Source organism: Companilactobacillus nodensis DSM 19682 = JCM 14932 = NBRC 107160, from assembly GCF_000615905.1.
Lineage (GTDB): Bacteria > Bacillota > Bacilli > Lactobacillales > Lactobacillaceae > Companilactobacillus > Companilactobacillus nodensis.
In genome coordinates, this window is record NZ_BAMN01000003.1 from 57,672 (window position 1) to 221,155 (window position 163,484).

142 protein-coding genes, 1 tRNA gene and 13 pseudogenes (1 of these 156 only partly in view) are annotated in these 163,484 nt (G+C 37.4%); 88 read left to right on the plus strand and 68 right to left on the minus strand.

Annotated features, from left to right (window positions below):
- The 3 genes and pseudogenes from JCM14932_RS14345 to JCM14932_RS02875 form a co-directional block, all read left to right on the plus strand.
- Window positions 1-395 (plus strand): annotated as a pseudogene (locus JCM14932_RS14345) (LacI family DNA-binding transcriptional regulator); it begins 581 nt to the left of the window's first position.
- A gap of 158 nt (window positions 396-553) precedes the next feature.
- On the plus strand, window positions 554-1,777 hold the full coding sequence (locus JCM14932_RS02870) for an MFS transporter (protein ID WP_025023538.1): 1,224 nt from the start codon (window positions 554-556) through the stop codon (window positions 1,775-1,777).
- A gap of 13 nt (window positions 1,778-1,790) precedes the next feature.
- Window positions 1,791-3,221, plus strand: coding sequence for a glycoside hydrolase family 32 protein (locus tag JCM14932_RS02875; protein WP_034542472.1), 1,431 nt, complete (start codon window positions 1,791-1,793; stop codon window positions 3,219-3,221).
- 30 nt (window positions 3,222-3,251) lie between these two features.
- Here the strand turns inward: JCM14932_RS02875 and JCM14932_RS15840 are convergent, their stop codons facing one another.
- The 3 genes from JCM14932_RS15840 to JCM14932_RS02890 all read right to left on the minus strand — a co-directional run bounded on the left by JCM14932_RS15840 (window position 3,252) and on the right by JCM14932_RS02890 (window position 6,304).
- Window positions 3,252-3,770 carry a helix-turn-helix domain-containing protein gene (locus JCM14932_RS15840; RefSeq protein WP_025023540.1) on the minus strand — a complete coding sequence of 173 codons (519 nt, stop codon included), beginning with the start codon at window positions 3,768-3,770 and terminating at the stop codon, window positions 3,252-3,254.
- A gap of 533 nt (window positions 3,771-4,303) precedes the next feature.
- Window positions 4,304-5,911 carry a putative polysaccharide biosynthesis protein gene (locus tag JCM14932_RS02885; RefSeq protein WP_025023541.1) on the minus strand — a complete coding sequence of 536 codons (1,608 nt, stop codon included), beginning with the start codon at window positions 5,909-5,911 and terminating at the stop codon, window positions 4,304-4,306.
- 21 nt (window positions 5,912-5,932) lie between these two features.
- Window positions 5,933-6,304 (minus strand): DUF1304 domain-containing protein, encoded by a 372-nt coding sequence (locus JCM14932_RS02890; RefSeq protein WP_025023542.1) that lies wholly within the window; start codon window positions 6,302-6,304, stop codon window positions 5,933-5,935.
- A gap of 145 nt (window positions 6,305-6,449) precedes the next feature.
- On the opposite strand from JCM14932_RS02890, the pseudogene JCM14932_RS17720 reads away from it, so the two are divergent.
- The 3 genes and pseudogenes from JCM14932_RS17720 to JCM14932_RS02900 form a co-directional block, all read left to right on the plus strand.
- Window positions 6,450-6,596: pseudogene (locus JCM14932_RS17720) on the plus strand (TetR family transcriptional regulator); the annotation flags it as partial.
- A 123-nt stretch (window positions 6,597-6,719) separates the two neighbouring features.
- Window positions 6,720-7,004 (plus strand): annotated as a pseudogene (locus JCM14932_RS17725) (TetR-like C-terminal domain-containing protein); the annotation flags it as partial.
- A gap of 123 nt (window positions 7,005-7,127) precedes the next feature.
- Complete coding sequence (locus JCM14932_RS02900; RefSeq protein WP_025023544.1) at window positions 7,128-8,927, plus strand: oleate hydratase; 1,800 nt, start codon at window positions 7,128-7,130, stop codon at window positions 8,925-8,927.
- 87 nt (window positions 8,928-9,014) lie between these two features.
- Here JCM14932_RS02900 and JCM14932_RS02905 read toward each other — a convergent pair whose 3' ends face one another.
- The 8 genes from JCM14932_RS02905 to JCM14932_RS02940 all read right to left on the minus strand — a co-directional run bounded on the left by JCM14932_RS02905 (window position 9,015) and on the right by JCM14932_RS02940 (window position 11,769).
- The gene (locus tag JCM14932_RS02905; protein WP_025023545.1) at window positions 9,015-9,329 is read right to left on the minus strand and encodes a nucleoside triphosphate pyrophosphohydrolase; all 315 of its coding nucleotides are present in this window, start codon (window positions 9,327-9,329) and stop codon (window positions 9,015-9,017) included.
- 64 nt (window positions 9,330-9,393) lie between these two features.
- A complete protein-coding gene (locus JCM14932_RS02910; protein WP_034542475.1) occupies window positions 9,394-9,600 on the minus strand; it encodes a helix-turn-helix domain-containing protein in 207 nt (68 codons plus the stop codon).
- Window positions 9,597-10,073, minus strand: a complete 477-nt coding sequence (locus JCM14932_RS02915) for a DUF2975 domain-containing protein (RefSeq protein ID WP_025023547.1) — start codon at window positions 10,071-10,073, stop codon at window positions 9,597-9,599. Before JCM14932_RS02915 ends, JCM14932_RS02910 begins: the two co-directional genes overlap by 4 nt.
- Entirely contained in the window at window positions 10,070-10,309 is a 240-nt protein-coding gene (locus JCM14932_RS02920; protein WP_025023548.1) for a hypothetical protein, read from the minus strand. The genes JCM14932_RS02915 and JCM14932_RS02920 overlap by 4 nt, the downstream gene beginning before the upstream one ends.
- 54 nt (window positions 10,310-10,363) lie before the next feature.
- Window positions 10,364-10,519 (minus strand): hypothetical protein, encoded by a 156-nt coding sequence (locus tag JCM14932_RS16470; RefSeq protein ID WP_155832061.1) that lies wholly within the window; start codon window positions 10,517-10,519, stop codon window positions 10,364-10,366.
- Window positions 10,520-10,531: 12 nt separating this feature from the next.
- Complete coding sequence (locus JCM14932_RS02930) at window positions 10,532-11,011, minus strand: DUF2975 domain-containing protein (protein WP_025023549.1); 480 nt, start codon at window positions 11,009-11,011, stop codon at window positions 10,532-10,534.
- A gap of 108 nt (window positions 11,012-11,119) precedes the next feature.
- Entirely contained in the window at window positions 11,120-11,434 is a 315-nt protein-coding gene (locus JCM14932_RS02935; RefSeq protein WP_025023550.1) for a DMT family transporter, read from the minus strand.
- Entirely contained in the window at window positions 11,434-11,769 is a 336-nt protein-coding gene (locus JCM14932_RS02940) for a DMT family transporter (RefSeq protein WP_025023551.1), read from the minus strand. Before JCM14932_RS02940 ends, JCM14932_RS02935 begins: the two co-directional genes overlap by 1 nt.
- A 149-nt stretch (window positions 11,770-11,918) precedes the next feature.
- Between JCM14932_RS02940 and JCM14932_RS02945 the strand changes: the two genes are divergently transcribed.
- Both JCM14932_RS02945 and guaB read left to right on the plus strand, forming a co-directional pair.
- Window positions 11,919-12,272, plus strand: a complete 354-nt coding sequence (locus JCM14932_RS02945) for a hypothetical protein (protein WP_025023552.1) — start codon at window positions 11,919-11,921, stop codon at window positions 12,270-12,272.
- Window positions 12,273-12,424: 152 nt separating this feature from the next.
- Window positions 12,425-13,902: pseudogene (guaB, locus tag JCM14932_RS14355) on the plus strand (IMP dehydrogenase).
- A 175-nt stretch (window positions 13,903-14,077) separates the two neighbouring features.
- Here the strand turns inward: guaB and JCM14932_RS14360 are convergent.
- The 3 genes from JCM14932_RS14360 to JCM14932_RS02965 all read right to left on the minus strand — a co-directional run bounded on the left by JCM14932_RS14360 (window position 14,078) and on the right by JCM14932_RS02965 (window position 15,248).
- Entirely contained in the window at window positions 14,078-14,470 is a 393-nt protein-coding gene (locus tag JCM14932_RS14360) for a GtrA family protein (RefSeq protein WP_235700509.1), read from the minus strand.
- Window positions 14,471-14,592: 122 nt separating this feature from the next.
- Window positions 14,593-14,790, minus strand: a complete 198-nt coding sequence (locus tag JCM14932_RS02960; protein WP_025023553.1) for a hypothetical protein — start codon at window positions 14,788-14,790, stop codon at window positions 14,593-14,595.
- A 65-nt stretch (window positions 14,791-14,855) separates the two neighbouring features.
- Window positions 14,856-15,248 (minus strand): MarR family winged helix-turn-helix transcriptional regulator, encoded by a 393-nt coding sequence (locus JCM14932_RS02965; protein WP_162149784.1) that lies wholly within the window; start codon window positions 15,246-15,248, stop codon window positions 14,856-14,858.
- A 246-nt stretch (window positions 15,249-15,494) separates the two neighbouring features.
- On the opposite strand from JCM14932_RS02965, the gene JCM14932_RS02970 reads away from it, so the two are divergent.
- Window positions 15,495-16,043, plus strand: coding sequence for a GNAT family N-acetyltransferase (locus JCM14932_RS02970; protein WP_025023555.1), 549 nt, complete (start codon window positions 15,495-15,497; stop codon window positions 16,041-16,043).
- Window positions 16,044-16,079: 36 nt separating this feature from the next.
- Here the strand turns inward: JCM14932_RS02970 and JCM14932_RS02975 are convergent, their stop codons facing one another.
- Window positions 16,080-17,477, minus strand: coding sequence for an amino acid permease (locus JCM14932_RS02975; protein WP_025023556.1), 1,398 nt, complete (start codon window positions 17,475-17,477; stop codon window positions 16,080-16,082).
- 140 nt (window positions 17,478-17,617) lie between these two features.
- Here JCM14932_RS02975 and JCM14932_RS02980 point away from each other — a divergent pair, with 140 nt between their 5' ends.
- The gene (locus JCM14932_RS02980; protein WP_025023557.1) at window positions 17,618-18,790 is read left to right on the plus strand and encodes a MalY/PatB family protein; all 1,173 of its coding nucleotides are present in this window, start codon (window positions 17,618-17,620) and stop codon (window positions 18,788-18,790) included.
- 40 nt (window positions 18,791-18,830) lie between these two features.
- Here the strand turns inward: JCM14932_RS02980 and JCM14932_RS16475 are convergent, their stop codons facing one another.
- Entirely contained in the window at window positions 18,831-19,007 is a 177-nt protein-coding gene (locus tag JCM14932_RS16475; protein WP_155832062.1) for a hypothetical protein, read from the minus strand.
- Between the two features lie 94 nt (window positions 19,008-19,101).
- On the opposite strand from JCM14932_RS16475, the pseudogene JCM14932_RS14365 reads away from it, so the two are divergent.
- Window positions 19,102-19,658 (plus strand): annotated as a pseudogene (locus tag JCM14932_RS14365) (M15 family metallopeptidase).
- 103 nt (window positions 19,659-19,761) lie between these two features.
- Entirely contained in the window at window positions 19,762-21,339 is a 1,578-nt protein-coding gene (locus tag JCM14932_RS02995) for a cation:proton antiporter (protein WP_025023558.1), read from the plus strand.
- Between the two features lie 414 nt (window positions 21,340-21,753).
- On the opposite strand, the gene JCM14932_RS03000 is transcribed toward JCM14932_RS02995, so the two are convergent.
- The 3 genes and pseudogenes from JCM14932_RS03000 to JCM14932_RS14370 all read right to left on the minus strand — a co-directional run bounded on the left by JCM14932_RS03000 (window position 21,754) and on the right by JCM14932_RS14370 (window position 25,816).
- Window positions 21,754-22,692 carry an AEC family transporter gene (locus tag JCM14932_RS03000; protein ID WP_025023559.1) on the minus strand — a complete coding sequence of 313 codons (939 nt, stop codon included), beginning with the start codon at window positions 22,690-22,692 and terminating at the stop codon, window positions 21,754-21,756.
- A gap of 66 nt (window positions 22,693-22,758) precedes the next feature.
- Entirely contained in the window at window positions 22,759-24,195 is a 1,437-nt protein-coding gene (locus JCM14932_RS03005; RefSeq protein WP_025023560.1) for an amino acid permease, read from the minus strand.
- Between the two features lie 194 nt (window positions 24,196-24,389).
- Window positions 24,390-25,816: pseudogene (locus JCM14932_RS14370) on the minus strand (amino acid permease).
- Between the two features lie 183 nt (window positions 25,817-25,999).
- Between JCM14932_RS14370 and JCM14932_RS03015 the strand changes: the two are divergent.
- From JCM14932_RS03015 to JCM14932_RS16930, 4 genes are all read left to right on the plus strand, one after another.
- On the plus strand, window positions 26,000-27,658 hold the full coding sequence (locus JCM14932_RS03015) for a putative glycosyltransferase family protein (RefSeq protein WP_025023561.1): 1,659 nt from the start codon (window positions 26,000-26,002) through the stop codon (window positions 27,656-27,658).
- An 83-nt stretch (window positions 27,659-27,741) separates the two neighbouring features.
- Entirely contained in the window at window positions 27,742-28,677 is a 936-nt protein-coding gene (locus tag JCM14932_RS03020; protein ID WP_025023562.1) for an NADP-dependent oxidoreductase, read from the plus strand.
- Between the two features lie 140 nt (window positions 28,678-28,817).
- Window positions 28,818-30,008 (plus strand): SLAP domain-containing protein, encoded by a 1,191-nt coding sequence (locus tag JCM14932_RS03025; RefSeq protein WP_025023563.1) that lies wholly within the window; start codon window positions 28,818-28,820, stop codon window positions 30,006-30,008.
- A 408-nt stretch (window positions 30,009-30,416) separates the two neighbouring features.
- Entirely contained in the window at window positions 30,417-32,420 is a 2,004-nt protein-coding gene (locus JCM14932_RS16930; protein ID WP_025023564.1) for an SLAP domain-containing protein, read from the plus strand.
- A 238-nt stretch (window positions 32,421-32,658) separates the two neighbouring features.
- Here JCM14932_RS16930 and JCM14932_RS03035 read toward each other — a convergent pair whose 3' ends face one another.
- A complete protein-coding gene (locus tag JCM14932_RS03035) occupies window positions 32,659-32,991 on the minus strand; it encodes a helix-turn-helix domain-containing protein (RefSeq protein ID WP_025023565.1) in 333 nt (110 codons plus the stop codon).
- Between the two features lie 224 nt (window positions 32,992-33,215).
- On the opposite strand from JCM14932_RS03035, the gene JCM14932_RS03040 reads away from it, so the two are divergent.
- The 4 genes from JCM14932_RS03040 to JCM14932_RS03055 all read left to right on the plus strand — a co-directional run bounded on the left by JCM14932_RS03040 (window position 33,216) and on the right by JCM14932_RS03055 (window position 35,054).
- Entirely contained in the window at window positions 33,216-33,419 is a 204-nt protein-coding gene (locus tag JCM14932_RS03040) for a hypothetical protein (RefSeq protein WP_025023566.1), read from the plus strand.
- Window positions 33,420-33,604: 185 nt separating this feature from the next.
- A complete protein-coding gene (locus tag JCM14932_RS03045) occupies window positions 33,605-34,375 on the plus strand; it encodes an SLAP domain-containing protein (RefSeq protein WP_025023567.1) in 771 nt (256 codons plus the stop codon).
- A gap of 17 nt (window positions 34,376-34,392) precedes the next feature.
- Window positions 34,393-34,854 carry a hypothetical protein gene (locus JCM14932_RS03050; RefSeq protein WP_025023568.1) on the plus strand — a complete coding sequence of 154 codons (462 nt, stop codon included), beginning with the start codon at window positions 34,393-34,395 and terminating at the stop codon, window positions 34,852-34,854.
- Between the two features lie 17 nt (window positions 34,855-34,871).
- On the plus strand, window positions 34,872-35,054 hold the full coding sequence (locus tag JCM14932_RS03055; protein ID WP_025023569.1) for a hypothetical protein: 183 nt from the start codon (window positions 34,872-34,874) through the stop codon (window positions 35,052-35,054).
- Between the two features lie 3 nt (window positions 35,055-35,057).
- On the opposite strand, the gene JCM14932_RS03060 is transcribed toward JCM14932_RS03055, so the two are convergent.
- On the minus strand, window positions 35,058-36,443 hold the full coding sequence (locus tag JCM14932_RS03060) for a DHA2 family efflux MFS transporter permease subunit (RefSeq protein ID WP_025023570.1): 1,386 nt from the start codon (window positions 36,441-36,443) through the stop codon (window positions 35,058-35,060).
- 120 nt (window positions 36,444-36,563) lie between these two features.
- Between JCM14932_RS03060 and JCM14932_RS03065 the strand changes: the two genes are divergently transcribed.
- Together JCM14932_RS03065 and JCM14932_RS03070 are read left to right on the plus strand one after the other, a co-directional pair.
- A complete protein-coding gene (locus tag JCM14932_RS03065) occupies window positions 36,564-36,989 on the plus strand; it encodes a MarR family winged helix-turn-helix transcriptional regulator (protein WP_025023571.1) in 426 nt (141 codons plus the stop codon).
- Between the two features lie 329 nt (window positions 36,990-37,318).
- Window positions 37,319-38,458, plus strand: coding sequence for a trans-sulfuration enzyme family protein (locus tag JCM14932_RS03070; RefSeq protein WP_025023572.1), 1,140 nt, complete (start codon window positions 37,319-37,321; stop codon window positions 38,456-38,458).
- 499 nt (window positions 38,459-38,957) lie between these two features.
- On the opposite strand, the gene JCM14932_RS03075 is transcribed toward JCM14932_RS03070, so the two are convergent.
- The 3 genes and pseudogenes from JCM14932_RS03075 to trpX form a co-directional block, all read right to left on the minus strand.
- A complete protein-coding gene (locus JCM14932_RS03075) occupies window positions 38,958-39,707 on the minus strand; it encodes an ABC transporter ATP-binding protein (RefSeq protein ID WP_025023573.1) in 750 nt (249 codons plus the stop codon).
- Window positions 39,704-40,593 (minus strand): annotated as a pseudogene (locus JCM14932_RS14375) (ABC transporter permease). The gene JCM14932_RS03075 and the pseudogene JCM14932_RS14375 overlap by 4 nt, the downstream one beginning before the upstream one ends.
- Entirely contained in the window at window positions 40,590-41,588 is a 999-nt protein-coding gene (gene trpX, locus JCM14932_RS03085) for a tryptophan ABC transporter substrate-binding protein (protein ID WP_025023574.1), read from the minus strand. Before trpX ends, JCM14932_RS14375 begins: the two are co-directional and overlap by 4 nt.
- A 524-nt stretch (window positions 41,589-42,112) precedes the next feature.
- On the opposite strand from trpX, the gene JCM14932_RS03090 reads away from it, so the two are divergent.
- The gene (locus tag JCM14932_RS03090; RefSeq protein WP_025023575.1) at window positions 42,113-43,189 is read left to right on the plus strand and encodes a YibE/F family protein; all 1,077 of its coding nucleotides are present in this window, start codon (window positions 42,113-42,115) and stop codon (window positions 43,187-43,189) included.
- Window positions 43,189-43,938, plus strand: a complete 750-nt coding sequence (locus JCM14932_RS03095) for a YibE/F family protein (protein WP_025023576.1) — start codon at window positions 43,189-43,191, stop codon at window positions 43,936-43,938. The genes JCM14932_RS03090 and JCM14932_RS03095 overlap by 1 nt, the downstream gene beginning before the upstream one ends.
- 2 nt (window positions 43,939-43,940) lie before the next feature.
- Here JCM14932_RS03095 and JCM14932_RS15845 read toward each other — a convergent pair whose 3' ends face one another.
- From JCM14932_RS15845 to JCM14932_RS03140, 9 genes are all read right to left on the minus strand, one after another.
- A complete protein-coding gene (locus JCM14932_RS15845; protein ID WP_025023577.1) occupies window positions 43,941-46,013 on the minus strand; it encodes a HelD family protein in 2,073 nt (690 codons plus the stop codon).
- A gap of 160 nt (window positions 46,014-46,173) precedes the next feature.
- On the minus strand, window positions 46,174-48,747 hold the full coding sequence (locus JCM14932_RS03105) for a SpaA isopeptide-forming pilin-related protein (RefSeq protein WP_025023578.1): 2,574 nt from the start codon (window positions 48,745-48,747) through the stop codon (window positions 46,174-46,176).
- Window positions 48,748-48,940: 193 nt separating this feature from the next.
- A complete protein-coding gene (locus JCM14932_RS03110) occupies window positions 48,941-49,861 on the minus strand; it encodes an aldo/keto reductase (protein WP_025023579.1) in 921 nt (306 codons plus the stop codon).
- A gap of 67 nt (window positions 49,862-49,928) precedes the next feature.
- Window positions 49,929-50,594 carry a helix-turn-helix transcriptional regulator gene (locus tag JCM14932_RS15850; RefSeq protein ID WP_025023580.1) on the minus strand — a complete coding sequence of 222 codons (666 nt, stop codon included), beginning with the start codon at window positions 50,592-50,594 and terminating at the stop codon, window positions 49,929-49,931.
- A gap of 147 nt (window positions 50,595-50,741) precedes the next feature.
- The gene (locus JCM14932_RS03120; RefSeq protein ID WP_025023581.1) at window positions 50,742-52,535 is read right to left on the minus strand and encodes a glycerophosphoryl diester phosphodiesterase membrane domain-containing protein; all 1,794 of its coding nucleotides are present in this window, start codon (window positions 52,533-52,535) and stop codon (window positions 50,742-50,744) included.
- 101 nt (window positions 52,536-52,636) lie between these two features.
- A complete protein-coding gene (locus tag JCM14932_RS03125; protein ID WP_025023582.1) occupies window positions 52,637-55,774 on the minus strand; it encodes an AAA family ATPase in 3,138 nt (1,045 codons plus the stop codon).
- Between the two features lie 2 nt (window positions 55,775-55,776).
- A complete protein-coding gene (locus JCM14932_RS03130) occupies window positions 55,777-56,898 on the minus strand; it encodes an exonuclease SbcCD subunit D (protein ID WP_025023583.1) in 1,122 nt (373 codons plus the stop codon).
- 42 nt (window positions 56,899-56,940) lie between these two features.
- Entirely contained in the window at window positions 56,941-57,852 is a 912-nt protein-coding gene (locus tag JCM14932_RS03135; protein WP_025023584.1) for a hypothetical protein, read from the minus strand.
- 68 nt (window positions 57,853-57,920) lie between these two features.
- Window positions 57,921-58,847 (minus strand): hypothetical protein, encoded by a 927-nt coding sequence (locus JCM14932_RS03140; RefSeq protein WP_025023585.1) that lies wholly within the window; start codon window positions 58,845-58,847, stop codon window positions 57,921-57,923.
- A 218-nt stretch (window positions 58,848-59,065) separates the two neighbouring features.
- Between JCM14932_RS03140 and JCM14932_RS03145 the strand changes: the two genes are divergently transcribed.
- The gene (locus JCM14932_RS03145; RefSeq protein WP_025023586.1) at window positions 59,066-59,494 is read left to right on the plus strand and encodes a hypothetical protein; all 429 of its coding nucleotides are present in this window, start codon (window positions 59,066-59,068) and stop codon (window positions 59,492-59,494) included.
- Between the two features lie 237 nt (window positions 59,495-59,731).
- Window positions 59,732-59,887 (plus strand): hypothetical protein, encoded by a 156-nt coding sequence (locus tag JCM14932_RS17595; RefSeq protein WP_369342631.1) that lies wholly within the window; start codon window positions 59,732-59,734, stop codon window positions 59,885-59,887.
- Window positions 59,888-60,646: 759 nt separating this feature from the next.
- On the opposite strand, the gene JCM14932_RS03150 is transcribed toward JCM14932_RS17595, so the two are convergent.
- Window positions 60,647-60,719: transfer RNA gene (locus JCM14932_RS03150), tRNA-Lys, on the minus strand.
- A gap of 166 nt (window positions 60,720-60,885) precedes the next feature.
- Between JCM14932_RS03150 and yycF the strand changes: the two genes are divergently transcribed.
- From yycF to rlmH, 7 genes are all read left to right on the plus strand, one after another.
- Window positions 60,886-61,590, plus strand: coding sequence for a response regulator YycF (gene yycF, locus JCM14932_RS03155; RefSeq protein ID WP_025023587.1), 705 nt, complete (start codon window positions 60,886-60,888; stop codon window positions 61,588-61,590).
- 98 nt (window positions 61,591-61,688) lie between these two features.
- A complete protein-coding gene (gene walK / locus JCM14932_RS03160; RefSeq protein ID WP_025023588.1) occupies window positions 61,689-63,587 on the plus strand; it encodes a cell wall metabolism sensor histidine kinase WalK in 1,899 nt (632 codons plus the stop codon).
- Entirely contained in the window at window positions 63,577-64,890 is a 1,314-nt protein-coding gene (locus JCM14932_RS03165) for a YycH family regulatory protein (protein ID WP_025023589.1), read from the plus strand. The genes walK and JCM14932_RS03165 overlap by 11 nt, the downstream gene beginning before the upstream one ends.
- A 3-nt stretch (window positions 64,891-64,893) precedes the next feature.
- Window positions 64,894-65,715, plus strand: coding sequence for a two-component system regulatory protein YycI (locus JCM14932_RS03170; protein ID WP_025023590.1), 822 nt, complete (start codon window positions 64,894-64,896; stop codon window positions 65,713-65,715).
- Window positions 65,645-66,508, plus strand: a complete 864-nt coding sequence (locus JCM14932_RS03175) for an MBL fold metallo-hydrolase (protein ID WP_081776091.1) — start codon at window positions 65,645-65,647, stop codon at window positions 66,506-66,508. Before JCM14932_RS03170 ends, JCM14932_RS03175 begins: the two co-directional genes overlap by 71 nt.
- 134 nt (window positions 66,509-66,642) lie before the next feature.
- Entirely contained in the window at window positions 66,643-68,028 is a 1,386-nt protein-coding gene (locus tag JCM14932_RS03180; protein WP_025023592.1) for a S1C family serine protease, read from the plus strand.
- Window positions 68,029-68,408: 380 nt separating this feature from the next.
- Complete coding sequence (rlmH, locus tag JCM14932_RS03185) at window positions 68,409-68,888, plus strand: 23S rRNA (pseudouridine(1915)-N(3))-methyltransferase RlmH (protein WP_025023593.1); 480 nt, start codon at window positions 68,409-68,411, stop codon at window positions 68,886-68,888.
- Between the two features lie 3 nt (window positions 68,889-68,891).
- On the opposite strand, the gene JCM14932_RS03190 is transcribed toward rlmH, so the two are convergent.
- Window positions 68,892-69,380, minus strand: coding sequence for a GNAT family N-acetyltransferase (locus JCM14932_RS03190; RefSeq protein WP_025023594.1), 489 nt, complete (start codon window positions 69,378-69,380; stop codon window positions 68,892-68,894).
- A 103-nt stretch (window positions 69,381-69,483) separates the two neighbouring features.
- Here JCM14932_RS03190 and JCM14932_RS03195 point away from each other — a divergent pair, with 103 nt between their 5' ends.
- Both JCM14932_RS03195 and JCM14932_RS03200 read left to right on the plus strand, forming a co-directional pair.
- Entirely contained in the window at window positions 69,484-70,344 is an 861-nt protein-coding gene (locus JCM14932_RS03195; protein WP_025023595.1) for a LysR family transcriptional regulator, read from the plus strand.
- Between the two features lie 19 nt (window positions 70,345-70,363).
- Window positions 70,364-71,098, plus strand: coding sequence for a sulfite exporter TauE/SafE family protein (locus tag JCM14932_RS03200; RefSeq protein ID WP_025023596.1), 735 nt, complete (start codon window positions 70,364-70,366; stop codon window positions 71,096-71,098).
- Between the two features lies 1 nt (window position 71,099).
- Here the strand turns inward: JCM14932_RS03200 and JCM14932_RS03205 are convergent, their stop codons facing one another.
- Window positions 71,100-71,678, minus strand: a complete 579-nt coding sequence (locus JCM14932_RS03205) for an NAD(P)H-dependent oxidoreductase (RefSeq protein ID WP_025023597.1) — start codon at window positions 71,676-71,678, stop codon at window positions 71,100-71,102.
- 181 nt (window positions 71,679-71,859) lie between these two features.
- On the opposite strand from JCM14932_RS03205, the gene JCM14932_RS03210 reads away from it, so the two are divergent.
- The 3 genes from JCM14932_RS03210 (at window position 71,860) to JCM14932_RS03220 (ending at window position 75,256) form a co-directional block, all read left to right on the plus strand.
- Window positions 71,860-73,785 carry an oxidoreductase gene (locus tag JCM14932_RS03210; protein ID WP_025023598.1) on the plus strand — a complete coding sequence of 642 codons (1,926 nt, stop codon included), beginning with the start codon at window positions 71,860-71,862 and terminating at the stop codon, window positions 73,783-73,785.
- Window positions 73,786-73,935: 150 nt separating this feature from the next.
- Window positions 73,936-74,793, plus strand: a complete 858-nt coding sequence (locus JCM14932_RS03215; protein WP_025023599.1) for an SDR family oxidoreductase — start codon at window positions 73,936-73,938, stop codon at window positions 74,791-74,793.
- 25 nt (window positions 74,794-74,818) lie between these two features.
- The gene (locus tag JCM14932_RS03220) at window positions 74,819-75,256 is read left to right on the plus strand and encodes an Rrf2 family transcriptional regulator (protein ID WP_025023600.1); all 438 of its coding nucleotides are present in this window, start codon (window positions 74,819-74,821) and stop codon (window positions 75,254-75,256) included.
- Window positions 75,257-75,288: 32 nt separating this feature from the next.
- Here JCM14932_RS03220 and JCM14932_RS03225 read toward each other — a convergent pair whose 3' ends face one another.
- Window positions 75,289-75,990: a helix-turn-helix transcriptional regulator gene (locus JCM14932_RS03225; protein WP_025023601.1), complete on the minus strand. Its 702-nt coding sequence runs from the start codon at window positions 75,988-75,990 to the stop codon at window positions 75,289-75,291.
- A gap of 147 nt (window positions 75,991-76,137) precedes the next feature.
- On the opposite strand from JCM14932_RS03225, the gene JCM14932_RS03230 reads away from it, so the two are divergent.
- Genes JCM14932_RS03230 through JCM14932_RS03240 form a run of 3 tightly spaced genes read left to right on the plus strand, consistent with a single transcriptional unit; the run spans window position 76,138 to window position 78,855 of the window.
- A complete protein-coding gene (locus JCM14932_RS03230) occupies window positions 76,138-76,497 on the plus strand; it encodes a RidA family protein (RefSeq protein ID WP_025023602.1) in 360 nt (119 codons plus the stop codon).
- A 58-nt stretch (window positions 76,498-76,555) separates the two neighbouring features.
- Complete coding sequence (locus tag JCM14932_RS03235) at window positions 76,556-77,533, plus strand: DMT family transporter (protein ID WP_025023603.1); 978 nt, start codon at window positions 76,556-76,558, stop codon at window positions 77,531-77,533.
- 26 nt (window positions 77,534-77,559) lie between these two features.
- Window positions 77,560-78,855 carry an L-cysteine desulfidase family protein gene (locus JCM14932_RS03240; RefSeq protein ID WP_025023604.1) on the plus strand — a complete coding sequence of 432 codons (1,296 nt, stop codon included), beginning with the start codon at window positions 77,560-77,562 and terminating at the stop codon, window positions 78,853-78,855.
- 109 nt (window positions 78,856-78,964) lie between these two features.
- Here the strand turns inward: JCM14932_RS03240 and JCM14932_RS15855 are convergent, their stop codons facing one another.
- On the minus strand, window positions 78,965-79,867 hold the full coding sequence (locus tag JCM14932_RS15855; protein WP_025023605.1) for a LysR family transcriptional regulator: 903 nt from the start codon (window positions 79,865-79,867) through the stop codon (window positions 78,965-78,967).
- Between the two features lie 273 nt (window positions 79,868-80,140).
- On the opposite strand from JCM14932_RS15855, the gene JCM14932_RS03250 reads away from it, so the two are divergent.
- The 7 genes from JCM14932_RS03250 to JCM14932_RS03275 all read left to right on the plus strand — a co-directional run bounded on the left by JCM14932_RS03250 (window position 80,141) and on the right by JCM14932_RS03275 (window position 88,091).
- Window positions 80,141-82,522, plus strand: a complete 2,382-nt coding sequence (locus tag JCM14932_RS03250; protein WP_025023606.1) for a glycyl radical protein — start codon at window positions 80,141-80,143, stop codon at window positions 82,520-82,522.
- Between the two features lie 42 nt (window positions 82,523-82,564).
- The gene (locus JCM14932_RS03255) at window positions 82,565-83,356 is read left to right on the plus strand and encodes a glycyl-radical enzyme activating protein (RefSeq protein ID WP_025023607.1); all 792 of its coding nucleotides are present in this window, start codon (window positions 82,565-82,567) and stop codon (window positions 83,354-83,356) included.
- Window positions 83,357-83,377: 21 nt separating this feature from the next.
- Entirely contained in the window at window positions 83,378-84,181 is an 804-nt protein-coding gene (locus JCM14932_RS03260; protein ID WP_025023608.1) for a pyrroline-5-carboxylate reductase family protein, read from the plus strand.
- 54 nt (window positions 84,182-84,235) lie between these two features.
- On the plus strand, window positions 84,236-85,150 hold the full coding sequence (locus JCM14932_RS03265; protein WP_025023609.1) for a sugar phosphate isomerase/epimerase family protein: 915 nt from the start codon (window positions 84,236-84,238) through the stop codon (window positions 85,148-85,150).
- Between the two features lie 46 nt (window positions 85,151-85,196).
- Complete coding sequence (locus JCM14932_RS17600; protein ID WP_369342632.1) at window positions 85,197-86,183, plus strand: MFS transporter; 987 nt, start codon at window positions 85,197-85,199, stop codon at window positions 86,181-86,183.
- Window positions 86,180-86,584: an MFS transporter gene (locus tag JCM14932_RS17605; RefSeq protein ID WP_369342633.1), complete on the plus strand. Its 405-nt coding sequence runs from the start codon at window positions 86,180-86,182 to the stop codon at window positions 86,582-86,584. Before JCM14932_RS17600 ends, JCM14932_RS17605 begins: the two co-directional genes overlap by 4 nt.
- Before the next feature lie 169 nt (window positions 86,585-86,753).
- Window positions 86,754-88,091, plus strand: a complete 1,338-nt coding sequence (locus JCM14932_RS03275) for a Na+/H+ antiporter NhaC family protein (protein WP_025023610.1) — start codon at window positions 86,754-86,756, stop codon at window positions 88,089-88,091.
- Window positions 88,092-88,126: 35 nt separating this feature from the next.
- On the opposite strand, the gene JCM14932_RS03280 is transcribed toward JCM14932_RS03275, so the two are convergent.
- Together JCM14932_RS03280 and JCM14932_RS03285 are read right to left on the minus strand one after the other, a co-directional pair.
- A complete protein-coding gene (locus JCM14932_RS03280; protein ID WP_025023611.1) occupies window positions 88,127-89,065 on the minus strand; it encodes a nucleoside hydrolase in 939 nt (312 codons plus the stop codon).
- Between the two features lie 11 nt (window positions 89,066-89,076).
- Window positions 89,077-89,511 (minus strand): MarR family winged helix-turn-helix transcriptional regulator, encoded by a 435-nt coding sequence (locus JCM14932_RS03285; RefSeq protein ID WP_025023612.1) that lies wholly within the window; start codon window positions 89,509-89,511, stop codon window positions 89,077-89,079.
- 80 nt (window positions 89,512-89,591) lie between these two features.
- Between JCM14932_RS03285 and JCM14932_RS03290 the strand changes: the two genes are divergently transcribed.
- Window positions 89,592-90,443 (plus strand): fructosamine kinase family protein, encoded by an 852-nt coding sequence (locus tag JCM14932_RS03290; protein ID WP_025023613.1) that lies wholly within the window; start codon window positions 89,592-89,594, stop codon window positions 90,441-90,443.
- Window positions 90,444-90,499: 56 nt separating this feature from the next.
- Here the strand turns inward: JCM14932_RS03290 and JCM14932_RS03295 are convergent, their stop codons facing one another.
- From JCM14932_RS03295 to JCM14932_RS03305, 3 genes are read right to left on the minus strand one after another with little or no spacing between them, the layout of a single operon-like run.
- The gene (locus JCM14932_RS03295) at window positions 90,500-91,438 is read right to left on the minus strand and encodes a sugar phosphate isomerase/epimerase family protein (RefSeq protein ID WP_025023614.1); all 939 of its coding nucleotides are present in this window, start codon (window positions 91,436-91,438) and stop codon (window positions 90,500-90,502) included.
- A gap of 15 nt (window positions 91,439-91,453) precedes the next feature.
- Window positions 91,454-92,404, minus strand: coding sequence for a GRP family sugar transporter (locus tag JCM14932_RS03300; protein ID WP_025023615.1), 951 nt, complete (start codon window positions 92,402-92,404; stop codon window positions 91,454-91,456).
- A gap of 19 nt (window positions 92,405-92,423) precedes the next feature.
- A complete protein-coding gene (locus JCM14932_RS03305) occupies window positions 92,424-93,479 on the minus strand; it encodes a Gfo/Idh/MocA family protein (protein WP_235700510.1) in 1,056 nt (351 codons plus the stop codon).
- 224 nt (window positions 93,480-93,703) lie between these two features.
- Between JCM14932_RS03305 and JCM14932_RS03310 the strand changes: the two genes are divergently transcribed.
- The 6 genes and pseudogenes from JCM14932_RS03310 to JCM14932_RS03335 all read left to right on the plus strand — a co-directional run bounded on the left by JCM14932_RS03310 (window position 93,704) and on the right by JCM14932_RS03335 (window position 102,401).
- A complete protein-coding gene (locus tag JCM14932_RS03310; RefSeq protein WP_025023617.1) occupies window positions 93,704-94,669 on the plus strand; it encodes a LacI family DNA-binding transcriptional regulator in 966 nt (321 codons plus the stop codon).
- A 140-nt stretch (window positions 94,670-94,809) separates the two neighbouring features.
- Window positions 94,810-95,448 carry an SDR family oxidoreductase gene (locus JCM14932_RS03315; RefSeq protein ID WP_025023618.1) on the plus strand — a complete coding sequence of 213 codons (639 nt, stop codon included), beginning with the start codon at window positions 94,810-94,812 and terminating at the stop codon, window positions 95,446-95,448.
- 125 nt (window positions 95,449-95,573) lie between these two features.
- Window positions 95,574-96,311, plus strand: a complete 738-nt coding sequence (locus JCM14932_RS03320) for a hypothetical protein (RefSeq protein ID WP_025023619.1) — start codon at window positions 95,574-95,576, stop codon at window positions 96,309-96,311.
- Between the two features lie 181 nt (window positions 96,312-96,492).
- A pseudogene (locus JCM14932_RS14400) lies at window positions 96,493-99,584 on the plus strand (type I restriction endonuclease subunit R).
- 8 nt (window positions 99,585-99,592) lie between these two features.
- The gene (locus JCM14932_RS03330; RefSeq protein WP_025023620.1) at window positions 99,593-101,242 is read left to right on the plus strand and encodes a type I restriction-modification system subunit M; all 1,650 of its coding nucleotides are present in this window, start codon (window positions 99,593-99,595) and stop codon (window positions 101,240-101,242) included.
- On the plus strand, window positions 101,235-102,401 hold the full coding sequence (locus JCM14932_RS03335) for a restriction endonuclease subunit S (protein ID WP_025023621.1): 1,167 nt from the start codon (window positions 101,235-101,237) through the stop codon (window positions 102,399-102,401). The genes JCM14932_RS03330 and JCM14932_RS03335 overlap by 8 nt, the downstream gene beginning before the upstream one ends.
- Before the next feature lie 53 nt (window positions 102,402-102,454).
- Here JCM14932_RS03335 and JCM14932_RS03340 read toward each other — a convergent pair whose 3' ends face one another.
- Window positions 102,455-103,381, minus strand: coding sequence for a site-specific integrase (locus JCM14932_RS03340; protein ID WP_025023622.1), 927 nt, complete (start codon window positions 103,379-103,381; stop codon window positions 102,455-102,457).
- Between the two features lie 90 nt (window positions 103,382-103,471).
- Entirely contained in the window at window positions 103,472-104,728 is a 1,257-nt protein-coding gene (locus JCM14932_RS16240; RefSeq protein ID WP_025023623.1) for a restriction endonuclease subunit S, read from the minus strand.
- Between the two features lie 206 nt (window positions 104,729-104,934).
- On the opposite strand from JCM14932_RS16240, the gene JCM14932_RS03350 reads away from it, so the two are divergent.
- Entirely contained in the window at window positions 104,935-105,885 is a 951-nt protein-coding gene (locus tag JCM14932_RS03350) for a restriction endonuclease (protein WP_025023624.1), read from the plus strand.
- Between the two features lie 59 nt (window positions 105,886-105,944).
- Here JCM14932_RS03350 and JCM14932_RS03355 read toward each other — a convergent pair whose 3' ends face one another.
- Window positions 105,945-106,415 (minus strand): NanQ anomerase/TabA/YiaL family protein, encoded by a 471-nt coding sequence (locus tag JCM14932_RS03355; RefSeq protein WP_025023625.1) that lies wholly within the window; start codon window positions 106,413-106,415, stop codon window positions 105,945-105,947.
- Window positions 106,416-106,550: 135 nt separating this feature from the next.
- Complete coding sequence (locus tag JCM14932_RS03360) at window positions 106,551-108,320, minus strand: sigma-54-dependent transcriptional regulator (RefSeq protein WP_235700515.1); 1,770 nt, start codon at window positions 108,318-108,320, stop codon at window positions 106,551-106,553.
- A 238-nt stretch (window positions 108,321-108,558) separates the two neighbouring features.
- Here JCM14932_RS03360 and JCM14932_RS03365 point away from each other — a divergent pair, with 238 nt between their 5' ends.
- The 12 genes and pseudogenes from JCM14932_RS03365 to JCM14932_RS03420 all read left to right on the plus strand — a co-directional run bounded on the left by JCM14932_RS03365 (window position 108,559) and on the right by JCM14932_RS03420 (window position 122,394).
- A complete protein-coding gene (locus tag JCM14932_RS03365; protein ID WP_025023627.1) occupies window positions 108,559-109,794 on the plus strand; it encodes a four-carbon acid sugar kinase family protein in 1,236 nt (411 codons plus the stop codon).
- A 37-nt stretch (window positions 109,795-109,831) separates the two neighbouring features.
- Entirely contained in the window at window positions 109,832-110,983 is a 1,152-nt protein-coding gene (locus JCM14932_RS03370) for a sialidase family protein (protein WP_025023628.1), read from the plus strand.
- A gap of 15 nt (window positions 110,984-110,998) precedes the next feature.
- On the plus strand, window positions 110,999-112,153 hold the full coding sequence (locus JCM14932_RS03375; RefSeq protein WP_025023629.1) for an iron-containing alcohol dehydrogenase: 1,155 nt from the start codon (window positions 110,999-111,001) through the stop codon (window positions 112,151-112,153).
- Window positions 112,154-112,178: 25 nt separating this feature from the next.
- The gene (gene dapA / locus JCM14932_RS03380) at window positions 112,179-113,093 is read left to right on the plus strand and encodes a 4-hydroxy-tetrahydrodipicolinate synthase (protein WP_025023630.1); all 915 of its coding nucleotides are present in this window, start codon (window positions 112,179-112,181) and stop codon (window positions 113,091-113,093) included.
- A gap of 12 nt (window positions 113,094-113,105) precedes the next feature.
- The gene (pdxA, locus tag JCM14932_RS03385) at window positions 113,106-114,140 is read left to right on the plus strand and encodes a 4-hydroxythreonine-4-phosphate dehydrogenase PdxA (RefSeq protein ID WP_201781917.1); all 1,035 of its coding nucleotides are present in this window, start codon (window positions 113,106-113,108) and stop codon (window positions 114,138-114,140) included.
- A 189-nt stretch (window positions 114,141-114,329) separates the two neighbouring features.
- Window positions 114,330-115,067, plus strand: coding sequence for an SDR family NAD(P)-dependent oxidoreductase (locus tag JCM14932_RS03390; protein WP_025023632.1), 738 nt, complete (start codon window positions 114,330-114,332; stop codon window positions 115,065-115,067).
- 324 nt (window positions 115,068-115,391) lie between these two features.
- On the plus strand, window positions 115,392-116,804 hold the full coding sequence (locus tag JCM14932_RS14405; protein WP_034542482.1) for a sodium:solute symporter family protein: 1,413 nt from the start codon (window positions 115,392-115,394) through the stop codon (window positions 116,802-116,804).
- Between the two features lie 94 nt (window positions 116,805-116,898).
- Window positions 116,899-117,822 carry a DUF7916 family protein gene (locus tag JCM14932_RS03400; RefSeq protein ID WP_025023633.1) on the plus strand — a complete coding sequence of 308 codons (924 nt, stop codon included), beginning with the start codon at window positions 116,899-116,901 and terminating at the stop codon, window positions 117,820-117,822.
- A gap of 216 nt (window positions 117,823-118,038) precedes the next feature.
- Window positions 118,039-119,505: an MFS transporter gene (locus tag JCM14932_RS03405; protein WP_025023634.1), complete on the plus strand. Its 1,467-nt coding sequence runs from the start codon at window positions 118,039-118,041 to the stop codon at window positions 119,503-119,505.
- A 438-nt stretch (window positions 119,506-119,943) separates the two neighbouring features.
- On the plus strand, window positions 119,944-121,824 hold the full coding sequence (locus JCM14932_RS03415) for a BspA family leucine-rich repeat surface protein (RefSeq protein WP_025023635.1): 1,881 nt from the start codon (window positions 119,944-119,946) through the stop codon (window positions 121,822-121,824).
- A 39-nt stretch (window positions 121,825-121,863) separates the two neighbouring features.
- Window positions 121,864-121,983: pseudogene (locus JCM14932_RS17385) on the plus strand (hypothetical protein); the annotation flags it as partial.
- A 21-nt stretch (window positions 121,984-122,004) separates the two neighbouring features.
- Complete coding sequence (locus JCM14932_RS03420; protein WP_369342634.1) at window positions 122,005-122,394, plus strand: SLAP domain-containing protein; 390 nt, start codon at window positions 122,005-122,007, stop codon at window positions 122,392-122,394.
- 33 nt (window positions 122,395-122,427) lie between these two features.
- Here JCM14932_RS03420 and JCM14932_RS03425 read toward each other — a convergent pair whose 3' ends face one another.
- The 3 genes from JCM14932_RS03425 to JCM14932_RS03440 all read right to left on the minus strand — a co-directional run bounded on the left by JCM14932_RS03425 (window position 122,428) and on the right by JCM14932_RS03440 (window position 125,578).
- Window positions 122,428-122,814, minus strand: a complete 387-nt coding sequence (locus tag JCM14932_RS03425; protein WP_025023637.1) for a YxeA family protein — start codon at window positions 122,812-122,814, stop codon at window positions 122,428-122,430.
- 257 nt (window positions 122,815-123,071) lie between these two features.
- Complete coding sequence (locus JCM14932_RS03435; RefSeq protein ID WP_025023638.1) at window positions 123,072-124,199, minus strand: 5-methyltetrahydropteroyltriglutamate--homocysteine S-methyltransferase; 1,128 nt, start codon at window positions 124,197-124,199, stop codon at window positions 123,072-123,074.
- A 371-nt stretch (window positions 124,200-124,570) separates the two neighbouring features.
- Complete coding sequence (locus JCM14932_RS03440) at window positions 124,571-125,578, minus strand: D-2-hydroxyacid dehydrogenase (RefSeq protein WP_025023639.1); 1,008 nt, start codon at window positions 125,576-125,578, stop codon at window positions 124,571-124,573.
- Window positions 125,579-125,746: 168 nt separating this feature from the next.
- Between JCM14932_RS03440 and JCM14932_RS03445 the strand changes: the two genes are divergently transcribed.
- A complete protein-coding gene (locus JCM14932_RS03445; RefSeq protein ID WP_025023640.1) occupies window positions 125,747-126,100 on the plus strand; it encodes a hypothetical protein in 354 nt (117 codons plus the stop codon).
- 21 nt (window positions 126,101-126,121) lie between these two features.
- On the opposite strand, the gene JCM14932_RS03450 is transcribed toward JCM14932_RS03445, so the two are convergent.
- The 3 genes and pseudogenes from JCM14932_RS03450 to JCM14932_RS14410 form a co-directional block, all read right to left on the minus strand.
- Window positions 126,122-127,126: a D-2-hydroxyacid dehydrogenase gene (locus JCM14932_RS03450; protein WP_025023641.1), complete on the minus strand. Its 1,005-nt coding sequence runs from the start codon at window positions 127,124-127,126 to the stop codon at window positions 126,122-126,124.
- 25 nt (window positions 127,127-127,151) lie between these two features.
- Window positions 127,152-128,075 (minus strand): DMT family transporter, encoded by a 924-nt coding sequence (locus JCM14932_RS03455; RefSeq protein ID WP_025023642.1) that lies wholly within the window; start codon window positions 128,073-128,075, stop codon window positions 127,152-127,154.
- A gap of 130 nt (window positions 128,076-128,205) precedes the next feature.
- A pseudogene (locus JCM14932_RS14410) lies at window positions 128,206-129,641 on the minus strand (C69 family dipeptidase).
- A 218-nt stretch (window positions 129,642-129,859) separates the two neighbouring features.
- On the opposite strand from JCM14932_RS14410, the gene JCM14932_RS03465 reads away from it, so the two are divergent.
- The 4 genes from JCM14932_RS03465 to JCM14932_RS17390 all read left to right on the plus strand — a co-directional run bounded on the left by JCM14932_RS03465 (window position 129,860) and on the right by JCM14932_RS17390 (window position 133,049).
- Entirely contained in the window at window positions 129,860-131,152 is a 1,293-nt protein-coding gene (locus tag JCM14932_RS03465; RefSeq protein WP_025023643.1) for a nucleobase:cation symporter-2 family protein, read from the plus strand.
- 137 nt (window positions 131,153-131,289) lie between these two features.
- Window positions 131,290-132,087, plus strand: coding sequence for a hypothetical protein (locus JCM14932_RS03470; protein ID WP_025023644.1), 798 nt, complete (start codon window positions 131,290-131,292; stop codon window positions 132,085-132,087).
- Between the two features lie 180 nt (window positions 132,088-132,267).
- Window positions 132,268-132,897, plus strand: coding sequence for a hypothetical protein (locus JCM14932_RS03475; protein WP_025023645.1), 630 nt, complete (start codon window positions 132,268-132,270; stop codon window positions 132,895-132,897).
- Window positions 132,898-132,920: 23 nt separating this feature from the next.
- On the plus strand, window positions 132,921-133,049 hold the full coding sequence (locus JCM14932_RS17390) for a hypothetical protein (protein WP_268870357.1): 129 nt from the start codon (window positions 132,921-132,923) through the stop codon (window positions 133,047-133,049).
- Between the two features lie 44 nt (window positions 133,050-133,093).
- Here JCM14932_RS17390 and JCM14932_RS14415 read toward each other — a convergent pair whose 3' ends face one another.
- Together JCM14932_RS14415 and JCM14932_RS03490 are read right to left on the minus strand one after the other, a co-directional pair.
- Window positions 133,094-133,423: a bacteriocin immunity protein gene (locus JCM14932_RS14415; protein ID WP_025023646.1), complete on the minus strand. Its 330-nt coding sequence runs from the start codon at window positions 133,421-133,423 to the stop codon at window positions 133,094-133,096.
- A gap of 29 nt (window positions 133,424-133,452) precedes the next feature.
- Window positions 133,453-134,337 (minus strand): aldo/keto reductase, encoded by an 885-nt coding sequence (locus JCM14932_RS03490; protein ID WP_025023647.1) that lies wholly within the window; start codon window positions 134,335-134,337, stop codon window positions 133,453-133,455.
- A gap of 139 nt (window positions 134,338-134,476) precedes the next feature.
- Between JCM14932_RS03490 and JCM14932_RS03495 the strand changes: the two genes are divergently transcribed.
- Entirely contained in the window at window positions 134,477-136,369 is a 1,893-nt protein-coding gene (locus JCM14932_RS03495; protein WP_034542529.1) for a fructose-bisphosphatase class III, read from the plus strand.
- An 8-nt stretch (window positions 136,370-136,377) separates the two neighbouring features.
- Here the strand turns inward: JCM14932_RS03495 and JCM14932_RS14420 are convergent.
- Window positions 136,378-137,660, minus strand: a pseudogene (locus JCM14932_RS14420) (solute carrier family 23 protein).
- A gap of 453 nt (window positions 137,661-138,113) precedes the next feature.
- Here JCM14932_RS14420 and JCM14932_RS03505 point away from each other — a divergent pair.
- Entirely contained in the window at window positions 138,114-138,722 is a 609-nt protein-coding gene (locus tag JCM14932_RS03505) for a histidine phosphatase family protein (protein ID WP_025023649.1), read from the plus strand.
- 14 nt (window positions 138,723-138,736) lie between these two features.
- Window positions 138,737-139,444 carry a demethylmenaquinone methyltransferase gene (locus JCM14932_RS03510; RefSeq protein WP_025023650.1) on the plus strand — a complete coding sequence of 236 codons (708 nt, stop codon included), beginning with the start codon at window positions 138,737-138,739 and terminating at the stop codon, window positions 139,442-139,444.
- A gap of 10 nt (window positions 139,445-139,454) precedes the next feature.
- Here JCM14932_RS03510 and JCM14932_RS03515 read toward each other — a convergent pair whose 3' ends face one another.
- Window positions 139,455-140,888, minus strand: a complete 1,434-nt coding sequence (locus JCM14932_RS03515) for an MDR family MFS transporter (protein ID WP_081776095.1) — start codon at window positions 140,886-140,888, stop codon at window positions 139,455-139,457.
- 119 nt (window positions 140,889-141,007) lie between these two features.
- Here JCM14932_RS03515 and JCM14932_RS03520 point away from each other — a divergent pair, with 119 nt between their 5' ends.
- From JCM14932_RS03520 to JCM14932_RS14430, 4 genes and pseudogenes are all read left to right on the plus strand, one after another.
- Window positions 141,008-141,607, plus strand: coding sequence for a TetR/AcrR family transcriptional regulator (locus tag JCM14932_RS03520; RefSeq protein WP_025023652.1), 600 nt, complete (start codon window positions 141,008-141,010; stop codon window positions 141,605-141,607).
- Window positions 141,608-142,433: 826 nt separating this feature from the next.
- Window positions 142,434-143,426, plus strand: a complete 993-nt coding sequence (locus JCM14932_RS03525; protein ID WP_025023653.1) for a LacI family DNA-binding transcriptional regulator — start codon at window positions 142,434-142,436, stop codon at window positions 143,424-143,426.
- 930 nt (window positions 143,427-144,356) lie between these two features.
- Window positions 144,357-145,720 (plus strand): annotated as a pseudogene (locus tag JCM14932_RS14425) (amino acid permease).
- A 159-nt stretch (window positions 145,721-145,879) separates the two neighbouring features.
- Window positions 145,880-147,216: pseudogene (locus JCM14932_RS14430) on the plus strand (amino acid permease).
- Between the two features lie 65 nt (window positions 147,217-147,281).
- Here the strand turns inward: JCM14932_RS14430 and JCM14932_RS03540 are convergent.
- From JCM14932_RS03540 to JCM14932_RS03560, 5 genes are all read right to left on the minus strand, one after another.
- Window positions 147,282-147,716: an Hsp20/alpha crystallin family protein gene (locus JCM14932_RS03540; protein ID WP_025023654.1), complete on the minus strand. Its 435-nt coding sequence runs from the start codon at window positions 147,714-147,716 to the stop codon at window positions 147,282-147,284.
- A gap of 98 nt (window positions 147,717-147,814) precedes the next feature.
- The gene (locus tag JCM14932_RS03545) at window positions 147,815-148,477 is read right to left on the minus strand and encodes an ABC transporter permease (protein ID WP_025023655.1); all 663 of its coding nucleotides are present in this window, start codon (window positions 148,475-148,477) and stop codon (window positions 147,815-147,817) included.
- A 1-nt stretch (window position 148,478) separates the two neighbouring features.
- Window positions 148,479-149,405, minus strand: a complete 927-nt coding sequence (locus tag JCM14932_RS03550) for an osmoprotectant ABC transporter substrate-binding protein (protein ID WP_025023656.1) — start codon at window positions 149,403-149,405, stop codon at window positions 148,479-148,481.
- Between the two features lie 2 nt (window positions 149,406-149,407).
- On the minus strand, window positions 149,408-150,043 hold the full coding sequence (locus JCM14932_RS03555; RefSeq protein ID WP_025023657.1) for an ABC transporter permease: 636 nt from the start codon (window positions 150,041-150,043) through the stop codon (window positions 149,408-149,410).
- Entirely contained in the window at window positions 150,040-151,242 is a 1,203-nt protein-coding gene (locus JCM14932_RS03560; RefSeq protein ID WP_034542488.1) for a betaine/proline/choline family ABC transporter ATP-binding protein, read from the minus strand. The genes JCM14932_RS03555 and JCM14932_RS03560 overlap by 4 nt, the downstream gene beginning before the upstream one ends.
- Window positions 151,243-151,320: 78 nt before the next feature.
- Here JCM14932_RS03560 and JCM14932_RS03565 point away from each other — a divergent pair, with 78 nt between their 5' ends.
- The 3 genes from JCM14932_RS03565 to JCM14932_RS16940 all read left to right on the plus strand — a co-directional run bounded on the left by JCM14932_RS03565 (window position 151,321) and on the right by JCM14932_RS16940 (window position 152,589).
- Window positions 151,321-151,686: a DUF488 domain-containing protein gene (locus JCM14932_RS03565; RefSeq protein WP_025023659.1), complete on the plus strand. Its 366-nt coding sequence runs from the start codon at window positions 151,321-151,323 to the stop codon at window positions 151,684-151,686.
- A gap of 64 nt (window positions 151,687-151,750) precedes the next feature.
- Window positions 151,751-152,290, plus strand: coding sequence for a hypothetical protein (locus JCM14932_RS16935; RefSeq protein ID WP_235700511.1), 540 nt, complete (start codon window positions 151,751-151,753; stop codon window positions 152,288-152,290).
- Between the two features lie 26 nt (window positions 152,291-152,316).
- Window positions 152,317-152,589, plus strand: coding sequence for a helix-turn-helix transcriptional regulator (locus tag JCM14932_RS16940; protein WP_235700512.1), 273 nt, complete (start codon window positions 152,317-152,319; stop codon window positions 152,587-152,589).
- Window positions 152,590-152,622: 33 nt separating this feature from the next.
- Here the strand turns inward: JCM14932_RS16940 and JCM14932_RS03575 are convergent, their stop codons facing one another.
- Window positions 152,623-153,372: a TerC family protein gene (locus tag JCM14932_RS03575; protein WP_420834770.1), complete on the minus strand. Its 750-nt coding sequence runs from the start codon at window positions 153,370-153,372 to the stop codon at window positions 152,623-152,625.
- Between the two features lie 317 nt (window positions 153,373-153,689).
- Here JCM14932_RS03575 and JCM14932_RS03580 point away from each other — a divergent pair, with 317 nt between their 5' ends.
- Window positions 153,690-155,891 (plus strand): Tex family protein, encoded by a 2,202-nt coding sequence (locus JCM14932_RS03580; protein WP_025023661.1) that lies wholly within the window; start codon window positions 153,690-153,692, stop codon window positions 155,889-155,891.
- 104 nt (window positions 155,892-155,995) lie between these two features.
- The gene (locus tag JCM14932_RS17610) at window positions 155,996-156,196 is read left to right on the plus strand and encodes a hypothetical protein (RefSeq protein ID WP_025023662.1); all 201 of its coding nucleotides are present in this window, start codon (window positions 155,996-155,998) and stop codon (window positions 156,194-156,196) included.
- 114 nt (window positions 156,197-156,310) lie between these two features.
- Here JCM14932_RS17610 and JCM14932_RS03590 read toward each other — a convergent pair whose 3' ends face one another.
- Window positions 156,311-157,675, minus strand: coding sequence for an Nramp family divalent metal transporter (locus JCM14932_RS03590; RefSeq protein ID WP_025023663.1), 1,365 nt, complete (start codon window positions 157,673-157,675; stop codon window positions 156,311-156,313).
- A 187-nt stretch (window positions 157,676-157,862) separates the two neighbouring features.
- Here JCM14932_RS03590 and JCM14932_RS03595 point away from each other — a divergent pair, with 187 nt between their 5' ends.
- Complete coding sequence (locus JCM14932_RS03595; protein ID WP_025023664.1) at window positions 157,863-158,330, plus strand: hypothetical protein; 468 nt, start codon at window positions 157,863-157,865, stop codon at window positions 158,328-158,330.
- A gap of 46 nt (window positions 158,331-158,376) precedes the next feature.
- Here JCM14932_RS03595 and JCM14932_RS03600 read toward each other — a convergent pair whose 3' ends face one another.
- A complete protein-coding gene (locus JCM14932_RS03600; protein WP_025023665.1) occupies window positions 158,377-159,999 on the minus strand; it encodes an ABC transporter permease in 1,623 nt (540 codons plus the stop codon).
- 5 nt (window positions 160,000-160,004) lie between these two features.
- Window positions 160,005-160,916, minus strand: coding sequence for an ABC transporter ATP-binding protein (locus tag JCM14932_RS03605; protein ID WP_025023666.1), 912 nt, complete (start codon window positions 160,914-160,916; stop codon window positions 160,005-160,007).
- 235 nt (window positions 160,917-161,151) lie between these two features.
- On the opposite strand from JCM14932_RS03605, the gene JCM14932_RS03610 reads away from it, so the two are divergent.
- Complete coding sequence (locus JCM14932_RS03610) at window positions 161,152-161,754, plus strand: TetR/AcrR family transcriptional regulator (protein WP_025023667.1); 603 nt, start codon at window positions 161,152-161,154, stop codon at window positions 161,752-161,754.
- On the opposite strand, the gene JCM14932_RS03615 is transcribed toward JCM14932_RS03610, so the two are convergent.
- Window positions 161,716-162,375, minus strand: a complete 660-nt coding sequence (locus JCM14932_RS03615) for an endonuclease III domain-containing protein (RefSeq protein ID WP_025023668.1) — start codon at window positions 162,373-162,375, stop codon at window positions 161,716-161,718. The genes JCM14932_RS03610 and JCM14932_RS03615 overlap by 39 nt on opposite strands.
- 72 nt (window positions 162,376-162,447) lie before the next feature.
- Window positions 162,448-163,020, minus strand: coding sequence for a helix-turn-helix transcriptional regulator (locus tag JCM14932_RS03620; RefSeq protein WP_025023669.1), 573 nt, complete (start codon window positions 163,018-163,020; stop codon window positions 162,448-162,450).
- Window positions 163,021-163,145: 125 nt separating this feature from the next.
- Between JCM14932_RS03620 and JCM14932_RS03625 the strand changes: the two genes are divergently transcribed.
- The gene (locus JCM14932_RS03625; RefSeq protein WP_025023670.1) at window positions 163,146-163,481 is read left to right on the plus strand and encodes a DUF6483 family protein; all 336 of its coding nucleotides are present in this window, start codon (window positions 163,146-163,148) and stop codon (window positions 163,479-163,481) included.
- The last annotated feature ends 3 nt before the right edge of the window (window positions 163,482-163,484 follow it).

Genomic DNA, 163,484 nt, shown 5'->3' on the forward strand with positions numbered 1-163,484 from the left:
CATACGCCGATGTCATGGCGTCGTATAATCTTGTTCCACATACATATATTGTTGACTTCAGTTGGGATTTTGAAAAAAAGAGACAGGCAATTGAAGCTATGTTTTCAAAGTACCCAGAAATGGATGGAATCTTCGCAACGAATGATATGGATGCTGCCTTAGTTTGGCAGACGGCCACGAAGTTAGGCTATAATATTCCCGATGATCTGAAGATTGTAGGTTACGATGGGTCTAATATAACTAGAGTATTGCTGCCAGAGCTGACCACTATTGTTCAACCAGTTGAATTGATGGCAGAAAGGGCTGTTACTACATTAATTTCAAGAATAAAAGGTGACGATACGCCTTTGGAACAAATAATTCCGGTTAAAGTATGGCGAGGAGAATCAGTATAGATAGCAAGGAGTTAGGACTAATTAGGTTCTAACTATTTTTTTACAAATTTATGATAACCGGTTGACATAAATAATGAGAGCGATTACAATAATTTTTGTAAACGTTTTAATAACAATATGTCAACCGGTTGATATAATATAAATTTAGGAGAGCTACTATGAGAAAACAAGTTTATTTCAAGCTAAGTGCATTCTTTTTCTTCTTCTTCGTTAGTTGGTCTGCTTGTTATTCGTTATTTGCTATTTGGTTAGGCCAAGAGATTCACCTGAACGGTGCAGCCACAGGATTAATTTTTGGTATTAATGCAGGATTTACACTAGTCATGCAACCTCTTTATGGATTTATTTCAGATAAATTAGGCATTCGTAAGAACTTATTAGTTTGGTTAAGTGGTATTTTAATTTTTACTGGTCCATTCTTCATCTATGTATATGGTCCATTACTTAAATATAATGTTTTGCTTGGATCAGTTGTTGGTGGATTGTTCTTAGGTATTGGTTACTTAGCTTCATGTGGTGCTATTGAATCTTATGTTGAAAAAATCAGTCGTAAGTATGATTTTGAATATGGTCGTGCCCGTATGTGGGGATCACTTGGCTGGGCAGCTGCAACGTTCTTTGCAGGTCAATTGTTCAATATTAACCCAAATTATAACTTCTGGATTGCTTCAGTTGCCGCAATCGTAATGTTTCTTATCATGTTGTCACTTAAAGTTGAAGTTTCAGAAGTTGAAGTTAAAAAGGCACAATCAGTTAAAGTTGCTGATGTCTTCAATCTATTTAAAATGAAGGATTTTTGGTTCTTTATTATCTTCGTTCTAGGTGTAACTTGTGTATATGGTGTTTATGATCAACAGTTCCCAAGATATTTTGCTGAACAGTTTAACACTGTCAAGGAAGGTAACTTAATGTTTGGTTATCTCAACTCGTTCCAGGTCTTCCTTGAAGCAGGTATGATGTTCCTTGCACCTAAGATTGTTAATAAACTTGGAGCAAGAAACTCATTGTTATTGGCTGGATTCTTGATGGCATTCCGTATTACGGGGTCAGGAATAGTAAATGGACCAATTTTGATTTCAATTATGAAGTTGATTCACTCAATTGAATTACCAATTCTCTTAGTTTCAGTCTTCAAATATCTTGATGCTAATTTTGAATCAAGACTATCTTCAATTCTTTATCTAGTTGGTTATCAGTTCTCAGGTCAAATCGGAACAATTGTTTTGTCATCATTAGTTGGTCACTTGTATGATCAAATGGGATTCAAGACAACTTACTTATACTTAGGAATTTTCGTATTTGTCTTTGCAATGATAGCTGTATTTACTCTTAAAAAATCAAATGAACAATCAATAGACACAGCACAAGTAAATCACGCTTAAATAGGAGATAATTATGCAAACAATTTTAAAACCCATAGAAATTACTAATGAGCGTTATCGATTGGGATATCATGTTGCAGCAAAATCTGGTTGGATAAATGATCCGAATGGATTCTGTTACTTCAAAGGTTACTATCACATTTTTTATCAACATTATCCATTTGCTGCAGAATGGGGTCCAATGCATTGGGGTCATGCTCGTAGTAAGGATTTGGTACACTGGGAGACTCTACCTATTGCCTTGACTCCGGGGGATAAAGAAGACGAGAGTGGCTGCTTCTCAGGTAGTGCTGTTGTCCATGACGGAAAAATGTATTTGATCTATACTGGACACCATTATTATCCTGGAGATGATAATCCTGATCATTTCTGGCAAAATCAAAATCTCGCAATTAGTGAAGATGGAATTCATTTTAAAAAATATGAGAATAATCCGATAATCTCACAAGCTCCGGAAGATAATACGCAACACTTCAGAGATCCCAAAGTTTGGTATGAAAATGGTAACTGGCACTTGATCCTTGGCAGTCAATCTAATGATGGGTTAGGCAGAGTATTACGTTATGACTCGGATAATTTAATTGATTGGAACTACTTAGGACCAGTTGCTAAATCTAATAATCTGAAAAAAGAAGGTTATATGTGGGAGTGCCCGGATTTCTTTTCACTAGGTGATAAACAAGTACTTTTGATGTCGCCACAAGGAATTGATGCTGAGGGAATTCACTATAATAATGAGAATGAAACAGGTTATATGACAGGCGACTTTAGTTATACTGATAACAAGTTTGAACGTAACAATTTCCAAGAATTAGATAGTGGGCATGATTTCTATGCTACACAGACTATTCTTGCACCGGATGGACGCAGATTATTGTTCGGATGGATGGATATGTGGGGCAGCGAGTTCCCTGAGAAACAAGACGGTTGGTCAGGAGCTTTGATTTTCCCACGGGAATTAACGTTGAAGAATGATAAGTTATATATGAAGCCTGTTGACGAATTGAAGTTACTTCGTACGAGTGAATTGTTAAATGGAGAATCTAATATTAATGGAAGCTATCCATTTGATTTTAGTAGCAAACAATATGAAGCAGAAATCACTTTGAATATGGATAATGCGACAGAAGCAGGATTCTCATTGACTGATTCTAATGATCAAGAAATGTTGAGATTACAATATAGTAAAAATAATAATCATGTTTCAGTTATGCGTCCTGGCAAGGACGGGGTTAGAGAAGTTGTTATATCAGCCACTGATACATTAAAACTTCATATATTAGTAGATACTAGTTCAGTTGAAATCTTCATCAATGATGGAGAAGCCACATTTACCGAACGTATCTATAGTGAAGATACATTGAGATTCAACTTGCTATCTAACGGTGAAGTATCAGCAAGTTATGATATTTATCAATTAGATACAAATGCAATTGAATACTAAAAAGCAGCCAATTAGGCTGCTTTTTTAGTATCAATATGTGGTCATAACGATAATGATGATACTTACAATTACGATGGTGAATCCTAACAGAGTCCATTTCAGCGCACTTAATAGTAGTTGTTTTTCAGACTTATTTTCTAATTTATTAATCTGATCTAGGAAGTATACCATTGCTGCAGTATTGGCAAATCCACCGATATAAGCAACAGCAAGTACTGGTTTAGCTAGGTCACCATATAGCCCAGTAGTTGCTAGTATGAAGATAAATGCTAAAAAGGTGATGAAAGTGAAGGCCAAATACGTGTTCATAGAATTTAATTTGGCTTGATTTTTGATGCTTTTAACAGCTTTAGAATTGTTCAGTAACAAATCGTCTAATGAAATGTCGTAAAGTTTAGATAATCTGATTAGGCTATCAATATCAGGAGTGGTTCGACCAGTTTCCCAGTTAGTAATAGAACGTTTTGATACGTAGAGTGACTTTGCCAAATCATCCTGTGTCATATTGAGTTCAGTACGTTTGTTTTTTAAAATCTCACTGATTTCCATTTTGATCCCCACCTTTGTCTACTCGTAAATTACACTATCGTGGTTGTTTTAGCGATAGAAAGCTGATTCTATATTGGCGTTATAACGATGAAATCTTGACTCACCTCCAGTCAAGAAGTGACAAATCTTCCGTGGGACCAACTTCAGCCAAATAGCGGTCTGAAGTCTCGATTTTGAACTCTGCATAAACCGCAGATTTCAAAACTCATCCTGTACTGTAAGTACGGAAGATCGCCGCCCAACAGCACTATCACGGCTGATTTGTTATTTTTGACCTCCGGCTATATGATTTTTTTATTCTTTAGTAGAGTCTATATGCTATTAATAATTAAAATAGTGCTAGGCAAACCTAGCTGGAGGGTACGAATATTTATCAGCGTGAATGTAGCGAAGCTACAGGACGAGCTTTAAGATTTGCGAAGCAAAGCTTAAAGTCGAGGTGAGAGACCTTGGCTCGAACCGTTCCCATGGCAGATAAATATCGTAACCGGAAGCGGAAAAAACTATAAAAAAAATAAGCCTAACGGCTTATCCTAATAAATATCAGTACCACGAATTTCTTTTAATATCTTCATTGAACCGTCTTTATAAGCAAGAACACCATAAATAATCATTCCAATCACAGCACAAATCGAAAGAATAATTGCCGCACCAATCTTAGTTTGACCATTGATGAACTTAGATAATAAGATGTCAGCACCGTAAACAACGACTAACATAATGGCTGAGTCGATCACAATCTTTAGTACGCGAATTGCTAATAATTTATCGACCAGTTTGTATTGCTTGTTGATGATTCTAAAGGCGAAGTGTCCCATGATCATGAAAGCAACAGTAGTGGCGACAACTGGACCGAAGGCACCCATATAAATTGTTAGTGGGTATTGCAATACTACCTTAATCAAATAGGCAAGAGCTAAGAAAATCATTGACGTTTTAGTTTTCTTATCAACTTGAAGAACATTTTCCAAAATCATGAAGACACAATAGAAGAATGCCTCAATACATGAGACTGCCAAGATCTCAGTACCCAAGGTACTTGGAATATAGAAGGCGGTCCATAGATGACGTCCAATGCCGATCATACCAAAGGTTGCCGGTAAGATGATGAAGACGGTAAATTGTACCATGTTACGTAGTAATTTTTGAATATCTTCAAATTTTGCCTTGCGACTAATCAAGGCTGACAATGCAGGGATGATCGAAGCTGATACTGAAATAGCCAATGATACTAAGACCATGATCAGCTTGTTAGCTTGGAACCCAAACATTGAGTAGAGATTATCAATAGTGTGTTGACTAGCATGAAGTACGTTTTGATAAATTAACACAAAGCTAGTTTGATCGAATAATTGCAGAACCGTCATGATGGTATCAACTAATAGGAACGGAATAGCTGACTTCAACATGGATCCGAAGTTAACTTTTGTTAGTTCACTGTCGGGAACTTCAGCTGAGGTTTTGATATCTTCAGCAGGGATTGACTTGCGAACTCTGAATCGCATCCAAATCAAGAAGATATAGGCGAGTGTCGCACCAATGAATGAGGCAAAAGTTGATTGGTTAACAGCACTCATGTAGCTACCTTTTTGCATGACCATAATTGTATATGTGGCATATAGCATATAGGCAACACGAGCAATTTGTTCAATAACTTGTGAAAAGGCGGAGAATGAGATGAAAGCATAACCTTGAATATATCCACGCATGATACCTAGCGCAGGGATGATCAAGATAGCAACACTCAAGTACTTGATCGGTGTAACAACACGCATGTCTCCCGCCGCAAATATAATAGCAACATACTTGGCACCAAAGAACATGAATCCAGCTAATACTATACCGACCAATGTCATATAAAAAGTATACTTTTTGAGTAGCTTTTCACTCTGATCATAACGGCCTAAGGCGTTGTGTGCAGCAACTTCCTTAGAGATAGCTGATGGAATACCGGCTGTAGCGATGATCAAGAATAAGTTGTAGATGTTATAAACTTTTCCGTATAACGCATTGGCAGCACCTAATGCGACTGGACCAATCCAAATATTCCAGGGAATGATGTAGATGACCGCGAGGATCCTCGAGAAAATACCTGAGATCGAGATCCAAAGAGAACTCTTTAGTAGTGAATCTTTTTTCATGAATAAATTTCCTAACTGTTACTATTTATAGAACACAAGTACAAATATCAGTGCAATTAGTGCGGGTAATCCTTGTAGATAGAGGATTTTTTTAGTAGCTGTGAAAGCACCATAAACAGCAACAACGATGATATAGATCATCAAAAGGATCATGATAGTTTTTAGAACCGGACCGGTGAAGAACAGAATCATAGCTAGAATAAGTAATCCTAACATTCCGTTATAAATTCCTTGATTTGATAGAGCAGTTTGAGCATTTTTTTGTTTAACGAAATCTAATGACATATCGAAGGCGGCCGCTTGTTTCTCTGGTGCCGCAAATATTTCTAAGACAGCAATTCCAATGTGTTCTAGGGCAACTAGTGCGACTAGAAACAAAGTTAAAATCTCCATAAATGTTCCCTCCTTAGGGTATGTCTAATATAATAAACCGTTTTAGACCTGTAAACAACTTGTTACTGAATTGCCATAATAGTGAGCGGTAGCATGAAAAAAATTATATAATTAGATGAAGCAATAAATTGAAGGGATGGTCCTGATGCAAAATAATACCAAGAAAATCCTATCTGATTCACTCGTGACTATTTTGGCAAAAAAACCAGTTGATAAAATCACTATTAAGGATATTGTCAGCGAGTGTGATTTAACCAGACAGACTTTCTATAATTATTTTTCGGATATTTATGAACTAGTCGAATGGACGGCTAGTGAAGTGGCCGATAGGGTGTTGTCGAACGTCTCTGATTATGAGAACTGGCAACGCGGTTTTTATAATGTCATGATTGAGATCAAGAATAATCAGGATCTAGTTATGAATACCTATCAGTCAATCTATCGTGACTTGTTAGAAAAGTATATTTACCGGATTATTTATAGTTATATCATTGTGGTTGTTGAACGTCAGGCAATCGGTATGTCAGTTGACCAGAAGCATAAGGATTTCATCGCTCATTTTTACAGTCTAGCTTTTATCTCGTTGATATTTGAATGGGTCAAAGATGGAATGAAAGATGATCCCAAGGATATCGTGGAACAGACAGGTGTCCTAGTCCAAGGAGACTTCAAAAAAGCACTAAATAAGTATGCAAAATAGGTTTACAAAATGATGGAAGTGTAAAAATAATTCACACTTCTATTTTTTTGTAAATTGTTTCGTTGACGCATCGGGCTTATCTTAGCTTTAGAGGCAGATGAAAAACGAAAGAAGGCAGTAATTATGAACATTTATAAAACAATGTATCATCCTCACAAACCCGCTGGTATCGATGACCGCAAGGCTAACATCGTTGGTGGAGGAATTGCTGGACTAGCAACTGCAGTATTTTTGATCGACGATGCCAAAATGCCGGCTAAGAATATTACGATTTATGAAAAGAAGCCAGTCATGGGTGGCTCAATGGATGGAACTAAGAGTAATCAGGGTTACCTCTGTCGTGCTGAACGTGAATTGGAGCCTTACATGGAATGTCTCTGGTATCTGTGTAGCAAGATTCCTTCATTGGAAAATGAAGGTAGAACAGTACTTGATGATGTTGTTGACTTCAATCGTGACGAACCTATCCATACGGAAGCTCGTGTAATTGTCGATCAAGGTAAGATCGATGGACACTATCACGAATACAAGTTGGAACCTCAATACGCCGCAGCAATGAGCAAAATCGTTGCTTCTTCCGAGGAAGAACTAGCTGACAAGAGTTTGGACGATTTCTTTGATAAAGGATTCTTCAAGACTAACTTCTGGGTATGTTTCCACAGTCAGTTAGCTTTCAAGGATTATCACAGTGTTATTGAATGTCGCCGTTATTGGCAAAGATTCACATTTATCAGTCGTCACGAATATCTCGAAGGATTCATTCATACAAAATATAACGAATATGACGCAATTATTCTTCCTATCGAGAGATTCTTGATCGACAAAGGTGTTAACTTTGTAAATAACTTCGCCGTCTATGACTTAGCACTAGATGACAAGAACGATACGGTTCAAGGAATCTTAGCACGTCAAGATGGTGAAAAGACCGAAGTTCCTGTTGCTATGCAAGACTTGGTCTTCGTAACGACCGGTTCAATCAGTGAAAATAGTACCTTCGGTGACAACAAGACGGTTGCTATTACTAATACTGATACAAAAGACATGGGAACATTCACAATCTGGAAGAACTTGGCTGGCAAAGATGCTAAGTTCGGTCACCCTGAGAAATTCTTGGGTCAGATCGATAAGACGAAGTGGATCTCATTCTTCCCAACTGTTAAAGGATATCCAGAGTTCTTCAAACGTATCGAAGAATTATCTGGTAGTAAGGCGGGTACCGGCGGTTTGATGACATTCAGAGATTCTAACTGGGATATGTCATTCGAAATTCATCACAAGCCATTTTTCCCATATCAAGCTGATGACGAAGAAGTTGGCTGGGGCTATGGATTGTATGGTGAAAACGTCGGTAACTACATCAAGAAGCGTATGTGGGACTGTACCGGTGATGAAATCATGACAGAACTCTTGTATCACTTAGGTATGCTAGACATTAAGGATGAAGTATTAGCACATACTTATATGTCGACGGCAATGATGCCTTACTGTACAAGTCAATTCATGCCTAGAAAACTCGGTGATCGTCCTAAGGTCGTTCCTGATGGATGTACTAACCTTGGACTGTTAGGACAATTTGTTGAAATCGACGATGATGTTGTCTTCACAGTTGAAACTTCAGTTCGTACCGGACTAGAAGCTGTTTATGAATTATTGAACGTTGAAAAAGATGTTCTTGAAGTTAACCCTTCACGTTATGACATTCGTTACTTATTGGAACGTGTTAAGAGATTCAGAGGTATCAAGGGCAAGGTTACAGCCGATGATTTGCCTCCAATTACGCCTGAGTCAATTCCTGAAGTAACGCAACAATTATTGCACTTAGTGAACAATGTACCGCCATATTATCAAATGTACTTAGGGCGCGATAAGACGATTCCTACCAAGGTATCTGTCTTGCACCCTAAGGCACCGCACTCAAAATAATACCGAACAAATAATTACTCCCATATAATAAATAAACGTTATATCTCCAATAAAAAGAGGCCGCAGTCCCATAATCTGCGGTCTCTTTTAGTCTTCTTTATTGTCTTCAAATGTCATTACGTATTTCTCTTCGAATTTGCCACGTTGCATGACTTTGGACTGACGGATACTGTCCATCTCTTCATACGTAATCGAGGCATCGTCTAATATTGCGCGCATGACTTCTTCCAAGTCCCCCAACTCTTCAACAAGGTTAGCACGAGTATCAGATATCTTAACTTCTTTGGCTTCCTCTACTAATTTGTCGCGGAGCGACGTTCGATAGTCATCATTTGATAGGACATCGAACTCGGCTTTGTCACCGGCAATGTCTGGTACTTTGTCGCGGACTAATTTTTTCATATATATTCCCCCTAAAACGAATTACACAAATAGTCTGTAAGGGAATTTTACCATATTTATTGGTCTAGAGCTCTGATTTATACTCTAGGATGTCACCTGGTTGGCAATCTAGTGCCTGACAAATTGCTTCTAGAGTGGAGAATCTAATGGCTTTAGCTTTGCCATTTTTGAGGATAGACAAGTTGGCAATTGTAACGCCGACTTCCTGTGACAGTTCAGTCAAACTCATTTTTCTTTTGGCTAACATAACGTCTAAATTAATTACTATCATATTGATAACTCGGTTTCTTTTTTAGAATTTATAACGCGTTGTACAACTAATTGAAGGACGTTGACGAACGCTCCTAACATTAATCCCAACATAATCAAAAAGGCTTCTAATAAAATCCCGATAGGAGAGCATTCGTTAGAATCCATTGCGGCAAAGGCGGGGCTGATAATTATGTAGGTTAGCGCGATGCTATAAAATAACCATTTGATCATTCTCAGTATTTGTACACCTTTGTGAGAGAAGATATTTTGCTTATCAGCCAAGTGCAGTAGTTTCCATGAATAAATAATTATTATGGCAGAAAGAATCCCCGATAAGTAGAGACCAGTTCCAAAGTAAATTCTCATGAAGATACTGATGTGTGCGTAGCTGCCGACGGTCAGAAAATCTGGGAATAAGTAAATAAAAATCAATACTAGTAAGAAGGACAGCAGTAATAGGAATGCCCTAAGATAATTAGTTAATAATTTCATTCGCTTACTCCCTTCATGATTTTTTCTAATGTATTAGCGAAGACACCAATGGTCAGGCCCAAAATAATTAAGAATAGTTCAACTACCAGTGGTGCGGGGGCCTTAAGTATTCTGGCTTCAGCTATTAATCCAAAGATAGCGAGAATATAAATAACGGCGATACTGTAGAACGATATCTTGATGATTCTGACGGCGAATATTCCTGATCTAGTGATTAATCTGTGATGGTCAGTCAAGTATAGTAATCTCCAAGCAAAGAAGATGATACAGTACGTGAAGGCGGCTGAGGCTTATAGCAGCACTGCGAAGGGAACGAGAATAAGATTTGAAACGTGACTTTCGTTAAGGAATCCAATTAGTGCAGGAAATGAATCCCATCCAATAACTGTTACCAAAAATAACATGATACAGAGAGTAAATCGTAGGAAAATAGTTAGGATTTTCATTTTTAGGCCTCCTTAAATGGTTAGGTCATTCTCAGATTTGATCTTGATGGCGTTTTGAAGTAGCTTCTCAAGGACGCTGGCAAAAATAGCAATGACCAATGGAGCTCCAGCAAATACAGCACAGACGAGAATAACACCGGGAGCATCATCTCTGTCAGCAAAAGTGAAGAAGATAGGCAATTCTAAAATATAAATTGCACAGATCGAGTAGGCAAAAATCTTAATGTGTTTCAGAGCTTGGACTGATACGTTAGAAAATGCCTTTTCGTGATCGATCAGGCTAAGTAATTTTAGCGCTTGCCAGAGAATACTGAAGAAGAGAACGGCACTTAGATATAATCCCAGACCTAATAAGATCGTGAAAATCGGTAAGTCAGGCATTAGATTGTTAGAGCCGATTAAGTAGTGTGGAATAACAATGATACAAAAGGCTGCCATAACTAAGGCCATGACGTAAATTGTTATTCTTAAAAAGATAGTTTCCTTTTTCATTTTGAAACACCTCATAATAATTTGTAATTTGATTATAGCATTCTTTTATCGATAAACAATAAAAACTTATTAAATATCAATAAAAAAAGCCATCTTTTGCAAGATGACTTAATTAACGAATTTTAAGCCGATAACTGAAATAATTATCAGAAAAATAAAGAAGAATCGCTTGAAACTCTTGGACTCATTGAAGAGCCACATGTTCATCAATGATCCTCCAGCAGCGCCGATCCCAGTCCAGATCGAGTAACCGATCGACATGGGGATGGTTTGCAACGACAAATATAAAAATGAAAAACTAAAAACAAATGAAATGATCATTGCCACTAGGGCTAATTTCTTTTTGGTGTTTGAATAGAATCCCAGTGCGGTAACACCAGACATTTCACCGCAGCCAGCGAGTAATAAGAATATCCAATCCATTAGTGTGCCTGTCTTTCTTCGATATCAGTGACGACCTTGAGGCCAATCACGCCGATAGTTAGTAGTAAGACGAAGAACAGTTTAGGCAAGCTGAATGGCTCATGATAGACCAAAACCCCCGCTAGAACGACGAAGAGTGATCCTAACCCAACATAGACAGCGTAAGTCGTCCCAGCAGGGATGTTCTTACTGGCATCGATCATCAAATAAAAACTAAAAATCAAAATTGCGACCACGACCACTGCTGATATGAGTGAGTGCTCGTGTTTCATCGCTGAGACCCAGACGACCTCTAGTAAGGCGCCGATGAAAATTTCAAACCAACTTCTGGACATAATTGTCACCTCGAAATAATTTTGTGATAATAACTAATTTACTGGATATATACCAATAGTCAATCACAATTTGAGCGTAAAAATTGATAAAAAAAATGGTAACATGATACGATATTTTTAAATAAACTAATACAAAGTAGTTGATGAGGATGAACAGGGTAAACGTTGAATTATTTAGCATATACGGTGGATTCTTCTTACTAGTACTTGTCGGGATCATTTTAGCATTAATTATCAATGACCTGTTACGGAGAAGGATGATTTTGGCATGCCATTTATTACTAATCAATCATCATGAGATAGCCAAAGTTTCTATGGATACGGAAACTGAACAGTACTTGCTTGAAAATCATCATCACAATTTGTATCGGATCAATGAACAGATTGAACGTGAAAATGGAGTTCTAAAGTATCATCTCTGTTTGGGAAAAAGAGCTTTTAAATTTTATCTTAAGAAGCGTAGTGTTTGGAATTACGATGTAGTAGCTGTAAAAATGGATTAGCTTATCGTTATAACGATAAGCTTTTTTATTTTTAAATATTAACTTGTAGATATAACCCGGTTCCATTGACTAACTTGTGAAAATCAGCTACCATGTTTATAAATTTTACCTATATAATATGATAGGGAAAACAAAATACAGGAGGCTCATTCATGTCGGCATGGGAAACAAAATTTGATAAAAAAGGATTCACTTTTGATGACGTTTTATTGATACCTGCAGAAAGTCACGTTCTACCAAACGAGGTTGATCTATCTGTTCAATTAGCAAAGAACATCAAATTGAACACACCAATCTTAAGTGCAAGTATGGATACAGTTACAGAAGCACCAATGGCAATCGCTATGCTCGCCAAGGTGGTTTAGGTGTTATTCACAAGAATATGTCTATTGAACAACAAGCAGATGAAGTTCTAAAAGTAAAACGTTCAGAAAACGGAGTTATTATTGACCCAATCTACTTAACTGTAGACGCTCCAGTAAGTGCCGCGGAAGATTTGATGCACACTTACCGTATCAGCGGTGTGCCAATTGTTTCTAATACCGAAGAATTAAAACTCGTAGGAATTATTACGAATCGTGACCTTCGCTTTATCAATGATTACTCAGTAAAAATTGATACTGTTATGACTCACGAAAACTTGATCACAGCTCCAGTTGGTACTTCACTAGAAGATGCCGAAAAGATCTTGCAAGATCACAAGATCGAAAAATTACCACTTATCGACAAAGATGGTCGCTTAGGTGGTTTGGTAACAATTAAAGATATTGAAAAATTACAAGAATTCCCTAATGCTGCTAAGGATCAATATGGTCGTTTGCTAGTAGCTGCGGCAGTTGGTGTTACAAGTGATACATTCGATCGTGCTGCTGCTTTGTTGAATGCTGGTGCTGATGCAATTATTATTGATACAGCTCACGGTCATTCAGCTGGTGTACTTCGTAAGATCACTGAGATCCGTGACAAGTCCCCAGATGCTACTTTGATCGCTGGTAATGTTGCTACTGCTGAAGGAACACGTGCCTTATATGATGCTGGTGTTGATGTTGTTAAAGTTGGTATCGGACCTGGTTCTATCTGTACAACAAGAATCGTTGCCGGTGTTGGTGTACCACAACTTACAGCTGTCTATGATGCTGCTAGCGTTGCTCATGAATATGGTAAGACGATCATCGCTGATGGTGGTATCAAGTATTCAGGTGATATGGTCAAAGCTCTAGCTGGTGGTGGTAACGCCGTTATGCTCGGTTCAATGTTAGCTGGTACTGATGAAGCACCTGGCGACTTTGAAATTTATCAAGGACGTCGTTTTAAGACTTATCGTGGAATGGGTAGTTTGGCTGCTATGTCACATGGCTCATCAGATCGTTACTTCCAAAGTGGTGTTAACGAGGCTAACAAGTTAGTTCCAGAAGGTATCGAAGGCCGTGTTGCTGCCAAAGGTGCTGTTGGAGATGTCTTGTATCAAATGTTAGGTGGACTACGCTCAGGAATGGGTTACGTTGGGGCACACAACTTAACAGAATTACAAGATGCTCAATTTGTTCAGATCCCAAATGCTGGATTGAAAGAATCACATCCACATGATGTTACTATTACAAAAGAAGCTCCTAATTATTCAGTACGTTAATCATAATAAAAATGGTGTCTCAGCTTTTTAAAGTTGAGACACCATTTTTTGTGTATCTAAGATTAATGTTTGTTTTTGAAGATAAAGAATTTCGATAGGACATAGTTACCAACAATTGCTAGAATCTGACCAACGACCTTTGAGCCGGTACCATTAGCACTGAGAAGAGAAATACCTACCATAGCGTGGCTGTTTCAATCAAGAAAGTTAGAATTCTTGTTCCATAAAAGGCTAGCATTTCTCTAAAGGCAGTGTTTGATTTGTGATGGAAAACAATAACTCGATCAACCCAAAAACCAACTTGAACTCCTAAGAACCAAGCAACGATATTAGCAAATTGATAATTAAGATGCATTGCGTGATATAAAAGAAAGAATGTTCCAAAATTTACAACAACTGAAAGTAGTCCCCAAACTAAATAACGAACCGCTTCTTTACCAGTACTTTCAGGAATAGTCGGTGTTTCTTCAGAGTTAAAAACAGTCCCAGCATCGTTGATACCCTCTGAAATATCATCGATAACTTTTGTCAGTGGACCCTCTTCATCAAAATCTGTTTTCTTATTCATGATACTAATTTCTCCCACGTTTAAAATCTATACCTTTATACTAACTCTTTTATAAGATTTAGAACAAAATTAAAAAAATAAGAGTGGACAAATTTATCCACTCTTACCTCTAAATTATATTTTTAATCGTGATAATTTTTGAGTCTTTCGTAATTGTCAGTATTCATTTCCCAACCGATTGCACCGATAACCATTAATGCGATGGGAACAACGGTACTTACGAAGTTCGCAACACCGGTGAAAGCCAACAAGTCCAATCTGAAGAAATGATTGACTACTAACAAGGTCAATTTAATAAATAATAAGATGAATCCCAACATAAATGTTGTATTGAAAATAGATTTTAGTTTTGAAGAGGCACTTTTTTGGGCTATAACATAAACTCCTATTCGCTGATTTCAGCGTCCATTTTTCTTAATAGTTTCAACAATATTATAGTCTCATCTTTGGACAATGGCGCAATAACTTGATTTTCTACTTCTGCAAAGAGATGTCCCAGTTCTTTAATGATCGCCATACCCTTGTCAGTTAGGAAAATACGCTTATTACGGTCACTATGACGGTCACGTCGTCTGATAACATAGCCATCACGTTCTAAGTTCTTCAACATGCTGGAAACACTGGCATCGCGGATACTTAGGAATTCAGCGATTTGTCGTTGAATCATTCCTGGAGTTTTCTCGATCAATTCCAAAGTTCTAGCTTGCTGAACCGTCAAATCGTATTTGTTAGACTTCTCATTGAAAAGTCTTTGCTGATTAAAAAGTATAGAATGCATTAAATAATTCGTTTCCTGGGCACACTCGTCCATAATTTCCTCCGATGTTACATAATTAATTAAAGTATAGCATAAAGCCCGTCATTATAACCTTTAATAATTTAAATTCCTGATAGTTAGATATTTAATCATTAAATGCTTGACAGTCAGTTACTTTGGTATTATAACTTTACTTGTCGATATTTTAAATCTTAGATATCTAAGTATTAAAAACGGAGATAAATAAAAAGTAAAGAAGTGAGAACAATGTTGTTACGTCATGCGGAAATGAGAGATCTACCACAAATTGAACAAATAATCTTGGATGGGAAGGCCCACCTGGCGGCCCAGAATATCAATCAATGGAGAGGACAGTATCCGAATATGGATGTCTTAGTCCACGATATTAAGAACGGGTACAACTTTGTTCTTGCCGAAGGCGATGAGATCCTAGGCACTGTATCTGCTATTCCTGGTCCAGATATGAGTTACCAAACACTTGATGGTGAATGGTTGACTGAAGAGGGAGAATATATTGCCCTTCATCGTGTAGCAGTATCTGCTAACCACCGTGGACAAGGATTGTCTACTAAACTATTCAATGCAGTGCTTGATGAATTGGCTCTTAACCCAACAATCAAGGGAATCAGAGTTGATACACACAAGGAGAACTTTGGCATGCAACATGTCATCAAGAAGTCAGGTTTCCAAGAAACAGGCTACGTAAAGGTATTGAACAGCAGCAATCCTGAACAAGTTTATAACATCGGCTATGAGAAGTTGAACTTACCAGTTTCACTTCCAATGGCAAACTAAAAAGAGACCGTCAGGTCTCTTTTTTTTGTTGGAAAACTATTTATGCTTTTTGACCAAACTATGCCAATAACCATAACCAAAGTAGATGACTAGTCCAATTCCGGTCCAGATGCCATACATGTGCCACGTGAACGGTTGTAACTGGGTCATCAGGTAGATACAAGCAAAGAACGAAATCAATGGGAAAATGGGATATAGAGGCACCTTGAATGCGGGCTTCAATTCACGAGTGTTTTTACCGTGTCTCAGGAAGATAACTCCGATCGAAGTTGAGGCGAAGGCCAACAGCGTTCCGATATTAACTAGTTCAGTGATCTTGTCGATCGGCAAAACAGCGGCCGCAATCGCAGCAGCTAAACCAACTAAGAGCGTACTGTTTGCCGGGATGCTCTTTTTGTTAACTGACTTGAAACTCTTAGGTAGTAGTCCGTCACGACTGAACGAATAGATCAAACGAGTTCCACCGTACATGATTACTAATAGAACAGTCGTCATTCCCATAACAGCACCTAGTGAAATGATTCCTGAGGCCCAGTTTTGATTGAGGACATTCAGAGCATGGGCGACTGGATCAGCGACGTTCAGGTTTTTGTAGTTTACAGCTCCGACCAAAACGAACGAAACCAAACTATAGAGAATTGCAACAACTAACAAGGAAACAATAATACCGATAGGCATATTACGCTTAGGATTTTTGACCTCTTCACTGGCTGTAGAAACAACGTCGAATCCTAAGAAGGCATAGAAGGCGACTGAGGCACCTTTACCAATTCCACTCCAACCAAATGGTAAGAAGGGGTTGTAGTTTTCCGGTTTGACGAAGAAGGCTGCGACGACTACAAATAATAAAATTACGAAAATTTTGACATAAACCATAATGGCATTGATGCGGACGGATTCCGTTAAACCTTGGAGTAACAAAACTGTCGCAAGCAAAACGATAATGAAAGCAATAATGTCGAAGCGACCTTGAGCGTTGCCGTTTGTGTGAGCAGCAGACTGCAGTGCCTTAGGCAGGGTTATACCAAATCCTGCCAGCAAATTACGAAAATAAGCTGACCAGCTGACGGCGGTTGAAGCTGCCGCAAATAGATATTCAGAGACTAAGGACCAGCCAACGATCCACGCAACGATTTCACCGTAGACGGAATATGAATACGTATAAGCACTACCGGCTAAGGGAATGGTAGAAGCAAATTCCGAGTAACAAAACGCCGCTCCGATACAGACTAATGCCGCAAATAGATAGGTGAAAATAACGCCCGGTCCAGCGTAGTTGGCTGCGATGATTCCTGGTGTGATGAAGATACCAGATCCGACGATAACGCCGACCCCCATGATCACTAAGTCTTTGGCAACTAGGGTTCTGGTTAAGATAACATCTTTATTTTGTAAGTCACTGACAACATCTTTTTTTCTAAAAAGCGACGGCATATAATTCTCCTATAATGTGATTCTAATCGTATTAGTATAATATAAATGACACACTGATTGGAAGTTTTCAAACCAACTTTTTTGATATTAAAGTGTTAATATTTTAATTAATAACTACAAAAACATTGAGGGGTGAAATTATGTCATTTGATTTTGACAAAATTAATGATCGTCGTAATACTGCTTCTGTGAAGTGGGATGTTAAAGAAAACGAGCTGCCAATGTGGGTCGCTGACATGGATTTCCAGACAGCTCCAGAAATTTTGGACGCAATGCACAAGTCCATCGACGGAGGAATCTTTGGATACCAAACTATTCCTGATAAGTACTATGAAGCTGTGGCTGATTGGTTTGAAAAGGAACATGACTTTAAACCTAAGACTGACTGGATGCTCTTCAGTACCGGGGTAATTCCTACTATCTCCGCAATCTTGCGTCATATGACAGATGTTGGTGATAATGTTCTGTTGCAAGAACCTAATTACAACACATTCTACGGTGTGATTGAGCATAACGGTCGTAACGTTACAAATAATGAGTTGATTTATGAGGACGGAACTTACCAAGTTGATTGGGAAGACTTGGATGCTAAATTGGCAGATCCACAGACGACTGTCATGCTAGTATGTAATCCTCACAATCCAACTGGACATATTTGGAGTAAGGAGACTCTGACTAAGATCGGTGAAATGGCTAAGAAACACGATGTCATGATTATTTCCGATGAGATTCATGGTGATATCTCGATGCCTGGTCACAGTTACGTACCATTCTCATCATTAGCTCCTGAAGTCGCTGAGAACAGTATTTCATTGGTATCGCCAACGAAGACCTTTAACCTGGCACAATTACATGCTTCAACAGTTATTGCACCGGACGCTAATCTCCTTGCTCGAGTTGAACGTGCTATCTCAATTGATGATCAAAGTGAACCAGGAATCCTAGCAGTGGATGGAACTATTGCGGCATATACTAAAGGTCACAAATGGTTGTCAGATTTGAGACAATATGTCAGTGACAATCACCAATTATTGACGGACTACGTTGCTAAGAATATTCCCGAACTAAGTGTTATCAAGAGTGATGCCACATACTTAGCTTGGATCGATTGTACTAACATCACTGAAGATTCTGAAGAATTAAACAACTTTATTCGTCAAGAAACAGGATTGTACTTGGCGGAAGGTACTAAGTATCGTGGAAACGGTAATCAATTCTTGCGTATGAACTTGGCTACTAATAAGTCACGTGTTGAAGATGGTTTACAACGTCTTGAACGAGGAGTTCATGCTTACTTAGATAGTAAAAAATAATATTTTAAAAGGCTAACGACTTCAAATAAGTCGTTAGCCTTTATTTTTTTGTTCGATCAACAAGTGTTCTGCCGTAACAAATTGCCGCAATCAAAAAACCACCAATTAATGATAGGAAGGCCGACAATTCAACAGGTCCGTTCAAAAAGATATTTCCTAATAATAAAACTACCATTACCATAAGTGAAATCAGAAGATTCTTAATTGTTTTTTCCATAGTTGCCTCCATTATATGGATAGAGTAACAGACATTAAGAGCTAATAAAAACAATATCCTATATAATGATATTAATACTTAATGGAGGTGTCACATGCCACAACTAAAAACTGGATTTACCAACATACAAGTGCTGGATCCCAGCATTATTGTTGACCTGCGCTACGCCACTACTAATAATTTTACTAATCAAAAAATTTATGACTTCGCTACCGCCATTGCCAGAACGGGAACAGCTGAGAAGTTAGCTAAAGCGAGTTTGGCTCTGCGAAATCAAGGTTACCGAATTAAAGTTTGGGATGCTTATCGTCCAGTCAAAGCCCAAGAAAGATTATTTGAAGTTTATCCTGATCCCGAGTTTGTCGCTAAGCCTAATCCTAATTTTTCACACCAAAAGGGTGTTACATTTGACCTGACTCTTTGTGATATGAGTGGAAATGAATTAGAGATGCCAACGGCTTTTGATGATTTCACCGCTAAGGCGCATCGTAATGCAGAGTGTTCACCAGAGGCTGAGAAGAACTATCAAATTCTTGATGTGGCGATGAATAAAGCTGGATTCGTCGGTTACGAGAATGAATGGTGGGACTATCGCGATGCGAGATGGATGACTATGGACCAGCCACTGCGGATCCTAATGACTATAAATAACTAAATAATTGACATAATTTTGAGATTACTATAATCTCAATGTAACTTGTATACAGGCTTCTTTTAGAAGGGCCTGTATTTTTCTTTTTGAGGGGGAAATAAAATGGGATTGTATATTTCAGCAGTGGTCATTTTGGTGCTGGTAGCCATTAGTAATCTGGCTGCCAAATTTGTCAGAGTAATACCTAGAACGTATATTAATTTACTTATGGGTATTGTTTTTGCATGCATTCCTCTCATAAATAAACTAGTCATTGGTTTCGATTCTGAGTTTTTCATGGCCTTTATCATTGCGCCATTGTTGTTCTTTGAAGGACAACAGACGAGAAGCTTCTTGGTTCAACGTAAGTTCAAAGAAATACTAGGTACGGCGATCGTCCTAGCCTTAATCTCGGCAATTGTGGGATTATTCGTTGTGAATCGGATTTTTAATGTTGGATTGCCTTTGGCGTTGATCATGATAGCTATCAGCACTCCAACTGATGCGACAGCACTGGATTCTGTTCGGGAAGGCAGAGCTGTTCCCAAGCGTACTGAAGTGGTTTTGAAAATGGAGTCGCTATTTAATGATGCTTCAGGAATTATCTTGTTACAGGCAGCAGTTTTATGGTTTAAAACTGGTGAATTGTCATATACCAAGAACTTTTCCGACTTTCTGATTTCGGCAATTGGTGGAGTGATTTTTGGTGTTGGAATAGCGTTCATAACGATGATTATCCGCCAGATGATCATTCGTAGTCGTTGGAATGAAACGTCATCTCATTTGATAATTTATTTTGCTACACCGATACTTATTTATCTGATGGCAGAACGTATCGAGCTGTCGGGAATCATTGCGGTCGTCAGTGCTGGTTTGATTTTTAATGGTGAAATGAGTCGAAGCAGATTTTCCATTCCTCGTTATTTGAGCTTTTTTAATCAAACAGTCAGCTTCGTTGGTGGTGCCTTGAACAGCTATGTCTTCGTGGTACTGGGTATCTCAATTGCGAGAATCGTTACGGATCAACGTCAAGAAATGACTTCCACTTTAGAATGGCTCTGGATCGGAATCATTATCTATCTTGTATCGACAACAATCAGATATTTATATGCTAGATTTTTGTCGAAAGATTCACGGATGGAGGCAGTAACATTCGCACTCGGCGGAGTTCATGGCGCCGTTACATTAGCGTTGGCATTTTCACTTGCAGGAATGGGTATCAAGGGAACTAATTTTGATTTGATACTGTTGACAGAGTCGGTTGTCATTATTTTGAGTATGCTGGTACCAACAGTATTGTTCAAATTCATTTTGAATCCGATTCTTAATGAAGATGATATTCGGGCAAAGTCCAGAAGAGTTCGTGAAAAAATGGTTGGTGTAGGTATCAATTACGTTCATGATCTGGAAATCTCGCCAGCAGTCAAGGAAAGTGTCACGTTTGATCTGTTGGATCAGACACGTCGGACAACGGTTAGGGAGTTTCTCAACCAGTGGCGCGGGGTTAACAGTACACGCTATGTTTTTACTGGGTTTCAAGCAGTTGAAGAAAGACAAATTCTAATGAACGCATTTGAGAAGGAACGGGAATTTTTATATGAGTTGCTAGATGGTGTTGCTTTGGATGAGGCACAATATATTTATGATGTTTATAGTGAGTTGCTGATATCTGAGTCGTTGGTTTTGGATTATTACGAGTAGGGGGGTCTCCGGTGAAAAACGAAAATTCTGCTGTGGGACCGACTTCAGCCAGGGTGCGGTCTGAAGTCTCGATTTTGAACTCAGCATAGACCGCAGATTTCAAAACTCGTCCTGTTCTGTACGTCCGGCTACGCCGTCCTACAGAACCTGCACAGCTGAATTTTCATTTTTCCCCTCCGACTTTCGAAGTATGATTTTTACACAAAATTAGCTGGAGGGAACGAAATATTTATCAGCCGTGAATGTGGCGAAGCCACAGGACGAGCTTTAAGATTTGCGAAGCAAAGCTTAAAGTCGAGGTGAGAGACCTTGGCTCGAACCGGTCCCACGGCAGATAAAATATTTCGTCCCCGGAAGCGGCATGAAGCGGCAATACACAAAAAAAGCGATGCTATTCTCAAAATAGCATCGCTTTTATTTAATTATCATCATCAAAACCGGAACCACGAACAAACTCAAAATAGTAGTTTCAGTAACCATAATAGCGGCATAGTTAGCATCAGCATGATACAACTTAGCCACAACTGGTGCGTTAGTCATAACTGGCATGGCTGCTTGAATGATGAAGACTTGTTTCATCAAAGCAGGACCAGGGATGAAGAGGAATAAGAAGCTCATCAATAATGGGGCACAGATGAATCTTCCAAATAAGATACCAACATTCTCCCTGTGGAGCGCGATGTTAGTCAAACCAGCATTATAGATTGAAATACCAATAAAAATCATTGATAGTGGGATGGTCAAATTACCAATGTATTGGAAATCCGACATCAAGAAAGTTGGCAATTGGATGTGCAAAATAACGAGGATCAAACCAATGATGAAGCCCATTAGTGGTGGGGAGAAGAGCTTAGACAAAGTAGTTCTCCAGTTGAACGAACCTTTTTTCTCACCATCAACTTGGATCAAGTAAGTACCTAAAGTCCAGAAGAATGTCGTGTTAGCCATGTAATAAACCAAGACGTAAGGCAAACTTTGCGATCCAAACAGTGCCATATTGACGGGTAGGCCAACGAAGACAGTATTTGAGTTAAAGAACATTGATGAGAATAACCCCTGATGATCCTTATCAATATGCAGAATCTTGATCATAATGACAGAGATACCGATCAAAATTGTCATAGACAAACATGGTATGACTAGATTCGGTAACAGCTTGATCAATTTTCCAGCTGTAAAATCACTTGTAATCGTGTAGATCATGTAAGCAGGCAAAGCGACTTGTGTAACTAATTTAGCAATCAACTTAGTTGCATCATCTGAAAACCAGTCTTGTCGAGCTAAAAAATAGCCGACCGCAATTAATACGATAATTATTAAAATTCCTTGAACACTCTGAAAAAATACTCCCATATAGATTGCCTCTTTAGAAAAAATATATGTCCTTTATGTTACACCTTTTTGAAAGTGTATTGAAAACTAATCTTCCATAGTTTCAGTTTCTTCATCGGCATCTTCAACAATAGCTGTCTTGTCTTTGGCAGCTGCTTTATCGATTCGGTGTTCTCTGACAAAATAAACTATTGTCATAACCACCAGGAATACTACACCAACTAATAGTGAAACGGTAGTTTCTGGATTGAGAAACATGAAGAACAAAATGACTAGTAATGAAGCGATGGCAAGGTAGTTACTAATGGGATAGAACGGCATTTTGAAGGGATGTTCCGCCATATGTGCGGCGTTGACCTTTCTAAATTTCAATTCACTGACTAGAATAACGAACCAAGGGACCATACCGGGAAGAACACTAGAGCTGTATACGATAACGAAGATATTATTTGAAGTATGGAAAATCACTGGTAAGACGAAGTTCAAGATCAAACCGAGCAGGATACCTACGGACATAACGATTACAGGCAGATAAGGGACGTTATGGCGAGATAACTTTGTGAAAGCCTTCGGAAGACGGTGTTCTATACCTAATGTATAGAGCATTCGACTCGAACTGAAGATACCAGAGTTGCATCCTGACAAGGCAGCGGTCAAAACGACAAAGTTGATGATCTCAGCGGCAAAGGTGATTCCGAATTTGGCGAATGTTTCTGTAAATGGAGAACCGATCGTACCTAATTTGTTCCAAGGGTAAATTGTCACGATAACGAAAATAGCACCAATATAGAAGATCAAGATTCTACCAACGATCGAACGGATCGCGTGGGTGATCGTTTCTTGAGGATTCTCAGCTTCACCAGCTGTAATACCGATAACTTCGATACCTTGATAGGAAGCAACGACTATTGCCAGTGCGAAGATGAATCCCTTTAGACCGCCAGTAAAGAAGCCACCGTTTTTCCAAAGGTTGCTAAAACCAACAGGATGACCGCCATTACCAACACCTAAGAGGATAACTAAGAAGCCCAAAATAATCATGAAGATAATTGTGACAACCTTGATAATAGAGAACCAGAATTCTAGCTCACCATAGGCCTTAACAGATGTTAAGTTAGCGATACCTAACGTTACAACAACGACGACACCAACGATCCACTGTGGCATATTAGGCCACCAGAAGCTTAGATAAGTTCCGACGGCAATAACTTCACTAATACCGACGACTAACCATTGGAAGACGTTACTCCAAGCAGTTAAGTAGCCGACAACTGGATGGATATACTCTGTCCCAAATTTGGCAAATGAACCTGTTGATGGATCAACGTAGAGCATTTCCCCGAGTGCACGCATAACCATGTATAAGATCAAGCCGGCAAGTCCATAGGCCAGAAGAACTGATGGACCGGTCCATTTGATAGTTGAAGCTGACCCCATGAATAATCCAACCCCAATTGTTCCACCAAGTGCGATCATCTGCATTTGGCGTGAAGAAAGGCTCCGTTTTAGTTTTTCTTCTTCCATAGATAAAAATCCCCCTTTCACCTGTTTAGAGATGCTGAACAAATGTAAAATATGTTGATACCATAATACTATATATTTTCAGTAAAGTACGGAATTTTATGAAAAAATTCTCTACAAAATATAAAATATACGAAAAGAGTTCCTAATTATTAAAATTAGGAACTCTTTTTTATGAGAATGTTCGTATTTTTGTATTAAAACTCTTCTTCAGCTTCCTCAAAAGCCTCTTCAGTAGAAGTAACATTGTCAGGTTGATGATCACGTCCGCGTTCACGAACGAAGTAGATGAGCGTCATAACGATTAAGAAAACGACACCGACTAGTAGTGATACAGTTGTTTCAGGATTCAAGAACATGAAGACCAAAATAACCAATAGCGCCGCAATGGCTAAGTAGTTACTGATAGGATATAGCGGCATTTTGAAGGGATGTTCTTTCATATGTGCAGCATTGATTTTTCTAAATCTCAATTCACTGATCAAGATAACAAACCATGGCACCATTCCGGGAAGAACACTGGAACTGTAGACGATAACGAAGATATTACTTGATGTATGTAGTAGTAATGGTAACGAATAGTTCAAGATCAAGCCAATTAGAATTCCTAGTGAAATTGTAATAACGGGAATATAAGGAACTTTGTGTGCTGATAATTTCGTAAATGACTTAGGTAAATATTTCTCTAGTCCTAATGTATAGAGCATACGACTGGAACTGAAGATACCTGAGTTACAACCAGACATAGCGGCTGTCAACATAACGAAGTTGATGATTTCGGCGGCGAAGGTAATTCCTACTTTAGCGAACGTTTCAACGAATGGAGAACCGATCGTACCCAACTTGTCCCATGGGTAAATTGATACAATAACAAAAATGGCACCGATATAGAAAATCAAAATTCTACCGACGATCGAACGAATAGCACGAACGATATTTTCTTGAGGATTCTCAGCTTCACCGGCTGTAATACCGATAACTTCGATACCTTGATAGGAAGCGACGACGATGGACAGTGCGAATATGAAGCCCTTGAGTCCACCTGTGAAGAAGCCACCGTTTGTCCAGAGGTTGCTGATACCAACGGGATGACCACCGTTACCGACACCAAGAACGATGACTAGTAATCCTAATATGATCATGAAAATAATTGTGACAACTTTGATCAAAGCAAACCAGAATTCTAGCTCGCCATAAGCCTTAACGGAAGTCAGATTAGCGATACATAATGTAACAACTACGACGACTCCGGCGATCCACTTAGGCATCGCTGGCCACCAGAACTCTAAGTATGTTCCGACTGCGATAACTTCACTGATCCCTACGACTAAGTATTGGAAGACATTGCTCCAAGCTGTTAAGTACCGACGACTGGGTGAATATATTCAGTCGCAAACTTTGCGAAAGAACCTGTTGATGGGTCAACGTAGAGCATTTCCCCTAACGCTCTCATGACCATATAAAGTATTAAACCTGCTAAAGCGTAGGCGAGTAATACTGAAGGACCGGTCCACTTGATCGTGGATGCGGATCCCATGAATAATCCCACTCCGATTGTTCCACCTAGAGCAATCATCTGCATTTGTCTTGATGATAAGCTACGACTGAGCTCTTTTTTTGCCATACATAATCCCGCCTTTGAAACTGTTCATTAATAGTGAACATGTGTGTTAATAGTATGAAACATATCATACACTTTGTTTGTGAAATTGTCATATTTTTTTTGAAAATTACTTATTAATTGGATATTGAATGAAAATTGCTTATTATTTAGGTAAGTATTTTACTCAATATAAGGAGAAATACATTGAACATTAAAGAAAAACGATGGTTGATCATCGCAGATGTTTTAATTTTATTTTTGGCCATATATCCGATTTTTTTAGGAGGAATCGTTGGTGGCTATGATCCTGGTTTTCACATGGGTAGGATACAAACATTGGCAAATAATATTGCTGGTTGTCACTTTCCTAATCCGATTGGATTTGAGTATTTAAATAAATTTGGATATGGAATTGGTTTCTTTTATGGAAATCTTTTCATTTATCCATTCGCACTTTTACGTATGCTGGGTGTGAGTTTGTATCATACTTATGCCGTTTACATAATTACCTTTGTAATTTTAAATATTATTTCTATTAACTATGTTGTTCAGAAGTTGTTCAATAACCGCTGGGCAACGATCCTTTCAGCACCAATTTACTTGAGTTCGTATTACACTTTTGGAGTGATTTATTCTAGGGCTGCTGCTGGTGAGTTAATCGCCTTTGCAATAATTCCATGGATATTATTAAGCTTGTTCAAAATAGTTCAGGGTGAGTACAAATACTGGTATATGTTAGGAATTGCTCTTAGTTTGTTACTGGCAACGCATGTTTTGTCATTTCTGATTGCTGTAGGAACGGCAGTTTTTATCTTCATAATGAACTTAATACCAATTTTCAAAGACAAAAAAATATTTTTTTCTTTCACTAAAGGAGCATTACTATTCTTAGGTCTATCCAGTGTCTTTCTGTTTTCTTTTGTACAACAATATTTAGTTCAAAAATACGTTGATACATCAACTAACAGTGCTGGTAGGTACTTGTTATTTGTGAATGCTGACTGGTTGAATCAAACCTTTGATATGAAGCAATTTGTTTCAACTAACGGGACATTTTTAGTATTGCTGTTGTTATTTTCTTTTATTTACTACCTATATAAAGGCAGAGGATTTCATTTTTCCACCAAAATAATTCCTCAAGCATTTATTATTATTTTGGTTTACGGGATGCTGATGTTGTCACCGGACTTTTTACATTTAGTAGTAAAATTGTTTAAGCCAATCATACTGTTGCAGGTTGTCACAAGGGTCAATGTTGTACTCTTACCGTTGTTAACATTTGTGGTGGCTAATGCACTGGGAAATATTATTAGTGATACAGGTAAATTTAAAATCCCGATGGTAACAGGTTTCTTAGCAATCTTAACCGTTATAACGGTTATGTTCCCGATTCAGAACAATTTGAATTTTGTCGCCAATCGTAAGTCACCTATCTCTACTTTGAGTGTCAGTATGGGTGAGTATGAACCGAGGGAATTCTTTAACTACAATACAGCTAATGATTTTAAGATAAACGATAATTTCCTTGAGAAGTCGGAAAAGATAAATATTGTTAAGAATAATCGAAATAAGGTCGTTGTTAAGGTTGAGGACAATAACCGTGCGCGAACTGTTATGTTACCAAGGCTGTATTACAAGGGATATCAAGTAAAGCTGACTTATGATGGAAAAACTAAAACTAGCCCAGCATCGACTAAGAATGGACTTGTAGCAGCCAATTTACCAAGAAACTTCAAATCAGGTAAAATTGAAGTTACTTATAAGATGACTTCAATCGCCAAAACTGGTTGGGTGGTCTTCATACTTACGTTCTGTTACTTAGTCTGGGCGTTTCTCAAGAAGTTCAGGAGACAGCTTATGTGATTCAAAATATTTGTAATTGATTCAGTATTACTCTAAAGTACTAAGGACATATGCATACAATTTAATATTGAGGGAGAAATATTATGAGAGCAGTAGTTATTGATGAATACGGAAATAAAGATAAGTTACACATGGAAAATATTGAAATTCCAGAGATTGCGGATGATGAGGTACTAGTTGAGGTTAAAGCTACTTCGGTTAATCCAATCGACTGGAAGTTACGTGAGGGATATTTGGCAGAGATGATCCCATTGAAGTTTCCAATTGTTTTGGGATGGGATGTTGCTGGCGTTATAACGCGTGTTGGGCAAAATATTAAAGGTTTCAGATCTGGAGATAATGTTTTGGCTCGTCCAGATTTAACAAATCGTGGAACATATGCTGAATATACGGCGGTTAAAGATGATAAATTGGCAAAATTGCCCAATAACGTTTCATTTGAAGAGGCTGCTGCATTACCTCTTGCCGGTTTGACGGCTTGGCAAGGTATTTATGAGAATCTCGATGTGAAACCAGGTCAAACGATTTTGATGCAAGGTGGAGCAGGTGGTGTCGGTATCATTGCTATTCAACTACTGAAACATCTTGGCGCACATGTTATTACGACTGCTAGTGCTAAGAATAAGGAATTCCTTGAAGGATTGGGCGCTGACGAAATCATTGATTATCATGATACTGATTTTTCTGAAGTGTTGAGCGATGTCGATGCAGTCTTCGATACGATCGGTGGAGAGACACTTGATAAGAGCTATTCTATTATCAAAAAAGGTGGTCATTTAGTTACGATCGATGGTCAAATCGACGAGAAAAAAGCGGAAGCACAAGGTATTACTGCCAACGGAATTTGGTTACGTCCTAATGGCAAGCAGTTGACAGAATTAGTCAATTTTGTCAGCGATGGTATTGTAAAAGTTGTTATTGATAGCGTGCATCCATTTAGTGAAGATGGTGTTAAAGAGGCTCAAGAAGTTAGTGAGTCGCATCATGCTAAAGGTAAAATTGTAATTTCCATGAAATAGTCAATAATCCGGCAAGTGATACATATTTGCCGGATTGTTTTTTTAAAATTTGTATAAAAATCAAGGTATATATTGCAACATATGTTCGCATACTAGTATATTTAAGGTAGCTTTAAATAATTTTCGGGAGGAAAAGTTTAATGAAGAAATCATTGATCGTAAGTGGATTACTATTTTCTGGTATGATCTTGGGTTCAGTCGCTACACCAGCTGTAGTTCAAGCTGCTGATGCTGCAACTACTGAAGCCACAGAAAAACAAAGTGTTGGACAAGTTTCTAATAACGTTACATTTAAAGATACAGATGGCAAAAAATTAGTTACTATGCCAATGTATGGAAAGGTTGGAGACAATCTAACGGTGCCACAAGGTTCTACAGCATTAACAGGTTATTATTTCAACGGAACAGTTCCTGTATTCCAAGCAGATGGTAGCTCATACGATGTTACAGTTACTAAGGCAACAGACTACGATAACGTCGTTACATTGAGCGTTAATTACTACCTAGGTGATAAGTCAAATGTTGTTGGTACAGAACAAATTTCTGGTGGTAAAGGTGTTGCTGCTAAGTTAACAACAATTCCTGCAGGATACACACTAGTTAATGCTAGTGATGCAAATGTTAAATTACCTGCTCAAAGCGGTTTGTTGAACGTTCAAGTTAGACAACCAGTTGCTAACACAGTTATCTTCAAGACAGCTGACGAATCACAAGTTGGTACAACTACAGTTTCTGGTGCAAAAGTCGGTGATGCCGTTGTTCTAACAGATGGTCAAATTCCAACAGGTTATACAGTTGCTAACAAGAATCTAACATTGCAAGCAGATGGTAATACACAAATTATCACCGTTACAAGGGCTGATAATTCTGGTGTTACTAAATATGACGGTGTTGCTACAACAGGAACACTAGGTGCAAGAATCTATACACAAGAAGGTAAGATGATTACTGGACGTGCTTTAGGTGCTAACACTGCATGGAGACTGGACAAAAAGTTAGTTCTTGACGGTGTAACATATTACCGTGTTGCTACTAACGAGTTTGTTAAAGCTGCCGATGTGACAGTTACCGGATCAGATGCGAATACTGGTTCTGATAACAATGGTTCAGGAGTAACAACACCATCTGATGCTGTTAAGACTGACAAAGCAGTCGTTACAACAATTTCAGATGGACCAACATTCTTGTACAAAGGTAACGGAGAGAAGATTTCTAACCGTGCCTTAATGCCACACTCAGCTTGGCAAACAAGTAAGATGGGTACCATCAATGGTGTGAAGATGTACAAAGTTGCTACTGACGAATGGGTTCCAGCTAGCGATATCAAATAATAATTAAATTGATATAGTTTTATATTTATGAAAGTCCTTTTCAAACCTGAGTTTTGGGTTTGAGGGGGACTTTTTTGTTTTGATGATTTTTATTTGTAAATGTCCGATATTTTTATATGATAAAAAATAATTTAATTAAGATTAAAATATGGATTTGTAATTTTGGACAATTCCATTCTATAAGGAATTTTAAATTAAAAATGGATAAGAAATAAGTTATGGATGCTTTCAGGGTTAAAGGTAAATATATTTCCATTTATACTGATTTTATAACCATATACATAGTTATTTATAAATATTAAAATCTTGTTTTAAGCAGTTGTAATACTTTTATATCCCTATATTATATTAGTTAAATGTTATATAAAAATCGAATACATTCTATATAATTTAGGGGGAACTTAGGAGATGAAGAAATCATTAGTATTAACAATTATTTTATTTTCTAGTATGACGTTAGGATCTGTAGTTATTACGCCTGGTACTGTTCAGGCGATTGCTGATGTTGAGGAACAATCTACTGAAAACCAAAAAATTTCAAAAAATATTATTTATAAAACTGAAAATCAAAGGATTGTAGAAACCGAGAAGGGTGAAACATCTATAATTACTGGTAAATTAGGAGATAATGTTAAATACAGTAATTTAATCCCCCCTGCTGGTTATGATATAAGTGATAAAAACGGCGAGTTACAATTAACTGATAAATCGGATCAAGTGATTTATGTTAAACCTCAATATAAAAAAAATTTTGTTGTTAAATTCGTGGATCGTGATACGAACGAGGAATTGAAGAAAATTAATATTAAGGGATATGTTGGATCTGTTTTACATATATCCAGTGATGTATTACCCACTGGTTACGACTTTTTAGATTTTTATCAAGAAGTGATCGTTTCTGGTCGAAATAATGAAGAAACGGTTCTTTTAAGAAAAGATCCTAGGAATAATTCTGATGTCCAAGGTAACACTATACGTTTTATTGGTGATAATGGAGAAGTGGTAAACCAATTTTTTATAACAGGTAAAGAAAATGATGTGTTTCATATGGAACAAGCAAATATTGGAAATGATTATGCTTTTGATGATGATCAGAATATGGAAGTTTTTATGAAAAAGGATAAATCTGTAATAACCATCAATGTTAGAAAAATAGTTTTTACAAATAAAATTACGTTTAAGGATAAAAATGGTAAAGTCATTAATACATTTGAGTATAAAGGCCGTAAGAATAGTTTAATCAATATTAATGAAGTTGAATTAAACGGTTATAATGGTATTCCAAAGAGCATAAGAGTAGTTGGAATGGATAATTATGAACATATTTTTAAAATAAATGGAATTAGAATAAAAAATATAGTTCAATTCTATGATTCATTTAATGCAACTGGTGAAATATTTAAATCTTTTGAATATTTTGGAAATGTAGGTGATGAAGTAAATGTTCCTTTGGAAAAAGTTCCCGTTGGATATAGTTTAAATAGTCAGAAAACATTAGTTGATTCTAGTGGTGTTTCATATGTCTCTTTGAGTAAAATTGTAGATTACAGTTTAGAGTTTGTTGATTATAAGGGGATAGTAATTGATAAAAAATATTGTAAGGGTCTTGAGGGTGAAATGAAGGATATAATTCCCCCTAGAGGATATATCCTTACAAGTGATAAAAGTAGGATAACAATTGATAGCAGAGTTCCCCACCATATATTCTTTGTGGTTCCAAACAAACAAGGTGCAATTCCAGACAAAACAAATTTAACAACAAACATAACCTTCACAGACAAAGACACTAAAAAACAAATCAGCAAAACCCAAGTATCCGGAAAAGAAGGAACCAGTCAGAAGGTAACCATTCCAGCAGGATACAAGCTAGCCAATGGCTCAAGTAATATTGTAAAGATGGAAAAAAATACAGGTTCCGTAACTATTCAATTGGTTAAGGTAAATGGATCAATCACTGTTACTAAACCGGGCTCTAATAATAATCATTCAGGTTCACATTCCAGTACATCTGGCAGGGTAGAATCATACTCTACCAGTATTTCAACACACTTATCGGGATATACACCGTTGTATAACATCCAAGGTAAAGAAGTTAGAAATCGTGCCCTCATGGCCAATACAAACTGGCATGCAGATAAGAAGATGACGCTAAAAGGCAAAGTTTATTATCGAGTGGCCACAAGCGAGTGGGTCAGTGCAGATAATGTATACGAATATACATCCAACAAAACTGTAATTAACACTGTTAAGGGTAGTTATAAGCGCCTTTATAATTCCAAAGGCAAATTAAACACAAACCGCGCTCTAGCAAGTAACACCAGCTGGGCAACTGATAAAGTTGCTATGATCAATGGCGTAAAAATGTATCGTGTAGCTACTGATGAATGGGTCGCTGCAAGTGATATTCAGTAAAATCAAAAAAGGCACGAATCTTCGATGATTTGTGTCTTTTTTATACTTTTAAAAAGATGTTTTTTAATACATATTTTCAAAAGTGAGTTTCCGTAAATTGTCCAAAACCCATTGATATAGGCATTTACATGTAATATATTTGAATTGTTCCCAAGGGACAACGTAAATTTACGAGTTTCAAGGCCTTGAAACAAAAAACAACTCAAATAAATTGAGTTGTAATTCTATAGAATTTTGATTATTGATTATTTGATTTATCCATGAAGTTTAGGAGAGCTAGTATTTTCTCAGATAATTCTTCACGCTCGTTACGTGGTAATTTAGCGAGATAGTCCAATAATTCTAGATATTGGATTCCAGTATGTTCAGGTTCATCAAATAGTTCAGGTAGTTTCAAGTTAACGGCTTTAGCAATCCTGTCTAATTTGTTCAGCGAGATATTACTATTAACGCCACGTTCGAGTTGAGAAACCAGACTCTCACTAACATCGGCTTTTTCCGCTAATTGTTCAATGGTTAAGCCCAGTGACCTTCTCTTGTCACGTATTATTTTACCGATTTCGTTTATCATTCATATACACCTCAAATTGTTCCTTATGCAACCTTAGTTGAGAAGTAGTGTGTTTTGAACAGATGATAGTACATTTTTTATATAAAAAATGCAATATAATATTTTATAAATTTATTAATTGATATACTATTTTGTTCAATCAAGTGTCAAAGCAAATAATTCCATGGATTTAGCAAGTTTTATAGTACGTGTTACACAAAATATAATAAAAAGAGGCATAGGAAATGTTACAAGTTAAATTAGTTCCATATCTTGATAATGAGGACATGGACGATAGTAAATATATTTTTACTGAAAATTTAAATATGACGATCAATAAATTGGAAGAAGAGGATGGAAAAGTTGTAGATATTGATTTTTTTAATACTAAGAATACATCTTATGCGGCGGTTAAGTATGATCTACGAAGTGAACATGAGAAAGAATAATTTTTTTGAGAATGATTGATCGTGTTTTTTATTTGTAGTTAATGTGTATTATAATGTGCATTTTTTATAGTTACATTCCATATATCACTTAAATTGTATTGTAATAACAAAAAATATGTAATATATTGTGCATGTGTGTTAATAAAATGTTATATGATGTGTTAGAAATAGGAGGAAAATATATTATGAAAGAAATTACCAGTAGTATTTTGTTATCAGCTATAGCAGCTACAACAATTGGAGGCATTGGTTTAACAACAAGTGTGTTAGCCAGTGGAGTCGCAACAACATCAGGTTCTACACCATATACTCGTGTATATACGAAGCAAGGCAACATTGTTAGTAACCGTGCTTTAGGGCCAAACACACCATGGAGAGTTGGCAAGACTATCACCATTGGTGGAACTGCTATGTATCAAGTTGCGACAAACGAATATGTTAAATCAACAGATGTGACATATAACGATAGTTCTGCACCTCAAGTATCACAGAAGCCTGCACAAAATATTGGTAATAATACTAATATACGTGTGTCCAGCAGAGGAGAAGTAGCTCCTGTATATGACGACAGGACAGGCGATGAGATAAATAGACTTCCCTATGGTGAACAATATAAGGTTAATAGAATAGTACGTACTGATACAGGATCAGCTTACTATCAAGTATCCAGTCATGGTTGGGTTATCGACAAACTTCTTAATATTTCCGGAACTCCAACTAATGTTGAATATATTAATGGATTCCATCCTATGAATGGTTATCTAGGCGAAACGGGAGAAAATATTAGAGATTTACTATATAACGACTTTGATTGTAATTGGGATGCACTGGAATCTATTCCAGATACTCAATTGATTGAAATTTATAATGTATCAAACTATTTAGGTGCAGATGTAGGTGGATTATATCGTGACGTCTATGCGGTAAATCCTAATATTGGTGGTTCTTTGTACTAATCTAAGGGGGATTGGTGATGTTTTGGTTGTACAGTATTGGTCTTTGGATCGGTGTATTAGTTGTAATACTTATTGTATATGTTTATTTGGAACACAAAAAAGTAGCTCTGTCAGTTGTGACAATTGGCTTAATTGCTACGGGGATTTATTTTCAGATGGGTATGAATGCAGGTCACATTATTGGTAATGAATATTATGCTAGTGATCAGCCTAGGTACATGGTCAAGGTTCTTGATGACTACCAAGTATCTATCAATATGAATTCTGATGAATTCGATGATCCTGATTTTAGGACGATGGAATATGAGCGTCATGGTCATGATCTTAATATTGTCAAAGATGATGTTTATTTTAACTACAAGAACTTTGTTACTGGAGTGACAGTGCGCATTTCCGATGGAAATAAAAAAGCACAAGTAATAGTTAAGGCGTCAGGTGAAGATTCTTCCAAATCACCAGTTTATACTTTGAAAAAATGAGTTAGGGGGGATTTTAAATGAAAAAAATTACTGCTATATTTTTGGCAATTGCGACATTATTCTTATTAGTCGGATGTAGTAATGCAGGCTATGGTGATGCTGCAGTGGAAACTAAGAAGGAAAGGATGGCAGATAAAGCTGAAGAGCAATTTGAAGCTTCATACGCATTTAATAAGCAGTTCACAATTAGTGGGTATTAAGAATCAATCGTGATTTTTCGTACCAACATTCAAAGCAACACAAGCGATAATTATAAATATCAACAACATCAAAAATGAATGTTGTGCACCGATAGCGGTCTTGGCAGAATAGTTGAGACCGTTATTTGCGTTCTGTGAAAAAGCAATCACAGTTGAAACAATAGAAGTACCCACAGCACCAGCAAATTGTTGAACAGTGTTAAACATACCATTACCGTCGGCGTTTTGATCATTATCTAATTGTTGCAGAGCATTGGTCATTGTATTTCCCATGACTGAACCCATACCGATCATTAGGATGATATAAATTATTAGTATTTCGATGGTATTCAAGTTTTTTCCAAGGGCGAAGAACATTATCATAGAGATGATTTGTAATGTGATACCAAACATGATGGGTTTGCGGGCACCCAGTTTGTCATAAATCGTTCCACTGAGTGGTGCTAACACGGCACCTAGAGCAGCTCCAGGTAGGACAATTAACCCGGCAGCCAAAGCAGTTTGGTGATTGACTAGTTGAATATAGTTGGGAAGAATAAATGATATTCCTAGTGCTTCTAATTGAATCAGGAAGTAAGCACCGAGGTGTAGTGAGAATGATTTGTTTTGGAAAACTTGAAGATTTAATAGAGGTTTCTTGGTTGTGGCTGAGTGTTTCAAGAATAATACCAATGCGATGATTCCAATTATAAATGGAATATAGAAACCGAATGGGTTAGTGGTAATAGAAGATAGATTACTGAAGCCGATGATAATGCCAATGAAGGTTACAGCAATATAAAATAATCCGGTGATGTCTAGTGAAGTTGAGGCAGGTTTGGTTACTTGTTGAATCGATATTAGTCCTAATACTAGGGCGAGAACAACGACAGGAATCAGGAATAGGAAGATTCCACGCCAGCCGTAAGCATCCACAATCAATCCACCATAAGTAGGCCCAATCGCTGGAGCAATTGCCGTAACCAGCGTTCCTAATCCCATTAAGAAGACTATCTTATCGATTGGTGCTTGTTCTAAGATGATATTGAACATCAATGGCAAAGCAATTCCAGCACCGACCCCTTGAACGACACGACCGCTGACCAATTGGATGAAATTTGGTGCGGTGACATCTAATGTTAATCCAGTGATGAATAAGATTGCTGCTGTCGCGAAGAGTTTTTTCGAGGTGAATCTTTTTTTAAGAAATGCGGATAGTGGCATCATGATCGATGCAATCAGCAAATATCCGGTTGTCATCCACTGGACGGCAGAAGTACTTACGCTGAATTCCTTCATTAATATAGGAAAAGTGACATTAGTAGCAGTTTCGATCACAACACCACAGAATGACAGTAATCCAGTCGCAATGATTGATAGAATTAATTTTGAGTTTAATTGACGGTTCATAAAATCTTCCTTTTTTTAATAATTGTTAGAATTCGAACTAACTAAGAAAGTTATATCATATTTTTGGATAGGTATGCTAGTATTGATTTAAAATTAGAAGCTTAATAACAGGAGAAATTCATGGATAGATTATTCGGAATATTGATTAAACAGGCTAATAATGCGGTCAATCGCGATGCAGAAAAATTTGCTCAAACACTGGGATTGACTAGTGTTCAGATCAGTATTATTGATTATATTTCTCGTTTTGAAGCTAACCAGGATGTTTTCCAGAAGGATGTCGAACGTGAATTCAATATTCGTCGACCAACTGCAACCAGTGCTTTGAAGTTAATGGAAGAACGTGATCTGATTATATGTGTTCCGATCGAAAGGGATGCACGTTTGAAGAAGATTATTTTGACTTCTAAGGCCACTACTTTGGCTAAGCAAATCAATGATTTTTTCAATATGTCTGAACAAAGAATAATAAATTTAGTTGGGGTAGAAAATAAAGATATTTTTAGAAACGCTTTGAAACAAGTAATAAATGGATTTTCAGATTAACGTGTGGCGTTATAACGATTAAAATATATTTGACAAAGTCTAATTACAGGCATATTCTCATAACCATAAATCAAACGGGAGGTCCTTCGATATGTTATTAGCCGATATTCAAACAAAAAACAGTTGTTGTTGTGGCTCGCATCTTATGCGATCCACTTGTTTGAGTATCTGAATTTTAGAAGGACTCAATAATAGTGATATTCGCGTAGGGTGCAGATTAAATTCTGTGCCCTATTTTTGTAGAGAATATTCATTCAGACGTTAATTGATTAAGGATAGATATGATTAGTCTATAATAAAAATGATTATAAAAAGGGAGAAGTTACATTATGAAATTTAATACAAAACTTATTCATGGTGGTTTCAGTGAGGACCCAACGACAGGAGCTGTTTCAACACCGATCTACCGTTCATCAACATTCCATCAACACGAATTAGGTGCTGGTCCTAAGTGGGAATATGGACGTACTGGTAATCCTACCCGTGCTTCACTAGAGAAGTTGATTGCTCAAATTGAAGATGGCAAGTATGGTTTTGCCTTTGCTTCAGGTTCCGCAGCCATCCATGCCGTCTTTTCAACGTTTTCAGCTGGAGATCATATCGTTGTCGGAAATGATGTCTATGGTGGAACATTCCGTTTGATCAATAAAGTTCTCAAGCGTTTCGGTATGGAATTCACATCGGTTGATACTCGTGATTCTGATGCTGTTGAGAAGGCAATTCAAGATAATACTAAGGCCATTTATTTGGAGACACCTACTAATCCGCTATTGAAGATTACTGATATTGAAGAGATTTCTAAAATTGCGAAGAAACATAATTTAAAAACAATCGTTGATAATACTTTTGCGACACCATACAACCAAAATCCATTAACGTTAGGTGCTGATATCGTTGTCCACAGTGCTACTAAGTATCTTGGTGGTCACAGTGACGTTGTCGCCGGACTGGCTGTTACAAGTGATGATAAGATTGCGGAAGATTTGGCATTTTTACAAAATTCAATTGGTAGTGTACTTGGACCTGACGACAGCTGGCTCTTGATGCGTGGAATCAAGACTCTGGGCGTTCGCATGCGTGTTCACGCTGATAATGCTAAGTTGGTTTATGACTACTTAGATAATAATGATAAGGTTGCCAAAATTTACTATCCAGGTAATCCAGAATCAGAGGGATATGAAATTGCTAAGAAGCAAATGCGTACTTTTGGCGCTATGATTTCGTTCGAACTTCAACCAGGACTTGATCCTAAGAAATTTGTTGAAAGTTTGAAGTTAGTTGATTTGGCAGAGAGCCTTGGTGGAATTGAAAGTTTGATCGAGGTTCCAGCCGTTATGACACACGCTGCTATTCCACGTGAGATTCGCCTACAAAATGGTATCAAAGATGAGTTGGTTCGTTTGTCTGTTGGTATTGAGGATTCAGAAGATTTGCTTGATGATTTGAAACAAGCATTTGATAAAATTTAACAAATTAAAAAGGATTCGATACGTTGATTGTATCGAATCCTTTTTTTTGTAGTTTGAGATTTAATGTCGTTCCGCCAGACAGGCACGGTATCCTGTGGGGAACGACCATAGCCACAAGGCGGTCTATGGTCTCGACTTGAAGCCGGAAATCACGTCTTCAAGTCGTCCCATGCAGTAAGCCAGCCTAAATCGCTGACTAACTGCATGTTCACTGGATCACCGTATCTGTCTGGCTCCACTTAATTCTATTACTATTATTTCTATATTAATTAGTTAAGTATGTTGTATTAATTTAGCTGGAGATTGTCAGTGAAGGAACCAGCCGTGAATGTTTTGTTAGGTCGGCGAACTTCCGGCCTTACAAAACTGGATGAGCTTTAAGATTTGCAAAGCAAAGCTTAAAGTCGAAGTCCCAGACCGCACTGTGGCTGGGACTGGTCCCACAGCAGGTGGAATCACTGACAATCGGAAGCGGCATAAGGACAAAAACTAAAACATCTTAGAAATACTCAAGCAAGTCCTGTTCCTTTAGCTTAGACTTAGCCTCATTATCGAGATCTAAGACAATTTTGCCTTTCTTCAAGACAATTAATCTATTACCATATTTAACGGCCTCAGTTAAGTTATGAGTGACCATTAAGCAAGTCAATTTCTTTTCGATGATAACTTTATTAGTGAGTTCCATCAGTTCCTGACTAGTCTGCGGGTCAAGAGCGGCAGTATGCTCGTCAAGTAAGAGTAATTCAGGCTTTTGAATGATTGCCATCAAGAAACTCAGAGTTTGACGTTGACCACCGGATAGCTTGTCAGTAAAGGTATTGAGACGATTATCTAGTGTTGGTAAGTCTTTAGTAAATGATGCGAATTCCTTCATATGGTCGTTTAATCTACGTAAACGTAAGCGACGGGGAAGTCCACGACGTTTAGCAAGTAGTAAGTTTTCAGCAACGGTCATACGAGGAGAAGTTCCCAATTTTGGATCCTGATAAACTCGGCTGATGTAGCGACTTCTTTTAGCAAGGTTAGTTGAAGTAATGTCATCACCATTAAGTAGAATTTTGCCAGAGCTTAATGTGTTAGCACCAGTAATAGCATCTAGCAAGGTTGATTTACCAGCACCGTTAGTACCAAGCACAACGATGAAATCTTGGGGATTGATCGATAGGTTGATACCGTCCAAAATATTTAATTCTTGATTGTCGTTGTTAATAGTTTTAACAGCATTGTCTATTTCTAATAATGATTTCATTTACTTTTGACCCCGTTTCTGAAAGCTTGGAAGAATTGTGCTCTGATAGTTGGTAGAGCGAGACATAGAGCTAGGATGATGGCTGAAATCAATTTCAAATCATTAGTGTTGAAGCCTAATAAAAGAACAATCATTAAGATCAAGCGGTAGACGATCGAACCAATTGCAATCGTAACAAGTCTGGCACTAAGTGAAACATCAGGGTAGATAACCTCACCAATGATAATGCTGATAGGCCGATAACGATTGAACCGATACCCATGTTAACGTCCGCGAACCCATTTTGTTGGGCGATAAGGCCACCAGTTAAGGCGACGATACCGTTTGAAACCATAATACCGATAAACTTCATCATTGTAGTGTTGATACCCATTGAAGCTGCCATTGTTTCGTTGTCACCTGTGGCGATAACGGCTTGGCCTTTTTCGGTGTTGAGAAAGACGATCAAGAGGAATGTGATGATAGCGATGATGACGATACCTAGGATAATACCGTTGAAGTTAACTGGTAATTTGTCTAAGCCGTAACGATTGAAAATGTTATCTGACTTAGTCAAGGACATGTTGGCTTTGCCAAGGATACGCAAGTTGACTGAGTATAACGCCGTCATAGTCAAGATTCCGGCCAGCAAACTAGGGATGTGGAGCTTAGTGTACATGAAGGCTGTAGCGAACCCAGCTAGTGAACCGAAGATAAAGGCAACAAGTAGTGCTAGTTCTGGTGAGTAACCATGTTGGATCAAGATGACCGCAGTTACAGCACCGAGTGGAAAGCTTCCTTCAACGGTCATATCAGGGAAGTCGAGAATTCTAAATGTGATGAATAAGCCAATGGCCATGATCGCCCAGATGAAGCCCTGGCTGATGGTTGATATTATTAGATTCATTTTATGATTTTCCCTTCTTTTTGGGCTCGTTTGATAACTGATTCTGGGAACGTGATATTAAGCTTTTGAGCTTGTTTCTCGTTCAAAATCAAATGGCCTTTTTTGATAAATGTGACAGGCATTGTAGCTGGTTTACCTTTGCCGCGAAGAATCTTAACGACATCTTCACCGGTTTGTTCACCCAATTCATACTGGCTTAGCCCATATGTAGCAAGTCCACCGTCAGATACCATGGTTGTAGCGGCTGGGAAGACTGGTACGCCTCGTTTAGCAGCAATGCTTGAGAGAAGCTTCATACCACTGGCAACTGTGTTATCGGTCGGAACAAAGATGGCTTGAACTTTTTGTGAAAGACTAGTTGAGACTTGGTCTAAGTCGTTGACGTTACTAATACTTGATACTGAAACGTTCATACCTTGTTTAGTAGCGATTTTTTTCATTTTCTTCATTTCAGTTGTAGCTGACATATCACTTGAAGTGTAGATGATACCGATATTCTTAAGGTCGGGCATGATTTCTTTGATCAACTTAAGTTGGCTATCCAGTGGAGCTTGGTCAGATACACCAGTGATATTGCCGCCTGGCTTGGTGTTACTAGGGATAATACCGAAGCCCTTAGGATCGGTAACAGCACCCATGACGATTGGAATAGTTGAAGTTGCGTTCTTTAATGATTGAACTGATGGAGTAGCGATTCCGACAGCGACATCAACATTGTCTTGAACGAATTGCTTACTGATGGTTCTTAGATTACTTTGATCCCCTTGAGCATTTTGAAATTCGATCTTGATATTTTTACCGTTGATATAACCGTGCTTTTTCAACGTATCATCAAGTCCTTTATTGATTTGATCTAAGGCTGGATGTGACATTAATTGAAGAACTCCGACCTTAGGAATCTTGTTTTTAGCGACGGTCTCGTTATGGCCTGTGTAGAAGAAGGCGAATATCAAAAAGGCAAATAAGAAAATAATAGTTCCGTATAAACGTTTCATATGTTTCATTTTTTCTCCCCCGTGATTCTTATATTAAATATTATAAAAAACAAAAAGACAATCTCATAGCTTGTGAGATTGTCTTTGAACAAAAAAATCCCACATGGACTTATTCTAGAAATTCCATGTGGGCTTGAGTTTTAATTAAACTAGTTTAATAAGCCGACATGGATATGATCCTCTTCAGGTCATATCCATACCGGATCAACCTGAATTATCGGCTTTGCCAACGCTTATTAATGATGTTTAGAGAAATAGTATTTTTCATAATGAAAATCTCCTAACGTTTTCTTCAGCTAAAATTCAGTTGAGTAGTTGATGTCAAAAATCATATTTCAAACTGAAAAGTTTGTCAACGGTTTATTCGAAATATATTGAGCTTAATGAATAATGTGTGTCTTTGGAAACATTGATATATCAGGGTTATACTAAGATTATTATTTTAAATACTTTTTTGTGTTTTAATCAGATTACTAAATAATGTTAAGTAGTGATATTATTGAATAATAATTTAAGGTGAAGTCATGAATAAAAAATATACACGGATAGGAATCGTGGTGATCGTCGCACTTTTTGCAACGATATTTACTCAATTCGATTCCTTTCTATACAAAGATCCCATCATTAAAGTTGAAAATATCAGAACTTTAACAAAAGACAAAAATACTGACGAATATAAGAATACAGATACGCAAGTAACTCAACGTGTGACTGGCAGATTCTTGAATACTGCCAAGCGTGGTCAGAAGATCTCATTGAAGAATACTTATTATCAATCACAATTAACTGATCAGAAGTACCGAGCTGGACAACAGGTTATGTTGACGAAAACTGGTAAGCATTATTCTATTAATGATGTTAAGCGTGATACGGTCTTGGTCTTTACGATCGGTCTAGTTATGGTTCTGCTGTTTTGTATGCAATTCAGTCGAGGTAAGTTATTGACAAGTGTCCTGTTGAATCTAGTGGTTTATTACGGATTTATGAAGATATTGATTAATACTCACAATAGTATCCTGCTATTGATGACCGTTATAACGGCACTATTGATTTCAGGAATAGCTCTGATCGTTATCCTGGGTCCAACCTCAGATGCCTTGATGGCATACTCCAGTACGGTCATTTCAACGACCGCTTCTATACTGTTGAGCGTCTTGTTGCTGAAATTGTCCAACAACAGTGGAGTGCACATGGAACTGACGGATTTTGGCTTGCAGCCATATTTTAGTGTTTTCATTTCGCAAGTTATTTTTAGTGTGTTAGGCGTTATCTTGGATGAGACAATGGACATCTCATCGTCACTGATTGAAATGAAAAAAGAAATAGCAGACGTCTCCGAGAAGACACTCTTCAAATCAGGTATCAATATTGGTCGCGAATTAATCGGTCCATTAATCAATATCTTACTTTTTATTGTAATCGCGGAACATTTGAACGTCGTCTTGCTGTATTTGAGCAATGGCAATTCCATCAATTATACTTTTGAAATGACATTGAGCCTAGGCTTCGCACAATTGCTGATCAGTGGAATCGGAATTGTTTTAACGGTGCCGATAACCAGTCTTATTGCCAGTAAAGTAATTACAAGGAGGGCGGTCTAATGCTATATCTATTAGGTGCTTTTGTAATTCTCTTATTGTTAGTTGCTGGAAGTCGTGGACTGTCGCTCTTATTCGGATTGGGAATCAATATTATTTCCATTGTAGCGTTGTTGATATTGATCGCAGATGGCTTCAATGTTTTGATAACTACTGCGATTGTTTCGATCATCATCTTAATTGTTGCGATATTTATGAACGTTGAGAATCCCAGTACGGCTAACATTGCCTTTAAAACTTCCTTGTTGATCATGATAGTCATCGTTCTAGTTACGATACCGATTGAATATTGGGCTAGTGCTCAAGGTATGGGAGTTGAGGATCAAGAGGAGTTAGAAGGGTTCTCGCTAGCTGCCGGAGTGTCATTTCCACAACTGGCAGTTGCAGTCATTGTTGTTAACAGTTTGGGTGTTATTTCAGAAACCAGTGTGGCAATCACTAGTGGTTTAAATGAGATTGTTGAGAATAAACCTACGTTGACACCAACCGAAGTTTTTAATGATGGCTTCTCAGTGGGAAATCGTATCCTGAGTACCCAGACAAATACATTGTTATTTAACTTCTTCGCAACCACTTTTCCGTTGTTCTTCTTGATCCATTCATTGAATGATAATTTGGGTGAAATCATTAATGATAAGTTAGTGGTAGCAGAAGTTATAACGATGCTGATTTGTGCAATAGGTGTTATCCTGACGGTTCCTATTACATCTTACTTAGTATATCGTAACGTCAAAAACAAAAAGACTGACTAGTGTCAGTCTAGATTCTTAATCGAATTAACAATCAGAGTTTTTGATGCACGTGAAAAAGCTGTATAAATTCGATTCTCACCAAATCGTGCATCTTTATAATAATCAGCGTTAATATCTGCCACGATAACATTGTCGAATTCTAATCCTTTGGCAAGCGTCAGTTGTAGGACAACAATTCCATTTGCAGGCAGTCTCTCAGTGTCATTACTGAGAGCTGTCTGTTTTATTTTGTCGTGAATTGACTGAGCAAGTTCAGAGTTACTGGTTACGATTGCTGAAAGCTCATCATCGTCGAAATCATTTATCTGTAGCTTCAAATTAGTCATCAATTCTTCCGTATCATTGTTTTCAATATATTCCGGCTTCTTACCACCAACTTGTACTGTGTTGATTTCGTTGATCAATTCGGGTGAACCATGTTTAACGAACGCTTCCGTTATAGTGCCACTAGATCGGTAGCTAGTGTAGAGATTTCGCTTCGTCACCTTAATTTTGTGTTGTTCAAATATAGTTTTTAAATCGTCAAAGGTCAGCGGCTCTGATACTTCACGGATCGATTGAAATTGGTCACCAACGAGGGTCCATTTGGCGTTTGGAAAGGCTGTGATTAAGAACAGAATCTGATCCATAGAGTAGTCTTGAATCTCATCGACCATTGCAAATTTTAATCTCTTTTGAACTAAGTTAAGCAGTTTTAAGCGGGTATAGGCGTAATCCAGTTGGTTTATTTCAGTCACTTTTAAAACCGATTTAATAATTTGTGTAATATTCAACCAACTTTTTTGTTCTAATTGTTTTAATAGTTTTTTGTGTTTCCATTGCAGCATTTTTTTAGTAGCACGTTGAAACGCTATGTCGGAGTTGGGAGAAATGATTTTACCGAATATTTTGTCTTGTTGAGTATCGGTTAAATCAGACAATTCAGCTTGTACTTTGCCATTTTTAGAATCGCGTTCAATATTGTCCTCAATTTGATTGACCATAACGGTGGTTAGAGCGGTTATTCTTTTGCTTAATACTAGAGAATCTGGGGTCTGGTCGAAAAGATTCTTAATATCTGCTTGGCTAAAGATAGTTTCGCCATTTAACTTGATATTTCTGAAGTCGTCAGTTACTAAGTCCAGTTCATCCAGTTTAACTGCTAGTTGTTGAACATGGCTAGTACTGGATTTCAACTGGTTAGCAGAGAACTGTTCTAACAGTTGTTCGAACGTCATTTGTAGTGGAGCTTCTTCACCCAAACTAGGTAGAACTTGATTGATATAGTTAGTAAACAATGTATTTGGAGTTAATAGTAAAACGTCATTTGAAACTAAAATGTCACGGTAACGGTAGAGTAAATAAGCGATACGTTGCAGGACAACTGAGGTTTTACCGCTACCCGCAATACCGTTGACTAGTAGCGCTGAACTCTTAGTATCACGAATGATCACATTTTGTTCTTTTTGGATCGTAGCCGTGATTGAACCCATTTGGTTATTTTTGTTTTCTTGGAGAGTTTTGACTAGTAAGGGATCTTGAATCGCCACATCAGTATCGAAGATATCTTCCAAAACATCATCATGTAACAGAAATTGTCTACGGGTATCAACGTTAATATTGATTTTTCTATCATTGGCGATGTAATATGTCTTGCCAATTTTGTTGTTGTAATATAAGTCTGCAATTGGTGAACGCCAATCAAGAACCATGGGTTCTTCAGGAGTAGGGGAGAAGCCTGCAGCACCGATGTAGAAGGGGATTGCTTCAGTTTCATCAGGATATTGCAGGTCGATTCTCGCAAAGTATGGAGCTGGTAGAAGACGTGTAACTCTAGACTTAGTATTCTGAAGTTGGGTCTGCTTGTTATTGTAGTAGTCAATCTGTTTGTTCATTGTTTCGATGGCCGCAAAGGTATCTAAGTTATCAGCGTAACTGTCGAAGTTCAGGGCAGTTTCTTTTCCAGCACCTTTCTTGAAGTTCTTAGCCGTATCAGCGTTATCTGATAATAAGTTATCGATATTATCTAAGGTGTTTTGAAGTGTCTGGTGAACTAGTGATAGATGTGCTTGTTCTGATTCGAAAGTATTATCCATACATGATACCTCCTTATATTAGGTATCTAATACTAGTACGATAATTCTATAAATAACAGTCTTGTATTGATACAAAAAATCCTTCATAATATATATGAGGAAAGAAATAACACATAAAAATAGGGCCTGCTTTTTTGAAAGCAGACCCTGTTTTTTTTATCTAGATATGCTTGTGGTTTACTTCAAATCCAGCAAATCCAATCAAGATAATGAAACCAGCTAAGGTTGCCAAAATACTTGTCTTATCACCGGTTTGAGGGAATTTAGCAAATCCTGTTCCAGAAGATCCAGGATTGCCGACTTGTCCAGGTGTCATGCCACCGGGATAAGTTGTTGAAGGACTTCCTGGCAATCCAGGTGTTGATGTTGATGGGAATTCTGGGCTTGTTGCAGTACCAGAACCTTCATCATCTTCGTTTGGATACTCAGGTTCACCAGGTAGCACAGGATTCTCGGGTTCAGAAGGTTCGCTAGGTCCAGGAACAGTAGGTTTCTCAGGTTCTTCAGGTTCATTTGGTTCTGATGGTTCAGAAGGTTCGCTAGGTCCAGGAACAGTAGGCTTCTCAGGTTCAGAAGGTTCACCAGGCTCACTAGGTCCAGGTACAACAGGTTTTTCAGGTTCGGTTGGAACTAGCTTATCCTTAGCACTTACTTCAGCAATCTTACCGTCAGCAATTGTGAATTCGATAGGAGTCTTGTTGACCTCATATCCTTCAGGAGCTTTGATTTCAGTCAAAGTATACTTGCCATCAGCAAGGCCAAAGACATTGAGCTTACCATCTTTATCGGTAGTATATTTGTTGCCGATAACGTTGCCTTTGCTGTTCTTTAACTCATAAACAGCGCCAGCTAAAGGTTTACCATGTTCGTCGGTCTTAGTTAAAATAACTTCGCCGAGTTCATTATCAGGTGGAACCTCGGTGTCAGGTGTCTTTTGATCGATAGCATTTAATTTAACGATTTGACCCTTTTCAATTGTGAATTCAATAGGGGTCTTATCGACATCATAACCTTCGGGAGCTTTGATTTCGGTCAAAGTATATTTGCCGTCTTTCAAACTATCGAAGATTATTTCACCATTTTTATCGGTTGTCACATCACTAGTGATCACGTTACCGTCGCTGTCCTTCAATTCATAAACAGCATCGGCTAATAAATTACCAGCAGCATCAGTTTTGATAAGAACAGCACCGCCGAATGATTCGTCAGATCCATTTGTATCATCTTTGGCGTCTAGTTCAGTGGTTTGATCCTTGGTAATTGTGAATGGAATTAATTCACTGGAAATTTCATATCCATTTGGAGCGTTTGTTTCTTTGAAAGCATAATTACCAACTTTTAGACCAGTGAGTTCGATTTTACCTTCAGAGTTTGTGACTAATCCGCTTTGAAGGACATTTCCTTCACTGTCTAATAAATCGTATTCCGCACCAGGAAGCAAATTTGAACCGACGGCTGCGGTCTTTGTTAAGACAACATTACCAGTTTCTGGTTCAGGTTCTTTTTCTGGGTAATCTACTTGATCTAAGTTAATAGTTTGACCTCTGAAAGTCCCCGGAATTGTAAATTCGATAGGAGCTGTATTCAACTCGTATCCATCTGGGGCTTTGATTTCGGTCAAAGTATAAGTTCCAGCAGGTAAGTCATGGATCATTAATTGACCATTTTCATCAACTTTGACGTCACTCATTAAGACTTTGCCAGTGCTGTCCTTTAATTCATAAACAGCGCCAGTTAATGGTCTACCAGATTCATCAGTCTTTGTAAGTACGGCATTCCCCAAGGCGTTAGATCCGTTACCAGATCCAGAGCCGCCATAGTGAACACTGGCACCAACGTCACCTGTCACTTGATCAGAAGTCAATGTTGCGTTGTCGTTATAAATATTATCTTTAGAAGGATCAACTTTGATCAATACTCTAAAGGTCATATCGACAGCGGTTGAGACATCTCCAAAGTGAAATTGGATTTGATTACCATTGACAGTTACTTTTGGATATAATGCACCGCCATCGGATACGAAGGCGTTTTGACTATTGTATGATCCAGTTGGTGCATAGACACTTCCATCAACGTATGTTTGGCCTTCACTAAGTGTGTCGGTTACAACAACGTTTGTTAAATTTTCACCTCTAGGATTAAAGGCAATGTTCCAAACAACGTATTTTGGAAGTCCATTTTCATCATAATCGTAAAGCCAGCCACCTTTATTGATAGTCCAATCTAGTTGGCCAGGATTTTCGGTACTCTCATTAGTACCTCTGACGTGGAAGTTGATGGTACCTTTTCTGTCAACAGATGTTGAAGATAAAACATCATTGAAAGTAATGGTACCAGTGCTTTCACCAGCTTTTATTGAGTATGTACCAATTTGCACGCCACTCGAATTAAGTAAAGGAATGTTTGTTAAATTGGCAGTTAGTCTTACATTGCTGGGGAGTTCGAATTCAGCCGTGTCACCGGCTTGAATAGGAACACCATCAGGAATGGACCAGTTGTATGTTGCATTGTAATGGCTCCAGTAGTAATACGGATCGTTTGATGGAACCGAATTACCGTCTGGATCTTTGATGATCGCATCATTAGGTCCTAAGCCGTTTACTTCAATACTTCTCGGTTGAGGATCTATGGCAGTTGCTGCACGGGCGGTTTCAGAGGTCGGAACTATCCATGCTAGAAGAGCCAGTAGAATTGCAACCATGCTGATCAAAAAGGACGTTCTCTTGATACTCATGATATACATCTCCCTTAGCAATTTGATGCTCTTTATTTGATTCAAACCGAATTATAGTTCCATCTAGCTTCAATGTATTATATTTAGCCCAATTATATATTTATCGTTGTTATATAAGTAATTGTATTGTATACCAATTATTTTTTATAAAAATAGACTGAGAATATATTCTCAGTCCAACTGTTAAAATATTTTAAGGAAGATCGTTTCCAGCAGCAAAGTAAATGTCGTACCATTCTTGTTTAGTAAGGTCGATGTCAGCACCTTTGGCACTGTCAGCAATGTGTTCAGGATTCATTGTACCAATGACAACTTGCATATTGGCAGGATGTCTTAGAATCCAAGCTGTGGCGATACCGTTCTTAGATACGCCGTATTTGCCAGCTAGTTCTTCTAATTTCTTGTTCAATTCAGGGAACTTGTCGTTATCAATGAAGACACCTTGGAACATACCATATTGGAATGGTGACCAAGCTTGAATCGTCACACCCATACGTCTTGAGAACTCAAGGATATCACCGTCATGGTTGATCGAACGTGTGTCAGCCATGTTAGTGTGCATTCCGAAGTCGACCATACCAGAGTGCATGATGCTGAATTGTAATTGATTAATAATAAGTCTTTGATCGACAGCTTCTTGAACCATCAAGTATTGTTGAGGATTAAAGTTTGAAACACCGAAGTGACGAACCTTTCCTGATTTTTGAAGTTCATCGAATGCTTCAGCGATTTCTTCAGGTTCCATCAATGGGTCAGGTCTGTGAAGTAAGAATGAGTCGAGGTAATCAACTCCCAAACGTTCAAGACTTCCGTCAACAGCATCGAGTAAGTGTTGTTTAGAAAAGTCATAACGAACACCAGGGACGATGCCGCCCTTTGATTGAATGTAGAGATCACCACGGTTGACACTAGTTTTCTTCATAGCTTCACCGAAGGTTTTTTCTGAATCACCATCACCGTATATATCTGCGGCATCAATGAAGTTGATACCATTATCAAATGCTGTATCGATCGACTTAGCGGCTTGATCAGATGTCAAAGCGTTCATGCGCATAATTCCTAGTGCGACTGCTGAAGCTTCCCAACTTGTTTCGCCAATGTAACGTTGTTTCATGTATTTTTCCTCCTCCATAAGTAGTAACAGCTTAATTATCGTAGTTACTTATGAGTGAGTCAAACAATTAGTGGAAAGGGTTCCAAGAACTGGTGCGAGGTTCTGGACCTTTTTTATCGTAGGGTAAGTAATCTAGAGTTTCATATTTGCCGCGCGGATAGCCCCAATATTTTTTCTCAATAAGTTTTAGGCTATAAACATAGGAACCTTTGTGTTGAACCATTGCCCAATGTTCATCTTTATCAATAATTCCTGCTTGAACATATTGCCAAAATCCATTTCCGTACGCGTCAGTTTGAATATAGATATCCTTTTTAGGTAATGGTTTATTAGTCACTGGCAAGATAGCATAACTAGTTTGAGTTTTTAAAAATGGATTGAAGTAATCGATTTTTTCAACTTGATAATGATGGCCTATGCTAAATATACCTAGGAATATCATCGTTATAGCGATGGCTGTATAGAATAGTGTCACCATTTTTTTATACTTTTTCTTACCTTTAACATCCAAACTGATTTTTTCGACCACGTTGTTGTTCTCTCCTTTGAGTAATTCATCAGTTGAAAGATTCAGAATTTCACTGATGGATATTAGAATGTCCAAGTTAGGATAAGTCTCGTTGTTTTCCCATTTGGAAATAGTTTGTCGACTGACATGGAGCTTGGTGGCTAATTGTTCTTGTGTAAGTTGAAGTTCGTTGCGCTTATCCTTGATTACATTTCCTAGTTCCATTTCATCACCTCTGGCAATATTATCGCAGGGAATAGGGATGAATCATAGCTAATTAGACGGGCATTGTGTAAAGATTTGTTTACATTCATGAGATATAAAAAAATAATTGTCCAATGTAACTGGACAATTATTTTTGGTATGTATCAATTAATTAAAACGGACTCTGCATTTGTAAAATAAAGTTCCAAATTCGTTTGGCATAGCAGCTTGATCAAAGTTGGAACGTATTTCTGTTTTGAGATCAGATAAGTTGTCGGTGATAATTCCGTCAACATCTAAGAACATCATCTGACTCATTGCCGAAGTATCGTTGACAGTCCAAGCGTAGACTTTTTTGTTGATGGCATGGGCGTTGTCAACGAAGTTAGAATTAAGGGTCGTATATTCCATAGTGAACCCGTCAGCGTCACTGATCGGAACACCAGTTAAATTGAATGAAAGAATGTAATCTGCGGCTACTCTTGGCATATAACGTTTGCTTTGTTCAATATAGCTGTACTTTAGTGAGTGCACCATATCGCCGTTATGGTCTAATTGTTTGCCGTATTTTTGGGCGAAATTCTTGACGAAGTCATCGCTATTACCGCTAACCGATTTGAATTCGACCAGTAATTTTTGATGGAGTTTAGTAGCTGTCTGTAAGTAATCATCGAAACTGGCGATGTGTGCTGTTCTACCATTTTCATGGATTTCAACGTTTTGAAGTTGTGATAATGTCATTTGGCTAGGACGTTTTTTGATTCCAGCTAAGCCTTTCAAGGTATTGTCGTGATAGACCACGTATTGATGATCCTTGGTTTCTTGAACATCCATTTCGATATAGGTAGGTTTTTCCTTCGATGTCGCTTTTAATGCTGAAATAGAATTTTGAACGCCATTGCCGTTATCAACGCCACGGTGTGAGATGGTAGCGGGTCGTTCCATCAGCCAGCCTTTGAAGTACATTGTGTCATATGACATAAAACTGATGATTGTTACGACAGCTAATCCAAGCCAGAACCATCTGTGAGAATGAATCTTGCGTTTATTTTGGATATATTGCGTTTTGGTTTGGTTGAGAATGATAAGTGTTGATAGGGAAGTCCCGTAAATACTAGTTAGAATATTGATTAATTGAACCAAGGTTAAGTTAATGATTGCGATAGGAAAACTGATTTTGGTTATATGATCAAAACTCCATTGACCAGCCAAAATCACTCCAAACAAAAAATACATTGTTATCGTTATAGCTGCGAAAACACACAAGAATGCAATCAGATAATATAAGGTTTTGTTCCTAGTCATACGCCAACTTTGTTTGATAGCATTTTTGACGGTACGGTTATCGAAAATCATTAGTGGCAAAACAAATAGCCAGCGAATACCAATATAAAAAATGATTACATACAAGATCATTAAGGTCATTCCCCAAACTAGATGTTCTTGAAACAACCAGTCAAGTAGGAATTCTGGTACTTTTACTTTGCTTAAAAGATTGGATGAAAATCCGACACTAGCAAAAGGTGTGATAATCAAAAAATATAATAGGAAGAAACCAAATGCCTTGAATGGCAGACTGGCTATTTCCCTAAAAATTGTTTTTAAGTAATCTCGCCAGTGTAAATTTGCTCGCGACTTAATCGCTTGAAAACTTAGTAAGACTAAGGCAAATTGACTGAATACCAGTAGTAGTATCAGCAGCAATACCAGTAGTAGTATCAGCAGCAATATCAGTATTAGTCCAATGAACACTAGTGGCCTTTTGGCAATAATACTTAGCATATTGGTGTAAGAAACATATTTGATCCCACCTAAATAAAGCACTCCGTTAACCAGCACATTTAGAAGTGGAACGATGATGAATGTAATTAGTAGTTCGACCAAAATAATAACCTGGCTGTATTTCCAAAAATAGCGCCAGAAATTGCGGTTCTGTTCTTTGAAAAGCCTGATACTCCCCATGATTTACCCCCGATAATCCCATTGTTATTAATAATAATACAAATAGTACGGAAGTAATATATTATCTAAAAAAGACTTCCATTAAGGAAGTCTGAGTGAAATTATTTTAGTTCAAGCTGGTATCCAATCTTACTTGTGCCATCTCCATTAGGTGTGACTTGTAATTGAGCTGGTAATTGATCCTCTAACTCACGTACGTGACTGATAATACCAATCATACGTGATTGACCTTCGACGGTTTGGAGAGCTTCCATGGCCATTGAGAGAGCATCCTCATCTAGTGAACCGAAGCCTTCATCAATGAAGAGGGCATCAATTTTGATTCCGCCAGATTGATTCTGGATCACTTCGGCCAAGGCTAGAGCTAATGATAATGCGGCGATGAAGCTTTCCCCACCAGATAAGGTGTGGACACTTCGAATCTTACCAGCATTGTCATCGTAGACGTTGATTTCTAGTCCAGTTCCATTGCGATGAGTACCGACTGATTCGTCTAGTTGGAATTGATAGCGACCGTTAGTTAGTTGTTGAAGTCGACTATTACCAAGCACTAGAACTTTTTGCAAATATGTCTGCAAGACGAATCTTTCCAGACTCAGCTTTTGAGCACCGTTACCATTTGTGACCGATGATAACTGTTGTAATTCAGCTAGGGCAGTCTGTTGTTCTTTAACTTGCGCTAAGAGTTCTGTCATCTGTTTGACGAGCTTGTTATTATCTTTGATCAAACTATCAAGATCATAGTATTTAGTTTCTAATTCATTGACCTTTGCTTGTGCTGCCGTAGTTGCTTCAGAAAGCACAGATAGATCTGGACGTGGTTTGTCAGCAATATTCTTCTTAGTTGTAGTTATTTGTCCAGATAATTCTGATTTTTGTTGTTCAAAGTTATTGATGTCAGTTCTGAGCGATGATAATTTACTTAGTTCAGATAATAAATTATTTAATTGTTCAAAATCAGGCTTATTCCATTTTTGGGTCATCTCAGAAGTTAGAGATTCATGATATTGTGCGACCTTAGCTTGAGCATCAGCAACGTATCTTTGTTCAGAATTGAGACTGGAATTGCTTGCAGAAATTTTGTTATTAGTTTCAACAAGTAATTTGTTGGCAGATTCATTATTTTTTTCATATTCTGCTTGTTTTTGGATTATTTTATTCAGATAGTTTTCTAATTCATCCAAATTATCGAAGTTATCGGCCAATTGGTTCTTTTGGTCTTTGAGCTGTGTCTGGAGTTGTAATACTTGATGTTCAATTTTTGAAGTTTCTTGGTTCTGTTCTTTTTGGTCAGCTGTAGCTGTTCCCAAATCTTTTTTGACATCTTCCAGAAGGGATTTATCATGTTGAACTTTTGATTTTTGAGCGTCATTTTCTTTTTGCTGATTATCCAATTTGGCTTGGTAGTCTTGTAGTTGAGTCTGTAAATCTGACTGGTCAGTATAAGTTATAGCAAGTTTTTCGTGAAGGCTTTGTTTCAAAGCTTCACTATCATTCTTAAGTTCAGTTTGTGAGTCGACCAATTGTTCTTGTAAGCTATCTAGTTGTGTTTTGACAGTTGCTAATTTAGTGTTGGCATCGTCACTGGCTTGTTTGGCTTTCTTTACTTGTTCTTCAGTAACTGTGATCGTATTGACTGGAGCTGGTGCGGGATGTTCTGTTGAGCCACATACAGGGCAGGGTGTTCCCGCAATTAATTTTTTACTTAACAGAGCAATCTGCTCACTGGCCCAGTCGCTATCTAGTTTTAAATAATTATTGTGCAATGATTCATAGTCAACAACTTGATCGTCCAGCTCTTTTTGTTTAGTTGCTATCGTTTCAGTTTGAGTTTCGACTTTATGATGCTGTTCTGAAACGGATTTAGCTTGTTTCAATATCTCATTTAGATCACGTTGTTGATCAGAAAGTTTTGCACCGAGTGATAACAATTCAGGCAATCTTTCACCACTGTTACTTAATTGGTCTTGTTGATCAGATAACGCCGAGATTTGCTTTGTGAACTGTTCATCAGCGCTTTTTGCATCTGCTAGTTTATTTTGAACTTTGGTTAATTTACTTTCAGTTTCTGCAACTTGTTCGTAAACTGTCTTTTTATCAGTTAAAGTGATGATCTCATTTTTGCGCTGTTCGGCGACGTTTTTTTGATCGCCCAGAGATTTAACAGTTTCTTCCACCTGTTTTAATTTTTGATCAAGGAGCTGTTTTTCAGTAGTTAATTTATTGACCGTATCAGTACCAGTTTTAACTTGTTCCTGAGCAGATTTTAATTGTCTGGCATCTGATTCCAGTGTTTGTATCCAATCAAGAGTTTTAACTAGTTCTCGCTTATTATCAATTGTTTCAGATTCTGCTTCTAAATTTGTAAGTTTTTTGTTTAGGATTTCTAGGTCTGCATAGTTTTTGTCGAGTGTTTTTCCGTTATTCTCGGCTGTTTGCGCGGCTGTTAAGTTACTTTTAGCCGTATCAAATTGATTCTTGAGTTCAGTTTTTTGTCTGAGCTGAACTTTTTCCTGTTCAGCTTGTTTATCAACTGCCATTTGAGGATTCAAACTGGTGATTTCATCTTCAGATAAACCATCCCAAGTCAATTGTTGCTGATAGGTATTCAGCTTTTTAGATGCATCTGAGTTTTGTTGTTGCTGTTTCTTTAATTTGTTTTTTAGTTCAGAGGCCCAGTTGCTGTATAGACTTGTTCCAAAAATATCACGCAGCACCTTTTCCTTATCATCACTGTTTGCCATCAAGAACTTTCTAAATTGCCCTTGTGGTAAAAGCACTATTTCTGAGAATTGTTCCCTAGTTAATTGAAGCAAATTATGAATGTAGGTCGTGACGGCATTCACCTTTTTGTATTCGTCGATGGCCTTTCCGCTCTCATCAAAAATCGTTAGAGTGACGTCTGCGGGTTGAGTTCGTGTACCCTCACCACGTTTTTTGAGGACCTCTTGTTCAGGACTGCGAACGATTTGATAAGTTTTACCTTGGTGTTCGAATCTGAACTTTACGCTGGTTTCGTTGTCCACTTTGGCAAAATCAGAGCGCATTTGTTTGGCCTGGCGGTCATTGCCAGAAGTCCCACCGAAGAGGGCAAAGCACATTGCATCAAAAATAGTAGTCTTTCCGGCACCAGTTTTTCCACTGATCAAAAAAACAGGAAAGTCGTTGAACTTAGTAAAATCGATTTTTTGATCTTTGTATGGTCCAAAATAATTTAATTCTAGTTGCAATGGTTTCATAATTAGTTGACCTCCTTGTTAGCAGTTTTCAAAGTGTCCGCAGCCCATTTTTCTTGAGTTTCTGACATGTCTTCTTCAGTTGATTCTTTGAAAAACTTCTTTAGGAGAGTCATTGGATCAAGATTTGGATCAATATCTGCGACTTTGTTATCTGTTAATACGGGACCATTAGCACGTTCGAGATTGATGATATATGGATATATTTCTCGCAGACTCTGCATTACATTCGGGATGATTTTGCTATCAGTTAGTTGGATCGATAAAAAGTCATTGCAGTTTTGTTGATTATAAAAATCAGGTGAAGTTAGTGTTTCATAGCTTTCAGTCAGGATTCGAATATCCTTGGTTGGTGTCAGAGGTTTAAATTCGACCTTGAAGGGATCAGTATCAACGATCCAAACGCCCTTGGTTTGGTTTGCTTCAGAGATTGAGAACTTCACGGGTGAGCCACTGTATTTTACTTTTTCAGCATGTAATGCGTCTTTGCCGTGCAAATGTCCGAGAGCAACGTAGTCGAAAGGTGACAGAATATCAACGGGGATAGCGTTTAGACCACCAACGGATACTTGGGTCTCGGAATCGACGTGTTCGCTTCCGGCAGCGAAAAAGTGGGCGATTAAGACGTGCTTCTTGTTGGGATCAAAGTTAGCCTGCATTTTTTCAACCAGTTTGACCATAGCTTCAGTTACGTTTTTTAATTTGTCGTCTTGAAGATATTGCTTAGCTTCGAATGGTTCAAAGTAGGGTAGCAAGAAGAATTGTGTATCGGCAATTTCGATTGGAGTGGTAGATTGACTGACTTTTGTATTTAAGAAGAAATTAGTCGCACTAAACCACTCGCTTCCTGTGTGTAGGCGAGTGGCGCTGTCGTGGTTTCCACTGATTGCTAGTATTGGAAACTTATGTTTCAAATTCATATCGATCAACATACTGTTCAATTGTTTAACGGAATCTTCGCCGGGAACAGCGCGGTCATATAGATCACCCGCTATTATAATTGCATCAACTTTTTCTGTCTCCGCGATATTTAAAATCTGTTTGTAGGCGTCATCTTGTTCCTTGTTAAGGCCGAAACCATGTAATTTTTTACCAATATGCCAATCGGCCGTATGTAAAAAGCGCATCTGTATATCCTCCCCAGATAGTAATTAATATTATTATAATCCTTATTCCAAACATTTTTTGAGGGTCGGAATCGAGATACTTTCGTTGTATGTGGCAACCAGATAATCTTGGATCTGGGAAGCTTCGTCATACTGCACCGATAATGACTTGATGAATGATTTAGCTTCCGGCGTTAAACGACTGCGCGGAGAATTTGTCATTCTAAATTTACCGTCGAATTCAGCAACATCAGTAATATCAGAATTTGATTGCTCAGAGATTGTTTCTTGTGAAACATTTTTGAGTAACAGATCTTTTTGTGTAATTTCTTCACGTAGGGAATCGATATTCAGTACTAAATTGGCCGTTATAGCCTGGTATCTTTGAATCTTAGACTCGTATTCCGCAATTCTACTTAACAAGGTATTAAGCTCAGTCTTGGTCCAAACAATAGCGTCGTTGCTGAGGCTCAAATATCCTAAATTAGAATCTTCCTTGAATTGTAGGGGACTGATGGGTCCATCAGGAGTTGAACGAAAAGCACAGTATGGTAATTCGTGAAAAAATCCTTTGGTGTGTGCGGTATATTTTTTGGTTTTGCTATGAACATCATTTTTCACATCTTCGACGAAGGATTCAATAATAACTTTTAGACTATTCTTATCTTTGTAGTGAATTATCAATAAAGGAATATTGTTTTTCTCACAAAAATTCAGTCTAGAAGTCCCGTTAGTAGATAAACGCTTGAATGCAGCTTTGGCGCTATCCGAATTATTTCTCGGTGAATAGTGTTGAGCGCCGTTGTATTCAATGATTGCTAAGAACCCATTGACATCGAGTGCAAAATCAACCGGAAGCATTGAATAATCACTTTTACTCCTCAAGTCATCGAATTTTCGTTCACGATCAAATAAGACTTGTAAGTTATTTAGAACTCCGATTATTTGTGATTCAGGCTCAGAAGGTTGATCCATGATTTACCCCACTTAAAATGTTGTTGTCTTCATTATACGAACATATGTTCGTATATACAAGAAGAACTTCAACTTACACATTTTTTTATAGTTGGAACAGAAATATTTTCATCATAATTTATTTTCAGGAAGCGATGGATTTCAAATAAGTCAGTACTATAACGATTGGATAATAGCTTAATAAAGGTTTTGGCATCGTCGGTCAGGCGGCTTCGAGGAGAATCATTCAAACGAAATCTGCCGATGAAGTCAGGTAGATTCACCTTGTTAGATTCGGCTCTCGGTAACGAATCAGTGTCTGGTTCAGTCAGTGATTGAATCAGGTCTGATTGCTGATCGACTTGTTCCTCTAATTCATGGATATGCAGAACCAGTTCAGATGTAACGTTTTTATATTGCTCGATTTCTGATTTATAATTCTCTTCACGGGCAACCATGGTTTCCAGTCCTTCCTTAGTCCAGAGAATCGCATGGTCGATATTAAAACAGCCGAGCTCTTCGATTTTTTCTAGTTTTAGTGGATTAACTGGAGCATCTGGAGTGTCGGCTGTTTTGTCGAAATTATAATATGGGAAGGCTGAGAAATAGGCCTTAGTATTTTTGGTGTAGCGAGGCTTAGTATCATGGATATTGAATTTTACATCTTCAATAAACTTAGGAATCAAGTGCTTCATGGCTTTGCGGTCTTTATAGTGGATTACCAACAAAGGAATATTATTTTTTTCGGCGAACTTGATCCTAGCTGAGCCGTTTTTGGTCAAACGACGCCAGGCAGCAATTGAGCTCGGCGTATTATTGATTGGCCGATAGTGTTGAGCACCGTTATATTCAATGATGGCTAAGAATCCATTGATGTTCAAAGCAAAGTCGACAGGAAGCAGTGTTTCGTCGTTAACACTTTTTAATTCATGAAAAACTTTTTCTCGTTCGAAAAAAATATTGTGGCGATTGAGTATCTCGATAATCTCTGATTCTGAAGTTGAAGGTTGTTCCATTGCGGTAGTCCTCCTCATTTAAGCTATATATATTCTATATAACGAAGTTGAGACTAGTCTAATAAGAACCCTTAGATTTCTGATGAAAACGTTGGAATAGTATTTTTGATGAATTTAATTAGATTAGTTATGGAATAATCTTAAATCAACTAATAATTGGGTAAATTCAACTACTGGTTGGTAGCTCAACAATAATATTTTAGGAGCTTTACGCCAGATTGGGCGAAAAGAACAGAGGTGCAGCCATGTATAAAACGGCAAAGGAATTGTATGAGTATAGAGATGTAATAAATAGATGCCATGCGATGTTGTTAGATTATCGGAAAATATCAGAGCGTATAGATCGATATGAAGGCATTAAAGGCCTATTGTTCGGCAATGTGATGGTATCAGGTAACAATAAGAATACTACCGATAAGCGTATGGCCAAGTGTATACAGGATAAAGAAAAGTTGTTTCAGATTGATGGAGCTATTAACCATCTTAGTAGGCCTTACAGACAATTATTCGATCTGCTGTATCGTAGTAAAAAAGTATACCAAACTGATGAAATATGTAGCCTTACAGGGATGTCAGGAGATCAGTTTTTCGATATGTTGTTTGATTCGTTGTATAAGTTTTCTAAATTCTATAAAGGTAAAATTTAAATATTGAAGTGTAGTTGCTGATGTAATGCATGTTTAGAGTAATAGTAATATCTTAATGTGTTGACAGTTATATAAGCTGTTGCTAGAATTGAGCTATAGCTTAAAGCATTAAAAAAGAGGGATGCTGGAACATCCCCCATTAGATAGATAGCCCGTTTAAGACGGTGGCTTTAATAAATTTAAATCAGTAGACCGATAAACTAGCCAAAGTTATCAGCGGTCTACTTTTTTAGTGTCTTGATAAGTACACGCCACGCTTTTACTAATAAAATCATAGATCCCAGCAAAATAGAACTTGCCAAGATGATACCTATAAATTTTACGATCAAAGACGTAACGACATCTAGACCCGTAGTAGGTTATCCCTTTCATTTTGATGTGATACGAGCTTAGGTAAATTACACCATAAGCACCACCAGCCTTTCAGAAATAGCCACCGCCTTAACTTGCTACCAATAATGATTATCTATTAAGTAATGATAATTTAATAGCCATATAGGTAATTCTTAAGGTAATTACAAATTATCATCCTAAAATTATATATTCTGACACCATAAATGGGTAACTGATTTGCCCCCTTTTATACTTGACGTGGTGAAACGCCGCCCCGTCAAAGCATGATATTAAACGTTAAGTAATATTAAGCTGCATTGTTTTTTAAGCTTTAGCAAAACCATATTGTTTTTGTATTTAGGTGCCTAGGTTAAACCTACCCACCTAGTTACTAATGAAGAAATAATTTAAATACGAATTGTTGTAAAGCATAGAGGTATGGCTTAATCAGCCGGAATTTAGGCCGATCAGAATGTTATGTATGACATCCCTACTGATGAATACATATAAAGAGTGATGCATTCAATGGTTGAACTGATGCAGGGAATACACCTATGAAACGTATAAATATTGAGATACCAAAATTTAAATGCTAGGATTTACGTGTACTTACTATTTTATAATTTGATATAAATAAAAAGCCACCACATTGAATGTGATGACTAACGCCCGTCCAGTAATTTTATTTTTGTTGTAACTGACTACCATTTGACTACCATAAAGATGCAATAAGCTGATTCTTAAAAGTATCATAGAAAATAAAAAACCAGTCATACCAGTGCTTTAAGCACTTAATATAACTGGTTAAATGTGATATTATGGGTGGCCAGGGGATCGAACCCTGGACCCACGGATTAAGAGTCCGTTGCTCTGCCAGCTGAGCTAGCCACCCATGTGTTAGATGTGTTGTATCAATCAACGAGATATATAATACCATACGAACAAAATTGGAAGCAAGTACTTTTTCAATAAAATTTTAATTTTTTTAAGTTGCGGTTATGTTGATTTTGTTTTAATAACATATAACTAGTATAATAATCACGTCAAGGAGAGATAATATGGCAAAAAAAATTCTAGTAGTAGATGATGAAAAGCCTATTTCTGATATTGTTAAATACAATTTGGAAAATGAAGGCTACGAGGTCATAACAGCTTTTGACGGTCAAGAAGCACTCGATAAGGTAGAGGAAGATGATCCTGATCTGATCCTACTCGATTTGATGCTTCCAGTAATTGATGGGTTGGAAGTGGCTAGAACTGTAAGAAAGACTAAAGATACACCGATTATTATGTTGACCGCTAAAGATACTGAGATTGATAAAGTTATTGGTTTGGAGCTTGGTGCTGATGACTATGTAACCAAACCATTTTCTAACCGTGAGTTAGTTGCTCGTGTTAAGGCTCGTTTAAGAACACAAAGAAACGTTCAAAATGACGAAAGTAAAAATAGCGAAATCAAGATTGGTGATTTAACTATTCTTCCTGATGCCTATACGGTAACAAAAAATGGTAAAGAAATTGAATTGACTCATCGTGAGTTTGAATTATTGTATTATTTAGCTCAGCACATTGGTCAAGTAATGAAACGTGAACATTTACTTCAAACAGTTTGGGGTTATGACTACTTCGGAGATGTTAGAACTGTGGACGTTACGGTCCGTCGTCTTCGTGAAAAAATTGAAAATAATCCTAGTCAGCCAGAATGGCTAATGACTAGACGTGGCGTGGGTTACTACCTTAGAGATCCTGAGGCAGAGGCTTAGCCATATTTGAACTGACTCATAATACGAGTCAGTTTTTTTGTTATCTTGAAAGCTGTATAATGAAAAGTAATTGATTACATTTTATAGGTGGAAATATTTTGAAAAATAGATTCGTGTTTTTACATTCGATTAACTTCAAAATCGGATTATCTTTTATTTTAATTTTGATCGTCACAATCGAAATAATTGGGGCTTATTTCGTGCAGAGACTTGAGGAACAAAATGTCTCTGACTTCGAGAATTCAATCGTAGTTCCCGCATATACGTTGAACCAAATCTCTGATAACTTGAATGATAACGACAGTGCTACACGTGAGAATATCAGCAATGTGATTCAAGATTATGCTCGTAATAACTCTGATATCACCGATATTCAAATCGTCGATCGTAACGGTATTATCGTTGGAACCAAGGATGTCGATAAGTCGTCACTGATTGGTACTAAGACGATGAAGAACCAAATCAAGCAGAGTATCAGTAATGGTAAGAAGATCACACAGATATACTACGATAAGGGTACTGGTAGCTCGTACGAGTCCGTTTCGCCAGTCTCATCACCAGATAATAGTTCCATCGTCGGGGCGGTCTACGTTCGCGCTAGCATGGAGTCTGTATACACTGGCATAAATAATATTATTGTTATTTTCCTTACAGCTTCTCTAGTCGCCGGATTATTAGGTGCTGTTATTGCTATTTTCATTTCTCGTGCAATTACTCGACCTATCGACGAAATGAAGCAGCAGGCGGTTCGAATGGCTGAAGGAGATTATTCAGGTCAAGTTCGTGTCTACTCACCCGACGAATTGGGCCAATTGGCGATGGCCGTCAATGACCTGTCTGTCAAAGTTGAAGAAGCAACTGAGAACTCAGAATCAGAGCGGCGAAGGTTGGACAGCGTGCTAACACAAATGTCTGATGGTGTTATCGCTACAAATAGATTAGGTAATATTACCGTAATCAACGAAATGGCACAGGAATTCTTGAATAAGGACGAGGAAGAAGCTGATGGTAAGTCATTGGTCGAAGTTCTCGGTATCGACGATAAGATAACCTTTGACGAATTGTTAGAGAATCCTGATCCAATGGTTATTGAAACTAGTGATGGTCCGGATGAAGATTACGATGAGAATGATGATAACTCATTGATCTTAAACGCCGACTTCTCGCTGATCCAAAGAAACAGTGGCTTCATCAGTGGTATGGTTTGTGTTCTACATGATGTCACTGAACAACAAAAGATCGATAGTGAACGTCGTCAATTCGTTTCGAACGTTTCACATGAGTTACGTACACCATTGACAAGTATCAGTAGTTACATTGATGCGTTGAATAACGGTGCTTGGAAAGATCAAAAGCTAGCTCCACAATTTTTGAATGTTACAGCTGAGGAAACCGACCGAATGATCCGTATGATCAAGGATCTATTGAGTTTGTCACGAATGGATCAAGGTCGTTCGAAACTGGATAAGGAATTGGTCAACTTCAATGAATTCTTCTCCTATATCCTGGACAGATTTGATATGATGTTGAAAAAAGAAAAGGCCGATGCCAAAGAAGACGATACGAAAGTGGTCAAGAACTACCGTATCAAACGTATTTTCACAAATAAGGATCTTTGGGTCGAGCTGGATACTGATAAGATGACACAAGTTCTTGATAACATTATGAATAACGCCATCAAGTATTCGCCCGACGGTGGCGTTATAACGTGTCGTCTATTGGAAACAAATAAGCATATTATTATTAGTATTTCTGATGAAGGTCTTGGTATTCCAAGAAAGGATATCAAAAAAGTCTTCGAACGATTCTATCGAGTTGATAAAGCTAGATCACGTAAGCAAGGTGGTACTGGTTTAGGATTATCTATCTCCAAAGAAATCGTGGAACAACACAAAGGTAGAATTTGGGTAAATAGTGCTGAAGGTAAGGGATCAACGTTCTATATCTCCTTGCCATTTGACCCTAATGAGACTGGAGGAGAATGGGATGAAATTTAGTCGATTGATCGTACAGATATTGCTAGTGATAGCAGTCATCACAAGTATTGTCCTGTCCTTCTATATTTGGACCAATACGGCCCGCTACCAAGCTGGCAGAAATATCGATGTTACGACAACAGATACTGATAAGAATAAGATTCCTATCGATCAAGTTATCAGTCCGACCCAAGTTATTTGGCAAGATGGAACTGATCAACGTTTGATCTATAACAATGAAGAAAATATTTCGATGAGTATCCAAAAGGTTATGAAAGACTGGAATATCAGCGAGCCTAAGGAAGTCTTCAAAAAGGACGGTGCCCGCTACCAAAGAATAATCCAACAAGACAATGCGATCCAATTGGTTTATCCCACTGCTATTTCAGTGAAAACTCTCGGTTACTTATTAGATAGCACAGATTTGAGACGTGCCAAAGATTACTCGTTTGATCGAATAATCTTTACTTTGAAGAATAAAAAAGATAATTATATTTATTTGGCAAATGATAGTAATTACGCAGTATATCGTGCCAAAGTTAAAGATGCAGTTTCAGAACCAATTTTAAAATTAGCTCGAAAGACTAACGTTGATTTGAAGGTTCGTTTGAATCTTTTGAAGCACGGCGTATTTACCTTCTATACTGAACCAATCAAGATGAAGACTTACTCGTATGTTATGAGTGGTAAGAAGGATTCTGAATACACAACTGCGTTATTTGATTCGAATAGTGATGATCTGGTTACGTCACAAAACGAAAATATTTATACCTATAATTATGGTGAAACGAAGCGACTTATCTCTGATCATAACAAGGGCGAGTTGACGTTCTATGATTATACTGACACATCAGTGCCGAAGGACAGATTGTCCTTCTTCCAGCGTGGTTACAATAAGGCTGTCAATCTACAGAATTCAGTCTCTAACTTGAGATTGTACAATGCTGATTGGGGCGAAAAAGAATTGACTTATCGTGAATATGTCGAAGGTTTCCCAATCTTTAAGAAGAGTCAATTTGGTTCGATCAGGATCAAGTTCAGCCGCAATGGAACGACTGAGTACTTCTTGAATAAGGTTCTTGAGGTCCCTGTTCCATCTGATCAATCTGCGACGACTTTGCAGTCGACGACAAGTATCCTCAAAGGGATTGAGAAGGCTGGGTATTCACCTAATGATATTCAGGATATTCAAATTGGATATCAATGGGAAAGTGAAGCTGATAATGAAGATGTTATCGACTTAACACCTACTTATTATATTAAGATCGACGGTCACTGGAAGACCTATAGTGATTGGTCCAACGAGTCTGCAGAGGAGGAATAGCAAATGGATTTTAGAAGAATTGAAATCATCTTTTTGATCGTCTTCTGTTCACTGGATATCTGGTTGCTGTTTTCATTCCGCAATGGACAACAGATCGTATCCAGCAGTAATACGACGACGTCAACTGTAGCTGATATGCGTAAACGTGATATTAGTTTTGGGAAGCTTGATTCCAAAGCAGGTACGGCCTATTATCTGGGTTCTCGTCCAAATAGTACTTTGGCTAATAACATCGGTCATTTACGAGATCAAGAAGTTCAATATGATTCAACTGATCACAAGATCGACAGTTCATTGAATGATCCTATTTCAGTTACTAAGGCTAATCAAACAACGAAGTTAAATAGTTTTTTGAAGAAGGAAACAAACGTAGCTTTTGGTACTAAGTACAAATATGCACCACAGTTATCGACTTCTTCACAGATAGTTTATGCACAGACTGACCAAGTCGGAGAGTTGTATGACAAGTCAGGCCGTGTTACATTTGACGTTGAAAATAAAAAGGTTGTCGGTTATACCCAAACTTACGTAGATGATTTGATGATTTTGCATGAAAAAGAAGCTACTAAGAGCGAGAAAGATGTTATCTCGAACTTGTATACTAATTCGGAGATACCAAATAATTCCAAGATCACATATGCCAATTTGGCGTACGCAAAGCTCACTGAAGCTAAGGGGAGTACGATCTATATACCAGTTTGGTTCGTAACGATTCAGAATAAGGATAGTAAGGTCAATTCTCTGAAGAAGGTCAATGCCTTCACTGGTAACATTATTAAGAATTCAACAACGGCAGCAACAACAGGAGACGAAGATAGTGAGTGATGATTTAAAGGTAAGTGTATTAGTCAGCAGCAGTTCCGGGAACGCGACTTATATTGAGACGCCTAAGCATCATGTGTTAGTTGATGCAGGGATGTCAGGTAAGAAGATCAAGGAATCATTGGACAGTATTGGCAAAGATATCAATGATATTGATTCCCTCTTTGTAACGCACGAACATTCTGATCACGTGAAGGGTGTTGGTGTCCTAGCACGTCGATACAATCTGAATGTTTATGCTAACAAGAAAACTTGGGCAGCAATGGCATCAAAAATCGGCAAAGTACCTGAAGAGAAGAAGAATATTTTTGAACACAACAAGGTTTTGACCTTGGATGATCTCGATATTCAAAGTTTCGCTGTATCTCACGACGCTGCCGATCCACAATTTTACAAGTTCTACCATAATGGTAAGGAATTCGTAATCTTGACTGACACTGGTTATGTTTCAGAAAAGGTCGCTAAGACAATCGAAAACGCTGATGGTTACTTGATGGAGTGCAACCATGATATTGAGATGTTGCGTGATGGAATGTACCCATGGCCATTGAAGCAACGTATCCTCAGTGAGAAAGGTCACTTGTCTAATGATGATGGTGCTAGAACTATCATGGATGTCATTGGCAATAAGACTAAGGAGATCTACTTGGGACACTTGAGTCCTGAGAATAATACGAAGAAACTAGCTCGTGACTCCGTAACTGAAATTCTGGAACAACATGATTTTGGCGTTGGGCATGATTTCCAAATCATGGATACTGACCCCAAAGTTGCGGATCCGCTGATAACTTTATAAATTTAACTGAGATTATTATAATAGAGGCTGTGATAGCCTTTATTTTTTTACCTGTTTTTACAATAATTCTTCATAATTTTTTCAAAATTTAAGGTTATATTAAGTATAGTGATGAATGGGGAAGTGATTACGTAATGGATAATAATAATCAAAATGATTCTAGAATGAATAATGGAAAGAAGCGAGATTCTAAGGTGAAATCAGGAAATTTTTTAGTTAAAATCAGTATTGTTGCTTTTATTTCGGCGATGCTTGGTGTTGGGATTGCTTTTGCCGGATTTAATTATTTTGGAAATGATAATGGTGTTGCTGATACGTCGTCAACCGGTACATCTGGTACCACACAAGTAAGTAACACTAAGGCTAATACTGCTAGTACTATGTCAGGTGCTTACAAGAAGGTCAACGGAGCGGTTGTTTCAGTTATCAACCTGCAGAAGCAAAAGGAACAGTCGTCAGGTGATGGCAATTTGAATTCTATCTTCGGTGATCTGTTCGGAGATAGTGATAGCGGCAATAAGTCATCTGATAATAATTCAGATGGTTCGCAAAATGGTGATGGTAATTCATCAGACAATAATTCGAATGATAATTCTTCATCGTCATCATCAAATTCTGCCGACCTGCAGGAGTATAGTGAAGGTTCAGGCGTGATCTATGCTAAGCAAAATGGCAAAGGTTATATCGTAACTAACAACCACGTGGTTGAAGGCTCAGATTCACTTGAGGTCATCCTTGAAGATGGCACGAAGATGTCAGCTAAGTTAGTTGGTAGTGATTCCACAACTGATTTGGCAGTACTTGAGATTGCTGGTAACAAAGTACCTGCAACTGCCTCATTCGGTAACTCAGACAATGTATCACCTGGTGACCCTGTGATTGCTATTGGTTCACCACTTGGCAGCCAATATGCGACAACAGTTACCCAAGGTATTATTTCAGCTACGAATAGAACTGTGCAGACTCAGGATCAGAACACCGGACAAGTTACTGGTGAAGCAACAGTTATTCAGACTGATGCAGCTATCAACCCTGGTAACTCTGGTGGTCCACTAGTTAACGAAGCTGGTCAAATCGTTGGTATCAATTCAATGAAGCTGGCATCAAATACTGATGGTACTTCTGTTGAAGGGATGGGATTCGCTATTCCAAGTAATGAAGTCGTGAAGATCATCAATCAATTAGTTCAAAATGGTAAAGTCGAGCGTCCATCATTAGGTATCAAGGTTATCGACTTGGATCAAATAACCGATGATTCCCAATCAAGTTTGAAACTTCCAAGTAACATTACCAAGGGTGTCGTGATCTACAGTACGACTGAAGGTTCTGTTGCCAAGAGTGCTGGCTTGAAGAAGAATGACGTTATTGTTAAATTGGGAAACAAAACAGTAAGTTCGGTTGCTGACTTACATAGTGCTTTGTATTCGCATTCAGTTGGTGACACCGTTAGCGTTCAATATTACCGTAACGGTAAGTTACAAACATCTAAGGTTCATTTAACTAAAAAAACTTCTGAATAAAATGACTTGTGGAACTAGTTAATACTAGTTCCACATTTTTTTTTGAACAATATATGGTCAAACTGTATATATACTTCGTGTTTTTATCGCGTGAATAAAATACACTTTTCCACAGATGTGGATAACTTGTGTATAAGTGGATAAACTTTAGTAAAAACACTGTCGAAAAGTTATCCACAATCGAATTTTATCCTGTTGATAACCTCGGATGTATTATATAGAGGTGTGCTCTAATGACTGGTATAATAGGTATCTGTTATGTTCCACACAAGTATACAAACTTTTTTATTGATGTGCATAAGTGGTTTATAAATAAAATTCGTTTTTTGTCATTGTTCATTTTGTTAATAATTATATATGATAGATATGAGGAGAAAACTATGAATATAAAATTAGTTACAGTTGGTAAATTAAAGGAAAAGTATCTAAAGGCTGGCATTGCTGAATATGCCAAGCGTTTGAGTGCCTTTTGCAAGTTTGAAATAATTGAATGTCCGGATGAAAAAGCCCCCGAGAACTTGAGCGAGGCAGAAGATGCACACGTCAAAGAAGTCGAGGGAGAAAGGATCTTATCTAAGATCAAAGATAAGGAATATGTTATTTTACTAGATTTGCGTGGAAAAGAATTGACTTCAGAAGAGCTGGCTAAGAAAGTTGATGATTTATCCACATATGGTACGAGTGATATTACATTTGTTATCGGTGGTTCACTTGGTGTTAGTCCAGCAGTCACTAAGCGTGCCGATTACAGTATTTGCTTTGGCAAGTTTACTTTGCCACATCAATTGATGCGACTGGTCATGACTGAACAGATTTATCGTTCGTTTATGATCATTAATCATCGTACTTATCATAAGTAGGGTTTATAAATCGAGTTTGTAAATACGTGAATTACGGTCGGGAAACTCATAATCAACAGTCAATTCATCACGATTGATTAATTGAAATCCTTGTTTTTCGTAGAAGTAGTGAGATCTTTTTTCACCTTCAGGAGTATCCAAGAAAATTGTTTCTAATTCAGTTTTGTTTTTTACGTAATCAATAAATTGCTCGTATAATTTTTGACCTAATCGTACGGGATCACCGCGGTATTTGGGGTAAGTAAAGAATTTTTTTAATACGCCATTTTTATTATCAAGTTTTAGCAGGCCAATGGAACCAACGGTCAAATCATTATCTTTGGCGATCCAGAAATTTCCACCATTTGCTTGGTAGTGTTCAGGTATCTCAAAGATATCCGCTTGTTCGATCATTTTAATACCTAGATGTGCTTCATCATTTTGACAGAATTCAATTAAGTCCACTAATCCAGCTAGGGTCAGTGGATTATTTTTGTAAGTTTCGATTTGCATGTTTACATCTCCTCAGTGAATAATATAAGCTTAGCAAATGGATATACATAAGTTAAATTGATGTTTTTGATTATATCAATCAATATTTTTGATGGAGATATTAATGGAAATAAGACAACTGGTTACCTTTAGAACGATCGTTGATACAGGAAGTTATACAAAAACAGCGGAATTGCTAGGTTATACGCAATCCGCTGTTTCAGCGCAGGTCAAAGAATTGGAGACGGAACTCTCAGCCAAATTATTCGATTACAGTCATAGAAAATTGATTTTGTTGGATGCGGCCAAGCGATTACTACCGTTGACAGAGCAACTGTTGGATGATTACCAGGCCATTCAAAAAATTTCACAGACAGATACTTTATCAGGAACCTTGAATATTGCAGCACCCGAATCATTGACGATATTCAAGTTACCCCAAATTATTAGTGAGTTTAAAAAATCCTATTCGGATGTTCAACTGCAGATCACTAATGCTAGTTGTAAATTTAATCAGAAAAAATTAATTGATGGTGAAGCGGATATTGCCTTTATGATGTGGCCAAAAATAAATTCGACGTCACTGATCGACTATGATTTAGGCATACAGGATATGGTTTGTGTCGTTAGTGGAAATGACAAAACTGATTATAACGATATTGGTTTTGTGAATGAATTGCCATTTGTTATTAACGAGCCTGATTGCAGTTATCGTAATCAGTTTGAACGAACTTTGTGGAGTAAGTTTCATTTGCGTCCAGATATTATGGAACTCTGGAGTGTCGAAGCTATCAAGAACGTTGTTGCGAGTGGTATAGGTTACTCGTATTTGCCAAAAGTCGTTGTGGAAAAAGAACTGTCTGATGGTAAGTTGCGTGCAATTGAGGTTCCCATCGAAAATGAGATTCATGCGCATATGTTGATTCGAAAGAATTCACGAAAACAACGATTAGTGGAATCATTTGTTGAGGAAGTTCTGAAATAATTATTTAAGGAGTTTTTGTATGTCGTGGTTATTTGTACTTATCCCCGGAATGTTAGCCGGTTTAGTTCAAGGATTAACTGGGTTTGGTCCGGCCATCGTATTGATGGTATTTTTGCCCAGTATTTTTCCAATGGCAAAGGCAGCAGGAGTTGCGGGGATGATACCAGTTGTTTCCGTGGTCATGATGGCGATTCATTATCGACACTATATCAAGTTTAAGCGGATCATCTGGCCGTTTATTTTGTATGCCGTTGTAGCATCGTTGTCGATTCACTTAGGCGGATTACTGAATGTTCATATTTCACGTGCGATGTTGGGCGGATTGCTGATAATCTTATCGCTATATTTTTTGTTTTCAAAAACTGGTGGTCAAAAAGAATTTCCTTTGTATGTGGCTGTTATTTTTGTTTTGATTTCAGGATTTTTTAGCGGTTTGTTTGGAATCGGTGGACCGTTGATGGCACTTTATTTCTTGTCTTTGTCATCGACAAAGGAAGAGTATATGGCAACAGTTCAGATGTTCTTTGTTTTGGATATGACATACACTTCAACGTTTAGAGTTATCAATGGAATTATTACTGCAAATGAAGCCCCAATTGTTTTGATCGGAGTTGTTGGTGCTGCATTAGGCACATTCATCGCCAGTCGGATTTTAACTCATATGAATTTGGCATTAGTTAGTAAATGTATTTATACGTTTATTGGTTTTAGTGGAATTTATTACTTAACTACATCATTATTGGTGTTAATTTAAATCAAGCTTCATAATTAGTGGGTAGATTATTCAAAAATGCAGTACGAGCTTCGTCGGTTGTAATATTAACTTTCCCGAAGTGAATCCACTTGTTTTTTTGAGGATTTATGCCCATGTCAGCGAGGGTGCGATTAATGAAGACGCCTTGTATCGGATCGCCAGATTCTGTTTCTAAATACTCTTGAGTCACTGTGGAAGTTGTTATCACAGTGGCTTTTTTAATGTATGTTAGTAAACCAGTCCAACCATTATCTTCATTGTAGGCGAAGTTAACTAGCATGGTTTTGTCCAAGAAGCCCTTAAGCATGGCTGGTAAGTTGTGCCACCAGATTGGGAAGATAAAGACTAATTCATCAGATTCTGAGATCATTTTTTGATATTTAGATACGAGCGGATCGGTTACTTCACCACTACTGTATTTTTGGAGTTCGATTGGTGATAAAACAGGATTGAAGTTGTCCTTGTACAAATCAATTATTTGATAGGATTCTTTATTTTTATCGAAATGATTAGTCATTGTTTTGAGAATTTCGTGGTTGAAACTGTTGTTATACGGGTGAGTGTAGATGATTGTTTTCAAAATGTATTCTCCCTCTTTATACTTTAAATGAAGTATATGTTATGTCTACAAATCAAACAAGAACAAGACCTTTTATAATAATTTGTAAAAAAATTCACAAATAGGGTTGACCTTACTGTAAGGACATAGCTTATAACTTATATTGGGAGTAACTATGCAAATTTGAAGTGGGGGAACTCGAATGTTTTTTCAAAAATTATTTACATCATATAAGATCAATCAATGTGAAATTAAGAATCGATTCGTTGTTCCAGCAATGGTAACTAATCTCTGTGATGAGGATGGCAACATTACTGAGGCATTCATCAAATATCATGAAGCTAAGGCTCGTGGTGGATTTGGCCTGATCATTACGGAAGACTATGGAGTCAATCCTAATGGAGTGGGATATCAGAATTGTGCTCGATTGTACGATGAGTCGCAAGTTGCCGCCAATCAGAGACTGACGGATACGGTCCATATGTATGGAGCCAAGATGTTCGCACAAGTCTTCCATCCTGGACGTCAGACTAGTTCAGCGGTCAATGGCGGGGTTCAACCAGTAGCAGCGGCCCGAATTCCCGATGCTTTCAATCGTGAAGTGCCGCATGAATTGACGATTCCAGAGATTCACCAGTTAGTAGCGGAGTTCGCTAATACAGCTCGCTTGATGAAAAAATCTGGTTTTGATGGTATTGAATTACACTTAGCACACGGTTATTTGTTAGCCGGATTTTTGAGTACACGTCAGAATCGTCGGACAGATGAATACGGTGGCTGTTTTGAAAATCGTATCCGTATTGTTGAAGAAATCTATCATGCAATGCGTGCCGAAGTAGGTCCTGATTTCCCATTAACTGCCAGAGTCTCATTGACTGAAGATACGGTCGATGGCCGTCAGATGCAGGAAACCATGATGATCGTTAAGCATTTAGAAAAACTCGGATTCGATGGATTGAACTTGAGCAATGGCGAATACACATCTTATGCGCCCGAACTGATTTCATCGACTTTTACAGCCAAAGGTTACAATGTTGAGAATGCTAAGCGGGTGCATGAATTTGTTAATATTCCAACTATTGTCGCTAACGGAATTAATGATCCGGCAATGGCAGAAACCGTTTTGGAGCAGGCCGCCTGTGATTTTGTCGGCATGGCTCGTGCGTCATTAGCTGATCCAGATATGCCGAGAAAAGCTGCCCGTGGTCAATTGAGTAGTATCAATTATTGTATTCGTTGCTTACAGGGATGCGAAGGCAGTTTGTTAGAAGGTAAGCATGTTCGCTGCCTGGTCAATCCAGAATTAGGGCATGAGACAGAATATACTTTTGAACAAAATCCTGAGTCGAAGAATGTTCTGGTCATCGGTGGTGGTCCTGCCGGGATGGAAGCTGCGATTGCGGCCACTAGACAGGGACACGAAGTTACTCTTTGGGAACAGAGAAATGAGTTAGGTGGAGAATTTGTTTCGGCTATTTATCCACCAGCCAAGGGTGAGTACGCCAACTTTTTGGTCTTCTTGAATCATCAGATGAAGGCCTTGAATATTAATGTGGTCTTGAATCAGACAGCCACAGTTGAAAACGTCAAAGAATTCAATGCTGACAAAATCATTGTCGCCACTGGTGGTAATCCGAATAAACCTAATTTATCTGGTATTGATGCAGGTAATATTCATTTTGCCAACGATGTCTTACTAGGTAGAGAACCGATCGAAGGCGAAATCGTAGTTGTTGGCGGCGGTGAAGTCGGAACCGAAACGGCCATGTACTTGGCGGATGCTGAACGTGGTCACGTCACGATCATTGAAATGACGGGTGATATCGATGCCGGTCTGTTGCGGACGGTTCCAACTAAACGATTATTCCGTGATCATGAAGTGACAATTATTACGCATGCAAAAGTAAAACAGTTCAATAATAATGCAGTAGTTATTGATTATAATGGACAGGACGAACGAATTGCCGCGGATGAAATTGTTTTGGCAATGGGCTATCACGCTGACAATGAATTATTGAAATCATTACAATCACAACTAGATAATGTCGCTTGTGCTGGGGATGTGATTGAGCCAACGAATGCGCTAGAAGCATCAACGTCCGGATTCAAAGCGGGTTATTATGCATAATTATCAATAAGCAATTTTGACACTGAAGTCAGAATTGTTTTTTTTATTCTCAAAAATAGTTGTTGACTTTAAAACAACAGGTAGCTACAATAATGCTTGTTAATAATAAAACAACAACTAATATAAAATTTAAAATCGAGGTAATCAAATATGAAATATGCAATCTCAGCCGCAACTGGACACTTTGGACAAATCGCTATTCGTGAACTATTAAAGGAAGTCAGTGCCAGTGACGTTATCGCCATTGTCCGCAACCCTGACAAAGCCAAGAAGGTTTTACCAGCAGGGATCGAGATCCGTCAAGCCGACTATACTGACAAGGACGCATTAGTTAAGGCTTTGAAGGGCATTAACAAATTGTTATTCATTTCATCAGTTCCTGGTGGAAAGGTTTCTCGTGAAATACAACATCAGAATGTTGTTGAAGCTGCTAAGGAAGATGGAGTTGAATACTTAGCTTATACAAGTTTTGCCGATGCTGATCATGCTCAATCAGCCTTGTCATCTGACCACAAATTCACTGAAAAAATCATCAAGGAAAGTGGCCTGAAGTATTCATTCTTGCGTAATGCTTGGTACTTAGAGAATGAGATGAGTTACTTGAAGGCTGGAGCTGCTGGACAAGATGCCGTTTATGCTGCCGGTGATGGCAAGATTGGTTTTGCCTTGGAACGTGAATATGCTGTGGCAGCTGCTAAGGTTATGATATTGGATTCTGCCAAAAATGTTTATGAGTTTGGCGGCAAACCAGTGACATATGCTGAATTGGGACAAGCGGTCAAAAAAGTAACTGGTCAGAAGTTCGAATTTAAGAATGTCTCTGATGATGAATATCGTCAAAGCTTGATCGATGCGGGATTTGATGAAATGACTGCTGGAATCTTTGTTGGTATGCAAGATATGATGCGTGCCGGTGAATTGGATGTTCCTTCAAGCGACTTGTCAGATGTCTTGGGTCATGAAGTAACTCCATTGACAGACGCTATCAAAGAAGTTTTAAATAGATAATAATATCTAAAAGGAGGCACCATCAGTGAAATATTCGTACAAGTTGAGTGATGCAATTCATATTTTGGCTTATGTTGATATCATGCCTGACGGCAAATCCGCTTCTAGTAATGATATTGCCTTGAGTATTGAGGCGAATGCCAGTGTAGTGCGTCAATTGATGGCAAATCTAAAAAAAGCTGGTTTGCTGGAGAGCCAAGTTGGAGCTGCTAAGCCAAAACTAGCTCGACCTGCCAGTGAAATATCCTTGTTGGATGTTTTTAGAGCGGTTGAGATCAATCAGGAATTATTGCACGTTGACCCGAGAACCAATATTGATTGTCCAATCGGTGCCAATATTCAGCAGACTTTAAATGCTGCTTATGAAAGAGTACAAAATGCGGCTGAAGCAGAAATGTCGAAGCTGACGATTCAAAATATTGTCGATAATATCAATGAACGAGTAAATAAAAATGCGAGCTGAAATTAATCAGCTCGCATTTTTTTGTGACTTGTTTACTGCTTTTTGTTTTCATTTTTTTCTATAGTTTTCAAGTATCTATAAATACTTGGTTCTGAAACTTGTAGTAAATCAGAAACATATGAAATGGCACCCTTTATTTGGAAAATTCCATTTGATTTCAATTTTGAAACAATTTCAATTTTTTTGTCAGGTGTCAATGAGACATCAGAGTTTAATATTTCAGGATTTATTGTCGAATACACTACATCAGCAATATTTTGGTGTAAATATTCCTGAGAAACTTTATTTTTATCCATGGGTTCAATATCTCTGGAAGAGTTATTTTTATTAATTAGGTTTGCTACATTAGTTAAGTTTGCCAGTGAGAGAATATTTTTAGCTGCCTTTATATATTCTTGAGGATTGAAATTAATACATAGTAATCCCAGTAAGCTATTATTTTTATTTTTAATAAAGAAAGTTGAACCTTGAACTTCAGTGGATTCATCCGTAGTTGCTTTGTAATTTGTCACAAAATCCTTTTTCAAATACTCTTTATTATTTACCAGATTTAAAGCAAATCCTGTAATTGGCGAATTTATGGTTCTGCCACTTATATATGAGTTTTCGATATCAGCAATGTAGTATGAACTATCCTTGCTATCTCGCCAGTGCAATACTATCTCATAATTATCACCAAGTACGGCACTAATAAATTTTGTTAGTTTTATATATTCATTAAGATCATATGCCATCAGTGGTTTCTCCCTTATTGTTTTGAATATTATAGCACAAATGATAATTTTTTCTCTAAATAATAATTTATCATGATAATAATTTATTATTGACTTATAGTTTTTTATCACTTATATTGTAGTTGTAAATAAAAGGGGGAAGCAAAAATGAACAAAATACCTAAATCAATTGGTCCATATTCAGCATACAGGATTAAGGATAACTTATTAATAACTTCGGGTCAGTTACCTATTAATCCTGAAACTAATAGTATTGATGGAATTACTTTTGAGGATCAAGTCAAGCAATCCTTTGATAATATAGAGAACATTTTGGAATCAGAGAATATGACATTTGAAGATATTTTGAAAGTAAAAGTATTTCTGACAGATCTGGATAACTTTGCAGCTGTGAATAAAGTTATGAAGGAATTATTTAATGAGCCTTATCCTGCTCGTACTGCATTTGAAGTATGTAAGTTACCGGCAGATGGACAAATAGAAGTAGAAGTCATTGCATATAAGTAAGCGCTAACACAAAAATAATTATCAAGTTACTAATTCAAATAATAAGGTGGAAAATAAAATGGGGAAGTCTAAAAAATTAGTTGGGATTTTGATGGCTGCCTTCGGTGCATTTTTATTTGGTATTGGAGGAGTTGTAGCAGGAGATTTACTTGGAAGAAAAATTATCAGCGCATCGTCGCTTGTAAGTTTCAGATTAACGTTTGGTGGATTGATTTTATTAATTATATTTTTTATTAAAGATAGACAGCAATTATTCGATGTATTCAAGAATAAAAGAAACATTCTTACGTTGATAGCATTTGGCGTTTTTGGATTATTGTTTGCTCAATCGATGTATACATTATCTGTTTCACTAGGTAATCCGGCTGTGGCAACGGTTTTACAATCATTGAGCCCATCAGTGATGATCTTAATGACGGTAATGTTCGAAAAATCAAAGCCTAGTAAATATTTAATCGGTGCAATCTTATTATCAATATTTGGAACATTCTTATTAGTAACCAATGGAAACATGAATGAATTAAGTGTATCTACAATGGCAGTTGTCTGTGGATTATTATCTGCAGTTGGTGTCGCTAACTTCACATTTATTCCTAGAAAATTGGTTAAAGAGAACCAAACAATCATTATTGTTGGATTAGGATTGTTTATCGGTGGAGTTATTGGTAACTTTATTTCTCCATTTTGGCAAGTATCAAGTGCAGCGACCGCATGGGATTGGGCAGAAATTGCATTTATTGCAATATTCAGTACAGCTATAGCTTATGCAATTTATCTAGGAAGTTTGAATTACATTGAACCAATTCTCACTAGTTTATTGGACATTCTTGAACCACTTACTGCATCAGTTGCATCAGTTGTATTTTTAGGAACAACATTATATTCAGTTCAACTAGTGGGTATTGCAGTTGTAATACTTAGTGTTGTGGCCATTAATGTGATGGATTACTACAAATGTAAGGCTGAAGATAAAGAAGCCTGTAAGAATAAATTGAAAGAAACCTTTGATGGTGAAGTTGAAAACGCACGTGTATAAAAGAATATTATGAAGAGGTACAAAAGATGATTGAAAAAAATGATATACGTCAAATGTTCATAAAGTCATTAAAAGAAGGAGTAGTTCCAGCAACTGGATGTACAGAACCTATAGCAGTAGCCTATGCTGCTGCAAATTGCATGTCATATTTAAATGATCAAAATCTGATCACAGATATGCATATTAAAGTTTCTAGTAATATTATGAAAAACGCTATGGCAGTAATAGTTCCAGGAACTGGAAGACCGGGGTTGATTACGGCTGCTTCAGCTGGAATTGTTGCCGGTGACCCCAATGCAGGACTTAGTGTTATATCAGAACTATCTAATGATGATCTTCCCGCAATTTTCGCTTTAGCAGATTCTGGGAAAATAAGTGTTGATGTGGCTAACGTTGATGATGATTTATATGTTGAAGCAATTGTTTCTGACGATGCTAATACAGTCAGAGTCTGTATAGCTGGTGATCATACGAATATTTTCTTGATTCAAAAAAATGATGACATTATTTTTTCTAAAGATAGACCTACTGCACATGCTATTTCAGAAACAAAACAATTTTTGCAAACAGTAGAACTGCAAGATATTTGGGAGTTTGCTAAAAATGAACCTTTAGAAGAAATTGAATTTATGAAAGAGGCTTCAGTATTGAATTTGGCCTTATCAGAAGATGGATTCAAAAATGATTACGGGATTAAGTTGGGACAGTCTCTTAGAAAATCTCGTTTTAATTCATCGGTCGATGATCTATGTAATGATATAGTTTCTACTGCGTCTGCAGCATCAGATGCTAGAATGGGTGGTTCACAATTGGCAGCAATGTCCAATTCAGGTTCAGGTAATCAGGGTATTACAGCAACAATTCCTGTAAGTATTGTGTCAGAATATGTTGGTGCAAATGAAGAGGATTTGATCAGAGCTTTAACTTTGTCTCATTTGACAGCACTTTATATCCATTCCTTCTTACCAGTTCTATCAGCATTTTGTGCTACAGATTCAGCAGCCATGGGTGCTGCAACAGGATGTGTATATTTACTTACTGGTGATTTTAATGAAGCATGTTCTGCTATCAAGAATATTGTGGGTGATGCCGCCGGAATGGTTTGTGATGGTGCAGGTTGTTCTTGCGCAATGAAGGTTGCATCGTCGACGTCTTCAATGTATAGAGCTGTTAATCTAGCAATTCAAGATATAGAGATTCCATCTAGTAATGGTCTTATCCATGATAATATCGATGATACAATTAAAGGGTTAGGAACTATTGTTAGTGAAGGGTTTAAAGGAACTGATCCTGTTATATTAAATGTTATGGTTAATAAATAACTAAGATTTTATAATTTTATATGTAAATAAAAATGCGAGCTGAAATTAATCAGCTCGCATTTTTTTGTGACTATATTTGTTTCCACAATGGGAATTTTAACACCATTCTTTAGGAAATACTTAAGGCCAAATTGCTATGCATAAAAGTCGCAAGAAAATCTTTGAATAGTTTAATCGTAGGATTCAAATTAGTTGGGGTGGTCACACAAACGCAAGAATCCGTGTAAAAAGATGAAATTGAAATAGAGTGATAGTACGGACTATTTTTCCACGACGGATCATCAGGGTCTGACAAGGTTAGGCCGTTATAGGCTAATACTTTAAAATAGGCAATTTCAGAATTGGAAACTTGAAATTGCTTAACATTATCCAAGGAACAATGATCTTTAAAAATTTCGTTGATTTGATGACCATTTGGTGAAGTGAGATAAAAGGTCTCACCTTCTAAATCAGTGTAATCAAGGGAATCTTTAGTGGCCAGTCGATGCTTATTAGACATTACGATTTGCGTGTCTATTTTTTTGAGTTCTTGAACATTGAATCCTGCATCCATCCAGTGCTTAAAGGCACGACCGATACAGATATCGATACTTTCATTTTTTAATCCGTTCATCATTTCGATAGACATGAGTTTGGAGAATCGAATATGAATATTTGGATAAACTTTACGAAAATAATCAATAACAGGAAATAACAAATATTCAGAATAGTATCCCGACTGAAAAGCAATGGAGAGACAATTGTTATTTTCTTCCGCAGCATTTTGAGCGATATCAACTGTGTTATTGATTTTAGACAGTGCTTCTTTCATCCCATCATAAAAAATTTTACCGGCTTTGGTCAGCTCAAGTGGTTTACTGTCTCGATCAAACAGAGAATAACCTAATTCTTTTTCCAAAACGGAGAGTTGTCGGCTGACTGTAGGTTGAGAGGTATAGTGGAGTTCAGCTGCTTTGGTAATATTTCCCATTTCTGCGATAGAAAAGAAGTATTCAATTTGTTTTAAATCCATATAAAGTACCCCATAAAGACATGATTTTTGATGTCATTTAATAAAAGAAAGTACAATAAAGCATTTTTTGAAAGCGCTTCTAAATATTTATATCACAATCACTTAATTAGTATTAGTTTATTCCTAATATGTTACGAAAGCAATAATAGATACGGAAGAGAGCTATTTATTATTCGTATAGCACTATGCAAAAATGCTATTTTACATGAGATTGTGAACGATGCTACAATTTGAGCGAAGAAGAAAAGGAGCCATGAAAAAGGAGAATGTGCTATGTCAGAAGAATATATGAATCGAATAAATGCATTAAGAGATAAATACCTGTCTCATCGTGTAGAGATGGACATTTTGGATTCTTATTATGTCACTGAAGCTTTTAAAGCGACAGAAGGGCAACCGTGGCAAATTCAAAAAGCAACGGCAATGAAAAATGTTTATGAAAAGAAACCGATCTATATCCAAGATCATGAGCTTCTTGTCGGAGGAGTGGCTTTTAAACCACGTGCTGGTATCTTAAATCCGGATTCTGCCTGTTCAGTTATTGAAAAAGAATTGGATACGATCAGTACACGTAAGTATGATCCTTTTTATCTATCTGAAGAAAATAAGAAACTTTTCATGGACAAAGTTGCTCCATATTGGCGAGGTAAATGTGTGTTAGATCGTTGGGATGCCATGATGCCAGACGATGTCAGAACCATGCGTGATGGTGGTATGTTGTACGTTGACAAGAAATTTGTTCGTGGTTACGGTGAAAACACACCTGGCTGGAGAACACTTTTGAAAAAGGGAATTGGCGGTATCAAAAAAGAAGCTGAACAAAAATTAGCCAGCTTAGATGATGCTGATGGGGAAGATGTTCTTAAGAAAATGACTTTCTATAAATCACTTATCATTACAGCAGAAGGTATCATTGCTCTAGCTAATCGTCATGCTGATTTGGCCGAGAAATTAGCCAAAGAGACAGCTAATGAAACTCGAAAAGCTGAACTGCTAAAAATTGCGGAAGTAAACCGTCGTGTACCAGAAAATCCACCGCGCAATTATTACGAAGCGCTACAAAGTATGTTAACTTACGAGTTCTGTCTGTTTATGGAACAGAATGCTTCTTCATATAATTTGGGACGTATGGATCAATACCTTATCGAATATTACAACAAGGATATTGAAGAAGGACGCATGACTAAGGAACAAGCACAAGAATTACTTGATTGTTTCTGGATAAAAATTGCAGAAATGGGACTGTTCCAGGATGGAGAAAGTGCCGCCTTCTCAGCTGGTTATAATATGACCGTTCAAGTCACAGCAGGTGGTATCGACAAAGATAGTAGAGATGCTGTTAACGATTTGTCCTACATGACAATACAAGCAACTATGGATACGGCGCTGAAGGAACCTAATATGACGGTTCGTTATAATATGGCCAAAAATCCAGATTCATTCTTAAGAAAAGCAGCAGAGTGTATTCGGATGGGTCGTACGATGCCAGCAGTTTATCACGATGATGCGGGTATCAAGATGCTATTGAATAAAGGTGTTCCGTTGTCACAAGCTTGGGATTGGACACCATGTGGTTGTGTGGAAACAAATCTTGAAGGCCGTTTGAAATCCTATACAGATATTGGTGAGATCAGTATGGGTGGAGTTATTGATATGGTCATGAATAACGGAAGAAGCCGTAAAACAGGCAAACAAATCTCTATTCAAACTGGTGATCCTAAGACATTCAAGACCTTTGATGAATTTGTAACTGCCGTCAAAAAACAAATTGATTACTTCGTTCATACCATGGCTACGATGAATTCTTATCTAGATTACTTAAGTGAGGAGTATCGCCCTGTAGCCGCATTATCATTGACGTATCCAAATTGCATGGTTACCGGTAAAGATTACGCAAACGGTGGTGCAACATTTAATGTTGGTAATGGTATCAATATTATTGGACAAGCCGATATTATCAATTCTGTTGCGGCTGTTAAATCATTAATCTTTGATGAAAAAAAGTTAACTATGGAAGAGCTATGTGAAGCACTAGATCATGATTTCAAAGGCTATGATGAGGTACATGATCTCTGTATGTCAGCTCCTAAATATGGTAATGATGATCCTTATGTGGATAAATTTGCCAGCAAGATATACACCTACTTAGTCGATCAAATTGAAGCATATGATTCTCCATTTGGTCATTTAACAGCGGGCATGTTACCAGTATCTGGTAATGTCCCAATTGGTAAGAGCGTTGGAGCTTTACCATCAGGCCGTGAAGCATGGTTGCCACTCGCAGATGGAATTGGAGCTACTGGTGGAACTGATGTTAAGGGTGCTACTGCCTTATTGAAATCTGTCAGCAATTTACCACACTCACGCTTTACTCAAGGTACACAAATGAACTTGAAGTTAGATCCAAAGATGCTGGAAGGCGATAAAGGATTGAATAACATGATGGTAATGCTGAAGACGCAATGTACTTTGGGTGTTTATCATACCCAATATAATATTGTTAATCGTGCTATCTTGGAGGATGCTCAAGTTCATCCAAAAGACCATCGTGACTTGTTAGTCAGAGTTGCTGGTTACACTGCCTTCTTCGTGGAACTAGGAAAAGATATTCAAGATGACATTATCCAACGGACTGAAATTGATCAATTCGGTTAATGGAATATAAGATTTGGTGCTATTTGAAAGGGGTCGTTTATTATGCGTCAAGAGTATGAAGGGAGAGATTTGACTGGCACTGTCTTACGAATTGAAAAAAGTTCGATTTATGATGGGGATGGTTTAAGAACAGTAGTCTTTATGAAAGGTTGTCCTTTGAGGTGTAAATGGTGTTCTACCCCTGAAGGCATGAATGAGAAGATCGAAACGACTAAAGACGGCAAAATTACTTATGGCAGTATTATGACCGTAGAAGAAGTAATGGAAGAAGTTCGGAAGGATATTCCGTTTTACTTTCATTCTGGCGGTGGAATGACTGTTTCTGGTGGTGAAATGTTATTTCAACCGGAATTTGTTACAGCCTTAGTCAAGGAAGCCTGTAAAGAAGGTATCAACACAGCTGTTGAAACGTCATTTTATAGCAGTTGGAGAAGAATTGAACCAATTCTATCTTGCTTAAATACAGCCTTTGTAGATTTGAAATTAATGGATAGCTCAAAGCATAGAGAGTTTACTGGTGTTAGAAATGAAATTATTTTAAATAACATTAAAAAAGCTGGAAATATTGATTTACCTAATTTTAAATTGATCATTCGCCGACCGTTGATTCCCGGTGTTAATGATTCTGAAGAAGAATTGGAATCTCTGGGGCAATTTCTGGAGAAGTTACCAAGGGTACATCACTTACAACTGCTTCCATATCATCGCTACGGGACCGATACCTATCGTAAGCTTGGCATCGATTATGAATTAAAAGACATGCAAACTCCATCGGATCAACATATGGAATGGTGTCGGAGTATCACAAATAAATATATTAAAACAATAGTTTAATAGTCCAGAGGAGGCGTCTTGATGTTACATTATGGTTTTATTGCAGCAGGAAATATTATTCAAGCTATGCACAGAGGTGCAGAACTAAATCCAGCATATGATCCCAGTGAAATTGGTATTTATGATATCAACGCAGAAGTCAGAGATTCTTATGCCAAAAGAGGCTATGTCACTTATGATAAAATGAGTGATTTAGTCGACAATTCAGAAATACTTGTTTTAGGGGTAACTCCTAAAGTGGCGGGATTGGTTATCGATGAATTAGCTACTAGTTACAGACCGGGACAGTTGTTATTATCGGTTGTAACGGGAGTAGAGCAAGCCTGGTACAAAGAGCATCTTGGAAAAGATAGTAAGGTTATTATCTGTATGCCAAATATGAGCTCACAAGTTGGAGAAGGAGCATTTGCCGTTTCTCGTGGCGAAAATTGCAGTGATGAAGATGTCAAAAAGGCGACAGAAATCTTGAACTTATGTGGTCTCGTTGAAGAAGTACCGGATGGCATGATGGCTGAAGTTTTACCTTTTAATGGATCAGCACCTGGCTTTTTCTACCATATTGCAAATCTAATGGTCGAAGAAGCCAAAAGGTTAGGCTTAGATTCAGACAAGGCGGTCAAATTGTTCGCTCAAACCATGAAGGGTAGCGGAGAAATGATTCTAAAATCCGATAAGAGCTTAAAAGATCTTGAAACGGCTTTAAGACTACCTGGTGGTGCCACAGTTACAGCCTTAGAAAAAATAGAATCTTTGGGATCTGACGATCTTTACCGAGAATTTGTAAATGTTTCGGTAGAGCGATGCAAAGAGCTGGGCAATCAATAAGTTTAGAAACATATTTAATCAATAAAACAATCACATATAAAAGGGAGAAAAAACATGAGCAATTATAATAGACCAATTCAACTAGGAATGCACACTTATACTTTACATTTACACGGTTTAGGAGAAAGCTGGGGCTTTTCTGAAGATCACACCTTTGAACAAAGCATTGATTTATTTGAGCTAATGGATCGTGCCGTTGAATGGGGATTAGATGGTTTACATATCACTAATGTTGACTTAGTTTCTTTGGAGCCAGAGCATCTAGCTAAAGTTAAAAAAGCAGCTGAAGACCATGGTTTATATCTAGAATACAATGTTTCCTTTAATGCACCTTGTGACCCACGTGTCAATTCAACAGTTAAAGATGCCTTGTTGAATGGTAAGGCTATGGGAGCAGATTTGGTTAAGTTTAGTTTGGATATCGATCGTCCACATCCAATCTATGGCACTTGTTTTGACCCAGATGTGATGAAACAATTAAGCAAACGCTATGATGAATTTAAAGAAAACCTTCCTTTATTAGACAAATTGGGACTAAAGATGTCTCTAGAAAATCACTGTGATCTATATGCAGATGAAGTAATTTGGCTAGTGGATAAATTGAACAACCCTAACGTAGGAGCATGTATCGATACGATGAATTCTATGAATGTGCTAGAAGGACCTGAAGTATGTATCAACAAGATGGCTCCTTATGCTAACTGTGTTCATTTATGCGATCTCAAACTAAAGGTAGATCCAGACGGACTTCATTCTATCGGTTCTCCTATTGGACAAGGAGATATTGATGAAACAAAGGTTCTACGTACATTGCGCGAAAAATCTAATGTAACTCGTTTAACATTTGAAGTAGAATCTGAGATTGGTGACGATACTATGGAAGAAGCACGTAAAAAAGAAATGAAGGCATGTACAGACAGTATAGATTACCTTCGTAACACTCTGAATGTTGGACTAAAAAAGCGTTAAGGCACGCTTAATGTACCTTTAGTTATCAACAAAGGAGGAAATAGTAGTGGATGAAAAGAGCTATAAAGAAGCAGCCTTATCCTCAGTCCATAAACGAATCTTTTTATGTGTAGTACTTGGACAAATCGCATGTGGGTATGCCCTAGGAATCGCTGGTACGGCTTTAACTAAAGCAACTGGCCCATTGAATCTATCCAGTCTCTGGGTGGGACTCTTAGGAGCAGGTACCTTGATTGGTTTGTTTGGAAGTTTAATAGTAGGGAATATCGCTGATAAAATTGGTCGTCGACCATTGTTCGTTAGTCACATGATCCTTTTCTCAATTCTTTCATTAACGCAGTTCTTCGTATCAAATGTGATTATTTTATTTATCCTGAGAGTGGGAATCGGTATCTCTATTGCCATTGATTATACGATAGGGAATGCTATATTGTCCGAGTGGTTCCCAACCAAATATGGATCACGTTTTCAAAGTTATATGATTATTTTCTGGATGAGTGGTTTTGTGGCATCGTATCTAGCCGGAACATTTATTACTGGTCTTGGAGATAATACATGGCGCTGGATCATCATCTCGTCTGCCATTCCAGGTCTGATCGCAGCGATTTCTCGTTTGGTCATACGTATTCCGGAGTCCCCTAGTTGGTTAGCCTCAGTTGGTAGAAAAGAAGAAGCACTTCACTTGATTCATCAAGAATTAGGAGAAGAGTACACTATAACAGATGAATCTGATAAGGTTGAGAGTGATGAGCCAGTTTCTTGGAGCGAATTATTACAACCAGGAGTATTTCGTAATGTAGTGGTAGGTGGCATTTTCTATGCTTGTCAAGTCTTCCCATTTTTTGGAATTGGAATTTTCTTACCGCTATTGATAGAAAATATGAATATTGGAAATCAGGCTGTATCAGGTATTTTATATAATGGATTCCAAATCGTTGGAGCCTGTCTAGGTGTTCTAATATTCAATTATATTTCTAGAAAATTTTTCATTGTATCTACTTTCTACGTTTCAGCAGCGGCCTTAGCGTTATGATTATATGGAGATCTGCTCCAGCTTCAATTACGATGGTCATCTTTTCAATATTTGCAGTCGTTTTATCTGCGGCTGTTATCTTGGAAAACCCATATCCATCAGAATTGTTTAGCACACGTTTAAGAGGGACGGGACTTGGTGCAGTTATTGCGATTAGTCGTGTCGGGGCCGCATTAGGGACATTCCTGTTACCAATTATTACAAGTAACTTTGGTGTTTATGCTACATTGTTCGTTTGTTTGATTTTCTTGGTAGTCGGAGGCGTTGTTTGCCAAATCTGGGCACCAGAAACATCACCTAAATTTATCAAAGCTAAAGATGCTAAAGTTAAAAATGTCAAAACTAAGAATACTAAAGCCGTTTTAACGAGTGGCTTTGATATCTCGGATGAGAAAATCTGACTAATAATTTGTTGATTTCACGATCTATGTCCAATATTGGTGGCGGATCGAATTTCAACTGAAGTACATCGAAAGATGTGCTTTTTTTGTGACTTGTTTAAATGAAGTATGTGGTTTAATATTTTTACGTTGTGTTTTGAATTTGTAGAGAAAATAAATGGGTGTCTAAATGAAAGAAACAAAAAAGGGCAGCGTAAAGGGTCTGCTGCCATTAGTCGTATTTTTGATCCTGTACGCTTGGACAGGAATCGTTTCAGGTAAGTTCGATAGTATGCCGCTGTTGGTAGGGATGTTAATTGCATCAGTGGTTTCTTTTGCAATTGCTCCGCCAAAGGGAACTAAGAAATTATCCTTTGAAGAAAAATTCATGACCTTCTGTAAGGGTGGCGGTGAACCAACTCTGATCATGATGGTCGTGATCTTCATTTTAGCAGGTGCCTTTCAAGGCGTTGCTTCGAAGATGCATGCCGTATCGTCAGTTACTAATTTGGGATTGAGCATTTTGCCATCTAATATGATTTTACCAGGAATCTTTGTGATCGGCTGTATTCTGAGCTTTGCGATGGGAACTTCCATGGGAACTATTACGGCTCTGATGCCGGTGGCAGTTGATGTTGCGACAAAAACCGGTGTTAATCCAGCTTTGATGGCGGGAATCGTTGTCGGTAGTGCCATGTTCGGTGATAACTTATCGTTCATCTCGGCGACTGCCATTGCATCTGTGCAAACTCAAGGGGTTCAACAGCGAGAAAAGTTCAAATTGAATATTATTACTTATATTCCAGCGATTATTATTAATATTATTTTGTTAGCACTTTATCCTATTAAGACGGTTGTTTTGAGTGGTTCATATAATTGGAACTTTGTCGATTTGATCCCGTATATTTTGGTGATCGTGCTTTCGTTGGTCGGGTTGAATGTTATGCCAGTTATGTTGATTGGTGTCGTATCTGGTGTCGTGATCGGAGTTATCCATCAGAACTTCGATTTGATCGGCTCAATGTTGTACATTCAAGATGGAATGGTCAGCATGGAAGATATCGCTATTATTTCTATCTTTGTCGGTGGGCTAGTTGAAGTTATGAAGTACCTCGGAGGTATTCAGTGGTTGATGGATACTTTGGGTAAGCAGACCAAATCCAAGCACGGTGCGGAATTATCGATCGGGATGTTAGTGACATTGTTGTGTGTTGCCACGACTAACAATACGATTGCTATTATCACCGTAGCTCCACTGGCAACTGAAATCGGTCGGAAATTCAAATTGTCACGTGCGCGAGTTTCAGCATTGTTGTCGATGTTTGCGACTCACGTTCAAGGGATAATTCCTTACGCTGGCCAATTGTTAGTCGCTGGTGGGATGGCCAAAATTTCACCAATAGCGATCGTTCCTTGGGTCTGGTACTGTTACTTGATGCTTATTATGAGTTTGTTATTTGTCTTTTTGGGAGTGCCTAGAGTTAAGGTAACTCCGGAAACTGGTTATGATAATTTTGAAACAAAATAAAAAGGAGATTTCTCAGCTGAGAAATCTCCTTTTGCTTATTTATCATAAGAAGCGATTGAGTCGAATAAGTACTTAACAAAAGCTTCACGGTCAACATCTTCAAGAACCTTGATGTTGTTCTTAACTTCAGCGTAAACACGACGGTCAGGATAAGTCATGCCACGAAATTGGTCGTTTGTAAGTGAAACATCCATTGAGTAATTGGTACTCTTAGTGAATAATTCTGGTGCGATCAAACTAAGTACGGCGCAGGCATCGTGAATCGGAATCTTAGTCATACCTTTTTCCAATTCAGCTGATGAATAGAAATCAAGAATGGCATTAGCCATAACTCCGGCTTTACCAAGGTTCTTGATATTGTTGATCTCGTCCATCTTCAAGTATGCCTTGTTTTCAGTGAGGTTAAGTCCTGACAATGTGATGGGGACACCAGAGTTGAAGACGATGTCCATAGCTTCAGGATCAACGTAGGCATTGAATTCTGCGGCAGTAGTGATGTTACCTTGAAGCGTTGAACCACCCATGATATAGATGTGTTCGATGTTTGATTTAACATCTGGGAAGGTCTTCAATAACAATGCTACGTTAGTTAGTGGGGCAGTAGCGACGATACTGACTTTTTCATCGCATTTTGAAATACGATCGTACATGAAGGTTACAGCGTTGTCGCTGGCTAATGGATAGTCTTCACTGTTTTCAGGGAAATCATAGCCATCCATTCCTGTTTTACCGTGAATCTCGCCAGCTGTTTCGATTTCTTTGACTAATGGAGTCGCTTGTCCGGAAGCCAATTCAGCGTTTGAACCTAAGAATGTCAGTAGTTTCTTGGCATTGGCCGTAACGTAATCTAACTTAACGTTACCACCAACAGTAGTTACACCGATCAAGTCGGCTGCTTCAGGATGTGCCAATAAGACTGTCAACGCAATTGCGTCATCGATTCCGGGGTCACAATCCATAATTACTTTTGTCATTAATTTCTACCTCACTTTTTGTTTGTTTTCAGCTTTTCAGGTAACTTTTGTAGAGCACGCGTGAATCCAAGTCGTTCAAATGCACCCAGGCTGGAAAGTATTCTTTGGTCGTTTTCTTTCATAAACTTGTCGATGGCACCTTGTAGTTCTGTTGATTTAGGTAGAAGAATGATTTTTTTCAAACGTGAGTCAGTCGAAACTTGCACGCGTTTGATCAAGTCCTTCTTTTCCATATTTTTGAGGATATTGGTAGCTGTCGAACGTCGAATGTTAAACTCCGCTTCGATGTCCCTTTGAAAGATATCTTTCTTTTCTGGCAAGCTGGTTAGAAAGTCTATTATTTGCACTTGTGTACCAGTTAGATTATATTTAGACGCAAAATCATTGATACTGCGTGAAATTTCATTTGAAGCGACCTTAATAAGATGGGCCACATTACTCGTCATAGTAAGCCTCCCTTGAGAGCTAGTATTACAATCAAATTATAGCATGTAGAAATAGTGATTTGTGGAAAGGACAAACAAAGATGGAATTAAATCAAGAATGGTTTGACCAGTTAGGACTGGCCAATGTGACAGATTGTCAATCTGTATCAGGAGGAGATATCAATCAAAGTTTTTCCATAACTACTCCGCAGCAAAAATACTTTTTGAAAGTTCAATCAGACAATAATGGTTCATTTTTTGATCACGAAATAGAGGGATTAAAGTTGATCGGTTCAGTGGCGAATACTCCGCAGCCATTGAAGTCGGGTGACTTTGGTAATAGCGGTTATCTGTTAATGAACTACGTTGATTTTGGTGAAGGTCACGACATGGAATTGGGGCAGATGGTCGCCAAGATGCACGAGAAGCATAATAAACAATTTGGTTTGGATCATAATATTTTGAATGCCAAGAACCCGAAGATCAATACGTGGCAAGACAACTGGGGTGAATTCTATGTTAACCAGCGTCTGGAAGTGTTGGTCAAAGAAGTTAAGAGTAAGTTCTATTGGAATCAATATCGTGAAGACTTGATGGTCCAGTTGGAGGATAAAATACTCGATTATTACCAAAATCATGAAGTAGTTCCAAGCTTAATGCACGGGGACCTTTGGAGTGGCAACGTTGGCTATCAAGCTGATGGTACACCGATATTGTTTGACCCTGATGTCTTCTATGGCAACCGTGAAATGGACTTGGCGATGACCTTGTTATTCGGTGGTTTCGGTCGTGAGTTCTACCTCGGATATGCCCAAGAGTATCCATTAGAGTCGGGATGGGAAGAACGTATTCCTTGGTATCAGACTTATTATTTGTTAGCACACTTGAATTTGTTTGGCGAGGGTTATGGTCCTAGTTTGGAGAATTCTATGCGGAAGAGTATTGATTATTAGAAATAAAACAACGAGATAATTCTTGGTTAAAGAATTATCTCGTTGTTTGAGTTGTTTTATTTGAAATCATGAATGATAGGATTCAAATGGTTGTATGAAAATTCTAGTCCTTTTTCAACTTCTGCATTATTTGCTGCAAATCTTCTATCTTCATGTTCGATACTGAAGCAATCGTCAAAACCAATCTCTTTCATTACGTTATAAAATTGAGACCAGTTAATGTCACCTAATCCTGGAATTACAGGTGTCCAGAATCCTAAATCTTCTGGCTGTGTTCTATTGAGCTTTTTACCATAGATTCCATAATATGAAAATTTATTTTCATCAACAATCATATCTTTGGCATCTATGTGTAGGATTCTATCTTTATAGTCGCGAAGAGCTTGTAGATAATCAATGTGTAACCAATCTAGATGTGATGGATCAAAATTTAATCCAATACTCTTACTTGGAATTCTCTTAAACATCTCATCCCAAAGCTCTGGAGAATAAGAAATTGTACCTGGCAATCCGTCTTTTTCCCATCCAGGCATAGGACAATTTTCAATCATCAACTTAACATTATTTTCTTCAGCTAATGTGACAAAGTGTGTGAATATTTTTTCGTATTCATCAAAGTTTTCTGTCAAAGACCTTGTTTGATCTTTACCAACAAAGCATCCCACCAAAGGTGTTCCTAAGCGCGATGCAGCTTTAATAACTGCTTCCAAGTGTTTTGCGTATGCGTTTCTTGTTGTTTCATCAGGATCAAGCATGTTATCGTAATAAGCTAAACTGGAGAATGTTATATTATACTTTTTTTGATTATTTTTAATATTTGTTACATCTTCATCTGTTAAATTCTCCACGTCAATATCACTACCGGAGAAATCACGAGTATTTTGTCTAGGCCAGCATGATACGTCTAGTGCTGTGAATCCCACTTTATGTGCATATGCCATTTTCTCTTCCAAAGTCATATTTTGAAGACAACCAGTTAGAAAACCAAATTTCATAATTTTTTACCTCTTCTAAATTATTTGTGCAAAGTAACTCAAGTTACTCATAACAACTGCGCCTAATACGGCTATAAGTGTTCCGGCAGTTATCAATCTCATTTGGTGACTTGTCTTTTTTTCGTGAAGTATATAAATGCCACCGAAAGCACCTACGATGAATCCAAGTGAGCTCAATGTTGAAGATACTGCTTGTCCAAGATTTGGATTAGCAATTGAAACGAACAGAGCCACATTTCCAATAGCCCAAACAAAACCTGTAATACTATTTTTCCATGTTGATACATTAATCATATTCTTTGTTTCATGAGAAATAAGATATACGAATAAGAAACCACCGATTACCATTCCGATTGATTGTGGGAAGATAATTGAAATCATATATTGTACGCCATGATCAGCACTGATGACTGAGCTAGAGACATTCAACCAACGTTGTAGTAGCTTTGGAGCAATAAAATATCCCATGAATCCCAAAGTTGAGAAGGTTAGTGGTATATAACCACTTAATGAATTGCTTTTTTCAGATGCTTTGTTAGTTTTATCCTTTGTTTGTATCCAAGTAGCACCGATAACGATTAAAATAATTCCTATAATACCAGCAGTCCATGTTTGGGCATTTTGCCATTCTCCTAGTACAGCAGCTCCTAACAATGCATTACCAACAATTTGACTGGTCATCGATAGGGGAACTGCACGAGAAACTCCCATTGACTTGATTGCAACAAATTGTAGTCCTTGACCAACAGTCCATAAAACACCGGAGATAAGACCAATAATAATAATTTTACTATCCATTAAATAACCATGTGGTAGTACCCAAAATAAGTATGTTAATATTCCAAAAAGTAATCCCCCAAAGGTTAATCCTAACGTTTGTTGAGAAGAGTTACCTCCAAACTTTGTTGATAATAGTCCAATTGAACCCCAGCAAAGCGACGGTATGAGCGCAATTAATATAGCCATTTATCTATCCCCCAAGCTTTTATTTTTTTTCACTGATTGAGACTCTTTTTCCCGTTTCATTCGATTCGATACTTGCAAATACTGCTCTCATTGAATTGATTACAGATTCAGCGTCAGATTTAGGAGTCCGTTTTTCAATCAATGAGTTGATGAACTCATCCATAACTCCTGATTTAGTTTGATTATCATTTGTTTGTATTTGATCTATATCATAAAGAATTCTCTCTCCATTTTTCTTAATAACTACGATGGAGTAGGTTGGATCATCATAAATTTTCATAATTCCTTTTGAACCATAGATAATAGTCGAATTATCTTCTTCACCATAATATGTCCAGCTAGATGTTACAGTTCCGATAATTCCGTTATTTAGTTCATAGATACTGATGGCATTGTCATCCACACCGATGAGATTTCCTGTGGAATTTCTTTTGTCTAATGTTGTTAATCTAGCTGAAACATTATTTACAGTACTATCCAATAAATATTGAACTAGATCGATTTTGTGAACACCAAGGTCAAAGATTGAACCATATTTAGATTTATTCTTATCAAAGAACCATGTGTTAGGTCCTCCGTCGACACTCCATGTTTCCGGACCACCATGACCAAAGGTTGATTTGAATGTTAAAACTTTTCCAATTGTATCCTTATCAAGAAGTTCTTTTGCGCGGACGTGAGCTTTGGCAAAACGTTGATTTTGATCAATCATCAGAAGCTTATGGTTCTTTTTGGCTGCCAAAACCATGGCTTCACTATCTTCAAGGCTAGTTGCCATTGGTTTTTCACAAAGCACATTCTTTCCCGCATTTAAGGCTTGAATTGAAATGCTTGCGTGTGCAGAATTAGTAACACATACGCTAACAGCATCTATATCATTATCTGATAGCATATCTTCAACACTTTCGTATACTTTGCCGCCATACTCTTTGGCAATTTCTTCAGCACGTTGCTTGTTGAAATCAAAATATCCTAGGATGTTTGCATTTTTGTTTGAAGCGTATTCAGGTATGTGTCTTGTCTGTGCAATTCGTCCACATCCTATAATTCCAATGTTAATCTGTTTGTTGTCCAATTCTATTCCTCCCAATCATGTTTTCTTAACAAGGATCATAATATTTTATAAGCGCTTACATTTCAATCGATATTTCAAATAATGAAATATTTCATAAGGTGATTTATACAATTGTGTGTTGCAAATACTGAATTACGACCAATTGCATTATTTTTTCACAATGTTATGATATTGCTAATTATTGAAATTTATTGAAATATTTTATTGAATTGGGAGTAGATCAATTGGTAAAAGTTAATGCTTATGAGGTTGCTAAAAAGGCTCACGTTTCTCCTTCAACCGTATCAAGAGTACTAAATCATCGTTCAGAGGTGAGCGTTGATACAGCACAAAGAGTAGATGAAGCTATTGATAGTTTAAAATTTAGAAAGAGAATGGATGAATCAAAAAAAGATCTAATTATTGTTAACGTACCGGAGTTATCAAATCTGTTTTATACTGAAATTCTTGAAGGGACCAAAGCAGCATCGAACGCATCAGGTTTTAAGTTATTGATTGACCAAACAGAAATTAATATTGAATCAATTGATGATTTTATAGAAAGTTTGGATGAATTAAATGTATATGGAATTGTTTTGCTCAATCAGTTATCTACAAAACTTCTTAATATTTTGTCAAAACATACTCGGGTTGTTCAATGCTGTGAGTATAATATGGAATCGAATTTACCTGCTGTTTCTATTGATGATTGTGCCGCTGCAAAATTAGCAACTGAACAGTTAATTGCATCTGGAAAAAATAAGCTTGCCATTCTCAATGGACCACATAATTTTAAATATTCGAATGAAAGAGAACGTGGATTTAAAATGGCTTTGGCTAAGGGTAATTTGAAGTTTAATGAGGAGTGGAATATTTCATTACCGGCAATAAACTATGACATAGCTTATCCAATCGTTTCTCAGATGCTTAATTCTGTAAACAGACCAAATGCATTTTTTTGTGTATCAGATACGCTTGGCGCAGCGGTTATCTCTGCTGCTAGAAAGTATAATTTTAAAATACCTGAGGATATTTCAGTTATTGGATTTGATAACACTATAATTTCAAAAATAATTAGCCCTTCGCTGACAACTATTAATCAGCCAAAATTTCAAGAAGGTTATTCAGCAATAGAATTATTAAGAAAAAGTAATCAAAAAAAGAATCATTTGTTTTTGAAAACCGAACTTATTGTTAGAGAGACCACGTAAAGATGCATGGCGATTAAGTGGTATCACAAATATAATTATCATTTTTATGTCTACATTAATTTTACGAGAAGCTATTTTTGTAAAAAATCTCACTCTAAACTATAGTGTGACTGTAGAGAAAAATAGAGGGAGATACGAATATGACTAGAGTATTAGTACTTGGCGCCAATGGTAAGATTGCCCGTAGAGCAACGCAAATATATTTGGATTCAACTAACGATAGTTTGAGATTGTTCTTGAGACGTCCAGAAAGATTACAAGATATTGATAATAGATTAGTTGAAGTTGTCGGTGGGGATACTACAGATACAGAAAAATTGGTTGCATCCATGAAAGATGTTGACACTGTTTACGCTAATCTAGCTGGTGGAAATATTGAAGATCAAGCTAAATCAGTTGTAGAGGCTATGCATTCAGCTGGAGTGAAACGTTTAATTTGGATTTCAACACTAGGAATCTATGATGAAGTTCCCGGCAAATTTGGTGAGTGGAACAACAGTACACTTGGTAGCTATATCACAACATACGCTGCTGCCGCAAAGGTTATTGAAGATTCAGATTTGGAATATACGATCGTCCGTCCAGCTTGGTTGACTGACAAAGATGAAGTTGATTATGAAACTACTCAAAAAGGTGAAGCCTTCAAGGGTACAGAAGTTTCTCGTAAGTCAGTTGCTCAATTAGTTGTTGATATTACACAAGCACCTGATAAGTTTAACCGCGAGTCAGTTGGTGTTGATAAACCTGGTACTGATGGGGATAAGCCTGCTTGGTATTAGATTAGAGCGTGTTAAAAGAGTACATCTGTCAGGGTGTACTTATTTTTTGTCTTAACAAGTAAAATAATATGTATTTTTGCTATAATTAGCTTGTAAAATATATAAATTATGAGCGAGGTCAAATAATGCCAGACGTAAAAATAAAACGAAATCCCCAAGAATATGTTGTGAATGAAAAGACTATTGATAATTTGAGACGATTTGTAAATGAATATGCTAAGTTCAAACATTCCGGTGAGTCGGGTTTTCAAGTTGTAGGGATGAATAATCAAGACAAAGTTGAATATTACCGTCTGCTGTCAGATTTATTGGAGAAAAAAACTTTCCTTCATAGTAAAGATGATGAGGATTTGGAGTTCATGCTTCGTAATCTTTACTTTAATAAGAATTTAGCAGTTAGTTGTGAATTGCTAGGAGATTCTAAAAGTGAAGTTTTTGAGTCATTTATACGGGGCCTTTATAAAAAAATGGGATTGTGTGGTATCAATGTTTGGATTGCTAAGATGGAATTGGAACTGATTAATCAAGGTCAGTATATTTATGATGCTTTTGAAGCCAGATTTGGTGATATTACTGGTGAACGTTGGATTGACGTTATGGACGATTGCTCTGATTATGTGGATGATATTCGAAATATTTTGTCTGATATTGGAGCGTCAGATAGTAGTTTGAATTCTTTGGATAGATATGTCGCTGACGATCCAGTTGGATCAGTTGACTTGTATGAAATGATTCATGGTTATGTTGATTTTCATTCTGATATTGTTCATATTGTTTTTCTGGTTTGTGGGGTTGGAAATGTTGATTGGATTGTTCGTTGGTTTAGGGAATATTTTGGTGAACTTATATTGGTTGTTGAATGATAAAGGGCCGCTATCAAATTGTTTATGGTAGCATTTTTTTTATTTCTCTTTATATTGATACATTTTATCTGCGACGCTTGTTATCTGATAAAATGTATGGGAATACAAATAAACTAAAACTGTTTAACAGGGGCAGTATAACAATTTATTTTTCTTTAATTATGGTTATCGGGAGGATGTCATGGGGAGAGAAGTCAATGAGTTAGAGTTTGAAGACAAATTAATTAATTATTTAGTAAATCTAGGTGGTACTAAGCAGTGGGATTACCTTCCTGACATAAAAACCACCGATGATTTATGGAAAAATTTTAAAAGTATTATCGAACAGCACAATCAGGATAGACTTGATTATCCACTTTCAAACGCTGAATTTAATCAAATAAAAACGATAATTCGTCGATTAGCTACTCCGTACCTGGCAGGTCAATTTCTGTACGGCATGAATGGGATTGCTCAAGTAGAGATTGATCGAGATGATGGTAAACATGTTTATTTAAAAATTTTTGATCAAGATAATATCGGTGCAGGAGATACAATTTATCAAATTGTAAATCAAATTGAACGTCCGGCAATTATTCCTGGTCATAAAAATCGACGTTTTGATACGACATTATTGATTAATGGTCTTCCTATAATTCAGATTGAAGAAAAAGCCGATGGACATGATGCAAAAGAAGCACTTAATCAAATGCATCAATATATAGAAGAAAATCAATATTCAGATATTTTTTCGACTCTTCAAATATTAGTTGCTATAACGCCACATGATAGCCGATATATGGCAAATTCTACTGGAGATAGTTTCAATACTGATTTTGCTTTCCGTTGGCAGAAGGCTGATGATAATAAACCAGTATTTGATTGGAAAGAGTTCGCTAATAGCATGTTATCCATTCCAATGTCACACCAAATGGCAACCAACTATATGATTCTTGATGGAACTCCTAGGCACCAAATGATTAAAGTTATGCGTCCTTATCAAGTTTATGCGACACAAAGAGTTATCAGAAAATTACGTCAACATATGTTTGGGATTGATGATCAAGGTGCTGGATATGTATGGCATACTACTGGCTCTGGAAAAACCATCAGTTCATTTAAGGCAGCCTGGCTAGCTTCAAGGTTGCCCAATGTAGATAAGGTTGTGTTTTTAGTTGACCGTGTTGCTTTGACTAATCAAACAGTCGATGAGTATAAGGCATACGATCCTGAAAATACTGAGGACGGTAATAATGGTGTTGTTACAGATACCGCTAATCGTTGGGTTCTGGAACGTAAATTGAATAAAAAAGGTAATGGAATTATCGTTACTTCAACTCAAAAGATGGACTCCATGGTTCGGGATAAAAACTTTAAGCGTATTGATAAGAATATTGTCTTCATTGTTGATGAAGCCCATCGTTCAACATCTGGGGATATGTTAAAACGTATCAAGAGTGGATTTAGAAAGTCAGCATGGATTGGTTACACCGGGACACCCGTTTTTGAAACACATCCAACTACCAGTGAAATTTTTGGTGATTTAATACATGCTTATACTATTCGTGATGCTATTGCTGACGGAAATGTACTGGGCTTCAAGGTCGACTTTGAAACAACGTTATCTGATTCGGTTTTGCGTGATCAATATTTGCCAGAACATTTCAAAATGCGCTATCCAAAAATGTCTGAAGAAGATATTGAAACTAAGATTGATAATATGGCTGATGAAGACATGGATGATACGATCAAGCCGTCTGTTTATGATGAGAATTCTAAGCATGTAGAGTTAGTAGTTAATGACATTATTAAAAATTGGAATAAACGTTCACGTCATGGTGAATATAATGCATTATTTACAACTCACGTTGGTGGTGGTAAAGCATCTACACCAATGGCAATGATGTATTATAACGAGTTCAAAAAAAGAAATAAGAAATTAGATAATCCATTAAAAGTTGGAATTACATTTAGTCAAGATACATCCAATAGCGATAAACAGTTAAAGAATAATGATAATTTGCGTGATGTAATGAATGACTATAATAAGGAATTTGGAACTAGCTTTGATGACACGCAGGTCAAGGAATATACAGCGCAGGTTGTTTCAAGACTAAATAGAACAATTGATGATGGTAAATATTTCGACATTGTTATTGTTGTCGATCAACTTCTAACAGGATTCAATGCACCACAAATGAATACTTTGTATGTTGATCGTACTCTACAAGGAGCGGCATTAATTCAAGCTACTCCAGAACAAACCGTGTCTATGATATGCAAACTAAGCCCTTTGGTCGTATAGTGAATTACCGTTGGCCACATCATACTGAAGACTTAATGAAGAAGGCTCTGGCAGTTTATGCTAATCGTGATTCGGCAAATATTCAAACAGAAATGTTGGATCCGTCAGATGAAATAATAACTAAGCCTTATGAAGAGGTTAAGGGTGACCTTAAACAAGTTGTCGATCAACTTGCAGATTACTCAGATGACTTTACAAGGACACCAGATATTACTAATCCTAATAAAGTTGAAGAAATGTATTCTACCTTAAGAAAATACAATCATCTAATGGCCATGATTAAACAAGATGACAAATATGACGATGAGCATCCTGAGAAGCTATTGAATGAGGTTGGAATAGATATAGATACTGAGGAAGTTCTTACAACTACATTAACCAATGAAATTAAAAATAAAATAAGTGTGATACATAATGTTGATGTATCACAGATTGATCTTAAAATGGAGCATGTCAAAGCAATACGTGTGAACTATGATTACTTAGAAGAATTAATTGCTGACTTGATGAATCAATATCATGATCAAGATATTGATTCAGCGAATAAGACGGCTAAAGAAATTAAGACGATTTCTGATAAAGTTGATGATCGTAAATACGCTGAGCAAATCATTCAATTTGCTGCCGACGTCTTACAAGGAATTGTTAAATATGGTGAGTATCCTGTTAAACAGAAGGATATTAAAGATTTAGTTTCATGTCATAATGATATGCGTCAAAGAAATGATATTTTTGATTATAAGAAGATGTGGGGATTAGCTGATATTGATTCCTCACAAGAAATTAATAAGATTATTGAAAATCACGTTAAGTCAGCTGATGACCTTAATATAAACGGTATTCTGGATGAAATTGTCAAAGAAGGAACGGTCGTTTATCGCACGGATGCTGATGAAGAAGAGGTAAGAGAATTATCAAGAATTAAATACAGAACTCATTTGAGAAGAAGTTTTAAAAAATTTGCCGATAAAATGGTTGATAAATATTAGGAGAAATTATGAGTAAAGCACAGGAAATTACTAGTCAAATATGGGATATGGCTAATGGACTTCGTAGTAATATGGATGCAAGTGAATATAGAAATTATATTTTGGGGTTCATATTCTATCGTTATTTGTCAGAACACCAAGAACAACGTATGGTTCAAAATGATCTATTGGATATTGCTGATGGACAAAGCGTTAATGATGCCTATACAGAGCAAGCTGGTGGGGATGACTTAAACGATTATCTTGAAGATTTAGCCGATTCATTGGGATACGCGATTGCACCGCAATATACTTGGCAAACAATTGTTGATAAAGTAAATGATAATTCTATTGCACCATCAGATTTTCAAGATATGTTAGATGATTTCAATCATAATGTTGATTTGAATACTAATGCTAAACAAGACTTCCATGGTGTCTTCGCAGATATGAACCTCATCAATTCACGTTTGGGTCAAACGACTGCTGCACGTGCTAAGGCGTTGACTGAAATTGTTAATTTGGTTGATGAGATTCAGTATAAAGATGATGATGGTCACGATATTCTGGGTGATATTTATGAATTCTTAATTGCTGAATTTGCTGGTAATTCGGGTAAAAAAGCAGGAGAGTTCTATACACCTCACCAAGTTTCAGAAGTGTTGGCTAAATTAGTAGTTCAAAGTTTAGATCCAGAAGAAACAAAACCAAGTGTATATGATTTTGCCTGTGGGTCAGGATCATTACTATTAACCGTTCAGGAACAAATCAAAAATCGTCGTTTGTTCTATTATGGACAAGAATTGAATACAACAACATATAACTTGGCTCGTATGAACTTAATGATGCATGATGTTTCATACATGAACATGGACTTAAGAAATGCTGACACTTTGGAGAGTGACTGGCCTGATGGAATAGATTCACAAGGTGTTGATCATCCACGCAGCTTTGATATGGTAGTCGCCAATCCTCCATACTCAGCGCATTGGGATAATAATGATAATAAAATGAAAGATCCTCGTTTTAAGGATTACGGTGGATTGGCTCCTAAAACGAAGGCAGATTATTCATTCTTATTACACGGTTTGTATCATCTGAGTTCTAAGGGAACAATGGCAATTGTCTTGCCTCATGGCGTTTTATTCCGTGGTGCCAAAGAAGAGAAGATCCGTCGTGCACTTTTAGAGAAAAATCAAATTGATACAATTATCGGATTACCTGCAGGATTGTTCTATTCAACCGGCATTCCTACTGTTGTTATGGTTTTGAAGAAGAATAAAATTAACAAAAATGTTTTATTTATTGACGCAAGTAATGATTTTGAAAAAGGTAAAAATCAAAATCTCCTTCGTCCAGAAGATATTGATAAAATTATTAATACTTATAACGATCGAAAAGATGTAGATAAATATGCACATGTTGCAAATATGGATCAAATTCAAGAAAATGACTTTAATTTGAATATACCGAGATATGTAGATACTTTTGAACCTGAACCAGAAATTGATTTAGGAGATATAACAAAAGAAATAAAAGAAAATAATAAAAAAATTGAAGAAAATAAAAAGGAGTTACTTTCAATGATGAAAGAACTCACTTCTTCTGATGAAAAGATTCAAAATGACCTTAATGATTTCATTTCTATGTTGGATGACGAGGTGAAACACAATGGATAAACGTGTACCTGAGGTGCGGTTTAAGGGGTTTACTGATGATTGGGAACAACGCACGCTAGATGAAGTTGCCTCTATCATCATGGGACAATCGCCAAGTTCGAGCAATTATACTAATAACCCTAACGATCATATATTAGTTCAAGGAAATGCTGATATTAAAAATGGCAAAGTATTACCTCGAGTATGGACAACACAGGTTACAAAAGCTGCTAAGAAGGGTAGTTTTATACTTAGTGTGCGTGCACCTGTAGGAGATGTTGCTAAAACAGATTTTGCTGTTGTTCTAGGGAGAGGCGTTGCAGGGATCAGTGGAACGGATTTTATCTATCATATTCTTGTAAGGATGAAGTTGTTTAATTATTGGAGGAAATTGAGCACTGGCTCAACATTTGAATCTATAAATTCAGAAGATATCAAGAATGCTAATAGTTTATTACCATCAAAAAATGAACAGAAAAAAATAAGTGTCTTTCTAAATACCGTTGATAATCTGATTACTCTTCAACAGTCTCAATTATTGATTTATAAAAGGCTTCGTAAAAACTTACTACAAAGAATTTTTCCTTTAAATGGAAGAAAAGTTCCTAGGATTAGGTTAGCTAATTTTAATGGGAATTGGGAGCTTTGTAAATTAGGTGACCTTGGATCTGTAGCAATGAATAAACGTATTTTTAAAAATCAAACTAGCAGTATAGGCGATGTTCCTTTCTTTAAGATTGGTACATTTGGTGGTAATGCAGATGCATATATTTCTAAAGAATTGTTTAAAGAATATAAATCAAAATATCCTTATCCCAAAGTAGGAGATATACTTATTTCAGCATCCGGTAGTATTGGCAGATTCATTGTATACGATGGTAAGGATGAATATTTTCAAGATAGTAATATTGTTTGGCTTAAACATGATGATAGACTAGACAATAAATTTTTACTGCAGTTCTATTCTATTGTTAAATGGAAAGGCCTAGAAGGAAGTACCATTAAAAGACTATATAATAAAAATATACTTAATACTTATATTTCAATTCCATCAATAAACGAACAAAGAAGTCTTGGTCATTTTCTTGAAAAAATTGATAAGTTGATAGATCTTCAACAACAAACATTATTACAATTAGAAAAGCTCAAACAGTACTATCTCCAAAAATTATTTATATAAAAAATCAAAATGATCCATAATAACTTGTAAAACAGTTATTTTGGATCATTTTGTTACATCAATTTAGACATCTGAAACATTATCTTTTCACTATCTTGAGTTTCTAATTCTTGAATAATATGCAAATAGGTATTCTGAGTGGTAGTCATATTAGCATGTCCTAGTCTTCGCGCAACACTTGCAATTGATACTCCAGCAAATAATAATAACGATGCATGCGTATGTCTGAGTCCATGAATAGTTATAACGGGTATATCGGCATTCTTACAGAGAACAGCTAATCGATTGTTAATCGTAGAGTTGAAAATGCGTTGTTTAACAAAAATAGGTTTGTCTTCTGGAAGTTCTTTAGTCATCTGTGAAAATTGCATTGCCATTTGCCAATCCATTTGTACTTTTCTAACAGACGAGGGATTTTTAGTAGGCTGAAATCCACCATTTGTTGCACGGTAATTCCAAGTTTTATCGATACTTAAAAGTTGCTTTGTAAAATCAAAATCATTTGGTGTTAACGCCAATGCCTCAGCAAATCTCAAACCGGTCTTGGACACTAGAAGAATATACCAGTCCCAATTTATTTCAGGCCCTAAATTCAACTGTCTAATTAACTGTTGTAATTCATATTCGTTCAAAAATTTAGGTTTCTTCTCACTTGGCTTTTTACCTTTAATGATAATTTTACGGGTTGGATTTTGTTTGATCAATCCTTCATCAAGGGCGTCCATTATTGCACCTTTTACTTGGTGATGAAAATCCTTAGTAGTTTGTTTTTCGTGTTCTAACCCATAACCATTAATAAGTTCTTGATAACTTCTCCTAGTAAGATCATTTAAACGTAAATTAGGAGCTAACTTAGTTACCCATTTTAAACTCATATAATATTTGTCTAAGGTAACTGATCTAATTGCATTGACCTTATATAAGTGAATCCATTCCTCATAATATTTATAAAATAATTGTGTCGATGTCTTTTTAGGCACAGAAAAAACCTCCGAATATATTTTTGACAATTTTATGTCATTATTTATTATCCGAAAGTTATGTATTATTATTGTTTAATTATTCAAAATTTAGATAAAAAGTTTTTGGAGGTAGTATTTTTTCAACGATTTTAATTTTTCTATTTTTGTTTTATAAAGATTTATCAAATTATCCAAAGTACTAATCAAATTTCCAATTTTTTTTTGCTCCTTAATTGATGGAATAAGTATGGGCATTCTAGACATTTGTTTACCAGATACTTCTATAAATGTAGATCCAGCACCATTAGTTTCGCCATATTTCTTTAATTCTGAGGTACGAGCAAAAATAAAGTAACTGTCCAATTCATTTTTATTTGGAACGATGGATTGAAAGCCTTGATTTGTGGCGGCTTCTTTTCCCAGTATTGCAGTATTTCCAATACCTGCACGAGAAGTGAATAATATGGTACCAACGGGAAGCATGTGTGCTGAGCTTTTACTCAGGCCTAATGAAGTTATCCTCTTTATACTTCCATGTACATATATATCATTGCCAATTTCTGCAGGGGAGTACCAATCAATATTCCCATTCCAGTATTTAGGATTAGATGTACTTGGAGTTCCCCCACCAATAATATTAGAAATATTTTCTAACTTATACTGTTTCCAATTATCATTAAAATAAGTAAATCTTATTTTTGGTACTTCTTCTTCTTTATTAGGAATTGTTCTCTGTAGAATGGATTTTCTAAGACTTATAAATCTGGAAAGCTGATCTTGTTGAAGATCAACCAACATGTTTATCTTTAATAAAAAATCACTGATCTTAATTTGTTCTAGATTATTACTCGGTACAGATAGCTCCGTATTAAAGAAGTCTGAAGCTGAAATATTAAGTAAGCCATGATTTCTTGCACCTTCAGCGGCATTCATTGATACTTCACGATACCAATAAGAAGAATCGTAGTAACTAGCTAAAAAATCACTATTTACATTTATGGGTTTGAAAACAATATATAGAGTTGATAGCACTCCCATATCATATTTATCTAACCGTTTAATGGTTCCCCATGGGTATCCTTTTGAATATGATTTGTTATAAGCAAAATCTCCATTCTTTAATAAATAATAACCACTAACGTCATGGCTAGCAACTTTTTTATTAAAGAATGTCCTTTGATCAACTAACCCATTCTGTGCAGAAATAGTAAGCGGTAGTGTAGACTCTAGTGTTTTGTTTTTTCTAGTTATCCGTGTGGTTAGTTCTCCTAGCTTACACAGTTCCCAATAATTAGTACTAAATTTTATTATAAAATGATTATCATGCTTGAATATGAATTGAAAATAATTATTTATAAATCTCATATTACATATATTTACTGGTGACCATCTTAATTTAATAGATGTTGAGTTTTAAATTAGATAAAATTTAAAAATGGCATTTTGCCTAAACATGTTCCCATTTAAGATGATTTGACACTATTTTAAAGTTCTATAGATTTATTTATTTTCAATCACATATGAATTAATTATATTTTGTTATACTAAAAGTAAAAAAGCAGGCAATATATATGGATTTTGATTATAAAAAGATGAAGTTGGGGAAACATGGATTACCTACTTGGGATGCGATGGTTGCAGTTTTAATATATTTAACTGCCGATGGTAAAGAATATTCAGGTAAAAAGTTGAGAAAAATGGCTGCTGATTCTATAGGATTGCCAGATGAATTGCGTAATGCAACGTATGATTCCTCATATATGGACAATATGATTGAAGATAGAGCAGGTTGGGGATTGAGTGAAAGTTATACTGCTGGTATTTTTGATCGCCCAAGGCGTGGAATATATGTAATTACCAAACTTGGTAAGAGTTTACTTGAAGATTCCGATTCCATTGATGTTACTTTGATACATAATTTGCCTAAGTATCAAGAGCATAAGAAGGAACTAAAGGAACGAAATGAAAGAAGTAATATAAGCAGCAATGACAAAGTTCCGGAATCATTTGAAGATATATCGGAGAACATTTCTACAACAGTCACAAGTTACAATAATCAAGTAGCATCAGACTTATTAAGTAGAATACAAGCATCGGATCCAAGATTCTTCGAAAACTTAGTGGTCAAATTATTAGTGGCTATGGGATATCGTGGTCCAAATGGTAATTCTAAAGTGACTCAAAGTACTAACGATGGTGGAATCGACGGTGTTATCAACCAAGATGCATTAGGTACGAATACAATTTATATTCAAGCTAAAAGATATAATTCAGATAATGTTGTTCAACGTCCTATGATTGATGCGTTTTTCGGATCATTATCACGAATTCATGCTGATCGTGGTGTCTTTATAACTACTTCGAGCTTCTCTAAGAATGCTATTGAAACGGCTAAAGGATTTTCAATTGTATTGATTGATGGTATTCAATTGACGGAGTTGATGCTTCAGTATCACGTTGGTATTCAAGTTAAAAATAGTTTTGAATTGTTTGAAATTGATGAAGACTTTTTTGAAAATTAAACTATAAAAATAAGCCATCAACCTGCAATCAGTGCAGTTGATGGCTTATTAATTTCTAATTAAAACAATAATGAATATGGGATTTTAATGACAGCTTTCTTAACATGAGAAACAGAATCTAAGTTCAAGCAAGCTTCATGAGCATCTTCTGGCAAAAATACACCAAAGTCATCTTGATGTAATTCAATTAATGAAGTTGAACCTTGATACTTTTCGTAATATAGAGCGTCTTTTTTGTCCAACTCATCATCTTTCAAAGTTAGTTTAGAATTGCTTGTAGTCTTGATTCTTTCTTGACCAGAAATAATATATTGGAAATCAATATACTTTTTGTGGCTTTCCCAACGTCCTAATTTTTCTTCTTTTGTATCATATTCTTGAACATTAGCAAAGATACCAGCACTTATATCGTGTTTTCCTAGTTCGAGAGAACTAAGATCGGTATTTTTTAGAAAATCGAATACAGGTTTTAATGCAGGAATATTGCTCAAAAATGTTGCAGTGCTATCTGACTTATTTGAAATGAACATGTTATTGCCTCCTAAAGGTTTCTATGATTAGACTATTATTTTTATGAAACCGTATACATAAAAATGAAGTTTAATTATTAAACATACAAATACAATAGGAGAAAGTTGTAGCTTGACTGTTCACTTATGAAACAATCAATTATCTTCTTTTAAGTAACGCCAAAGTGTAGCTCTACTTATCTCTAATTCTTTAGCGGTTTTAGTCTTATTACCGCTGTTCTTAAATAGGACATTAGTAACAGCTTCTCTAGTTATTTCATGTAGTGTTTTAGATTCGGTCGAATCATAGTTATTAATTGGAGAATATGATGCTTTGTGATCATGACTATATAGGTATTTCAGTTCCTTATATTCTTTTTCTGCGGATTGTATGTCTTTGACTCCAACCTGTGCACTTTCAGTAGAAGCAAGTGAGGAATTTATAACTTTTATGAACTCTACTAAGTTATTATCCCAAGATTGATTTAGCAAAAAGTCTAATGCTAAATCGGATATTCCAGTTACCATTTTGGCATTATGCTTGGCATAGTCGTTGATAATAATTGTAATTAACTTGGAAATAGAATTGCCAATTACATCCCTCAGTGGTTTCAAGGTTATTAGGTGAGAATTAGCAATTAATCCTTCCAGGTTTTTATCAATTCCATCGGATAGCTTTTGTTCAAAAATGAAGATTATTTTATTTCTAGAAGTAAATCCAGTTTCATCAATGAAGTTTAAAAAGTTTCGTTGTATTTTATACGGAAGATTATTGAATTTATCTAAAACACAAACTTTACCTGATTCATATAGAATTGATTTGTCGTCATTCATGGCAGAGTTAAATGATTTTTCAGAACTCAAATTAAGTAGTACGGGGACATTGTTTTTGTAATTGCTATATTTACTTATCATATTGGATAAGTATTTTTTCGACATGCCTTTTTCACCGAGAATAACCACATTAGTTTCATCTTGTGCATATGCTTCTAGCTTATTGAAGAACCCATCATCGTAGATTGTATGATACAAGTTACTTATTTGCGTTGACTTGTCATCGTCCATTAACAACTGGGCAAAGTCATTACTTTTAGTATCATTCCAAATTTTTTCTCTACGTAAGTCATAGATTGTTTTGTCATTATACTTTTTAGTATCAATTTTGAAGTAGCTATTATTATAGTTAAAGTTTGTCATGCCCTTATTGATAGTGCTTTGAAATCTTTCCCACAAATCATTATCCGTGATGAATCCGTCAGATTTTAAGTATAAAGAATTGTCTGGGTTAAATACGGCAAAAAATTGATTGAACTCATTTAAAAGATGTATGAATATTTGTTTTTGATCATTACTTGCAGATATTTCCTCAAGGATAGAGAAACTGTTCAGCAATGCAGTCTTAATGGTTTCTTCACCAGATGTTATGAAAATAGTGTTCAAATTAAATTGTTCAGCCATATTTTCAACACTAGTATCGCCTATAACAGTGTTGAATCCAGAGTCTTTTATGGCTTTCAATGTTCCATTGAGATCAGTATCATTTTGGACACTGTATACTGGGACTGATTTTTGAAATCTATCTGCTATTTTTTGAAAGGGAACAGTTATTTCCGGGAATCCTACTAGCGCAATTTTATCTATTCTAGATGATGCTTGGATTATGCTTAGAATATCATATTGTGAGATACCTATATCTACGACTCGGATTTTGCTTATTTGTCTGATTAGAGCCGATGTACCACCACGGGAAATCACCATATCGTAATGTCGTTCATTTAGCATATCCGTTAAGGCGGTAATACCTTCGTGCCTATCTAGTTTTTCAAAATATACATGTATATTGGGATATTGTTCTGCATATGTATTGTAGATTTGTTGTACAGAAATATGCATTGATTGGTAAGGAGAAATACAGAGTACATTCATGTCCAAAATTGTCACCTCTATGTAAAATGTTTTATTTTGATACAACTATAATTATAGTTGTATTTTTTTTATTATCTTTTTAAAAACGTTTAATTTTTGAACACTAATTCAATATTTTTATATTTAATTTGAGAATAATATAGAACTTGTAATCAATGAAAACGTTTTATTGAATTAGAAGCTAGTTTAAAACTTCTACTAGATAATTCATTTCTTAAATGTAGGAGGTGATAACGACATGGCTAATTACTTGATTGTGGCTGATGATTTTACCGGAGCCAATGATACTGGTGTTCAACTTGTTAATCATGGTATTGATGTCAATGTGAACTTTGATGTTACTTCTATTGATCCCGATAACGAAAAGTCCTCATGTGTTCTGGATACAGAGACAAGAAACATATCTGCTGAGGAAGCTTCGAATAAGATGAAATCCATGATGTCCAAAGTTAATTTGGATTCATTCGATATTATTTTGAAGAAGGTTGATTCTACTCTACGCGGAAATATAAGTGCGGAGATTAGAACGTTAGCGGAGTTTTATAAACCTGACATGGTTGTATTTGCTCCAGCATTACCAAGTTTAGGTAGAACTATAAAAAATGAAATTTTATATGTTAATAAAGTCCGTGCTCTAGATACTGAGATTGGTAAAGATCCTTTGAAACCAATAGATAACGATAATATATCAGATATTTTGAAGAGAGCTTTTCTAGGAAAAAGTATAAAACACTATTCTATTAAGGATATTAGAAAAGATAATTTCAAAATAAATGATAATTGCAAGTATTTATCTTTTGATTCCGAGAATTCATTTGATCTTCAACGAATTATTAAAGAAGTTAAAAAAACAAACAAGAAAGTTCTATGGGTCAGTTCGGCAGGATTGATGAGTAGTATTTTGATGCAGTATGAAAAGACATTGCCGGCAATTGGATTGATTGGCAGTGTAAGTGATGTAACTAGAAGACAGTTACATTTTGCAAAAGAAAATGGTGTTGATTTAATTAACATTCCTATATATGACGTGTATGAAAAGGATTCTTATGCGTCGTATTTAAATGAGGCACGTGATTTACTACAGAAAGGTAAGGATGTTGTAGTGATGTCCTCAGCTTCGTATGATCGTTCCGAATTAAATAAGACCATTAAGAAATTAGAGAAATATGATTTAAGTAAAGAAAATGTCGGTAAAGTTACGCAAACAATTTTAGCTGGAATATGTCGCAGATTAGTTCTATATGAAAAGATCTCTGGTGTTTTTGTTACCGGCGGGGATACTGCCAAGGGATTACTGGATGTCAGCAAAGCTGGTGGAGTAAAGGTTATAGATGAAATTGAACCTGGAATACCTCTTTTGAAAATAAAATCTGGTGATTTAAATGGTCTTAATATCGTTACTAAAGCCGGTGCTTTTGGAAACGATGAGCTAATTACTTATGCATTTAAGAAGTTACGTAGCAAAAGCTTTTAAAAATAATTAATTTATAAATAAAATAGGAGGCTTTACAATGGAATTACAAGACAGTCTTACAACTAAGTTTGAAAGAACCTTTACGTTACCAAAATCTGGAATTCAAAGTCACGCATCTAATCTACTAATTTTGGATAATGGTGATACTTTGTGTGTTTGGTTCTCAGGTACACAAGAAGGAATGTCAGATATTAGTATCTTTCTTTCTCGTATGAACAATGGTGAAGAAACATGGTCAGAGCCAATTAGAATGTCTTCAAATGAAGGTCGTTCGGATCAAAATCCTATGTTGTTCCATGCTCCTAATGGTGATATCTGGTTGATGTATACATCACAAGATGGTGGTAATCAAGATACTGCTATTGTTGAATATCGTATTTCACATGATGAAGGTAAGACATGGGATGATCAAAAAATACTATTCAACGGTGAACAAGGTGTCTTTATTCGTCAACCTATTGTTGTTACTGATAATGGTGAATGGCTACTACCTATTTTCCATTGTGTTGTCAAGAACGATGGCAAAGCTTGGGATGGAAGCTATGACTATAGTACTGTTCGAGTATCTAGTGATGAGTTTAAGACATTTAAGGAATATGAAGTTCCTAACAGTTTAGGCTGTGTTCACATGGATATTGAAAAATTAAAGAGTGGTCGTTATATTGGATTGTTCCGTAGTCGTTGGGCAGACAATATTTATCGTAGTTATTCTGAAGATGGCAAAACATGGTCAGAACCAGAAAAAACAGAATTGCCAAACAATAATGCTTCAATTCAAGCAACCGTCTTGGATGATGGTGATTTAGTAATGGTCTTCAATTATTCTAGTGCTAAAGATGCAACGTCAAGAAGAACATCATTGTACAGTGATGGCCTTGAAGATAAGGATGCCGATGAAGATAGTGATGTTCCACGTGCATTCTGGGGTGCGCCAAGAGCACCGATCACCGTAGCTATCTCTGAAGATGAGGGTAAGACATGGCCATTCAAGAAGAACATTGCTGAAGGTGATGGATATGCTTTGACAAATGATTCAAAGAATAAGAAGAACAGAGAGTTTTCATATCCTTCAATCAAAGTTGCTAAGAATGGAAATATCGACGTAACCTTTACGTACTTTAGACAAAAAATTGCCTTTGTAGAATTGACTGAAGATTGGATCAAATCTGAAAAAACTGTTAATGAATAGAATGGAGTAAATAGTATGGATAATGCATTTTTGAAAATGCCTAATCGCATTTATTTAGGTGAAAATTTATTAGGACACTTAGGCGACTTTATTGCCAAAAAAGAAAACAAGAATGTTCTTTTGTTCACCGATAATGGATTGATGAAGAGTGGTTTGGTTCAACCAATCGAAGATTATTTTAATAAGAACAATATTTCTTATGAAATTGAATCAGAGATCAAACCAGAACCAACGTATATTCAAGTTGATGAATTATTAAAAAAGGTAAGTAAGTTTGATTTCGATACTATTGTTGCCATTGGTGGTGGTAGTGTCATGGATGCTGCTAAGTTGATCTCACTAGTCTTACATACTGATTACAGTATCAAAGATTTGATCGATGATCCTACAAAAGTAAGTAAGCGCTGTTCCACAGTATTAATTCCAACAACAACAGGTACTGGCTCTGAAGCTACAATTAATGCCATTGTTACTATTCCTGAAAAAGATGTTAAGTTTGGAATTGTTAGTGATGAGATGCTACCTGACTTAGTATTGCTTGATGTTAATAATGTTAAGACTTTACCAAAGTCAATTATGGCTTCATCTGCTGTTGATGCTTTGAGTCACTGTGTTGAGTGTTATACATCAAAGAATGCCACTGTATTGAGTGATGGAATTGCATCACTTGGTGCTAAGAATATTTTTGAGAATATTATTCCAGCATATGAAGATGCCGATAATATGGATGCTAGAAAGGCATTGTTACTAGGTGCCTTCTATGGAGGTGTCGCTATTACTGCTTCTGGTACAACTGCCGTACACGCCTTGTCATATCCACTAGGTGGCAAGTTCCATATTGCTCATGGTGTTTCGAATGCTATTTTATTCAAGCAAGTAATGGAAGTTAACAAACCAGATATTGCTGATCGTTTGGCAAGTCTATGTGACTTCGTATTTCCATCTGAAGGTAGTAAGTCAGTGGATGAAAAAGCTGATTTCATGATTGCTAAGATTGCAGAAATTGTTAAGAAAGTTGAAATTCCAACAGATCTTAAAAAGTTCGGTGTAAAGTCAGATGATCTTGACTTCTTAGTAGATTCAGCATTACAACAAACTCGTTTGTTGGATCATAACCGTAGAAAATTAACACGTGAAGAAGTAGAAAACATTTATAAATCAGTTATGTAATTGAAACTTAGAGAGGATATTTACTATGAGAAATGATATTGCAAAAGGAATCATTGCCGCAATGGTTACACCTATGGATGAAAACCAAAAGGTGAATGAAAAAGAGCTTCGTAATCAAGTAAGACGTCAAATAAATGCCGGTATCACAGGTGTATTTACACTTGGTACAAATGGTGAAGGTTATATTTTGAGCCATGAAGAAAAATTGACTGTTATGAAGACAGTTGTAGATGAGGCAAATGGCGAAGTTCCTATTTATGCTGGTACAGGCTGTGTATCAACAGAAGAAACTATCCAGCTATCTAAAGAAGCAAAAGAAATCGGTGTAGATGCTCTATCAATTATTACACCTTCATTTGCTAAGGCCTCACAAGAGGAACTTTATTTACATTACAAGGCCATTAATGATGCAGTTGATTTACCAATTCTTTTATATAATATTCCAGCAAGAACAGGTAACGCATTGGCACCTAAGACAGTTGCTCGCTTAGCCGATCTTAAGAATATTGTTGGTGTAAAAGATTCTAGTGGTAATTTTGATAATATTCTTCAATATATTGAATTAACTAGAGACAAGGACTTTTCAGTAATTTCTGGTAATGATGCTTTGATCCTATGGACATTACAAGCTGGTGGTACTGGTGGTATTACAGCTGTAGCCAATGTATTACCACAAATTATGGTTTCTATTTATAAGTATTGGAAGGCTGGAGATTGGGACAGTGCTCGTAAGGCACAAGATTCTATTCGTCCACTACGTAATTGCTTCGCACTTGGTAATCCAAACACAATTATCAAGAAAAGTACTAATTTGATCGGTTACCCTGTTGGCAGCACAAGAGCACCATTCAATCACTTGGATGATTCATCAGTTGCTACCTTGAAGAAGGCACTTGAGAAGAATTACAGTGAATATTTTGCAGAAAAGGTAACTGATTAGGAGGTCACAATTATGAAAAATAATAAACCAATTGTAGCGATTACGATGGGTGACCCTGCAAGCATTGGTCCAGAGATTTCACTACGTGTATTCCAAGATAAAAAATTATACGAACAATGTAATCCAATTATTGTTGGGGATAGTTCGGTATTGTTGAAAGTAATGGAATATTTACCAGACTTAAAGAGTAAGTTAAATGTTGTTGAAGATGTTGACGATGCAAAATTTGAGTATGGATTAGTCGATGTTTATGAAATGCATATGGTTGATATTGATCAACTTAAGTTTGGCGTTGTAAGCAAAATGGCTGGTAATGCAGCATTTCAATATGTTAAAAAAGTTATTGATCTTGCTATGGCAGGAAAAGTTGATGCTACTGTAACAAATGCCTTGAACAAGGAAGCTATGAACTTAGCTGGGCATCATTTTGCCGGACATACAGAGATATATGCTCACTATACACATACAAAGAATTACACAATGATGTTAGCTCATGATAATCTTCGTGTTGTTCATATTTCAACACACGTATCATTACGTCAAGCCTGCGATCTTGTTAAGAAGCCACGTGTCGCTGAAGTTATTAGAATTGCTGACGATGCATGCAAGCGTTTAGGCATCGCACATCCAAAAGTAGGTGTTGCTGGATTGAATCCACACAGCAGTGAAAATGGCTTATTTGGCAATGAAGAAGCTGATGAAATTATTCCTGCTATCAATGAAACTAAAGCAGAAGGTATTGATGTCACAGGACCTGTACCACCAGATACAGTCTTCCCTAAAGCTGTTGGTGGCTGGTATGATATTGTCGTTGCGATGTATCATGATCAGGGACATATTCCTTTGAAGATGCAAGGATTCCAATATGATGAAGAAAAGAAAGAGTGGAAGAGTGTTGCTGGTGTAAATATTACATTGGGTCTTCCTATTATTAGAACTTCAGTTGATCACGGGACAGCCTTTGATCAAGTATTGAAGGGTACTGCAAATGAAATAAGTTTGAAGAATGCAATTGATTACGCTATTAAATTAGCTGAAAATAAATAATTACTAAATTAGACACACTCCCCTAGGTGTGTCTTTTTTGTGTTGTTAACTAAACGTTTTATATTTGAACGCTTTTTAATGAAAAACTTTTATCAATGTTAATTGTTTACTTTTGAAACAATAATTAAGTATTGTTGATATCTAAAATAAACTATTATATTTATGAAAGCGAATTCAGGAGGTGCTCTTATGAGTAAAGTAGCAATTGTAACTGGTAGTTCACAAGGTATTGGTAAACAAATAGCTTTAACATTAGTAAAAAAGGGATACGATTTGGTTCTAACTGGTCTTGAGGCTGATGAATTGGTTGAAGTTCAATCTGAAATTGAAAATCTTGGCCAACAATGTATGCAAATTGCAGGAGATATTACTGATCCAGAGTTCTCTCAGAAATTAGTAAATGATGCAAAAGAAAAATTTGGTCATATTGATGCATTAGTAAATGATGCAGGTATGATGAAACGAACAAAGACCTTGGAAACGTCTGTAAAAGACTGGGAATTAGTTATAAAAGTTAATTTAACAGGTAGTTTTATTATGAGTAAAATGGTTCTTCCAGTCATGGTTGAACAGCAGGAAGGATCAATTGTTAATATTACTTCAGCCAATGGTGTGACTCCACATCCAAATGCTGCAGCAAGTTATGGTGCAAGTAAGGCTGGATTAAACTATTTGACAAAGCATTTTGCATTGGAATTTGCAGGTGATCATATCCGTGTTAACTCCGTACAATGTGGTCCTATTGCGACCGAAATGACTAAACAGTGGTCACAAGAATATCGTGATAATATGCTCAAAAAAATTCCATTACATAAGTTAGGAGAACCAGAGGATGTTGCTGAAGCAGTAGCATTTATGTTATCTGATAAGGCTGGATTTATTACCGGATCTATTTTGAACTTAAGCGGTGGTAAGTTAATGCAATAGTAATTGGGTTTTGTAAAGATCTGTACCTAACAAATAGAGGTACGGATCTTTTTTTATTAGCAAATAAATGTAATCCGTTTCAAAAATGAACAGCAAAAATAAGAAAAGCCAATATTTGAAAGCGTTTACTTGTAAACGCTTCAACTTTAAACGGTAATATTATATCGAATGATATGGAATTTTCGTAATATAGAGATTGTAAGGTGATGAGCAAGGTTACCGTCCTAGGAAGCGTGACTAGCAAAGACCCTTTAAAAATTGAATTATACAAATGGTTTAGATTCAAAATCTTGTCATGTAATTATTCTGGGAGGTGCGATTAATATGCACATGTTAAGTTCAAATGATACGCTGATCGTCATGGGAATGATCCTGGTATATATTTTAATTACCGGTTATCTAAGTTTCCGTTGGGGTGGTTCTACAAATGATGATTTCATGCGTGCAAGTAATAAGCTTCCAACGTTTGTTTTAGGTATTTTGTTAATGTCAGAATACATTGGTGCACAGTCAACTGTTGGTACAGCACAATCAGCTTTTAGTAGTGGTGTTGCTGCATCGTGGGCCATTGTAGCTGCTGTTATCGGATTCATTCTTTATGGTTTGTTCTTTGTTAAACGTCTATATAACACTGGTGGATTTACAATTTCTAGTGCTGTTGAACAACAATATGGACATTCAACAAAAATCATTGTTTCAATTATTATGATCTATGCTTTGTTCCTAGTTAATGTCGGTAATTATATTAGTGGTGCTGGTGTTCTAGTTCAAATTCTTGGAATTAAGCTTCCAATCGCTATGGTTATTGTCGGTATTGTAAGTACAATTTACTTCTCATTTGGTGGTATGAAGAGTGTTGCTTATGTTAGTGTTATTCACACATTTGTTAAGTATATTGGTATTTTGATCACCTTAGCATTTGCTTTGGTAATGACACATGGTATTTCACCAATGGTTACAAAGATGCCTCATTTCTACTTCACATTAGATGGACACATTGGTTGGGGAACTATCATCGGCTGGGTACTTACTACAGTCGGTGCCGTATTCTCAACACAATTCTTAGTTCAAGCAATCTCATCAGCTAAGAATGCCAAAGCTGCACAACATGCATCATACATGGCTGCTGTATTATTCATTCCATTAGCAATTGCAATTGGTTTAATTGGTGTTGCTGCTAAGTTCTTGTTCCCAACAATGAATGGATTGTATGCTTTGCCAGTATTCTTAACACACATGAATGTTTTCCTTGCTGGTTTCGTTGCTACGGCGTTAGTTGCATCAGTCTTTGTCAGTGTTAGTTCTGTTGCATTAGGATTAGTTGCTTTGATTGTTGACGATTTCTATGTTCCAATGCGTCATCCAGAACCAAAACAACAATTACGTATGACACGTATTTTATCAATCGTTGTTGGTTTCTTACCTTTAATTTTCTCATTCATCGTTCCACAAATTTTACAACTATCATTCTTTAGTAAAGCTTTGCGTATGTCTATCACAGTTGTTGCCGTTTCTGGATTCTATCTACCTCACTTTGGTAGTACAAAGAGTGCAAACATTGCACTTATCGGTACGGCCGTGTTAGCCACAGCATGGTTCTTGATGGGTGATCCATTCGGAATTGATAATGTTTATATCTCAATCTTCGCACCTATGATTCTTATGGGATTATGCAAACTCTGGGATATGATGACTGGAAAGGGTAATACGCCTGATCCTAAACCTGATAAATCATAACTATAAATGAAAAACTGGTAATTAATTTACCGGTTTTTTTATTGTCTTGTTGTAGAATTAAACTAACAATTCAATTCAAATCAAGAGGCAAAAAATGACAAAAAGACTAATAAGCGCCAATCCAAGTGAAATACTAAAAATGAGCGGCAAAGAACTAAAACAATCAATTAAGGCCAGTGAAGGTCGAGTAATTGTAAGTGAGAATATCGCCACCCATCAAGTAATGAGCTTTGACCAGATCACGACTTCAGAAATTGCTGCAGCATTCGGAGCTGATATGATTTTGCTCAACATGCTAGATGTCTTCAATCCAGCTATATTTGGCTTATATGATGGTGAGGATGCAGTGATCCATCATGATGGACAAAGTATCAAGCGTCTACAAAGACTAACTGGTCGTCCAATTGGAGTCAATCTTGAGCCGGTCGATCCTAACGCCAATATGGCAGAGGATCGAACAGAGATTCCTGAGGGTCGTACTGCCAGCAAAAAGTCACTTCAGGAGGCTGAGAAACTTGGTTTTAACTTCGTTGTCTTAACCGGTAATCCTGGAACTGGTGTAACTAATGAACAGATTGCGGCTAATATTAAAGTCGCCAAAGAGAATTTTTCAGGCTTAGTTATTGCAGGTAAGATGCATGGTGCAGGAGTTAATGAACCGGTCGTAAGTAGTGATTCTGTTACACAGTTTCTCAATGCAGGAGCCGATGTGATCTTGGTTCCAGCAGTTGGAACTGTTCCCGGTTTGAATGACACGACCCTTCAAGAAATTGTTGATTTAGTTCACGGTCAGAATGCGTTGGTAATGAGTACCATCGGGACTAGTCAAGAGGGTTCCGGAGCAAGTTATATTGAGAATATCGCTATCAGAAATAAAATTATTGGTGTTGATATTCAGCATATCGGCGACTCAGCATGGGGCGTCCAATCACCAATGGAAAATATTTATCCACTAAGCAAAGCCATTCGTGGTGAACGTCATACTATTTCTCGTATGGCCCGTTCTATTAATAGATAAAAAGAACCGACTGAGATTATAAATTCTCAATCGGCTTTTTGTTTTGTAGGAATTATATTTACCGTTATAACGGTAGAGAAAAATCTTATCATTTCCTATTTTTACCTCCAAATACCATCATTTTCATTCAAAAATAAAAAAATTTCAGAAAAAACTTACGAAAACATTTTTTTTCTGGTATATTAATCCACTGTTGCAACAAAAACGGAGGTAACTATGAGTAAATCTCAAATTAACACAAAACCAGAGCATCCATATTTAGCTTTAATGGGTGTTTTGATCGGTGGATTCGTAGGAATGTTCAGTGAAACTTCACTTAACATTGCTCTTCCATCCATTATGAAAGCTTTTTCTATCGAAACTGGTACAGCACAATGGCTTGTTACTGGCTACATGCTAGTCATCGCCATCGTCCTACCACTTTCAAGTTTATTAACGAAACATTTTTCAACTAGGGGATTAGTTCGTTTCGGACTTATCGACTTCATCGTCGGCTCAATTATTGCGGCAGTTGCACCTAGCTTCGCAATCTTATTGATCGGTCGTATGATTCAAGGTATCGCTACAGGTCTTATCTTGCCACTGATGTTCTCAATTGCTATGAGAATTTTCCCACCTAACAAGCTTGGTGCTGCCTTAGGTGCAGCTGCCCTTGTTATCATGTTTGCCCCAGCTATCGGACCTACAATTTCCGGTATTATCTTGGGTGTATCATCATGGAGATGGATCTTTGTTTCGTTCATCATCTTCCTATTGATCGGTTTGATCTTTATGGAAAAGAATTTGACAAATGTCTTCGAAGTTACCAAACCAGCTGTTGATTGGCTAGCAATTGCCTTATCAACTATCAGTTTTGGTTTGATCGTCTTCGGTATCAGTTATTTAACCAACAGTATTCCAGTCGCAATTATTTCATTGATTGCCGGCTTGATCTTGCTAGTTGTTTACATTAGACAACAAATGCACGCTAAGACTCCTACATTGGACTTCGCCGTGTTACGCAGACCTGAATTTGTTACTGGTTCAGTATTAGTTATGTTGAACTTTGGTATCACACTTTCAGCTATGTACTTATTGCCAATGTACTTACAAAACGGACTTGGCGTCGCAGTTGCCTTAACAGGTGCTGTAATGTTGCCAGGTGGTGTTGTGAATGCCTTGGTATCATTTAGTGCTGGTCGAGCTTACGACAGTATCGGCGCTAAGTGGATGACACGTCTTGGTTTCTTGGTATCAGCCATCGGTGCTGTTATGTTCCTATTTAGTAATCAAAACAGTTCATTAGGTTACATCATTGCTGCACACATCGTTCTTATGATCGGTGTTCCACTAGCAATGTCACCATCTCAAACTTATGGTTTGAATTCATTGAACGAATATCAATCAGCTGACGGTTCCGCAATCATCAACACATTCCAACAAGTCATCGGTGCTGTCGCTACTGGTATTGCTACAATTCTCTTGAGTACTGGTCAAAACAATTATTTCGCTAATGGCGGACATTCAACTGCCTTGGCATTTACCAATGGTGCTCATTATGGATTTGCCTTTACATTAGTCTTGGCAATCTTAGGATTCTTATTGGCATTCCGTGTTCACTCAAAAGAATACGAAGCTGAAAGAGTTGCTAAAGAAGAAGCTAAGGCTGGCAAAGTAGCTGATTTACAAGCTAAAGAAGTTTAATTTTATTATTTGAAAACAATTGATACGGTTTTGAGCCAATTGATCCTTGCAATCAGTTGGTTCTTTTTTATATAATAGGAAAATAGTTGTTGAATAATTTGACGTATTCCTTTACAATAATAGGGTTGAATAATAAGACAATACTAGTAAAGGGAGGAGGGATTTAGATGTCACAAAATACACATAAAGCTATACAGGCCACCGCCGTCCCGTTAACTCAAAGAACGGTGAAGAACGCATGGCAAAAGCCCAAGCCGTTAAAGAATTCCTTAAGAGTCGCGATGAAAAAGCCGCTAAGTAATTAGTTTGCTTGAGCCGATAGACATTTGTCTGTTGGCTCTTTTTTTGTACTCTTTTCGACGTTTTGCCATTTCATATACCATTTGTCTGTGATAAGTATATTATTATCTCTAATGAACTTAGGGGGAGGTAAGCAATATGAGATTTGAACAATTAAAACGTCAACCAAATGCAATTCTGAGGAAAAAATTATATAAGTCAGGAAAGAGCTGGGTAATTGCTTCTACTTTGGCATTCGCCGGAGGGATGATCTTGCTTGGATCAGCTCAAGGAACAACTGTCAAAGCCGATGTTACTGATGGTGTTGCTACAGAGGGTACAGCAATTGCTCCGTCTAATATTGGTGAGACAGATGGCAGTAATACGGAGACTGAAGAAGATTCAGGGAGTACTAAGACCGAAGCACAACCAAGTGATGCAAATTCTGATAAGGGTACAGGTGATAGTGCAGGTACCACACAAGATTCTACTGGATCTGGTAATGGTAAAGAAACTACTTCCAACACGGATAAAACCCAAGCCTTTGCCGTTCCGGCAACTGGAAATATAAACGGTGATAATACAGATACTGTTCAAAGTGATAAAACACAACAAGCTGCACCGGTTGCCCCAAGCGATGATACGAGTATTAATTATGGAAATGTCGGTGCGAATAATGATTTTGCAGGAAGCTCTTGGTATATAAATCAAGGAGTCCTACATATTGGTGCAGGTACATGGGGAGATATTAATGGCTTTAAGTGGGGGAAGAATCCATCTAAAATAGAATCAATCTACTTTGATGGTCCTGTTACTGCAGGTAGCAGTATTTCAGGATTGTTTTCTGGGCTTACTAATTTAAGAAGTGTAGGGAATATGAAGGGAAACTTTGATACTTCTAAGACAACGGATTTTTCTACAATGTTTATGAATTCTGGACTTACTAGTTTTGATTTTTCAATATTAAATATGTCTAATGCAATTGAGATAAGCTCAATGTTTGAAAATACTAATATTACATCTGTTAATCTTTCAAGTATTAATGCCCCCAATCTATTAAATTGTTCTCGGATGTTTGCAAATACTGCAGAATTGAAAGCTGCAAATTTATCTAATTTTAATTTTTATAGTTCAGATATTCAGTATATGTTCACTCAATCTGGTTTGACCTCTATTAATCTGAGTGGCATTAATACTTCGAATACAAAAAATGATTATGGAGTATTTGATGGTGATACGAAGTTAGTAGATCTAGATCTTTCTGACTTTACTATGAATACTCAAACCCTTGAGTATGGTTATAATTTATTACTCTTTTTAGGTAGTCAACCTGCAGATCATGTAACTTTAAATGATGTAAAAATTCATAGTTTAACATTAAATCCCACTCTAAATTTAGCTGATTCAGGACTAGTATTTAATACTAACTTGTACAAAGGTTGGGTAAGTGATAAGAATCCAACAGCAGATCCAATTTCGAGTGAGAAGTTAATGTCAGAATATGATGGAACCAATTCACCAAAAGAAATTCAAACGTGGACTCTTGTAAAAAAGGATCCTGTTAAACCATATAATCTGACCGTAAATATAAGTTATGATGACAACCCTAAGAAAGATACTCAACTACTGATATTGCCAGGTAATCCTGAAGACATCAGTAATGACTCAGTATTTCAATCTGACCTAGATAAACTTCCAAATAATAATCAGACATTAGATTTTAAGAATACGAGTTTTTATTTAAGCGCGTTTTCCAATGAAGCTTCCGAATCTCATCTCATTGATTTTGCTAAATTTGTAGGCTTGTCGGATACGGAAACAAATTTGAAAGTTATTATTAATGCTCTGGTAGATTTATTGAAGCAACAAGGAATGTTATCTAAGGGTGGTGACGGAAGCCCCATAAACTTTGTAGATGCACATTACAAAACATATGAAGCACCAGCAGTTACACCACCTGTCCATAACGGTGGTAGTAGCTCAAATAGCAGTAATTCGTCAGCAACGGAACCTGATAGAGAAGTGGATGACGTCAATTAAACTTCCGCAACATATAGTGATAGTCCAAAGGCTCAGCTTTATGACTTCGATGGTAATGCACTTGAAGATGAATTCTTGAATCAAAATACTAGCTGGTATAATGACAAAAAGATGATCCTAAATGGTACAACGTACTATCGTGTCTCAACTGACAAGTGGGTTAAGGCTAGCGATGTCTATATCTATGTAGGCAATAATACTTATGTCAGAGTGTACCAAAATACGCTCGGTGAGCTTGTTAATGCACACGGATCAACAGTTAGCCGTGAACTCAAATCATCCACTGACTGGAAGTCTGACAGAGCTGCAAATATTAATGGTGAAAAATACTATCGTGTCGCCACTAATGAGTTTGTCAAAGCTAGTGATGTTTATGAATATAGTTATGATTCACCAATAGTTTCGACCACCAAAACAACAGTTGTTTATGATGAAAGAGGTAACGCAGTATCAACACAATTACCGACTAATTCATCATATAAGACAGATAGATACGAAATGATCAATGGCGAAAAATACTATCGTATTGCTACAGATCAATTTGTTAAAGCAGAAGATGTTAATTTATAGAACATAAAAAATCCATGACCGCAGTCATGGATTTTATTCTGCCTTCAATTTACTGTAAACATCGTTCGGCATATCTTTTTGGAACACTTCTTTGTAAGTATAAACGTAGGCACCTTTAGTCATTACTTCTAAGTAGTGGCCTTGTTTCAACTTTCCCATACCGGTGAATTGAATAGGGTGCTCATTGCCATCCTTATCGTAACTAGTTAGATTATAGTCGTAGTTACCATAACCATCTTCATCTTTACCTTTAGCATTATCGATTTTTACATAATGTGGTTCTTTTTTCACCAAGAAGTTATATTGTCCCAATGCCTGTGAAAATTGATCTGTACGATCCTTGGTGTATGCACACGCACCAACGTATGCCAATCCTATAATAGTAGCTGATAACAACAAAAACTTTAGTAGACTTCTCATTTATCCTTACCTCCTGAGAAATATACTAAAGTTTTTTAGATTAATTCTACATTTGTTTCACTTACATTCTTCTTACAAAATCGTAAGCTACTTAATTCCCCACCAATCGAAGTTGATTGTATAGTCCACGATCTTGTTGAAGAGATCAGCAATAATGTTTAGCATGACCAACACCTCCAACATATATTTAACTTCTTTACAACCTTATTATACCGCATATTGGAAGCGCTAACACAAATATAGATTTATAAATAAATTTATCTCCAGATTTCTTTTTGAATCGACTTAACGAGTGCTAATTTGGCCCATTCTTGTTGTTCCGTGAGAACATTTCCTTCTTCAGTTGAGGCGAAGCCACATTGAGTTGAGAGCCACAATCTATCCAATGGAAGATACTTGCTGGCTTCATTGATGCGATCAATGATAACTTGACGATCTTCTAGCTCACCTTTTTTAGAAGTGATCAATCCTAGTACAACACGTTTGTCACCAGAGACTTTGGCGAGTGGTTCGAAGTCACCGGCACGTGTTGAATCGTATTCAAGGAAGTAGGTGTCGACATTTTCTTTAGCAAAGACTGTATCGGCAACGGGACCATAGCCACCAGCAAAAGCGAAGTCTGAATGATAGTTACCACGACAGATATGTGTATTGATCGTCAAATCATCTGGTAAGTCTTTGATAGCGCCGTTGTTCAATTCAAGTAGGATATCTTGAATACCTGAGTTGGCGTAAGCTTGACCATCTGGAGTTGCGAGGAACTTGTCATCGAGGAATAGTCCCCATGAGCAATCGTCTAGTTGAATGATACGGGCACCTTCGTCGTAGAAGGCAAGAATAGCGTCGTGATAAGCTTTTTCGATATCGGCATAAAGGTCTTCATCTGTATCGTAGAATTCTTTAATCTTGTCAGCGTTCGTGCCACGGACCAATTCAATATAGAGTTGAGCTGGAGCAGGGATGGTTTGCTTAGGTTCTACAGCAGTACCGTCAGTTAGTGATTTCAAGAATTTGAAGTGCTTGATAAATGGGTGAGTATTTTTGTTGAACCTGATCTTACCTGAAAGAATTGCTGTATCATCACGTGTTTCTTCGTGAGCAAAGTTATAACCTTCACCGTAGTGAATATGGTCGATTCCTTCGAAGCCCCAGAAGAAGTCGAGGTGCCAATATGAACGTCTGAATTCACCGTCAGTTACGTAATCTAGTCCGGCATCGATCTCTTTGTTAACTAGGTCTTTGATCGATTCGTTTTCGATAGTTGTTAGAGTATCATGGTCGATGTTTCCAGCTGCGAAATCCTTACGTGCTTGTTTGAGTACATCTGGTCTTAAGAAGCCTCCTACATGTTGAAATCCAATCTTTGTTTGTGTTTTTGTCATAATATTTTCCTCCGTTAACTATATTTAATCCAAAAAAATCGTCCCTACATGCACAGAATTACTCTGCGATGTAGGGACGATTACCGTGGTACCACCCTATTTCATATTTTGCTTACACAAAATACCTCAACGACACTAACATGTCCGGGATGATATCGCATCCTTGCGTACCTTTGGCTTTCACCTAGGTAAGACTCCAAGCTCATCTTCAGTTAAGTTTTCGTTCCGCCTTTTCACCATCTAGCGGTCACTATGCAAACTACTCATTAACTTACTCTTCTCTTCAACGTCTAATTGGATTAAATAAGTTTTAATTATTTGATTGGTGATAAAATTACACCATGTTTAATTCTTTGTCAAATTTAATTTATAAATTATTTTGTGTTGACGATGTTTTTTGTAATCTCACCGTTGAGCAATTTGATCTGTGTGTCCATTGCTTCGTAGACCATGTTATGAACAGCTCGTTTAGTGTAGAAGGCAGTATGAGGTGTGATAATAACATTGTCACGGCTGGCCAGATTCTTGAATTTTTCATTAGGAATAGCATCGAAACTACCGAAGTCTTTTTGGAAAATACCATTTTCGTTATCAAGTACATCAAGTCCAGCACCGGCAATTTTACCAGAGTCTAGTCCAGCAATCAGAGCGTCAGTATCAACTAGACCACCACGGGCACAGTTGATCAAGTATGAACCTTGTTTCATCTTAGAAATAGCGTCAGCATCGATCATATGATAGTCCTGAGGTGCTAGAGGAGTATGGATCGAGATGATGTCTGCTTGTGCAAGTAGTTCGTCGAGTGAATCAACGTAGATACCAAGGTTTTCGAGGGCAGGGTTAGGGTCAATATCGTAAGCAATGACCTTAGCGCCGTAACCGAATTGCATGATGCGGGCGAAGACACTACCGATGTGTCCTGTACCAATGACACCAACGGTTTTACCAGCAATTTCAGTACCAATAGTAGGCGACCATTTGAGGTTACCAGCACGGAACTTGTCATCAAATTCTGGAACACGGCGAAGCAAGCGACCTACTAAGAAGGATGCGTGTTCGGCGATAGCATTAGGTGAATAGACAGGGACGTTTGTCAGTGTAAATCCGAAGTCATTGAGGTCCTTAAAGTTAAAACCATCAACACCAACATTTCTAACTGATAACTTGCTGATACCATAGTCATGGAGCATCTTCAGTGCTTCACGAGCATATGGCTCACGTTGGACGGAACAAACTCCATCATAGCCCTTAGCCAAGTTCGCGTTGTCAGGTGTCAGAATATCATGTGTAAAGCCAACTTCGACCTCAGGATGTTCTGCCATCCAGTTTTTTAGAGGAGCCTCTTCGTCTCCGCCACGAACGCCAAATACGTAAATCTTCATAAATAAATCCTTCTTTCTGTGAGATATATTAGAATATTAATAAATTCTAATAAACTGTGTAATTAAGTGTAACGCAATTTTTACAAAATAAAAGGGGCAAATGGTCAATTCATGAAAAAATGAAAAGTTATGCTATTCTTTAGGGAGTAAGGATGGAGGAGTTAAACCATGACCAGGAAATATTCAATACCACAATTAATAGGCTTCGCCATTATGATTATCACAAACGGAGCTGCTATTTTAACGGTCCTTCACACGTTTCAAAACTCAGCCTTGTTAGTCATGACATCGAGAAGCCTGATCGTGTCAGCGATAGGGCTGGTGGTTTTTGTAGGTTATTCATTATTACAATTATTGATTTACTTTGCTATCGCAAGGTTGGATCAAAATAACGACGGTTGGGCAGTGGTTCTGCTCTTAGTCGGATTAATGAATCATTTGTACTGGATACCAGCCATTTGGTCACTTATCGTTAAGTATGTTAGACAGTTAAGAGAATACAAAAATAGACCTATCTCGTAAGATAGGTCTATTAGTTTGCAATTATTTAGATGTGTCGACCAAGTTGTTTGGTGTTTCACCATCGATCAAAGCCTTATTGGAATCAAAGGCAACGGTGATCATATTGTGGACGGCTGTTTCAGTATAAAAGGCATTGTGAGGTGTGATGATAACATTGAGTCGTTCAGCCAAATTCTTGATCTTAGGATTTGGTAGGTTATCAATGCTGCCCCATTTGTGTCCGAAGACGGAATTCTCATTGTCGAGAACATCGAGACCTGCACCACCGATTTTGCCACTATCTAAGCCGGCAATCAGAGCGTCAGTGTCGATCAATTCACCACGAGCACAGTTGACGATTATAACGCCGTCTTTCATTTGAGAAATAGCTTTATCATTGATCATATACTTGTTACTATCGAATAATGGTACATGTAGTGTGATGATATCTGATTGCTTATAAAGCTCTTCAAGACTATCAACATACAAACCTTGCTTCTCTATATCGGCGTTATGGTATACATCGTAAGCTACGACTTTAGCACCGAAACCTTGCAAGATCTTGATCACAACACGACCGATGTGACCAGTTCCGATAACACCAACGGTTTGTTCACGGTATTCTCTACCGATAGTAGGTGCCCAAGTGAAGTCACCGTTGTCGAATTTTACATCGACTTCTGGTACACGGCGTAATAATCTACCCATTAATAGAACCGTATGTTCAGCGATTGCATTAGGTGAATAGACTGGTACATTAGTCAACTTCATACCGAAGTCATTTAAATCTTTGAAGTCAAAATTATCGAAACCTACGTTACGAATAGAAATGGATTTGATGCCGTATTCTGACAACTTTTCCAAGGCTTCACGTTCGTATGGAGTTGTTTGTAAAGTTACAACACCATTGGAGCCTTTAGCCAATTTTGCTGTATCTGGTGTCAAAGTATCGCCAGTGTAGCCGACCTCGACGTCCGGATGAGCAGCTTCCCACTTCCTCAATGATGACAATTCATCGTCACGAATTCCGTAAGCAAAAATTTTCATAATTTGTCGATCTCCTTAGTATTAATTAGTCTCCATCAGTATCATATCTATTTAGTATGTAGATAGCAAAGACAACGATTACGGCCCCGATGATTTCGGGAAGATTAACACTATAAGATAAGAAGATAACACTCAATACTAAAGTGGTGAATGGTTGAACTGCATCTGTAATACTGATAGTTGCGGCAGTTGTGTACTTAGTACTGAAGACCATTAATAGGAAGGCAATAACGTTACTCAAAAGAATAACCGTTATAACGCCGATCAAACTCTTAGTTGATAAGTGTGGCGGATTGACCCAAACAGGTGTAAAAATGTTTGAGAAGACACCAGCTATCAACATTCCCCAACCAGTTACCAGTAAACCATTGTGCTTGGCGATCAGTCGTTGTGGAATGACGATGTAGAGTGCAGCTGTGATACCACCACCGATACCCCAGAGAAGTGATACAAATGGGATAGCAAGGTGAGAAATGTCACCACGGGTGATCAACAGTACAACACCTAGCAAGGCTAATGCGAATGAAATAACATCGATACGTAAGACCTTCTTGTGTGTGAAGATAACGGCTCCTAACATAATGAATAGCGGTGATAAGTATTGTAAGATCGTGGCAGTCGAAGAATTACCTGTTTGGATTGCGTAGAAGAAGGTGTACATATTAGCGAATAAACCGAAGATTGAAAAGGCAACTAGTGTTAATGTATCCTTCCATGATTTAAAAATCGAAAAGAATTCTTTTTTTGGTAAAACAATTAATGCGATTATTAGCAAAATAACCCCGGCGACTAAAGTTCTAGTTCCTACGAACCACATGGCTGGAATGTTACTGTCCTTAGCAACGATTTGTTGGACAGCGCCGGAAACACCCCAAATAACTGATGCAAGGAAAGCTAAGAGAAATCCTTTATGCAAGGTTTTCTTAGTCATTTTCTTACTTTCATCCATAATTTTCCTCCTAAAAAACGAGCCCTTAGCTCTGTATAAAAAACACTGATAGAGACATTATACAGGTTAGTAAATGACTTTGCCCGAAAAAAACCTGAGATAGAAAAACTATCTCAGGCGTTATGAACGATTAAAGGTTCTTGTCCATATTAAATGTAAGTTTTGAAAGATTGATACCCTTTGTATAAAGTTGTCCGAATAGCTTGTGAGTCTTGTCGGCCATTTCTTTAACAACTTTTTGGTTTCTAGTAGTTAAGAATTCAACTAGTTCTTCACCAGTGTAGTTCTTAGCCAATTTGTCAGTTTCAGCAACACTCATACGCAAGTCTTGTCGGACTTCTGTTAGGAAGTCGATATCGTCTTGAATGAAGTCTGTGTAATGTGATTCTACAAGAACTGACAAGGCGTTATACATCCAGTAAGCATCCTTGAAGTTGAACTCTAGTGATGCGTCGTTGTAACTGGCATCTGTTTCGTTCATGTTTGTGTAGAAAGGAATGTATGGTGTGTATGTTGGGAAACCGATACATAACCACATGATAGCTGCGAATTCTTCAGGAACGTCGTTTCTGATTTGTAGCACATGTGAGTTTTGAGTTCTGTTCAAACCAATTGGACGGTAACGATACTTGTCAGCATCTGAAGCGTCAGGACTGAATGGATCGTATGGTGTCTCGTTGTAGTGTGAACCAAGAACATATTCGATATCGTCAACTGAGATCTTGTGATCTGTCTTCATGATGAATGGCAATTCACCGTCTTCTGGATCTTGTTCGATTTCAGGGTTGAAGAATTTTTGACCGAACCAAACACGTGGTGTGTTGTAGTGGCGATCTTTCATATTATCTGTACCGAAGATGTGACGGAAATTGAAACCAGTCTTGTCTGTGTTCAAGTGATTTGATTCAACGAATTCTTGAATGCCATCTGACCACATGAATTGTGAAGGGTCATTGAAGTCAACTTGTTGGATCGAGACACGGTTAGCACATACAGCGTAACTGTCATCAGGGATACGTTGAGCTACCCAGTGATGACCAGAAACGATTTCCATGTACCAAACATCATCGCTGTCACTGAATAGAACAGAGTTACCAGCAGGTGAACCGTATTTGGCGATCAATTCACCAGTGCGTTGAACGGCACCTTTAGCTGAATCGACATAAGGTAGGACCATACGTACGATAACATCTTCGTCCATACCATCTTTAACAAGTGGATCAAAGGCCAAGGCACGTTCGTTACCATAAGTACTTTCAGTCGCTGACATAGCAACGTTAGCACCATTGATACCACTCTCATCGTAGTAACCGAATTGTTTGTAGTCTACGTTAGGAACAGCAGGCCATTTGTAGCCATTTTCAGGAACTTCTCCTTCAAATCCGTTAAGCCATGATTTAACTTTACGGCCTTTTTCGCCTCAACAGCTGGGTTTAATACGAAGCTATGTGGTGCGACTGCAAAAAATGTGTCGTCATTTCTAGCAATCATAGTTGATCCATCTAAACTGGCGTTCTTACCAACCAAGATAGTTGTACAAGCGTCATCCAAATGATTTTTCTTCATTATTATGAAATCCTCCTATTTAATACTGATTTATATTTTATCATATTTGAAAACGGTTATCATTTACATAGTTATTCCATTTAATTCCGAATTAGTGATATAATTTTTAATGTTAAGTAACCAAAGTTATATCTAATTACGAACTATATCACTGATAGTTACATATATAGTTCGTTTATGATAAATGATTTTCATTAATTTATTGGGGAAGGTGCAGAATGGATTTAAAAACACTCAAAACTGAAGATTCGTTCTTGAAGAATCTGCTACTCGGTTTTCAACATTTGCTAGCCATGTATTCTGGGGATATTTTGATCCCAATTTTGATTGGCGCAGCATTAGGATTTAGTTCTACTCAAATGACGTATTTGATTTCAGTGGATATTTTTATGTGTGGGGTCGCTACCTTACTTCAAATCAAGCGTACACCATTGACTGGTATTGGATTGCCAGTTGTCTTGGGATCAGCCGTTGAGTATGTAACACCGTTACAAAACATTGGACATCATTTCGGGATCGCCTATATGTATGGTGGAATTATCGCTGCTGGTATTTTTATCTTATTGATCTCTAAAATGTTTGCTAAACTAAAGAGATTTTTCCCACCAGTTGTCACAGGTTCTTTGATCACTTTGATCGGTTTCACTTTGATCCCAGTTGCTTTCCAAAACATTGGTGGTGGCGACGCTACTGCTAAGAACTTTGGTGATCCAACTGATTTGATTTTAGGATTTTCTACAGCACTTATTATTTTGATCATTAGTATTTGGGGACGAGGATTTGTTAAGCAAATTGCGGTTTTGATCGGTATCGTTGTCGGTTCGGTTGCGGCAATTGCGATGGGAACTATTGGATTCTCAAGTGTTCATAACGCACATTGGTTCCAATTACCAATTCCATTTTACTTTGCAACGCCTAAGTTTGAATGGTCATCGATCTTGATCATGCTGTTGGCTTCATTGACATGTATGATCGAATCAACTGGTGTTTATTATGCTCTAGCTGAGATCACTGAACGTGACTTGAATGAAAAAGACTTGCAACATGGTTATGCATCAGAAGGAATTGCGGCTATTCTTGGTGGAATCTTCAATACATTCCCATATTCGACTTTCTCACAAAACGTTGCGATCGTTCAGTTGTCAGGTATCAAGAAGAATAAGCCAGTTTATTTCTCAGCCTTTCTTCTTATCTTGTTAGGATTGATTCCTAAGGTGGGAGCAATTGCCACTTTAATTCCAACATCTGTCTTGGGTGGAGCAATGTTGATTATGTTCGGTACCGTAGGAGCATCTGGAGTTAAGATGCTTTCAAAAGTTGAAATGAACAATGAAAACATGTTGATCATGGCAGTTGCTATTGGTTTGGGACTCGGTGTTACCGTTCAACCAACCTTATTGCACTTCTTGCCATCAACTTTACAAACTATTTTGAACAACGGATTAGTTGTTGGTAGTTTCTCAGCCATTATCTTAAATATTGTGTTAAACCCACGTACAAAAGAGGCCTAAGGGTCTCTTTTTTTATTCGCCAAATTTTCTTATTTAGACCAAAGTTGCATCATAAATTGTTCACATTCGGCCGATATAATTTCCTTAAATAGAAGAATAAATATAAATAATATATAAAACTACAAAGGAAAACTTATATGGCAGAAATAAAATATTACTATCTAACTTCAACAATTAAACAAATGAATACTGATTTCAACATTGTTCTGGCAACCACCGATCCAACCGAAGCGGTTCAGCAGGTGTTTGATGAAGCTAAACATCATATTGAAATCGAGTTACATGAAATCGATGATGATTTTTCGATTGAGAAGAAAGATTCGTTGGTTTCAAAGTTTCAAAAAGGTGATCAAGATCCACTGATCAATTCTGAGCCCTTCCAATTAGTCTACGACAAGACGATCATTGCTGAACAAATGACGCAGCATTATTATAGTGCTTATTTCAACGGTAAATACGACCCTACTGGAATTATTAAGGGTTGGGCGATGGAACGTTTATTTAATAATTATCTTAAGCCGCTACTGAGTACAACTGGTATTGAAGGTGTTTCATTCAAGAGCGGTGAGGATATCAAATTAGCGACTCGGCGAGATTCTGATTATCGTTGGAGCATAAATATCAACAAGCCTAATACGGATGATAATTTGAGTAGTTATTATTTACAAAATGGTGCAATCGCAACTGTAAATAATCTCAACTTTGAAAGAGTTCCTCGAAGCCGTGATAGTCAGATGGAACAGGTAACGATTCTTAGTGATGATTTAATCGACTCGGTCGTCTGGGCGAATGCTGGAATCTCTGCAGGGACAGAATTATTCCCTGAAATGATCGTCAGGTCAGATTTGACAGGAATGTTTATTGATAAAAAACTCGGGATCGTGAATTTTCGCGATGGGTCAGTCAGTACAAATAAAAAAATATTTTTAAAATGAAAATCTCTCAAGAAACCTTGGGAGATTTTATTTGTAATCAGATTATTAATTTTCTAAGTTCCGTCATATTTTGTTCACATAATCCTTTTACAATAGAGTTGTGGAGTTAAAAAGAACACCACAACTAAAATAAAAATTCAAAAACTTAAAATAACAAAATATGATAAGGAGTAATCGCCTATGACCGAATTTTTAACCAAAACCATTAATGCCATGAATATTCCGTTTATAATTCGTTTGGCGTTCGACCACAAAGATGACAAGAATGAAGATATCATGATCGGCACTTACGAAAAAATGAATCGGTATTTGGAACAGATCGACATTCAATATTCACCCTTTAGAGATAATTCATTAGTTTCGAGATTTCAACGAGGAGATAAGCAACCATTGTTGAATTCTGATGCTTTTAAGTCATTTTATTCGAAGACAGTCGTTGTTGGAGAATTGTCCAATGGATCATTTGAAGTTTATTTCAACGGTGCGCCAACCAAGTTGATCAAAAGTTGGGCGATCGAACAGTCCTTTAACAAATATCTGATTCCGCTATTTGAAAATGACAATGTCATTGGAATTTCACTGGAAGGCAGAGGGAACGCCAAGTTTGCTGTTCGTCCCTCAACCGACTTTGAATGGAAGATTCAAACAGTTTTGAAAGATTACAACATGCGTTACGGTTCGATTTCAACGGCAAAAATCGATAGTCGGACTAAGTATCTGGAAAAAGACCAAATGGATGCGATTCAAGAGTTGGCCGTTGTTGGCAATGACCTAATGGATACGGATATCTGGCTAACGTCGGTATTGTAGCTGGAACTGAGAAGTTTACCGATTTGATTCAAAGTTCATATTTGTCAGGAATGTTGATTGATAATGAAGAATCAATTATTTTCGCTGAAGGAGTTTTGAATCGTCATCACAATGAAAAGACGCTTAACTTGGATAAGATTAGAGAAAAATAAAAAATCCTCTGAATTTAATTGTAAATTCAGAGGATTTTGCTTTATTAAAGCACCAATCCCATGCCAGCGAGACTCGATGCTTGCCCGTTCTTACGAATCTGCTCAATCCGTGCTTTGTCTTCAGGAACGTCAGCTTTAATTTGATTATAAACTGTCATCATTTCTGGAGGCATTTCGTGATGTTCTAGATAATATTGAGAAATTGCATTCGAAAGCCTTAAGATGACTTTCAAATAGTTTTCATTGCTGTCGTCAGCTTCAAGCTTTGCGGCATTTTCTTCGATGATCTTTTTAAAAATAGGATTGCTTTTTATTTCAGTATTGCTATAAGCCTTACTTAGACTCTTAAATAATTCATCGGATTTATTAGTCAAAATGGTCATCTCCATTTTTAATATAAGGTCTAGTCGTCCCAAACATCGACGGAATCAGTAAATCCATCAGGATTACCGTTCCAGAAGAAGTCGCCGTACCAAAGGCTGCGTTTGTCAGTATCAAGGCTATTGATTCTTTCAACGTCTTCGTCACTTAGTTCAAAGTCATAGACATCAGTATTTTGAATAATACGTGCTTCGTGGACTGACTTAGGAATCGTGATGATACCACGTTGCAAGTCCCAACGTAAGATAACTTGAGCAACAGACTTATGATATTTGTCAGCGATAGCTTTCAAACGACTGTCACCAAGTACAGCACCGCCGCCAAGTGGAGACCAGGCTTCGAGATAGATATTGTGCTTGTCACAGAAGTTCTTGATATCTTCTTCTTGGCAAAGCGGATGAAATTCCATTTGGTTAACGGATGGCTTGATCGATGCATGTAAGATGATATCTTTCATCTTGGCGATATCGAAGTTAGATACTCCAATCGCACGAGCCTTGCCGTCACGATATATTTTTTCAAGTGCGCGCCATGTGTCGAGATACTTGCCGCTAACTGGCCAGTGGATCAACAGAAGGTCAACATAACTAGTTTGTAGACGTTTGAGTTGTCCTTCGAAGTTTTCGAGAGTTGATTCATAACCTTGATCGCCATTAAAAACTTTAGTAGTTAAGAAAATATCTTCACGTTTTAAATTATTGTCAGCGAGAGCCTTTTGGAGTCCTTCACCAACACCTTTTTCATTACCGTATTGCTTGGCAGTGTCGATGGCCTTGTAGCCATGTTTGATTGCCCATTGAACGGATTGAGAAGCACCAGTGTTGTTTACTTTCCAAACGCCTAATCCTAATTGGGGCATTTCAACACCATTATTGAGTGTTACTGTGGAATCTAATTTTAAAGTCATATAAAAACCTCCATATAAGTATTTTAACGCAAAAGATTTTGTGATTCTTGTAAAAAGGGTTGTTATTTGGTATAGTTCGAGATGTCTACATTTACCAACAATGGTAGCTATTTCATAAATGAAAGGTATAGTCCGTAATATGCAAAAAACATTCACAAGTACTAATGAAATAAAATCAGAGATCATTAATTTGTCGGCAATTCTCAACTTGCCCAAAGGAACCGAGGCGTTCATCAGTGATATTCACGGCGAATATGACGAGTTCGCACACATTCTTCGCAATGGCTCAGGTAATACTAAGCAAAAGATCGGTGAATTATTTACCGGTCGTCTGACCGAAGAAAGCCAAAAAAAATTAGCCTTCTTGATCTACTATCCTTCAGAAATATTGAAACAAACTAAGAAAAATATCAAAACCCAGCCAGAATTATGTCAGTGGTACATGACAACTTTTAATAATTTGATTGAAATGCTGCGTTATACTGCCAATAAATACACACGTTCAAAAGTCAGAAAGGCTATCAAACCAGACTTTGTCTACATTACAGAAGAGCTGTTATATGCGGATACGACTGACGCCACTAAGCATCAATATTACCGTGAGGTAATGGATAATATTATCAGCTTAGATATGGCAGATGCCTTCATCATCTCAACTTGTCATACAATCCAACGTTTGGTTGTTGATCATTTACACATTATTGGGGATGTCTATGACCGTGGACCACATCCTGACTTTATCATCGAACATTTGATGAAACGCTGGGGCAGTCTTGATTTTCAATGGGGCAACCACGATATTCTATGGATCGGTAGTGCTGCCGGTTCTAAGTTATGTATGGCTAACTTAGTTAGAATCAGTGCTCGGTATGATAACTTGGATATTTTGAGTGACTCATACGGAATTGATTTTGAAGAGCTCGAAAAATTTGCTTTGAAGAATTATCAGCCACTAGATTCCTTCAAACCTAAATCTGATACCGGGACTAAGATATCCTCTAAATTGGAAAAACGCAACAATTGTGTTCAACAGGCGATGGCCATCATGCAGTTCAAACTTGAAGGATCAGCGATTAAACGTAATCCGGATTTTGAAATGGAATCACGGATGTTATTGGGTAAGTTAAGTAGTGACAAGAAGCACGTTAAGATCGATGGCAGGGAATACGACATCACTGATGGCTGTTTCCAACTGGTCGATTCCGATGATCCTTACAAACTGACTAATAAAGAACAAAAAATCCTGGACAACTTGATCCAACAATTCATCGCTTCGCCAAAGCTTCGTTACCACATGGGATATATGTTGAATAATGGCTCCATGTACCTGCGTTATAACGGTAATCTATTACTTCATGGCTGTGTTCCAGTCGATGAAAATGGTGAAATGTTGAGTCTCAAGTTAGGTGATAAGAGTTATTCGGGTAAGAGCCTGTTTGATTTCTTTGAAGTAACTTTGAAGAATGCCTTCCAAAAACCACAGACTGAAGAATGCTTCAATTCTGATATTCTCTGGTATCTCTGGACTGGCAAGTTATCACCATTATTTGGTAAGGAAGCTATGACGACCTTTGAGCGTTACTTTGTCGACAATAAGGAATTGCAGCATGAGAAGAAGAATCCTTACTATTCACTTCGTAAGGAGGAGTGGTTTGCTGATAAATTACTCCAAGAATTTGATTTGGATACAGAGCAAGGTCACATTATCAATGGACATACTCCAGTTAAAATTGGACACACACCGATCATGGCTAATGGCAAGATTTTTGTGATCGATGGTGGTATGTCTAAGCCATATCACAAGACGACTGGTATCGGCGGCTATACATTGCTGTCCAATTCATATGGATTACAGTTAGTGACACACGAGCCATTTACCACTCGTAAGCGAGCTATCGAAGATATGACCGACGTTGTTTCGACCAAACGTGTCATTGAACAATCGGTTAAGCGCAAGACAGTTGCCGACACTGATATCGGTGCGCAAATAAAAAAGCAGATAGAGGTTCTATCTGCTCGTTTGAAACATTAAGTTTTATTTTATTCTGATAAAGCTTTCTTAGGTAAGATCAAGTTCAAAACGATACCTACGATCGTCGCAACACCGATACCGGTGAATTGGAATGAACCGATTTTCAAGTAGGCATTACCAATACCGATAACTAGAATTACTGACGCAATCATAAGATTGTGTTTTTTATTGAAGTCAACTTTGTTATCAACTAAGATTCTCAAACCACTTGAGGCGATAACACCGAATAGTACAAAACTGATACCACCGATAACTGGTCCAGGGATAGTTTGAATCAAGGCGCTCAACTTACCAACGAAACCGAATAAGGCGGCGAAGACAGCAGCACCAACGATAACGTACACACTGAAGATCTTGTTGACGGCCATAACACCGATGTTTTCACCATATGATGTAATTGGTGGACCACCGACTAAACCGGCGAAGATTGAGGCTGTACCATCACCGGCAAGGGTTCTGTGTAGTCCAGGATTCTTGAAGAAGTTTCTGTGAGTCAATTCGTCAAGAACCATGATATGACCAAATGCTCAGCCATTGTAACGAAGGCAATCGGGGCAAAACTCAAGATGGCATCCCAATAAATTTTCTTAGGTGTGTAACTGATAAATGGAAATTCGAATTGAGGCAATTGTAACCAAGGCGTTGAAGCAACCTTAGAGAAGTCCACGATACCAAAGGCGACAGAGATCGCATATCCGCAGACGATACCGAGAAGGATAGCAATATTACTCCAGAAACCTTTGAAGTACATATTGAATAAGACGGTTAAGAATAATGTGATCATTGAAATGATAAAGAATTTCAGATCGTAATGACCATTGTTCATCATGGCGTTGTCAGCGGCTGATCCGGCAACTGAAAGTCCAATAACGATGATGATCGGTCCAACTACGATAGGTGGTAAGGCCTTGTCGATCCAATCTGATCCGGCAATCGCAACGATTGAAGCGACAATCAGATAAACCAAACCAACAGCGATAGTACCTTGAGCAACTCCGGCGTAACCAGCAGTCTTCATTAAGGCGACACTAGGAACAATGAAAGAAAAACTGGAACTCATGTAGGCAGGGATTCTACCTTTGGTGATCAAAATATGTAGGATGGTACCAATACCGGAACTGAATAACGCAATACCAGGATCCAGCCCAATTAGTAACGGTACAAGAACAGTTGCTCCAAACATTGAGAATAAGTGCTGTAATGATAAGAGCCACCAGCTACCCAAAGGTGGCCTTTCGTATAAGTCGATCACCGCTTCCGGATTTCGATACGATTTGTCGTTTGCATCCATGATACTCTTCCCCCATTTTGTATTAGAGAGTGGAGGCAAGCGTTAAAACCTTGAGCATTACCTAGACTAGTGAATTTGCCACGTAGTGGTGAAGTCACTAGTCGTAGTAAGCGCAGAGGTTTGCTTGCCGCAACTCGTTTTCGAAAACGAGCTCCGAAAGACAGATTCCTGCGCCTGCTACAGATAACAAATGCACCAACTGCGTTGGCACCTTCGTTATCTTAGGCAGTGCTCAAAATCTCCCGTCTTTCTCCGCTCTCTGCAAAAAATAGTCCTCTATCCCGTGTTTGTACGAAATAAAAGACTTAACGTGTACCTTTTTAGCCTCACGGGACCAATGTTAAAGGACTATTTGATTTTCTTAATCATAATAGAGTTGAAATGCATTGTCAATAATGAAATACTTAGGTGTATGAATGTAAAGCGCTGACAAGAGGAGAGAATTTTTATACTATGGTTGAATTGTACATTGTAAGACACGGAGAAACAGATACTAATTATGAGAACCGTATCAACGGTATGTCGACTGATAAACCCTTAAATGACAACGGAGTTAAGCAGGTTGAAGAACTGGAAAAGCACATCGATGTTCACATGTTTGATGAGGTCTATTCAAGTCCGATGAAGCGTGCTGTGCAAACTGCTGAAATCTTGAACCAAGGAATTCATGAAGTAAAACTTGATAAGAGACTTTATGAAGCTGACTATGGTAGCTGGGATGGCTTGTCTGAAGCTGAATTAAAGGTTAAATATCCAGAAGTATTTGATGAAAATAATTATTTGCTTCCTAATTATACTAAATATGCCAAAGATGGTGAAGAATACGCTGATGTTTACAAGCGTGTTGAAGATTTCATGGATGATATGGCTAAGAAGGGTGACGAGAAGATCATGGTCGTTTGCCACGGTTTCGTGAGTCGTTCATTCTTAAAAGTTGTTACTGGTGCTGAAGATATTTCAGCCATTATCCAACCAGATAATGCAGGGGTATCCAAGTACACTCTTTCGGCATCTGGGCACAAGTATTTGAATTATTATGGAAGAAAGAACGATATAGATTAAATTGAGGTGTAATTTTGGCTTTAACTAATAAGGTTCCAGAAAAAGATGTCAGAAATACTTTTAATACGATTGCGAATGATTATGACAAGATGAATTCTATTATGAGTCTAGGGACACACAGTAAGTGGCGTGTCAAAGCGACAGATATGATCAGTAATCATCCTAAACGTATTCTGGATCTATGTTGTGGAACGGCGGATTGGACGATTTTATTAGGTAAGAAATTTCCATTGACAAGAGTTTCTGGTATGGACTTTAGCCAAGAGATGTTAAAAATTGGACAGAGCAAGGTTGGACAATCTGGTTTGGCAAATGTCGAGCTACTAGCTGGGGATGCGATGAATCTTACTTTTCTGGACAATAGTTTTGATGTTGTCACAATTGGATTCGGATTACGTAATGTTCCTGACGCTAATGCGGTTTTGAGAGAAATCCATCGAGTTCTCAAACCAGGTGGTCAGATAGTTTGTTTGGAAGCTTACAAGGTTGAAACGCCGGTGATTCGCTTGGGTTGGCAAGTATACTTCAATAAGTTGATGCCAATGATGGGTAAGTTGCTTGCTTCAAAAAAAGATGAATATCAATACTTAGACGACTCGGTTAATAAGTTCGTCAGTATTTCACAATTAGTTGAAATGTATCATCAAGCTGGATTCGAAAATGTTAAGGTCAAAGATCTAATGTTTAAGGCAGCTGCGATTCATTTTGGCGAAAAAAAGTAGGACGCTAGTCCTACTTTTTGTTTACATTCATGTGATGACTCAAGAACCAGGCGGGAATGACCGCCAATACGGTAACAATCACAGTCAAGACGAATGCTCCCTGATAAGCTGAATTCAAGTGTGCAGGTGTCATGACTTCACCATTCAACTGAGTCTGAATCCAAGTTGCTAGTAAAGCTGTACCAAAGGCTCCACCGATATTTTGTAACATTCGTGATGCAGTGGTTGCCTCAGAAATTAGTTCAGTGGGCACGCCAGTGTATGAGTCTGCCATGATCGGCATGGTCATACCACCTTGGGCGATTCCACGAACGAATAGCGTCAATAGAATGATCCAAGTTGCGGTGTTCGCGTTAAAGAAGGCGAATGGAAGAGTTCCGATAACGGCGATAGCGATTGATGCCAGTACGACCCAACGGGCACCGATTCGATCGGTCAATTTACCGATCTGACTACGAGATACTAGTAATCCGAGGCCTTGGGCAATTAGGTAAACACCAGACATTGCGACACTTAAGCCACGAATGTTTTGGAGATACAGCGGAAGGATGAACATTGCTCCATTAACAGTTAGCCCGGACATTAATAGAAGTACATTGGCAGCCGAAAAGTTGGAAAACTTAAATAGTTTTAGACTGACCAGAGCTTTGTTTGGGAAAACTAAGGCATAGATAATGTAGCCGATCAATAGACCAATACCTATTAAAATCGGTACGAATACATCAGTGTTAGTAAACTTACCACTGGTGCTTAGTTTGGTAATTCCTAAGATCAATGTGGTAAAAGTACCTCCTAGAAGGATCAAACTTATCCAGTCAAAAGGTTTTTTAGCGACAGTTGGTTTGAATTCTGGCATCATAAAATATAATAGGGCCAGTGATCCTAGAGCAACGGGGATATTCACATAGAAAATCCAGTGCCAATTGAGTGCCTTGATGATGAATCCACCAAAGGTAGGTCCTAGAACAGGAGCAAGCACAGCGGGGAGACCAACGATTGCCATGATACTACCAAGTCCATTAGGACCAGTCGCACGTACAACTAGTGTGGTTATTATGGACATAATGATGCCGGCACCGGCGCCCTGAATTATTCTACCGATTATTAAGGAGTTAATACCAGTAGCGATGCCTGAAACAATTGAACCGATAAGGAAGACAGTCAGAGCAGTCATATAGATTTTTTTACCGCTGAAATGATCGACCGCCCAACCAGCGATAGGTACCATGATTCCAAGTGATAAAATATAACTAGTTGTTACCCATTGAACCATATTGACGGAACTGTGGAGTTCTTTCATGATAGTATTGATGGCAACATTAGTCATGGTCGTATCAAGCATAGGTGCGATGGCACCAATAATGAGAATGATTGCGACCTTCACTACTGAAGATTGGTCAGTAGGTGTTGCTTGAGTATTAGATTTGATATTTTGAGATTGCATTTTAAACACCTCTTCGATTTAGTCAAAAATTAGAATAGGATACTATAGTTTCTTATTTCTTTGATAAAAAGAATAGTATACCCTAGTATCTTAAAATGCAAGTGAGGGAGTGAAATAATTTGCCAAAATTAGAAGCAGATCACCCAAAGCGCCGTCGTGGCGCTGATTTAGAGAATGCCGTATTGTCTAGTGCCTGGGAATTATTACAAGAAGTTGGCTATCAGGACTTCACAATGGCTGAAGTTGCCAAAAGAGCTAATGCCGCCAAGCCAGTTTTGTATCGTCGCTGGTCTGAAAAGTCCAGCCTTGCTGCTACAGCGATTCTTAAGTTCGGTCCAAAGCTAGATGTGACGATACCAGATACTGGTAATTTGCGACAGGATCTAATTGAATTTTTTAATCAATTAATTAAAATCTTTGATATGTTTGGTGCAGAAAAACTAAAAGGGTTAGTGACGGACAGATTGAAGTCAATTCCGATGGGAAAACTTTTTTCAGCATCAAATTCCGAAAACAAACTGCAAACAGCTGTGGAACAAATTTTGAAGCAAGCTGAAAAACGCGGTGAGTTGACTGTCGCTGAATTGCCATTGCGAGTTTTACATTTACCAAGTGTACTTTTTATTAACGAAGTGGTTGATCAAGAAGCTGTTACTAGGGAAGTTATTGCGCAAATAGTTGATGATATATTGGTACCCGTTTTTACTGCAAAAAAATAACTGTTGCTCAGGCGTTTCATACGTCTAACAACAGTTTTTTTGTTTGAATTTAAATATGCCGCTTCCTAGAGCAAGAAACTTAGGTCGCTGTGGGGACCGGATTGAGCCTGAGGAGCGGTCTCAATCCTCGATTTTGAACTTTGATAAGACCATTCAAATTTCAAAATTCGTCCCGTGGTGTAAGTGCTAAAGCACTAACGCCACCTGCACAGCCACCTAATTTTCTTGTCTTTCCAGCTAGTTATTCATTGTTTCTGAATGATGAGTAAAATTTTGATAGTTTTGTATATGGAGATTGTCAGTGACGTAACCAGCTGTGAAGGTTTTGTTAAGTCGATGAATTATCCGACCTTACAAAACGGACGAGCTTTAAGATTTGCGAAGCAAAGCTTAAAGTCGAAGTCCCAGACCGTTTCTCAGGCTGGGACTGGTCCCACAGCAGGTGTAGTCACTGACAATCGGAAGCAATAAACACATAAAAAAGAGCAAAATAAAAGAAGTATCCTGGGGAGGGATACTTCTTAAGTGTTTTTTAGGGGATTAAATATATGTTATAGGGGGGATGAGGTAAGAGGCTTATGTCTCTCATCTACAAGTACTAATATACAGGGTAAGTGTGAATCATTTGTTTTCTAAATGTGAAGAAAGTGTGAACTTTTTCAAAAATTGTCTTTTAACTTGATATAAATTAAAAAATATCAATAACGTAAGCTAACAATATCAATAAATTTAATAATTTTTTGTGAAAATAGATAATTGATGGAATTGTTGATATAGAACCGGTTCTATAAGTTATATTAGGAGTGGTGAAGAAAGGTGGTAAATTATGTCAAATATTCGTGATGTGGCTAAAATATCGGGACATTCCATTTCAACAGTTTCTCGGGTCATCAATAATCAGGGCTATGTATCCTCAAAAACTAAGCAGGATATTGAAGATGCAATGGAGAGTTTGAATTATCATCGAAATGATATGGCACGTGCACTCAGCCTTGGCAAAACTTATCGTGTCGGAATAGTTTTGCCATATGTTAATCATCCATATTTCCAGAAATTGGCTGATTCAATCATCAGTGCAGCTTTTGCGCATAATTATCAGGCAACTCTTTTGCAATCGAATTATAATCAGGATCAGGAAATATATTTCTTGGATATGCTCAAGCATCATGCATTTGATGGTTTAATTTTTACTTCTCGTTCGATTTCGTTCGACAAAATTGTCGAATACCAAAAGTTTGGACCAATAACTTGTTGTGAAAATACGTTTGATTATCCTATTTCTAGTGCTTTTACCGATCGTAAAGCATCGTTTGTCCAAGCGTTACAACTATTAAAAGATAGTGGATATACACATATTGGAATGACGATAAGTCGGAGTGAAAATACTAGTCAAAGTGCCTTGCTGACGACAAAGGCATATAAAGAAGTTTTTGGTAAAGAAATCGATGATCAATTATTGTTTAGAGAGTCACGAACAATGTTTGATGGGATAACCGCCACAGCTCAGTTTTTGAACTATGACAAGAAGCTTCAAGTTGTTTTTAGCAATGGTGATGAAATTGCTGCAGGAGCAATAAGACAATTGCAAGAGTTACATCGTGAAGATGTTGAAGTTATTGGACAGGAAAATTTGCCAATTAGTTTTTTAATGAATTTTTCAACGATCGATCATCGATTGGAAGATATCGGTGAAGAAGCTTTTAATTTATTATTTAAGGACGAAGTTATTAAGAAATCTATTCCCTCAAATTTTATTCGTCGCGGTAAGTTAGAAGATCCAACTGATTATGAAGATGAAATCGATGAAATTTTAAATTGACTTATCATCGTATAACAGGCATACTTACAAATGGTGCCAAACCGAGGTAAGGGTAAGAGGTCGGCGCGCAAGCGTTTGGAAGATCTTCGCACCTTACCACCGAAACAGCTCTGTACATTGTACAGAGCTGTTTTTTTGCGGAAAAAAGGACAACAAAAAAACCACTCCGGGGAAGAGTGGCTTTTTGTATAGGGGATTAAATATTGTTATAGGGGGGATGAGAAAAGGGATTTCTTGTATCTCTTATCTACAATTTATATAATACAGGCCTATCATGAAGTATTTGTTTGTAAATTGTGAAAATATTGTGAATCTTGGATAGCCAACTTTTGATGATAAGTCTTTTTTATAATTTTAAATTCTGTGTCCAATTTTAATACGACAACAATAGTTGTCTCCCTGGGGATAACTAATTCATCCCACGCTTATTAGTATAACTTATTTGATGGATAACTACTACTGGTTGATACTAAAAAATAAAAAAAATAGAAAGCATCCTGGGGAAGGATGCTTTCTTAGGGGATTAAATATATATGTTATAGGGGGGTGAGAAAAGGGATTTTTATATCTCTCATCTACAAGTACTATCATAACTAAAGATTATGAATTAAATAATTCTAAAATATGAAAAAAGTGTGAACTTTCATATTTTAGAATTGGTCTAGATTAATTTAAAATTTATATTGTTAGTTGCATTTTAATCTTATACCACTTATACTATACACATGTTCACTCAAAGAGATGTTGATCTAGGCTGAAAGTCAACAGTGAAAATGGTGTTTTAATTTTTACAGGTCGCTTACCTTTATCAGCACAAGAGATGCAAGAAATTGCAAATTTGGGTGGAACCGCGTTGAAGACGTCCCTAATACAGAAATGTATTAGAGGCGTCTTTTTTATTCTCAACGCAGATTAGATTGGAAGTTAATTATGGAAAGTAGCACTAACAAACAAACACTCTCGAGATCGCTTGAGGGTCGACATATTCAGATGATCGCCATTGGTGGAGCGATTGGTACGGGACTGTTCTTGGGTTCAGGTAGTGCCATTCACGAAGCTGGGCCGTCGATCATCTTGGCATATATGATTGCCGGATTCTTTTGTTTCTTCATGATGCGAGCCATTGGTGAATTATTATTATCTGATACGACCAAGCATTCATTCTTAGATTTCATCAGAATTTATTTGGGAGACAGATTTGAATTCGTAACTGGCTGGGCCTATTGGCTCTGCTGGATCACAGTCGCTATGGCGGACCTCACTGCTTCCGGTATTTATATCAGATATTGGTTCCCAGGAGTGCCACAGTGGTTATCGGCGCTAGTTATTCTATTAGTTTTATTCTCAATGAATTTTGTGAACGTCAAATTATTCGGTGAGATGGAAACTGGATTCTCGATGATCAAGATCATCGCCATCATTGCTTTAGTAGCGGTTGGTTGTGGAATGGCAATTTACGGTGCACCGGTTCAAGGTGGTCAGGCGACATTTTCTAACTTGGTCAATCAAGGCGGATTTTTCCCAACTGGATTCAAAGGGTTCTTGATGTCATTTCAAATGGTTATTTTCGCCTTTGTTGGTATCGAAATGGTTGGATTGACCGCTGGTGAAGCCGCTGATCCAGAGATCAACTTACCTAAGGCTATCAATAGTTTGCCAATTCGAATCGGCTTGTTCTATGTTGGCTCAATGATCGCATCATGAGTGTCTATCCTTGGGACAAGATTTCAACTAGCTCCAGTCCATTCGTTCAAGTTTTTTCTGGTATTGGAATCAATGGTGCCGCTGGAATATTGAACTTCGTTGTCCTGACTGCTTCATTGTCGGCGACTAACAGTTGCTTGTTCAGCACCAGTCGAACGTTATATAGTTTGAGTCTGAAAGGTAACGCACCTCGTAAGTTTAAGTTAATAGGAAGAAACGGTGTGCCAGTTTGGGCACTGATCTTCTCAACGGCAGCATTGTTAGTCATTGTAGCGTTGAACTTTTTCATGCCATCGAGTGTTTTCAGTTTGATCTCAACTGTTTCAACGATCAACTTCATTATTGTTTGGATGATCCTGATTTGGACACACTTAAGATTCCGCAAGCAAAATCCTAATGGTATCAAGATTTTCAAGATGCCGTTATATCCTTTTAGCAATTACATTAGTTTGATCTTTTTCTTGGCAATATTAATTCTATTGCTATACGTTAAAACAACGAGAATTCCGATGATGGTCACAGTCGTCTTCTGGATCGTCATGTTGTCGATTTATCACAAAGGCAAAAACAGAGATGCTGAAATTAGCTGAGATTCAGTAAGTATTCAATGGCAAAGTGGTTCGCTCCCGCTATCGAGCATAAGAGATGCAGGAAACTGCGAAATTTGGGTGGAACCGCGTTACGACGTCCCTGATACAGAAATGTATTAGTGGCGTCTTTTTTTATAAAAAATTAAGGGAGCTGATACTATGAGTGAAGAACAAACTCTTTCTAGGTCGTTAGGAAGTAGACATATACAGATGATTGCAATCGGTGGAGCGATTGGTACAGGACTATTCCTGGGGTCTGGTGAGGCGATCCACAAGTCAGGACCATCGATCATTTTCTCGTATTTGATTACCGGACTATTTTGTTTTTTCATGATGCGAGCCATCGGTGAACTGTTGTTGTCAGATACATCAAAGCATTCCTTTTTGGATTTCATTCGCATTTATTTGGGCGATAGATTTGAATTCGTGACTGGCTGGGCTTATTGGTTTTGTTGGATAACTTTGGCAATGGCTGATCTTACAGCCACTGGTATTTATGTGAAGTATTGGTTCCCACAAGTACCACAGTGGGCAACAGCATTGACAGTGTTAGTGATTCTATTCGCAATTAATTTTGTGAACGTGAAGCTGTTTGGTGAGATGGAATCGAGTTTTTCGATGATCAAGGTTATTGCCATCATTGTTCTAGTTATAGTTGGTTTTGCGATGGCAATATTCCATATGCCAGTCAGTGGGGGCCACGCTAGCTTTGCCAACTTAGTGAATCACGGAGGACTATTTCCAACTGGATTGACAGGATTCTTGTTATCATTTCAAATGGTAGTCTTTGCCTTTGTTGGAATCGAGATGGTCGGTATCACAGCGGGTGAAACTGATAATCCCGAGATCAATCTCCCCAAGGCTATCAACTCTGTACCGATCAGAATTGGTTTGTTCTATGTTGGGTCAATGATTGCCATCATGGCGGTTTATCCCTGGAATAATATTACGACCGATGCCAGTCCTTTTGTTCAGGTCTTCTCAGGTATTGGGATTAAAAGTGCTGCTGGAATCTTAAATTTTGTAGTTTTAACAGCTGCGCTATCAGCCACTAACAGTTGTTTGTTCAGTACTAGTCGGACTTTGTATAGCTTGAGTATCAAGGGTAATGCGCCAAAGAAAATGGCCATGGTCGGACGTAACGGCGTTCCGGTCTGGGCCCTGATGTTCTCCGGAGCAGCTTGTTAGTTATCGTATTGATGAATTACTTCATGCCGGCGAGCGTATTCAGTTTGATATCGACCGTTTCGACGATCAACTTCATCGTAGTTTGGATTGTCTTATTGTGGACACATGTGGTCTATCGTCACAGGACTAAGAGTCTGAGTGCTTATCAGATGCCAGGGTATCCCTATACTAACTATTTGAGTTTGGCATTCTTCATTGGAATTTTGGTGCTATTAGTTATTATTAAGCAAACACGAATGGCGATGATCTTCACGGCGCTGTTCTGGATCGTTTTGGTATTCATTTATAACATGCGTAAAAAGGTGTAAAAAAAAGAGATACATTCCAACGAATGTATCTCTTTTTTGAAACGCGTTTTTAACACGCTCTAGCTCTAGTTGATATCAATATGATGACCTAAGTCTTTTTTATCTTCGACCTTAGGCAAATTAATCTTCAAAACTCCATCAACATAGTCAGCCTTGATGTTGTTCTCGTCAACTGCTGGTAAGTGATATTGTCTTGCGAAGCGTCCGCCTGAACGTTCACTCATAATCATATCGCCGTTCTTATCCTCATGATCATTGAAGCTGTCGCGGTGACCACTGATCGTTAGTGTGTTGTTTTGATAATTAATATCAATATTCTTCTTGTCAAAAGCTGGCATATCTACATGAACTTCATAGGCTTTGTCAGATTCTTTAATGTCTGTCTTTAGTGTTGTATCAGTATTAGCATCCTTAAAGAATGTTGGAAAGCTATTCATCCAATTTGTATCAAACCAGTCTCTCATAAGGTCATTTGGACGATCCATAATTTCGTTACTCATATATCAATTACTTCCTTTCCTTCATTACAAATACATTGTAGTACCTGCTTGGGGGAAAGTTCAAACATTTAGCACTCTTAATTGCCGAGTGCTAAAAATTATTTTTTCATGTAGTTAGTTGGTTCGAAATACTTCTGTAGTAAACCGATCAATAAGTCAGTAATGACAGCCATTAGAGCGGTTGGTAATGCTCCAGCTAAGATCAGTGGGGCACCATCAGTTGCGTTAGTACCACGAATGATCAAGTCACCCAATCCACCGGCACCGACGAAGGAACCAATAGCAGTGTTACCGATGGCAACGACCATGGCGGTACGAATACCAGACATGATAACTGACATTGCAAGTGGCAGTTTGACCATGTAGAGCAGTTGTATTCCAGTCATTCCCATACCACGAGCCGAATCAATCACATTTGGATCAACGTTTTTCATACCGGTGTAAGTGTTCTTGAGAATAGGTAGTAACGAGTATAAGAATATTGTCACGATAACCGTGTTAGGACCTAATCCCAACACCAACATGATAATTGATAGCATTGCCAGTGAAGGTACGGTCTGGATAACGTTAGCGATACTGATGATGAAGTTACCTAGTTTGTAGTGGTTTGCGATATAGATTCCCAAAGGAATCCCGATGATTGCGGCAATCAAGACCCCATAGAATGAGATCAAGAAGTGACGGCAAAATTGTTCTAAGATATAAATTCCATTGTGAGTAAAATAAAAAATTAATTGTCTCCATAACGGCTGGTCAGCCATATTATTTTTCACCCCTAAAGTAATTATGTTTTTGTAAGAATTCTTGTGCGACATCTGCCGGTTCACGGAGATTATTATCGACTTCGTAATTCATTGTTTGCATTTGTGATAATGAGATTTTTCCATCCAAACGATGTAGTAATGGTTTGAGCTCAGGATGTTTGCGCAACAGACTGTTATTGACGACCATGCTTGTATCATATGGTGGGAAGAAGTGCTTGTTGTCAGGTAATATCTTCAAGTTGTAACTCTTGATTCGCCCATCGGTTGAGTAACCTAGAACGGCAGACATTTTACCAGCCGCAACGGCTGAGTAGACCAAACCAACTTGCATTGGATAGACACGCTTAAAAGTAAATCCGTAAGCACGTGAAAAAGCTGGGTAACCATCATCAGGACGGTTGATCCAGATATTATCAGCACCGATATTGATGTTTGGAGCGATTTTCTTCAAGTCACTGATATTGTGCAAGTTATATTTTTTAGCCATTTCTTGTGTGACTAACATGTTGTAGGTATTAGCGAAACCGTAAGTAGGGAACCAAGTTTGGTCGAAGCGTTGTTTGTAGAGTCGTTTGACAGTACGGTTAGCCTTGGTGCGATTGCTGATAGGCTTGTGATTCAAAGTGGCGATAAGTTCATCACCAGTGAAGTTTTCAGCTGCTATATCGGCGTTATTGCGCATCAAAGCCGCATGGACCAATTGGTTAGATCCTAAGTTATTGACGATTTCAGTGTGATAATTAGTTTCGTGTGAAATCAATTCCATGATGATCTCAGACATGATCATGGATTCAGTGGTCGATAGACTGGCAACACGAATCGTATCTTTGGAGCCGGAACTGAGTCCGGGCCAGCCACAACTTGAGACTAAGAGCATCGTGGCTAGTGAGATAAGTGTAATGATTTTTTTGAATATTTTTTTCATGATTACACCTCACTACGTTTCGTTTTTGGTGTAACTTTTTTCTCAAATATTCCTAATAGGTAATCGGCTAGGATCGCCAAGATAGTAACGGGGATCGTACCACCGATGATCAGACTAGGGTTGTAGAGATTCAGTCCGTTAAAGATGAAATCACCTAATCCACCGGCACCGATGTACGACGCCAAAGTAGACCAAGAAATAACATAAACAGTTGAGAGCCTGATACCAGACATAATAATAGGCATGGACATTGGTATTTCAACTTTAAAAATGGACTGCATCGTTGTCATTCCCAGACCACGAGCGGCGTCGATCAAGTTTGCGTTGACTTTTTTCATCCCAATATAGGTATTACGCAAAATTGGTAGTAGTGAATAAATGAAGAGTGCTACGATAGCAGGGACTTTTCCGATACCAAAGATTGGGATCATCAAAGCTAATAGTGCTAGTGAGGGAATGGTTTGAAGCATCCCTGAAATCGACATTACGTATTTGGCTGTTTTGTCGTAGCGTGTTAATAGAATACCGAGCGGTACGGCGACAATTATGCCGAGGATAATGGCAAAAGCTGAGATGTAGATCTGCTCCCAGGTTTTGATTATCAATTCAGAGCCATGCTGGTTCAGAAAAGAAATCATGCATTATCACTCTCCTTTGCGATCGTATCGGGTAATTTGATGTTATCAGGATTATCCAACTCTTCCTTACCCCAGATGGCATCATAGATGATGTTGACGAGGGATGCACGAGTGACGATACCAATCAAGTTGTTGTCATTATCGATAACGGGTACGTACTTGTAACCTTGCTTGAGGATACGTTCACTCGTATCACGCAAATATGACGTTGTCTTGACTTTAAAACGATTAGCTTGGTAAATGTCCGAGACATTTGAATACTTCGAGTAACGGTCGTTAATCGTCTCCAGATCGATAAAACCTTTTAGTTTGTTGTTGTCATCAGTAACTAATAAGGTATCAACGTGACGATAACTCATTTCACGAATTGCTTCAGCTAATGATTGTCCGAGAGTGATCTTAGCCGGATTCTTCGACATGATATCACTGACAGAGAGTGTGTTTTGTTGAGCTTGTAGTAGACGTTCTTCACCAAGTAATTCCTTAACGAAGTCGTTACCAGGGTGTTGCAAGATATTATCAGGTGTATCATCTTGGATAACGTGACCGCTGTCCATGATGACGATATGAGTTGCGAGTTTCAGAGCTTCATCCATATCGTGCGTAACGAAGATAATGGTTTTTCCAAGTTCTTCTTGCAAGTGTTTAACAAGTTCTTGCAAGTCGTCACGTGTAATTGGATCAAGCGCACCGAATGGTTCGTCCATCAAGATGATATCTTGATCGGCGGCCAGAGCACGAACGACACCGATTCTTTGTTGCTGCCCACCGGATAATTCGGCAGGGTAACGATCTAAATAACTTTCAGGCAAGTCAGCCAATTTTATTAATTCTTTAGCCTTACGGTCCATTTTATCCTGTTGCCACTTGAGCAGCTTGGGTACTAGGGTGATATTGTCCTTAATGGTCATGTGAGGCATTAGTCCATTATTCTGAATAACGTAGCCAATCGTACGTCGTAGTCTTACTGGGTCGAATGTCTTAAGATTCTTTCCCTTAAAAATGATTTTGCCGCGACTAGGTTCGATCATACGGTTGATCATTCTCATAGTTGTCGTCTTACCAGAGCCAGAAGTTCCGATCAGGCAAACGAATTCCCCCTTATTAACAGTAATATTGATATCTTCAACGGCGTCATTGCCGCCGCGGTAGTTCTTTGCTACATTTTGAAACGATATTATTTCTTTTGCAGACTGCATAAATCCTCCTATAAAATGACTAACGATAGCTATGATACAATTATAGAGAGATTAATTCAAAAAGAGGTCGAGGATAAAATGACAAAAATAGTTCTCAAACGTATCTATAACAAGGAATTGCCCGCCGGATATAGAATTTTAGTTGATCGGCTCTGGCCACGAGGTATGTCCAAATTACGTGCCAACTTGGATCTTTGGGCCAAGGATATCTCACCTACACCTGAATTACGTAAGTGGTTTGGTCATGATCCAGAAAAGTTTCCTGAATTCGAACAGAAATATCTGGCAGAGATTGAAAATAATGACTATACCAAAGAGTTTGTTTCTACCGTTATAACGGCGTTGAAGGATCAAGATGTCCTGATTTTGTACGGTGCAAAAGACGAAGAACACAACAATGCTGACGTTCTCATAAAATATTTGAATAAAGTAATAAATAAATAATTGAAGAATATACCTATCGTATTATAATTAACATAAGTAAAGCTAAAAGACGGGACGGATTAAAATGGAAGAATTCGATCTAGCAACTCTTCTTTCCAGCAACGAAAAAACTTTAATACGAGTGCTACAAAATTATGCCAGAACAAATGATCTGGTTATTTTTGTGTTAGATAATAATGACAAGTTGATGTCGAACGCCTTAGGTGAAGCGGCAGAAAAAAGTATTCTAGCTGATTTAAGTAAGGTTAAGAATTTTGCACAATTAAGTACTGATCGTTTCAAATACAATATTGAGTTGACTGATGTGCCGATTAGAATCTCCACCATTAACCAAATGGTCGGTAAATTGTACGTTGCTCATGATGTCTCAGGTAAGCCTAGTCCTGAGAGTCTACAGTTATTGCAGAGATTGCAGAAACAGGCTGAGTTCTTGAAGTACTTGTTCGAGAACATGGCACGTTTATTGGTCGAAAATCGTGGTATTGATGACTTCTTGGTCAAACAACCAGTCAACGTTGATGACATGATCGAGGAGTTAGATGACAATGAGGCCATAGCATTGCAACAATTAAAAGGGCTATCGACTTCTAATCGAGCATCATAACCGCGGTTGAATTCATTGATGATAATTTGGACAAACGATTAACACTGGACCAAGTTGCGAATCGAGTTTATTTGTCAGATTATTATTTCAGTAAGCTGTTTAAGAAGGAAACCAAGTTGAGTTTTTCAGTTTATTTGAATGCCAGAAAAGTTCAACGAGCAATGTTTTTGTTGAAGGATACCGAGATGAGTATTCAAGATGTTTCGAATGAACTAGGGTTCACCCGAATGAGTTACTTCAGTCAAACCTTCAAAAAGTATACTGGCTATACACCGTCGAAGTTCCGCCACAACAAATAAAAATTCCTGATCGAGTTAATCGACCAGGAATTTTTAGTGTATGCCTTTTTTCTTATTGTTGATTTGATGAATTATTAGCGTAACGATAATGGCACCGATCAGTACAGCTACGAATAGCATGTTTGGCACTTCGATATCGATTGCGGGAATTGATAAGAACAGCTTGATCGAGATGAATAGGATCAAGAAGTACGCCATTCCTTGTAATTCAGGAATACGATTCATCAGTCCCATGATCAGTTCCGCAATACCACGCATGGCTAGAATACCGATCATACCACCGATTAAGACGATGACTGGATTGCTGGAGATAGCCAGTGAGGCTAAGACAGAATCGATTGAGAAGACGATATCCATCAACTCAATTGAGATAACGACCTGCCAGAATTGTGAAATATGAATATGCTTCTTCCAACCTTTGGGTTCAGGTTTCTTAGTTGGAACTTCGACTTTGCCCTTTTTGCGTCTATCAATGAAGAAGTACTTCAAGAATAGATAGAATAAGTAGCCAGCACCAAGGACCTTGATCCACCAGAAGTTGATCAGGTAGACACCGATACCGATAACTAAGAATCGGAAGATGTAAGCTCCGAATAGTCCGTAGAATAATGATTTTTCTTGTTCAACTTTGTTAGGCAAGGATTGTGTTTGGGCGGCCAGAACCACCGCATTGTCGACCGACAAGATACATTCCATAACTACCAAGGATAGAATTATTAACCAGTCTTCGCCAGATTCAATAACTGTTGCCCAGTTATGAAGGTCGAAGAATGGACCGTACATGTTCACAAGTGCATTCAATCAGAATATGCTCCCTCAAATTATTTATTTCCCAAATGATACTGGATTTTGTACTTTTTGTATATTTTTATTTACTTTTTATTCTACTAGATATTTCAAAAAATGACTTGTTTTAAGTGATTAAATTTAACGATTTTTTTGAAAACGATTTCTAAATTAGTATTCATAAAGAGTCTGTAGTGATACCGTGATATAATTGGTGACGTTATTTTAAAGAAAGACTTAGAGACTAAATCTAAGTCTTTTTTGATGCTACATTAAGAATAAATAAGCAACTTGATTTAAAACTGGAGGTCCACATGGTAATAAGTAAGTCAGAAGATAATTTGGTTGATTTGACTCGATCAGTTCATAAACAAATGGGTAAGTACAAAGTTCAACAGATCAAAGCAGTTCTAGAATTGTTGGATGAAGGTAATACTGTGCCGTTTATTGCTCGTTATCGCAAGGAACGCACTGGTACCTTGGATGAAGTTGCTATTCGTGACATCGAGGATGAAGCACATCGATTGACTAAGCTAAATCAACGTCGTAATGACGTCATTAATTTGATTCAAGAGCAGGGTAAGTTAACACCTACGCTAAAAAAGCAACTTGAAGAAGCAACGGTGTTACAAAAAGTGGAAGATTTGTATCTTCCATATAAACAAAAAAAGCAGACCAAAGCAAGCATCGCTCGAGAAGCCGGATTAGAACCATTAGCAAATTGGTTATTAAGTTTTCCAGCAGGTGGTTTAAATAATAAAGCGAGTTCTTTTATTAACGCTAGTAAAAACTTGACTGATCTAGAGGCTGTCTGGGCTGGGGTTAATGAAATCTTAGCCGAAGTATTTAGTGAAAAAGCTAGTTTCCGTGAATGGATCAGAGGATATACTTACCAAAGTGGTGAGCTGACTAGCAAGGTAAAACGGGGTGCCAAAGAAAAAGATGAGGGACAAACTTACGAAACATATTATGATTTTCAACAATCATTGAAACAAATCCCTCCATATCGAATCTTGGCAATTAACCGTGGAGAACGTGAAAAAATATTGACTGTTGGGATTTCCGTCGATACTGATAAAATTTTGAATTTTGGATATTCTCGAATAATTGGTCGTCGTCAAGGTCCAGCTGTAGAAAAAGTGAAAGCTGCTTTTGCGGATGCGTATAAGCGATTTTTGGGACCAGCTATTGCCAGAGAAATTCGTCGTAAGTTATCTGATCAAGCAAATGAACATGCAATTAAAATTTTTGGCAATAACTTGTATCACCTTTTGATGGCATCACCATTGAAAGGCAAAGTTGTCATGGGATTTGACCCAGCTTATCGGACAGGTTGTAAGTTAGCGATTGTCGACGCAAATGGACGATTTTTGACCAAACAAGTGATTTATCCGCACAAACCGGCAAATAAAGAAAAACGAGCTGCGGCTAGTACAGAATTCAAGAAGTTACTTGAAGATTATCAAGTTGAAATGATTGCTATTGGGAATGGAACCGCCAGTCGAGAATCCGAAGAGTTTGTTAGTGGAATCTTAAAAACTCTAAAGCGTCCGGTTTATTATGTGATTGTTAACGAAGCAGGTGCGTCAGTTTATTCAGCAAGTGCCAATGCTCGTTCAGAATTTGGGGATCTTCACGTTGAAGAACGTTCAGCGATTAGTATTGGTCGTCGATTGCAAGATCCATTGGCTGAATTGATCAAGGTTGATCCTAAAGCAATTGGTGTAGGGCAATATCAACATGATGTTCCCGAAAAAGATTTAGATGAGCAATTGGATCGAGTTGTAGAAACGGCTGTGAATCAAGTCGGAGTTAATGTTAATACAGCAAGTCCAGAGTTGTTGACTCATATTTCTGGATTGACCTCAACTACTGCAAAAAATATTGTAAAGTTTCGAAATGAAAAGGGTGCCTTCGATAATCGTGAATCTTTAAAACAAGTTCCCCGATTAGGCCCTAAGGCTTACCAACAATCAGTTGGATTTTTGAGAATTATTTCTGGGGATGATCCGTTAGACAATACCGACATTCATCCAGAAAGTTATACGGTCACACGAAAATTATTAAAAGGAATTGGAATGTCTACTGAATCGATTGGTACGACTGAACTTCGTCAAGAATTAGTTAAGTTAGATAAGCATGAGTGGGCTCAAAAGTTGAATATTGGAGAGGAAACTCTGACTGATATTATTGAAGGATTGAGCAAGCCAGGCCGAGATCTCCGTGACAATATGCCGGCACCATTGCTTCGACAAGATGTCTTAACTATGGCTGATCTTAAGCCGGGGATGGAACTTCAAGGTACGGTTAGAAATGTGATCGACTTTGGCGTATTTGTTGATATTGGTGTTAAACAAGACGGATTAGTCCATATTTCACAGTTGGCTGATCGATATGTTAGTGATCCAAGTACGGTAGTAACAATTGGCGACATTGTGACCGTTTGGGTGCTGGATGTCGATGAGGCTCGTAATCGAATTCAATTGACGATGCGTGGAAGTAAGGTTAATAACTGAATTTAGTCATGAAAAAGAATTCAAAACACTTTTTTTGAAAAGGTTTTCAAAAAAATGGAAGAGAGTTATACTAATCTTGGAATTTAAAACTAAGGAAGTTACATCTGATGTTTTATTCGTATATAAAATTAGGTCCTAGAGATGGAGTCATGTTGATTTCAGTTCTTATTATGTTAGTTTTAACACTAGTTTTTAAATGGTCGGTATGGGAATTTGTGTCCTCCATTGTTGCAGTCATAATTGCGTTCTCAGCAGGACACATGAGATCAAATGAGAAGAACGTGCTTGCTTTCTTAAAGAAATAGTTTGAATTGGGGCAGGATACTTTGGATTCTTGTAGATTTCAGACAAAAATAGAGTCAGCATCAACTTGAATAATCAAATTGATGCTGACTCTATTTTTTATAATTAATTTAGATTTAAACAGCTGGTACGAATGTAGTATAGATCAACCAGATATTTAGGATAGTTAGGATTACGGCAATGCCGTAACCAATGTACTTAATGTAGTTCTTATTGGCGAATTCACCCATCAGCTCCTTACTACTTGAGAAGGCGATCAATGGGAAAATTGAGAATGGTAATGCGACACTCAAGAATACTTGTGAGAATGTCAGTAGTGATTCGATCTTAGCCTCATTACCGTGATAAATAACGGCGAAGGCAATAACTGGAAGAATTGATAGCAAACGTGTGATAACACGTCTAACCCAAAGTTTCATCTTCATGTGGACGAAACCTTCCATAACGATCTGACCAGATAGTGTACCAGTGATAGTTGAGTTTTGTCCGGATGCCAATAGGGCAACTGCGAATAAAATACTCAAGACAGGACTAGCTACAGCTCCGGCAATCTTTGGATCTTGTAAAGCGTTGAATAGGTCAACGAAGCGACCTAGATCACTCTTTGTACCATAGAATAATGCAGCACCAAGAAGTAATAGTAATGTATTGACTACGAACGCCAGTGTTAATTGGATATTTGAATCCCAAGTTGAGAAACGCACAGCTTGTTTAACACTCTTTGAATCTTCACGGTCATATTTTCTAGCCTGCGAAATACTCGAATGCAGATATAGGTTATGCGGCATAACAGTCGCACCAACGATACCTAACGAAATATAAAGCATACTTTGGTTTTGTAGAATAACTGGATCAGGAACGAATCCAATTACCATTTGACCCATATTAGGTTGAGCCAAGATAACTTCGTACATGAAGACAGCTAAGATAACTAAGATCAATGCAGCCACAATGGCTTCGATCTTTCTAAATCCAAGTTTCATCAGGATCAATAACAACAGAACGTCGAAGGCGGTTATTAGAACACCCCAGAGTATCGGTATATTGAAGAGAAGTTTTAAGGCGATGGCGGAACCAATGATCTCCGCAATATCTGTCGCCATGATAGCTAACTCAGTAACTATCCAGAGCATAAAGCCGACTTTCTTAGTCGTTCTATCTCTTGTTAATTGTGCCAAATCCCGACCAGTTACAATCCCTAGTTTAGCGGCCATATATTGTAATAACATGGCAATTAAACTAGATATCAAAATGACGGTCAAAAGTTTGTATTTGAACTGAGCACCACCAGCAATGGAAGTAACCCAGTTACCAGGATCCATATATCCAACGGCAACCAGTGCTCCAGGACCACTATAAGCTAGTAGAGTCTTGAAGAATCCAGCATCCTTTGGAATTTCAACGGTATCATTAATTTCTTCTAGAGAAGGACCGTTTGCATAATGGATCAGGCTATCGTGTTTTTGTTCATTTTCACTCAAGCTTGTATCCCCCTTTTTAATCTCTCAACATAATATCATGTTAGGCAACACTTTTAAACCCCAATAAAAAATAAATTTAGGCTAACTTAACTTGTACTTATTTATGTAATACTTGATATAAATCAAAGTAAAAATTTGTAAAAACAGTTACACTAACCTACAATTATTTAAAAAGGAATGAGGCCATATGGACTTAATAATAATCATAGTAGACGTAGTATTTTTAGCCGGAGCTGTCTTTAACATCTACTGGCAATCACAAATCGAGATCCGTTCGGTTTACAAGATATCATCATTGGTCTTCGCAGCATTCATGGGTGGCTGGCTATTGGTTTCAGCCTCCAGCGACTTGCCATATATCATTATGGTGGCTGCCTTTGTGACACTAACCATTATGAATGGTGTCGGTGGTATTGGTGAGAAAAAGGTCGTAATGAATGGGTTCTATTCGGGCGTCTTAGATTACTCCCAAATCGTTCATGTAACGCTGATTCCCATTGAGATTCCGCAGCGAAAACCAAAGGTCGCCGTGATCTTTAATACAAAACGTACACAACAAATACAAATGAGTTTTAATACTTCATACAAGACGGTTCAAGATTACTTGAGCAATAAGTTATCTTCTGGTGTTCAAGTAGAAGTTGGACAAATATAATAGGTAAGACAAAAAAGAGCCTGGATTTTAAAATCCAGGTTCTTTTTTAGTTAGCGCTCTTTAAATCACGAATATGATAACCGATATATCCGATGATTATTAAGGTCAATGCGATGCCTAGTTGCCACCACATTGTGCCCATATCGAGTTTTCTTACAGGAACGTTTGGAATGTATCCAAATGGTGTTATTTTAGCGACCCACTTGGGTAGGTCGATCAATTTACCGAAGTAACCGACAAAGAGTGCAAATCCGGTATATAGGTAGCCAAAGACTGCAAACTTGGGTAACCAGCCGACGATACATGCTGATAGAGCTAAAATAATCAGCACTGGAGAGATATAAGCATAGAATCCATGTAGGAAGACCGACATGGCGACAGGATGCTTCATAACGGAAGCTCCGCCCAATTGCAGTCCTAACATACCGGCAAATAGTGCGATTAAGCTAGTTAGGATTCCTAATACTAGAACACTAGTGAATAAGTAATCACGACTGACAGGTTTGGAGTGGATCAATTCTAGGTATCCTTTACTCTCACCGGACTTCAAGTAGTTGATGATTTGAATACCAGGGAATAGAGCTAAGACACCGAAGACAATCATTAAGATGGCAACGAAATGTTTGATGATCAATATATTAGCTTTGTGAACGGCGGTTGCGCCAATTAACTTTTCCATGGCAGGATTAGTTTTCAAAATATCGCCGATGGTATTGAAGATTGATCCGTAAGTGAAACCAAGAATCAACAGTCCAATAACCCAGACAATGATAGTTGTACGATGTAATCTCCAGAAAAGACTAAGTGGACCACGTAAGAAGGCTGATGCCTTGGCACGTCCGGGTCGAGTGGCAATTATTCCAGAGCCAATGTCACGATGGTCATTGATCCATAACGCCGCTATGCTGAGAATCAATGATAGACCTAACATTAAGACGACCGGTAGCCAATTATTTTCTTGATAAGTTGAGAATTTTTCTACCCAACCAAAAGGGATAAACCAAGTGGCCTTAGGGTTAGAAACATCAGTCGACATTCTAGCAATGTACATGATCCCGAAGACGATATACGAAAGAATCGTTGCGGAACGTGAGTTATCTACTAATTGTGATAAGAAAGCTGCAATAGTTGCGAACATGAAGCCAGCAGCGCCTAATCCCAAGCCCAATAAGAAGTTGCCGTTAGTATCAGTTCCGGTTAGGTTAGCGAATTGTAGACCCAAAGCGTAGAAGAAGCCGATCAATAGATTGATAATGAATAATTCAATCAATGATGATGATAGATTTGATAGCTTACCAACAGAGTGTGACTGGATTATTTCTAGTAGGCCGGAATCTTCTTCACCACGGGTATTCTTGATGATGATCGAGAAGTTCATGATGGCTGCCATCATGGCCATGAAGACCGTCATTTCACCGGCAAAGACGTCAGCGGTGGAGTAAGGTGCACTGCCAGAAAGTTTACCGAAGAGTGAGACCATTGATGGTGATTTCAGAGTTTTGACGATTTCGTCAATTGAAGCTTGAGTATCATAAATCGTCGTGAACTTTGCGGCAACAGCAGCGAATAAAACAATTAATGTGACTGACCAGAGAGCTAGTTTCAACCAATCACGCTTTAAACTGAAGCGAGTCAAAAACCAAGTTTGATGAAAATTACGATTTTCCATAATTGCTATCTCCCTTCGTTTGAGCTGTAGTATCTCATGAATAAGTCTTCCAAGGTTGGAGGAGTTGACTGAAGTGAAACGATTTGTTTAGAGGCTAAGTACCCCATAACGTAGCTCATTTGATCTGAATCAACTGAGAATGTCGTTAGTCCGTTGGTCCCGACTGTGACGTTGTGTACCCCTTGGAGTGTCTGCAATTCCGTTGTTGGTTGCATGGTCTGAAACTCGATAACGGTTCTAGTTAAGTGGCGCATATCAGATAGTGAACCAGTTTCGACGATCTCACCGCTACGGATAATTCCGATCCGGTCACACATTTTTTCAACTTCAGATAGAATGTGACTTGATAATAGGACAGCTTTGCCTTCTTTTTTTAGTTCCATAACTGATTGTTGGAAGATTTCTTCATTCAATGGATCAAGTCCGGAAGTTGGTTCGTCAAAAATATAAAAGTCGGCGTCGGTTGAAAAAGCTGCGATCAAAGCAACCTTTTGACGGTTACCCTTGGAATAAGTACGTGCCTTCTTAGTTGGATCGAGTTGGAATCGTTTGATCATCATATCGGTCTTACGATTGTGTTTGGTATTGCCGAGTTTTAAGAATAGGTCGATGATTTCACCACCGGTTAAATTGGGCCAGAGGTAGACGTCACCAGGTACATAGGCGAGGCGTTTGTGGATCGAAACAGAGTCCTTATACACATCTTTACCAAAGAGTGTCGCAGTTCCGCCACTAGCACGTAGAATTCCTAGCAGTGTACGAATAGTAGTCGACTTACCGGCCCCATTAGGTCCGATGAATCCAAAAACTTCCCCAGGGTAAACATCGAAAGTAACATTCTTGAGCGCTTGAAACTTGCCAAAATTCTTTTGTAGATGATCGATATGTAGAATTGCATTATTATTTTGATTCATCATATTATCCCCTTTGTATGAATCCCAGTTTTGTGAGCAACAAACTTGAATTCTTTCTAAGAAAATGAAATATTTTTCTTGAATAGTTCATTTATCAAAGAGTATATTAGTTGCGAAGACAGGTAGTGTCAACCTTAAAATATCGGCAATATGAACTATCTGAGGGTTTAAAAATAACTATATTGATATACCGCTACAAAAAGTGAAATATCGTGTAAAAATATTTTTGGAGGGGACTATGGCAACCAATCAAAAGCGTAAAGAACAGAAGAAAACAGATATCCTAAATGCGGCGACAAAAGCCTTTGTTACAGGAGGATACAAAAATACCTCCGTCGCAGATATCGCGAAGGAGGCACATTCGTCACAAGTGACATTGTATAAGTATTTTCCTAGTAAAATTGAACTGGCACGTGAGGTTACGATCAAGATGATCATCGATGGCTATGCCGGTTATGACCAGAAGCTCAATCAACCTAATATGAATTTCAAACAAAAGATTGAGAATATTTTGGATTTTGGTAGTACCGAAGTTAATACCGTCAATCAAGATTTCATGAACTTCATGATCGATGAGTTCCAGGCAGCCAATGGTGATGATCGAGTAATGAGAATCTACAACGAAGGTAAGGATGGTTTCTGGAGTAAGATTCTCAAGCAAGGTCGGGCCGAAGGGATGATCAGTGATGATATTCAGGATGGAGTTGTGATGATGTATGTTGATATGATCATCTCATACTTTACTAATCCGGCGACTGCCCAGAAGACTAAGAATATTGTTACTCAGAAGTATTCCAATGGATTAGCGCGCGTATTTTTTTATGGAATTATGGGCAAGTGACTGTGGTAATTTTAATTGGTAACCATCGAAGAAGTCACTCTTTAGTTTGCCGAATTCATCTATCAATGCATGAAGTTCACTAGCTTCGTCGGGTGTGAAATCAAAATCAGCCTCGACGGAGTTTTTTAATTGCATGTAAGTTGGTTTATCGGTAAAAGCGTGTAAGTTCATGAATAGACGCATACAATAATTATCCGCAACAAAAGTTGAACGGTGAAAATAATATAGTAGTAGAACATCGGCGGTTTCATTACCGATACCTTTGAGATTCAGTAATCTTTTGCGAAGTATCGGTGTAGAGAACCGTTCCCAATCATCGAAGTCGTCACGATAAGCAGTTAGTAGGGAACGAACATAGATGGATTTGTTCTTATAGAATCCACTTGGTTGGATCAAGTCACGTAATTCATCTAATGGCAGAGCCAGCAATTTGTCGAGGTCGAAGCCAGTAGCTTGCTGTAAGTTTTCCAATGAGCGGTCAACGTTTTTCCAATTAGTATTTTGGATCAAGACCATACCGACCAGCATTTCTTCAGTGCTGTGAGTAGGCCACCAATTCTGACGACCGAGTTGTTTGTTTAACAGTTCAAATAATTCTCTGATAGTTATTTCTTTGTACAAGATGTTTCCCCCTTGGGATATCCATTATCTAACAAAACGGCAAAAATGTCCCAAATTGTTTCACGGGAAACGTTATAACGACCAACCTAGGATATTGGTTGCAATAAGATAGGTCAATATAGTACCTAGTAGGATTCCCACTATGGCGGCGGTTGTCAGGATATAACGACGCTTTTTAACGCTGTAATTTATTTCTTCAACTGTCTTGCCATTTAAGAAGGCTATGGTTTGTTTGAAAGTCTGGAGATGCAATTTGTTATTGAGTTTGATTAATGTCATGGCAATTATGATTCCTAATGTACTAAAAGTTGCCACTAACATCGAAGCAATCGGTAGTGGCAACCAGTGAATACTAATAAATGAGATATAGGTCGCTACCAAAGTTGTTATCAGTCCAACTGATAATTCACGTAATTTGAATTTGGATAAGTTGTTTTGCATGAGGTCGATATCGTCTTTGACTAATTGATCGACAGTGGTTTCATAAATATCAGCCATGAGCACTAGACTCTGAATGTCAGGATAAGTCTTGCCTGTTTCCCAGTTGGAGATGGTTTGTCGTGAAACATACATCTTCTTCGCTAATGCTGCTTGAGATAAGTTATTTTGATTCCGATAGTAAATCAGTTTTTCGTTGATCTTCATTTGATTATCCTTTCGATGAATAGTCGTTATAACGATGTCAAAATACTTTTACATCAGGTGTTCGTGGTAATTCTACTTCTATATACATAGTACAATAGATTCAAACATAGATGGGGGTATTCATCATGGATGATAATGATTTTGTAATGCGTCAGGTTAAGTCATTTGCTGAAGAATTGGGAATCGTGTTAAACAACAGGGATGGTAGTAAATCCCAAGTTGTCTTTGAACAGGAACAAGGTCGGTCGGGTACTATTGAGGATGAAATCAACAAGTTATTATTTAAGAAGAAATATGACAGTGCGGTTCGTTTAGTTTTTGAACAAAAGTTTATTTTGGAACATGATGATTATTTAAAATTAGCCTATTGGTTATTGAATGAACTAAATTCTTGCGATGATGTGGATGAAGAATTAATAACAGAATTAACCCATTCCATTTATAAAGTTGCAAAGATGTAAAAA

Coding starts and splice junctions, on each gene's coding strand:
- JCM14932_RS02870 (WP_025023538.1), top strand. CDS start 554: ATGAGAAAACAAGTTTATTTCAAGCTAAGTGCATTCTTTTTCTTCTTC.
- JCM14932_RS02875 (WP_034542472.1), top strand. CDS start 1,791: ATGCAAACAATTTTAAAACCCATAGAAATTACTAATGAGCGTTATCGA.
- JCM14932_RS15840 (WP_025023540.1), bottom strand. CDS start 3,770: ATGGAAATCAGTGAGATTTTAAAAAACAAACGTACTGAACTCAATATG.
- JCM14932_RS02885 (WP_025023541.1), bottom strand. CDS start 5,911: ATGAAAAAAGATTCACTACTAAAGAGTTCTCTTTGGATCTCGATCTCA.
- JCM14932_RS02890 (WP_025023542.1), bottom strand. CDS start 6,304: ATGGAGATTTTAACTTTGTTTCTAGTCGCACTAGTTGCCCTAGAACAC.
- JCM14932_RS02900 (WP_025023544.1), top strand. CDS start 7,128: ATGAACATTTATAAAACAATGTATCATCCTCACAAACCCGCTGGTATC.
- JCM14932_RS02905 (WP_025023545.1), bottom strand. CDS start 9,329: ATGAAAAAATTAGTCCGCGACAAAGTACCAGACATTGCCGGTGACAAA.
- JCM14932_RS02910 (WP_034542475.1), bottom strand. CDS start 9,600: ATGATAGTAATTAATTTAGACGTTATGTTAGCCAAAAGAAAAATGAGT.
- JCM14932_RS02915 (WP_025023547.1), bottom strand. CDS start 10,073: ATGAAATTATTAACTAATTATCTTAGGGCATTCCTATTACTGCTGTCC.
- JCM14932_RS16470 (WP_155832061.1), bottom strand. CDS start 10,519: ATGAAAATCCTAACTATTTTCCTACGATTTACTCTCTGTATCATGTTA.
- JCM14932_RS02930 (WP_025023549.1), bottom strand. CDS start 11,011: ATGAAAAAGGAAACTATCTTTTTAAGAATAACAATTTACGTCATGGCC.
- JCM14932_RS02935 (WP_025023550.1), bottom strand. CDS start 11,434: ATGGATTGGATATTCTTATTACTCGCTGGCTGCGGTGAAATGTCTGGT.
- JCM14932_RS02940 (WP_025023551.1), bottom strand. CDS start 11,769: ATGTCCAGAAGTTGGTTTGAAATTTTCATCGGCGCCTTACTAGAGGTC.
- JCM14932_RS02945 (WP_025023552.1), top strand. CDS start 11,919: ATGAACAGGGTAAACGTTGAATTATTTAGCATATACGGTGGATTCTTC.
- JCM14932_RS14360 (WP_235700509.1), bottom strand. CDS start 14,470: ATGAATAAGAAAACAGATTTTGATGAAGAGGGTCCACTGACAAAAGTT.
- JCM14932_RS02960 (WP_025023553.1), bottom strand. CDS start 14,790: ATGTTGGGATTCATCTTATTATTTATTAAATTGACCTTGTTAGTAGTC.
- JCM14932_RS02965 (WP_162149784.1), bottom strand. CDS start 15,248: ATGCATTCTATACTTTTTAATCAGCAAAGACTTTTCAATGAGAAGTCT.
- JCM14932_RS02970 (WP_025023555.1), top strand. CDS start 15,495: ATGTTGTTACGTCATGCGGAAATGAGAGATCTACCACAAATTGAACAA.
- JCM14932_RS02975 (WP_025023556.1), bottom strand. CDS start 17,477: ATGCCGTCGCTTTTTAGAAAAAAAGATGTTGTCAGTGACTTACAAAAT.
- JCM14932_RS02980 (WP_025023557.1), top strand. CDS start 17,618: ATGTCATTTGATTTTGACAAAATTAATGATCGTCGTAATACTGCTTCT.
- JCM14932_RS16475 (WP_155832062.1), bottom strand. CDS start 19,007: ATGGAAAAAACAATTAAGAATCTTCTGATTTCACTTATGGTAATGGTA.
- JCM14932_RS02995 (WP_025023558.1), top strand. CDS start 19,762: ATGGGATTGTATATTTCAGCAGTGGTCATTTTGGTGCTGGTAGCCATT.
- JCM14932_RS03000 (WP_025023559.1), bottom strand. CDS start 22,692: ATGGGAGTATTTTTTCAGAGTGTTCAAGGAATTTTAATAATTATCGTA.
- JCM14932_RS03005 (WP_025023560.1), bottom strand. CDS start 24,195: ATGGAAGAAGAAAAACTAAAACGGAGCCTTTCTTCACGCCAAATGCAG.
- JCM14932_RS03020 (WP_025023562.1), top strand. CDS start 27,742: ATGAGAGCAGTAGTTATTGATGAATACGGAAATAAAGATAAGTTACAC.
- JCM14932_RS03025 (WP_025023563.1), top strand. CDS start 28,818: ATGAAGAAATCATTGATCGTAAGTGGATTACTATTTTCTGGTATGATC.
- JCM14932_RS16930 (WP_025023564.1), top strand. CDS start 30,417: ATGAAGAAATCATTAGTATTAACAATTATTTTATTTTCTAGTATGACG.
- JCM14932_RS03035 (WP_025023565.1), bottom strand. CDS start 32,991: ATGATAAACGAAATCGGTAAAATAATACGTGACAAGAGAAGGTCACTG.
- JCM14932_RS03040 (WP_025023566.1), top strand. CDS start 33,216: ATGTTACAAGTTAAATTAGTTCCATATCTTGATAATGAGGACATGGAC.
- JCM14932_RS03045 (WP_025023567.1), top strand. CDS start 33,605: ATGAAAGAAATTACCAGTAGTATTTTGTTATCAGCTATAGCAGCTACA.
- JCM14932_RS03050 (WP_025023568.1), top strand. CDS start 34,393: ATGTTTTGGTTGTACAGTATTGGTCTTTGGATCGGTGTATTAGTTGTA.
- JCM14932_RS03055 (WP_025023569.1), top strand. CDS start 34,872: ATGAAAAAAATTACTGCTATATTTTTGGCAATTGCGACATTATTCTTA.
- JCM14932_RS03060 (WP_025023570.1), bottom strand. CDS start 36,443: ATGAACCGTCAATTAAACTCAAAATTAATTCTATCAATCATTGCGACT.
- JCM14932_RS03065 (WP_025023571.1), top strand. CDS start 36,564: ATGGATAGATTATTCGGAATATTGATTAAACAGGCTAATAATGCGGTC.
- JCM14932_RS03070 (WP_025023572.1), top strand. CDS start 37,319: ATGAAATTTAATACAAAACTTATTCATGGTGGTTTCAGTGAGGACCCA.
- JCM14932_RS03075 (WP_025023573.1), bottom strand. CDS start 39,707: ATGAAATCATTATTAGAAATAGACAATGCTGTTAAAACTATTAACAAC.
- trpX (WP_025023574.1), bottom strand. CDS start 41,588: ATGAAACGTTTATACGGAACTATTATTTTCTTATTTGCCTTTTTGATA.
- JCM14932_RS03090 (WP_025023575.1), top strand. CDS start 42,113: ATGAATAAAAAATATACACGGATAGGAATCGTGGTGATCGTCGCACTT.
- JCM14932_RS03095 (WP_025023576.1), top strand. CDS start 43,189: ATGCTATATCTATTAGGTGCTTTTGTAATTCTCTTATTGTTAGTTGCT.
- JCM14932_RS15845 (WP_025023577.1), bottom strand. CDS start 46,013: ATGGATAATACTTTCGAATCAGAACAAGCACATCTATCACTAGTTCAC.
- JCM14932_RS03105 (WP_025023578.1), bottom strand. CDS start 48,747: ATGAGTATCAAGAGAACGTCCTTTTTGATCAGCATGGTTGCAATTCTA.
- JCM14932_RS03110 (WP_025023579.1), bottom strand. CDS start 49,861: ATGAAACAACGTTACATTGGCGAAACAAGTTGGGAAGCTTCAGCAGTC.
- JCM14932_RS15850 (WP_025023580.1), bottom strand. CDS start 50,594: ATGGAACTAGGAAATGTAATCAAGGATAAGCGCAACGAACTTCAACTT.
- JCM14932_RS03120 (WP_025023581.1), bottom strand. CDS start 52,535: ATGGGGAGTATCAGGCTTTTCAAAGAACAGAACCGCAATTTCTGGCGC.
- JCM14932_RS03125 (WP_025023582.1), bottom strand. CDS start 55,774: ATGAAACCATTGCAACTAGAATTAAATTATTTTGGACCATACAAAGAT.
- JCM14932_RS03130 (WP_025023583.1), bottom strand. CDS start 56,898: ATGCGCTTTTTACATACGGCCGATTGGCATATTGGTAAAAAATTACAT.
- JCM14932_RS03135 (WP_025023584.1), bottom strand. CDS start 57,852: ATGGATCAACCTTCTGAGCCTGAATCACAAATAATCGGAGTTCTAAAT.
- JCM14932_RS03140 (WP_025023585.1), bottom strand. CDS start 58,847: ATGGAACAACCTTCAACTTCAGAATCAGAGATTATCGAGATACTCAAT.
- yycF (WP_025023587.1), top strand. CDS start 60,886: ATGGCAAAAAAAATTCTAGTAGTAGATGATGAAAAGCCTATTTCTGAT.
- JCM14932_RS03165 (WP_025023589.1), top strand. CDS start 63,577: ATGAAATTTAGTCGATTGATCGTACAGATATTGCTAGTGATAGCAGTC.
- JCM14932_RS03170 (WP_025023590.1), top strand. CDS start 64,894: ATGGATTTTAGAAGAATTGAAATCATCTTTTTGATCGTCTTCTGTTCA.
- JCM14932_RS03175 (WP_081776091.1), top strand. CDS start 65,645: ATGCCTTCACTGGTAACATTATTAAGAATTCAACAACGGCAGCAACAA.
- JCM14932_RS03180 (WP_025023592.1), top strand. CDS start 66,643: ATGGATAATAATAATCAAAATGATTCTAGAATGAATAATGGAAAGAAG.
- rlmH (WP_025023593.1), top strand. CDS start 68,409: ATGAATATAAAATTAGTTACAGTTGGTAAATTAAAGGAAAAGTATCTA.
- JCM14932_RS03190 (WP_025023594.1), bottom strand. CDS start 69,380: ATGCAAATCGAAACTTACAAAAATAATCCACTGACCCTAGCTGGATTA.
- JCM14932_RS03195 (WP_025023595.1), top strand. CDS start 69,484: ATGGAAATAAGACAACTGGTTACCTTTAGAACGATCGTTGATACAGGA.
- JCM14932_RS03200 (WP_025023596.1), top strand. CDS start 70,364: ATGTCGTGGTTATTTGTACTTATCCCCGGAATGTTAGCCGGTTTAGTT.
- JCM14932_RS03210 (WP_025023598.1), top strand. CDS start 71,860: ATGTTTTTTCAAAAATTATTTACATCATATAAGATCAATCAATGTGAA.
- JCM14932_RS03215 (WP_025023599.1), top strand. CDS start 73,936: ATGAAATATGCAATCTCAGCCGCAACTGGACACTTTGGACAAATCGCT.
- JCM14932_RS03225 (WP_025023601.1), bottom strand. CDS start 75,990: ATGGCATATGATCTTAATGAATATATAAAACTAACAAAATTTATTAGT.
- JCM14932_RS03230 (WP_025023602.1), top strand. CDS start 76,138: ATGAACAAAATACCTAAATCAATTGGTCCATATTCAGCATACAGGATT.
- JCM14932_RS03235 (WP_025023603.1), top strand. CDS start 76,556: ATGGGGAAGTCTAAAAAATTAGTTGGGATTTTGATGGCTGCCTTCGGT.
- JCM14932_RS03240 (WP_025023604.1), top strand. CDS start 77,560: ATGATTGAAAAAAATGATATACGTCAAATGTTCATAAAGTCATTAAAA.
- JCM14932_RS15855 (WP_025023605.1), bottom strand. CDS start 79,867: ATGGATTTAAAACAAATTGAATACTTCTTTTCTATCGCAGAAATGGGA.
- JCM14932_RS03250 (WP_025023606.1), top strand. CDS start 80,141: ATGTCAGAAGAATATATGAATCGAATAAATGCATTAAGAGATAAATAC.
- JCM14932_RS03255 (WP_025023607.1), top strand. CDS start 82,565: ATGCGTCAAGAGTATGAAGGGAGAGATTTGACTGGCACTGTCTTACGA.
- JCM14932_RS03260 (WP_025023608.1), top strand. CDS start 83,378: ATGTTACATTATGGTTTTATTGCAGCAGGAAATATTATTCAAGCTATG.
- JCM14932_RS03265 (WP_025023609.1), top strand. CDS start 84,236: ATGAGCAATTATAATAGACCAATTCAACTAGGAATGCACACTTATACT.
- JCM14932_RS17605 (WP_369342633.1), top strand. CDS start 86,180: ATGATTATATGGAGATCTGCTCCAGCTTCAATTACGATGGTCATCTTT.
- JCM14932_RS03275 (WP_025023610.1), top strand. CDS start 86,754: ATGAAAGAAACAAAAAAGGGCAGCGTAAAGGGTCTGCTGCCATTAGTC.
- JCM14932_RS03280 (WP_025023611.1), bottom strand. CDS start 89,065: ATGACAAAAGTAATTATGGATTGTGACCCCGGAATCGATGACGCAATT.
- JCM14932_RS03285 (WP_025023612.1), bottom strand. CDS start 89,511: ATGACGAGTAATGTGGCCCATCTTATTAAGGTCGCTTCAAATGAAATT.
- JCM14932_RS03290 (WP_025023613.1), top strand. CDS start 89,592: ATGGAATTAAATCAAGAATGGTTTGACCAGTTAGGACTGGCCAATGTG.
- JCM14932_RS03295 (WP_025023614.1), bottom strand. CDS start 91,438: ATGAAATTTGGTTTTCTAACTGGTTGTCTTCAAAATATGACTTTGGAA.
- JCM14932_RS03300 (WP_025023615.1), bottom strand. CDS start 92,404: ATGGCTATATTAATTGCGCTCATACCGTCGCTTTGCTGGGGTTCAATT.
- JCM14932_RS03315 (WP_025023618.1), top strand. CDS start 94,810: ATGACTAGAGTATTAGTACTTGGCGCCAATGGTAAGATTGCCCGTAGA.
- JCM14932_RS03320 (WP_025023619.1), top strand. CDS start 95,574: ATGCCAGACGTAAAAATAAAACGAAATCCCCAAGAATATGTTGTGAAT.
- JCM14932_RS03330 (WP_025023620.1), top strand. CDS start 99,593: ATGAGTAAAGCACAGGAAATTACTAGTCAAATATGGGATATGGCTAAT.
- JCM14932_RS03335 (WP_025023621.1), top strand. CDS start 101,235: ATGGATAAACGTGTACCTGAGGTGCGGTTTAAGGGGTTTACTGATGAT.
- JCM14932_RS16240 (WP_025023623.1), bottom strand. CDS start 104,728: ATGAGATTTATAAATAATTATTTTCAATTCATATTCAAGCATGATAAT.
- JCM14932_RS03350 (WP_025023624.1), top strand. CDS start 104,935: ATGGATTTTGATTATAAAAAGATGAAGTTGGGGAAACATGGATTACCT.
- JCM14932_RS03355 (WP_025023625.1), bottom strand. CDS start 106,415: ATGTTCATTTCAAATAAGTCAGATAGCACTGCAACATTTTTGAGCAAT.
- JCM14932_RS03360 (WP_235700515.1), bottom strand. CDS start 108,320: ATGAATGTACTCTGTATTTCTCCTTACCAATCAATGCATATTTCTGTA.
- JCM14932_RS03365 (WP_025023627.1), top strand. CDS start 108,559: ATGGCTAATTACTTGATTGTGGCTGATGATTTTACCGGAGCCAATGAT.
- JCM14932_RS03370 (WP_025023628.1), top strand. CDS start 109,832: ATGGAATTACAAGACAGTCTTACAACTAAGTTTGAAAGAACCTTTACG.
- JCM14932_RS03375 (WP_025023629.1), top strand. CDS start 110,999: ATGGATAATGCATTTTTGAAAATGCCTAATCGCATTTATTTAGGTGAA.
- dapA (WP_025023630.1), top strand. CDS start 112,179: ATGAGAAATGATATTGCAAAAGGAATCATTGCCGCAATGGTTACACCT.
- pdxA (WP_201781917.1), top strand. CDS start 113,106: ATGAAAAATAATAAACCAATTGTAGCGATTACGATGGGTGACCCTGCA.
- JCM14932_RS03390 (WP_025023632.1), top strand. CDS start 114,330: ATGAGTAAAGTAGCAATTGTAACTGGTAGTTCACAAGGTATTGGTAAA.
- JCM14932_RS14405 (WP_034542482.1), top strand. CDS start 115,392: ATGCACATGTTAAGTTCAAATGATACGCTGATCGTCATGGGAATGATC.
- JCM14932_RS03400 (WP_025023633.1), top strand. CDS start 116,899: ATGACAAAAAGACTAATAAGCGCCAATCCAAGTGAAATACTAAAAATG.
- JCM14932_RS03405 (WP_025023634.1), top strand. CDS start 118,039: ATGAGTAAATCTCAAATTAACACAAAACCAGAGCATCCATATTTAGCT.
- JCM14932_RS03415 (WP_025023635.1), top strand. CDS start 119,944: ATGAGATTTGAACAATTAAAACGTCAACCAAATGCAATTCTGAGGAAA.
- JCM14932_RS03425 (WP_025023637.1), bottom strand. CDS start 122,814: ATGAGAAGTCTACTAAAGTTTTTGTTGTTATCAGCTACTATTATAGGA.
- JCM14932_RS03440 (WP_025023639.1), bottom strand. CDS start 125,578: ATGAAGATTTACGTATTTGGCGTTCGTGGCGGAGACGAAGAGGCTCCT.
- JCM14932_RS03445 (WP_025023640.1), top strand. CDS start 125,747: ATGACCAGGAAATATTCAATACCACAATTAATAGGCTTCGCCATTATG.
- JCM14932_RS03450 (WP_025023641.1), bottom strand. CDS start 127,126: ATGAAAATTTTTGCTTACGGAATTCGTGACGATGAATTGTCATCATTG.
- JCM14932_RS03455 (WP_025023642.1), bottom strand. CDS start 128,075: ATGGATGAAAGTAAGAAAATGACTAAGAAAACCTTGCATAAAGGATTT.
- JCM14932_RS03465 (WP_025023643.1), top strand. CDS start 129,860: ATGGATTTAAAAACACTCAAAACTGAAGATTCGTTCTTGAAGAATCTG.
- JCM14932_RS03470 (WP_025023644.1), top strand. CDS start 131,290: ATGGCAGAAATAAAATATTACTATCTAACTTCAACAATTAAACAAATG.
- JCM14932_RS03475 (WP_025023645.1), top strand. CDS start 132,268: ATGACCGAATTTTTAACCAAAACCATTAATGCCATGAATATTCCGTTT.
- JCM14932_RS03490 (WP_025023647.1), bottom strand. CDS start 134,337: ATGACTTTAAAATTAGATTCCACAGTAACACTCAATAATGGTGTTGAA.
- JCM14932_RS03495 (WP_034542529.1), top strand. CDS start 134,477: ATGCAAAAAACATTCACAAGTACTAATGAAATAAAATCAGAGATCATT.
- JCM14932_RS03505 (WP_025023649.1), top strand. CDS start 138,114: ATGGTTGAATTGTACATTGTAAGACACGGAGAAACAGATACTAATTAT.
- JCM14932_RS03515 (WP_081776095.1), bottom strand. CDS start 140,888: ATGCAATCTCAAAATATCAAATCTAATACTCAAGCAACACCTACTGAC.
- JCM14932_RS03525 (WP_025023653.1), top strand. CDS start 142,434: ATGTCAAATATTCGTGATGTGGCTAAAATATCGGGACATTCCATTTCA.
- JCM14932_RS03540 (WP_025023654.1), bottom strand. CDS start 147,716: ATGAGTAACGAAATTATGGATCGTCCAAATGACCTTATGAGAGACTGG.
- JCM14932_RS03545 (WP_025023655.1), bottom strand. CDS start 148,477: ATGGCTGACCAGCCGTTATGGAGACAATTAATTTTTTATTTTACTCAC.
- JCM14932_RS03550 (WP_025023656.1), bottom strand. CDS start 149,405: ATGAAAAAAATATTCAAAAAAATCATTACACTTATCTCACTAGCCACG.
- JCM14932_RS03555 (WP_025023657.1), bottom strand. CDS start 150,043: ATGATTTCTTTTCTGAACCAGCATGGCTCTGAATTGATAATCAAAACC.
- JCM14932_RS03560 (WP_034542488.1), bottom strand. CDS start 151,242: ATGCAGTCTGCAAAAGAAATAATATCGTTTCAAAATGTAGCAAAGAAC.
- JCM14932_RS03565 (WP_025023659.1), top strand. CDS start 151,321: ATGACAAAAATAGTTCTCAAACGTATCTATAACAAGGAATTGCCCGCC.
- JCM14932_RS16935 (WP_235700511.1), top strand. CDS start 151,751: ATGGAAGAATTCGATCTAGCAACTCTTCTTTCCAGCAACGAAAAAACT.
- JCM14932_RS03575 (WP_420834770.1), bottom strand. CDS start 153,372: ATGTACGGTCCATTCTTCGACCTTCATAACTGGGCAACAGTTATTGAA.
- JCM14932_RS03580 (WP_025023661.1), top strand. CDS start 153,690: ATGGTAATAAGTAAGTCAGAAGATAATTTGGTTGATTTGACTCGATCA.
- JCM14932_RS03595 (WP_025023664.1), top strand. CDS start 157,863: ATGGACTTAATAATAATCATAGTAGACGTAGTATTTTTAGCCGGAGCT.
- JCM14932_RS03600 (WP_025023665.1), bottom strand. CDS start 159,999: ATGGAAAATCGTAATTTTCATCAAACTTGGTTTTTGACTCGCTTCAGT.
- JCM14932_RS03605 (WP_025023666.1), bottom strand. CDS start 160,916: ATGATGAATCAAAATAATAATGCAATTCTACATATCGATCATCTACAA.
- JCM14932_RS03610 (WP_025023667.1), top strand. CDS start 161,152: ATGGCAACCAATCAAAAGCGTAAAGAACAGAAGAAAACAGATATCCTA.
- JCM14932_RS03620 (WP_025023669.1), bottom strand. CDS start 163,020: ATGAAGATCAACGAAAAACTGATTTACTATCGGAATCAAAATAACTTA.
- JCM14932_RS03625 (WP_025023670.1), top strand. CDS start 163,146: ATGGATGATAATGATTTTGTAATGCGTCAGGTTAAGTCATTTGCTGAA.